This is a genomic window from Microbacterium proteolyticum, assembly GCF_029639405.1.
In the GTDB taxonomy this organism is placed as follows: Bacteria; Actinomycetota; Actinomycetes; order Actinomycetales; family Microbacteriaceae; genus Microbacterium.
In genome coordinates this window covers 853201-1083886 of sequence record NZ_CP121274.1, presented here as the reverse complement: position 1 = coordinate 1083886, position 230686 = coordinate 853201, and the positions used below count along the sequence as shown (strand labels likewise).

211 protein-coding genes, 1 tRNA gene and 3 pseudogenes (1 of these 215 cut by a window edge) are annotated in these 230686 nt (G+C 70.1%); 153 read left to right on the top strand and 62 right to left on the bottom strand.

Features of this window, described 5'->3' with window-relative positions; genetic code table 11:
* From P8R59_RS05845 to P8R59_RS05795, 11 genes are all read left to right on the top strand, one after another.
* A protein-coding gene (locus P8R59_RS05845) for a CaiB/BaiF CoA transferase family protein (RefSeq protein ID WP_232783957.1) crosses the window boundary here: on the top strand, positions 1-684 show its 3' portion. Its footprint begins 642 nt before the window's first position; 684 of the gene's 1326 nt are visible here — the last part of the coding sequence; its start codon lies off the left edge, out of view; it ends in the stop codon at positions 682-684.
* Between the two features lies 1 nt (position 685).
* Positions 686-1888, top strand: a complete 1203-nt coding sequence (locus P8R59_RS05840; protein WP_005055001.1) for an acyl-CoA dehydrogenase family protein — start codon at positions 686-688, stop codon at positions 1886-1888.
* A gap of 30 nt (positions 1889-1918) precedes the next feature.
* The gene (locus tag P8R59_RS05835) at positions 1919-3094 is read left to right on the top strand and encodes a thiolase family protein (protein WP_005055005.1); all 1176 of its coding nucleotides are present in this window, start codon (positions 1919-1921) and stop codon (positions 3092-3094) included.
* Between the two features lie 314 nt (positions 3095-3408).
* On the top strand, positions 3409-4104 hold the full coding sequence (locus P8R59_RS05830; RefSeq protein ID WP_278103157.1) for a Type 1 glutamine amidotransferase-like domain-containing protein: 696 nt from the start codon (positions 3409-3411) through the stop codon (positions 4102-4104).
* A gap of 176 nt (positions 4105-4280) precedes the next feature.
* The gene (locus tag P8R59_RS05825; protein WP_278103156.1) at positions 4281-4718 is read left to right on the top strand and encodes a MarR family winged helix-turn-helix transcriptional regulator; all 438 of its coding nucleotides are present in this window, start codon (positions 4281-4283) and stop codon (positions 4716-4718) included.
* A complete protein-coding gene (locus tag P8R59_RS05820) occupies positions 4715-5326 on the top strand; it encodes an NAD(P)H-dependent oxidoreductase (protein WP_278103155.1) in 612 nt (203 codons plus the stop codon). Before P8R59_RS05825 ends, P8R59_RS05820 begins: the two co-directional genes overlap by 4 nt.
* 149 nt (positions 5327-5475) lie before the next feature.
* Positions 5476-6438 carry an alpha/beta hydrolase gene (locus tag P8R59_RS05815; RefSeq protein ID WP_278103154.1) on the top strand — a complete coding sequence of 321 codons (963 nt, stop codon included), beginning with the start codon at positions 5476-5478 and terminating at the stop codon, positions 6436-6438.
* A gap of 59 nt (positions 6439-6497) precedes the next feature.
* The gene (locus tag P8R59_RS05810) at positions 6498-7541 is read left to right on the top strand and encodes a hypothetical protein (RefSeq protein ID WP_278103153.1); all 1044 of its coding nucleotides are present in this window, start codon (positions 6498-6500) and stop codon (positions 7539-7541) included.
* Positions 7542-7674: 133 nt separating this feature from the next.
* Positions 7675-8766 carry an alpha/beta fold hydrolase gene (locus P8R59_RS05805; protein ID WP_278103152.1) on the top strand — a complete coding sequence of 364 codons (1092 nt, stop codon included), beginning with the start codon at positions 7675-7677 and terminating at the stop codon, positions 8764-8766.
* Positions 8767-8854: 88 nt separating this feature from the next.
* On the top strand, positions 8855-9841 hold the full coding sequence (locus P8R59_RS05800; protein WP_278103151.1) for an aldo/keto reductase: 987 nt from the start codon (positions 8855-8857) through the stop codon (positions 9839-9841).
* A 194-nt stretch (positions 9842-10035) separates the two neighbouring features.
* Complete coding sequence (locus P8R59_RS05795) at positions 10036-10980, top strand: alpha/beta hydrolase (RefSeq protein WP_278103150.1); 945 nt, start codon at positions 10036-10038, stop codon at positions 10978-10980.
* A 53-nt stretch (positions 10981-11033) separates the two neighbouring features.
* On the opposite strand, the gene P8R59_RS05790 is transcribed toward P8R59_RS05795, so the two are convergent.
* Both P8R59_RS05790 and P8R59_RS05785 read right to left on the bottom strand, forming a co-directional pair.
* Positions 11034-11612 (bottom strand): hypothetical protein, encoded by a 579-nt coding sequence (locus tag P8R59_RS05790; protein WP_278103149.1) that lies wholly within the window; start codon positions 11610-11612, stop codon positions 11034-11036.
* A 65-nt stretch (positions 11613-11677) separates the two neighbouring features.
* A complete protein-coding gene (locus P8R59_RS05785) occupies positions 11678-12364 on the bottom strand; it encodes a TetR/AcrR family transcriptional regulator (RefSeq protein ID WP_278103148.1) in 687 nt (228 codons plus the stop codon).
* A 77-nt stretch (positions 12365-12441) separates the two neighbouring features.
* Between P8R59_RS05785 and P8R59_RS05780 the strand changes: the two genes are divergently transcribed.
* The 3 genes and pseudogenes from P8R59_RS05780 to P8R59_RS05770 all read left to right on the top strand — a co-directional run.
* Complete coding sequence (locus tag P8R59_RS05780; RefSeq protein ID WP_278103147.1) at positions 12442-13278, top strand: NAD(P)H-binding protein; 837 nt, start codon at positions 12442-12444, stop codon at positions 13276-13278.
* A 153-nt stretch (positions 13279-13431) separates the two neighbouring features.
* Positions 13432-14169, top strand: coding sequence for an alpha/beta hydrolase (locus P8R59_RS05775; RefSeq protein ID WP_278103146.1), 738 nt, complete (start codon positions 13432-13434; stop codon positions 14167-14169).
* 18 nt (positions 14170-14187) lie between these two features.
* Positions 14188-14352: pseudogene (locus P8R59_RS05770) on the top strand (transcriptional regulator); the annotation flags it as partial.
* A 155-nt stretch (positions 14353-14507) separates the two neighbouring features.
* Here P8R59_RS05770 and P8R59_RS05765 read toward each other — a convergent pair.
* The 4 genes from P8R59_RS05765 to P8R59_RS05750 all read right to left on the bottom strand — a co-directional run bounded on the left by P8R59_RS05765 (position 14508) and on the right by P8R59_RS05750 (position 21520).
* Positions 14508-17555, bottom strand: coding sequence for a type I restriction endonuclease subunit R (locus tag P8R59_RS05765; RefSeq protein ID WP_278103145.1), 3048 nt, complete (start codon positions 17553-17555; stop codon positions 14508-14510).
* Positions 17552-18772 carry a restriction endonuclease subunit S gene (locus tag P8R59_RS05760; RefSeq protein WP_278103144.1) on the bottom strand — a complete coding sequence of 407 codons (1221 nt, stop codon included), beginning with the start codon at positions 18770-18772 and terminating at the stop codon, positions 17552-17554. The genes P8R59_RS05765 and P8R59_RS05760 overlap by 4 nt, the downstream gene beginning before the upstream one ends.
* Positions 18769-20337, bottom strand: a complete 1569-nt coding sequence (locus tag P8R59_RS05755; RefSeq protein ID WP_278103143.1) for a type I restriction-modification system subunit M — start codon at positions 20335-20337, stop codon at positions 18769-18771. The genes P8R59_RS05760 and P8R59_RS05755 overlap by 4 nt, the downstream gene beginning before the upstream one ends.
* A 112-nt stretch (positions 20338-20449) precedes the next feature.
* The gene (locus P8R59_RS05750) at positions 20450-21520 is read right to left on the bottom strand and encodes a restriction endonuclease (protein ID WP_278103142.1); all 1071 of its coding nucleotides are present in this window, start codon (positions 21518-21520) and stop codon (positions 20450-20452) included.
* Positions 21521-21709: 189 nt separating this feature from the next.
* Here P8R59_RS05750 and P8R59_RS05745 point away from each other — a divergent pair, with 189 nt between their 5' ends.
* The gene (locus tag P8R59_RS05745; protein WP_278103141.1) at positions 21710-22288 is read left to right on the top strand and encodes a dihydrofolate reductase family protein; all 579 of its coding nucleotides are present in this window, start codon (positions 21710-21712) and stop codon (positions 22286-22288) included.
* Positions 22289-22294: 6 nt separating this feature from the next.
* On the opposite strand, the gene P8R59_RS05740 is transcribed toward P8R59_RS05745, so the two are convergent.
* Positions 22295-23422, bottom strand: a complete 1128-nt coding sequence (locus tag P8R59_RS05740) for a helix-turn-helix transcriptional regulator (RefSeq protein ID WP_278103140.1) — start codon at positions 23420-23422, stop codon at positions 22295-22297.
* Positions 23423-23564: 142 nt separating this feature from the next.
* Here P8R59_RS05740 and P8R59_RS05735 point away from each other — a divergent pair, with 142 nt between their 5' ends.
* Positions 23565-24941 (top strand): FAD-binding oxidoreductase, encoded by a 1377-nt coding sequence (locus tag P8R59_RS05735; RefSeq protein ID WP_278103139.1) that lies wholly within the window; start codon positions 23565-23567, stop codon positions 24939-24941.
* Positions 24942-25012: 71 nt separating this feature from the next.
* Here P8R59_RS05735 and P8R59_RS05730 read toward each other — a convergent pair whose 3' ends face one another.
* Positions 25013-25924, bottom strand: a complete 912-nt coding sequence (locus tag P8R59_RS05730) for a shikimate dehydrogenase family protein (protein ID WP_278103138.1) — start codon at positions 25922-25924, stop codon at positions 25013-25015.
* Positions 25921-26772: an MBL fold metallo-hydrolase gene (locus P8R59_RS05725; RefSeq protein WP_278103137.1), complete on the bottom strand. Its 852-nt coding sequence runs from the start codon at positions 26770-26772 to the stop codon at positions 25921-25923. Before P8R59_RS05725 ends, P8R59_RS05730 begins: the two co-directional genes overlap by 4 nt.
* Positions 26773-26883: 111 nt before the next feature.
* Here P8R59_RS05725 and P8R59_RS05720 point away from each other — a divergent pair, with 111 nt between their 5' ends.
* From P8R59_RS05720 to P8R59_RS05670, 11 genes are all read left to right on the top strand, one after another.
* On the top strand, positions 26884-27921 hold the full coding sequence (locus P8R59_RS05720) for a substrate-binding domain-containing protein (RefSeq protein ID WP_278103136.1): 1038 nt from the start codon (positions 26884-26886) through the stop codon (positions 27919-27921).
* 86 nt (positions 27922-28007) lie between these two features.
* On the top strand, positions 28008-29084 hold the full coding sequence (locus P8R59_RS05715) for an ABC transporter permease (protein WP_278103135.1): 1077 nt from the start codon (positions 28008-28010) through the stop codon (positions 29082-29084).
* Positions 29085-29086: 2 nt separating this feature from the next.
* Positions 29087-29881 (top strand): ATP-binding cassette domain-containing protein, encoded by a 795-nt coding sequence (locus P8R59_RS05710; RefSeq protein ID WP_278103134.1) that lies wholly within the window; start codon positions 29087-29089, stop codon positions 29879-29881.
* Positions 29878-30546: a bifunctional 4-hydroxy-2-oxoglutarate aldolase/2-dehydro-3-deoxy-phosphogluconate aldolase gene (gene eda / locus P8R59_RS05705; RefSeq protein WP_278103133.1), complete on the top strand. Its 669-nt coding sequence runs from the start codon at positions 29878-29880 to the stop codon at positions 30544-30546. Before P8R59_RS05710 ends, eda begins: the two co-directional genes overlap by 4 nt.
* Positions 30546-31382: an SDR family NAD(P)-dependent oxidoreductase gene (locus P8R59_RS05700; RefSeq protein WP_278103132.1), complete on the top strand. Its 837-nt coding sequence runs from the start codon at positions 30546-30548 to the stop codon at positions 31380-31382. Before eda ends, P8R59_RS05700 begins: the two co-directional genes overlap by 1 nt.
* A 3-nt stretch (positions 31383-31385) precedes the next feature.
* Positions 31386-32489 carry a galactitol-1-phosphate 5-dehydrogenase gene (locus P8R59_RS05695; protein WP_278103131.1) on the top strand — a complete coding sequence of 368 codons (1104 nt, stop codon included), beginning with the start codon at positions 31386-31388 and terminating at the stop codon, positions 32487-32489.
* On the top strand, positions 32486-33535 hold the full coding sequence (locus P8R59_RS05690) for a zinc-dependent dehydrogenase (RefSeq protein ID WP_278103130.1): 1050 nt from the start codon (positions 32486-32488) through the stop codon (positions 33533-33535). The genes P8R59_RS05695 and P8R59_RS05690 overlap by 4 nt, the downstream gene beginning before the upstream one ends.
* 1 nt (position 33536) lies before the next feature.
* On the top strand, positions 33537-34484 hold the full coding sequence (locus P8R59_RS05685; RefSeq protein ID WP_278103129.1) for a shikimate dehydrogenase family protein: 948 nt from the start codon (positions 33537-33539) through the stop codon (positions 34482-34484).
* Positions 34485-34500: 16 nt separating this feature from the next.
* Positions 34501-35097 (top strand): glucose-6-phosphate isomerase, encoded by a 597-nt coding sequence (locus P8R59_RS05680; protein ID WP_278103128.1) that lies wholly within the window; start codon positions 34501-34503, stop codon positions 35095-35097.
* A 5-nt stretch (positions 35098-35102) separates the two neighbouring features.
* Positions 35103-36050, top strand: a complete 948-nt coding sequence (locus P8R59_RS05675; RefSeq protein WP_278103127.1) for an NAD(P)-dependent oxidoreductase — start codon at positions 35103-35105, stop codon at positions 36048-36050.
* Complete coding sequence (locus tag P8R59_RS05670) at positions 36025-36933, top strand: MurR/RpiR family transcriptional regulator (protein ID WP_278103126.1); 909 nt, start codon at positions 36025-36027, stop codon at positions 36931-36933. The genes P8R59_RS05675 and P8R59_RS05670 overlap by 26 nt, the downstream gene beginning before the upstream one ends.
* Before the next feature lie 27 nt (positions 36934-36960).
* On the opposite strand, the gene glpK is transcribed toward P8R59_RS05670, so the two are convergent.
* Entirely contained in the window at positions 36961-38460 is a 1500-nt protein-coding gene (gene glpK, locus P8R59_RS05665; RefSeq protein ID WP_278103125.1) for a glycerol kinase GlpK, read from the bottom strand.
* A 123-nt stretch (positions 38461-38583) separates the two neighbouring features.
* Here glpK and P8R59_RS05660 point away from each other — a divergent pair, with 123 nt between their 5' ends.
* The 5 genes from P8R59_RS05660 to P8R59_RS05640 are packed head-to-tail and all read left to right on the top strand — an operon-like array spanning position 38584 to position 42801.
* Positions 38584-39675, top strand: coding sequence for a zinc-binding dehydrogenase (locus tag P8R59_RS05660; RefSeq protein WP_278103124.1), 1092 nt, complete (start codon positions 38584-38586; stop codon positions 39673-39675).
* A 15-nt stretch (positions 39676-39690) separates the two neighbouring features.
* Positions 39691-40539 carry a transketolase gene (locus tag P8R59_RS05655; RefSeq protein WP_278103123.1) on the top strand — a complete coding sequence of 283 codons (849 nt, stop codon included), beginning with the start codon at positions 39691-39693 and terminating at the stop codon, positions 40537-40539.
* Positions 40536-41516 (top strand): transketolase family protein, encoded by a 981-nt coding sequence (locus P8R59_RS05650; protein WP_278103122.1) that lies wholly within the window; start codon positions 40536-40538, stop codon positions 41514-41516. The genes P8R59_RS05655 and P8R59_RS05650 overlap by 4 nt, the downstream gene beginning before the upstream one ends.
* A complete protein-coding gene (locus P8R59_RS05645; protein WP_278103121.1) occupies positions 41513-42043 on the top strand; it encodes a hypothetical protein in 531 nt (176 codons plus the stop codon). The genes P8R59_RS05650 and P8R59_RS05645 overlap by 4 nt, the downstream gene beginning before the upstream one ends.
* The gene (locus P8R59_RS05640) at positions 42043-42801 is read left to right on the top strand and encodes an SDR family NAD(P)-dependent oxidoreductase (protein ID WP_278103120.1); all 759 of its coding nucleotides are present in this window, start codon (positions 42043-42045) and stop codon (positions 42799-42801) included. Before P8R59_RS05645 ends, P8R59_RS05640 begins: the two co-directional genes overlap by 1 nt.
* 31 nt (positions 42802-42832) lie before the next feature.
* On the opposite strand, the gene P8R59_RS05635 is transcribed toward P8R59_RS05640, so the two are convergent.
* Positions 42833-43618 (bottom strand): SDR family oxidoreductase, encoded by a 786-nt coding sequence (locus P8R59_RS05635; RefSeq protein ID WP_278103119.1) that lies wholly within the window; start codon positions 43616-43618, stop codon positions 42833-42835.
* Positions 43619-43728: 110 nt separating this feature from the next.
* Positions 43729-44259: a MarR family winged helix-turn-helix transcriptional regulator gene (locus P8R59_RS05630; protein ID WP_278103118.1), complete on the bottom strand. Its 531-nt coding sequence runs from the start codon at positions 44257-44259 to the stop codon at positions 43729-43731.
* A 113-nt stretch (positions 44260-44372) separates the two neighbouring features.
* On the opposite strand from P8R59_RS05630, the gene P8R59_RS05625 reads away from it, so the two are divergent.
* The 3 genes from P8R59_RS05625 (at position 44373) to P8R59_RS05615 (ending at position 46020) form a co-directional block, all read left to right on the top strand.
* Positions 44373-44729: a nuclear transport factor 2 family protein gene (locus P8R59_RS05625; protein WP_278103117.1), complete on the top strand. Its 357-nt coding sequence runs from the start codon at positions 44373-44375 to the stop codon at positions 44727-44729.
* 202 nt (positions 44730-44931) lie between these two features.
* Positions 44932-45444 (top strand): DUF2510 domain-containing protein, encoded by a 513-nt coding sequence (locus tag P8R59_RS05620; RefSeq protein ID WP_278103116.1) that lies wholly within the window; start codon positions 44932-44934, stop codon positions 45442-45444.
* Positions 45445-45513: 69 nt separating this feature from the next.
* A complete protein-coding gene (locus P8R59_RS05615; protein ID WP_278103115.1) occupies positions 45514-46020 on the top strand; it encodes a hypothetical protein in 507 nt (168 codons plus the stop codon).
* A 64-nt stretch (positions 46021-46084) separates the two neighbouring features.
* Here P8R59_RS05615 and P8R59_RS05610 read toward each other — a convergent pair whose 3' ends face one another.
* Positions 46085-47161 (bottom strand): alkene reductase, encoded by a 1077-nt coding sequence (locus tag P8R59_RS05610; protein WP_278103114.1) that lies wholly within the window; start codon positions 47159-47161, stop codon positions 46085-46087.
* 217 nt (positions 47162-47378) lie between these two features.
* Here P8R59_RS05610 and pdxH point away from each other — a divergent pair, with 217 nt between their 5' ends.
* From pdxH to P8R59_RS05595, 3 genes are all read left to right on the top strand, one after another.
* Positions 47379-48020, top strand: a complete 642-nt coding sequence (gene pdxH, locus P8R59_RS05605) for a pyridoxamine 5'-phosphate oxidase (RefSeq protein ID WP_278103113.1) — start codon at positions 47379-47381, stop codon at positions 48018-48020.
* A gap of 131 nt (positions 48021-48151) precedes the next feature.
* Positions 48152-49309, top strand: a complete 1158-nt coding sequence (locus P8R59_RS05600; RefSeq protein WP_278103112.1) for a GTPase family protein — start codon at positions 48152-48154, stop codon at positions 49307-49309.
* 250 nt (positions 49310-49559) lie between these two features.
* Positions 49560-49682: a hypothetical protein gene (locus P8R59_RS05595; RefSeq protein WP_275087519.1), complete on the top strand. Its 123-nt coding sequence runs from the start codon at positions 49560-49562 to the stop codon at positions 49680-49682.
* Between the two features lie 7 nt (positions 49683-49689).
* Here P8R59_RS05595 and P8R59_RS05590 read toward each other — a convergent pair whose 3' ends face one another.
* Genes P8R59_RS05590 through P8R59_RS05580 form a run of 3 tightly spaced genes read right to left on the bottom strand, consistent with a single transcriptional unit; the run spans position 49690 to position 53097 of the window.
* The gene (locus P8R59_RS05590; RefSeq protein ID WP_278103111.1) at positions 49690-50304 is read right to left on the bottom strand and encodes a hypothetical protein; all 615 of its coding nucleotides are present in this window, start codon (positions 50302-50304) and stop codon (positions 49690-49692) included.
* Between the two features lie 19 nt (positions 50305-50323).
* A complete protein-coding gene (locus P8R59_RS05585) occupies positions 50324-51259 on the bottom strand; it encodes a DUF1295 domain-containing protein (protein ID WP_278103110.1) in 936 nt (311 codons plus the stop codon).
* The gene (locus P8R59_RS05580; RefSeq protein ID WP_278103109.1) at positions 51256-53097 is read right to left on the bottom strand and encodes an AMP-dependent synthetase/ligase; all 1842 of its coding nucleotides are present in this window, start codon (positions 53095-53097) and stop codon (positions 51256-51258) included. Before P8R59_RS05580 ends, P8R59_RS05585 begins: the two co-directional genes overlap by 4 nt.
* Positions 53098-53305: 208 nt before the next feature.
* On the opposite strand from P8R59_RS05580, the gene P8R59_RS05575 reads away from it, so the two are divergent.
* The 7 genes from P8R59_RS05575 to P8R59_RS05545 all read left to right on the top strand — a co-directional run bounded on the left by P8R59_RS05575 (position 53306) and on the right by P8R59_RS05545 (position 61011).
* Complete coding sequence (locus P8R59_RS05575; RefSeq protein WP_278103108.1) at positions 53306-54322, top strand: LacI family DNA-binding transcriptional regulator; 1017 nt, start codon at positions 53306-53308, stop codon at positions 54320-54322.
* Between the two features lie 115 nt (positions 54323-54437).
* Complete coding sequence (locus P8R59_RS05570) at positions 54438-55760, top strand: ABC transporter substrate-binding protein (protein ID WP_278103107.1); 1323 nt, start codon at positions 54438-54440, stop codon at positions 55758-55760.
* Positions 55760-56725 carry a carbohydrate ABC transporter permease gene (locus tag P8R59_RS05565; RefSeq protein ID WP_278103106.1) on the top strand — a complete coding sequence of 322 codons (966 nt, stop codon included), beginning with the start codon at positions 55760-55762 and terminating at the stop codon, positions 56723-56725. The genes P8R59_RS05570 and P8R59_RS05565 overlap by 1 nt, the downstream gene beginning before the upstream one ends.
* Positions 56722-57609: a carbohydrate ABC transporter permease gene (locus P8R59_RS05560; protein WP_431606880.1), complete on the top strand. Its 888-nt coding sequence runs from the start codon at positions 56722-56724 to the stop codon at positions 57607-57609. The genes P8R59_RS05565 and P8R59_RS05560 overlap by 4 nt, the downstream gene beginning before the upstream one ends.
* 58 nt (positions 57610-57667) lie before the next feature.
* Complete coding sequence (gene yicI, locus P8R59_RS05555) at positions 57668-59893, top strand: alpha-xylosidase (protein ID WP_278103105.1); 2226 nt, start codon at positions 57668-57670, stop codon at positions 59891-59893.
* Positions 59894-59914: 21 nt separating this feature from the next.
* Positions 59915-60271, top strand: a complete 357-nt coding sequence (locus tag P8R59_RS05550; protein ID WP_278103104.1) for a VOC family protein — start codon at positions 59915-59917, stop codon at positions 60269-60271.
* Positions 60272-60333: 62 nt separating this feature from the next.
* Positions 60334-61011, top strand: coding sequence for an MBL fold metallo-hydrolase (locus P8R59_RS05545; RefSeq protein ID WP_278103103.1), 678 nt, complete (start codon positions 60334-60336; stop codon positions 61009-61011).
* A gap of 204 nt (positions 61012-61215) precedes the next feature.
* On the opposite strand, the gene P8R59_RS05540 is transcribed toward P8R59_RS05545, so the two are convergent.
* The 4 genes from P8R59_RS05540 to P8R59_RS05525 all read right to left on the bottom strand — a co-directional run bounded on the left by P8R59_RS05540 (position 61216) and on the right by P8R59_RS05525 (position 65812).
* Positions 61216-62736, bottom strand: coding sequence for an HNH endonuclease (locus P8R59_RS05540; protein ID WP_278103102.1), 1521 nt, complete (start codon positions 62734-62736; stop codon positions 61216-61218).
* Positions 62737-62922: 186 nt separating this feature from the next.
* Positions 62923-63390, bottom strand: coding sequence for a GNAT family N-acetyltransferase (locus P8R59_RS05535; protein WP_278103101.1), 468 nt, complete (start codon positions 63388-63390; stop codon positions 62923-62925).
* A 467-nt stretch (positions 63391-63857) separates the two neighbouring features.
* Positions 63858-64985 (bottom strand): Gfo/Idh/MocA family protein, encoded by a 1128-nt coding sequence (locus P8R59_RS05530; RefSeq protein WP_278103100.1) that lies wholly within the window; start codon positions 64983-64985, stop codon positions 63858-63860.
* Positions 64982-65812 (bottom strand): sugar phosphate isomerase/epimerase family protein, encoded by an 831-nt coding sequence (locus P8R59_RS05525; RefSeq protein WP_278103099.1) that lies wholly within the window; start codon positions 65810-65812, stop codon positions 64982-64984. Before P8R59_RS05525 ends, P8R59_RS05530 begins: the two co-directional genes overlap by 4 nt.
* 106 nt (positions 65813-65918) lie before the next feature.
* Between P8R59_RS05525 and P8R59_RS05520 the strand changes: the two genes are divergently transcribed.
* Entirely contained in the window at positions 65919-66527 is a 609-nt protein-coding gene (locus P8R59_RS05520) for a TetR/AcrR family transcriptional regulator (RefSeq protein ID WP_238592359.1), read from the top strand.
* Between the two features lie 124 nt (positions 66528-66651).
* Here the strand turns inward: P8R59_RS05520 and P8R59_RS05515 are convergent, their stop codons facing one another.
* Complete coding sequence (locus P8R59_RS05515; protein ID WP_278103098.1) at positions 66652-67314, bottom strand: TetR/AcrR family transcriptional regulator; 663 nt, start codon at positions 67312-67314, stop codon at positions 66652-66654.
* A gap of 63 nt (positions 67315-67377) precedes the next feature.
* Here P8R59_RS05515 and P8R59_RS05510 point away from each other — a divergent pair, with 63 nt between their 5' ends.
* The 8 genes from P8R59_RS05510 (at position 67378) to P8R59_RS05475 (ending at position 77296) form a co-directional block, all read left to right on the top strand.
* Entirely contained in the window at positions 67378-68001 is a 624-nt protein-coding gene (locus P8R59_RS05510; RefSeq protein WP_278103097.1) for a DUF4386 domain-containing protein, read from the top strand.
* 172 nt (positions 68002-68173) lie between these two features.
* On the top strand, positions 68174-69364 hold the full coding sequence (locus P8R59_RS05505) for an acyltransferase family protein (protein ID WP_278103096.1): 1191 nt from the start codon (positions 68174-68176) through the stop codon (positions 69362-69364).
* 275 nt (positions 69365-69639) lie between these two features.
* Positions 69640-69795: a hypothetical protein gene (locus tag P8R59_RS05500; protein ID WP_160897622.1), complete on the top strand. Its 156-nt coding sequence runs from the start codon at positions 69640-69642 to the stop codon at positions 69793-69795.
* A 229-nt stretch (positions 69796-70024) separates the two neighbouring features.
* Complete coding sequence (locus tag P8R59_RS05495; protein WP_278103095.1) at positions 70025-71512, top strand: SDR family oxidoreductase; 1488 nt, start codon at positions 70025-70027, stop codon at positions 71510-71512.
* Between the two features lie 646 nt (positions 71513-72158).
* Complete coding sequence (locus tag P8R59_RS05490; RefSeq protein WP_278103094.1) at positions 72159-73709, top strand: carboxyl transferase domain-containing protein; 1551 nt, start codon at positions 72159-72161, stop codon at positions 73707-73709.
* Positions 73710-73714: 5 nt separating this feature from the next.
* On the top strand, positions 73715-75802 hold the full coding sequence (locus P8R59_RS05485; RefSeq protein ID WP_278103093.1) for a biotin carboxylase N-terminal domain-containing protein: 2088 nt from the start codon (positions 73715-73717) through the stop codon (positions 75800-75802).
* Positions 75803-75912: 110 nt separating this feature from the next.
* Positions 75913-76719: an HpcH/HpaI aldolase/citrate lyase family protein gene (locus tag P8R59_RS05480; RefSeq protein WP_278103092.1), complete on the top strand. Its 807-nt coding sequence runs from the start codon at positions 75913-75915 to the stop codon at positions 76717-76719.
* 4 nt (positions 76720-76723) lie between these two features.
* Positions 76724-77296 (top strand): TetR/AcrR family transcriptional regulator, encoded by a 573-nt coding sequence (locus P8R59_RS05475; protein WP_278103091.1) that lies wholly within the window; start codon positions 76724-76726, stop codon positions 77294-77296.
* A gap of 122 nt (positions 77297-77418) precedes the next feature.
* Here P8R59_RS05475 and P8R59_RS05470 read toward each other — a convergent pair whose 3' ends face one another.
* The 3 genes from P8R59_RS05470 to P8R59_RS05460 all read right to left on the bottom strand — a co-directional run bounded on the left by P8R59_RS05470 (position 77419) and on the right by P8R59_RS05460 (position 80939).
* Complete coding sequence (locus P8R59_RS05470; protein WP_278103090.1) at positions 77419-77826, bottom strand: NUDIX hydrolase; 408 nt, start codon at positions 77824-77826, stop codon at positions 77419-77421.
* A gap of 143 nt (positions 77827-77969) precedes the next feature.
* Positions 77970-79223 carry an alpha-hydroxy acid oxidase gene (locus tag P8R59_RS05465; RefSeq protein ID WP_278103089.1) on the bottom strand — a complete coding sequence of 418 codons (1254 nt, stop codon included), beginning with the start codon at positions 79221-79223 and terminating at the stop codon, positions 77970-77972.
* Positions 79224-79250: 27 nt separating this feature from the next.
* On the bottom strand, positions 79251-80939 hold the full coding sequence (locus P8R59_RS05460; RefSeq protein ID WP_278103088.1) for an L-lactate permease: 1689 nt from the start codon (positions 80937-80939) through the stop codon (positions 79251-79253).
* Positions 80940-81059: 120 nt separating this feature from the next.
* On the opposite strand from P8R59_RS05460, the gene P8R59_RS05455 reads away from it, so the two are divergent.
* Positions 81060-81809, top strand: coding sequence for a FadR/GntR family transcriptional regulator (locus P8R59_RS05455; RefSeq protein WP_278103087.1), 750 nt, complete (start codon positions 81060-81062; stop codon positions 81807-81809).
* 12 nt (positions 81810-81821) lie between these two features.
* Here the strand turns inward: P8R59_RS05455 and P8R59_RS05450 are convergent, their stop codons facing one another.
* Positions 81822-82316 carry a MarR family winged helix-turn-helix transcriptional regulator gene (locus P8R59_RS05450; RefSeq protein WP_278103086.1) on the bottom strand — a complete coding sequence of 165 codons (495 nt, stop codon included), beginning with the start codon at positions 82314-82316 and terminating at the stop codon, positions 81822-81824.
* An 82-nt stretch (positions 82317-82398) separates the two neighbouring features.
* On the opposite strand from P8R59_RS05450, the gene P8R59_RS05445 reads away from it, so the two are divergent.
* Positions 82399-84525, top strand: coding sequence for an MMPL family transporter (locus P8R59_RS05445; RefSeq protein WP_278103085.1), 2127 nt, complete (start codon positions 82399-82401; stop codon positions 84523-84525).
* Between the two features lie 51 nt (positions 84526-84576).
* Here P8R59_RS05445 and P8R59_RS05440 read toward each other — a convergent pair whose 3' ends face one another.
* A complete protein-coding gene (locus P8R59_RS05440; RefSeq protein WP_278103084.1) occupies positions 84577-85236 on the bottom strand; it encodes a response regulator in 660 nt (219 codons plus the stop codon).
* 262 nt (positions 85237-85498) lie between these two features.
* On the opposite strand from P8R59_RS05440, the gene P8R59_RS05435 reads away from it, so the two are divergent.
* Positions 85499-86626: a sensor histidine kinase gene (locus P8R59_RS05435; RefSeq protein ID WP_278103083.1), complete on the top strand. Its 1128-nt coding sequence runs from the start codon at positions 85499-85501 to the stop codon at positions 86624-86626.
* A gap of 124 nt (positions 86627-86750) precedes the next feature.
* Positions 86751-87278, top strand: a complete 528-nt coding sequence (locus P8R59_RS05430) for a hypothetical protein (protein WP_278103082.1) — start codon at positions 86751-86753, stop codon at positions 87276-87278.
* Here the strand turns inward: P8R59_RS05430 and ppsA are convergent.
* Together ppsA and P8R59_RS05420 are read right to left on the bottom strand one after the other, a co-directional pair.
* Positions 87267-89684, bottom strand: a complete 2418-nt coding sequence (gene ppsA / locus P8R59_RS05425) for a phosphoenolpyruvate synthase (RefSeq protein WP_278103081.1) — start codon at positions 89682-89684, stop codon at positions 87267-87269. The two genes, P8R59_RS05430 and ppsA, sit on opposite strands and share 12 nt — an antisense overlap.
* Positions 89681-90550: a pyruvate, water dikinase regulatory protein gene (locus tag P8R59_RS05420; RefSeq protein WP_278103080.1), complete on the bottom strand. Its 870-nt coding sequence runs from the start codon at positions 90548-90550 to the stop codon at positions 89681-89683. The genes ppsA and P8R59_RS05420 overlap by 4 nt, the downstream gene beginning before the upstream one ends.
* 227 nt (positions 90551-90777) lie before the next feature.
* Here P8R59_RS05420 and P8R59_RS05415 point away from each other — a divergent pair, with 227 nt between their 5' ends.
* A complete protein-coding gene (locus P8R59_RS05415) occupies positions 90778-91092 on the top strand; it encodes an LPXTG cell wall anchor domain-containing protein (protein WP_278103079.1) in 315 nt (104 codons plus the stop codon).
* A 25-nt stretch (positions 91093-91117) separates the two neighbouring features.
* Here P8R59_RS05415 and P8R59_RS05410 read toward each other — a convergent pair whose 3' ends face one another.
* Positions 91118-91771: a hypothetical protein gene (locus tag P8R59_RS05410; protein ID WP_278103078.1), complete on the bottom strand. Its 654-nt coding sequence runs from the start codon at positions 91769-91771 to the stop codon at positions 91118-91120.
* 124 nt (positions 91772-91895) lie between these two features.
* On the opposite strand from P8R59_RS05410, the gene P8R59_RS05405 reads away from it, so the two are divergent.
* The 5 genes from P8R59_RS05405 to P8R59_RS05385 all read left to right on the top strand — a co-directional run bounded on the left by P8R59_RS05405 (position 91896) and on the right by P8R59_RS05385 (position 97400).
* Positions 91896-93110 carry a HupE/UreJ family protein gene (locus P8R59_RS05405; RefSeq protein ID WP_278103077.1) on the top strand — a complete coding sequence of 405 codons (1215 nt, stop codon included), beginning with the start codon at positions 91896-91898 and terminating at the stop codon, positions 93108-93110.
* A 118-nt stretch (positions 93111-93228) separates the two neighbouring features.
* Positions 93229-95220 carry a purple acid phosphatase family protein gene (locus P8R59_RS05400; protein WP_278103076.1) on the top strand — a complete coding sequence of 664 codons (1992 nt, stop codon included), beginning with the start codon at positions 93229-93231 and terminating at the stop codon, positions 95218-95220.
* Between the two features lie 59 nt (positions 95221-95279).
* Positions 95280-96344: a WxL protein peptidoglycan domain-containing protein gene (locus tag P8R59_RS05395; RefSeq protein WP_278103075.1), complete on the top strand. Its 1065-nt coding sequence runs from the start codon at positions 95280-95282 to the stop codon at positions 96342-96344.
* Between the two features lie 109 nt (positions 96345-96453).
* Entirely contained in the window at positions 96454-97065 is a 612-nt protein-coding gene (locus P8R59_RS05390) for an acyl-CoA synthetase (RefSeq protein ID WP_278103074.1), read from the top strand.
* Positions 97062-97400, top strand: coding sequence for an amino acid transporter (locus P8R59_RS05385; protein WP_278103073.1), 339 nt, complete (start codon positions 97062-97064; stop codon positions 97398-97400). Before P8R59_RS05390 ends, P8R59_RS05385 begins: the two co-directional genes overlap by 4 nt.
* A 15-nt stretch (positions 97401-97415) precedes the next feature.
* On the opposite strand, the gene P8R59_RS05380 is transcribed toward P8R59_RS05385, so the two are convergent.
* The 5 genes from P8R59_RS05380 to P8R59_RS05360 form a co-directional block, all read right to left on the bottom strand.
* Positions 97416-98456, bottom strand: a complete 1041-nt coding sequence (locus tag P8R59_RS05380; RefSeq protein WP_278103072.1) for a zinc-dependent alcohol dehydrogenase family protein — start codon at positions 98454-98456, stop codon at positions 97416-97418.
* Positions 98457-98536: 80 nt separating this feature from the next.
* Complete coding sequence (locus tag P8R59_RS05375) at positions 98537-101872, bottom strand: OmpL47-type beta-barrel domain-containing protein (RefSeq protein ID WP_278103071.1); 3336 nt, start codon at positions 101870-101872, stop codon at positions 98537-98539.
* Between the two features lie 183 nt (positions 101873-102055).
* Positions 102056-103435: an adenylosuccinate lyase gene (gene purB, locus P8R59_RS05370; protein ID WP_278103070.1), complete on the bottom strand. Its 1380-nt coding sequence runs from the start codon at positions 103433-103435 to the stop codon at positions 102056-102058.
* A gap of 27 nt (positions 103436-103462) precedes the next feature.
* On the bottom strand, positions 103463-103969 hold the full coding sequence (locus P8R59_RS05365) for a low molecular weight protein-tyrosine-phosphatase (RefSeq protein ID WP_077051154.1): 507 nt from the start codon (positions 103967-103969) through the stop codon (positions 103463-103465).
* Between the two features lie 34 nt (positions 103970-104003).
* Positions 104004-104408 (bottom strand): phage holin family protein, encoded by a 405-nt coding sequence (locus tag P8R59_RS05360; protein ID WP_278103069.1) that lies wholly within the window; start codon positions 104406-104408, stop codon positions 104004-104006.
* Positions 104409-104467: 59 nt separating this feature from the next.
* Here P8R59_RS05360 and P8R59_RS05355 point away from each other — a divergent pair, with 59 nt between their 5' ends.
* A complete protein-coding gene (locus P8R59_RS05355; protein WP_278103068.1) occupies positions 104468-105544 on the top strand; it encodes a histidinol-phosphate transaminase in 1077 nt (358 codons plus the stop codon).
* A gap of 8 nt (positions 105545-105552) precedes the next feature.
* Positions 105553-107007 carry a glycoside hydrolase family 43 protein gene (locus P8R59_RS05350; protein WP_278103067.1) on the top strand — a complete coding sequence of 485 codons (1455 nt, stop codon included), beginning with the start codon at positions 105553-105555 and terminating at the stop codon, positions 107005-107007.
* A 45-nt stretch (positions 107008-107052) separates the two neighbouring features.
* On the opposite strand, the gene P8R59_RS05345 is transcribed toward P8R59_RS05350, so the two are convergent.
* Positions 107053-107679, bottom strand: coding sequence for a DUF2461 domain-containing protein (locus P8R59_RS05345; protein WP_278103066.1), 627 nt, complete (start codon positions 107677-107679; stop codon positions 107053-107055).
* 209 nt (positions 107680-107888) lie between these two features.
* Here P8R59_RS05345 and merB point away from each other — a divergent pair, with 209 nt between their 5' ends.
* Positions 107889-108569, top strand: a complete 681-nt coding sequence (merB, locus tag P8R59_RS05340) for an organomercurial lyase (RefSeq protein ID WP_278103065.1) — start codon at positions 107889-107891, stop codon at positions 108567-108569.
* 3 nt (positions 108570-108572) lie between these two features.
* Here merB and P8R59_RS05335 read toward each other — a convergent pair whose 3' ends face one another.
* Positions 108573-109013, bottom strand: a complete 441-nt coding sequence (locus P8R59_RS05335) for an SRPBCC family protein (protein ID WP_278103064.1) — start codon at positions 109011-109013, stop codon at positions 108573-108575.
* Between P8R59_RS05335 and P8R59_RS05330 the strand changes: the two genes are divergently transcribed.
* Entirely contained in the window at positions 108994-109830 is an 837-nt protein-coding gene (locus tag P8R59_RS05330; RefSeq protein WP_278103063.1) for a helix-turn-helix transcriptional regulator, read from the top strand. The two genes, P8R59_RS05335 and P8R59_RS05330, sit on opposite strands and share 20 nt — an antisense overlap.
* On the opposite strand, the gene P8R59_RS05325 is transcribed toward P8R59_RS05330, so the two are convergent.
* Positions 109809-110204 carry a VOC family protein gene (locus tag P8R59_RS05325; RefSeq protein ID WP_278103062.1) on the bottom strand — a complete coding sequence of 132 codons (396 nt, stop codon included), beginning with the start codon at positions 110202-110204 and terminating at the stop codon, positions 109809-109811. The two genes, P8R59_RS05330 and P8R59_RS05325, sit on opposite strands and share 22 nt — an antisense overlap.
* A gap of 194 nt (positions 110205-110398) precedes the next feature.
* On the bottom strand, positions 110399-112678 hold the full coding sequence (locus P8R59_RS05320) for an RICIN domain-containing protein (RefSeq protein WP_278103061.1): 2280 nt from the start codon (positions 112676-112678) through the stop codon (positions 110399-110401).
* 248 nt (positions 112679-112926) lie between these two features.
* On the opposite strand from P8R59_RS05320, the gene P8R59_RS05315 reads away from it, so the two are divergent.
* From P8R59_RS05315 to P8R59_RS05290, 6 genes and pseudogenes are all read left to right on the top strand, one after another.
* Entirely contained in the window at positions 112927-114057 is a 1131-nt protein-coding gene (locus P8R59_RS05315; RefSeq protein ID WP_278103060.1) for a thiamine pyrophosphate-dependent dehydrogenase E1 component subunit alpha, read from the top strand.
* On the top strand, positions 114054-115031 hold the full coding sequence (locus tag P8R59_RS05310; RefSeq protein WP_278103059.1) for an alpha-ketoacid dehydrogenase subunit beta: 978 nt from the start codon (positions 114054-114056) through the stop codon (positions 115029-115031). The genes P8R59_RS05315 and P8R59_RS05310 overlap by 4 nt, the downstream gene beginning before the upstream one ends.
* 68 nt (positions 115032-115099) lie before the next feature.
* Positions 115100-116413, top strand: a complete 1314-nt coding sequence (locus P8R59_RS05305) for a dihydrolipoamide acetyltransferase family protein (RefSeq protein WP_278103058.1) — start codon at positions 115100-115102, stop codon at positions 116411-116413.
* A gap of 719 nt (positions 116414-117132) precedes the next feature.
* The gene (locus tag P8R59_RS05300; RefSeq protein WP_278103057.1) at positions 117133-117648 is read left to right on the top strand and encodes a hypothetical protein; all 516 of its coding nucleotides are present in this window, start codon (positions 117133-117135) and stop codon (positions 117646-117648) included.
* 132 nt (positions 117649-117780) lie between these two features.
* A complete protein-coding gene (locus tag P8R59_RS05295; protein ID WP_278103056.1) occupies positions 117781-118767 on the top strand; it encodes a hypothetical protein in 987 nt (328 codons plus the stop codon).
* Positions 118768-119280: 513 nt separating this feature from the next.
* Positions 119281-119610, top strand: a pseudogene (locus P8R59_RS05290) (carbohydrate binding domain-containing protein); the annotation flags it as partial.
* 385 nt (positions 119611-119995) lie between these two features.
* Here P8R59_RS05290 and P8R59_RS05285 read toward each other — a convergent pair.
* Positions 119996-120358, bottom strand: coding sequence for a hypothetical protein (locus P8R59_RS05285; RefSeq protein ID WP_278103055.1), 363 nt, complete (start codon positions 120356-120358; stop codon positions 119996-119998).
* A gap of 197 nt (positions 120359-120555) precedes the next feature.
* On the opposite strand from P8R59_RS05285, the gene P8R59_RS05280 reads away from it, so the two are divergent.
* The 3 genes from P8R59_RS05280 (at position 120556) to P8R59_RS05270 (ending at position 122253) form a co-directional block, all read left to right on the top strand.
* Entirely contained in the window at positions 120556-121008 is a 453-nt protein-coding gene (locus tag P8R59_RS05280) for a hypothetical protein (RefSeq protein WP_278103054.1), read from the top strand.
* A complete protein-coding gene (locus P8R59_RS05275) occupies positions 121005-121334 on the top strand; it encodes an SdpI family protein (protein WP_278103053.1) in 330 nt (109 codons plus the stop codon). Before P8R59_RS05280 ends, P8R59_RS05275 begins: the two co-directional genes overlap by 4 nt.
* A 280-nt stretch (positions 121335-121614) precedes the next feature.
* Positions 121615-122253, top strand: coding sequence for a hypothetical protein (locus P8R59_RS05270; protein WP_278103052.1), 639 nt, complete (start codon positions 121615-121617; stop codon positions 122251-122253).
* Positions 122254-122327: 74 nt separating this feature from the next.
* Here P8R59_RS05270 and P8R59_RS05265 read toward each other — a convergent pair whose 3' ends face one another.
* Positions 122328-123770, bottom strand: a complete 1443-nt coding sequence (locus tag P8R59_RS05265) for an MFS transporter (protein ID WP_278103051.1) — start codon at positions 123768-123770, stop codon at positions 122328-122330.
* A 159-nt stretch (positions 123771-123929) separates the two neighbouring features.
* Positions 123930-124976, bottom strand: a complete 1047-nt coding sequence (locus P8R59_RS05260; RefSeq protein ID WP_278103050.1) for a LacI family DNA-binding transcriptional regulator — start codon at positions 124974-124976, stop codon at positions 123930-123932.
* A gap of 180 nt (positions 124977-125156) precedes the next feature.
* Here P8R59_RS05260 and P8R59_RS05255 point away from each other — a divergent pair, with 180 nt between their 5' ends.
* The 19 genes from P8R59_RS05255 (at position 125157) to P8R59_RS05165 (ending at position 150600) form a co-directional block, all read left to right on the top strand.
* Complete coding sequence (locus tag P8R59_RS05255; RefSeq protein ID WP_278103049.1) at positions 125157-126479, top strand: ABC transporter substrate-binding protein; 1323 nt, start codon at positions 125157-125159, stop codon at positions 126477-126479.
* Positions 126480-126592: 113 nt separating this feature from the next.
* Positions 126593-127534 carry a carbohydrate ABC transporter permease gene (locus tag P8R59_RS05250; RefSeq protein WP_083735091.1) on the top strand — a complete coding sequence of 314 codons (942 nt, stop codon included), beginning with the start codon at positions 126593-126595 and terminating at the stop codon, positions 127532-127534.
* The gene (locus P8R59_RS05245; RefSeq protein ID WP_278103048.1) at positions 127531-128370 is read left to right on the top strand and encodes a carbohydrate ABC transporter permease; all 840 of its coding nucleotides are present in this window, start codon (positions 127531-127533) and stop codon (positions 128368-128370) included. Before P8R59_RS05250 ends, P8R59_RS05245 begins: the two co-directional genes overlap by 4 nt.
* 3 nt (positions 128371-128373) lie before the next feature.
* A complete protein-coding gene (locus tag P8R59_RS05240) occupies positions 128374-130626 on the top strand; it encodes an alpha-L-rhamnosidase (protein ID WP_278103047.1) in 2253 nt (750 codons plus the stop codon).
* A gap of 88 nt (positions 130627-130714) precedes the next feature.
* A complete protein-coding gene (locus tag P8R59_RS05235) occupies positions 130715-133090 on the top strand; it encodes a GH39 family glycosyl hydrolase (RefSeq protein WP_278103046.1) in 2376 nt (791 codons plus the stop codon).
* 194 nt (positions 133091-133284) lie between these two features.
* A complete protein-coding gene (locus P8R59_RS05230) occupies positions 133285-139773 on the top strand; it encodes a family 78 glycoside hydrolase catalytic domain (protein WP_278103045.1) in 6489 nt (2162 codons plus the stop codon).
* A gap of 254 nt (positions 139774-140027) precedes the next feature.
* Positions 140028-141032, top strand: a complete 1005-nt coding sequence (locus P8R59_RS05225) for a metal ABC transporter solute-binding protein, Zn/Mn family (protein ID WP_278103044.1) — start codon at positions 140028-140030, stop codon at positions 141030-141032.
* The gene (locus P8R59_RS05220; protein WP_278103043.1) at positions 141029-141841 is read left to right on the top strand and encodes a metal ABC transporter ATP-binding protein; all 813 of its coding nucleotides are present in this window, start codon (positions 141029-141031) and stop codon (positions 141839-141841) included. The genes P8R59_RS05225 and P8R59_RS05220 overlap by 4 nt, the downstream gene beginning before the upstream one ends.
* Positions 141838-142698, top strand: coding sequence for a metal ABC transporter permease (locus tag P8R59_RS05215; protein ID WP_278103042.1), 861 nt, complete (start codon positions 141838-141840; stop codon positions 142696-142698). Before P8R59_RS05220 ends, P8R59_RS05215 begins: the two co-directional genes overlap by 4 nt.
* A gap of 42 nt (positions 142699-142740) precedes the next feature.
* A complete protein-coding gene (locus P8R59_RS05210) occupies positions 142741-143154 on the top strand; it encodes a Fur family transcriptional regulator (RefSeq protein ID WP_077051176.1) in 414 nt (137 codons plus the stop codon).
* Positions 143135-144169, top strand: a complete 1035-nt coding sequence (locus P8R59_RS05205; protein WP_278103041.1) for a permease — start codon at positions 143135-143137, stop codon at positions 144167-144169. Before P8R59_RS05210 ends, P8R59_RS05205 begins: the two co-directional genes overlap by 20 nt.
* Positions 144162-145019 (top strand): TIGR03943 family putative permease subunit, encoded by an 858-nt coding sequence (locus P8R59_RS05200; RefSeq protein ID WP_278103040.1) that lies wholly within the window; start codon positions 144162-144164, stop codon positions 145017-145019. The genes P8R59_RS05205 and P8R59_RS05200 overlap by 8 nt, the downstream gene beginning before the upstream one ends.
* On the top strand, positions 145009-146415 hold the full coding sequence (locus P8R59_RS05195) for a hypothetical protein (protein WP_278103039.1): 1407 nt from the start codon (positions 145009-145011) through the stop codon (positions 146413-146415). Before P8R59_RS05200 ends, P8R59_RS05195 begins: the two co-directional genes overlap by 11 nt.
* On the top strand, positions 146412-147110 hold the full coding sequence (locus P8R59_RS05190) for a DNA-3-methyladenine glycosylase (protein ID WP_278103038.1): 699 nt from the start codon (positions 146412-146414) through the stop codon (positions 147108-147110). Before P8R59_RS05195 ends, P8R59_RS05190 begins: the two co-directional genes overlap by 4 nt.
* Positions 147111-147249: 139 nt before the next feature.
* Complete coding sequence (gene rpmB / locus P8R59_RS05185; protein ID WP_013584774.1) at positions 147250-147486, top strand: 50S ribosomal protein L28; 237 nt, start codon at positions 147250-147252, stop codon at positions 147484-147486.
* Positions 147486-147656 (top strand): 50S ribosomal protein L33, encoded by a 171-nt coding sequence (gene rpmG, locus P8R59_RS05180; RefSeq protein WP_013584775.1) that lies wholly within the window; start codon positions 147486-147488, stop codon positions 147654-147656. The genes rpmB and rpmG overlap by 1 nt, the downstream gene beginning before the upstream one ends.
* Positions 147657-147660: 4 nt before the next feature.
* A complete protein-coding gene (gene rpsN, locus P8R59_RS05175) occupies positions 147661-147966 on the top strand; it encodes a 30S ribosomal protein S14 (RefSeq protein WP_022878196.1) in 306 nt (101 codons plus the stop codon).
* 271 nt (positions 147967-148237) lie between these two features.
* Entirely contained in the window at positions 148238-148525 is a 288-nt protein-coding gene (locus tag P8R59_RS05170; RefSeq protein WP_022878194.1) for an HU family DNA-binding protein, read from the top strand.
* Positions 148526-148602: 77 nt separating this feature from the next.
* Positions 148603-150600, top strand: a complete 1998-nt coding sequence (locus tag P8R59_RS05165) for a cytochrome c oxidase assembly protein (protein ID WP_278103037.1) — start codon at positions 148603-148605, stop codon at positions 150598-150600.
* A 12-nt stretch (positions 150601-150612) separates the two neighbouring features.
* On the opposite strand, the gene P8R59_RS05160 is transcribed toward P8R59_RS05165, so the two are convergent.
* A complete protein-coding gene (locus P8R59_RS05160) occupies positions 150613-151695 on the bottom strand; it encodes a hypothetical protein (RefSeq protein WP_278103036.1) in 1083 nt (360 codons plus the stop codon).
* 57 nt (positions 151696-151752) lie between these two features.
* A complete protein-coding gene (locus tag P8R59_RS05155) occupies positions 151753-152589 on the bottom strand; it encodes an NAD(P)/FAD-dependent oxidoreductase (RefSeq protein ID WP_278103035.1) in 837 nt (278 codons plus the stop codon).
* 51 nt (positions 152590-152640) lie between these two features.
* On the opposite strand from P8R59_RS05155, the gene P8R59_RS05150 reads away from it, so the two are divergent.
* Positions 152641-153072 (top strand): MerR family transcriptional regulator, encoded by a 432-nt coding sequence (locus tag P8R59_RS05150; protein WP_278103034.1) that lies wholly within the window; start codon positions 152641-152643, stop codon positions 153070-153072.
* Between the two features lie 60 nt (positions 153073-153132).
* Positions 153133-154506, top strand: a complete 1374-nt coding sequence (locus P8R59_RS05145; RefSeq protein ID WP_077051184.1) for an ATP-dependent DNA helicase — start codon at positions 153133-153135, stop codon at positions 154504-154506.
* 9 nt (positions 154507-154515) lie between these two features.
* Here P8R59_RS05145 and P8R59_RS05140 read toward each other — a convergent pair whose 3' ends face one another.
* Complete coding sequence (locus tag P8R59_RS05140; RefSeq protein WP_278103033.1) at positions 154516-155169, bottom strand: heme oxygenase (biliverdin-producing); 654 nt, start codon at positions 155167-155169, stop codon at positions 154516-154518.
* Positions 155170-155353: 184 nt separating this feature from the next.
* On the opposite strand from P8R59_RS05140, the gene P8R59_RS05135 reads away from it, so the two are divergent.
* The 4 genes from P8R59_RS05135 to P8R59_RS05120 all read left to right on the top strand — a co-directional run bounded on the left by P8R59_RS05135 (position 155354) and on the right by P8R59_RS05120 (position 160132).
* Positions 155354-156622 carry a serine hydrolase domain-containing protein gene (locus P8R59_RS05135; protein ID WP_278103792.1) on the top strand — a complete coding sequence of 423 codons (1269 nt, stop codon included), beginning with the start codon at positions 155354-155356 and terminating at the stop codon, positions 156620-156622.
* Positions 156623-156641: 19 nt separating this feature from the next.
* Positions 156642-157511: an EamA family transporter gene (locus P8R59_RS05130; RefSeq protein WP_278103032.1), complete on the top strand. Its 870-nt coding sequence runs from the start codon at positions 156642-156644 to the stop codon at positions 157509-157511.
* A gap of 72 nt (positions 157512-157583) precedes the next feature.
* Positions 157584-158582, top strand: a complete 999-nt coding sequence (corA, locus tag P8R59_RS05125) for a magnesium/cobalt transporter CorA (RefSeq protein ID WP_278103031.1) — start codon at positions 157584-157586, stop codon at positions 158580-158582.
* A 98-nt stretch (positions 158583-158680) separates the two neighbouring features.
* Positions 158681-160132, top strand: a complete 1452-nt coding sequence (locus tag P8R59_RS05120) for an amino acid permease (RefSeq protein WP_431606887.1) — start codon at positions 158681-158683, stop codon at positions 160130-160132.
* 65 nt (positions 160133-160197) lie between these two features.
* Here the strand turns inward: P8R59_RS05120 and P8R59_RS05115 are convergent.
* Positions 160198-161335, bottom strand: a pseudogene (locus tag P8R59_RS05115) (4-hydroxybenzoate 3-monooxygenase).
* Positions 161336-161501: 166 nt separating this feature from the next.
* Entirely contained in the window at positions 161502-162254 is a 753-nt protein-coding gene (locus P8R59_RS05110) for an IclR family transcriptional regulator (RefSeq protein WP_278103029.1), read from the bottom strand.
* 91 nt (positions 162255-162345) lie between these two features.
* Between P8R59_RS05110 and pcaH the strand changes: the two genes are divergently transcribed.
* The 8 genes from pcaH to P8R59_RS05070 all read left to right on the top strand — a co-directional run bounded on the left by pcaH (position 162346) and on the right by P8R59_RS05070 (position 170567).
* A complete protein-coding gene (gene pcaH, locus P8R59_RS05105) occupies positions 162346-163158 on the top strand; it encodes a protocatechuate 3,4-dioxygenase subunit beta (protein ID WP_278103028.1) in 813 nt (270 codons plus the stop codon).
* A complete protein-coding gene (gene pcaG, locus P8R59_RS05100) occupies positions 163158-163709 on the top strand; it encodes a protocatechuate 3,4-dioxygenase subunit alpha (protein WP_278103027.1) in 552 nt (183 codons plus the stop codon). Before pcaH ends, pcaG begins: the two co-directional genes overlap by 1 nt.
* On the top strand, positions 163699-165024 hold the full coding sequence (locus tag P8R59_RS05095; protein WP_278103026.1) for a lyase family protein: 1326 nt from the start codon (positions 163699-163701) through the stop codon (positions 165022-165024). The genes pcaG and P8R59_RS05095 overlap by 11 nt, the downstream gene beginning before the upstream one ends.
* The gene (locus P8R59_RS05090) at positions 165021-165788 is read left to right on the top strand and encodes an alpha/beta fold hydrolase (protein WP_278103025.1); all 768 of its coding nucleotides are present in this window, start codon (positions 165021-165023) and stop codon (positions 165786-165788) included. The genes P8R59_RS05095 and P8R59_RS05090 overlap by 4 nt, the downstream gene beginning before the upstream one ends.
* A complete protein-coding gene (gene pcaC / locus P8R59_RS05085) occupies positions 165788-166168 on the top strand; it encodes a 4-carboxymuconolactone decarboxylase (protein WP_278103024.1) in 381 nt (126 codons plus the stop codon). The genes P8R59_RS05090 and pcaC overlap by 1 nt, the downstream gene beginning before the upstream one ends.
* Positions 166169-166361: 193 nt before the next feature.
* A complete protein-coding gene (locus P8R59_RS05080) occupies positions 166362-167603 on the top strand; it encodes an MFS transporter (protein WP_278103023.1) in 1242 nt (413 codons plus the stop codon).
* 178 nt (positions 167604-167781) lie between these two features.
* Positions 167782-169083, top strand: coding sequence for a C-glycoside deglycosidase beta subunit domain-containing protein (locus P8R59_RS05075; protein WP_278103022.1), 1302 nt, complete (start codon positions 167782-167784; stop codon positions 169081-169083).
* Between the two features lie 8 nt (positions 169084-169091).
* A complete protein-coding gene (locus P8R59_RS05070; protein WP_278103021.1) occupies positions 169092-170567 on the top strand; it encodes a C-glycoside deglycosidase beta subunit domain-containing protein in 1476 nt (491 codons plus the stop codon).
* A 13-nt stretch (positions 170568-170580) separates the two neighbouring features.
* Here P8R59_RS05070 and P8R59_RS05065 read toward each other — a convergent pair whose 3' ends face one another.
* The 4 genes from P8R59_RS05065 to P8R59_RS05050 all read right to left on the bottom strand — a co-directional run bounded on the left by P8R59_RS05065 (position 170581) and on the right by P8R59_RS05050 (position 174961).
* Positions 170581-171213: a TetR/AcrR family transcriptional regulator gene (locus P8R59_RS05065; RefSeq protein WP_278103020.1), complete on the bottom strand. Its 633-nt coding sequence runs from the start codon at positions 171211-171213 to the stop codon at positions 170581-170583.
* A 14-nt stretch (positions 171214-171227) separates the two neighbouring features.
* Positions 171228-172664 (bottom strand): hypothetical protein, encoded by a 1437-nt coding sequence (locus P8R59_RS05060; RefSeq protein WP_278103019.1) that lies wholly within the window; start codon positions 172662-172664, stop codon positions 171228-171230.
* Positions 172665-172683: 19 nt separating this feature from the next.
* Positions 172684-173847, bottom strand: coding sequence for an FAD-dependent monooxygenase (locus tag P8R59_RS05055; protein WP_278103018.1), 1164 nt, complete (start codon positions 173845-173847; stop codon positions 172684-172686).
* 175 nt (positions 173848-174022) lie between these two features.
* Positions 174023-174961, bottom strand: a complete 939-nt coding sequence (locus P8R59_RS05050) for a LysR family transcriptional regulator (protein WP_077051410.1) — start codon at positions 174959-174961, stop codon at positions 174023-174025.
* Positions 174962-175186: 225 nt separating this feature from the next.
* On the opposite strand from P8R59_RS05050, the gene P8R59_RS05045 reads away from it, so the two are divergent.
* The 14 genes from P8R59_RS05045 to P8R59_RS04980 all read left to right on the top strand — a co-directional run bounded on the left by P8R59_RS05045 (position 175187) and on the right by P8R59_RS04980 (position 188779).
* Positions 175187-176476, top strand: a complete 1290-nt coding sequence (locus tag P8R59_RS05045; protein ID WP_077051202.1) for an extracellular solute-binding protein — start codon at positions 175187-175189, stop codon at positions 176474-176476.
* 74 nt (positions 176477-176550) lie between these two features.
* The gene (locus tag P8R59_RS05040; RefSeq protein WP_077051203.1) at positions 176551-177519 is read left to right on the top strand and encodes a carbohydrate ABC transporter permease; all 969 of its coding nucleotides are present in this window, start codon (positions 176551-176553) and stop codon (positions 177517-177519) included.
* 1 nt (position 177520) lies between these two features.
* Positions 177521-178357: a carbohydrate ABC transporter permease gene (locus P8R59_RS05035; protein WP_278103017.1), complete on the top strand. Its 837-nt coding sequence runs from the start codon at positions 177521-177523 to the stop codon at positions 178355-178357.
* 72 nt (positions 178358-178429) lie between these two features.
* Entirely contained in the window at positions 178430-179224 is a 795-nt protein-coding gene (locus tag P8R59_RS05030; RefSeq protein WP_278103016.1) for a TIM barrel protein, read from the top strand.
* Positions 179221-180735 (top strand): GMC oxidoreductase, encoded by a 1515-nt coding sequence (locus P8R59_RS05025; protein WP_278103015.1) that lies wholly within the window; start codon positions 179221-179223, stop codon positions 180733-180735. Before P8R59_RS05030 ends, P8R59_RS05025 begins: the two co-directional genes overlap by 4 nt.
* 89 nt (positions 180736-180824) lie before the next feature.
* Entirely contained in the window at positions 180825-181232 is a 408-nt protein-coding gene (locus tag P8R59_RS05020) for a C-glycoside deglycosidase beta subunit domain-containing protein (protein ID WP_077051206.1), read from the top strand.
* A complete protein-coding gene (locus P8R59_RS05015) occupies positions 181229-182329 on the top strand; it encodes a sugar phosphate isomerase/epimerase family protein (protein WP_278103014.1) in 1101 nt (366 codons plus the stop codon). Before P8R59_RS05020 ends, P8R59_RS05015 begins: the two co-directional genes overlap by 4 nt.
* 13 nt (positions 182330-182342) lie before the next feature.
* Positions 182343-183377 carry a sugar phosphate isomerase/epimerase family protein gene (locus P8R59_RS05010; protein ID WP_278103013.1) on the top strand — a complete coding sequence of 345 codons (1035 nt, stop codon included), beginning with the start codon at positions 182343-182345 and terminating at the stop codon, positions 183375-183377.
* A gap of 27 nt (positions 183378-183404) precedes the next feature.
* Positions 183405-184187, top strand: coding sequence for a nuclear transport factor 2 family protein (locus tag P8R59_RS05005; protein ID WP_278103012.1), 783 nt, complete (start codon positions 183405-183407; stop codon positions 184185-184187).
* 8 nt (positions 184188-184195) lie between these two features.
* A complete protein-coding gene (locus tag P8R59_RS05000) occupies positions 184196-184612 on the top strand; it encodes a C-glycoside deglycosidase beta subunit domain-containing protein (protein ID WP_278103011.1) in 417 nt (138 codons plus the stop codon).
* On the top strand, positions 184609-185799 hold the full coding sequence (locus P8R59_RS04995) for a Gfo/Idh/MocA family protein (RefSeq protein ID WP_278103010.1): 1191 nt from the start codon (positions 184609-184611) through the stop codon (positions 185797-185799). Before P8R59_RS05000 ends, P8R59_RS04995 begins: the two co-directional genes overlap by 4 nt.
* 11 nt (positions 185800-185810) lie before the next feature.
* Positions 185811-186815 (top strand): sugar phosphate isomerase/epimerase family protein, encoded by a 1005-nt coding sequence (locus P8R59_RS04990; RefSeq protein ID WP_278103008.1) that lies wholly within the window; start codon positions 185811-185813, stop codon positions 186813-186815.
* Between the two features lie 3 nt (positions 186816-186818).
* Positions 186819-187682 carry a ThuA domain-containing protein gene (locus tag P8R59_RS04985; protein ID WP_278103007.1) on the top strand — a complete coding sequence of 288 codons (864 nt, stop codon included), beginning with the start codon at positions 186819-186821 and terminating at the stop codon, positions 187680-187682.
* Positions 187683-187792: 110 nt separating this feature from the next.
* Positions 187793-188779 (top strand): Gfo/Idh/MocA family protein, encoded by a 987-nt coding sequence (locus P8R59_RS04980; protein WP_278103006.1) that lies wholly within the window; start codon positions 187793-187795, stop codon positions 188777-188779.
* A 92-nt stretch (positions 188780-188871) separates the two neighbouring features.
* Here P8R59_RS04980 and P8R59_RS04975 read toward each other — a convergent pair whose 3' ends face one another.
* Genes P8R59_RS04975 through P8R59_RS04955 form a run of 5 tightly spaced genes read right to left on the bottom strand, consistent with a single transcriptional unit; the run spans position 188872 to position 193540 of the window.
* A complete protein-coding gene (locus P8R59_RS04975) occupies positions 188872-189843 on the bottom strand; it encodes a sugar phosphate isomerase/epimerase family protein (protein WP_278103005.1) in 972 nt (323 codons plus the stop codon).
* Positions 189840-190802: a sugar phosphate isomerase/epimerase family protein gene (locus tag P8R59_RS04970; RefSeq protein ID WP_278103004.1), complete on the bottom strand. Its 963-nt coding sequence runs from the start codon at positions 190800-190802 to the stop codon at positions 189840-189842. Before P8R59_RS04970 ends, P8R59_RS04975 begins: the two co-directional genes overlap by 4 nt.
* On the bottom strand, positions 190799-191812 hold the full coding sequence (locus tag P8R59_RS04965) for a restriction endonuclease subunit R (RefSeq protein WP_278103003.1): 1014 nt from the start codon (positions 191810-191812) through the stop codon (positions 190799-190801). The genes P8R59_RS04970 and P8R59_RS04965 overlap by 4 nt, the downstream gene beginning before the upstream one ends.
* Positions 191809-192222: a hypothetical protein gene (locus P8R59_RS04960; protein ID WP_278103002.1), complete on the bottom strand. Its 414-nt coding sequence runs from the start codon at positions 192220-192222 to the stop codon at positions 191809-191811. The genes P8R59_RS04965 and P8R59_RS04960 overlap by 4 nt, the downstream gene beginning before the upstream one ends.
* Positions 192223-192265: 43 nt before the next feature.
* Positions 192266-193540 carry an ROK family protein gene (locus tag P8R59_RS04955; protein ID WP_278103001.1) on the bottom strand — a complete coding sequence of 425 codons (1275 nt, stop codon included), beginning with the start codon at positions 193538-193540 and terminating at the stop codon, positions 192266-192268.
* Between the two features lie 110 nt (positions 193541-193650).
* Between P8R59_RS04955 and P8R59_RS04950 the strand changes: the two genes are divergently transcribed.
* The 14 genes from P8R59_RS04950 to P8R59_RS04885 all read left to right on the top strand — a co-directional run bounded on the left by P8R59_RS04950 (position 193651) and on the right by P8R59_RS04885 (position 206994).
* Positions 193651-194697: a Gfo/Idh/MocA family protein gene (locus tag P8R59_RS04950; RefSeq protein WP_278103000.1), complete on the top strand. Its 1047-nt coding sequence runs from the start codon at positions 193651-193653 to the stop codon at positions 194695-194697.
* Positions 194694-195434 carry a hypothetical protein gene (locus tag P8R59_RS04945; RefSeq protein ID WP_278102999.1) on the top strand — a complete coding sequence of 247 codons (741 nt, stop codon included), beginning with the start codon at positions 194694-194696 and terminating at the stop codon, positions 195432-195434. Before P8R59_RS04950 ends, P8R59_RS04945 begins: the two co-directional genes overlap by 4 nt.
* Positions 195435-195539: 105 nt before the next feature.
* A complete protein-coding gene (locus tag P8R59_RS04940; protein ID WP_077051220.1) occupies positions 195540-196556 on the top strand; it encodes a VOC family protein in 1017 nt (338 codons plus the stop codon).
* Between the two features lie 34 nt (positions 196557-196590).
* On the top strand, positions 196591-197538 hold the full coding sequence (locus P8R59_RS04935; RefSeq protein ID WP_278102998.1) for a fumarylacetoacetate hydrolase family protein: 948 nt from the start codon (positions 196591-196593) through the stop codon (positions 197536-197538).
* Positions 197535-198527 (top strand): cyclase family protein, encoded by a 993-nt coding sequence (locus P8R59_RS04930; protein ID WP_278102997.1) that lies wholly within the window; start codon positions 197535-197537, stop codon positions 198525-198527. Before P8R59_RS04935 ends, P8R59_RS04930 begins: the two co-directional genes overlap by 4 nt.
* Before the next feature lie 36 nt (positions 198528-198563).
* Positions 198564-199697 carry an FAD-dependent monooxygenase gene (locus P8R59_RS04925; RefSeq protein ID WP_278102996.1) on the top strand — a complete coding sequence of 378 codons (1134 nt, stop codon included), beginning with the start codon at positions 198564-198566 and terminating at the stop codon, positions 199695-199697.
* Positions 199694-200704: an amidohydrolase family protein gene (locus P8R59_RS04920; RefSeq protein WP_077051224.1), complete on the top strand. Its 1011-nt coding sequence runs from the start codon at positions 199694-199696 to the stop codon at positions 200702-200704. Before P8R59_RS04925 ends, P8R59_RS04920 begins: the two co-directional genes overlap by 4 nt.
* Positions 200701-201702: a fumarylacetoacetate hydrolase family protein gene (locus P8R59_RS04915; protein WP_278102995.1), complete on the top strand. Its 1002-nt coding sequence runs from the start codon at positions 200701-200703 to the stop codon at positions 201700-201702. The genes P8R59_RS04920 and P8R59_RS04915 overlap by 4 nt, the downstream gene beginning before the upstream one ends.
* A complete protein-coding gene (locus P8R59_RS04910) occupies positions 201699-202475 on the top strand; it encodes an SDR family NAD(P)-dependent oxidoreductase (protein WP_278102994.1) in 777 nt (258 codons plus the stop codon). Before P8R59_RS04915 ends, P8R59_RS04910 begins: the two co-directional genes overlap by 4 nt.
* Positions 202476-202605: 130 nt before the next feature.
* Positions 202606-204105 carry an MFS transporter gene (locus P8R59_RS04905; RefSeq protein WP_278102993.1) on the top strand — a complete coding sequence of 500 codons (1500 nt, stop codon included), beginning with the start codon at positions 202606-202608 and terminating at the stop codon, positions 204103-204105.
* A gap of 33 nt (positions 204106-204138) precedes the next feature.
* Positions 204139-205710, top strand: coding sequence for a GMC oxidoreductase (locus P8R59_RS04900; RefSeq protein ID WP_278102992.1), 1572 nt, complete (start codon positions 204139-204141; stop codon positions 205708-205710).
* An 88-nt stretch (positions 205711-205798) separates the two neighbouring features.
* On the top strand, positions 205799-206188 hold the full coding sequence (locus P8R59_RS04895; RefSeq protein WP_278102991.1) for an ester cyclase: 390 nt from the start codon (positions 205799-205801) through the stop codon (positions 206186-206188).
* 84 nt (positions 206189-206272) lie between these two features.
* Complete coding sequence (locus P8R59_RS04890) at positions 206273-206554, top strand: hypothetical protein (RefSeq protein ID WP_278102990.1); 282 nt, start codon at positions 206273-206275, stop codon at positions 206552-206554.
* On the top strand, positions 206554-206994 hold the full coding sequence (locus P8R59_RS04885) for a BLUF domain-containing protein (RefSeq protein WP_278102989.1): 441 nt from the start codon (positions 206554-206556) through the stop codon (positions 206992-206994). Before P8R59_RS04890 ends, P8R59_RS04885 begins: the two co-directional genes overlap by 1 nt.
* A gap of 96 nt (positions 206995-207090) precedes the next feature.
* Here the strand turns inward: P8R59_RS04885 and P8R59_RS04880 are convergent, their stop codons facing one another.
* A complete protein-coding gene (locus tag P8R59_RS04880) occupies positions 207091-208113 on the bottom strand; it encodes an Lrp/AsnC family transcriptional regulator (protein WP_278102988.1) in 1023 nt (340 codons plus the stop codon).
* Between the two features lie 127 nt (positions 208114-208240).
* On the opposite strand from P8R59_RS04880, the gene P8R59_RS04875 reads away from it, so the two are divergent.
* From P8R59_RS04875 to P8R59_RS04855, 5 genes are read left to right on the top strand one after another with little or no spacing between them, the layout of a single operon-like run.
* On the top strand, positions 208241-209800 hold the full coding sequence (locus P8R59_RS04875; RefSeq protein WP_278102987.1) for an ABC transporter substrate-binding protein: 1560 nt from the start codon (positions 208241-208243) through the stop codon (positions 209798-209800).
* Between the two features lie 17 nt (positions 209801-209817).
* Complete coding sequence (locus P8R59_RS04870) at positions 209818-210846, top strand: ABC transporter permease (RefSeq protein WP_278102986.1); 1029 nt, start codon at positions 209818-209820, stop codon at positions 210844-210846.
* Positions 210833-212530 (top strand): dipeptide/oligopeptide/nickel ABC transporter permease/ATP-binding protein, encoded by a 1698-nt coding sequence (locus P8R59_RS04865; RefSeq protein ID WP_278102985.1) that lies wholly within the window; start codon positions 210833-210835, stop codon positions 212528-212530. The genes P8R59_RS04870 and P8R59_RS04865 overlap by 14 nt, the downstream gene beginning before the upstream one ends.
* A complete protein-coding gene (locus P8R59_RS04860; RefSeq protein ID WP_278102984.1) occupies positions 212527-213324 on the top strand; it encodes an ABC transporter ATP-binding protein in 798 nt (265 codons plus the stop codon). The genes P8R59_RS04865 and P8R59_RS04860 overlap by 4 nt, the downstream gene beginning before the upstream one ends.
* On the top strand, positions 213324-214586 hold the full coding sequence (locus P8R59_RS04855; RefSeq protein WP_278102983.1) for a metal-dependent hydrolase family protein: 1263 nt from the start codon (positions 213324-213326) through the stop codon (positions 214584-214586). The genes P8R59_RS04860 and P8R59_RS04855 overlap by 1 nt, the downstream gene beginning before the upstream one ends.
* A gap of 24 nt (positions 214587-214610) precedes the next feature.
* On the opposite strand, the gene P8R59_RS04850 is transcribed toward P8R59_RS04855, so the two are convergent.
* Both P8R59_RS04850 and P8R59_RS04845 read right to left on the bottom strand, forming a co-directional pair.
* On the bottom strand, positions 214611-215294 hold the full coding sequence (locus P8R59_RS04850; protein WP_278102982.1) for an SGNH/GDSL hydrolase family protein: 684 nt from the start codon (positions 215292-215294) through the stop codon (positions 214611-214613).
* 1 nt (position 215295) lies between these two features.
* Positions 215296-215369 (bottom strand) — tRNA-Gly (locus P8R59_RS04845).
* Between the two features lie 200 nt (positions 215370-215569).
* Here P8R59_RS04845 and dcd point away from each other — a divergent pair.
* Positions 215570-216175 carry a dCTP deaminase gene (dcd, locus tag P8R59_RS04840; RefSeq protein ID WP_278102980.1) on the top strand — a complete coding sequence of 202 codons (606 nt, stop codon included), beginning with the start codon at positions 215570-215572 and terminating at the stop codon, positions 216173-216175.
* 250 nt (positions 216176-216425) lie between these two features.
* Here dcd and P8R59_RS04835 read toward each other — a convergent pair whose 3' ends face one another.
* Complete coding sequence (locus P8R59_RS04835) at positions 216426-217208, bottom strand: MarR family winged helix-turn-helix transcriptional regulator (RefSeq protein WP_278102979.1); 783 nt, start codon at positions 217206-217208, stop codon at positions 216426-216428.
* Between the two features lie 111 nt (positions 217209-217319).
* On the opposite strand from P8R59_RS04835, the gene P8R59_RS04830 reads away from it, so the two are divergent.
* Entirely contained in the window at positions 217320-217835 is a 516-nt protein-coding gene (locus P8R59_RS04830; protein ID WP_278102978.1) for a MarR family winged helix-turn-helix transcriptional regulator, read from the top strand.
* Positions 217836-217982: 147 nt separating this feature from the next.
* On the opposite strand, the gene P8R59_RS04825 is transcribed toward P8R59_RS04830, so the two are convergent.
* Complete coding sequence (locus P8R59_RS04825) at positions 217983-219365, bottom strand: MFS transporter (RefSeq protein WP_278103791.1); 1383 nt, start codon at positions 219363-219365, stop codon at positions 217983-217985.
* A gap of 138 nt (positions 219366-219503) precedes the next feature.
* Here P8R59_RS04825 and P8R59_RS04820 point away from each other — a divergent pair, with 138 nt between their 5' ends.
* The 7 genes from P8R59_RS04820 (at position 219504) to P8R59_RS04790 (ending at position 227798) form a co-directional block, all read left to right on the top strand.
* Complete coding sequence (locus tag P8R59_RS04820) at positions 219504-221255, top strand: DEAD/DEAH box helicase (protein WP_278102977.1); 1752 nt, start codon at positions 219504-219506, stop codon at positions 221253-221255.
* Between the two features lie 321 nt (positions 221256-221576).
* Positions 221577-223445, top strand: coding sequence for a molecular chaperone DnaK (dnaK, locus tag P8R59_RS04815; protein WP_278102976.1), 1869 nt, complete (start codon positions 221577-221579; stop codon positions 223443-223445).
* Positions 223446-223457: 12 nt separating this feature from the next.
* Positions 223458-224066: a nucleotide exchange factor GrpE gene (grpE, locus tag P8R59_RS04810; RefSeq protein WP_077051246.1), complete on the top strand. Its 609-nt coding sequence runs from the start codon at positions 223458-223460 to the stop codon at positions 224064-224066.
* 8 nt (positions 224067-224074) lie between these two features.
* Positions 224075-225067, top strand: a complete 993-nt coding sequence (locus tag P8R59_RS04805) for a DnaJ C-terminal domain-containing protein (RefSeq protein WP_278102975.1) — start codon at positions 224075-224077, stop codon at positions 225065-225067.
* Between the two features lie 67 nt (positions 225068-225134).
* Positions 225135-225578: a heat shock protein transcriptional repressor HspR gene (locus P8R59_RS04800; RefSeq protein ID WP_077051248.1), complete on the top strand. Its 444-nt coding sequence runs from the start codon at positions 225135-225137 to the stop codon at positions 225576-225578.
* Between the two features lie 192 nt (positions 225579-225770).
* Positions 225771-226607 (top strand): alpha/beta fold hydrolase, encoded by an 837-nt coding sequence (locus P8R59_RS04795; protein ID WP_278102974.1) that lies wholly within the window; start codon positions 225771-225773, stop codon positions 226605-226607.
* A gap of 144 nt (positions 226608-226751) precedes the next feature.
* The gene (locus P8R59_RS04790) at positions 226752-227798 is read left to right on the top strand and encodes a helix-turn-helix domain-containing protein (protein WP_278102973.1); all 1047 of its coding nucleotides are present in this window, start codon (positions 226752-226754) and stop codon (positions 227796-227798) included.
* A 69-nt stretch (positions 227799-227867) separates the two neighbouring features.
* On the opposite strand, the gene P8R59_RS04785 is transcribed toward P8R59_RS04790, so the two are convergent.
* Positions 227868-228464, bottom strand: coding sequence for a TetR/AcrR family transcriptional regulator (locus tag P8R59_RS04785; protein WP_278102972.1), 597 nt, complete (start codon positions 228462-228464; stop codon positions 227868-227870).
* Positions 228465-228606: 142 nt separating this feature from the next.
* Between P8R59_RS04785 and P8R59_RS04780 the strand changes: the two genes are divergently transcribed.
* Complete coding sequence (locus tag P8R59_RS04780) at positions 228607-229497, top strand: helix-turn-helix transcriptional regulator (RefSeq protein WP_278102971.1); 891 nt, start codon at positions 228607-228609, stop codon at positions 229495-229497.
* Between the two features lie 7 nt (positions 229498-229504).
* Here P8R59_RS04780 and P8R59_RS04775 read toward each other — a convergent pair whose 3' ends face one another.
* Positions 229505-230512: a GlxA family transcriptional regulator gene (locus tag P8R59_RS04775; RefSeq protein WP_278102970.1), complete on the bottom strand. Its 1008-nt coding sequence runs from the start codon at positions 230510-230512 to the stop codon at positions 229505-229507.
* Between the last annotated feature and the right edge of the window lie 174 nt (positions 230513-230686).

Genomic DNA, 230686 nt, shown 5'->3' with positions numbered 1-230686 from the left:
ACCTGCATCGCGATCACCTCCGCCCTTTACCACCGACAGCGTTCGGGAGAGGGACAGCACGTCGAACTGAACCTGCTGTCCTCCGCACTGTCGGGCATGGTCAACCAGACCGGCGGGTTCCTGCTCAGCGGGCAGTCTCCTACCCGGATGGCCAACGACCACCCCAGTATCTACCCCTACGCACCGTTCCCCACCCGTGACGGGGAACTGGTCCTCGCGATCGGCAACGATGTGCAGTTCGCCACGTTCTGCGACACCATCGGGCTGCCGCAGCTGGCCGCAGACACCCGCTTCGCGTCCAATGCGGACCGCAGCGCGCACCGAGACGCCCTGCGCCCGTTGCTGACAGCACGGCTGGCGTCCAAGACCGCATGGGAATGGTTCGACATCCTCAGCCCGTTGCAGGTCCCATGCGCGCCGGTCCTGGATGTTCGCGGAGGCGTCGAGTTCGCCGCCAAGATCGGGCTGGACCCGAGCGTTCCGGCCGGCACCGACGACCAGGCGGTGCCCACCATTCGCAACCCGATCACGTTCTCCCGCACCCCCGCGACCTACCGCACCGCGCCTCCTGCACTCGACCAGGATGGCGAGGCGGTCCGACGGTGGCTGCAAGACGCGGAAGGCGATGAAGACCACGTCGGCGGCCGGGTCACCGTCCCGGCGATTCGGGAAGAGGGACACTAAGATGACGATCACGACGACAGCACACCCGGTCGACACAGACTTCTACCAGATCGGCGATCTTCTCGGCGACGACGACCGCAACCTCATCACACGTGTGCGCGGATTCGTGGACTCCGAGGTCCTCCCTGTCATCAACGAACACTGGGAGTTGGCGGACTTCCCCTACCAGATCCTCCCCGCCCTGGGCGAGCTTGGGATCGTGGGCACCGCGATCCAGGGCTACGGCTGCCCGGGACTGACCCGACTGCAGACCGGCCTCGTCGCGATGGAACTGTCACGCGGCGACGGCAGTGTGAACACGCTCAATGCCGTGCACTCGGGACTCGCGATGGGCAGCATCGCACTGCTCGGCGACGACGAGCAGAAGCAGCGCTGGCTGCCCGAAATGGCAGCCCTCCGCAAGCTCGGCGCGTTCGCGCTGACCGAGCCCGAGCACGGATCAGACTCCGTTGCGCTGGAAACCACAGCCCGCCGCGAAGGAGACGTCTATGTGATCGACGGTGCCAAGCGGTGGATCGGCCTCGGCCATGTCGCCGACATCGTCATCATCTGGGCACGCGACACCGCAGACTCGAAGGTGAAGGCATTCGTCCTTGAGAAGAATGCCGATGGAGGATACCCCGACGGATATGAGGCCGAGGCGATCACCGGGAAGATCGCCAAACGCGCGATCCAGCAGGCGCACATCGAGATCTCCGGACTGCGGATCCCTGCCGGGAACAAGCTCGCGAAGTCGAGCTCCTTTCGGGACGTCTCCGCGATCCTCAATCGCACCCGCAGCACCGTCGCGTGGGAGGCGCTCGGGCACGCACTCGCCGCGTACGAGGCGGCAGCGGCCTACGTCCAGGAGCGCGTCCAGTTCGGCAAGCCCATCGCGAGCTACCAGCTGGTGCAGAACAAGCTGGCCAACATGCTCGCCGATCTCACCGCGATGCAGCTGCTCTGCTTCCGCACAGCCACCCTGCAGGATGAAGGCCGACTGACGAACGAACAGGCCTCGCTCGCGAAGATGTTCACCGGCGAGCACGCGCGTGCACTCTGCCGGGATGCCCGTGACCTCCTCGGCGGCAACGGACTCCTTCTGGAGAACCACGTCGCCCGCCACCTCACCGACATGGAAGTCGTCCACACGTATGAGGGAACCGACTTCATCCAGTCGCTCATCATCGGGCGCCAGATCACCGGAATATCGGCGTTCGCCTGACCCTCGGCCGACCACGGAAGGGAGCCCGCCATGACCGCGAGCTTTGTCTACGATGCTGTCCGCACCCCCTTCGGGCGGGCGGGTGGCGCGCTCAGCGGCATCCGGCCCGACGATCTCGCCGCAGTCGTCATGAAGGCGACCGTCGCGCGCATGGGCCTCGACCCCGCGCGCATCGATGACGTGATCTTCGGCGATGCGAACCAAGCAGGAGAGGACAACCGCGACGTCGCCCGTTTCGGGGCGCTGCTGGCAGGCTTCCCCACCAGTGTCACCGGCGTGACCGTCAACCGACTCTGCTCGTCGTCGCTGGAAGCGGTGATCCAGGCCGCCCGCGCTGTCGAGACCGGCGACGCCGGTCTCGTGCTCGCCGGCGGAGTGGAGTCGATGAGCCGGGCGCCGTTCATCGTGGAGAAGTCGCCGAGGCCGTGGCCGGCGGTCGGTAACCAGACACTGTGGAACACCTCCATCGGGTGGCGGATGACCAACCCGAAGCTGCCGAAGCAGTGGACCATCTCCAATGGAGAATCGGCGGAGAAGATCGCCCGAGAGTGGGGAATCTCCCGAGATGCCCAGGACGAGTTCGCCGTGCGCTCTCACCGGCTGGCAGCTAAAGCGTGGGCTGACGGGGTCTACGATGGCGAGATCGTGCACGTGCCAGGGGCCGACCTGGCACGCGACGAGGGCATCCGGGACGACACTTCCGTGGACAAGCTCGCCGGGCTTACTCCGCTGTTCGCGCGCGACGGCGAAGGCACCGTCACCGCCGGCAACTCCTCGCCGATCAACGACGGCGCTTCCGCCGTTCTGATCGCCGCGGAGGGTGCGCTGCCCGGCGAGCCACTCGCGCGGATTGCGGGACGCGGGGCGCATGGCGTCGATCCGCATCTGTTCCCGATCGCGCCGATCGAGGCGGCGAACAAGGCGCTCGCACGCGCCGGCCGGTCCTGGGCCGATGTCGACGTGGTCGAGCTCAACGAGGCGTTCGCTTCACAGTCGCTCGCATGCGTCGCCGGGTGGCCTGAACTTGATCCTGAGCGGGTCAACATCCACGGCGGAGCGCTGGCCATCGGCCATCCGCTGGGCGCTTCGGGGGGCCGCATTCTCGGGCATGCCGCGCATGAGCTTGCGCGACGCGGAGGCGGCGTCGCCGTCGTGGCGATCTGCATCGGCGTGGGTCAAGGCCTCGCCGTCGTGCTGGAACGGTGACAGTGAGACCGCGAGCATCCGTTCGTGGTGGGGTCATTGGCAGTCCCAGAGTCAACCGAAGCTTCAGCATTCCCCTCCGACGTTCTTCCTCGACGGTGAGATGCTCGAGCTCGGCCAGCTGCAGTGACCTCCAGCGCTCTCGCCGCCGTGACAGGCCGCTGACCAGACAGGGTCGGCGCGTCAGAGAGCGGTGTAGGAATCCGCCATTTCCCGTGGAATCCTGAGTCCGGGACCACCGCCAACTAGCGTGGAATCCCTGGGGTTATCCGCCATCTCGAGCGGGAACCTACAGGTTCGACCGAATCGAGTGAATCGTGAAGCTCCTCCTGACCTCCGGCGGGATCACGAACGACAGCATTCGCGCCGCCCTCGTGGAACTCCTCGGCAAGCCCGTCGAAGAGTCGCGCGCGCTGGTCGTTCCGACCGCGCAGTGGGGACACCCGATGTGCACGCCGGAGAGCGTGTGGCGCACGGTCGCGGGCCGGTGGGGCGGCGACGCACACTTCGCCGACCTGGGCTGGAAGTCGGTCGGCGTCCTCGAGCTCACGGCGTTGCCCACCATCGGCGAGGAGCGCTGGATGCCATGGGTGCGCGAGGCCGACGTGCTGCTGGTGGATGGCGGCGAGGCGGTCTACCTGGCGCACTGGATGCGCGAGTCCGGGCTCGCGGAGCTTCTCTCGTCGCTGCGCGACACGGTCTGGGTCGGGGTGAGCGGCGGCAGCATGGTGTTGACGCCGCGCATCGGGCCGGAGTTCGTCGAGTGGCGACCGGACGGCACCGACGAGACCCTCGGCCTCGTCGATTTCTCGATCTTTCCGCACCTGGACTATCCGGGCTGGTCGTTCAACACGAGCGAGAACGCGCGGCGGTGGTCGGCGAAGATCGCCGGACCGGCGTACGCGATCGACGACCAGACGGCCCTCGTGGTCGACGGCACCGACGTGCGCGTGGTCTCCGAGGGGCGCTGGGAGTTCTTCGACGGAGATCCCGGCGGCAGCAGCCGGGCGTAGCATCGCGCTGGCCGCGGCCGAGCCGGGCGCTGGCGTGCGGAAGGTGGAGTTCCCCGGCGTCCTCTCCAGCGACGATGCGCGCTCGCAGGCTGCAGCGGGCTGCACATGCCTGGCAAAACGGAACACCAGTGAGTCAACCAGTTGACACGGTTCGTGTTAACTGGTTGACTCATGCCATGTCGGACCGGATCACTGTCACCCTGCATGAGCTCGTCTCCGCGATGGACTCCTACGCGGACGACTACCTCCGTCGCCACCACGGAGTCGGCTACAACCTCTTTTCGGTCTTGGCGGCCCTGGTCGAACTCGCGCCTCTCGATATCAGCCAACTCGCACGTGCCCTGCGGATCAGCAAGGCAGCTGTCAGCAAGCGGGTTCCGGCTCTCGTGGCCGGGGGCTGGGTGCTCACCCAGCCGGACGTGGGCCGACGGATCCTGCTGTCGCCGTCGGAGTCCGCGATTTCGCTCGTGCGCGACGCGGGAGCGCGGCTCGAGGCGGAGTTCGCATCCGTCTTCGTTTCGTCGGCCGACGCTGAGGGCGACCTGTCCGTTCCGCTGCTGAATGCTCGCCTGATCGCCCTGACCCGCCTCCTCGAACAGAAGGAACGACCGTGACAACCGTTCGCCGCATCCTCGTCGTCATCGGCACCCCCATCGCCGGCAGCCTCGTCCATGCCCTCGCCGACTCCTACGTCGAAGGCGCCAACGGCGCCGGCGCCGAGGTTCGGGTGATCGATCTGTCGACGCAGCCGATCCCTGCTCACCCGCGTACGCGGAACGAGCTGCGTGCGCCCCGCGACGAGAGTGATCTCCCCCTGGACCCTCAGGTGAAGGAGTACGTCGACGCCCTTCTCTGGGCCACTCATGTGACCTTCGTCTACCCGCAGTGGTGGGGCACGTATCCCGCGGCCTTGAAGGCGTTCATCGACGGCACCTTCCTCGCCAACGCGACGTTCCGTTATCACCCGTCCGGCAAGGGGTGGGACCGTCTGCTCACGGGGCGAACCGCCCGGCTGATCATGACGATGGACTCGCCGACATGGTGGAACCGCTTCGCGTACCGCAACGCATCCGAGACCAGCCTGAAACGCGCGATCCTCGGCTACTGCGGTATCCGCACGACGGGCATCACCCGGTTCTCGGAGGTCCGCCACCGGACGGACGATGTCCGCGGCACCTGGGTCGACACCGCACGGCGCCTGGGAACCCGCGACGCGTCCTAGCCTCGGCGCCCTCCGTGCCGGGCCGCCGACCGTCTACGTTCGACGCCACTTCGCGTCAGCGGCATCCATCTCGCCCAGACGGCGTACCCGGGCGCGGAAGCCGACGCCCACGCTGGCGCCGCGGCGCCGTCGTGGGGCACGATGCGGGGGTGCACCCCTCACCACCCGGTCGCAGCGTCTTCGACCCCGAACTGCGGGCCGCGCTGGCTGTCGTGGGAGGGGTCTTCCCGCCGACGATCACCCCCGACCTGATCCCGTTCATGCGACGGGCGTACGCGTCACCGCCTCGCGACGATCTCCTCGCCGGTCGGGATGTGACCGTGGAGGACGTCGAGGTGCCCGGGTGGGGTGCCGCGATCGGGGCCTCGATTGTTCGTCCCTCCGCGGGCGCGGCTGGTCCCGGCATCCTGCTCCTGCACTCGGGCGGCATGATGTTCGGCGACCGGTTCAGCGGTGCGGATCATGCGCTGCGGTGGGTGGAACAGCTCGGCGCCGTGCTCGTGACGGTGGACTACCGGCTGGCACCCGAGCACCCCGATCCCGTTCCGTTCGAGGACTGCTACGCCGCTCTGGAGTGGTTCGCGTCGCACGCGGGGCGGCTCGGCGTCCGGAGCGATCGCCTTCTCGTGGCCGGTGCGAGCGCGGGGGGCGGCCTCGCGGCGGGGGTCGCGCTCGCTGCGCGCGACCGCGGCGGTCCGCGATTGCGCGGGCAGTTGCTGGACTATCCGATGCTCGACGACCGCGGTCTGACGCCGTCGATGCACGCCTTCGACGGGGTCGGCGTCTGGGATCGGGTCAGCAACGAGACCGGGTGGCGTGCGCTGCTGGGCGACCGTGTCGGGGGTCCGGACGTCAGCGCCTACGCCGCACCTGCCCGGGCTGAGGATCTGCGGGATCTTCCGCCGGCGTTCATCGACGTGGGCTCGGCGGAGATCTTCCGCGATGAGGCGGTCGACTATGCGCGGCGGCTGTGGGAGGCGGGTGTGGATGCCGAGCTGCATGTCTGGCCGGGGGCGTTCCACGCGTGCGATGTCTTCGCGGCGCACACCTCGATCGCTCGCGCGATGATCCGTGCCCGGGAGGACTGGCTGCGGCGGCTGCTGGCGCAGTGACGACCCTCGGGGGAGACTGGGGTGGCGGGTGCTGGGTCCGAGCTGCGAGGAGGCAGGTCATGCAGGAACTCCTCGGTCGGTTGCGGGCGCTCGACCCGACGGCGAGTCAGGGGCTGCGTGTCATCGCCTGCTTCGACGAGCTGATGGCGGGGCACGTCGGCACCGATGGGCTGCTGAGCGCCGCCGCCGCATTGGCGGGTCGGCCGGTCGGGGTGCGACGAGGTTCCGAGGTGATGGGCGTCCGCGTCGGTCCGGACGGGCGTCGACTCCCGCCGGGGCCCGCGCCGGCGGGCGGGCTGATCGCCGACGACGTGCACGTCTGGATCGAGCGCGACGACGACCGACCCGGTCTCAATGACGCGCTCATCCTCGAGCGCCTCGTGCTCGCCCTGCGCATGCGGTACGACGAGACGGTTCCGATGGCGCCCCGCGACCTCGCTCTCGTCTTCGACGACACGATCGACCCGACGGTGAGGCGGGATGCCGCCACCCGGCGGGGTCTGCCGTCCGGAACGCTCCTGCGCGCGGTGGTGGCGCCGCTGTTCGCCGTGTGGCGAACCCACCCCGCCGGACCAGAGGATGTCGTGGCCACCGACTTCGGCCCCGTCCACGCGGCGGTGGTCCCGGCGGCGGCGGAGGTGGCGGCATCCCCGTTGGGAATCGGGATCGCCGTCGAACGGGACGATCTCGCCCTGTCGTTCCGCACGGCGCTCGTGGCGCTGCGGTTGGCGGACACCGCCGACGAGCGGGTCTCGCGCGCCGACGATCTCGGTGTCCTCGCCGAAACCCTCGCCGACCAGCCGATACGTCCCCGAATGGATGCCGACGAGGAAGCGGTGGCGCGGTTGGCCGGGCACCCGTGGGGCATCGCGACGCTCGACGCGCTGGTGCGGTCGACGTCGGTGCGTGACGCGGCCCGGATGGTCGGCATCCACCACAGCACGATGACCACGCGGATCGCCGCGATCACGGCCGAGTTCGGCTTCTCGCCCCTCGACGGGTGGGCGCGGACGCGCGCCGCGGTGGCGCTGCTCCGCTGGCGGGTGCGGACGTCGCGGGTGCTGGAGCTTCCGGCTCCGGCGTCCACTCCGGCGGCGGGCTGACCTCGGAGAATCCGGAGGGCCCCGCCGAATGGTGGGTCGAGGGCGAGGATTCGCGCCGTCGTGGCGGCTGCGTCGACGGCGCGGCGTCGAGATGCTGGATCGACGCTATCCCCGACCACGATGGAGTGGACCGATGATCGACAACCCGTATTACACCGACGCCGTGCACCAGGATTTCGAGCTCATCTCGATCGGCAGGCTCGAACTGGAAGAGGGCGGGGTCATCCCCGACGTGAAGCTGGCCGTCCGCACGTGGGGCACGCTCAACGAGGCGAAGGACAACGCGATCCTCATTCCGACGTGGTACTCGGGCACGCATCAGATCTGGGCGGATGCCTACGTCGGCGAGGGGCACGCGCTCGATCCGTCGAGCTATTTCATCGTGTCGGTGAACCAGATCGGGGGCGGCCTGTCGACGTCACCGCACAACACCGACGACGACTCGATCTCGATGTCGCGATTCCCGAAGGTGCGCATCGGCGACGACGTCGTCGCTCAGGAGCGTCTGCTGCGCGAGCACTTCGGCATCGAGACGTTGGCGCTCGTGGTCGGCGGGTCGATGGGCGCGCAGCAGACCTACGAGTGGGCCGTGCGCTTCCCCGCGAAGGTCTTGCGCGCCGCGCCCATCGCGGGCACCGCGAAGAACACGCCCCACGACTTCCTCTTCACCGAGACGCTCAACGAGCAGATCTGGTCGGACCCGGGCTGGAACGGCGGCGAGTACGCGTCGCACGAGGATGTCGCCGACGGCCTCGTGCGTCAGGCTCACCTCTGGGCGACCATGGGGCTCTCCACCGAGTTCTGGAAGCAGGAGAAGTGGGCGGCTCTGGGGTTCGAATCGAGGGAGGCGTTCCTCACCCAGTTCCTCGAGCCGTACTTCGCGGCGATGGACCCGAACGCCCTGCTCGCGACGGCGTGGAAGTGGCAGCGGGGCGACGTCTCGCGCCACACCGGCGGTGACCTGGCCGCTGCTCTCGGACGCATCACCGCGAAGACGTTCGTGATGCCGATCAGCGAAGACATGTTCTTCCCCGTCCGCGACTGCGCCGCCGAGCAGGCGCTCGTGCCCGGCAGCGAACTCCGCGTCATCGACGATGTGCACGGCCACCTCGGCCTGTTCGGAGTCGACCCGGGATTCATTCCGCAGGTCGACGCGGCCCTCACCGATCTGTTGGCGACGCCGGTGGCGGCCGACGACCGGTCGGAGCAGGCCGCGTCTGTGTGAGCGGGGCGCCCGCCCGCTGCGGTGGGCGGGCGTTCCGGACTCCCCGGGGTGGGCGTAGCGTCGAGGTCACGCCACGAAGGGATCGATCATGCACACCCGCGAATTGGGACAAGGACTGAAGGTGTCGGCCGTGGGCCTCGGCTGCATGGGTATGTCGCAGAGCTACGGCCCCAACCCCGGCACCCGTGACGACATGATCGAGGTTCTCCGTTCGGCGGTCGACCTCGGTGTCACCTTCTTCGACACGGCCGAGGTCTATGGTCCGTACGTCAACGAGGAGCTCGTGGGTGAGGCCCTCGAACCCGTGCGCGACGAGGTCGTCATCGCGACGAAGTTCGGGTGGGACATCCGAGACGGCAAGAGCGTGGGTCTCGACAGCCGGCCCGAGCAGATCCGCGCCGTCGCGGAGGCCTCGCTGCGGCGGCTGCGCACCGATGTGATCGACCTGTTCTACCAACACCGCGTAGACCCCGACGTGCCGATGGACGACGTTGCGGGCACCGTCGGTGAGCTCGTCGCCGAGGGGAAGGTGCGTCATTTCGGCTTGTCCGAGGCGTCCGCTGCGACGATCCGTCGCGCCCACGCGGTCTTCCCCGTGACGGCGCTGCAGAGCGAGTACTCGCTGTGGACTCGCGACCCCGAGTCGGAGGTTCTGCCGACGCTCGCGGAGTTGGGGATCGGTTTCGTTCCGTTCAGACCGCTCGGCAAGGGATTTCTCACCGGAACGGTGGATCAGAGCACGTCGTTCTCGGACGGCGACGTCCGTTCCACAATTCCGCGGTTCACCGAGGAGAATCGCGAGGCCAACCGCGCCCTCGTCGACCACATTGGCGCGGTGGCAGCGTCGAGGGGGGCGACGTCGGGGCAGGTCGCGCTCGCGTGGCTTCTGGCTCAGCATCCGTGGATCGTCCCCATCCCGGGCACGCGCCGCACGTCTCGCATCGAAGAGAACGCCGGGTCTACCGCGGTGGCGTTGTCGGCAGACGACCTCGCTGATCTCGACAGCCTGGCGCAACGCGTCCACGTGCAGGGCGACCGCTACAACGCGCAGCACATGGGGTACGTCGGGCGGTAGCCCGTCGGGGTTGGGCCACCTCGTCGGTCCGGGAACAGCATCGAGAACCTCCGAGACGCGCCCGGAGTCGCCGGGAACAGTGACACATGTCACTGTGCGAGGTGCCATGGCGACACTTCTCTCACTCATCCCGCGCCGCTGTGATGGAGGGAGGATCCCGCGGGCTTCCCACCCGCCCTTTTGAGAGAAGCACCATGAAGAAACCCGTGAAGGCCGCCCTCGTCACCCTCGGCATCATCGCCGCCATCCCCGTCCTGTTCCTCGCGACGACGTCGACGGTGAATGCCGTCGCCACCTCGTCGGAAGCCGGCGCGATCACGCCCTACGGGAAGCTCGTCGACATCGGGGGCAAGCACATCAACGTCGTCGACCGCGGCGAGGGGGCAGAGACGATCGTTCTCCTTCCGGGCTTGGGTACGTCCGCGCCGGCGCTCGACTTCGCGCCCCTCATCGACGCCCTCGGCGACTCCCACCGCGTCATCGCCGTGGAGCCGTTGGGGACGGGGCTGAGCGACCAGGCGGACACTCCGCGAACGGCTGACAACATCGCCCGTGAGGTCCACTCCGCCCTCCAGCGACTCGGGGTGGATCGGTATGTCCTGATGGGGCACTCCATCGCCGGCATCTACGCGCTGCACTACAGCACCCTGTACCCCGATGAACTCGTCGCCTTCGTGGGAATCGACAGCAGCGTTCCCGGGCAACCGGGGTGGGACGAACCCGTCCCCACCGACGGGCTCGTCGCCCTGCGCGACCTCGGCATCCTCAGACTCCTCGCGGCGACCTCGGGTGACGCGTACGCCGGGATGCCCTACGACGAGGAGTCGAAAGAGCAGATGCGCCTCCTCACCACGAGAAACTCAACGGCGCCGACGATGATCGACGAAATGAATCACTCGGTGGCGAACTTCTCGGCGGTCGACGGGCTCTCGTTCCCCGCGTCCCTTCCGGTCCTGCTGTTCGTCGCCAACGGCGACACCGAGACCCCCGGCTGGCTCGCGCTCCACGAGCAACAGGCATCCGTCAGCGTGCACGGATCGGTCATCCCGCTCGACGGTGAGCACTATCTCCACCACACGCGTTCGGCGGAGATCTCGACCTCCACCGCGGCATTCTTGAGCGGGTTGTCGACGCGCTGACGGCCACCGGTCGCCGTGTTCCCTCGCGCGGAAGGAGTCGACTTACTCTGCGCCTACGCCACCCAGAACCCCACCGCGCACAGCAGCCGGGTCTCGTCGTCGGCATCCGCGGGCGGCTCGATCGCGGGCGGGAACACGCCCCATTGGCGCCACTCGTCGGCGTGCGGCACGACGTGCTCGTTGAGCCCGTCGATCAGTTCGGGGGAGAGGTGGAACGGGATGCCGAAGTGCTTGGCGATCGAGTACGCCTGGAACGCGCGGTAGGTCGCCATGTGCGCGAAGCCCTCCGCCGCCGGGTAGTCGCCGTACGTGAACCGAAACGTCTCCGCGAACTCGCCCGTGCGAACGGCGGCGGTCGCCACGTCATTGAGAGCGTCGTACGAGGCGATCGGATCGTCGCCGAGGAGGTCGGCGTCGGCGTACGGGTCGCCGTCGGCGGCGGCGCGTCCGGCGATCACGTCGGGGATCCAGGCTTCGTCGTAGGCGTGCCGGCCGATGATGCCGAGCAGCGTCGGCGATTCGAGCTGGCTCCACTCCTTCGGAACGGGCGCCGAGAAGTCGGCGGAATCGATGCGGTCGATGACTTCGCGAATGGCGGCGTCGGCATGGAGGAAGAGCTCGTCCGGTTTCATGGCGCCGACGGTACTCCCGGGCACCGACATCGACCAGGCCCGCCCGCAAAGGTCGGGGGACAGCGCTAGTCGCGGCCGGACTGCTCGATTCCGCTCAGGAGCACCTCGATAGCGAAGTCGCGCCGTGCCGCTTCATCGGGTCCGGTGAGGAGTGCGGCAGATCGGGCGACGCGGGGGAATCGCTCGGGATCGGCGCCGTCGTACGAGGCGCGGATACGTCCGCGCTCCTCGCCAGAGTCCCCACGGTTGAGTCGGACGCTTCGCTCAACCGCGGTCGACGCGGCGAACTGCGCGATGAGGTCGATCGCGAGCGCGGCGCGGTCGGCGGGGATGCCGCCCGCCTCCATCAGTGCCAGTTCGTGTTCCGCGAGGCGCAGCGCGCCGGGGAGGACGGGGATCGAGCCGAGCGCGATCATGCCGAGGCCGGGGTAGGTCTCCAGCGTCTCGATCGTGTGGACGATGGTCCCGGCGAGAGCGGCTCGCCAGTCGCGTCGGTTGCCCGTGGCATCCACGAGGGTGACCTCTGCGTATGCGGCATCCAGGACGTGTTCGAGCAGGATGTCGCGGTTGCCGAAGTACGCGTACAGCGAGGCGGGGCCGGTTTCGACCCGCGCGGCGACGTGTCGCAGGCTGACGGCGTCGACGCCTTTCTCGCGGATCAGAGCCATCGCCGCGTCGAGGATCGACTGCCGGGACAGCGGCGCCTTCGCGGGGCGAGCGCGACGTGAGACCGGCTCTGCGGGCGAAGGCATGGCGACACGCTATCACTTGACACGATCGACATTCGTGACGAACATTGTTCGCGAACATCGTTCGTGAAGGAGTGATCATGTCGATTCTGGTTGTCGGTGCCAGTGGTGCCGTGGGTGGTGCGGTCGTGGCGGGTCTGCTCGATCGTGGGGAGCGGGTGCGCGCGACGAGCCGGACGCCGCAGAAGCTGGCTTTGCCCGCCGAGGTGGAGGTGTTCGCGGCGGATCTCGATGACCCGGCGTCGTTCACCGAGGCTCTGACGCGTGTCGAGCGCGTGTTCCTCTATGCCGACCTCGCCGAGCCGGAGCCGCTCCTGGCGACCTTCGCGGCGGCGGGCGTCCGGCACGTGGTCGTCCTGTCGTCGTCGTCCGTGACGCTTCCGGGGGCGGCGGAGGACTTCAACGGCTCGCGGTTCCTCCGTGTCGAGGAGGCCGTCGCCCGGTCGGGGCTCGCGTACACGTTCCTGCGTCCGGGCGGGTTCGCGAGCAACGCAGCCCGCTGGAGCTGGGGCGTGAAGGGCGAGAGCGCCGTTCCGCTGCCGTACCCCGACGCGGTGCAGGCGCCCATTCACGAGCAGGACATCGCCGATGTCGCCGTGGTCGCCCTCACCACCGACGCTCTCGTCGGTGCCGCGCCGGTGCTCACCGGACCGGAGCGCCTGACTCTTCGCGAGCAGGTGGCGCTGATCGGTGACGTGATCGGGCGGCCGGTGACGGTGGTCGAGCAGACCGAGGCGGAGTCGTCGGCGATGCTGTCGCGGTTCGTGCCCGAGGTGTGGGTGCGGCAGATCATCAAGGACTGGCGCGAGGCGGTCGGCGCGACTCCGCCGATCTCCGACGAGTACACGCGCATCACGGGCCGCCCGTCGCGCACTTTCCGCGCATGGGTCGTCGACCACGCCGACCTGTTCCGTTGAGGGGCGGGTCGGGATACTGTTCGGTGGTCCGTGCTGAAGCCTGAGGAGGTGGTCCCCGTGAACGAATCGACGTGGGTGCTCCTCAGCGGAGTCACGGTCGGGCGCTAGGTCGCCCGGGAGCACCCCCACCCCGTGCTCCCGAAAGGCATGACCATGCGCTTCACCTCACACACCCTGCTCGACGACGGCGTCCTCGAGCGCGAGTTCACGCTCGCCGGTTTCGCCGGCATCCTGTGGATGCCACCCACCGCCACCCCGTCGTCGCCGGTGCCGCTGCTCCTCCTGAACCAGCCCGGCGGCTTCGGCACGCGCCGGATGTACTCGCGGCTCGTCGCCCGCGCCGCGGCGGCCGCGGCGGACGGCTTCGCGTCGGTGACGATCGAGCTCGCCGGCACCGGTGACCGCCCGCCGCTGCCCGGTGCCGATGAGGCTCGCGCCGATCTGCGCGCCGCGCTCGCCGCGGGCGAGAAGCCGAGCGCTGACGTGACCGACCGGCTCATCCTCCCGCTCGTGGATGCGGCCGTCCCCGATTGGCAGACCACCCTGGATGCCGTGCTCGCCCTGCCCGACGTCGGTCCGGGAGTCGGCTTCTCCGGCGGAGTCATCGCGGTCGGCGTCCGGCTCGCCGCTACCGACCCGCGCATCGCGGCCGCGGGGCTCTTCGCCGGAAGCTACGTGCCCCGCTCGACGATGGAGGAGGCGCAGGGGATCGGCATCCCGATCCATGTCCTTCTGCAGTGGGACGACGAGGGCAACGACCGTCAGGCGGCGCTCGACCTGTTCGACGCGTTCGGCTCGCGCGAGAAGACGCTCGTCGCCAACATGGGCGGCACACGGGCGTTCCGGCGTTCGCGGGAGAGGATGCCGGGAGGTTCTTCGTGCGGCATGTGAGAAGTTGAGGCGGCGTCGGCGGTCGCGTCGCTCCGGAACGTGGCGGGGCAGTATCCGGACGATCCCGGGCTCGCCGAGCTCGCGGGCGAGGCGTCGTTGAAAAGTCGAGAGTTCGCGCGCCTGTGGGCGAGGCGCGACGTGCGGTTGTGTTCGAGCGGAACGAGGAGGCTGCGCCACCCCTAGGTGGGTGACCTCGAGTTGCATTGCGAGGTGCTCCACCTCCCCGGCAGCAGCGGCCAGCGATTGCTGACCCTCACGTCGGCGGTGGGCAGTGCGCCGGTGTTGCTGGGGTGAGGAGGCGGTGTGTGGTGAATGGATGCCGCGTCGCATAGCCCGGCCTATGTCGTCGGCGAGTTCCCCGCGGACAACCCGAAGAATCGCTCGAAGAACGCTCCGAGCTTCTGGATAACGCGCTGTTTCTTCTCACCGTGGCCGCCGTCAGCAGAGAACCGCGATACCGGCGGCAGCACCTTGGTGATCGCGGTGCCGCTCGTACGGATCTGGCCGTCGCGAAAGGCGGTCTCGATGAAGACGCGAGTCTCATCGGGTCGCAGCTTCTCGTCGGTGATGATCGTCTCGAGTTCGGCCTCGCGCTTGGCTGCGATGTATGCCCGCCATTCCTGGTCTATCTCACCATCCACGGAGAGCGAGTCTACGAAGTCTTCGATGAGGTCCCTCTTGTTGCGCAACGTCGGGCTGGCGTCCACGGCGCGGGAGATCTCGGCGCGAATCTCCTTGTCGTCACCGTCACCACGTTCATCCCGATACTTCTGGACGAGCATGAGGATGTAGTCGACGTTGATCTCGACCTGCTTAATCAGCTCGATCTCGAAGACCACGTCATCGTTGATCTGTTCCTTGTCGGCGTCCTTGTCTTTGCGGAACTCCGCATACAGGTCGAGGTAGACGCTGCGGTAGTCCTGACCCTGCCGGTCGGTGAGGATTGCGTTGCCGGTGAACTCGTCGAACGAGGCGAGGATGTTCTGCAACCGCAGGATCGCACCGAACAGCTGGATGAACTCCTTCTGAGCAGCTTCGCCGATGATCGGCTGACCGAGCGGGAAGGCGCTGAGCAGTTCGGTGACCTTCTCGGCGTAGTCGTCGTAGTACTCGCCGTACGGCTTGAGAAGTACCACACCGCGAGCATCCTTGTTGCCGAACAGCGCGATCGCATCGTTCGTCTCGTCTTCAAGGTCACGGAAGCTGACGATGTTGCCGTAGGTCTTCACGGAGTTCAGGATGCGGTTCGTGCGCGAGTAGGCCTGGATCAGCCCGTGTGCGCGCAGGTTCTTGTCGACGAACAGGGTGTTCATCGTGGTCGCGTCGAAGCCGGTGAGGAACATGTTCACGACGATGACCAGGTCGATCTCGCGCTGCTTCAACTTGAGCGAGAGGTCTTTGTAGTAGTTCTGGAACCGGTCGGCGGAGGTGTCGAATGACGTGCCGAACATGTCGTTGTAGTCCTGGATCGCGTCTTCCAGGAACGACCGCGCGTCCATGTTCAACGCGCCGGTGTCGAAGCCCTCTTCGTCGAGCCCGCCGTCTTCCACGGCGTCGTTCGCGCCGTAGGAGTAGATCAGGCCGACCTTCAACCGCCGATCCGACGAAAGACCCTCTTGCTGGATCTGGAAGTGGTTGTAGTACGCACGAGCAGCCTCGATAGATGCGGTCGCGAACAGCGCGTTGAAACCACGCACGCGGCGCTCCCCGAGCGTGTAATGCTCGGCACGCTTCGTCTTCTGGTCGAAGTGCTCCAGCGCGTACTTCACAATCTGACTGATCCGCTCCGGGGCGAGCAGCGCCTTCTCGGTATCGATCGCCGAGACTTGCTTGTCGACGACATTGCCGACCTTGACCGTGTTGACGTAGTCGATCCGAAACGGCAGCACGTTCTTATCGGTGATCGCATCAACGATCGTGTACGTGTGCAACTTCCCACCGAACGCCTGCTCGGTCGTCTGCAGCTGCGGATTCCCGCCACTACCGGAGTTCGCCGCGAAGATCGGGGTGCCCGTGAAGCCAAAAAGGTTGTACCGCTTGAAGGCCTTCGTGATCGCGGTGTGCATGTCGCCGAACTGCGACCGGTGACACTCGTCGAAGATGATCACGACATGCCCGTCGTAAATCGCGTGGCCCTTGTTCGCACGGATGAACGTTGAGAGCTTCTGGATCGTTGTGATGATGATCCGCGCGTTCGGGTCCTCGAGTTGCTTCTTCAACACCTGGGTCGAAGTGTTCGAGTTCGCCGCGCCCTTCTCGAAACGGTCGTACTCCCGCATCGTCTGGTAGTCGAGATCCTTACGATCCACGACGAACAGCACCTTGTCCACGCTCGGGAGCTTCGAAGCGAGCTGTGCGGCCTTGAATGAGGTCAGGGTCTTGCCGGAACCGGTCGTGTGCCACACGTAGCCGCCCGCGGCGCCGGTGCCGAGGGTCTTGTAGTTCGTGGAGATATCGATCTTCTGCAGAATCCGCTCGGTCGCGACGATCTGGTACGGCCGCATAACCAGCAGCATCCGGTCGGCGGTGAGCACGCAGTACTTCGTCAGAATGTTCAGCAGGGCGTGCTTCGCGAAGAACGTCTTCGCAAACGCAGACAGATCCTGGATCGGCTTGTTTTGTGCGTCCGCCCACCACGAGGTGAACTCGAACGAGTTCGACGACTTCCGCACCCGCTTCGACCCAGCCGCTTCGCTGAGGTGCTGTCGACGAGTGGTGTTGGAGTAGTACTTCGTGAGCGTGCCGTTGCTGGTCACGAAGAGCTGCACGTACTCGAACAGACCAGAGCCCGCCCAGAAGCTGTCGCGCTGATAGCGGTCGATCTGATTGAACGCCTCACGGATGTCGACGCCGCGCCGTTTCAACTCGATGTGAACCATCGGCAGACCGTTGACGAGCACCGTCACGTCATAGCGGTTCGAGCGAGCCGCACCACCGTCCCCCTGGCCGATCTCATACTGGTTGATCACCTGAAGCCGGTTGTTGTGGATGCTCTGCTTATCAATCAGCAGGATGTTCTTGATTGAACCGTCGTCACGCTTGAGCAGCTGGACGTGATCTTCTTGCATGCGCACCGTCTTCTCAACGATGCCGTCGTTCGCCCCAGCGATCCGCTCCGAAAAGAACTGATCCCACTCAGCATCGGAAAACGTCACCGAGTTCAGGGCTTCAAGCTGAGCACGGAGGTTTGCCACGAGCTGCGCTTCCGACGTGATCGGCACATACTCATACGCCTGCGACTCGAGCAGCCGGATCAGCTCACGCTCGAGCTCCGCCTCCGACTGATACGAACCAGCACCCACCGCGTCAGGGATGTACTCCGCAACAACCGTGCTCTCCGACGACACAGCGATCGGATCATATTTACGTGGAGTCAAATCGGTCATGCCGCAGCCTCCTCGAAGGTGAGCAGCTTGTCGCGGTAGTACTCGTACTGCTTACGACGCGCAGCAAGCTCGGCGGGGAGGCCGACGCTCAAGTTGTTGACAAGCGCATCAAACTTGTCGAGGAGCGAGACAACGCGGCGCTGCTCATTGAGGGAAGGCACGGGGATAGGAAAGTCTTTGATCAGCTTCGCATTCAAGTCTGACCGAGCACCACGACCAAGGGCCTTGAGCTCTTCATACTTCGAGCTAACCCAATAGAACACATACCGATAGTTTGCTTGTAGTTCATCGATCTGCAAATTGCAGCAGTGCTGATTCGTCGTCAACGGAATCTTATTGATCGCTGACCGAGCGGCCGTAGCCCCTGAGATTGCGACGATGACGCAATTCTCTTTGATCCATGAAGCGCCAGTCTCCTTAAGCGCACGATCAGTGACCTTCATCTCGGTATCCCAAATCTCACCGAACGTCACTTCACCGGTGCGAAGCCACGGAATCGTCCCGCCGTCGTAGTATTCAGGTGCGCCGGCCTTCGGGGTCGCACCCGAAGACACACGGGTCGATATTTCCCCAAGCGTCGACCAGCGAATATCAATATCAGCCGAGAACTCAAAAGCCCTTGTGCGGTAGTGCTCGTACTGGCGGCGTCGAGATTCCAGCTCCGCTTCCAGCTCCGCTTCCAGCTGAGTGAACTGATCCAATACTCGCACGATCTCCCGCTGCACCTCGAGAGGCGGCACAGGGATTAAGTAAGCCCGGACCCGATTGTCGGGGATTGAGGGATAATTTCCCGCGACCTGATTTGCCTCAACGTATTGACGGAACGCGTCGGCACCAAGAACGTGAGCCAAGAAGTTCGTGAGAACGACGGAGGTGTCTGGTCGAAGCACACAGTAGCCCGTGCTGGCGATCTGTCCGTCATACTCGGCCGGGATCACTGCCCATCGCATTTGCGCGGGGCGTGTGGTCGCGAAGATCACATCGCCTGTGTGAACAATCTGTTGCGCGCGACTTGGAGCGTTGCTTGCGTTGATGGATGCTGTCTCACCAATCCTGCGTGTCACGCGGTCCACGGAACTTAGATCGATGTACTGGAAATCGTCGTCACCCGCGTTGACCCATTTGATGTTGGAGCTTTTTGCCGTTACTTCGCCGACAGGCTTGAACTCGACGCCCTTTGGCGCGAGTTCCGCGAGCAGTTCGTCGATGCGGCTCACTTCGTGCCCTCCAGGTCGGCGACGATCTCGTCGATGGAGGTGCGGAGTTCTTGCTGGCGGGCGACGATGCGGGCGATCTCGGCGTTAAGCTCAGTGATGTCGACTGTCTCGCGGATGTCTTCTTGCTCGACGTAGGAGGACACAGCAATGTTGTAGTCGTTGGCCGCGATGCCTTCGTTCGACACAAGCGTCGCGACATGATCAATGCTCTCTCGGGTGGTAAAGGTGCCGAGGACGTGCTGCTGGTTGGCCTCGGTGAGTTTGTTCTTATTGCCGACGCGTTTGAACTCGGTCGACGCGTCGATGAAGAGCACTGCATTGTCGGTCTTGGACTTCTTGAGCACGATGATGCAGGTCGCGATCGTGGTACCGAAGAACAGGTCCGGCGGGAGTTGGATGACAGCGTCGACGTAGTTGTTATCAATGAGGTACTTGCGGATCTTGGCTTCTGCTCCCCCGCGGTAGAGCACGCCGGGGAACTCGACGATCGCGGCGGTGCCGTTGACGGCCAGCCACGACAGGATGTGCATCGTGAACGCGAGGTCGGCTTTCGACTTCGGCGCGAGTACACCGGCTGGCGCAAAGCGTGGGTCGTTGATCAGGAGCGGGTTGGCGTCGCCATCCCATTTGATCGAGTAGGGCGGGTTGGAGACGATCGCTTCGAACGGTTCATCGTCCCAGTGGGCGGGGTCGATCAGCGTATCTCCGTGGGCGAGGTTGAACTTCTCATAGTTCACGTCGTGCAGGAACATATTGATCCGCGCGAGGTTGTAGGTGGTCAGGTTGATCTCCTGGCCGTAGAAGCCGTGGCGCACGTTGTCTTTGCCGAGCACCTTCGCGAACTTCAGCAGTAGTGAGCCGGATCCGACGGCGGGGTCGTAGACCTTGTTCACTTGGGTCTTGCCGACCACGGTGATGCGGGCGAGGAGTTCGGAGACTTCTTGGGGCGTGTAGTACTCGCCGCCGGACTTCCCAGCGCTTGAGGCATACATCTGCATTAGGTACTCGTAGGCGTCGCCGAACAGGTCGATCGAGTTGTCCTCGAAGTTTCCCAGCGGCAGGTCACCGATCGCATCCAGCAGCTTGACGAGCTTCTCGTTGCGCTTCGCGACCGTGCTACCCAGCTTCGAGCTGTTCACGTCGAGGTCGTCGAAGAGGCCCTTCAGGTCATCTTCGGCATCGGTGCCGAGTGCAGAGCCTTCGATGTTCTTGAACACACGAGCGAGCGTCTCGTTGAGGTTCGCATCGGTCGCTGCCCGTGCGCGAACGTTTTGGAACAACTCGGAAGGAAGGATGAAAAAGCCCTTCTCATCGACCGTGTCCCGACGTCCGAAATTTGCGCGTGAGTCGAGGAGGCGGGCGTAATCGAAGCTCGTGTCCCCGGCGTCACGTTCGCTGGCGTTGATATATGCGGTGAGATTCTCGGAGATGAACCGGTAGAAAAGCATGCCGAGCACGTACGACTTGAAGTCCCATCCGTCGACGGACCCGCGCAGATCGTTCGCGATCCGCCAGATCGTCTTGTGGAGCTCCGCGCGCTGCGCTTCTTTCGTAGTGGGCGTCATCGACTCGTGTTTCTCCTCGTGCGAGACCGGGCGCGATCGCTCCCGGTCGGGGCCTCAATGTAGTCTCACCCGCCGACGCGATCGGGAACTGCGTCTAAGGCGGGCCGTGGGCTCAGCGGGTCGTGCTCTCGTCGATCACCCAAGAGCGACGAAGCGGGATGATCGCCTTGATCGCCTCGGGCATGACGTCGTAGTGCTTCAGCAGGCGGTCGATAACCTCTTCTGCATCCCAGGCGGCAACCCGAAGACGTTGCGCATCTACCTTGGCCTGTGCGGGTCCCGTAAGACCACCCATCGCGACCAGAAGCCCGTGGTCCGCCTGATGCTGACCGACGACGCCTCCGAGCTGATCGAGAACCTCGGATCCGACACGGCTGGTCTGCGACTTCACCTGCACGATGATCGTGGGGGCCGAGATACCGAGGACTCCCGAGCCGGCGATGATATCGATGCCGCCGTCTGCCCCCTTAGGCGGAACCTTGCAGGTCATCCCTTCCGCTCGGAGAATCTCGGCCACGAGATCCTGCAGCGCATGCCCCGCGAACTTCTCTTTGATCAGGGTGAGGATGCGGTCCCGCGAGTAACGGATGATGTCCTGGCCGTCGCTCGCGATCGCTTCGTCCGTATCGACGACGTCGTGGTCCGTCTTCGACGACACCAGGGGGACGCCCGCTCGCGCGCCAGGGTCAGTTTCAGCCCCCTGGAGCACCCTTCCGAGTCGGTACGCGGCGTCGTTTCGACTGATCTGCACGACCGTGCTGAACGCGCCCAGGGAGTAGAGCAAATCCTGATTGATGGCTGATCGGGCCACGTCGGGACGTTTCCAGTCGACGGGCCGGACATGGTTCAGGACACCTGTCCCGGTTAGGTATCGATAGGGCCCAGTCACCACGCCGAATGCGAGACGACCGACATTCTTGAGCGGAAGAACGACGATGTCGCCGACCGACATGCGATTCGCGAAGGCGTTGAGCTGTGCCGCGTAGTTGCCGACAGCTTTCTCGTTCTTGTCGGGCATCGTCGGGGAGAGCAGGGCTCGCATGGCGGGCAGGTCCGTCGCTACAGACAGATCGCCAACCTCGCTGAAGTCGACTGCGGTGTAGCCGTTCTCGAGCATCCAGCTGTCGAATGCGTAGTTCTTCGATCCTCGAACAAGCCAGGCCCTCGGCTCCGTCGTCCCCATTGCTCGAGCCTATCTTTCGACCGCACCTCTCGTCCGTGCCGGCAAGTTGCGTCTACGTTTCCGCGAACTCGATGGCTGACCTCCCGCATCCCGGAATTCGTCTCTGGCGAGATGGCTGGGTTTCCACCTGACGCGAGCGCAAGTAGCCTGACCCCATCCCACCCCCCGCCCCGGTCGAAGGAGAGCGGCATGCCCCAACCCCTCCGCTATGGCATCAACGTCTCCCTCGACGGGTGCGTCCACCATGAGGCCGGCCTCCCGCCCGACGAAGAGTCGATGGCGGTCTGGACCGACGAGCTGCGCCGCTCCGACACGCTCCTCTACGGTCGCGTCACGTACGAGCTGATGGAGGGCGCGTGGCGGCGACCCGCGTCCGGACGGTGGCCCGACTGGATGGATGACAGCGAGGTCGCGTTCGCGGAGGTGATGGATCCGATGCGGAAGGTCGTGGCATCCACCGCCCTCGACGCCGTGGACTGGAACGCCGAACTCCTCAGCGGCGATCTCGTCGACGGGGTGCGGCGGCTCAAGGAGCAGCCGGGGCGGGGGATCTCGCTCGGCGGGGTGCGGCTGCCAGTGGCGCTCGCCGCGGCGGGGCTCATCGACGAGTACACGTTTGTCGTGCATCCGGTGATCGCCGGTCGCGGGCCGCGGCTCCTCGACGGTGTGGAGCTGACGCTCGAGCTGATCGAGCGGCGGGAGTTCGGGTCGGGTGTCACGGTGCAGCGGTACCGGCCGGCGCCTGCCGCGGGGGGAGATCCGCGCTGAGCCGGATCACACCCCCGCGAACCACCCGTCGGCGCCGAGGTCCGATCCGGCCCGCGGAAGGTACTGGTCGAAGTACACCCGCGCGACCAGCTCGCGGCGGCTGGTGACGCTGGCCTTCTCGAAGATCGACTTGAGGTGGTCCTGCACGGTGTACGGCGAGACGTGCATCGACGCGGCGATCTCTTTGGTGTCGGCGCCGCGCAGGACGGCACCGACCACCTCGCGCTCGCGGAGGGTCAGCGCGAACGCCGCGGCGACGATGTCGATGACCTCCTGCGGCCGCGCCTCTTCGATCGTGACCACGACGTCGCCGGCGCGGTCGCCGAGACCGCCGAGCGGCGCGGCGTGCAGCACCAGCCACACGCCGTCGGCTGTGCGCGTGCGGATCCGCGGCATCCGAGGGAGGTCTCCGGCGGCGAACCGGCGTGCACCGCTGACGAGCGCCTGGATGTAGGTGAGGGGGTCAGCGCCGGGCACGGCCAGCTGCGCGAGGCGCTCCTGCGCACCGGGGCTCGACTGCACGACCCGATCAGACGCGTCGATGATGATAACCGCCGGACCCGACGCGGGCACGGCCGGGCGGTGGGCCAGCTGGGTGAGGAGTCCGGTGCGGATCCCCCGCGTCAGCGCCGGCGCGACGCTGACCAGGAACGCGAGCTCCTGCGCGGTGAACACCGCGTCGTCGGAGCCGCGGAGCACCGACAGCGACCCCCACACCCCGGCGCGATCCGCGAACACCACGCGCGCCTCATCGACGTACCCGAACCGGGGCAGCACCAGGTCGGCCATGCGCTCGAGACGCTCGACCTGCCCGTCGGTGGCCTCGTGGATGCCGACGGCCACCTGCCCCGCCGAGGCGATCGCGTCGTACCGCGTCGGGTCGGGCTGTCCGCCGTACTCGATGCGCGCCCAGGCGACATCGGCGAAGTTCTTGCCATCGAGATCGCCGAGTTTCAGGGTGCTCGCGATCATCGACGTCGCCGGATCGGTGCTCGAGAAACACCCGGCGATGTACGGCACCACGGCCAGGAGAGCGCTCGCCGACTCCGCCATGAACTCGGGCAGCGGCAGACCGGCGCGCGACAGCACATCGATGTCGCTGCGCGCGCGTCCGGCGGCCAGGGCGGTGACCATGCGAACAGTGTGCTCCGCTCGGCGCGTCGCCACCATCCCAGGAATCTGGGGGGCCGGAAATCCCCTCTCGTCTGGGATGGACGTGTGTTCCGCGGAGGAGCAGAGTCATGCCGTCACCCACCCGAACAGAACGGTCCAGACCATGTCATCCACCACCGAAGCCACCCTCGACGAACGCGCCGCGAAACTCCGCGACGCGCTCGGATCCCGCGTCATCCTCGCCGGCGACCCCGACTACGACGTCGTCCGCACTCCGTGGAACGTCGCCGTCGACCAGCGCCCGTTCGCGGTCGTCACCCCCGAGTCCGCCGAAGAGGTCGTCGCGGCGGTCCACGCGGCCACCGCCGTCGGCCTGCGCGTCGCGCCCCAGTCGACCGGACACGGCGCCGCCGCGCTCGCCGACACCGACCTCTCGGATGCCGTGCTCGTGCGCCTCACCCGCCTGCGCGGTGTGACCGTCCACCCCGAGGCGGAGGCGGCCATCGTGCTCGGCGGTTCGCACTGGAACGACGTCCTGGCCGCGGCCGCCCCGCACGGCCTCACCGCTCCGCACGGCAGCGCCGGGGATGTGTCGGTCGCGGGCTACTCGCTCAACGGCGGGGTCTCGTTCTACTCCCGCGCGCACGGCCTCGCCGTCAACGCGGTGCGATCCGTGCAGATCGTGACCGCCGACGGCGCGCTGGTCCGCGCGAGCGCGCACCAGAACGCCGACCTGTTCTGGGCGGTCCGCGGCGGCTCCGGTGCCTTCGGCATCGTCGTCTCGCTCGAGATCGAGCTGCTGCCCTACGCCGACGTGTTCGCCGGAATGCTGCTGTGGGATGCCGAGCACACCGCGGCCGTGAGCCAGGCGTGGGCGGAGTGGACGGCATCCGTGCCCGAATCCGTCACCTCGTCGCTGCGGGTGCTGCACCTGCCACCGCTGCCCGAGTTGCCGCCGTTCCTCTCGGGGCGCTCGATCGTGGTGATCGATGGAGCCGTGCTGGAGTCGGACGCGCGGGCCGAAGAACTGCTGCGGCCCCTGCGCGATCTCGGCCCCGAGGTCGACACGTTCGCTCGCATCCCCGTGGCCGGGCTCGTGCACGTGCACATGGATCCGCCGCAGCCGACGCCCGCGGCGACCCGCCACCGGGTCCTCGACGCGCTGCCCGCCGAAGCCGTCGCGGCCTTCGTCGCGGCATCCACCGATCCGGGGTTGTTCGTCGCCGAGCTGCGGCACGTCGGCGGCGCGATCGCGCGTCCCGTCCCGGGTGGTGGGGCGGTGTCGGCCTTCGCGGGGGAGTACATCGTGCACGGGATCGCGGTGGTACCCGTCCCCGAGGCGGCGGTGCCCGCGCGCGGGGCCGTGACCGCGTTCGTCGACGCGTTCGAGCCGTGGACCGGTGACGCTCTCGCGCTCACCTTCCTCGACGGGGGAGTGGATCGGGAGGCAGGCTTCGGCGCGGCTCTCGAGCGGTTGCGCGCCCTGAAGGAGCACTGGGATCCGCAGGACGTGTTCGCCGCGGGGAACCCGGTGGCGTGACGGCGGGCGGGGGTGCGGTTCGGGTCAAACCGTCCGGATCGTGCCCCCGTCGGCGTTCGCGCGACGTGACCTCAGCCCTGTTCCTCCCGGGCGATCTCGGAAAGCCGGTCGAAGAGCGGGCCCGTCGGCGGGATGCCGATCCCGTGCACCTCTGACACGACCTTCGTCCACGAGTACACGAAGTAGTCCCAGCCGTCGACGACCCCGGCACCCGCGGCTGCGGCCTGCGCGAGGAAGCGGCGCTCGCCGCGGTAGTTCATGTCCCACGCGAGCGAGCCCGGCGGGAACCTCACGTCGTCGGGGAGCGGCGAGCCGGGGCGGTCCTTGCCCATCCCCGTCGCGTTCACGACCACGGAGCGCTCGCCGCTGCCGGCGACGACCGCCGCCGCCTGATCGACGCTGGTCGTGACCGAGAACGTCGTCGGGATGCCGAATCCGATCGTCTCGTGCAGAGCCGCCATCTCGTCGAGCCGGTCGCGGGAGCGCGCCGTGACGTGCACGTGCGACGGAACCCCGCGACCCGCGCGCTGGGCGGCGTGCAGGCCGAGGGTGGTCGCGGTGGAGGCGCCTCCCGCTCCGAGCAGCACGAGCTGGGCGCCCCGCCACTCGGTCGGCGGGCGGAGGCGGTCGAGGGCCAGCATGCTGGTGCGGTCGTCGAGCGCCGCGCCGACCAGACGGCCGCCGCGCTTCGCAATGCAGCTCACCTCGTGCAGGAGCGCTGCCGACGCGTCGAGCTCGTCGAAGAGATCGGCGGAGGCGGCCAGGATGTTCAACTTGTGCGTCGTGACCAGGCCCCCGATGCGGTCGGGGTCGTCGGCGATGCGCTCGACGACCCGGCGGTACTGCTCACGCGGGGCGTCGAGCGGCAGATCCACCCCGACCAGTCGGGCGTCGACGCCGAGCTCGGTCATCCATCGCGGGTAGATGCGCCGGATGGCGGACTGCTGCGTCGAAACCCCGACGAAGGTGAAGATCGCGGTCACGCCGACACCTCGGCATCCATCCGCTCGATCTCGATCGGCTCGCCCAACCGGGGGATCGTCCACTGGATGTCGTCGACGGCGGCGAGGTCGCGGGCCAGGTCGTCGGGATCGGCGGAGTTGAAGGCGAACAGACCCCAATGGTGGACGATCAGGCGCGGAATGCCGGCCGAACGGCACAGGGCCACCGCCTCGTCGAGGCGGAAGTTGCCCGGCACGCCGTTGCCGTTGCGGTCGGGATCACGCCCGTTGACAGGGAGCAGTGCGAGGTCGATGTCGAGCTCCCTCAGGATCTCTTCGATGCCGTCGTAGGGAGCGCAGTCACCCGAGTGGTAGATGCGGTAGCCGTCGACGTCGATCACGTACCCGATGAAGACCTCCTGGCCGTGCGCGTCGTGGGCCCGTTCTTCATGCGCGGCGGGGACGGCGGTGATCGAGATGCCGGCTCCGGTGCCGAACGTCTCGCCGGCCGTCATCCCCAGCAGGCGGGCGAGGGGGACGCCGCGCCCGATCGCGCGCGTCGACTCCGCCCGCGGGACGACGAACAAGGGGTCGCTGGCGAGCTGCAGCAGGGGGAGCGTCCCGAGGTCCATGTGGTCGGTGTGCCCGTGCGTGCAGAGCACCAGATCGAGCCCCGTGACCTGGGCGGGCTGTACCGGAGCGTCGTGGAGACGACGGTGAGGGAAATGTTCTCCGGCGTACTTGTCGGCGAGGACATCGCTCAAGTACGGGTCGATCATCAGCAATCTGTCGCGAGATCTCAGGGCGAAACCCGCCTGGCCGAGCCACCACAAGGTGATCTCGGCATCGCTCGCGAACGACGGATCGATGGGCGTCGACGAGATGGCCATGGCTGCTCCCTTGCAGATCGAGGAAATTTCTAGGCGTAACTATACAAGCGAAATCTTTTCTATTACAGTGACCGCAGCTGAGGAAGTCAGCGTCGACCCGAAAGGAACCTCATGCGTTCACGCACTCGCGCCGCCGTTGTCGCGACCGTGCTCGGCACTGCGGCAGTGCTGGGATTGAGCGGCTGTGCCGGAAGCCCCGGCGGATCCGGTGAGCCGCTCGTCGGCCTTGTCGTCAAGACCCAGGACAACCCCTTCTACGTGAAGATGACCGAGGGGGCGAAAGCCGCTGCCGAAGAGCAGGGGCTGAACCTCCAGGTCGCCGCCGGCGACGGCCAGAGCGACGTCGACTCGCAGATCAAGTCGATCGAGAACTTCACCGCCCAGGGCGCGAAGGCGATCCTCGTCACCCCGGCCGGCGACGGCATCATCCCCGCCGTCAAGAAGGCGCAGGCGGCCGGCATCCTCGTGCTCGCCCTCGACTCGCCGCTCGGCGCGGGATCCGGCATCGACGGCACCTTCGCCACCGACAACAAGCTGGCCGGCGAACTCGTCGGCGAGTGGGCGAAGGCGGCGTTCGCCGGGCGGGAGGCGCGCATCGCGACCCTCGACCTGAGCACCGACCAGATTCCCGTCGACGTCGCGCGCAACCAGGGGTTCCTCGAGGGCTTCGGCATCGACCTCGCCGACCCCACCCGCATGTGGGACGAGACCGACCCGCGCCTGGCCGGCTACGAGGTGACGGATGCCAACGAGGCCGGCGGCCGCGCCGGCATGGAGAAGCTCCTCCAGAAGGACCCGACGATCAACCTCGTCTACACGATCAACGAACCCACCGCCGCCGGTGCCTACCAGGCCGTCGTGGCCGCGGGGCTGAAGGACAAGGTCACCATCGTGTCCGTCGACGGCGGATGCCCGGGCGTCAAGAACGTCAAGGACGGAGTCATCGCCGCGACCTCCATGCAGTTCCCCCTGGAGATGGCCAGCCAGGCCCTGCAGGCCGTGAAGACGTATCTCAACGACGGCACCAAGCCCGCCAACAGCCCGGGACTCGACTTCACCAACACCGGCGTGACCCTCGTCACCGACCTGCCCCAGGCGGGCGTCGACTCGAAGGACACCGCATACGGACTGGAGAACTGCTGGGGCTGAGCCCCCGCAGGCCCGACCGGACGCAGGGGTCGGGTCGCCACACGCGCGACCCGACCTCGGCCCCACCACGCCTTGAGGAGAACACCATGTCCGACCAGACGCCCGAAGTGGCCGACCCCGTCGCAGCCCGGGTCAGCCCGGCGGCGAACCCGCCCCGAACCGGTCTCGTCGAGATCGAGGGACGCGCGCTCAGTCCGATCCAATGGGTCGAGCGGAAGATGCTCACGCGTCCGCTCATCGGCCCGCTCGCCGTGCTCATCATCGCGACGATCGTCTTCTCGATCGTCTCGCCCAACTTCGGAACACTGCAGAACTACTCGCTGATCCTCCAGCAGGTGCAGGTCATCGCGATGCTCGGCATCGCGCAGACGCTGATCATCCTCACGGCGGGCATCGACCTCTCGGTCGCCGCGGTCATGCTGCTGGCCCAGGTCGCGATGGGCAAGTTCGCCGTGAACCTCGGCCTGCCCGTCGAACTCTCCCTCGTGCTGGGAGTGATCGTGGGTGTGCTGTGCGGGGCCGTCAACGGCCTCGTCGTCACCAAACTCAACATCCCGCCGTTCATCGCGACGCTGGGCACGCTGAGCATCTTCTACGCGCTCAACATCTTCCTCTCGGCGGGCGAGAGCGTGCCCTACGCCGAAGTCCCGGCCCTCTTCAACTGGCTCGGCACCGGCTTCCAGATCGCCGGAGCGACATTCACCTACGGTCAGGTCCTGACACTGCTGATGTTCCTCGTGTTCGCTTACATCCTGCGCAACACCGCCTGGGGAACCCACATCTACGCCGTCGGCGACAACATCGAAGCCGCCCGGCTCACCGGCATCCGGGTCAACCGCGTGATCATGAGCGTCTACATCGTCGCCGGCCTCATCATCGGCATCACCGCGTGGCTCCTCATCGGCCGCATCGGCTCGATCTCGCCGACCGCCGGCACCAGCTACAACCTGGCCTCGATCACCGCGGTGGTCATCGGCGGAACCTCGCTGTTCGGCGGCCGAGGTCGCATCATGGGCACCCTCCTCGGCGCCCTCATCGTCGGCGTGTTCTCCTCCGGCCTCTCGCTCGCCGGCTTCGACAGCCTCTGGCAGGAGTTCACGATCGGCGTGCTCATCATCGGCGCGGTCGCCGTCGACCAGCGCCTCCGGAAGATCGGACGCTGACCATGGACACCACGCAGAAGACCGGCCTCGTCATGGAGGCCCGCGGACTGATCAAGCGCTACGGACACGTCGTCGCGCTCGACGAGACCGACTTCGAGATCCGCGAGGGCGAAGTGCTCGCCGTCATCGGCGACAACGGTGCCGGGAAGTCGTCGCTCATCCAGTGCCTCTCCGGGGCCGTGCAACCCGACGAGGGCGAACTCCTCATCAGCGGCGAGCCGGCGAGCCTGAAGTCGCCCGTCGAAGCGCGGCGCCGCGGCATCGAGACGGTGTTCCAGAGCCTCGCCGTCTCACCGGCCCTCGACATCGCCAGCAACATCTTCCTCGGCCGCGAACTCCGTCGCCCCGGCATCGCGGGTTCGGTGTTCCGCATGCTCGACCGGAAGAGGATGCGCGAAGAAGCCCTCGAGGTCATGTCCCAGCTCGGCCTGCAGACGCTGCAGAACATCGCCCAGTCCGTCGAGACGCTCTCCGGCGGTCAGCGACAGGGCGTCGCCGTCGCCCGCGCGGCCGCATTCGGCTCGAAGGTCGTGATCCTCGACGAACCCACCGCAGCCCTCGGTGTGAAGGAATCGGGCCGCGTCGTGAAGCTCATCAAAGACATCAACGCCCGCGGCATCCCCGTGGTCCTCATCAGCCACAACATGCCGCAGATCTTCGAGGTGGCGGATCGGATCCACATCCAGCGCCTCGGGAAGCGGATCGCGCTGGTCGAGACGTCTCAGATCGACATGGCCGACGCGGTCGCGCTGATGGTCGGGGCGAAGACCCCCGCCGACCTCGGGATCGCATCGTGAGCGTCGTCGTCGAAGGCGATCTCGCCGACCGTCTCGCACGTCGCGGAGTCGTCCCCGTCGTCGCGCTCGAGGCCCCCGACGAGGGCGTCCGTCTGGCCGAGGTTCTGGTCGAGGCCGGTCTTCCGGTGGTCGAGGTCACGTTCCGAACGGATGCCGCGGCCGCGGCGATCGCGGCGATCACCGCCCGCGTGCCGGAGATCCTGGTCGGGGCGGGGACCCTCCTCACTCCGGAGTCGGTCGGCGCGGCGGTGGACGCCGGCGCGGCCTTCGGGGTCGCCCCGGGTCTGCGAGCCGGGGTCGTGGGCGCCGCCCTCGACCGGGGACTCCCCTTCGCCCCGGGGGTCGCCACCGCCAGTGAGATCGAACAAGGACTCGCGCTCGGGCTCGACTTCTTCAAGCTCTTCCCCGCCGAGGCATCCGGTGGTCTCGCCCTCCTCGACGCGTTCGCCGGCCCCTACGCGAACGTCCGCTTCATGCCCACCGGCGGGATCCGGCCCGACACGCTCGCGGCCTACCGGAGCCGGTCGAACGTCGCCGCCTGCGGCGGCACCTGGATCGCCCCGCGCTCACTCCTCGACGAGGGCGCATACGACGAGATCTCCCGCCGCGCGGTCGCCGCCGTGCAGGCCGCGGCACCCCACATCTTCACTCGAAAGGACATCTGATGGTTCCCGACTACCTCCCCCAACCCGGTACCGCTCTCGAAGGCAAGGTGGCGATCGTCACCGGCGCCGCCTCCGGCATCGGCGAAGCCGTCGGCCGCGAATACGCCGCCAACGGCGCGCGGGTGACCATGGTCGACATCGACGCGGCGCGGCTCGCCGAGGTCGTCGACGACATCCGCGAACGCGGCGGAGACGTCGTGGGCGTCGTCGCCGACGTCGTCGACGAGGAGGCCGTGCGGGCGTTCTTCGCCGACACCGTCGAGCGGTGGGGTCGCCTCGACCTCCTCGTCAACAGCGCCGGGCGCGACTCGCTCTCTCCGCCGGTCACCGAGGTGACGCTCGAGGAGTGGAACAAGACCATCGGTCCCAACCTCACCGGCGTCTTCCTCTGCTGCCGGGAAGCGTTCCTCTTCATGGAGAAGCAGGAATCCGGCGGACGCATCATCAACATGGGATCGTCGTCGACGCGCGTGGCCTCCGGTCCCGGCCACAGCCCCTACCGCGCCTCCAAGCACGGGATGCTCGGGTTCAGCAAGAACATCCTGCTCGAGGGCGTCGGCAAGAACATCGGGGTCACGGTGCTCAACCCGTCGCACGTGCGCACGCCCATGACCGAGATCATCGACCAGGGCCTCTACGACGGCGATCTGCCCGCCTACACCGACGGGTGGCTCGACCCTCACGAGATCGAGCACGGCATCGCAGCGAGCTGCATCGACGTGTCGAACGTCGCCGAAGCCTCGCTCTACATCGCCACCCGCACCCCCGACGTGACGATCCCGACGTTCTCGCTCTACCCGACGCACAAGGCCCACCGCTACGGCATGGAGGTCTGAGCGATGCGCGCCGCTGTTCTGCGCGACGTCCGCCGCATCGACGTCGTCGACCTCCCCTCGCCCGAGCCCGTCGGCGCCGATTCCGTTCTCGTCCGGGTCGGAGCGGTGGGGGTGTGCGGCTCCGACGTGCTGCGCTTCGGGCTCGGCAAGGGGTACGGGTTCCCCCTCGTCCTCGGCCACGAGATGTCCGGCACGGTCGCCGAGTCGTCCGCAGACGGCTCCTTCCAGCCGGGCGACCGCGTCGCGATCTTCCCGTGCCTGCCCGACCCGCACGACCCCATGACCGAGATCGGCGAGTTCGCGCTCGCCGCGTCGTACGACTACTTCGGGTCGCGACGCGACGGAGGCCTCGAGGAGGAGCTGCGGGTTCCCGCCCGGAACCTCTTCCGTCTGCCCGAGCACGTGTCGCTCATCGAAGGCGCGCTGGTGGAACCGGCCGGGGTGGCGCTCCACGCTGTGCGGAAGGCCCCGGTGCCGCCGAACGCGACGGCGCTGGTCATCGGCGCGGGGCCCATCGGGCTCTTCGCCGCCCAGTGGCTGCGGGTCGGCGGGGTCGTCCGCGTGCTCGTCGCCGACATCGACGCGCGCAAGCGCCGGATCGCCGAACAGCTCGGCTTCGAGACGATCGACCCGACCGATTCCGGCAGCGACGAGATCGCGATCGACCGCACCGACGGTCGCGGGGTCGACATCGCGGTGGAGGCGAGCGGCCTCGGTCTCACCTTCCTGCAGGCGGTTCACGCGACGGCGCACCAGGGCCACGTCATCCTGCTCGGCGACCTCAGCACGGACGCGCCGCTGGCGAAGGAGACCGTGTCGCGGATCCTCCGCCGCGAACTCACGCTCCACGGCACGTGGAACGCCCGGATCACCCCGCGGGGACGCAGCGACTGGGACATGGTGATCGCGTCGATCGGACGCACCGTGAACGCCCTGGACCTCGTCAGCCACATCGAACCCTTCGAAGAGGCGCAGCGCGTCCTCGAAGGACTCGCCGACCGTCGTGTGTGGGCGAACAAGACGGTCTTCGCGGTGTCGGAAGAGGCCCGAGCCGAGGCCGACCGCGTCCTCGCGGCATCCCTGTCGAGGGCGGAGGTCCCGGCATGAGAGCCGCCGTCTTCCACGAGCCCGGGCGGATCGAGGTCCGCGACAGAGACGAACCGGTCATCGCCGCGGACGACGTCCTCGTGCGGGTGCGCGCCGCGAGCATCTGCGGCACCGACCTGCGCATCATGCGTCACGGCCACTTCAAGATCCCCGCCGGGACGCCGCGCGTGCTCGGCCACGAAGTCGCGGGAGAGATCGCCGCAATCGGCGCGGACGTCACCGACTTCCGCGTCGGTGATCGCGTGAGCGTGACCCCCAACGTCGGTTGCGGGCACTGCGACATGTGCCGACGCGGCCTCAACCAGTTGTGCCCGACGTACGACGCGTTCGGCATCACGCTGGACGGCGGGTTCGAACAGTACATGCGGGTTCCCGGATGGGTGCTCGACCGGGGGAACCTCCACGCCGTGCCCGCGGGCATGTCGTTCGACGTGGCCGCCCTCATGGAGCCCGCCGCGTGCTGCCTCCACGGCCAGCGCGCCGTGAACGTCGGTCCCGGCGACGATGTGCTCATCATCGGCGCGGGTCCGATCGGATGCCTCCACACGGTGATCGCGAAGCGACGGGCCGCCCGCCGGGTCATCGTCGCCAACCGTCGTCAGTCCCGTCTGGACATCGCCGGACTCCTCGGCGCCGACGAGCTCGTCAACGTGACGGAGCGCGACCTCCACGAGGAGGTCATGCGCTTGACCGACGGGCGCGGCGTCGACGTCGTCATCACCTACGTCTCCGACCCCGCCGTCATCGCCTCGGCGACCGATCTGCTCGCACGGCTCGGACGCCTGAACGTCTTCTCCGGACTGGGCGACGCCGCGCGGCCGCAGATCGACGTCAACGCGCTGCACTACCGCGAACTCGTCATGACGGGCACGACGGGTGCGAGCAACACCGACTACCGGGACGTCCTCGACATGTTCTCGGGCGGCGACATCGACCTGACCCCGATCATCTCGGGGCGGTTCTCGGTCGACGAGATCCACGGCGCGCTCGAGCACGCGGCATCCGGAGCCGGGATGAAGCCGCTGATCGCCTTCGAAGGAGACTGACATGCCCACCGTCTACACCCCCGACACCCTGGAGCCGGCGGCCGAGCCGACGTTCTGCTTCGTCGGCGTCACGACCGGGGCGTCGTCGATCATGACCGTCTACCCCGCGTGGGCCGAGCACCTCGGGATCTCGCCGCGAATAGTCGGCGTCGACGTCCCGTTGGACGCCTCGCCCGAGCAGTATCGCGCCGTCGTGGAATTCATCGCCGCCGATCCGCAGTGGCTCGGCGGGCTCGTGACGACGCACAAGCTGAACCTGTTCCGCGCGACCCGTGATCTCTTCTCGGAGGTGGGGGAGTCGGCCGGGCTGCTCGACGAGATCAGCAGCATCTCCAAGCGCGCCGACGGCCTGCACGGACATGCGATGGACGACGTGACCAGCGGCCTCGCCTTCGAGGATGCCGTAGGTCCGTCCTTCAGCGGCGACGTCGTCCTGCTCGGCGCCGGCGGGGCCTCCCTCGCCCTGACCCTGTACCTCCACCGCCGCGAGCGGGCGGGCGCTCTCGTGCCCGAGCGTCTCATCGTGACGAACCGGCGCGTCGGTCGACTCGACGAGATGCGGGCGCTCCACCGGAGGCTGGGTCTGCGGATCCCCGTCGAGTACCGGACGGCTGCGACGCCCGAGGCCAACGATGCCGCGGTCGCGACCGCACGTCCGGGCGCCCTGATCGTCAACGCGACCGGACTCGGTAAAGACCGGCCGGGCTCCCCGCTCACCGACGCCGTCGTCTTCCCCGAGCGGTCGGTGGCCTGGGACTTCAACTACCGCGGCGACCTCGTCTTCCTGGACCAGGCCCGCGCCGCCGCCGACCGGGGCGTCCGACCCGTCGACGGCTGGTTCTACTTCCTCCACGGCTGGACACGGGTGATCGCGCAGGTGTTCGACATCGACATCCCCACCTCCGGCCCCCGCTTCGACGAACTCTCGCGCATCGCGCGTTCGGTCTGACCACGAAAGGAACCCCATGACCGCCCAGACCACGACCGTCCCCACCACCATCGCCGTGGGCACGCAGTTCGACCTCGCCACCGGCCTCGCCGACAGCCGTCCCTCTCTGCGCCGCCCGCTCTCGGCCATGCGAGACATGTACGCCGATGCCGAGGCCGTCGAGCGCGGCATCGCCGCCGGCGATCCGCTGACCTACGAGTTCTACGACATGGGCGTGCCCTCGCTCGAGACCGAAGTCGCGTACGGAACCAGCATCACCTACCCCGGCAAGGTGGGCGACGAGTTCCACATGACGAAGGGGCACTTCCACGAGCGCCTCGAGTCGGCCGAGATCTACTTCTGCCTCTCCGGGCGGGGCCTGATGCTCATGGAGAGCCCCGAGGGCGACGTCCAGGTCGAGGAATTCGCTCCCGGCCGTGCCGTCTACGTGCCCGGCCGGTACGCCCACCGCAGCATCAACACCTCGCCGGACGAGCCGCTCATCACCTTCTTCGCCTTCCCGGGCGACGCGGGCCACGACTACGGCACGATCGAGACGAAGGGCTTCCGGAAGATCGTCGTCGAGCGCGACGGCGCCCCGGTGCTCGTCGACAACCCGCGCTGGCAGGACTGATCCCGATGGCAGAGCGCCCGCGGGTCCTCGTCACCCCGCGTTCCGCGCCGGGGCATCCCTCACTCGCGTGGCTCTCCGAGGCGGGGTATGACGTCGTCATCCCCGCCCCGGGGCGCGTGCCCTCCGTGCGGGAGCAGAGGGATGCCATGGCCACCGCCGTCGGGTACGTCGCCGGAATCGAGCCGATCGGTGCGGATCTCCTCCGCTCGGCGCCCCGCCTCCGCGTGATCTCCCGGAACGGCGTCGGCGCGGACGCGATCGACATCGGCGCGGCGGCGGAACTCGGCATCGACGTCCTCCGCGCGCCCGCCGCGAACGCGCAGGGCGTCGCCGAACTCGCGGTCGCCCTCATCCTCGCCTCGGCGCGGTCCGTTCCGGCCGCGGCTCAGGCGATCCGCGAGGGGCGCTGGGAGCGTACGCAGGGCGTCGAGCTCGCCGGGCGCACCCTCGGCATCATCGGGTGCGGTCAGATCGGTCGTCGTGTCGCACGGATGGCGGTGGCGATCGGAATGGAGGTCATCGGTTTCGACGCCTACCCGGATGCCGCGTTCGAGCTGCCCGGCTTCCGTTACGCCTCGCAAGCCGAGGTTCTGCGAAGCGCCGACGTGCTCTCCCTTCACGCCCCGCCGGGCGAGCGCCCCCTGATCGATCGGTCGGTCATCGCGCAGCTGCGCCCGCGGGCGATCCTCGTCAACACCGCGCGGGCCGCGCTCGTCGACGACCGCGCTGTGCTCGAGGCCCTCGACGACGGACGACTCGCGCGCTACGCCGCGGACGTGTTCGACCCCGAGCCTCCGGGGGACACGCCGCTCACCCGGCATCCGCTCTTCATCGGCACTCCCCACATCGGCGGGTACACCTCCGAGAGCGTGGACCGAGCCATGGAAGCAGCGGTACGCCAGCTCATCGAACGCCTAGACTCGGCCCGTGGGCGAGAGTTCGATGGGCACTAACCTCCTGCACCGCATCTCGCGGAAGTCCTCGTCGCTGAGCCCCGCCCTCCGCGGAGTCGCCGACGCGATCCTGGCCGACCCCGAGCAGGCGCAGGGCTTGTCCATCACCGAACTCGCGAATCGTGCCGGCGTCGCCGACTCCACGGTCTCGCGCTTCCTCCGCGAGCTGGAGCTCGACGGTTACAACCAGTTGCGGCTCGGCATCGCGCAGGCGATCTATTCACGCGAGTCCGCGGCGCCGGAGCAGCGTTCGGACTGGGTCTACGAGGGCGTCCTGAAGGGCGACGGGACCGACCACATCATCGAGAAGGTGCTGCACGGCAGCCTCGAGTCACTCCGTCGCACGACCGAACGCCTGGCGCCCGAGGCGATCGAGGCCGTGATCGAGAAGATCCACGAGGCTCCGGTGCTCTACTTCAGCGCCATGGGGTCGTCGGCCACGTCGGCCGAGAACGGCGTCATGCGGTTCGTCCGCGCGGGCAAGCGCTGCCACCTCTTCCGCGACCAGAGCACGCAGTCCATGGGTGCGGCGACCTTGCGTCCGTCCGACGTGCTCATCGCGATCAGCGATTCCGGAGACTCCACGTCGGTGGTCACGACCGCCGAGATCGCGCGGTTCCACGGGGCGTACACGGTGGCGATCACGTCCAACATGTCATCGCGCCTGGCTCAAGCGGCCGACACCGTCCTCCTGACGGCCTCGTCCGTCGCGTCGAGCGACGTGTACGGAGAGAGCGTCACCGCCAAGTGGGGACAGCTTTTCGCCATGGACGCGCTGTATGCCGCCTACGCTGCGCGGTACTACGAGGAGACCGCGGACTACCTCCGCGAGAGCTACCTCTCGGTCATCAAGTCCACGCGCGGCGCAGCGGCAGCAGACTGAGGCCCGCTGCCGCTGCGAACGTCCTCCTCAGCCGAGGACCCAGTGGCGCGCGCGTTCCACGGCCCGCGTCCAGCCGGCGTAGAGCTCCTCGCGGTGGTCTTCCGGCATCCGCGGTTCGAAGGTCCGCTCGATCTCGATCGAGTCCGTGAGCGCCTGTTGTGACGGCCAGAATCCGACCGCCAGGCCGGCGAGGAACGCCGCCCCGCGCGCCGTCGACTCGGTGACCACGGGTCGGTGGACCGGCACGCCCAGAAGGTCGGCCTGGAACTGCAAGTGGAAGTCGTTGGCGGCCGCCCCTCCGTCGACGCGGAGCGCGGGCAAGCGGTGGCCCGATTCGGCGGCCATGGCGTCGATCACGTCGCGGTACGAATAGCTCATGGACTCGATCGCCGCGCGGATGATCTGCGCGCGCCCGGTGCCGCCGGTCATCCCCACGAGCGCCGCGCGCGCGTGCGGGTCCCAGTGCGGTGACGCGAGGCCCGTGAAGGCGGGAACGAAGTAGACCCCTCCGGTGTCGTCGACGGATGCCGCGATCGCGGCCGTGTCGGAGGCGTCGTCGATGATGCGGAGCTCGTCGCGGAGCCACTTCACCGTGGCTCCGACGCCGAAGAAGACGCCTTCCAGCGCGTACTCGACGCGCCCCTCCACGCCCCAGGCGACCGTGGTGATGAGCCCGGCGTCCGAGAACACGGGCTCGGGCCCGGTGTTCATCATGACCGAACCACCCGTGCCGTAGGTGGCCTTCACGGCGCCGGAGCGGAAGCAGGCCTGCCCGAACAGCGCCCCCTGCTGATCTCCGATGGCGGACGCGACGGGGATGGGTGCGCCGAAGCCGGCTCCCTCGCCCGTCACGCCGTAGACCTCGCTCGAGGGGCGCACCGCGGGGAGGATCGCGCGGGGGATGTCGAACAGGGTGAGGAGGTCGTCGTCCCAGTCGAGGGTCGAGATGTTGAAGGCGAGAGTCCTCGACGCGTTCGAATAGTCCGTGACGTGGGCCGCGCCGTCGGTGAGATTCCAGATCAGCCAGGAGTCGACGGTCCCTGCCGCGAGTTCTCCGCGCTCGGCGCGCTCGCGCACGCCCTCGATGTTGTCGAGGATCCATCGCAGTTTCGTGGCGGAGAAGTACTTGTCGATGGGAAGACCCGTCGCCGCGCGCACCCGTTCGGTCTGGCCGGAGCGGATGAGCTCGTCGCAGTCGGCCGTCGTGCGCCCGTCCTGCCAGACGAGTGCGCGGTGGACCGGCTCACCGGTCGTCCGGTCCCAGACGACGATCGTCTCTCGTTGGTTGGTGATCCCGATCGCAGCGATCGCTTCGGCCGGAATCCCGGTCTTCTCGAGGACGGCGTGCGCCACGCGCACCTGTGCGGTCCAGATGTCCGAGGCGTCGTGCTCGACCCAGCCCGGCTGTGGGTAGTGCTGGGGGAACTCCTCTTGAGCGATCCCCGCGATGGAGCCTCCCCGGTCGAAGAGGATCGCGCGGACACTGCCGGTTCCGGCGTCGAGCGCCATCACGTGTGTCGGGTTCATCGGTGAGTCAGTCCACTTCTTCGTGTTGTTGACGGATCATTCCGTTCTCCCTAGAGTGACGGAAGTAATTTTCTATCGCAATACTTTGTCGGAAAGAATTTCCGTAAGCCTCCGGGAGGGACCGTGCGAGCAGCGCTGCTCACCGCACCAGGCCAGGATCTCACCGTCGGGAACGTCGACACACCCTCGACCCTGCGCGGCGACGAGGTCCGCGTCCGGACGAGCGCCGTGGGGTTGTGCCACTCGGACCTCCACGTCGTCGACGGCCTCGTCCAACGCCCCATGCCGATCGTGCTCGGTCACGAGGCCGCCGGCGTCGTCACCGAGATCGGCGTCGACGTGACCGGAATCCGGCCGGGCGACCACGTCGTGGCCTGCTTCGTCGTGTCGTGCGGAGCGTGCCGCATGTGCGTATCGGGTCGACCGGCGATGTGCCAGGACCGCGAGGCCACGATGCGCGGCGAATCCGAGGAACCGCGCCTGAGCATCGACGGTGCCGAGGTGCACCAGTGGACCAGCATCGCCGGCTACGCCGAGGAGATGGTGCTCCACCACAGCGCCGTCACCGTCATCGACGACCGGATGCCACTCGACCTGGCCGCCCTGCTCGGATGCGCGGTCGCCACCGGTGTGGGCAGCGCGACGACCGTGGCGGGGATCGGGCCGGGCGACCACATCGCCGTCATCGGCTGCGGCGGTGTCGGGCTCAACGTCTGCCAGGGCGCCGCGCTCGCGGGGGCGACGAGCATCATCGCGATCGACCGCAGCGACGCGCGACTCGAGCTCGCCCGCACGCGGTTCGGCGCCACGCACACGGTCAACTCCGACCGCGAACCCGACGTCGCAGCCCTCGTCTCGTCGTGGACCGGCGGGGGAGTGGACCACGCGTTCGAGGCCGTCGGCATCCCGGCACTCGTCGGCACAGCGCTCGATCTCACCGTGCGCGGTGGCACAGTCTGGGCCGTGGGTGTGTTCGGCGACACGGCCGAGATCACCGTGCCCGCTGGTCACCTGCACGCCGGAAAGGGCGTCCACGGGGTGCGGGCCGGGTCGATCGTGCCGTCCCGCGACATTCCGCTGCTCGTCGACGCCTACCTCGAGGGCCGACTCGAACTCGAGGCCCTCGTCGGACGCCGCATCCCGCTCGACCGCATCAACGACGGGATCGCCGACCTCCGGGCCGGCACCGGCGCGCGAACCCTCGTCGTCTTCTGAGAACGAAAGGCTGAAATGACCTCCCCCACCGCTCCCGACGTGGACACGCTCCTGCGCGACCGCGCCGACTTCATCCGTACCGAGACGGTGCGCCTCATCGAGATCGCGAAGGTCGGGCACTACAGCTCCGTCTTCTCCGCGGCCGAGATCTTCGCCGCGCTCTTCTACGACGTCATGACCATCGACCCGGCGCGCCCGGACTGGCCCGACCGCGACCGCTTCCTGATGGGGAAGGGGCACGCGGCCGTCGGCCTGTACCCGGTGCTCGCCGACCTCGGCTATTACGCGCCCGAGGCCCTCGACGACTACGCGCACCTCGGGAGCGCTTTCGGCGACCACCCCGACATGACGAAGATCCCGGGCATCGACTTCAGCTCGGGCTCGATCGGACACGCCCTCTCGAACGGTGCCGGCATGGCGCTCGCCGGCCGCATGACCGGCCGGGACTTCTCGGTGTTCGTCATGGTGGGCGACGGTGAGATGCAGGAGGGGCAGGTATGGGAGGCGGCGCTGTCGGCCGCCCACCACCGCCTCGACCGGCTGGTCGCGATCGTCGATCGCAACGGTTATCAACTCGACGGCGCGGTCGACGAGGTCACGGGCATCGAACCGCTCGCCGACAAGTGGCGCGCATTCGGCTGGCGGGTGGTCGAGGTCGACGGGCACGACGTCGCCCGCGTGCGAGAAGTGCTCCACGAAGCGAAGGGTCCGCGGTCGGACGGGGTGCCGACGTGCATCGTCGCCCACACCAAGAAGGGGAAGGGCGTGTCGTACATGGAGAGCGAACCCGGGTGGCATCTCGGATACCTCGACCCGGTGGACGGTCGACGGGCGATCGAGGAGATCACGGGGGTGTCGGCATGAGCACGGTCGCTCTCGAGCCCGGGTCGTGGCAGTATCGCGCGCTCAACGCGCTGAATCCGGGCCTCGACTACCTCTCGAAAGGACTCGACGATCTCGTCGCGGCGGGGGAGCCGGTCGTCGCCGGCACCGCCGATCTCAGCTACTCCAACGGTCTCGTCTCGTTCGAGCAGAAGCATCCCGAACGGTTCGTGCAGTTCGGCATCTCGGAGCAGCACATGGTCTCCGCCGCAGCCGGCATGGCGACGGCCGGCGTCACCCCGTTCGTCGCGACCTTCGCGTCGTTCCTCGGTCTGCTGTGCTGCGAGCAGATCCGGATGGACGTCGCGTACACGAAGCTCCCCGTGCGACTCATCGGACACCACACCGGTATCGCCCTGGGCTTCTACGGCACCAGCCATCACGCCACGGAGGACATCTCCACGATGCGTGCGATCGCGGGGCTCACCGTGGTGTCTCCCGCGGACGGCCCCCAGCTCCGGGCCGCGATCCGCGCGTCGGCGTCCTGGCCGGAACCGATCTACTTCCGCATCAGCCGCGGTCGCGACCCGCAGATCTACGACGACGACACGGTGTTCGAGTTCGGCAAGGGCATCGAGCACGAGCGTGGCACCGACGTCACCTTCGTCGCCTGTGGAACGCTCGTCCACCCCGCGCTCGAAGCCGCCGCACGCCTCCGGGCGGCCGGCATCTCGGCTGGCGTCGTCGACATGCCGACGATCAAACCGCTCGACGTCGAACTGGTCCGCGCGGTCGCCGGTCGCACCGGCATCCTGATCACCGCCGAGGAGCACAACATCCTCGGCGGCCTCGGGTCGGCCGTCGCGGAAGTCCTTGCCGAGAACCCCGGCGGTGCACGGCTGGTGCGGCATGGCATCCACGACGAGTTCAGCCTGATCGCGCCCCCCACCCATCTCTACGCCCACTACCGACTGGATGCCGCCGGCCTCGAAGCCGTGGCACGAGAGGCGCTGGCATGACCACCACGCTCCCCGCGAACTGGCACCTCGCCGACGAGGGCCGCGCCATCGAAGGCGACGTCCTGCTCTTCGACCTCGACGGCGTGCTGGCGGATGCGTCGCACCGGCAGCACCATCTGCACCTGGAGGAGCCGGACTGGGACGGCTTCTACGCGGCCGTGGACGCGGACACACCGCTGGAGACGGGCGCGCGCCTTCTGTCTGCGCTCCACCCCGACGTCCCCGTCGTCATCCTTACCGGCCGCATCGACGCCGTCGCCCCGACGACGGTGGAATGGCTGCGGCGGCACCGGATCCGGTGGGACATGCTCGTGTGCCGACCGGCCGACGACTCCGACCGCGACACGCACGCGGTGGACTACAAGCGGATCGAGGTCGCGAAGCTTCTCGCGGCATCCATCCGTCCCGTCCTCGCGATCGACGACAACCGCCGCATCGTGGCGATGTACGAGGAGTTCGGAATACCCGGCGCCTACGTCTCCAGCGGCTACTACGACAACCTCGCTCGTTACGACGGGGGCGTGTGATGTCCGCGGTCACGGTCGTCACGGGAGCAGGTCAGGGAATCGGCGCGGCGACGGCGCGCCAGCTGGCGGCGGCCGGTACCCGCCTCGTGCTGGTGGACCTCCGTCCCGAAGGGATCACGACCCTCGCTTCGGACCTCGACGTCGCCCATCCCGTCGACGGAGGGCACCTGATCGCTCCCCTCGATGTGACGGATGCCGCGGCCGTGGCGGCGTTCGGAGCGCTGCTGGCATCGGGCGGCCTGCGCGTCGCCGGAGTCGTGTCGGCCGCGGGGATCATCTCGCGTGGGGCCGCGGAGCACTTCGAGCGGGCCGCATGGGACCTGCACCTCGCCGTGCACCTCACGGGAGCCTTCACGCTCCTGCAGGTGCTGCACCCGCTGATGGGTCCGGGGTCGTCGGTCGTGAACATCGCCTCCGTGGGGTCGACGTTCGGTCTGCCCGGTCGCATCGCCTACACGACGGCGAAGTCCGGGATCCTCGGGCTCACCCGCACGCTCGCGTCGGAATGGGGCCGCCAGGGCATCCGGGTCAACGCGGTCGCCCCGGGATACGTCCGCACCGAGATGGTGCTGTCGGGGCTCCGGGCCGGGACGCTCGACGAGTCATCGCTCGTGGCCCGGACGCCGCTCGGACGACTTGCCGAACCCGACGAGATCGCCCGAGCCATTCGCTTCCTGCTGTCAGATGACGCCGCTTTCATCAATGGGGCGACGCTGCGGGTCGACGGTGGGCTGACGATCGACGGGGCGTTCGACTGAACACCACAGCGGTGCAGGCTCGCCCGGCCGATCAGACCGTGCGGACCGTGCCCCCGTCGATCACCATCTCGGTCCCGACGATCCCCGATGCGCGGTCGGAGACGAGGAAGCCGACGAGGTCGGCGACCTCTTCCGTCTCGGCGAAACGCCCGAGGGGCACGCCGCCGAGCGAGTCCATGACGTGGTGGAGCGCGGCATCCACGCTGATGCCGTTGGCTTCGGCGATGCGCTCGTAGAAGTCCTGGGTCCCCTCGGTGCGGATGCCGCCGGGGCTGACCGCGTTCACACGCACGCCCTGCGGTGCGAGTTCGGTCGCCAGGCCCTTGCTGTAGGTGCGGAGCGCGGCCTTGGCCGCGGCGTACGGGAGGGTCGACTCCCACTGGGGCATCTGACGCTGGATCGACGTAACGTGCACCACGACGCCCGATCCCTTCGCGATCATGTCGGGGATGAGCGCGCGATCCAGCCGCACCGCACCCAGGAAGTTCAGCTGGAGCTCGGCGATCCACTGGTCTTCGGGGACGGCCGCGAAACCTCCCGCCGGGGTGGAGGAGCCGCCCACGACGTGCACGAGGATGTCGACCCCGCCGACCTTCTGCATCTCGGCGGCGACGTGGTCGGTGCCTGCCGTGGTGGAGGTGTCGGCCGCGATGAAGCGGTCCGGGTGCGTGTAGCCGTCGGGCATCGAGCGGGCCGACACCCACACGTCGGCCCCGAGTTCACGCAGCCGCTCGACGACGGCCTTGCCCGCCCCCTTCGTTCCCCCGGTCACCAGCGTGCGGCGGCCGTCCAGGCGGTCGCGATCCGTGTTCGGCATGCATGCCTCTTCCCTCGTTCGATGGCGTCCGCGCGGCGGGGACGCCGAATGCTGTCCTGTGGGACGGTAGCACGGATGCTGTCCTGCAGGACATGAACAGGGAGAGAGGGTCAGGTGTCGAGAGGGCGGAGGCCGCGCTCCCGCATGCGCTCGCCGGAGGCGATGGCATCCTTCGCGAATCTCGTCGTCAGGTCGGTGTAGGTCTGGACGTCTTCCTCCGGCCACCCGTCGAGGACCTCGGCGATCATCCGGTCGCCGAGCGCGTACACGCCGTGGGCCGCGACTTCGCCGTCCGCGGTGAGGGCGATGAGCGTCGCCCGTCCGTCCGACGGGTCGGTCGTCCGTTCCACCCACCCGTTCGCTTCGAGTCGGCGGACGATCTTGCTGACGTAGGACGCGCCCGTGCCCAGCGCGTCGGCGAGGGCGGAGGGGCGCATCGGGCCCCAGGCGAGAAGGTGCCGAAGCGTGGCGTGCGCCGGCTGATCGATGGCTTCGCCGCTCTTGGCGAGGATCTCGCCCTGGAAGCGGGGGGACTCCCACAACAGGATCAGCGCGCTGAGGTTGGCCAGCAGTTCGGAGCGGTACGGGAAGTCGCTCGCGCGCCGCGGGCGCGACGCGTCGAGGTCTGCATCAGTGCCCATGCGTCGATCGTATCGAGCACCTGCTGCCGCGTAGGACACCATCGGGAATATGTCCTGGGGGACAGGAGTTGGCGTTACTGTCCCACAAGACGGTTTCATCGAAAGGAACCCCCATGAGCACCACGCTGCAAGAGACCGAACTCCCCGCCGCCGCCCAGGGCTTCGTCGACGGATGGCAGGGAGGGGATGCCGACAAGGTCGCCGCCCTGTTCGCCGCCGACGCCGTCGTCTCCGACCAGGGCGAGACCTTCCGCGGTCTCGACGAGATCCGCGGATGGATCGACGGGTCCATCCACCTCTTCACGACCACGCTGACCTTCCTCGGTGCGCGTGAGGTCGACGGGATGGTCGGGGCGTCCTACCGTCTCGAGGGCAACTTCCCCGGCGGTGTCGCAGAACTGGAGTACCAGTTCCACCTCTCCGCAGACGGGAAGATCGAGCGGCTCGACTTCGCCCCGCCGGCATCCTGACGTATCGGTCCGGGGGGAGGGGCTGCGTCGGATGGCGCAGCCCCTCCCGGTCGGAATGTCCGCCAGCTGTGTGAAAGTGATGGAATCTATATGAAAACAGTGTGCACCTGCTCATAAAATGTGCGCTGCCCGCGGTCTGCCAGTGGGCACACGTGTTCTACGGCCTCGCGCTCAGCGTGGCCCAGCTATGGGGGGAAGTACCTTGACCGATTCGACATCTCCGGCCGCACCGGCGGGATGGTTTCCCGCGGGCGTCGAGGGACAGGAGCGCTACTGGGACGGCACCGCGTGGACGGATCAGGTTCGGCCCGTCGGCACCGTGGTGAGCGAGAGCCCAACCACTGTCGAGACCTCGACGGCTTCGGCCCCCGGAAAGAAGCCTCGGAATGTTCTCGGAATAGTGGCCCTCGCCGTGGCTGCCGTGGGATTCATCTTCGCCTGCATCCCTGGCGCTCTGATCGTCGGCTGGCTGCTGTTGCCCGTCGGTTTCATCCTGGGCATCGTTGCCTTGCTCCAAAAGGGCAAGCCAAAGTGGCAGGGTGTCGCTGCGATCATCGTTTCGGTCGTCGGCACGATCATCGGAGTAATCGTGTTCATTGCGGTCGTCGCTGGCGCCGTCAACAACGCGGTCGGCGACACGGTCACCGATGAGGTGGGCAGCTCCGCGGTCGGCGAAGGGACGTCGGCCAGTGATGCGCCCGCGGCCGAGGAATAGCCCGCGGTCGCCGAAGCTCAGGAGCTGGTACTCGGCGAGACCGCATTCGGCGTGGACGCGGACAATGGAATGGGGTGGTACGCCGTCCAACTGACGAACCCCAACACCGACTACGTCTTCGGCAATGCGGGCATCGACGTCGAGGCTTACGACGCGAGCGGTGTCCTCATCGACACTGACACCAGCTACGGCACGATCCTCTCCGGCACGTCCTGGTTCGTCGGGAGGTTCTTCGACATCGGGTCGGCGCAGATTGATCGCATCGAGGTGCGCGGGCCCACAGCTGATGCGGCGACGTACTCGTCCGCGGCGGAGACGGGATCCTTCACGCTCGGCGAGATCACGACCGGCTCGGAATACGACTGGATGACCGTGAACGGCACCGTCACGAGCAATTTCTCCGAGGACCAGGACATGGTGCGCATCGATCTGATCGCCCGTGACGGCAGCGGAGAGATCGTCGGGGTCGACTTCACCTTTACCGATCGGGTGCCTGCGGGCGGAACGGCGGCGTGGAACGTCAATCTGTGGAAGGTGCCACTGGACAGCAAGATCGAGGCATACCCGCACCTCTGATCGCCAAGCTCACATTGGCGAAAGGGCCCCGCGCGAGCGGATCGCGCGGGGCCCCGCTCCACGTTCAGCCCTGGAGGAACGGGTAGTCCGTGTACCCACGCTCGTCAGGGCCGTAGACCGACGCCTGGTCGACCTCGTTCTCTTCGGCGCCGCGCTCCCACCGCGTGACCAGGTCGGGGTTGGCGATGGCGGGGCGGCCGACGGCGACGAGGTCGGCGATGCCGTCGTCGATCGCCTGGACGGCCTCGTCGCGGGTCGTGACGCGCGAGAAGCCGGAGTTCACGATGAACGTGCCGCCGAAGGCGCGGCGCAGGTCCTGGATCAGGTCGCTCGCGGGGTCGGCGTGCAGCACGCTCAGGTACGCGAGGCCCAGGGGCGCGAGGCCGGCGACGAGCGCTTCGTAGGTGGCGCGGGTCTCGGCGTCGTCCTCCTCCCACACGTCCTGGATGTTGTGGGCGGGGGAGATCCGGATGCCGACGCGCCCGGCGCCGATCTCGGCCGCCACGGCCTCGGCGACCTCGATGACGAAGCGGGCGCGGGCTGCGGGCGATCCGCCGTAGCCGTCGGTGCGCTGGTTCGACGCGGGCGAGAGGAACTCGTGCAGCAGGTAGCCGTTCGCCGAGTGCAGCTCGACGCCGTCGAAGCCGGCATCCACGGCGCGACGGGCGGCGGTGACGAACTCGTCGCGGACGGTCGCGAGCTCGGCGGTCTCCAGCGCGTGCGGCACGGGGAAGGCGACCTTCGAGCCGTCGGCGAGGCGGGTCTCGCCCTCGATCGCGATCGCCGAGGGGGCGACGATGCGGTCGGTGCCGGTGATGCCGGTGTGCGAGACGCGTCCGCCGTTCATGAGCTGCATGAACACCGCTCCGCCCTCGGCGTGCACGGCATCCGCCACCTTCGCCCAGCCGGCCGCCTGCGCGTCGGTGACGATGCCCGGCTGACCCGGGTACGCCCGCGACTCGGCGCTCGGGAAGACGCCCTCGGTCACGAGCAGGCCGATGCCCGCGCGCTGCGCGTAGTACGTCGCGATGAGGTGTCCGGGGACGCCGTCGGCGCTCGCGCGCAGGCGGGTCATCGGGGCGAGCGAAACGCGGTTGCGGACGTCGACGTCGCCGACGGTGGTGGGGCTGAACAGACTCACGGGTGTCCTTTCGAGGGGGAACAAAGGCCACGCGACACCAACAGAGCGCGGCGGACACCTATTCCACGAGATGCACGTGTGTGCAGCGGTGGGTTGACGCGGACGGGGGATGCTGCTGTGGCCGGGCGGCCCGAGCTCGTCCCGGCGCAATCACCGGACTCCGCCGCATCCGCGCGGATACGATGGTGCCCCCAGCGACGCTCCGGAGGACCGCGCGATGACCGAGAACCCCCTCGCCCACCGGCTCGACTACACGCTCGCCGAACTCGACGACGGCGCGCTCGCCGCCTCGCCGATCGCGCTGTTCCAGCGGTGGCTGGTCGATGCCGCCGACCTGCCCGAACCCAACGCGATGGTCGTGTCGACGGTGGATGCCATCGGCGCACCGACCTCGCGCACCGTGCTGCTGCGCGGAATCGACGACGACGGGGCGCTCTGGTTCTTCACGAACCGGCAGTCGCGGAAGGGCCGCGCGCTCGCCGAGAATCCGGCGGTGTCGGTGCTGTTCCCCTGGTATGCGCTGCAGCGGCAGGTCATCGTCCTCGGCACGGCGACGCCGCTCCCCGCCGAGCGCGACGACGCGTACTTCGCCTCCCGTCCGCGCGGGTCGCAGTTGTCGGCCTGGGCGAGCCACCAGTCGGAGACCGTGGCATCCCGAGCCGCCCTCGAGGAGCAGATGGCCTCAGTGGAGGAGCGGTTCCCCGAGGGGTCGCCCGTGCCGCGGCCGCCGCACTGGGGCGGGTACCGGATCGAGCCGCGCGAGATCGAGTTCTGGCAGGGACGCCCGTCTCGGCTGCACGACCGCATCGTGTTCGCGCGTGACGGCGACCGGTGGGCGGCGGTGCGGCGGCAGCCGTGACCTCCCACACGCCTTCGCGCAAGGGGGGCCCTCCGTCGACGCGGGGACGAGCGTGAGCCGTAGATTCGGCATGACCTCATTCGTTGCGCGAGTCGCGGCATCCTGAGGTCGATGTTCGGGGAGGCGGGACCATGGCGAAGAAGAACACCGAGGCGCGGCAGCTCGACGAGAAGGCTTTCGTCGAGGCGACGTCCGAGGCGAAGTCGCGCTACGGCCGGTTCAACCTCGCGATCGTCGGCGCGTCAGGCGTCGGGAAGTCGTCGCTCGTCAACGCGGTGTTCGGGCGCGACTGGGCGAAGGTCGGGCGCGGGTTGCCGGTCACGCGGGGCGTCCACTTCTACAGCGATGACTCGCTCGGCATCTGGGACGTGGAGGGGTTCGAGATCGGCTCGCCCGTCGCGCCGGATCAGCAGCTGCGTAACCACCTGGATGCCATCGCGGCCCACCCCGGCGACCATCAGATCTCCGTCGTCTGGTACTGCGTGCGGGCCGCCGACGACCGGCTCACCCCCGCCGACATCGCCATGATCCGCGAGCTCGACGCGCGGGGGCTGCCGGTGATCCTCGTGCTGACGAAGGTCGACTGGATCAAGAACCCGATCACCGGGCACCAGGGGGTCGCGAAAGACCTGCAGGCGTTCGTCGACTGGCTCAACGACCCCGTCGACCCGGCGACGGGCGAGCGGCTTCGCATCCCGTACCGACGGGTCATCCTCACCTCCACCCGCGACCGCCACGGGAAGGGGAAGGGGCACGGCCTCGGTGACCTTGTCACGCAGACCCTCGAACTCGCCCCCGACCGCGACAAGGACGCCTTTCGCATCGCACAGCGACTCAACCTCCCGTGGAAGAGGGAGATGGCGCGGCCGATCATCGCCGCGGCGTCCGCAGCGGCCGCGGGGGCGGCATCCGTTCCGCTTCCTGTCTCGGATGCTGTCACGCTGGCGCCGATCCAGCTGACGATGATGGGTCGCATCGCCGCCATCTACGACCTCGAGGTCAAGACGATGCTCTCGGCCGGAGCGCTCGCGCAATTCGGCGTGCAGGTGGCCGGGCGGGCGCTCGCGACGAGCTTCCTGAAGCTCATCCCCGGCGCGGGGGTCGTCGTGAACGCGGCGGTGGCGGCGGCGCTGACGGCGGCGACGGGCGAGAGCTGGCTCAAGATCTGCGAGCTGCTGCACACCGGCAAGATCGACGTGCGCAAGCTCGACCAGGAGTGGGCGAAGTACGCGCCGAGCTTCATGGACGTCGCGCGGAAGCTCGTCGAGCGGCGGGTGGGGCGGAAGTAGCGCCCGGCCCTTCGGGTGGTTGGTCGTACCCGCGTCGCCGACGCCGCGGGCGCGTAACCTCAGTCATTCGCCCGAACTCCGTGGCATCCGGGGCGGAGGGACTGAGGTTGTGCGAAGTGCTGAGGTTGCGCAGCCCCCCCGCCCCGGAGTGGTGCGGCGGCAGCCGTGCGGCCTCCGGCTCTTGCCCACGCGGCATCCATCGCGCAGAGTGGGGAAGGATCCGCTCTCTCGTCCCCCCCAAGGAGCAGCCATGACCCCCGTCATCATCCTCGCCCTCGTCGGCGGTGCGTCGCTCGCCGTCACCGCCACCGCTCTGTGGCGCACGCCCGCCACGCGCGACGCGCTGCGGCGGTACTTCCGCTCGGCCGAGTGACCGCGGACTAGACCCGCGGCACCGGCCCGCCCGCGACCCACGCGCGCAGCGCGTCCAGGCGGGGTTCGTCGAGGCCCACGACGTCGACCGTCTTCACGCCGCCGATGCCGTCGGCATCCTTCCGCCCCGATCGGCGGGCGAGCCCGTCGGGCATCCGGTGCGCGGTGAAGTCGAGCGTCGAGTCGACGGCCACGACCTCGTCGCCCGCGGGCAGATCTCGGGCGCGCTGTATCAGCGCCTGCACCTTCCAGTGCTCCCACAGCACGTTCGGACCCGTGTCGATGCGGTCGTCGGTGGGAGCGGCCGGGAGTTCCGCGGCATCCGGGAATCGAACGGCATCCGCGAGACCGAGGTGCTCCGCCAGGGCGCGGAGGGCGTCGGGATCCGTGAGGCGGCGGGTGTGCCAGACGATGTCGGCGCCCGCGGCGGCCAGCTCGCGGATGCCGTCGACCGTGGGCCGGCGGAAGAAGAACCGGCCGTCGGGGGTCACGGCGCCGTCGCCCGGAACCGGGAGCGGCGCGTACTCGCGACCCTCTCTCATCGCCGCGTAGTCGCGGGCGGGCGAGTCGATCTCGACGAGCAGCACTCCCTCGACGCCGAGCAGGATCGTGTGGCGGCTCATCCCGGCAGTCTGCCAGGCGCTACCGCGGCACCTCGACGCCCGCGCGCGCGGTGAGCGCCGGCACCAGCACGGGCGTGCTGTCGCGGTACGCGCGGTAGTCGGCGCGGTCGCCCCACTTCTCGTCGGCGCGCTTCTCCAGGAGCGGGATGCCGCTGACCCGCGTGAGCAGCAGGATCACGAACAGCGGCGACAGCACCGCCACCCACTGCCAGCCCTGCAGCACCGGCACCGCCACGAGGAACACGCCGACCCACACGAGGATCTCGCCGAAGTAGTTGGGGTGCCGCGAGCGCGACCACAGGCCCGTGCGGATGAACTCGCCCTTGTTCGCCGGATCGGCGCGGAACGCCTGCTTCTGCAGGTCGGCGACGACCTCGAACACCATGCCCACGATCCACACGACGATCCCCGCGATCGCGAAACCGTCGAGGGGCGCGCGGTCTCCGGCATCCGCGCTCATCGCGATCCACGCGGCCGACGCGGTGAGCGACACCCACAGGCCCTGGATCGCCCACACCTGCAGGAAGCGCAGCGGCTTCGTCTTGATCTCGTCGAACCGGCCGTCCGAGCCCGAACGGTGCACGCGGGCGAACAGGAACGAGCCCAGGCGTGCCGCCCACACGATCACCATCGCCGCGAGGATCCACCCGCGGGCGTCCTGACCGGGGGCGAGGAGGGCGACCGCGACCGACACCGCGATGAAGGTGAGGCTGCCGGTGAGGTCGAAGAAGCGCTCGGTGCGGCGGAGCGCCGAGGGGATGAAGACGAGGAACTGGATGACGAACGCCGCCGCCACCGCGAGGGCGAACACCGGGATGCCGGCCACTCTCGCTCCTGAGAAGCTTCCGGCGACGGCCAGCCCCGCGCCGATGAGCACCGCGACGATCACGGCGATGAGCGCCGAACGGTTCTGCGTCGCGCGCGAGCCGGTGGAGGGGGGAACGGGGGCGGTCATGACGGGACTCCTCGGTACAGCGACGCGATCGTCTCGGTGGCACGATGCACCACCACGCGACGCTTGATCTTCATGGTGGGGGTGACGAGTTCGCGGTCGTCGAGGTCGGCGACGACGAGCTCGAAGCGGCGCACCTGCTCGCTGCGGGCGACGAGCGCGTTCGCGGCGTCCACGGTGCGCTGCAGGTGCGCGTGCAACCGCGGCTCGTCCACGGCGCGCAGGTCTGTCGGGGTGCGGACATCGAGAGGCAGACCGGTGGATGCCGCCCACGCGGCCGCCTGCTCGGCATCCAGGATCAGGAGGGCGCTGAGATACGGCTTGCCCTCGCCGACCATGACCGCGTGCTGCACGAGCGGGTCGGATTCGACCGCGGACTCCCAGCGTGCGGGCACGACGGTCTTGCCGTTCGAGGTGACGATGACGTCCTTCAGGCGCCCCTCGAGCACGAGCCTTCCGGCGTCGTCGAGGCGGCCGAGGTCGCCGGTGCGGAAGAAGCCGTCGACGAACGCGTCGCCGTCGTGCCGCGGGTCGCGGTACCCCGCGAACACGCCCACGCCCTTCGCGAGCACCTCGCCCTCGTCGCTGATGCGCACCGTCGACCCCGGCAACGGCAGACCGACCGTGCCGGAGGCGATGCGCCCGGGCAGGTTGCCGGTCAACGGCGCCGTGGTCTCGGTGAGGCCGTAGCCCTCGATGACCGGAACCCCCAGTCCGCGGAAGAACAGCGACAGCTCGCCGTCGAGGGTCGCGCCGCCCGAGAGCATGTAGTCGACGCGGCCGCCCATGACGGCGCGGAGGCGACGGTAGAACAGGGCGTCGAAGACTCCGTGGCGCACCCGATGACCGAGCGGGGCGCGGCGGGGAGTGCCGGCATCCCGCAGCTCGGCGAGGCGCCCCTCGGCGACGGCCGTCGCACGCGCCCGGGCCCACACGCCCGACAGGCCCTTGGCGGCGGCCTTGTCACCCGCGGCGGCCTGGATCTTCTGCAGCACCCGAGGGACCACGACCAGGAACGTGGGGCGCAGCGTCGCGAGCGTCGGGACCACGGCGGCGGCGTCGGACAGGTGCGCGATGCGCATGCCGCTGGCGATGCAGATGAGCTGGAGCCCCCGCGCGAGGACGTGCGCGAGCGGGAGGAAAATGATCGTGTTGCCCCCGGAGTGCACCACCTCGCGGTAGGCCGCGGCGATGTTCAGGACCTGGCCGAGGAAGTTCGCGTGGGTCAGCACCGCGCCCTTCGGCTCGCCGGTGGTGCCCGACGTGTAGACGATCGTGGCGGGATCGTCGTGTCCCGCGCGCGTGCGCCGGTGCTCGAGCTCGTCGTCGGCGACCACGATGCCGTGCGTGCGGAGCGCGTCGAGATCGTCCATCCCCCAGACCCCGATGGCGCCGTCCGCGGATGCCAGGGCGGAGGTCAGCAGGTCGACGTGCGTCGCGGTGCCCCCGAAGCCCACGCGGATCCGCGCGTCGGCGACGATGGCCGCCACCTGGCTCGGCGACGAAGAGTCGTAGACCGGAACGACGACCCCGCCGGCGAACCACGTCGCCAGGTCGGCCACCGCCCACTCGTACCGCGTGGGCGCCATGATCGCGACGGCGTCGCCGGGCCCGAGGCCGATGGCGATGAGGCCCTTCGCGAGGGTGCGCACCTCGTCGAGGAAGGTCGCGGTCGACACGGGAACCCACGCTCCGGTGGCGTCCGGGTCGTTCGGGCTCGCGGCCGGAGGGACCTCGAAGGCGGCGTGATCGGGCGCCTCGGCGGCACGACGGACCAGCAGATCAGTGACGTTCGCGTAGGCGTCGAGCGACGCCAATGCCCGCGTGTGCGACTCGCGCATCTCTCGCTCCCGCATCGGGTCGTGCGGGCCGCCTTCCGGACGGGCCCGCGGTGGGCAGGGTGCGCCACCATCTGATGTCTTCGGAGCCCCGGGCCGTCCGGATTTTGTTGCGTTCCCCAACTTACCTCTTGCGCTTCGACCGGACGTGGTTTAGCTTTGCCGTCGAAGCGCTTCCCGGAAGCGCTTAGACAGCTACGAGGGAGTCGCTATGGCAGGCATCGACGAAGTCGCCCGCGCCGCGGGCGTGTCGATCAGCACCGTCTCCTACGCGCTGAGCGGCAAGCGTCCGGTCTCGGCAGAGACGCGTCGCCGCATCCAGGCCGCGGTGCACGAACTCGGGTACAGCCCCAACGCCGGTGCCCGCATGCTCGCCGGCAGCCAGACGCACATCTTCGCGCTGTCCGAGCCGCTGCGCGCCGACAGCCACGCGCCGAGTCACATGGCGTTCATGCACGCCATGACCGTCGCCGCTCGCCGCAAGGAGTACGACATGCTCCTGCTCACCGACGAAGACGCCTCGGCCGGCATGAAGCGGGTCGCGGCGAGCGGACTCGTGGATGCCATCCTCGTGCTGGACGTCGCCCCCGACGACCCGCGCGTCGCGATCGCCCGCGCCAGCGCGACGCCGACGCTGTTCGTCGGCATCCCGAACGACCACGACGACCTCGTGTGCGTCGACCTCGACTTCGAGCGCGCGGCCGTCGAGGCCGTCGACCGGCTCGCCGACGCGGGGCACCGCGAGATCGGCCTCATCGGCGGGTCGCGTCGCGCGTACGAGAAGTCGAACTTCCCGCCCCGCGTGCGCGCTGCCGTCGTGGCGCGCGCGGCCGAACGCGGCGGGCACGCCCGGGCCGTGGCCTCCGGCGAGGTCGTCACCGATCGCGCCCACGTGCGCGAGTCGGTGCGCGAGTTCATCGCGGCCGGCGTGACCGGGATCGTGCTGCACGCCCCGGAAGAGGTGCTGCAGGTCGTGCTCGTCGAACTCGCCGCGCTCGGCAAGAGCATGCCGGGCGACGTCTCGATCGTGTCGGTCGGCAGCAGCTTCGACACCGACACGCAGCCCACCCCGGTCGACTCGATCCCGCTGGTGCCGCAGAGCTCGTGCGAGCTCGCGGTCGACCTCGCCATCGAGCTGATCGCCGGACGCCCCGTGGCATCCGGTCTCCATCTCATCCCACCGACCTATCTCGAGCGCGGCTCCGTCGCCGCGGCTCCCTCCGCCTGACCCCCACACCTCCACAGCCTGCGTCGTTCGCCCATCATCGAAGCGCTTCGACGTATCCGCCCCCGCTAGCGGACACCCACCAACCCAGCGGATCACAGTGAAAGGAGTGCCAACGATGGCACGCACGAACGCACAACGACGCGCGACCCGAGCCCTCGCGGCCGTCGGCTCGATCGCCGTCGCCGCCCTCGCCCTCTCCGCCTGCAGCGGAGGAGGCGGTGACGCCGAATCGACCGACGGCGCCGGCAAGACCCTCACGCTCTGGCACTACGAGGGCGCCGACAGCGCGATGGCCAAGGCCTGGAACGCCGCCATCCCGATCTTCGAGGAGCAGACCGGAGCCACGGTGAAGGTCGAGGAGAAGTCCTTCGAGCAGATCCAGAAGACCGCCAGCCAGGTGCTCGACACCGACGCGGCCCCCGACCTGCTCGAGTTCAACAAGGGCAACGCCACCGCGGGCTTCCTCGCGAGCACCGGGCTCATCGCCGACATCAGCGACGCCGTCACGCAGTACGGGTGGGATGCCAAGCTCGCCCCGTCGCTGCAGACCACCGCGAAGTACACCTCCGACGGCGTCATGGGCGGCGACACCTGGTACGGCGTGCCGAACTACGGCGAGTTCGTCGGCGTCTACTACAACCTCGACGCCTTCAAGGCTGCCGGGCTGGAGGTGCCGAAGACCTACGACGAGTTCGTGAAGGTGCTCGACGCGTTCGTCGCGAAGGGCATCACGCCCCTCGCCGAAGCCGGCGCCGAGTACCCGCTCGGACAGCTCTGGTACCAGCTCGCGCTGACCCAGGCCGACCGCTCGTGGGTCGACGACTACCAGCTGTACAAGAACCCCGTCGACTGGACGGGCTCGGAGGTCACCTACGCCTCCGACACCCTGAAGCAGTACGTCGACAAGGGCTACATCGCGAAGGACGTCTCGTCGGTCAAGGCCGAGGATGCCGGAGTCTCCTTCATCAACGGCACCTCGCCGATCTTCGTCTCGGGCTCGTGGTGGTACGGCCGCTTCGCCTCCGACGCGACGTTCGACTGGTCGCTCGCGGCCTTCCCCGGCTCGAAGCTGTCGCTCGGCTCCTCGGGCAACCTCTGGGTGGTGCCGGAGCGCTCGAAGCAGAAGGACCTCGCCTACCAGTTCATCGACATCACGATGAGCCCCGAGATCCAGGCGATCATCGGCAACAACGGCGGCGTGCCCGTGGCGGCGGACACCGCTGACATCACGGATGCCAAGAGCAAGGAGCTCATCGACACGTTCAACGGCATCCTCGACGAGGACGGTCTGTCGTTCTACCCCGACTGGCCCGCGCCCGGCTTCTACGACGTGCTCGTGCAGGAGCTGCAGGGCCTGGTCACCGGCTCGCAGGACGCGGCGACGACCAACGCCAACCTCGGGAAGAAGTACGACGAAGGCACGGCGGACTTCCGCTGATGGCTCTCCTCTCCCGTCCGGCTGCTCGGGTGGCACTCCCGCCCGAGCAGCCGGCCATCCCCCAACGCAGCGGCGGTACCGCCGGCTATTGGATGTACCTGCTGCCCGGCTTCGTGCTGCTGCTGGTGATCGTCATCGTGCCGCTCCTGTGGAACGTGCTGCTCACGTTCACCAAGTGGCGCGGCGTCGGCGACCCCGAGTTCATCGGCCTCGACAACTGGGTGAAGCTGATCGGCGACGAGGACTTCTGGACGTCCTTCACCAACTCGGTGTGGATGGTCCTCGCGATGGTCGTCGTCCCCACCGTGATCGGCCTCGCCGTGGCGGCGCTGCTGTTCGACGTCGTCGGCCGGAAGTTCGGTGGCAAGGTCGGCAGCTTCCTCCGCGCGACCTACTATCTGCCGCAGATCCTCCCCATCGCCGTGGCCGGCATCGTCATCGGCTGGATCGTCCGGCCCGGCGACACCGGTGCCCTCAACCAGATCCTGGGCAGCCTCGGCATCCCGTCGTACGACTGGCTCGGGCAGATGCCCTCCGCGCTCATCGTGCTCATGGTCGTGCTGGTCTGGGTGCAGATCGGCTACCCGGTCGTGGTGTTCATGGCCGCGCTGCAGCGGGTCGACCCCGAACTGTACGAGGCCGCCGAACTCGACGGCGCGAACTGGTTCCAGCGGTTCACCGCGATCACAATCAGCATCATCCGCCCCGAGATCTTCGTCGTCACCTTGACGTGCACGATCGCGGCGCTGAAGGTGTTCGGCCCCGTCTACGTCATCACCCAGGGCGGGCCCGCCGGTTCCACGATCGTCCCGGCGTACTACGCCTACCTCGAGTTCTTCACGAAGCGGAACGTCGGCTACGGCGCGACCATCGCGACGGTGCTGACGATCCTCGTCGTCATCGTGTCGATCGTGTTCATCCGCGTGCAGACCTCGCTCGAACGCAAGGAAAGGGCCGGACTGTGACCGCCACCGCCGTCATCACCACCGGGCGTGCCCCGCGTCGCGGACCCCGCGGCGGAATGAGCCGTCGGCGTCCCGTCGACTGGCTGCTGCTCGCGCTCGTCGTCGTCGGGGCGCTGCTCGTGCTCGCGCCGTTCTACCTCGTGCTCGTGAACTCGTTCAAGTCGCCGGTCGACTACGCCACGTCGGGGCCGCTCGCCCTGCCGCAGCAGCTCGACTTCGGCGGGATCATCGACTTCTGGAACCGGGTCGACTTCCCCCGGAAGGTCGGCAACTCGGTCCTCATCTCGGGCGTCGTCGCGGTGCTCGCCGTGCTCATCTCGATGCTGAACGCCTTCGCGATCGGCATCGGGCGGGTGCGCGGTCGCACGGGGATCGTGCTGCTGTTCCTGCTGGCGAACCTGCTGCCGCAGGAAGCGCTGCTCTACCCGCTGTACTACATGTTCAAATCCGTCGGTCTGTACGACAACCTGCTGTCGGTGATCATCGTCTTCACGGTGGTCCAGGCGGCTTTCGGCACCTACCTGCTGTCGTCGGTGTACGGCACGTTCCCCCGCGAGATCCTCGAGGCCGCCGCGATCGACGGTGCGACCCGGTGGCAGATCCTCTGGCGCGTCGTGTTCCCGATCAGCCGCCCCACGCTGTCGGTGCTCGTCATCTTCTTCTTCATCTGGACGTGGAACGAGTTCCTGATCCCCCTGACGTTCCTGGCATCCAACGACAACCAGACCGTGCCCGTCGCGATCAGCGTCCTGCAGGGCGACCGACTGATGGATGTCACCACGATCAGCGCTTCGGCACTGCTCGGCATCATCCCGACGCTCATCTTCTTCTTGATCTTCCAGCGCACGCTCACGCGTGGCATCACGGCGGGGGCCGTGAAGTGAGGGTCTTCCCCATTTCGTCTACGCCGACTCGCGGCATCACGGCAGGAGCAGTCACGCAATGAAGTTCACCGATGGTTTCTGGCTCATGCGGCCGGGCGTCACCGTCGACTACGCCGCCGAGGCGTACGACATCGAGTCCGCCGACACCCCCGACGGGCCGGGGCTGGTCGTGCACGCGCCGACGAAGGTCATCGCCAAGCGCGGTGACGTGCTCAACCGCAGCGTCCTCACCGTGACGCTGTCGTCGCCGCTCGACGGTGTCGTGCGGGTGCGGATCGTCCACCACGACGGGGCGCGGCGGCCCGTCGGGTTCGCGCTGCCGGGGGCGGTCGTGGGCGGCGGGGCCGTCGACGTCGAGGGTGGCACGCTCACCGCGGGTCGACTGACCGCGCGCGTGACGCCGGGGGCGCCGTGGGACCTGTCGTTCGAGGTCGACGGGACGCGGGTCACGGGCAGTGGCCACCGGTCGGTGGGGCGCGTGAGCCTCGCCGAGGGGGCGGACGTCGAGACCGGCGTGATCTCGAACACGGGGGCCGACACGGGCGTGCCCTTCGCGCGGCACTACCTGCACGAGCAGCTCGACCTCGGCGTCGGCGAGGCGATCTACGGCCTCGGCGAACGCTTCGGACCCGTCGTGAAGAACGGCCAGACGGTCGACATCTGGAACGCCGATGGCGGCACCTCCAGCGAGCAGGCGTACAAGAGCGTGCCGTTCTACGTCTCGTCGGGCGGGTACGGCGTGCTCGTCAACGACCCCGGGCACGTGTCGTTCGAGATCGGGTCCGAAAACGTCGAGCGCGTGCAGTTCTCCGTCTCGGGCGAGGCGCTGGAGTACTTCGTCATCGCCGGACCCACCCCGAAGGACGTGCTCGAGCGGTACACGGCCCTCACCGGAAGGCCGCCGGTCGTGCCGGCGTGGTCGTTCGGCACGTGGCTCACGACGTCGTTCACGACCGACTACGACGAAGCGACCGTGAACTCGTTCATCGACGGCATGGCCGAGCGCGACCTGCCGCTGTCGGTGTTCCACTTCGACTGCTTCTGGATGCGCGAGTTCAACTGGACCGACTTCACGTGGGACGAGCGGGTGTTCCCGGATCCGGATGCCATGCTCCGACGCCTCCACGACCGGGGCCTGCGCGTATCGGTGTGGATCAACCCGTACATCGCGCAGCGTTCCCCGCTGTTCGCGGAGGGGGTCGCGAACGGCTACTTCGTCCGGCGCCCGGACGGCACGCCGTGGCAGTGGGACCTGTGGGTGCCGGGCATGGCGCTCGTCGATTTCACCAACCCGGATGCCGTGCGCTGGTACCAGTCGTACCTGCGGCGCCTCATCGCGCAGGGCGTGGACTGCTTCAAGACCGACTTCGGCGAGCGGATCCCCACCGACGTCGTCTACTTCGACGGCACCGACCCCGAGCGCATGCACAACTTCTACGCGCAGCTGTACAACCAGGCCGTGCACGAGGTGCTCGTCGAGGAGCGGGGCGTCGGCGAGGCCGTGCTCTTCGCGCGGTCGGCGACGGCGGGCGGGCAGACGATGCCCGTGCACTGGGGCGGCGACAACTCCTCGACGTTCGCGTCGATGGCGGAGACGCTGCGCGGAGGTCTGTCGCTCGCGTGGAGCGGGTTCTCGTTCTGGAGCCACGACATCGGCGGCTTCGAGGGGACTCCCGACCCGGCCGTGTTCAAACGCTGGATCGCGTACGGGATGCTGTCGTCGCACAGCCGCTTCCACGGGTCGGACTCGTATCGGGTGCCGTGGGCGTTCGACGACGAAGCGGTCGACGTGACGCGCCAGTTCTCCCGCCTCAAGCTGCGCCTGATGCCCTACCTGTACGCGGCGGCGCGTTCGGCTGCTTCCACGGGCGTTCCCGTGATGCGGCCGATGGCGCTGGAGTTCCCCGACGACCCCACGACGCTGCACCTCGACCGCCAGTACATGCTCGGGCCCGACCTGCTCGTGGCGCCGGTGTTCTCGGCATCCGGGGATGTCACGTTCTACCTGCCCGCGGGGGAGTGGACGCACCTCCTCTCCGGGGAGCGGGTCACGGGCGGAGGGTGGCGTCGCGAGACGCACGGCTTCGATTCGCTGCCGTTGTACGTGCGGCCCGGTGCGGTGCTGCCGTGGGGTGCGCGGGACGACCGCCCCGACTACGACTATCTCGACGGGCTCACTCTGCGCGTGTTCCCGGGGGGATCGGGCGTGGCCGAGGTGACGGTGACGGCTCCCGACGGTCGGACGGAGACGTTCCGCGCGGATCGCGCGGAGGTGACGGAGTAGGCCCCGGCGTACGCTGACGGCATGCTCGTGATCGGGTCGATCGTCATCCGCGTCGATGATCTGCACGCCCAGATCCGGTTCTGGTCTGCGGCCCTCGGATACACCGTGCGCGAGCCGATCGACGACGACTTCGCGCTGCTGCAAGCGGCCGATGGCGCCGGGCCGAACCTGTCGCTCGACGCGCAACGTTCGGAGCGGGTGCTTCCGCCGCGGATCCACCTCGACCTCTACGCCGACGATCAGGCCGCGGAGCTGCGTCGACTCGTGGGGCTCGGTGCGACCGAGGTGGAGTGGGACGGCAGGCCCGCCGACGCGGACTACGTGATCCTGCAGGACCCCGAGGGCAATCGCTTCTGCGTGATCGACGCGGCCGTGTGATGTCGTCCTCACACCGCCTCCGCGAGGTCGCGCCCGGGGTGCTCGTCGCCACAAGTCGGGTCATGCAGACGACGTCGACGGTGGTCGTCGAGGGCGGTCGTGCGCTGCTGATCGATCCGGCGTGGATGCCGGACGAGCTCGACGCGCTCGCCGCGGCGCTGCGGGAGCTCGGGCTGGTCGTCGCCGAAGGGTTCGCGACCCATGCGCATCACGATCACCTGCTGTGGCATCCGTCGTTCGGCGACGTGCCGCGATGGGCGTCGGCGCGGACCGCCGAGCTCGCAGCCGTCGAGCGGGACGCCTTGGTCGCCGCGCTCGGTGCGGAGTTCCCGGCCGAGCTGGTCGAGCTGATGGGGCGGGTGGATGCCGGCTCCCCGACGTTCGAGGTCGACCTCGTCGTGCACGACGGACACGCGCCTGGGCACACGGCGGTGTGGCTGCCCGGGCCGCGGGTGCTCGTCGCCGGCGACATGCTGAGCGATGTCGAGCTGCCGTTGCCGTTCTGGCCGGACGATGTGCCCGCGTACGAGCGGGCACTCGAGGTGCTGGAGCCGTATGCGCGGGCTGCTCGGGTGGTGATCCCGGGGCACGGCGACGTCGGCACGGATGCGTTCGCACGATGGGAGGCCGACCGTCGGTACCTCGCCGACGTGCGGCGGACCGGCGAGTCGGACGACCCGCGGCGAGCGAACCCGGGCATGGAGGACGAGTACGCGCACCTGCGGGACGTGCTGGCGTAGGGAGGCGCGGGCGTCCCGTCTGCTGCCGGGGCGCGCCGGCACCCGCGTCGGCCCGCACCCGGGACGCGTCGGCACCCGCGTCGGCCCGCACCCGGGACGCGCCGGCGCGGCACCCGCGAGGCCGCATCCGCGGGGCGCCGGCACCCGGGACGCGCTGGCACCCGCGAGGCCGCGCACGCGCGCCGAGGCCCTCGGCCAACGGCATCAGAACGGGGCCGGTTCGCGGTCATGGTCGGGGCGCGGTGGTGGCGGTGCCGCGGCGGGGTCGTCGGGGAGAAATCTGACCGCTGGCGTGTAGGGGAGGGGTTCGTCGGTGTAGACGCGTCCGGTGGGGGAGGTCCATTCGAGGATCCCGGTGGGGAGTTGTCTCACTTTCCAGCGGGTGAATTGTTTCTGGGTGTGGTGTCTCTGGCACAGGTGGGCGAGGTTTCGGACGTCGGTGGGGCCGCCGAGGGCGTGGTCGTGGGTGTGGTCGATTTCGCAGCGCACGGCCGGGGCGGTGCACCCGGGCCATCGGCAGTGGCGGTCGCGGGCGCGGAGGTGGCGGTTGATCGCTGTGGTGCGGTGGTAGGTGTCGGTGCGGAGCACGGCCCCGGTGACGGGGTGGGTGATGACCCGGTCCCAGGGGACGGGGGTGGCTTCTGCGAGGGCGCGGGCGGTGGGGGCGTCGATGGGTCCGTGGCCGACGAGGTCGGCGGGATCGGAGTTCTCCGATCCGGGCCGCAGCATGGTGAGGGCGGGGACGACGACCTGCACCCGCGCGCGGATCGCGCCCAGGGTGCCGGGGCCGTCGTCGCCGCGGGTGGGGTCGGCGTCCGGGGCGGCGGTCAGGAGGAGGTCGGCGAGGATGTCGGCGCGCACCTGATCGGCCGTGCGCGTATCCGGCGCCGGCGCCTGCGGCTGCGCCTGCGCGGGTCCGGGTCCGGGTGCGGGCGTGTCCGTGTTGCCGTGCCCCGCGGCGGCGTCCGCCGGGCACCCGCCGCCGCCGGCGGTCCGGGCCTCGGCGCCGGACGCGGCGGCGGCGGCCGAGGAGCCCGCGGGAGACCCCAGCCCACCACGCGGGTTGTCTCGGCGGAGGTCCACGATCGCGGCGCTCTGCTGCACGAGCCGGTCGTAGATCCCCACCGCCAGCACGGTGGGGAGGGTCGCAATCAGGTCGGACATCCCGTCCTCCCCCGGCACCACCCGAACGCAACGCGTCTCTCTTCCCCGCCGGTGCCGTTCGGTGAGCGTCGTCGGCTGCAGCGACTCCGCCAACGCCAGAAGACGGGTCTTCACCCGTCCGGGACTCAGGCCGTCAGCGGTGGCGACGGCGAGGACATCGAACTCGTGGCGACGATCCAGCGGCAGCGAGATACCGGCATCCACGATCACCTGCACGTGGGCGCGGGACAGGACCCCCGCCTCCCACGCGTCCAGCGTCACGGGGAATTCGTCGGCGAGGGTCATCGCCCGCCCGATCTGTGCTTGCACGCTCCGATCCGACAGGTGCGACGCGGCCGCAATCTCGGACGCGACCTCCCGCACCGCCATCTCCGCCGCCCGCGACGACGCCCGCACCCCCGCCGACGCGTCCAGGGCGAGGTGCCCCGCGCGGGCCAACGCCCGCACCCGCCGCGCTTCGGCGGAGGCGACCTCGGCATCCACTCCGCGCACCTCGACCAGCACCGACGACAGGGCAGAAGCCCCGTCATCGGGTGGTGTCGGAGACGGATCGAAGGTCATGTATGCATGCTAGCGAGGGGGTCCGACATCGAACCCGCCCCACCCACCCGAATGGGGACAGATCCGACACACCACCTGATGGGGAGGAGGGGTGCCGTCGACTGCAGCCCCGAGGAAAGACCCCCCACCTGCGGTTTCCGCAGCGGGAGGCGCCGCGGGTGAAGTTTCAGAGGTGCACAGCTACGGTCACGCCCGGATGCGGACTCCGAGTTCGCGCGACCACGCGACCTCGCGGCTCAGCTGCCCGGTCCGCTGGAACAGCCGCACCTGCTGCGTGTCCGCCAGCGCTGCGGCAAGCTCGTCGCGATCGGCGGGCTCGAAACCAAGGCTCTGCCAGAACGGGCCCGACCGACGGCTGAAGAGCCACGCCGTGCGCACTCCTTCCTGGGCAGCGCGAGCGAGCGCGAAGGTGGCGAGGGCGCTGCCGCGCCCGTGGGATCGCTGCGCCGGTGCGACCGCGACGCTGCGGATCAGCGCGTGGCGACCGTCGCCGCTGAGCTCGTATCCGGTGCTGCCGACGATCGCTCCCGCCTCGTCGCGCTCCACCCACAACCGCACGCTCGGCGAGTCCAGACCGCTGAGCGTGAGGTCGACCGCGTCGAGAAACGCCGCGAGCGCCTCGACATCGCTCGGACGGCACCGCTGGAGATCCACCGTCCGAGTCAACCATTCGCGGACACCGCGCCCCGCCGCCTCCCACTCCGGGTGCGCCCGTCGGCGCGAAGATGCGTACCCGTCATCCATTCGCGGTGTCCACCCCCACAGCGGCACGGCCGCCACGACAGCCGCAGGACCGCGCGGCGGGAGGGGATCCGGTGAGTGGAGGATGGATGCCGGTCCCACCGCCCTCCGCACGCCGAATCTCCTCCGCTCGCGCGGTGTCGCGGCATCCGGCGCGCGGCATCCGACGACCGCTGCCCGCGGCCCCCGCGGCGTCAGGTCCGGGAGGGGATTCGGGGAGCCGAGGATGGATGCCGGGCCGTTCGCCCTCCGCGCGCCGAATCTCCTCCGCCCGCGCGGCGCACCGGCGCCCGGCGACCGGCATCCGGCGCCCCAGCAGGCCCCCGAAACACCCCCGCCCCGCGGCGTCCACAGGACACCACGGGGCGGGAGCGCGCGCGTCAGAGCGTCGACGCGAAGGGGTCGAAGCCCTCGTCGAGCAGCGGCACAGGGGCCACGGTGCTGTCGATCTCGAGCGTCCGGCCGGTGGCGGAGGACTCCTCGGCCGACAGCATGACGTCGAGCACGTGGAATCCGAGCTCGCCCGTGGCGATGTGCGGGCGGTCGGCGGCGATCGAGCGGGCCATGTCGAGCACGCCGAGTCCGCGGCCGACGACGACGCCCTCGTTGGGGATCTCGATCCACTCCTGCTCGGTCTTCATGCCGTCGCGGAAGACGCCGAGCGGCTTCACGTACGCGATGCGTCCCTCGAAGCGGTTCGGGTCGGCGAGCACGATCGTGCCCTCGGACCCGTGGATCTCGACGACGCCGTGACGCTCGAGCGCCGAGTCGAAGCTCAGCAGATGCGTGCCGTGCTGTCCGGCGGCGAACGACGTCAGCACCTGCACCGTCGACGGCACCTCGACCGGGAACGTCTCGCCGGCGCGGGGGCCGGTGTGAATCGTCCGCTCGAGACGCGGACGCGAGCCGCGCGCGGTGACGGCCGCGATCGGGCCGAGCAGGCTCACGAGCGCCGAGAAGTAGTACGGACCCATGTCGAGCAGGGGTCCCGCGCCGCGGGCGAAGAGGAACGCGGGGTCCGGATGCCACAGGTCGGGGCCCTGCGTCTGGAACGACGTCTGCACGAACAGCGGCTCGCCGATCACGCCGTTCTGGATCGCGCGCTTGGCCGTCTGGAAGGCGGGTCCGAGGAGGGTGTCGGGCGCCGAGCCGATGCGCACGCCCGCGGCATCCGCCTGCGCGAGGAGCGCGCGCGTCGCGTCGCGGTCGAGGCCGATCGGCTTCTCGGTCCACACGTGCTTGCCCGCGGCGATCGCCGCCGACGACACCTCGACGTGCACCTGCGGGATCGTGAGGTTCACGACCAGGTCGACGTCGGGGTTTGACAGGACGTCGTCGGGGGTGCCGGCGGCGGTGACGCCGTGTTCGTCGGCCTTCGCGCGGGCGCGATCGGGCAGCAGGTCGCCGACAGCGACGACGTTCACGTCGGGGAACGACGTGAGGTTCTCGAGGTACGTCTGGCTGATGACGCCGGCGCCGATGACGCCGACTCCGAGCGGCCGGCTCATGCGACGAACCCGCCGTCCTTGAGGAAGGCCAGGCTCGCGGCGATGTCGGCGAACACGTCGCCGGGCGCGCGGTCGTACTCGATCACGGCGTAGCGGATGCCGCTGCCCGCGCGCAGCGCTTCGGCCAGCGGAACGTCGGCGGTGCCTGCGTGGCGCTGGTCGAGGACCGCGGTCGACAGCTCTCCGGCATCCGGACCCCAGGGGTTGGATGCCGGGACCACGCCGTCCTTCACGTGCACGGCGGTCAGCCGGTCGCCGAGCTTCGCGACGAGCGCGGGAACGTCCTGGCCGCCGGTGAGGGCCCAGAACAGGTCGAGCTCGAGCTTCACACGCGCGTCGGTGAGCTCCACGAAGCGGTCGTACGCGGTCTGGCCGCCGAAGTCGGCCACGAACTCCTGCGCGTGGTTGTGGTAGCCGACGGACAGGCCGAAGGTCGCGGCCACGTCGGCGGCGCGGTTGAGGCGCTCGGCGATGTCGGCGACCCCGTCTTCGGTGAGCCAGCGGTCGGCCGCGACGAACGGGTCGATGACGGTCTGGATGCCGATGGTCGCGGCCGCCTCGAACACCACCTCGGGCGCGGGCGTCGGGATCGAGCCGTCGGGCGTCCACAGCTCGTCGCTGAGCAGCGGGGCGTGGCCGGTGGGGGAGGCCAGGCCGCTGGCATCCAGGGCCGCCCGGATCTCGGCGGGGCGGTCGACGAACGCGAACGCCTCGACGTTGCGGAGGCCGAGGGAGGCGAGCTTGTCGAGCGAACCCGACATGTCGGCCGAGAACTCGGATGCCAGCGTGTACAGCTGCACCGAGGCTTCGGGGAGGGAGGTGGTCATCGGAGTCCTTCTACAGATCGTCGTTGAGGGCCGAAGGGGCCGTGCCGCCACTCTAACCTCCATGTGGAGGTTACGCTAGTCCCGACGGATGCGAGAAGGTGGGCGGATGAGCGAGGATGCCACGATCGGCCGACCCGGCCAGCGGCGCCGGGGCGTCGAGCGGCGGCAGGAGATCCTCGACCGCGCCATCGAGGTGTTCCGCCGCCGCGGGGCCGACGGCACATCGCTCCGGCGCATCGCCGAGTCGATCGGCGTCTCGCACGCCGCGCTGCTGCACTACTTCGACTCGCGCGAGCAGCTCCTCGTCGCCGTCTACGACCACGCCGCCGCCAAGCAGGGCGAGGACGAGGCGGCGCGCCCGGTCGAACGGGGCGTCGAGGAGATGATCGCCGCGGCGACCGCCAACGTCGAGGTGCCGGGATTCGTGCAGCTCTACTCCACGCTCGTCGCCGCCGCGCTCGAGGTCGACAGCGGCGTCGGCAAGGACTACTTCACCAGCCGTTTCGAGCGGCTGCGCGCCGAACTCGGCGCGACGTTCCGGGAACAGCAGGCCGAGGGGCGCATCCGCGACGACGTGTCGGCCGACCACCTCGCGGCCTTGCTCATCGCGGCATCCGACGGTCTGCAGATCCAGTGGCTGCTCGACGCCTCGGTCGGACTGAGCGACACGCTCCGCACGTTCGGCATGCTGCTGCAGGCGCCGCGCGCGGAGTGAGGCGCCGCGTTGCGCCCCGGCGCACCCTCAGTGATTCGCGCTGCCTCCGTCGTCGAGGGCTGGATGCCGCTGAGGTTGCGCGGATCACTGAGGTTGTGCGGGCGCTCGCCGCGCGCGACCGCGCTCAGCGCCCCGATCGCCAGCCCGCGCGGTGCAGCCGGTCGACGCCGTCGAGCAGGAGGTCGAGGGCGAAGTCGAACTCGGTGTCTTCGTCGCATGCCTCGCCCGCTCCCGGCGCGGTCGTCGCCATGCGGATGATCGCGGGGTACTGCGCGGCGTAGCCGGCCACGGCGGCGGACCGCTCGTCGGGGTCGTCCGGCAGGCTCGGCGTCGGGAGGACGTCGCGCGTGAATCCCCACATCCGCGTGCTGAGGGCGTGCATCGCGTGATGGACGAGGTCGGCGGACAGTCCGCCCGCGAACATGGCATCCATCAACGCGTCCATGTGGGCGAGCACGCGGGGCGTCGCCCGCTCGCGCGTCTCGATGGCTTCCCGCGCCCAGCCGTGGCTGCGGAGGGTCGCGCGCGTCGCAAGGATCCGCGCGCGGACGGCTCCGCGCCAGTCGGCGGTGCCGGGAGCATCGGGGGTGCTCGCGAGCACGTGGTCGAGCATCTCGTCGACGAGTTGCGAGCGGTCCGCGACGTGCTTGTAGAGCGCCATCGGTGTCACGCCGAGACTGTCGGCCACGGCGCGCATGCTCGCGGCGGCGAGTCCGCGGGCGTCGGCCAGCTCGATCGCAGCCTCGACGACGCGTTCCCGGTCGAGGCGAGGACGGGGAGTTGACACGTATACACCGTACACCTATGCTCGGCGCTGCGTCGGTGTACGGCGTATACCGAAAGGATTCCCATGCTCTCCCCATCGCGAACCCGAGCGCGCAGCGCCGGCATCCTGTACCTCGTCACCCACGTCACGTCGATCGGCGCGGTCGCCGCATACGCGACGGGCGGCGTCGCGCTCGGCGCATCGCTCGAGTTCGTCCTGGCCCTCGCCTGCGCGGGCACCGGCGTGCTGCTGTGGACACTGCTCGCGGAGGCGGGCGCCGCGCGGGCGGCGACGTTCGCGGGGCTGCGCGTGGTCGAGGCCGCCGTGATCCTCGCCGGGATGCTGCCGTTGGTGGGCACTCTGCTCGTTCCGGGAACGAGGGCGGATGCCGCGATGTCGGTGCACGCGGCCGCGTTCCTCGTCGGGCAGGGGCTCGTGATCGCGGTCAACTCCGTGGTCCTCGGATCGCTGCTGTGGACATCGCGGGCCGTTCCCCGGGTGCTGGCCGGCCTCGCGCTCGTCGGCGGCACCCTCGTGCTGCTCAGCGACCTCGGTCAGCTGTGGTCCGTGATCCCGATGAACGGCGCGGTGGCCGCGGCGGCTGCGCTACCGATCTTCGCGTTCGAGATCTGGTTCGCGATCCGTCTGATCGTGGTCGGAGTTCCGGCATCCCTCGTCCCACTTCCTGTTGTTCTGGAGGCGCGATAGTGACGGCAAGTGGGACATGAACCGCCATAAGTGGGACATCGGCCGAGGGGATGCCACGGCGGCGGAGCGCGCGTCAAGCCCGGCCGCTCTCAGGCTTCTCTACATCACGAACGGGTAACGTTTCCGGGTCTGCGCGACGATCGCTCGCGCCGGTGCCCCGGAGGTGAAGCCCGTGAGTGCGACGACCGCTCCCCGTGTCGACGTCCGGTCCGTGGCATCCGCTCGCCCGCCGGCAGCGCGCCACCTGCCCTCGCTCACGGGGCTCCGCTGGCTGACGGCGATGCTCATCTTCGGCCACCACCTCATGGCCGTGGAGTACTTCGGCGGCCGCGCCGGAGACGTCTGGGGTTTCGTGTTCGAGGCCGGGAAGACCGGCGTGACGCTGTTCTTCATCCTGTCGGGCTTCGTCCTGGCGTGGGGATACAAGCCCGCGCAGTCCGCCCGGTCGTTCTGGCTGCATCGCGCCGCCCGCATCTACCCGCTGCACGTCGTGGGAGTGATGCTGGCGGTGATCGCCGCGGCGACGCTGGTGCCCGAGATCCGCACCGACGGCGTCGCACCGCTCGGCGCGAACCTGCTCCTCCTCAGCGGCTGGGTGCCCGACTGGTGGCAGGCTGGGAACCCCGCGAGCTGGTCGCTGGTGTGCGAGGCGTTCTTCTACCTCACCTTCCCGCTCGTGATCCGCCTGGTCGCCGGGCGGTCCGCCCGCATCCTCTGGGCCGTCGCGGCGGGGGCGCTCGCGCTCGTCGCCCTGGCCCCCGCGATCGCCGCCGTCTCGCCCGTGCCGATGGCGGCGGCATCCACCCCGCTCCTGCGGCTGCCCGAGTTCGTCCTGGGCGTGGTGCTGGCGTTGCGGATGAAGCAGACCGCGTGGCGGCCGGTGCCGCTGCGGTTCGCGGTGCCGCTCGCGGTGCTCGGCTACGCCGTGTCGGAGGCGCCGGCGATTCCCGGCACCGACATCCACCCGGGCCTCGCCGTCACCGTCGGCGGCTTCGCCCTGCTCGTCGCCTCGCTCGCGTCGGCCGACGCGCACCGTTCGTCGACGTTCCTCGCTCGGCCGGTGTGGCAAGAGCTCGGGCGCCTGTCGTTCGCGTTCTACCTCGTGCACCTGCTCGTGATCGCATCGGTGTCGTCCGCGTGGCCCGACGGCCACCCCGAACTGCACTGGCCCCGCGCGATCGCGCTCGCCGCGGTGGCGTTCGCGATCTCGCTCGGTCTCGCGTGGGTGCTGCACCGCGGTGTCGAGACGCGCGCGCAACGCGTCCTGCTGCGCTTCGACCCCGACCGGCGGGGCGCCTCTCGCCCGGCGCGTGCGGTGGATGCCGCGGTTGCGGTGGATGCCGCGGTTGCGGTGGCCCGCTGACGTGGGGCGTCGGGAACAGGCGTTGCGCTGAGAACAGGCTGATTCCGCCGGATGCGGCCTGTTTCGGTGGCATCCCCTGTTCTGGGAACGGGATGCCAGGGCAGGTGGCGATGCGCGGACGTCGGTGGCCCGCTGACGCCGTGCATCGGGGACAGGCGTTGCGCTGAGGACAGGCTGATTCCGCCGGATGCGGCCTGTTTCGGTGGCATCCCTTGTTCTGGGAACGGGATGCCAGAGCCCTTGGCCCCGCGGACCGTCACGGTTAGAGTCGCCGGATGGTGGCAATCGGGGGACTCCACGTGATCGTTCTTCTGCTGGCGTGGGCCGTCGGCATCGCCGTGATCGGCGCGGCGGTGTACTTCGCCGTGCGGCTCGCGGTGACGCACGCGCTGAAGGCGCACACGCGGTGGGTCGACAACGGCAAGCCCTGACGACGGCGCCGGCACCGCGCTGAAGGCACGCGCCCCGACGGTCGCCGACGCCGCGCTGGCAGGGTTGAGTGTCCAAGACACGCGGATGCCGCGCGCTACCGTCCGCGTGTCTTGACACCGAAATCGGGTGCGGGTGCGGGTGCGGGTGCGGGTGCAGGTGCGGGTGCAGGTGCGCAGCGCGGCTCGGGCGCCCGGGACGCCTCCCAGCCGCGCCTCGGTACACTCTTCCGTGCCCGAAACACTCCCGACACCCGATCGCGAGGCCGGCCGCGTGGCATCCATCGATCCTCATGAGCTCGAGATCGCCCTGCGCGTGCTCGATGCCGCTGCCGCTCTCGACCCCGAAGATCCGGCGTACATCGCGCTGCGTCGCCAGACCGGCAAGCTCTACAAGGACGTCAAGCGGCAGTCCCGCAAAGAGAAGCGCCAGCGCATCGCCGACGCCGACAAGGCCGTCGTCGCCGCCACCGCCACCGGCGCGGCCGACCGCATCGACGACGAGACGCGCGGCATCCCCCTCGCGACCCGCGTCGAAACGCCCTACGCCGGCGAGCTGATCAAGCCCCGCAACTGCTACATCTGCAAAGAGCTGTACACGCTCGTCGACGCGTTCTACCACCAGCTCTGCCCCGACTGCGCGGCGATGAGCCACGCCAAGCGCGACGCCCGCACCGACCTCACCGGCAAACGCGCGCTCCTCACCGGTGGCCGCGCGAAGATCGGCATGTACATCGCGCTGCGCCTGCTGCGCGACGGCGCCCACACGACCATCACGACGCGCTTCCCGCGCGATGCGGTGCGACGCTTCTCGTCGCTCCCCGACAGTGTGGACTGGCTGCACCGCCTCAAGATCGTCGGCATCGACCTGCGCGACCCGGCCCAGGTGATCGGACTCGCCGAGTCGGTGGCATCCGCGGGTCCGCTCGACATCCTCATCAACAACGCCGCGCAGACCGTGCGGCGCTCGCCGGGTGCGTACAAACCCCTGGTGGATGCCGAACTCGCACCGCTCCCGGACGGACCGCTGCCCGAGCTGCTCACCTTCGGCCACACCAACGACGCGCACCCGCTCGCGCTGGCGCAGTCGGTGTCGGCGCACCCGATCCTCGCGTCGGCCGCGCGCACGGCCGACGAGCTCACCGCCGAGGCGATGGCCGCGGGGTCGTCGTCGCTCGAGCGTCTGGCCGCGGGCACCGCGATCGACGCGGGCGGCCTCGTTCCCGACGAGGACCGCATCAACAGCTGGACGCAGCACGTCGACCAGGTGGAGCCCCTCGAGATGCTCGAGGTGCAGCTCGCGAACATGACGGCGCCGTTCCTGCTCGTGAGCCGCCTGCGTCCCGCGATGGCGGCGTCGACGGCGCAGCGGAAGTACATCGTCAACGTCTCGGCGATGGAGGGCGTGTTCGGCCGCGGATACAAGGGTCCCGGTCACCCGCACACCAACATGGCCAAGGCCGCGCTGAACATGCTCACGCGCACCAGCGCCCGCGAGATGTTCGAGTCCGACGGCATCCTGATGACCGCCGTCGACACCGGCTGGATCACCGACGAACGGCCGCACTTCACCAAGGTGCGCCTCGCCGAGGAGGGCTTCCACGCCCCGCTCGACCTCGTCGACGGCGCCGCCCGCGTGTACGACCCAATCGTGCGCGGCGAGGCCGGCGAAGACCTCTTCGGCATTTTCCTGAAGGACTACCGCAAGAGCTCGTGGTGACGCCGCGGCGCGGGTCGCGCCTGCGCCTCGGCTGAGTGTCCAGGACACGCCGTTGGCGGGGTCGGCGATGCGGCGTGTCTTGGACGCTCGCGGGGCGTGGCGCCGGGTGTGCGCTGACGTTGGGTGTCCAGGACACGCGGATGCCGTGGCATCCCGTCCGCGTGTCTTGGACACTGAACCGCGGCGGTGACCCGCGCCTCGGCGATCCGCTCGGCGGCGCCCCACGGCCCAGTGTCCAGGACGCGCCGTTGGCGGGGTCGGCGATGCGGCGTGTCGTGGACGCTCGCGGGGCGCCGCGCCGGGGGTGCGCTGACGTTGGGTGTCCAGGACACGCGGATGCCGTGGCATCCCGTCCGCGTGTCTTGGACACCCAAGTGGTCGGCAAGGCGTCTGCCCGGCGGGGCCGCGCGCGCGACCTGCGGCCCAGTGTCCAGGACGCGCCGTTGGCGGGGTCGGCGATGCGGCGTGTCTTGGACACTCAACCGCCTGGGCGCCCCGCGCGGCGGCGACGCGCGCCTCGGCGAGCCGCGCGCCCCGACGCCACCCGCCCCGCGGCGACCCCCCCGCCCCCGCGCCCTCGACAACTCGGTTACCGAGCAGTAACCTGAAGCCCGATTACCGGTCGGTAACCCAATGGAGGGTCGTCATGGCGCAGGACTACCGCGCGCTCGTCGAGCAACTGCGCGAGCGGCGCGAAGACATCGCGAGAGGCGGGCCCGAGAGAGCGCGCGAGCGGCACACCGCGCGGGGCAAGATGCTCGCCCGCGACCGCATCGACGCGCTGCTCGATCGGGGGAGCCCCTTCCTCGAGGTCGCGCCGCTCGCGGCGTTCGACATGTACGACGGCGACTGCCCGGCGGGGGGAGTGGTGGCCGGGATCGGCCTCGTGCACGGGCGGCACGTCATGGTCGTCGCCAACGACGCCACGGTCAAGGGCGGCACGTACTACCCGATCACGGTGAAGAAGCACCTCCGGGCGCAGGAGATCGCCGCCGAGAACCGCCTCCCGTGCGTGTACCTCGTCGACTCGGGCGGGGCGTTCCTGCCGATGCAGGACGAGGTGTTCCCCGACCGCGACCACTTCGGCCGCATCTTCTACAACCAGGCGCGGATGTCGCGCGACGGCATCCCGCAGATCGCCGCGGTGCTCGGCTCGTCCACGGCGGGTGGGGCGTACGTGCCGGCCATGAGCGACGAGACGGTCATCGTCCGGAACCAGGGCACGATCTTCCTCGGCGGGCCGCCGCTCGTGAAGGCGGCGACCGGCGAGATCGTCAGCGCGGAAGACCTCGGCGGCGGAGCCGTCCACACCCGCGTCTCGGGAGTCACCGACCACCTCGCGGAGAACGACGCGCATGCGCTCCAGATCGTCCGCGACATCGTGGCGACGCTGCGCCCGCCGGAGCCCCTCGCGGTCGAGCCGGCCCGCGCGCCGGAACGCCCCGCGAGCGAGCTCGAGGACGTGGTGCCGGTCGAGCTGACCGCCCCGTACGACGCGCGGGAGATCCTCGCCCGGATCGTGGACGCGGACAGCATCCACGAGTTCAAACGCGAGTACGGCGAGACCCTCGTCACCGCCTTCGCCCGCATCGAGGGGCACCGGGTCGGAGTGATCGCCAACAACGGCGTGCTCTTCGGCGAGTCAGCGCTCAAGGGCGCCCACTTCATCGAACTGTGCGACCAGCGCGGCATCCCGCTGGTGTTCCTGCAGAACATCACCGGGTTCATGGTCGGGCGCGAGTACGAGTCCGGCGGCATCGCGAAGCACGGCGCCAAGATGGTCAACGCGGTCGCCTGCGCCTCGGTGCCGAAGCTCACCGTCGTCGTCGGCGGATCGTTCGGCGCGGGCACCTACTCGATGTGCGGCCGCGCGTATTCACCGCGATTCCTGTGGCTGTGGCCCGGCGCCCGCGTTTCGGTGATGGGCGGTCCGCAGGCGGCATCCGTCCTCTCCACCGTCCGGCGCGATCAGATCGAGGCGGGCGGCGGGGAATGGTCGACCGACGACCAGGCCGCGTTCGAGGCACCGATCCGCGCGCAGTACGAGGAGCAGGGGAGCCCCTACTACTCCACCGCGCGGCTCTGGGACGACGGCATCATCGAGCCGAGCCAGACCCGCGACGTGCTCGCCCTCGCGCTCGACGTCGTCGCGCGCACCCCCCTCGACGCGCCGGGCTACGGCGTCTTCCGGATGTGATCCGCATGTTCGACACCGTCCTCATCGCCAACCGCGGCGAGATCGCCTGCCGCATCATCCGCACGCTCCGCCGACTCGGCATCCGCTCGGTCGCCGTGTACAGCGACGCCGACGCCGACGCCCGGCACGTCCACCTCGCCGACGTCGCCGTACGGCTCGGTCCCGCCCCCGCCGCCCAGAGCTACCTCGACACGGATGCCGTGCTGCGCGCCGCCCGCGGCGCCGGGGCGCAGGCGATCCACCCCGGGTACGGCTTCCTCGCCGAGAACGCCGCGTTCGCCCGCGCGTGCGAGGAGGCGGGCATCGCGTTCGTCGGTCCCACCGCCGACGCGATCTCGGTCATGGGCGACAAGATCACGGCCAAGCACGCCGTCGAGGCGCGCGGAGTGCCCACGGTGCCGGGCATCGCCCGGGCGGGGATGACGGATGCCGAGCTCATCGCGGCCGCACCCGAGGTGGGGTATCCGCTGCTCATCAAGCCGTCGGCCGGCGGTGGGGGCAAGGGCATGCACGTCGTCGAGGCCGAGCGCGACCTCGCGGGAGCCCTCGCGGCAGCCCGCCGAGAGGCTGCCGCGAGCTTCGGCGACGACACCCTGTTCTTCGAGCGGTACGTGCGCACGCCGCGCCACATCGAGGTGCAGGTGCTCGCCGATGCTCACGGCGCGGTCGTGCACCTGGGCGAGCGCGAGTGCTCGCTGCAACGGCGGCACCAGAAGGTCATCGAAGAGGCCCCGTCGCCGTTGCTCGACGCGGCCACGCGCGAGCGCATCGGTACCGCCGCGTGCGAGACGGCCCGCAGCGTCGACTACCGCGGCGCCGGCACGGTCGAGTTCATCGTCTCGGCCGATGCGCCCGACGAGTTCTTCTTCATGGAGATGAACACGCGCCTGCAGGTCGAGCACCCCGTCACCGAGGAGATCACGGGTCTCGACCTCGTCGAGCAGCAGCTGCGGATCGCCGCCGGCGAGCCCCTGACCCTGACCCAGGATGCCGTGACCCTGACCGGCCACGCGATCGAGGCGCGCGTGTACGCCGAGGACCCGGCATCCGGATTCCTGCCGACGGGTGGACACGTCGCGCGCGTTGTGCACCCGGTCGGGGAGGGGATCCGCGTGGACACCGCGCTGGAGGACGGCCTCGACGTCTCGGTCGACTACGACCCGATGCTCGCGAAGATCATCGCGTGGGGGCCCGATCGCGAGAGCGCGCGGCGACGGCTCGTTGCGGCGCTCGGCGAGACGGCGGTGCTCGGGTTCGCGACGAACGTCGATTTCGTCCGTCGGCTGCTCGAGGTGCCCGCAGTCGTCGCGGGCGACCTCGACACCGGGCTGATCGCGCGGGAGTTCGACCGGCTGCCGCTCGCCGCTCCGCACGACGACGACTTCCGTGCGGCCGCGGTACTCCTGGATGCCGCGACGCGGTCGGCATCCCCCGCCGCGGGCGCGTGGGGCCGCGGCGACGGCTGGCGGCTCGGGTCGCCCGCGCCGCGGCGCCATCGGCTGACGTCCGCCGGGGTGGAGCGGATCGTCACCGTGCGCGGGGCCGGAGCCGCACTGTCGGTCGACGTCGACGGAGAGGTCCTGCCCGCCCGGGTGCGGACGTCGGGCGACGGCACGGCGATGGTCGACCTGGGTGGTCGCGTGCACACCTTCGCGGCCGCCGTCGACGCCGCGGGCGTGTGGGTCGCCCGCGAGGGCGCGGTGCTGCTTATCGACACCGTGCGCGAGAGCCATCGCGCCGACGCCACCGCGGATGCCGACCCGCAGCTCGTGTCGCCGATGCCCGGCACCGTGGTGATGGTGCACGTCGCCGACGGCGCGACCGTGGAAGCGGGCGACCCCGTGCTGGCGGTCGAGGCGATGAAGATGGAGCACGTGGTGCGGTCGAGCGTGGCGGGGACGGTCGCGCTGCACGCCCGGGTCGGCGACGTCGTCTCGCGCGGGCAGGCGCTCGCCGTGGTCGCGCCCGCCCCCGCCGCCCCCGCGGCCCCCGCGCCGCCCGCCCCCGCCGCCGCCGCCGCGCCGGCCACCGCCCTCGCCGCGGACCCTGCGCCCCCCGCCCCCGCGCCGCCCGTCCCCGCCGCGTCGCCCTGAGCGTTGAGTGTCCAAGACACGCGGATGCCGACGCGACCCATCCGCGTGTCTTGGACACTGAACCCGCCGACACGACGACCCCGAGACGACACGAACCGAAAGGTGCCCGCATGAACGGCCCCGCGCTGCTCTTCTGCCCCGCCGATCGCCCCGACCGGTACGCGAAGGCGGCGGCCGCCGCCGACACCGTGATCCTCGATCTGGAGGATGCCGTCGCACCGGCCGACAAGGCCCGGGCGCGCGAGGCGCTCGCCGCGACGCCCCTCGACCCGGCGCGCACGATCGTGCGGGTGAACCCCGCGGCCACGGGGGCGCATGCGCTCGATCTCGCGGCCGCGCGCGCGGCCGGGTACACCCGCGTGATGCTCGCCAAGGCGGAGTCGGCCGCCGACGTCGAGGCGACGGCGGCGTTCGAGGTCGTCGCGCTGTGCGAGACCGCTCGGGGTATCATGCACGCCGCCGAGATCGCGGCGCACCCCGCGACCGTCGCCCTCATGTGGGGCGCCGAAGACCTGATCGCGAGCATGAACGGGCGCTCCAGCCGCTTCGCCGACGGGCGGTACCGCGATGTGGCGCGGGCCGCGCGCTCGTCGGTGCTGCTCGCCGCGCACGCCTTCGGCCGCGCCGCGATCGACGCCGTGCACCTGGACATCGCCGACGTCGAGGGGCTCCGCGCGGAGTGCGAGGATGCCGCGGCTTCGGGTTTCACCGCGACGGCGTGCATCCACCCGAGCCAGGTCGGCGTCATCCGGGCCGCTTATGCGAGCACCGACGAGGAGCGGGAGTGGGCGCGGGCGGTCCTGGAAGAGGCGCAGGGGCAGCCGGGGGTGTTCCGATTCCGCGGACGGATGATCGACGAGCCCGTCCTCCGGCAGGCGCGTGAGATGCTGCGCGGAGCGGATCCGCGAGAGGAGTGACGCCGTGACCGCGACCTGGAGGGCGACGCAGAAGGCCAACCGCCGCGCCTCGCTGATGCGCTCGGCCGCGCAACTGTTCGCCGAGCGCGGGTTCGCCGCGGTGTCGACCGTCGAGCTGGGCGACGCCGTCGGTATGAGCGGTCCGGCGCTGTACAACTACTTCCCGAGCAAGGAGGCTCTCCTCGCGGAGGTGCTGATCGACGCCAGCCGGAGGCTGCTGGAGGGATGCCGCGAGCTCGTCGCCGAGCCCGGAGCGCCGGCCGAGCTGCTCCGGCGTCTGGTGCGGTTCCACCTCGACTTCGCCACGGCGGACCCCGACGTCATCCGCATCCAGGATCGCGAGCTGGCGCAGCTGCCGAGCGACGTCAACCACACGGTGCGGAGCTTGCAGCGTCAGTACGTGCAGGAGTGGGACGTCGTGCTGGCATCCGTTCGCCCCGAGCTCGACGCCGCCGAGCGTCAGACCCGTCTTCTCGGAACCTTCGGGCTGCTCAACTCGACGCCGCACAGCGCGGTGGCCGCGGATGCGTCCGACATCCTCGCCGGCATGGCGCTGCGCGCCCTCACCGGCCCCTGACGGACGCCCGCCCGACGCCAGATCACACGATCCGGTCGAGCGCACACGTTCCGGACGTCCCGTTCATGTGCGCTCGACCCGATCGTGTGCGCTCGCGCGCGCCTCGCCTCCCGCGCGCGGGCTCACGCCGGAAGGAAGTACTCCCGCGCGAGCGGGGCGATCTCCAGACCGGATGCCGTCGCGGCGGTGACCCAGCGGAGCTCGGCGATCTCGGCATCCGGGATCGGCTGCTGGTCGCCGATGTCGACGCGGAACACGTCGGCGACCACCGCGAAGCCGGGTTCGTTCGCCGCCGTCGCGGTGAAGGAGCCGAGCGGCTCGAGGGTGTCCGGCTCGACCCGCAGCCCGACCTCCTCCGCGAGCTCGCGCGCGAGGGTCTCGGCGGGCGTCTCGCCCGGCTCCGGCTTGCCGCCGGGCTGCATGAACGCGGTCGTCCCGGCCTTGCGGACGAGCAGCAGACGCCCGTCGTCGTCGGTGATGACCGCGGCCGAGACGTGGATGAGGCGTGGGGTCGTGGCATCCGGAGTCACCCCCGCACGGTAGCACCGGCTCGCGAGCGGTCGAGTGTCCAAGACACGCCGTCGGCGGGGCGTGCGGTACGGCGTGTCTTGGACACTCGACGGGGCGCCGGGGCGCCGGGGCGACGGGGCGACGGGGCGCCGGGGCGCGGGGATCAGACCCGCGCGCCCACCCGGCGCGGGACGAGGCGCTCGAGCTGCGTCACGTGCGCGGGCGTGAGCTCGGCGAGCGAGGTCACCTGCAGCAGTTGCATCGTGCGGACGACCTGGTCGGCGAGGATCTGGATCGCTCGGTCGACGCCCTCGCGGCCCCCGGCCATCAACCCGTACAGGTACGCGCGGCCGATCAGGGTGAACTTCGCTCCCTGGGCGATGGATGCCACGATGTCGGCGCCGTTCATGATGCCGGTGTCGATCGCGATCTCGGTGTCGGCGCCGACCTCGCGCACCACGTCGGGCAGCAGGTGGAACGGCACGGGGGCGCGGTCGAGCTGGCGTCCGCCGTGGTTGGACAGGACGATGCCGTCCACGCCCAGGTCGGCGAGGCGCCGGGAGTCCTCGACGTTCTGCACGCCCTTGATGACGAGCTTGCCGGGCCACAGCGCCCGGATCTCGGCGAGGTCGTCGAACGAGATCGAGGGGTCCATGGCGGAGTTCAGCAGCTCGCCGACGGTGCCGCCGGTGGCGCTGAGCGAGGCGAACTCGAGCTTGGGCGTGGTGAGGAAGTCCCACCACCACCAGGGGCGGGGGAGTGCGTCGATGATCGTCGACACGCTCAGCTGCGGCGGGATCGAGAAGCCGTTGCGCTTGTCGCGCAGACGGGCGCCGGCGACGGGGGTGTCGACGGTGAAGAACAGCGTGTCGAAGCCCGCTGCCGCGGCGCGCTCGACCAGCGCGTACGAGATCTCGCGCTGCTTCATCACGTACAGCTGGAACCAGTTGCGTCCGTGCGGGTTGGCCGCCTTGACCGACTCGATCGAGCTCGTGCCCAGCGTGGAGAGGGTGAACGGGATGCCGGCGGCTCCCGCTGCGCCGGCGCCGGCGATCTCGCCCTCGGTCTGCATGAGGCGCGTGAACCCGGTCGGGGCGATTCCGAACGGCAGGGCCGACGAGCCGCCGAAGATCTGGCAGCTCGTGTCGACGTGCGACACGTCGCGCAGGATCGACGGGTGGAACTCCACGTCGGCGAAGGCCTGGCGGGCGCGGGCGAGGCCCTCTTCGCTGTCCGCGGCGCCGTCGGTGTAGTCGAACGCGGCGGCCGGCGTGCGACGCTTCGCGATGTCGCGGAGGTCGGCGATCGTCAGGGCGGAGTTCAGTCGGCGGCGGCGTCCGTTGAAGTCGGGGCGCTTGAACTGCATCAGCTCGAGCAGCTCGACCGGGTTGGGGAACTGGCGTGTCACGGCGGACATGGCGTGCCTTTCGAGAGGGGGAGGAGGTTACGGGAGCATCCAGGACAGGACCGACGACTGCAGTCCCACGAGCAGGCACATCACGACGAGCATGCCGACGCTCCACCAGATGACCTTGCGCAGGATCGTGGACTCCTGACCCACGAGGCCGACGGCGGTCGCGGCGATGGCGAGGTTCTGCGGGCTGATCATCTTGCCGATGACGCCGCCGGAGGTGTTCGCGGCGACCAGCAGCGTCGGGTCGATACCGGCCTGCAGGGCGGCGCTCTGCTGCAGGGTGGCGAACAGGGCGTTGGCGCTCGTGTCGGAGCCGGTCACGGCGGTGCCGAACCAGCCGAGGATCGGGGAGAGGAAGGCGAAGAGCGCGCCCGTGCCGGCGATCCAGGCGCCGATCGTCAGCGTCATGCCCGACATGTTCATGACGTAGGCGAGCGCGAGCACCGAGCCGACGGTCAGCAGCGAGAAGCGGAGCTTCACGAGGGTCTGGATCCAGGCCCGGCCCGCCTCCCGCAGCGGCAGGCGGTAGACGAGCGCGACGACGATGCCGCACAGGATCAGCAGGCTTCCGGCGGACGACAGCCACGCGAACGTGTAGACGGTGGAGCCGGCGGCCTTGCCGCTCGCGGTCAGGATGTTGCCGTCCAGGCCGGGCCACGGGATCTTGACGTCGGTCGAGGCGAGGAACGTCTTCACGGGCGTCCACAGCTTCGCCAGCGAGAACACGACGATCACCAGCAGGTAGGGGAACAGCGCCAGGAACACCGTGCGGGGCGTGAGCCGCGGACGCGCGGCCGGGGTCTCGGCATCCGTCGTCCCGGCCCCTCCGCCCGAGCCGGGGACGCTCGCTCCGACGAGGCTCGTCGCGCGCTCTTTGAGCAGGCGCTCGCGGGCGGCCGCGGTGCCGCGGGGCTGCCAGAAGCGCAGCAGCACGACGGCGGCGGCGATTCCGGCGAGGGATGCCACGATGTCGGTCAGCTCGACCGAGATCCAGGTGGCGCTGACCCACTGGGCGACGGCGAAGATCGCACCGAACGTGAGGGCGGCGGGCCAGGTCTCCTTGAGCCCCCGCCAGCCGTCGGCCAGCAGCACGAGGATGAAGGGCACGAACAGCGCCACGAGCGGGGTCTGGTGGCCGACGTACGCGCCGATCTCGCGGTAGTCGATTCCGGTGAGGCTCCCCGCGGTGACGATCGGGGTGCCGACGGCGCCGAACGCCACCGGGGCGGTGTTGGCCAGCAGCACGATGACGGCCGCGCGCATCGGGGTGAAGCCCACCGCCATGAGCATGACGCCCGTGATGGCGACCGGTGCGCCGAAGCCGGCGAGCGCCTCCAGGAGTCCGCCGAAGCCGAACGCGATGATGATCGCCTGGATGCGGGGGTCGTCGCTGAGGGCGTTGATGACCAGGCGGAGATCCTCGAACCGGCCGCTGCGCACCGTGAGCTCGTACAGCCAGATGGCGTTGAGCACGATCCACATGATCGGGAAGAGGCCGAAGACGAAGCCCTGCGTCGCGGAGAGCGCGGCGAGGTCGACCGGCATCCGGAAACCGAACACCGCCACCAGCAGCGCGACGCCGAGGCCGGACAGGCCGGCCCAGTGCGCCTTCCACCGCAGCACGCCGAGGGCGAGGAACACCGTGAGGAACGGGAGGCTCGCCACGAGAGCCGAGAGAACGATGCTGGCGCCGATCGGCGCGAGTTCGGGGGTGTACATCGGGGCCTTCCTTCGAACGACGTTGTTGCGAAGCGCCAACCTTTTAGAGGTCAGACCGCTAACGCAAGGTAACGGCTGGACCGATACGCTGTCAACACCCACTCCCGAAGGCGGCAGGTCATGGCATCCGTTCCCGACGTCGAGGACGCTGCTGGCGACCTCTGGCTCCCGGTCCGCAAAGCTCGCGCCCACGAGTTGGTGATCGAGGTCATCGAGGACCGCATCCTCTCCGGTGTCCTCAAGGTCGGGGACGCCCTCCCACCCGAGCGCGAGCTCGCAGCGAACCTCGAGGTCAGTCGCGCCGGTGTGCGTGAGGCCGTGCGGGTGCTCGAGAGTCAGGGCGTGCTGCGCTCGCAGCCCGGCGCCGGCGCCGCCGCGGGAACCTTCGTCGCGGCCCTCCCGCGCGAGGCGCTCACCCGCTTCCTGCGTCTGCACGTGGCGCTGTCGAACTTCACCATCCACGACGTCACCGAGGCCCGCATCGTGCTCGAGCGCGCCTCCGCCGCCTCGGCCGCACGCGACCTCCACTCCGCCGCCCGTGCCGAGATCGAGGCCGCGCTTGCCGCGGGCGAGGCTGCGATCGGCGCCCGCGGAGCGTTCAACGAGGCCGACACGCGGTTCCATCTGGCGATCGCCGATGCCTCCGGCAGCGGCCTCTCCGCCGCGCTGACGGGGGCCATCCGCGAGGCCGTGCGCGTTCCGCTGCTGCACGCGATCGAGCGCAACGCCGACTGGGGCGACCAGTCGGCGCTGCTGCAGCGCGAGCACCGCGCCATCGCCGAGGCGATCTTCGACGGCGACGCGGAACGTGCCGCGAGCCTCACCGAGGCGCACATCCGCCGGGCGACCTCGGTGCTGTTCGAGGCGTAGTCGCCCGGACTCCTACCGCGGCCGGGCGGTGCCGTCGTCGGCGGGCGCGCCGTAGGAGGCCACCACGCGCTCGAGGTAGCGGGCGATGACCGCCTGTTCGTCTTCGCTGAAGTCGTCGAGCACGGCATCGACCGAGGCGATCATGGGCGCGAGGTGGCTCATCGCGCGATGGACCGACGCTTCGGTCGGCACGACCAGCAGGCTGCGACGATCGGTGGGGTGGGGCGCGCGGGTGACGTGGCCGAGGGCGACGAGACGGTCGATCGCCGCGGTCGTCGCGGCGGTGGTGAGGTCGAGGCGGCGGGAGAGCTCGCCGGGCGAGAGCGGGCCTGACATCACGAGGTGCCCCATGGCGTCGAGGCCGGTGGGGTTGACGGAGAGCTCGTGCTGCAGCGACTTCTCGAACTCGGTGCCGGCGCTGAAGAGGGCGCGCACGAGCACGGTCGCGGGCCGCACGGGAGAGAACCCCGGACCGGCGGGGACCGTGGAAGATTCCGTCGCTTCCATGACTGGCATCCTACGTCGAAATTGCGCTACCTTTCTCGTATCTCGATTTTCGAGATACTTCAAAACCTAGCGAAAGACGACGATGAACGGCTTCCTGCGTTTCCTCACCTCGGCCCGCACGTCCTGGATCGTGCTGGTCGTCGCGTTCGCCGGCGTCGCCGCTCTGTTCGTCCTCGGCTCCGGCTCCTCGTCCGAGACGGCGCCGGGCTCGGGTCTTCCCGACTCGGCCGAGTCCGTCCAGGTGCAGAAGATCCTCGACACCTTCCCGGATGCCGACACCACCTCGGCCCTGCTCGTCTTCGCGTCCGACGACGGCGAGGCCCTCCCCGCCGACACCGTCGCCGCGATCCAGCAGAAGGCGTTCGGCGACCTCGTCGACCTCACCCCCGACGGATTCATCCCGCCCGCCCAGGTGTCGGAGGACGGCACCGTCGCGCTGCTCGTCGTGCCGCTCACCCCCGAAGAAGACGTCGCCGCGCAAAGCGAGCGCGCCGACGAGATTCGCACCCTCGCCGCCGACGGCCTCACCGGCGTGAACACCTACCTCACCGGTCCCGAGGGCTTCGAGGTCGACATCGCGGCGGTCTTCGACGGCGCCGACTTCACGCTGCTGCTGACCACCGTGATCGTCGTCGCGGTCCTGCTGCTCATCACGTACCGCAGCCCCTGGCTGTGGCTCGTCCCGCTCGTCGTCATCGGCACCGCTGACGCGTCCGCCGGCATCGTCGCCCGCCGCGTCGCCGCGCTCGCCGGAGTGCAGTTGGATGCCTCGGTCACCGGCATCCTGTCCGTCCTCGTCTTCGGCGCGGGAACGAACTACGCCCTGCTGCTCATCGCCCGATACCGCGACGAGCTGCGCCTGGCCGAAGACCGCCGCGAGGCCATGCGTCGGGCGGTCCGGGGAGCCGGGCCCGCGATCATCGCGAGCGGGTCGACGGTCGCGCTGGCCCTGGCCACCCTGCTCCTGGGCGAGCTGTCGGGCAACCGTGCGCTCGGGCTCGCCTGCGCCGTGGGCGTCATCGTCGCGATGGCGTTCGCCCTCATCGTGCTGCCCGCCGCCCTCGTGCTGTTCGGTCGCTGGCTGTTCTGGCCGTACGTCCCCCGCTTCGGCTCGCCCGACGCGATCGCCCGCAGCCCGTGGGGCAAGCTCGGCCGCGGCGTCTCGAAGCGCCCCGTAGTGGTCGCCCTCACCGGTGCCGTCGTGCTCGGGGCCCTGGCCAGCGGCCTGTTCTTCGTGCAGACGGGGCTGTCGCAGAACGACCGCTTCCTGCAGAAGCCCGACGCCGTGAAGGGCCAGCAGGTGCTGGCGGAGGCGTTCTCGGCGGGGGCGACGTCGCCCGCGACGGTCGTGGCCCCGGTGGCCGACGCCGACGCCGTCCTCGAGGCGGCCGGGAGCATCGAGGGGGTCGACTCCGCCCGTCTCGCCGAGGAGACGAGCGACTGGGCGCGCATCGACGTCACCCTGAACGCGTCCGCCGAGACGCCCGAGGCGTTCGCCACGATCGAGCGGCTGCGCGCCGACCTCGACGGGGTCGGCAGCGGCCAGACGCTCGTGGGCGGTCTCGACGCCCAGGCTCTCGACGTCGCCGGTGCGCAGCAGCGGGATCAGAACCTGATCATCCCGCTCATCCTCGTGCTCGTGTTCATCGTGCTCGTGATCCTGCTGCGGGCGCTCCTCGCGCCCGTGCTGCTGCTCATCGCCGTGGTGGCGAGCTTCTTCTCCGCCGTGGGCGCCGCATGGTGGCTCTTCCAGACCCCGCTGTTCGGCTTCCCCGCGATCGACACGAACGTGCTGCTGTTCAGCTTCCTGTTCCTGGTGGCCCTGGGCGTGGACTACAGCATCTTCCTCGTCACCCGGGCGCAGGAGGAGACGCGCACACTGGGGACCACGAACGGCATGATCCGCGCGCTCGCCGCGACCGGCGCGGTCATCACGAGCGCCGGCATCCTGCTCGCCGCCGTGTTCGCCGTGCTGGGGGTGCTGCCGCTCATCACGCTCACCCAGATCGGCGTGATCGTCTGCATCGGCGTGCTCATCGACACGCTCCTCGTGCGCACGGTCATCGTCCCCGCCATGGCGTTCATCGCGGGCGACCGGTTCTGGTGGCCGCGGAAGCCCAAGGTGACGGATGCCGAGGCCGCCGCCCACGCCGAGCCCGAGATCCCGCAGACCCGCGCCGGGCGCCGGAAGAGCGAAACGGTCTCCTAGACCTCCGGGCCGGGGGATGCCCCAGATACCTCCCGGCCCGGAGCCCCGCCGTCAGGTGAAGGCGATCAGCCCCGCGCGGGCGGCGGCGACGATGATCTGGACGCGGTCCCGGACGCCCCACTTGGTCATGATGCGGCCGAGGTAGGCCTTGACGGTCCCCTCCGACACGATCAGCTCCGCGGCGATCTCGGCGTTGGACATTCCGCGTGCCAGGCACCGCAGGATGTCGCCCTCGCGGTCCGTCAGAGGTTCCAGGTCGGGTGAGGCGGCCGACGTCGGACGCTCGCGCTCTCGCACGTGCTCGACCAGCAGGGCGGCGATCCGGGGGGAGAGGGACGTCGTGCCCTCGTGCACGCGCCGCACACCCGCGACGATCTCCTCGGCGGGTGAGTCCTTCAGCAGGTAGCCGGAAGCGCCCGCGTGCAGCATCGGCAGGACGGTGTCGACCGTGTCGAAGGTCGTCACGGCGAGAACGCGCACGTCGGGCCAGCGCTGCGCGATCTGCGCGGTCGCGTCGATGCCGTCCATGCGCGGCATCCGCACGTCCATGAGGACGACGTCCGGTCGATGGCGACCGACCTGGTCGAGCGCGTCGCGACCGTCGCCCGCCTCGGCGACCACGGTGGTGCCCTCCTCGCGGGTGAGGAAGTGGGCGAGGGCCGACCTCACCAGCGGGTCGTCGTCGACGAGGAGCACGCGGATCTCGGCCATGTCGCGAGCCTACCCAGCAGCCTCCCTGGACCTTCGTCCAGCGATGTGGTCGAAGGTCCACTGCGCCCGCGCACGGCCGCCGGAGATCCTCGGACCGGGGCAACGACCGGGAACACGAGGGACACCGCATGATGATGATTCGGTCCGGAATCTGGACTGCGCTCTGCCGTCTGCTTGGCCTCTGTTCCTGACGCGTGCCCCCGGGTTTCGGGTACCACGGGGGCACGCGAGTCACAATGGAGCGGTGTCCGCAGGCGCCCACGTGAACGCACCACGGGATCGCTCGTGGCTGCGGAAGACCACCCCGTTGACGCGCGTCGAGAAGACGGCGTTCGTCGTCCTGCTGCTGGCCGCCGTCGCGCTGAGCGTGATCTCGATGGTCACCGACGTCGGTGGCGACACCACCGACGGGCTGTTCGAGCTCGTCGTCACGGCACTGTTCGCGCTCTATCTCTGGTCGGCGGCCGCCGGCACTGCGTCGCTCGGGGCGGCCCTGGTGCTGTCCTTCCCGGCGGGGCTGTCGCACCCGACGTTCCTCGCGTTCGCGATCGCCGCGCTGTGCGTGGTCCGGCTCGGCACCGGCGCTCTCGTCCTCGGGTACTCGGCCACGCTCGTCGTCGCCGCTGTCGCGGTCGCCCGGCAACCGGCATCCGGGCCCTCGACGGCCGTCGGGTTCGTGGTGGTGGCGATCGTCCTGGGCGGGATCGGGCTGCTCCTGCGCGGGGCCCAAGCCCGCGGTGAGCAGCTCGGCGCGCAGCTGGTGCGGTCCCGCGAACGCGAGCAGGCGGCGGCGGCTCTCGAGCGACGCCGGCTCGCGGGAGACCTGCACGACGGGATCGCCCACGACCTGACGGTCATCGCCCTGCACGCGCAGCTCCTGGACGATCCCGACGCCACCGTGCGACAGACGGCGCAAGCGACGATCGGCGTCACCGCGCGCAACGCGCTCGGTGACCTGCGCTACCTCATCGAGATCGCCGCGGACGAGGAGTCCCCGACGCCCGGGTTCGCGTCCGACCCCGCGGCCGCGGTGCGGGAGGCCGCGGACACGCTCACGGCCGCCGGCTACCGGGTCGATGTCCACGCCGCGCCCCTGCCCCGGGCGCCCCGCCGGGTCGGCGTCGTCTTCGCCCGCGTGCTGCGCGAGTCCCTGACGAACGTGCTGAAGCACGCCGCACCCGGCACGGTCGTGCTGACGGTACGGGCGGACGAGACCCACGCCGAACTCACCGTCCGCAACGCGCTCCCCGCCGTGCGGCGGGAGGACATCCCCTCCGCGGGAACGGGCGTCGCGCGGATGGCCGGGCTCGTGCGGGAAGTGGGCGGCGACCTGCGCGCCGGGCGCGAGGCCGATGACTGGGTCGTCGTGGCGCGGGTGCCGCTGGGCTGACGCTTCGCGGATCCCGGCCGCGCGGGCTGGCGGGAGGTCCAGCCGGGTGTGGCCGGAGGGGCATTCCGCCCACCGCCGACCCCGCCGTAGCGTCGCGATCCCCGGCCGACGAAAGGACCCCCTCATGCGCACCCTCGCCCGGCGACCCCTCAACCCGGCCTCGCGCGCCCTGCTGTTCGTCGGCCCGGTGATCCTCCTCCTCCTGGGGGTCGTGCAGGTCGACACCCCCGCCGGGGCGACCGTGGCGTTGCTGTCGGTCGTCGCCCTGGTGGTCGTCACGTTCTGCTCGGGGGTGCGCCTCCGGGCGGGGGAGCGCGGGGTCTCGGTCTCGGTGGTGCCGTTCTGGGGGCGCCGCCTCCGATGGGATCAGCTGGCGCGGGTGGATGTGGCGGAGGTCGATGCCGTCGAGGACTTCGGCGGGTGGGGTGTCACGGGCAGCCCTCGCGGCCCGGGCATCCTCGTCAGCATGGGCGAGTCCCGCACCGTGCGATTGACCACCACCGACGGGCGCCGCTACTTCGTCGGGCTCGGCGACCAGGCGGGGGAGGCGGTGGACGCGCTCCGCGCCTCCGCGCCTCCCTCCGCCGGGGTTCGCTTCACGGTGGGAGCGGACCCGCGGCGGAGGGCCGGCGTCGTCGGTTCAGAGCTGTGACAGGTGCGCCTGCGCGAGGATCTCGGCCTTGGGCCGCTCGTTCGCCGCGAGCGCGAGCCAGGTCTCGACCACCGTGTCGGGATTGAGTGACAGCGACTGGATGCCGCGCGCGACGAGCCACTGCGCGAAGTCGGGGTGGTCGCTGGGGCCCTGGCCGCAGATGCCGACGTACTTGCCCTGACGCTGGCACGCGTCGATCGCCATCCCCAGCAGGTGCAGCACCGCCGGGTCGCGCTCGTCGAAGGCGGATGCCATGAGCGCCGAGTCGCGGTCCAGGCCCAGCGTCAGCTGGGTCATGTCGTTCGACCCGATCGAGAAGCCGTCGAAGTGCTCGAGGAACCGCTCGGCGAGGATCGCGTTGGCGGGCAGTTCGCACATCATGACGACCTTCAGGCCGTTCTCGCCCCGGCGGAGCCCGTTCTGCGCGAGCAGGTCGACGACGGCCTTGGCTTCGCCGACCGTGCGGACGAAGGGCACCATGATCTGTACGTTCGTGAGACCCATCTCGTCGCGGACGCGGCGCAGGGCCTCGCACTCCATGTCGAAGCAGGCGCGGAACTCGGGCGAGACGTAGCGGGCGGCGCCGCGGTAGCCCAGCATCGGGTTCTCCTCGTCGGGCTCGTACAGCGTGCCGCCGATGAGGTTCGCGTACTCGTTGGACTTGAAGTCCGACAGCCGGACGATCACCGGCTCGGGGGCGAACGCCGCCGCGATCATCGACACGCCTTCGGCGACGCGCCGGATGAAGTACTCATCGGGCGACGGGTAGGCGGCGATGCGGGCGCGGATGTCGTCGGCGAGGGTGCCGTCGAGGCGGTCGAGCTCGAGCAGGGCCCGCGGGTGGATGCCGATCTGCCGGTTGATGATGAACTCCAGGCGGGCCAGGCCCACGCCCGCGTGCGGCAGGCGCGAGAACGCGAACGCCTGGTCGGGTGTGCCGACGTTCATCATCACCTTCACGGGGGCGGACGGCATCCGGTCGAGTTCGGTGATCTCCTCGGCGAAGTCCAGGATGCCGTCGTACACGACGCCGTCATCGCCCTCCGCGCACGAGACGGTCACCTCCTGGCCGTCGGTGAGGGCGTGCGTCGCGACGCCGGTGCCGACCACGGCGGGGATGCCGAGCTCGCGCGCGATGATCGCGGCGTGGCACGTCCGGCCGCCGCGGTCGGTGACGATCGCCGACGCGCGCTTCATGATCGGCTCCCAGTCGGGATCGGTCATGTCGGCCACGAGCACGTCGCCGTGGGCGAAGTCGGCCATCTGGTCGATCGAGCGGAGCACGCGGACGCGTCCCGCACCGATGCGCTGCCCGATCGCGCGACCCTCCACGAGCACCGGGCTGCGCTCGGCGAGCACGAACCGGCGCAGCACATTGGCCGACTGCCGCGACACGACGGTCTCGGGCCGCGCCTGCAGCACGTAGAGCCGCCCGTCGATTCCGTCCTTGCCCCACTCGATGTCCATCGGGCGGCCGTAGTGCTCCTCGATGACGAGGGCGATGCGGCCGAGCTCCTCGACCTCGGCGTCGGTGAGGGAGAACCGCGCCCGGTCGGCGGCATCCACCTCGACGAAGGCCGTGCTGCCGTCGACGTGACGTCCGTCGGTGTACCGCATGGCGATGGCCTTCTCGCCGACCGAACGCTTGAGGATCGCGGGACGTCCCGCGCGCAGAGCGGGCTTGTAGGCGTAGAACTCGTCGGGGTTCACCGCGCCCTGGACGACCGCCTCGCCGAGACCGTACGAGCTGGTGAGGAACACCGCGTCCTCGAAGCCCGACTCGGTGTCGAGGGTGAACATGACGCCCGAGGCGCCCACGTCGGAGCGCACCATCCGCTGCACGCCGGCGGAGAGGGCGACCTCGTGGTGGTCGAAGCCGTGGTGCGCGCGGTACGCGATCGCGCGGTCGTTGTAGAGCGAGGCGAAGACCCGCCGGATCGCCTGCAGGATGTTCTCGATCCCGCCGATGTTGAGGAAGGTCTCCTGCTGCCCGGCGAACGAGGCGTCCGGGAGGTCTTCGGCGGTGGCGCTGGAGCGCACGGCCCAGGTGACCGTTTCGGGATCGGCTTCGCCCGCGACGAGGGCGGCGTAGGCGGTGCGGATGTCGGCCTCGAGGTCGGCGGGGAAGGGCTGCTCCTCGATCCACGCGCGCACGCGCCCGCCGAGCTGGCTGAGGGCCGCGACGTCGTCGACGTCGATGCCCTCGACCGCGGCGCGGATCCGGGCGTCGAGCCCGTCGTGGGCGAGGAAGCGCCCGAAGGCGTCGGAGGTCGTCGCGAATCCCGGGGGGACGCGGACGTCGGCGGATGCCAGGTGCGACACCATTTCGCCGAGCGAGGCGTTCTTGCCGCCGACGCGGGCCAGGTCGCCCATGCCGATCTCGTCGAAGCGCAGGATGTTGGTCATGTGAGGGGCCTTTCGTGGGGTCGGTCACGCAGATTCATGGACTGCAGGATCACGGCGGACATCTCCTCGACGCTCCGGGTCGCGGAGCTGAGGAACGGGATGTGGGTACGGCGGTAGAGGTCTTCGGCCCGGCGGATCTCGAGGGTGCACTGGGCGAGGCTGGAGTAGGTCGAGTTCGGGCGGCGCTCGTGTCGCACCTGGCTGAGCCGGAGAGCGGTGGTGGTGAGCCCGAAGCAGCGGTCGGCGTGCGGCGCGACGATGCGCGGCAGCCCGTCGGTGGGGAAGTCGTCGTCGGTGAGCGGATAGTTCGCCACGAGGAGCCCGTAGTGCAGCGCGAGGTACATCGTGGTGGGGGTCTTGCCGCAGCGGGACGGTGCGACGATGATCACGTCGGCGCTGGCGAGATCGCGCTCGCTCTGGCCGTCGTCGTGCTCGATGGCGAACTCCACCGCCCGCATGCGACGGAAGTACTGCTCGAGGTCGCCGAGGCCGTGGTACTGCCCGGCGCGCGTCTCGGCCGTGGCGCCGAGCGCGGTCTCGAGCTCGGTGAGGTGCCCGGCGAGGAGGTCGATCACGACGGTCGCGGATGCGGCCAGACGGGCCCGGATGCCGGCGTCCTTCAGCGTCGCGAAGACGATGGGCGCCTCGCCGGCCGCCGCGGACCGCAGCACGGCTCGTTCGACGGACTCGATCGCCGTGGCACTGTCCACGAAGGGGACGGTGTGCCGCTCGAAGCGCGCACCGGGGAAGTTCGCCAGGAGGGCGTTCCCGAGTGTCTCGGCGGTGATCCCGGTGCTGTCCGACACGAAGAACACCGCACGGGGCGCCACCGAGGGCGCGGCGGTGAGGTCGAAAGACGGGGTCATGCGTTGACGTTAGGGGCCGCTGTGCATGTCTTTGCGACCAATATGACCAAAAGAATCGCGGAATTTACGATCAGTGCAAATCCTCGGTAGTGGTCAGACCTCTCCTACGTCAGCGCCCGCATCGCCCCCCGTGCCCGCCCGTCCCCCGCCGTTCGACTTCCCGACAGCCGGCGCGGCCGAACCGGACACCTCGATTGCCCACAGTGGATGCCGAGAGGGGGTGGACGATGTCGCCCGCGTTCGCGATCCTCCTGGCCGTCACGACGGCGATCGCCCCCGCGCCCACCCCCGCGGACGGGGCCGGTGGCGCGGACACCGAGATCATCGTCGTCGAGGTGCCGCCGAGCGCGCGTCAGACACCCACGCCGACGGTTTCCGCCGCACCCTCGCCGACGCCGTCCACGGCAGCGCCGGCCGGCCCCCGGTCCGACCTCCCCGCGACCGGACGGGACGCGGCCGCCCTGGCCGTCGCGGTCGTGCTCGGTGTCACGGCGCTGGGGATCGGCATCCTGGTCCGTCGTCGTCGACGCCCCGTCGGGTGAGGCGCCGTCGCCCCACTCGGCTCGTTCAGTCCATCCAGAGAACGATGCCGCGCTGGCCGGTCAGCACCGACGCCACGCCGGCGCGCACGGCGGCCGCGGCGCGCTCGGGCGTGAAGGACGCCGGGTCGTAGGCCGACGCGGTGCCCAACCCCTCGCCGCGGTAGGCGGCACCGGTCCAGTCGACGGCGGTGACGTTCTCGGTCGGTTCGGCCAGCTCCGCCCCGACGATGAGGAACTGCCGGTCGAGGTGGTTCGCGGTCACCGTCGCGAGCGGGTCGACGAGCGCATCGCCCGCGCTGATGATGAGGTCGGGGTTCATGCCCATCGCCTCGACGGCTCCGTCGATCATGTCGGCGTCGGCGTGGACAACCCGCAGGTCGGCCCCGGTCTCGGCCGCCCAGCCCTGCACCGCGTCGACGAGGGTCGTGGTGGGGGCGTCATCGCCGACCGTCAGCAGCACCACGCGGTACCCGGCGGGGGCCTTCACGTCGTCCCACGACCCGGGAGCGGGGGAGTGGGTGGATTCCGGCGCCGGCGGGGTGGCGGGGGCGAAACCCGCGGCCGGGGAACCGATCGGCGCGGGCGCGGCGCGCATCGCCTCCCACCCCGACGCGGTCGAGCATCCGGTCAGCATCAGCGCCGCCGCGAGCATCGCCGCCGCCGTCATCCTGCGTGTCACCGCTCCACCCTGCGGGACGTGGGTGGCGTGCGGGAGAACGCAGGGCGCACGTTCCGTTTCCGTTCCCCCCACCGCGGACAACCGTTCACACCCGCGGAGCACGCTCGTCCGCGGAAAGGCCATCATGTCTGCAGTGTTCCGACGCGTCCTGCGCGTCCTCCTCGTCGGCGCGGGCGTGCTCGCGGTGCTGTTCTCGGCGACGCCCGCGCAGGCGCACGGGATGTCGTCCGTCGCCTTCGCCGATCTGTCCAGCGGCGGCACGGGGGTGGTGCGGGCCCAGCTCCAGCTCGAGTACGACCTCCTCGTCGTGTCCGCCGCCGATGCGGCGCAGGACGACCCGTTGTTCCAGGCGGGGACGGCGGCGTTCGAGGCCGGGGACGCGGCGCAGCAGGTCGCCGCCCTCGAGCAGTACCGCGACGACGTGGCGAGCTATGTCGGGCGGCACTTCCGCATCGCCGGGGACGGCGGGGGCTGCACGCCCACGCTCGCCGACGGCATCACGATGACGCAGCAGGAGGGGGTGCCCTACGCCGTCCTCGAGGTCGACTACGCGTGTCCGCCGTCCGAGAACGGACACGAGGTCGTCTCCACCCTGTTCCCCGACGACGAGGGCTTCGTCACCGACACCAAGACGATCCTCACGTACGCGCTCGACATCCACGAGGGGAGCACGGTCCTGGATGCCGAGCACCCGTCGTTCACCACGGCGCAGTCGACCCTCGAGCGCTTCTGGGAGTTCTTCCGGCTCGGCGCCGAGCATCTGCTCACCGGGATCGACCACATCCTGTTCCTGCTCGCCCTGATCGTCGGATCGCGGCGGCTCCGCGAGGTCGTCATCGCCGCGACGACGTTCACGCTGGCGCACTCGGTGACCTTCATCCTGGCCGCCACGGGTCTCGTGGCCGCCCCCGCGGAGATCGTCGAACCCACGATCGCGCTGTCCATCGCCGTCGTCGGCGCCTGGTACCTGTGGCGACTCTGGCGCGGGGGCAAGGTCGATCAGGACCTCTCGCACGCGCACGGATTCCTCCGACTCGACCGCGCCGGCTGGCTGCGCGTGGGCGTGGTGTTCCTGTTCGGCCTCGTGCACGGCCTCGGCTTCGCGTCCGCGCTCGGCATCGACGAACCCTGGTCGTGGACGCTGCTGTGGTCGCTGCTGGTGTTCAACATCGGCATCGAGGCGGTGCAGATCGGCATCATCGTCGTCGTCTTCCCGCTGCTCGTCCTGCTGCGCCGCCGCTACCCCCGCATCGGGATGTGGGCGAGCGGCCTGCTCGCCGTCGTGGTGACCGTGGCCGGGCTGATCTGGTTCGTGCAGCGCATCCTCGGCATCGAGTGATCGCCGTTGCGCTGATCGATACATGTCCTCGGTCAACCATTCACGCGATGGTCACCGAGCGGGCGGAGCGTGAGAGAGCCCGCCGACCGCGGGCCCTCACCTAGAGAAACGGACAGCCATGTTCCTCACCGCATCGACGTCGCACGGGGCGCTCACGCGTCGTCGTGTCTCGTGGATCGCAACGGCCGCCGTCGGCGCCTCGCTCGTTCTTACGGGCGTGGCGACGGTTCCGGCCGCGATGGCCGACACGTCGGCCACCCTCTCCGGCGTCATCCTCGGCGTCGGAGCCGACGAATCGCAGCGCATCGTCACCTGGTACTCCTCGGCCGACACCACCCAGACGGTGCAGGTCGCCCCGACCTCGACGCTCGTGAACGGGCAGTTCCCCGCCACGGCGACGACGTTCTCGGCATCCGGGACCGCGAACATCGCCTCCAGCGGCGGCTACAACCGCCACTCGACCATCACGGGCCTCGCCGAGAACACGGCGTACTCGTACCGCGTGGGCTCCGACGGCAACTGGTCGTCGACCTACGCGTTCAAGACGCAGTCGTTCGAGGGCGACTACGACTTCCTGTTCTTCGGCGACCCCCAGATCGGTTCGTCCGGCGACCTGGCCAAGGACCAGGCCGGCTGGCAGGACACGATGAACGTCGCCGTGAACGCCAACCCGAACGCGGAGCTGCTCGTCTCGGGCGGCGACCAGGTCGAGACGGCCAACACCGAGGCGCAGTGGACCTCGTTCCTCGCGCCCGATCAGCTCCGTCAGTACCCCTGGGTCGCCACGATCGGCAACCACGACGTGGGCGGCAAGGCGTACGAGCAGCACCTCTACACGCCGAACACCGACCGCTCGGCCGCGTACTACCGGAAGGGTGCGTCCAGCACCGGCACCGAGTCCGGTGGCGACTACTGGTTCATCTACAAGGACACGCTGTTCATCGACCTGAACAGCAACAGCTACTCCACCTCCCAGGGCGGCGGCGGCGACGACGCGCACGTGGCGTACGTCACCGACGTCGTGAACAAGCACGGCGCCGAGGCGAAGTACACCGTCCTCGTGTACCACCACGCGATCTACTCGCCGGCCGACCACGCGAAGGACGCCGACAACAAGATCCGTCGCGTCGACTTCCCGACGACGTTCTCGAAGCTCGGCGTCGACCTCGTCCTCCAGGGTCACGACCACAGCTACTCGCGTTCGTACGAGATCAAGAACGGCGCCAAGGCCAACCCCGCCGAGCAGCCCGGCCAGGACGAGGTGTTCGAGGGCCCCGGCGGCGTCGTCTACGTCACGGCGAACTCGTCCTCGGGCTCGAAGTACTACGACATCACCGCGCCCGACAACAGCGGCACGAGCGGTGCCGGGAACGGCGCCGACCCGCTGAACCCGAGCAGCTACTGGTACAACTCGGTGCAGAACCAGGAGCACGTCCGCACGTACGTGAAGGTCCAGGTGCAGAAGGACCAGCTCGTCGTGCAGAACATCCGCTCGGGCAACTGCCAGGCCCCGAACGCGGCCGTCGAGCGCGGCAACGTCCTGTGGTGCGGCCCCGACAACGGCACCAAGCCGGCCGAGGCCATCGGCTCCATCCAGGACGAGGTCACCATCCACCCGAACCACGGCGACGGCCAGGACATCCAGGTCGACGTCCCCACGGGCGCTCCCGGTGAGTTCGGCTGGACCATCAACGGTCACAACGGTCTCGTCGACCTCGGCACGGCGGAGGAGAAGAACTTCCAGTACTTCGAGGCCACCGGTCAGATCAACCCGATCACGGTCACCGACACGCGCGCCAGCAAGGCCGCGTGGTCGATCTCGGCCTCGGTGGGCGACTTCGTCGACGGTCAGAAGACCTTCTCCGGCACCTACCTCGGCTGGACGCCCAAGGTCGTCACGCCGGGTGCCGGCGCCGTCGCGGGTGACGCTGTGGGCTCGGGCTACGACGGGGGCGACGGCCTGTCGACCTCGCGCTCGCTCAGCTCGGCTCCCATGGGCCACGACCGCGGTGCCGGTGTCGTCGGCGCCGACCTCGACCTGAAGATCCCGAACACGATCGACAAGGGTAGCTACCGCGCGACCCTGACCCTCACCGCGCTGGCCGGCTGACCAGCGAACCGGACCGGCGGGGAGCGCCCCTCCCCGCCGGTCCTTCCCGAAGGACCCTCATGAACAACTTCCCCCGTCTCCTCGCTGCGACTCTCGCGCCGCTCCTCGCCGCCGCCGCCGCTCTGGTCGGCGTGCCCGCGGCGGCATCCGCGGCCACCGACGACGTCACGTGGACCGTGCGCACCGCCTCGAACTCGCTGGGCGCCGACCGCACGAACTTCTCATACGCACTGAACCCCGGCGCGCACCTCGACGACGGCATCGTCGTCGCCAACCGCGGGACCGAGACCGTCGAGCTCGACGTCTACGCCGCCGACGGCTACACGACCTCCACCGGCGCCCTCGATCTGCGGCTCGCCGCCGAGGCACCCGTGGGCGTGGGCAAATGGATCGTCGTCCCCGAGCACCACGTCTCGGTGCCCGCCGGGCAGACCGTCGAGGTGCCGTTCACCGTCGACATCCCCGCCGACGCGACCCCCGGCGATTACGCCGGTGGCGTGGTGACCTCGCTCACCGTGGCCGACCAGTCCGCGAACGTCAACGTCGACCGTCGCCTCGGCATCCGCACCGGCATCCGGGTCGGCGGCGATCTGGCCCCGGCCCTGACGGTCGAGGGACTCGGCGTCGACTGGGACGGCGGCCTCGTGCCCTTCCTCTTCGGTGACGCGACGGTGCACTACAGCCTGCACAACACCGGCAACGTCTCGCTCACCGCCGGGGAGGCCGACGCCGTCGCCGGTCCGTTCGGGTGGGGTGAGGTGACGGCGGCTCCCGGTGAGCCCGCGCCGACGCTGCTCCCCGGCGAGTCCTGGCAGCGGGACGTCCGGGTGCCCGCGGTGGCCGCGATGGGACTCGTGTGGGCGTCGGTGACGGCCACCCCCACGGTGACGGATGCCTCGGGCTCCACCTCCGACCTCGACCCGGTGACCGCGTCAGCGATGGGGTGGGCCGTTCCGTGGCCGATCCTCGTCGCGCTCCTGCTGATCGTCGCGGCTGCGGTCTTCGGCCCGCGCTGGCTGCGCGCTCGCCGCCGTCGTCGTCAGGCGGCCGAGGACGCCCGCGTCGCCGAGGCGGTGGCGCGCTCCCTGGCCGAGAAGGAAGAGGTGGGGGCCCCGACGGCCTGAGCGGGATATCTCGACGTCGGTGCACACGGAGGGCGCTCAGCCGGCGGGGAATAGACTGGATGCCATCGACTCCGTCTCTCCGGGACCCTCCGTGACCACTCCTGCTTCTGTGCGCTCCTTCGATGTGCGCCACGTCCAGTTGGCGCGCGCCTTCTTCGCCGCCCTGGCGGCGGTCATGGTCACGTTCTCGTCGGATCATTCGGCGGCCGTCGGCTCGAGCGTGTTCAGCGGGTTCGCGCTGGCCACCGCCCTCGTCCTCGTGCTGTCGGTGTGGCTCGTGTACCCGAGCGGTCAGCGGACGACGCCGATCCTGCTGGCGGTGGTGAGCGGGCTCGCCGGGCTCGCGGCCAGCGTCGGCGCGTGGCGGACGACGACCTTCTTCTTCGTCCTCGTCATCGTGTGGGCGGTCGTGTCCGGTGCGCTCGAGATCATCGGTGCCGTGCGCGACCGCCGCGCCGGGCGCCCCGACTCCCGCGACGGTCTCACGGTGGGGATCATCACGCTCATCCTGGCGGTCGGCTTCCTTCTCACCAGCCCGGCCTTTTCGTACGACTACACGATCGAGGGCGCCGGCACCTTCACCCTCACGGGGATCACCATCGCGGTGGGCATCTTCGGCGGCTACGCGGCGATCATCGCCGTGTACCTGGCGATCGCCGGTTTCTCGCCCCGCCGCCCGGAGCCGGTTCCGGCCGTACCCGCCGAGGAGGCCGCATCATGACCGACCACAAGCCCACCCGCCGCGATCTCATGAAGCCCGTCCAGCTGCTCGGGCTCGCCTTCGTCGCCGCGCTCTTCGCCGGCATCGTGACCCTCGTGTCGATGGGGGCCTTCCAGGCCCGCCCCGCCGACGAGATCCAGCGCGCGCTCGTCATCGGCGCCATCGCCGCCGGTGTCACCTTCATCGTCGTGCTCGTCAGCGTCGCGCTGCTGCTGCTCGCCGTCGACCCCGCTCAGGTCACGAAGACGGTCGATCGCCCGCTCCTCCTGCCGAAGGACGACGACACGTCCGCGGCCCCCGAGAGCCCGGACGGCCCCGAGGCTCCTCGGGGCTGACTCCCGCGCCGACGTTCAGACCCGCCGCGGGTCGATCATCGTCATGCCCGCCGGGGCGGCGGTGTCCATGCGCGGCAACATCTCCGCGGCCTCGTCGAGACCCACGACCCGCTCGACGAGATCCTGCGGCCGCAGCGTCCCGCGGGCGATGAGGTCGAGCATCGCGGGATAGTCCGCCGCCGCCATGCCGTGGCTGCCGAGCAGGTCGAGCTCCCACGCGATGACACGGGCCATCGGCATGGGCGTCTGGCCGTCCGCGGTCGGCAGCAGCCCGATCTGCACGTGACGGCCGCGTCGGCGCAGGCTCAGCACGGCGTCGCGCGCGGTCTGCGCGCTGCCGACGGCGTCGATCGACACGTGACTCCCGCCGTCCGTGAGCGCGTCGACCGCCCGTGGGACGTCGACGCCGTCGGCGAGGATCGTGTGCTCCGCGCCGAGACGGCGCGCCGCGTCGAGCGCGGCGGGCGTCCGGTCGACGGCGATCACGCGGGCGCCCAGGGCGGCGCCGATCATCACGGCGCTCAACCCCACGCCCCCGGCCCCCACGACCGTCACCCACTCGCCGGCACGCACGCGCGCGCGGCCGGTGAGAGCGCGGAAGGCGGTGGCGAAGCGGCATCCGAGGGCCGCCGCCGCCTCGAACGACACCCCGTCCGGGATCGCGACGAGGTTGGTGTCGGCCGCCCGCACGACGACGCGTTCGGCGAACGAGCCCCACTGGGTGAATCCCGGCTGCTCCTGACGCGGGCAGACCTGTGCGTCACCGTTCCGGCACCACTCGCACTCGCCGCAGCCCATGACGAACGGGACGGTGACCCGATCGCCGACCGCCCAGTCGGCGACCCCTGTCCCGACCTCGGCGATCACGCCCGCGAGCTCGTGCCCGGGGACGTGGGGGAGGGCGACGTCGTCGTGGCCCACCCACGCGTGCCAGTCGCTCTTGCACAGTCCGGTCGCGTGCACCTCGACCACGACGCCGCCCGCCGGCGCCGTCGGCGCGGGCACCTCGCGCACCTCGAGGGGTTCGGCCAGGGCATCCATGATCATCGCGCGCACGGCATCCATTCTCCCCGGCGGCCGCAGACGCGGGATCGCCCCGGGAACCGTCGCAACGGTCCCGGGGCGATCGTGGTGCGTCAGGCGCGGCGGCGCCGGATCAGCAGCACGCCGGCGCCCGCGAGCAGCGCGAGGATCGCGCCGACGGCGAGGGTGATCGGCGCCTCGGTGCCGGTGAGCGCGAGGGCGTCCGATGCGCCGGCGGTCCCGGATGCCGTTCCCCCGGTGCCCGCGGTCGATCCCGGCGTGGTGGCGGAGGGCGAGGGGGCGGGGGTGGTGCCCGGGTCCGTTCCGCCGTCGCCCGGGGCGGTCACGGTGAGCTCCGCGGTGCGGGTCTCCTCGACGTTGCCGGCGACGTCCGTCGACCGGAACCACACCCGGTAGGTGCCGGCCTCGGTGAACGACACCTCCGTGCCGACGGTCCAGGTGGTCCCCTCGTCGAGCGAGTACTCGGTGGTGGCGACTCCCGAGGTGGCATCCGTCGCGAGGAGCGTGAGGACCTGGCCCGGTGCCGCGACCGACGCCGTGAGGTCGGGGAGGGCCAGGGCGCGGGCCGACGAGGCCGCGGTGACGTCGGCTCCCGTGACCGGGGCCACGGTGTCGACGGGCACGGCCACCGACCCGGTGACGTCCTCCTGCTCGACGCCGTCGATAAGGGCGCGGTAGCCGACGGTGTGCGCGCCGTCGGTGTCGACCGTGACATCGGTGCCGTCGACCCACTCGCCGTCGTCGATGCGGTGCTGCACGACGACGTCGGCCCCACCGTCGTGCGAGAGCTGCACCTTCACCGGAGCGCGGAACCATCCGGCCTCGTTGGGCTCGGAGCCCAGCAGCGGCGTGATCGCCGCGATCCCACCCGCCTCGGGCACCACGATCTCAGGGATCTTGAGGTACGAGCCCGGGGTGGCGAACGTCAGGCGCAGGCCCGTGGCCAGGACCTTCGTGAACGACAGGGTCGTCTCGGTGCCGTTGACGACCGCCGGCGCGTCACCCGTCGGCACGACCGGCAGCCACTCGCCCGACGGGGTGCGGTACTCGGCGCTCAGGCCCGCGATCGTGCCCTCGATGTTGGTGAAGGTGACGTGGTCGAGGCGGTGGATCTCCCACGTCTCGATGGTGAACGTCGCGGCATCCTGGAATCCCGCGTCGGTCCAGGTCGACCACTGCGTGTTCTGCTTGCCGTCGCACGCGTTGCCGGCCGGCATCGTGGCCCACTTCGTCTGGTGGAAGGATGCCGAGACCGTGGCGTCGCCGCCGCGGCACACGTTCGGGATCGAGGCGTTGCCCCAGATGTCGACCTCGGCGATCGACTGCCAGGTGTTCGCCTCGCTCGTGAGGCGCAGGCGCAGGGCGCTGGCCGCGGGGAGGGACCGGGCGTCGATCACGGCCACGGGCGCCGACTGTCCGGCATCCTGCGACAGGGTCGCCCCGACCTCGGTGTCGATCCACGCGCCGGAGTCGTCGCGGTACTGCGTCTGGATGCGCGAGGGCCACGTGGCCGTCGACCCGTCCTTGTAGGTGTGCACGACGATCGAGTCGAACGTGCGGGTCACGCCCCAGTCGAAGGCGAGCCAGCTGTCGCGCGGGTAGCCGTTGCCGGTCCAGTCGTCCCAGCCCTTGCCGGTGGGGTTGCCGTCGACGACGGTGCCGACGAGGTTGCTGCGGCTGGACGCTGAGACCGTCGCCTCGGGCGCGATGTTCGCGATCCCCGGCTCGGTGACCGTGATGGTGCGCTGGAAGGTGCGCCCCGCGGTGAAGTGCGCGTCGGCGGCGAGCGTGCCGGTCACCGTCTGCGGGCCGAGCACGCTGGTGTCGAGCGTCGACCAGGTCACGGCGACGGGGCCCACCGTTCCGTCCGAGTCGACGTTCACCGTCGCGGGCAGGTTCGCGGTGGTGCCGCGGCGGACCGTCAGGGGCACCGCGTTCGGGGTGAGCGACCAGGTGCCGTGGCCGAAGCCCTTGTCATCCCAGTACGAGGCGTCCCAGCCGTCGCCGTAGCGCGCGGGGTCCTCGGCGGCGGGGTTGTGCATCTCCAGGCGGCCGTCCTCGCCGACGGTGAGCGGCAGCCACACGTAGGTCGAGTTCGATTCGCCCTCGTTCCAGCGGTCGCCCATGTAGACGAACTTGCCGGGCTCGAGCTCGAAGACGTTGGTGGCCTGCGAGCCGAAGGTCGAGCGGTTCGTGTCGCCGATCGACAGGAGGCCGTCACCGCCGTCGGGAATCGCGCTGTAGTACGTGTCCTCGTTCGCGTCGCCGGCCTGGACGCCGCGGATCCACGAGCCCATGAGGTCGGTCGTCGTGTAGTACGTCTGCGGGTTCGGGGCCCACCCCGTCGCCCCCGAGGCGATCGCGGTGTAGGTGCCGTCCCGCTCGAACAGCGCGGGCGCCTCGAGGTAGCCGCACTCCTTCACGATCTGGAAGTCCTCGCCGCGCACGGGCGCGTCGGCGCTGCCGTCGGCCAGGACGTAGGGGTACCGCCCGTCCTCCGAGTACTGGTGGATGCCGAGGGTGTCGGTGTCGGTGGTCTTGACGACATTCGTGTAGCTGTCGTCGAGCTCGGCGACGTAGAGCGAGGAGTTCTCCTCCGACGAGTACGAGATGTACGCCTTGCCGTCGTCGTCCTGGAACACCGTCATGTCGCGCGCCTGGCCCGGCACGGCCCACTGCGAGCAGGCCGTGTAGTCGGTGCGGTTGGGCATGCGGAACGCGCCGACCATCCGGAACGGACCCGCGGGGGAGTCCGACACGGCGACCGCGGCCATGGAGCGGGCGTAGGTGCTGCCGCCGGGCTCGGTGCGGCCGTCGGCGTGCCACCACATGACCCACTGGCCGGTCTTGTCGTTGTGCAGCACCTTGGGGCGCTCGAAGATCGCGGTGTAGTCCGCCGATCGCTGCGAGTTCAGGTGGTAGGCGAGCGCGTCGATCTTCTCGTTGCGGGGCTGCCCGTTCTCGTCGACGGTGTCGTAGAGGTTCTCGAAGTACGGGGTGAGCAGGTCGTCCCGCGTCGTGATGCTGCGCAGCGCGTCGCCGAGGTTGGTCCAGTTCAGGGCGTCGGTCGAGCGGTACACCGCGACACCGGGGCTGTTCCAGTACCCGTTGGTGCGGTCTTCGCCGTACCAGTAGTAGACGGTCTGCCCGTTCTCCTGGGTCGTGACGACCTGGCCGCCGTGCGCCTGGATGTGACGCCCGTCGGTGTCGTACCACTTCGGCTCGAGGTAGTCGGAGGCACCGCGACCGGGGTCGGCGAGCGGCTCGAATTTCGAGTAAGTCACCGGGGGATCGACACGGGGGACGCCGTCGTTCGGGTCGGTGTCGAGGGCGACGGCGGAGAGGGGGGATGCCAGTGCCCCGGCGACCACCGCGACCGTGGCGGCCGCGAGGAGTCGGCGGGAAGAGAGGGCGCGTCGATGCGTCATCGCGTCGGTTCCGTTCCGCGTCGCGACGTCGCGACGCATGGGCGACCCAGGGCCGCGTGGGGATGTTGACGTCAACACCGTAGGGCCAGAGAGCCCCGCGCGTCCACTCCCCGGACGCATACCGTCGCGGGAATGCGTCAGCGCGCGGCATCCGGGTTCGGAATACCGCGCGCTGAGGGGGGCTTACAGCGAGTCGACCACCCGCGAGGCCAGGCCGGCGTACGCCGCCGGGGTGAGCGCCAGCAGGCGCTCCTTCGCGGCATCCCCGATGTCGAGGCCGCGGACGAACTCGGCGAGCTCGGGAGCGCCCACCCGGCGTCCGCGCGTGAGGTCCTTGAGCAGCGCGTACGGGTCGGTGATCCGCGAGCGGCCCGCGGCGATCTCGGCGCGCACGACGGTCTGGATCGCCTCGGCGAGTACTTCCCAGTTCACGTCGAGGTCGGCCAGCAGCACGTCTTCCGCGAGCGAGATCTCGGTGAGACCGCGCTGCAGGTTGTCGAGCGCGAGCAGCGAGTGGCCGAACGCGACGCCGATGTTGCGCTGCGTCGTGGAGTCGGTGAGGTCGCGCTGCATCCGGCTCGTGACGAGGGTGGATGCCAGGGTGGCGAACAGTCCGCCGGCGATCTCGAGGTTGGCCTCGGCGTTCTCGAACCGGATCGGGTTGATCTTGTGCGGCATCGTCGACGACCCCGTGGCCCCCGCGACGGGGATCTGGGTGAAGTATCCGAGCGAGATGTAGGTCCAGATGTCGGTGGCGAGGTTGTGCAGGATGCCGCCCGCGTGGCGCGCGCGGTCGTACAGTTCGACCTGCCAGTCGTGCGACTCGATCTGCGTCGTGACCGGGTTGAAACCGAGGCCCAGCGACTCGATGAACTCCCGCGTCAGCGCGGGCCAGTCGACGTCGGGCTCGGCGGCCACGTGCGCCGACCAGGTGCCGGTCGCACCCGAGAACTTCGCGAGGTACTCGCCGGCATCCAGCTGACGGATGACGCGCTCGAGGCGCCACGCGAACACGCCGATCTCTTTGCCCATCGTGGTGGGGGTCGCGGGCTGGCCGTGCGTGCGGGAGAGCATCGCGGCGTCGCGGTGCTCGACGGCGAGGGCGGCGAGGGCGGCGGTGACCGAGCGAAGCTTCGGCAGCCACACGCGCTCCACCGCGCGCTGCACGGTGAGGGCGTAGGCGGTGGAGTTGATGTCCTCGCTCGTGCAGGCGAAGTGCGTGAGCTCGGCGAGGGCGGTGAGTCCGAGGCTGTCGAGACGGTCGCGCACGAGGTATTCGACGGCCTTCACATCGTGGCGGGTGACCGCCTCCTTCTCCTTGAGCCAGGCGATCTCGTCGGCGCCGAACTCCTCGTACAGGGCCCGCAGGCGCGTGCGATCGGCATCCGAGACGGGTGACGTGCCGAACAGCGACCGGTCGGTGAGGGCCAGTAGCCACTCGACCTCGACCTCGACGCGGGCGCGGTTCAGGCCCGCCTCCGACAGGTAGTCGCCGAGCTCCGAGACGGTGGCGAAGTAGCGACCGTCGAGCGGGCTGAGGGGCTGCGGGGGCAGAGCGGACACGGGTCTCCCGGGGGTCGCGCGAAGAAGTCAGCCCGCGGCACGGATGGCGGGCTCGAGCTGCCGGAACAGGGCTCGGCTGGCGCGTTCGATCATACCGAGCACCTCGTCGAACATCGGTGGCCCGGCGTAGTAGGGGTCGGGGACGTCGAGGGTCTCGGCATCCGGGACGAAGGAGAGCAGCAGTGCGATCTTGTCGGCGTCGTCGTCGTGACGGGCCCACCCGCGCAGGACGCGCTCGTGACTGCGGTCGAGCGCGACGACGAGGTCGTTGTGCGTGAAGTCGGCGAACGTGAACTGCCGTGCGCGATGCGCGGCGCCGTCGTAGCCCAGACGCTCGAGGGCGGCGAGGGTGCGGTGGTCGGCGCGTTCGCCGACGTGCCAGTCTCCGGTGCCCGCCGAGGTCGAGACGACGCGCGATCCGAGGCCCGCCTCCTCCGAGATACGCCGGAACACCACGTCGGCCATCGGCGACCGGCAGATGTTGCCGCTGCAGACGAAGACGACGCGGAAGGGCGCGTCGGCACTCGCGGTCATCCCTCCATCATGGCGGGGAGCGGCCGTCAGCGCATCAGCGGCGTGAGCGTTCGTCGTTCCGCGGCCGCAGGAGGCCGCCGAGGATCGCGTTGATGATGCCGATCAGCAGCGCGGCGACGACGGTGAGCCAGAACTCCCCGGTGCGCAGGCCCCAGTCCCAGTTCGAGGTGATGACCGCGGTCAGCCACAGCAGGAAGCCGTTGATGACGAGCGAGATGAGTCCGAGGGTGAGGATGTAGAGCGGGATGGCGACGATCTTCACGACCGTGCCGACGATGGTGTTGACCAGGGCGAAGATCAGCCCGACCAGCAGCAGCGTGAGCGCCACCTGCAGTCCCTCGCCGGGGGCGAAGGGGGTGAGCGTCACCTGCAGGGCCGGGAGCAGGGTGACGATCCAGATGGCGAAGGCGTTGACGGCCACGCGGACGACGAAGCGCATGCCCCCATCGTGGCACGGGGGTCTGACGCGCGCACGGGTGTCCTCGTTAGGCTCGACCCGTGAGCGAAGACCCGGTCCTCCCCCGTATCCGCCCCGAGATCGCCGCCCTCCCCGCCTACCGGCAGGGACGACAGGCGAGTTCGGACGCATTCAAGCTGTCGAGCAACGAGAACCCGTTCGACCCGCTGCCGGGCGTGCTCGACGCCGTGCGCGCGTCGACGGCGATCAACCGGTACCCGGATGCCACGGCCGCACGCCTGCGCGAGAGGCTCGGCGCCCGATACGGGATCTCGGCCGATGACATCCACGTCGGCGCCGGGAGCGTCTCGCTGCTCGCGCAGCTGCTGCTGGCCACGGCGGGCCCGGGCGACGAGGTCGTCTACGCGTGGCGGTCGTTCGAGGCGTACCCGTCGCTCGTGGCGGTGACGGGAGCGACGAGCGTGCAGGTGCCGCTCACCACCGACGCGCGTCACGACCTCCCCGCGATGGCGGCCGCGGTCACCGACCGCACGCGACTCATCATCGTCTGCAGCCCGAACAACCCGACCGGCCCGACGGTCGGCTTCGACGAGTTCACGGCCTTCGTCGACGCCGTGCCCGCCGACGTCCTCCTCGTGCTCGACGAGGCCTACGCCGAGTTCGTGACCGACGCGGATGCCGTCGAGGGCCACCGCGTCCGCGCGCTGCTCGCGCGCCCCAACATCGTGATGCTCCGCACGTTCTCGAAGGCCTACGGTCTCGCGGGTCTCCGGGTCGGCTACGCGATCGGCCACACGCGCGTGCTCGACGCCGCGCGCAGCACCGCCATCCCGTTGGCGGTCACCGCCGCCGCGGAGGAGGCGGCGCTGGCGAGCCTGGATGCCGAGAGCGAGCTGCTGCACCGCGTCGCCGTCCTCGCCGCCCGGCGCGACGCCCTCGTCGCCCGCCTGCGCCAGACCGGATGGGACGTGCCCGACGCCCAGGGTAACTTCGTATGGCTCCCCGCCGGCGACCGCGCGCTCGAGGTGGCCGCCGCGTTCGAGGAGGCGGGGCTCATCGTGCGCCCCTTCGCGGGCGACGGTGTGCGCATCTCGGTCGGCGAGGAGGAATCGATCGACCGCCTGGTCGAGGTCGCCGCCTCCGTCGCCCCGCGTTGAGCCGAACCATGATCCGGGATGCCGCGACGACTCCCGTCATCCCGGGGTTCTTCCCCGATCCGTCGGTGTGTCGCGTGGGCGAGGACTACTTCCTCGTCAACTCGTCGTTCGAGTACGCGCCCGGCATCCCGATCCATCGCAGTCGAGACCTCCGGACGTGGACGCAGATCGGCAACGTTCTGACGCGCGAGGCGCAGTTCCCGGCCGGTGTCTCGGGGGCGAGTCGGGGGATCTACGCGCCCACGATCCGCCATCGCGAGGGCACGTTCTTCGTCGTCGTCACGAACGTCGAACGCGGGGACGAGCAGTTCGTGGTGACGGCGACCGACCCGGCGGGGCCGTGGTCGGACCCGATCGTGTTCCCGGGCCTCGGCGGAATCGACCCCGACCTCGCGTGGGACGACGACGGCCGGTGCTTCCTCACGTACTGCGCGCTCGACGAGGCGCTCCGGCCCGAGGACGGCGCGCTGCCGGTGATCGCGCAGGTGCGCGTCGATCTCGATCGCGGCGTCCAGCTCGACGAGCCGCGCGTGATCTGGTGGGGGAGCGGCCTCGCGCACCCCGAGGGCCCGCACCTGTACCGGCGCGGGGAGTGGTGGTATCTGCTCACCGCCGAGGGCGGCACCGAGCGCGGGCACGCCGTCTGCGTCGCGCGATCCCGCGCGATCGACGGTCCGTTCGAGGCGGCGCCGGAGAACCCGATCTTCAGCCGACGCAGCACCGGTTTCCCGGTGCAGAACACCGGGCACGCCGACCTCGTAGAGCAGCCGGACGGCGACTGGGCGATGGTGTACCTCGGCGTGCGGCCGCGCGGCTTCACGCCCGGGTTCCATGTCGCAGGCCGCGAGACGTTCCTCGCCCGCGTCGCGTGGGTGGACGACTGGCCCGTCGTGCACACCGACGACGTGCTCCCCGAGCGCCCCGACACCGCGTTCACCGACGACTTCGCGACCGCCGACCTGCACCCGCGGTGGGTCTCGCCCGACGGAGCGCTCCCCGGCCGGCATCCCGCCGGCGGTGTGGCCGTGGGCCCCCACGAGATCGCGGTGCGCGTACGCGACCTGCGCTGGCGGTTCGAGGCCCGCGTCGACGCCTCGGCCGCCGTGGCCCTGCGGGTCCGGCTCGACGAGCGCCACTGGTACGCGATCACCCTCCAGGCCGGAACGGCCGAGGTCCGCGCCCGCATCGGTCCGCTCGAGGCATCCGTGGGTTCCACCCCTACGACCGGCGATGTCGTGACCCTCCTCGTCGAGGCGGTGGATGCCACCCACGACGGCCCCGACGACCTCCGGTTCGGCGTTCTCGACGCGGACGGCGAGCGGTGGATCGCCGCGCTCGACGGCCGCTACCTCTCGACCGAGGTCGCCGGCGGGTTCACCGGCCGCGTGCTCGGCCTGCGGGCGCTCGGTGCGACCCCGGCGCGGGTGACGGGCGTGCGGTACGTCCCTCTCGGCGACGACTGACGCCGCTGCCGAGCGCACCGCCCTCTCGCGCTGAGGCTCACGCGCTCAGGGCCAGGACTGCGCGGCCCCGACGTAGGTGTCTCCCCATTCGATGAGCGCGTCCACGGCACTCCACGTCTCTCGGATTGCTGTCGGTGATGCGTCGACGGGGAGTGTGGTGAGGGCCGCGTAGTGCTTCAGCCGGAGAAGTTCGATGTGCGGGTGGTCGCGGTCGTAACCGCGCGGAGTGGTCTTCAGGGACGGGCCCGCCATCTCGAACCCGGCCGCGGTGAGGGTGCCGACGATCTCACCGAGGCGCGCGGCGGCGCGAGGAGCGGAGTCGATGGCTGCTCGACCGCGGGCCAGCTGGTCGCGCGTGGGGTCGTAGATCCCGCCGCCCGCCTGAAGGTGCTCGGCGGTGAGGCTCAGGTACACGCCCCCGACCGTGCCCGCCCACATGCTGGCAGTGGTCTTGTAGGGCGACTTGTCGGCGCTGAACCGCACGTCGCGGTTCGGGCGCATCACCCGCCCGGCACCGTAGACCGCCTCTGCTTCGGCGAGCAGATCTTCGAGCGGCTGCCGGATGAACTCCTCGTACTCGGCGCGATGGGCGTCGAAGAACTGCTTGCTGTTGTCCGCGCCCAGCTTCGCGAGGAAGTCGCTTGCACGAACCGTGAAGCCCTCGAAGGTCATGGGGTGCCCTTTCTCGCGATCGTGGCGACCGATCCTAGCGTTGCTGTGACGGCCAGCCGAGCTCCCCGAAGGAGGACGGAGTGCCCCGCGGGAAGATCTGCCCGCACCCCACTGCGAACCTGGCACGATGGCCCCGCGAGCGCCGAAGCAGCAACGGGGTTTGCATCGATGAGACCGCCCGTGTCACCCGCTCCTGATGGAGGAACCCTTTGCCCCTCTCCGACCACGCGGAACGCACCCGCATCACCCTCTATCGGCACTTCGCCGCCACCGGCCGAGCGCTCGACACCGCCGGGCTCGCGGCCGACACCGGGCAGTCGATGGATGAGGTCAGGGCCGACCTGGCCGAGCTCGCCGCCGCGCGGCACATCGTGCTCGCGGGGGAGGAGGTCGTGCTGGCTCACCCCTTCGCATCCCGCTCGTTCCGCTTCTCCGTCATGGGCGCCGACACCCTGTGGTGGGGCGGGTGCGCGTGGGACGCATTCGCCATCCCCCATCTCGTCCCCGACGCGCCCTCGGTGCTCGTCGCCACGACGTGCCCGGCGTGCGAGAGCGCTCACGCCTGGACCGTCACGAACGAGCGCGCGCCGGCCGGGGAGCAGGTCGCGCACTTCCTCGTGCCCGCGGCCGACATCTGGCCCGACGCCGCGCACGCGTGCGAGAACCAGCAGATCTTCTGCGACGAGGGCTGCGTCGACGCCTGGCTCCACCGGACCGGGAACACACGCGGTGACGTTCTGTCGCTCACGACCCTGTGGAACCTTGCCGCGCACTGGTACGACGGCCGGTTGGACAGCCCGTACGAGCGCCGGGATCCCACGCGTGCCGCGGCGTATTTCCGTGAGGTGGGTCTGCGCGGGCCGTTCTGGGGACTGCCGGACGGAGCGTGAGGGTCAGGCCTCGACGGCGTGCTTCAGCTTCGCGAGCGTACGCCGATTCTCTCCGCGGATCGCGAAGACGACGACGGGGTGGAGCAGGAGCAACCGCCCCGCCGTCGTGATGCGGCCCGTGCGCGTGACGTGAACGCCGCGGTCGGTGGGGGACAGGGCGTAACGGATGCGGATCGCGAGGTCGCCCCGGTCGGTCTGCTGCTCGAAGGTGATGAGGTGGTCCGGCTCGAACTCCGTGACTCGCCCGGTCATCGGGCCGGCGGAGGTGTGCTCGCGGTAGGTCGTCCCGACCGACACGGCCGCGGAGGAGACCTCTCTCGTTCCCCGGTAGGAGCCCGAGTGCGGCAGCCATGACTCGAACCCGTTGAGGTCGGTCAGTCTCGCGAACACGGTCGCGGCGGGAGCGGCGGCGTCGATCTCGGTGATGCTGATGCTCGTCGGCATGGCGATCCCTTCGGGCGGGCCCCACGGGGCTGACGTGGTGTCCGTGCATGCTGTCAGGTTGCGGGGGCGTGGAACCAGTCGTGGAGAGGAAGCCGCAGGTGTGCTGTGGGAGCAGACTGTATTCGTGTACGCGGAGGGGGTTCTGGCGGGCGGTGTCGTCCTGTGGCGGTCGAGCGACACCGCGGGTGGCCTCCTCGTGCCCGCGGACGGATGCGTCGACCTCATCGTCCGGGACGACCGGGTCGACATCGCCGGCCCCTCCACCCGATGGCTCACCACGGAACCCGGGGGTGTTGCAGGGACGACGGGCCTCCGACTTCCTCCCGGGCGGGCGGCGCGTCTCTTGCCCATGGACCTCTCCGAGATCGCCGACCGAGTCTTTCCGATCGAGGAGCTTCTGGAGGGCCGCACCCGCGCCCGGCTTCGTGACGCCGCGCTTCGGCTGGCGACGCCAGGCGAACCCCGAGATGTGCTCCGACCGGAATTCCACGACCTGATCCTGAGCGAGCCGCCGCGAGCGTGGTCCGCCCACGTCCGTGACAGTGCCTCGCGCGCGGTTCCGGCGAGCGAAGTCCTGGGCGTTCTGGGCATGTCGCAGCGGACGTTCCGGAGAAGGATGACATCGACGTTCGGCTACGGGTACGCGACGCTGATCCGCATCGAGAGGGCGAAGAGAGCGAGACGACTCCTCCAGTCGGGGTCATCCCCTGCCGCGGTCGCAGCCAGCGTGGGCTATTCGGACCAGTCGCATCTTTCCCGGGAATTCCAGCGATTGGTGGGGCTGACTCCGGCGGGTTACGCCTCCAGCGGCGCATAGAGGTCGACGGAATTGCCGTCCGGGTCGAGCAGGGTGGCGTAGCGCTGCCCCCAGAACGCGTCCCACGGCAGCACGTGGGAAGCATGACCGGCGGCGACCATCCGTTCGTACATCGCGTCGACCGCCGCCGGAGTGCCCATGTCGAAGGCCAGGGCGATGCGGTGCCCTCCCGTCGCGACGACGAAGGCGGGATCGAATGTGCGGACGGTGTCGATCGTGTCCCAGGCGAGGGCCGTGCCGTCGTCGAGTCGTGCATCCACGTGCGGCTGATCGTCCTGATCGGGCGCGATCGAGACGCCCAACGTTCGATAGAACGCGAGGGAGGATGCCATGTCCGAGGTCACGATGCCGATGAAACCGAGCTTGAGGGTCATGGTCCGACCGTAGAGGCGACGCGGTGAGGGCGTCTTGAACAAAACGGCCACGGCGAAACCGGTTCCGCTGTGCGGTGAGGTCCACCCTGTCGCGGATGGCGGCCGTGCGGTTCGTCCCTCTCGGCTACAACTGACGCCCGGAACCTCGAGTGGGCCGGTGTCTCCGCGGAGACACCGGCCCACTCGAGGTTCGCTCAGCTCGCGTCGCGGGAACGTCGTCGCTGACGGCCGATGATCACGGCCGCCGCGCCGACGACGACGAGGAGAACGCTCCCGCCGATCGCGCTGGCCGCCAGTGCACCACCGGTCGTCGCCAGGCTTCCGGCGGCCGTCTCGTTCCGGGAGGCCGCGGCCGCCGCGGGCGTGGTCGACGGCTCGGGTGTCGCCGTCGGGCCGCTCGCCGTCGGCGTCGGCGTCGGGGTCGGTGTCGTGCTCGGCGTCGGGTCGGGGATCTCCGACACCACGGTGACACCGTCCCAGACGAGCGGACCGTCGTCGAAGACGAGCGCCACGCGCGCCTCGCCGAGGTCCGTGTCCGCCGGAAGAGTGAACGAGCCCTTCGCATCCGCATCGAGGGTGACCGGGCCGAGGTCGCGCACCGCGGAGCCGAACGCGTAGACGCGCGTGGTCTTGCCCGCCCGCGGGACCCCGATCGAACCGGTCGGCCACGAGGCATCGATCGCGACCGACGTCCCCGGGACGACGGATGCCGGCGCCAGGGCCTCGGAGGCCCGATCGCCGGTGAGGGCGTCGGTCGTCGGCTGCTCCTGGACGAGCATCCACTCCTGAGCGTCGTCCGCAGTGGCATCCCCCGACGCGTCGATGGCCGTCGCCGTCGTGACGTCGGCTCCCGCCGAGCCGGCCGTCATGAGCAGGGTCGTGTTGAGTGCCGAACGCACGTGGACGTAGCCGTCCGCGGTGGGTTCGAGTGTCCACTTCTTGTCGGTGCCGTTGTCGTCGACCCACTGCGCCAGTCGCGCCCCGGCGGAGGAGGACCCCTGCCAGATGCCGATCGCGCGCCCACCCGCCTTGTTCAGGAACGTCACCGTGTCGTCCTTGGCCTGGACATGCCACCGCTGCGTGTCGTTCTGGGCGTTGTTCGACCAGGTGATGATGTCGGGCCGGTCACCGGTGAGGTTCGCGTCCTGCGTCTTGTCCGCCGCCGTCGACAGGAACTGGCCGGTCTTCCGGTTGACGAGCGAATAGTACGCACCCTCGGAATGACCCAGATCGACCTGGCCGTAGCGGATGGGGCCCAGGCTCTGACCGCTCCATGCCGTTTGGAGGATCTCGATCCGTCCGGTGCCGTCGACGTACTGCAGGTTGCGGCTGTAGCCCGCCGGGAGAGTCGTCTGGTAGCGCTTCCACTCGCCGTCGCTGCGCCCGGAGGCGTTGACCCAGATGTCGCCGCTGCCGGAGGCGTTGTAGAGGATCGCCCCGCCCGGCGACCGGGTCAGAACCGGGGCGCCTCCGCCGGCCAACCTGGACGGCGACGACGAGAGCTGCGACACATCCGTGCCGTTCCCGCCGTCCGCGAAGAACTCCAACGGGCTGTCGGCGACCTTGAAACGGTTCGCCCCGCCCGCGAAGTACTCGAAGGTCGCCAGCCACTTCCCGTCGGTCGTCGGAACCACCGTCGTCATCCCGGGGCGATTGCCACCGATCTCCGTCTTGCCGTTCCCGTGGTCGACGACATCGCCCGGCACGTCGATGACGGGAGCGCTCCAGGAGCCCTGTCCGTCCCACGTCTTGTGGACGAGCACCTGCCCGCCCGAGTCCGCGGCGGGGTCGGCATTGTCGGGGTCGAGCACCGGGATGCCGGTGGTCGTGTCGTACGAGAGGTAGTCGTTCTCGTCCGAGTAGTACACGACGAGCTCGCCCTGGTACACGAGGAAGAACGGCTCCCATACGGGATCCTTCGTCTGGTCGCCGCCCTCGGCGATCACGTTCACCATCCTCCAGGTGGTGCCCTCGTCCTCGCTCGCGTACAGCACGATGGCGACATCGCTGCGGGCATTGCCGTCGCCGTTGGCCCCCGCGCCGGAGACGACCGTCGAGAGCACCAGGGTGCCCTTCGTCAGCGGACCGACGGTCTCCGGCATGACGAAGAGCTTCGGGTTAGTCCAGTTGCTGGTGTACTTCGCATATGCGGCGTCGCTCGACAGTTGTGCCGGTGGCTTGATATCGGCGAGCTTTCGCCAGGTGTCTCCCAGATCGTCGCTGGCGTACAACGGCATGGTCTGCCCCACGACGGGTCCCGTGCTGCTCTCCCACGCCGCCACGAGCCGACCGCTCGGAAGCTGGGCACTCTTGGGGTAGAGCACGCACGGAAATTTGTTGCACTGCGCTGCGTCGACCGCGGGAACGATCTCCTTCGGCCCGGGTTGATAGGCCGAAGCGGTCATGGCGGGGGCGAGCGCCGCGCCGATCAGGACCGTCGTGGCGGCCAGCGCCGCCAGAGAGGCTCGTCTCATTCGCGTCATTGCATTCCTTCCTCATTGCAGGACGTCGACATTGAACAGGACCGCCCTCGCTCGCGGGGCGGATCGGAAAACGTTTCGAACGCACACGGCGCTGGCGGCGCGGGGTCGCCACGGGCGCGGTGCGCGGTATCCATCGCGACAGGCCGCCGCGGCCGGTTGTCGGAAACCCATGCCGAAACGCGGCATCCGTTGTACACCTCATGCGGTGCGGGGCATGACGCGACCGTTAGCGTGGGTACATGACCCCGTCCGACGACCCGGCTCTCGTGCGCGTTCTGGCGGCCGACGGCACCCTCGCGCCCACCCCTGAGGCCGAGCGCTATCTGCCCCTGATCGAGGCCCTCTCCGACGCCGAACTCGAGACCTTCTACCGTGACATGGTCTCGATCCGCGCCTTCGATGTGCAGGCGACGAACCTGCAGCGCCAGGGGCAGCTGGCCCTCTGGCCGCCGTCCTTCGGACAGGAGGCCGCGCAGGTCGGCTCGGCCCGCGCCGCGCGCGCCCAGGACCACATCTTCCCGTCGTACCGCGAGCACGTGGTGACCCGGATCCGCGGCGTCGACCCGATCGACATCATCCGGCTCATGCGCGGGCTCACGCACGGCGGATGGGATCCCTCCGACCCGAAGAACGGCAACACCCACATCTACACGCTGGTGCTCGGCGCCCAGACGCTGCACGCCACGGGCCTGGGCATGGGGCTGGTGTTCGACGGCAAGTGCGGCACCGGAGACCCCGAGCGCGACGAAGCCGTGATCGTCTACTACGGCGACGGCGCGTCCAGCCAGGGCGACGTGCACGAGTCGATGGTGTTCGCCGCCAGCTTCCAGACGCCCGAGGTGTTCTTCCTGCAGAACAACCAGTGGGCCATCTCCGTCCCGGTCGCCACCCAGTCGCGCACCCCGCTCTACCATCGGGCGGCGGGGTACGGCATCCCGAGCGTCCAGGTCGACGGCAACGACGTGCTCGCGAGCTACGCGGTGTCGAAGCTCGCGCTCGACGAGGCCCGCGCGGGCGGTGGCCCCCGCGCGATCGAGGCGATGACGTACCGCCGCGGCGCGCACACCACGAGCGACGACCCCACGAAGTACCGCACCTCCGCCGAAGAAGAGGCGTGGGCGCACCGCGACCCGATCGCCCGCCTCCGCACCTTCCTCGAGGCGCGCGGCGCGTCGCAGCAGTTCTTCGACGACGCGGATGCCGAGGGCCGTGCGCTCGCCGACGACGTGCGCGTGCGCACGAACGAGCTCGGCGGCCTGCCGCGGACGCACATGTTCGAGAGTGTCTATTCCGAGGCGCACGCGCTCATCCAGGAGGAGCAGCGTTGGCTCGATGACTACGAAGCCGCGATGGAAGGGGGAGCGCAGTGACCGAGAACCTCCCGATCAGTCGCGCCCTCAACGCCGGCCTCCGTCGCGCGCTCGAGACGAACGACCGCGTCCTGCTCATGGGTGAGGACATCGGTCCGCTGGGCGGCGTCTTCCGCGTCACCGAGGGCCTGCAGAAGGACTTCGGGCCGCGCCGCGTCATCGACTCGCCGCTGGCGGAGTCCGGCATCGTCGGCACCGCGATCGGTCTCGCGATGGGGGGCTTCCGCCCCGTCCTCGAGATCCAGTTCGACGGCTTCGTCTTCCCCGCGTTCGACCAGATCACGTCGCAGCTGGCGAAGCTCACGAACCGTCACGAGGGCGCGCTGCAGATGCCGGTTGTCATCCGCATCCCGTACGGCGGGCACATCGGGGCGATCGAGCACCACCAGGAGAGTCCCGAGGCGTACTTCACGCACACGCCGGGCCTCCGGGTCGTGAGCCCCTCGACGGCGAACGACGCGTACTGGATGATCCAGCAGGCGATCGACTCGCCCGACCCGGTGATCTTCCTCGAGCCCAAGGCGAAGTACTGGCAGAAGGGCGAGGTCGAGACCGACGCGCCCGCGCTGCCGCTCCACGCGAGCCGGATCGTCCGCCGCGGCACCGACGTCACGCTCGTCGGCCATGGCGCGATGGTGACGACGCTGCTGCAGGCCGCGTCCCTCGCCGAGAGCGAGGGCACGAGCTGCGAGGTCATCGACCTGCGTTCGCTCTCCCCCGTCGATTACGGCCCGCTGCTGGACTCGGTCCGTCGCACCGGGCGCATGGTCTACGCGCAGGAGGCGCCGGGCTTCACGTCGCTCGGCTCCGAGGTCGCGGCGACCGTCATGGAGAGGGCGTTCTTCGCGCTCGAGGCCCCCGTGCTGCGCGTGTCGGGCTTCGACGTGCCGTTCCCGCCCGCGAAGCTCGAGGGCACGTACCTGCCCGACGCCGACCGCATCCTCGAGGCCGTCGACCGGTCGCTGGCCTACTGACCCCTTCCCTCCCGCATTCCGTTGCGGCGACGCCGGTGCAATGCTGGCTCCCGAGCAAAGGACACACCGTGACCGAGCAGACTTTCGTCCTCCCCGACGTCGGTGAAGGACTCACCGAGGCCGAGATCGTCCAGTGGCGCGTCGCCCCGGGCGACACCGTCGCCGTGAACGACGTGATCGTCGAGATCGAGACGGCGAAGTCGCTCGTCGAGCTGCCGTCGCCCTTCGCCGGCACCGTGGGGGAACTCCTCGCGACCGAGGGGGCCACGGTCGAGGTCGGCGCCCCGATCATCACGATCGGATCGGCGGATGCCACACCCCCGGCGCCCGCGCAGCCGACCACCGTTCCCGAGGCCGACGACCCGGGCGGAGCGGTGCTCGTCGGCTACGGCACCGGCGGCGCCGTCTCGTCGCGGCGGCGGAAGCCCGCGGAGCGCCCGGTCAAGGCATCCGTCGGGGTCGTCGCCAAGCCCCCGATCCGCAAGCTCGCGCGCGACCTCGGCGTCGACCTGGCGGCGGTCAGCCCGAGCGGCCCCGCCGGCGAGGTGACCCGCGACGACGTCGTCAAGCATGCCGAGCAGGCCAGCGTCTTCCGCAACATCGAGACGCCCGAGTGGGGTGCCGTGCGCGAGGAGACGATCCCGGTCGCCGCCGCGCCCGCGCCCGCGCCGGTCGACGACGCCCGCGAAGAATCGATCCCGGTCCGCGGCGTCCGCAAGGCCACGGCGAACGCGATGACGTCGAGCGCGTACTCGGCCCCGCACGTCTCGGTGTGGGTCGACGTCGACGCGTCCCGAACGATGGAGCTGGTGAAGCGGCTGAAGGCCTCGCCGGACTTCGCCGACGTGAAGATCTCGCCGCTGCTGATCATGGCGCGCGCCGTGATCTGGGCGCTCCGCCGCACGCCGATGATCAACGCCGCGTGGGTCGACACCGAGGACGGCGCGCAGATCCGCGTGCGCCACTACGTCAACCTCGGCATCGCCGCGGCGACCCCGCGCGGCCTGCTGGTGCCGAACATCAAGGACGCGCAGGCGATGAACACCCGCGAGCTCGCCAAGGCGCTCGAGAACCTCACGCTCACCGCGCGCGAGGGCAAGACGAGCCCGGCCGATCAGGTCGGCGGCACGTTCACGATCACGAACATCGGCGTGTTCGGAGTGGATGCCGGTACCCCGATCATCAACCCCGGCGAGGCCGGGATCATCGCGCTGGGGGCCATCCGGCAGAAGCCGTGGGTCGTCGACGGCGAGGTCCGCCCCCGCTGGGTGACCACGGTGTCGGGATCATTCGATCACCGCGTGGTCGACGGCGACGGCATCTCGCGGTTCATCGCCGACGTGGCATCCGTTCTGGAGGAGCCGGCGCTGCTGCTCGACTGATGCGTTCAGGCCCGTGGATCAAACGGGCGGCGTGTTGAAGTTGCGCGGGGGCTAAATCGGGGATAAGCTTCAGTTCGTCGGAGGCATCCGACGAACCTGCTTCTTCCGGCCAACTGGCTAGAGGGCACACCGTGGCTGAGGGTATCAAAGTCGGAAGCGATCTCGATTCTGAAGGATTCAGCGCACCTACGGGTAGCAACAAATACATGAGTTGCGAGCGGTCACTGCAAGCGAATCGCGGGAGATGAAGTACACGACTTATGAAGTTTAGCCGCCCAGTTTGGGCGGCTATCTTCTTTTAGGAAGGCCGTTGCTTGTCTCTTCATTCTTCGTCCGTTGACGCCAATTACTCTCTGCTCGCCGCGGTCGTCTCCGACCTGACTGCCGGGGGCCGTCTTGCATCGGCGGCTGCGGTAAAGACGCTGATGCTACGCGAGTCTCCCAATTTTGATGAACGTGCCCTCGGGCATCGGAAGTTCGTAGAGTATCTCGAAGCGGCTGCGCACGCCGGGGCTGTGCGGCTCGCCCGCGATGACCGAAACCACCCATGTGTCTTTCCCGCGGAGACGAGCGACGCGGTCATCGACGCGGCCGTCTTGCGATCCAGTACAACCGTCGCCGAGACGCGAAGACTCAAAAGGGAGCTTTGGCGTGCAGTAGTCGATTGGGAGCCCTCCGATTACTGGAGAGGCTGGGACCGGAAGCATGGCCGCGTATTCATGACGCCCCAGACCTCGACTAATGGAGAGCCTTGGGCGGACGATGCCGAACGATATGTGGCCCTACCTATCGTGTCGCGTGAGTTGCAGGCCGAGTGGATGGACGAGTTCGCGGCGGCTCAGATGCCAGCCGTGAAAGACGAACTGCTCTTCGCACTTCAACCCGGAGCCGTCCTTGGGGCCTTTCGTACGACGCTCGCGGCGCATGGGTTGCTGGATGACTGGGCAAAGGCTCTTCAGCTGCACGTAAATGTCCACGTTCAACAGTGGGCGACGGCCTCGAAGGTTCCGCTGCAGAGACTGTTTGACTCCCCCGCCAGGCGGGCGGATCTCGGGCCTGTGGGGGCACCATCTGGTGGATCTGTTGAGCCAGCGACTATTGAAGGCGCGGTGGCCGCTCCCGAGAGGTCTTTTGACGATGCGCTGCGGCGGCGCCTGCACAATGTGATTGAACAAATGAACGGCGCAGAGCTCTCGGTCATCACGGTGCCGGCTCGCTTCCTGGTGGGCTCCTAGTCGGCGCGCATGGCGAAACCCAAACCGCGCTGGTCGGCCGACGCCGTCGACCACCTCGAGCCGGTGCGCGTGGCAAGTGGGCTGACAGCGGTTCAGGCGTTTGAGGGCCCTCCGGGGGCCTCCCGTGCGCCGATGCAGGTTCTGTCCACAACTCGCGTCGGGTCCGACTTCGTAGAAGGCTTGGTTCAGGATCTGATAGCCGCCGGCGTCTCTGAGGAGGGCGCGGAGCCATGTGTGGGCGTAGCCCTCACTTCGCCGACCGTCGCCATGTCGAACACTCAAACAGGTGCTCTGCTGCAAGCCGCCCTCGTGCAAGGGGTCGAGGGGGATGATTGCCTCCGCGTCGTGGTGCGTGCGCGCCTCACCCTCTCCGGCCCTCGCAAGGGTGAGGTCACAGCGCACAGCGCCTCGGTCGTTCCGTTCGATGTGGCAGATCCGGTCGAGCGCGCCCGTCTGATCCTTGAGCTTGCCGAAGACTCTCTCGCTTACCCGTCGCCTGCGAGCACCGCCCCAAGAGAGTTCACTGCTGTGATCGCCGGCAGTCCCGTGAGCGCTGGCGGTTTAGAAGGAGAGTTCGCCTGGAATGAAGTGGTAGGTGCATTGGGTCGAGTGCTCAGAGTGGACGTGCGAATCGTCTCCAGTCAAAAGGCTCTTGGCGACCCTCTGCCGAAGTCGACTGAAACGGTCGTCGTTCTGGATCCGTCTTTTCTGGGCCCGGCGAAGAAGGCAGGCGTCGCAGACACTCATGCAATCTCCTGCATGGGGAGATCATTGCGCGACGTTTTCATCGATCTAGCCGCTCATCTCTGGGATGTTCTGACTAGAATCGCGGAAGCACGCACAAGTGTCACTTCATCAAAAGCAGTATTGAAGGCTGGCCAGCACGTTTTTCACCGAAAGATCGGATCGTCGGCGACGTTTGACAAGTTTGGCGACGCTTGCAAAAAGTGTCAGCACGAGGAATCCAGTTACATTCGGTATCACGCCGCTCCTAAAGCAGAGAAGGGCATGAAGCGGATCTACGAAAACTTCGAGCCCTCGATGCTATATCACTGCGGAAAGGGCTACACGTGCGGCATGTATGCCGTGTTCGCTCCCGCAAATTTGAAAGAATCTTAGGCGGGCTGAGGCTCCGCTTCATCGAGACCGCCGTAAGACTTCGACCCGTGGGCACGCATTGGCCGGGCCGCTCAATTTGAGGCGTTTCGAATCGCCCCCGCACCAACCCTGGCGGGTAGCGAGGTGCGCCCCCGCTTGAGCCGCCACGGTGTCGTGCGGTCACCGCGTGACCGAGGCGACGGCATCTCGCGGTTCATCGCCGACGTGGCATCCGTTCTCGAAGAGCCCCCTCTCCTGCTCGACTGATGCGACCGATATAGGCCGCTAGGGCTGCGACGATCCGGCTCGGTGAGAACGTCGTCGTCACCGTCGCCGAGATCCCCGCCGGGGACATTGATGAAGAAGTCAGAGCCCGCTACCTCCGGTGCTCCGTGGAGGTCGCGCCGGCCGTCACGGTGGGGTCGGCGGGTCAGCAGTGACGACGGTCGGCGCCATCCCGGCGACAGCGACGTCGTCGGATTCTCGAGGAAGAGAGAAGGGCAGTGACCATCAAACGAGGAAGGGGCGGCATCCGTCGTGGCCACCAACGCGTACGACGGGCGCCATGCGGCGACGTTCACCGGCGCGGGCAACGGCGTGTACCAGGTGGTCTCGGGCCTCACACCGAACACCACCTACACCTTCACCGGCTTCGCGAAGTCGTCGGCCGGTGAGCCGGTGTACCTCGGCGCGAACAAATTCGGTGGCACCGAGATCTCCACGCCGGTGACGAGTTCGCACTGGAAGCAGGCGTCGGTGACCTTCACCACGGGCGCGTCGGCGACCTCCGCGCTGCTGTACTTCTACAAGAACAGCGGTTCCGCGACGGCGTGGGTCGACGGCGGGGTGCCGGTGAAGCAGTGATCGCGAAATGAGCGGACCTGCCGCTCCTTCCCCGTGGGGGAGGGGCGGCCGGGCACCGCTGCTCCGGCCGGCGGCAACCCGCGCGAGAGCGGCCAAGGCGGCGCCGGTTCGGGCTTTGCCAGGGTTCTGCCAGGGTTTCGCGCGATCGCCGTCCTGACGCGGATCGCGTCCGTCGGACAGCGCTGCGGATCGGCATCCCTCCCGTCGAGATCGCTGCCCTCGCCGACCTCACGGTGCTGAGCGTCGATCCGCTCCCCGCCGACCCCGGCGCCCTGGGTTCAGCCGACGGGGTGCTGACCGTGGTCGGCGGGCGGGTGGTCGTCGGCGAATGACGGTATGGATGCGGTCCGGCTTCGCCGGGCGGCGGGTGGTCAGGGGCGCGGTGTCACGGGCGGAGGAGAGTCCGGGACAGGGAACTCGGCGCTCGTCGCCAGCGCTGCGGCCAGACGAAGTTGATCGCGCTGAGGCAGAAGATGCCCCAGCCGGCTAGAAGGATCGGCAAGCCGGGGGTTGGCGACTCCGATCCCGAAGCGGCGATGACGCAGACTCCGACGAGCAGGACGACGAACCCTGTGGCTGCCCCGATCACCGTGACTTCTCCGTGGGCCAGCCACCACCGGCGGGCAACGGGAATGAGCCGAACGGGCAGGCCTACCACGAGGGCGACCAGCGCCGACGGCACGGCGACGAGGAGCGGAACCACGATGATGGCGATGATCGACACGATCCCGTCGTACTCGGTGGACATGGCGACGAGGCACGCCGCGGCCGTTGCCCAAAGTGCCGCGCCACCCGCGAAGAAGTTCACGAGGGTCAGAACGCCCCACTGATCGCCCCAGGGTGGCACCCCCGGCCGACATGGCGGGGGCGCGGCACCTTCGATTGTCGACATGTGCCGATGATGGCACCGGCCCGCGCGCGGCGCACCGCCGATGCTTCGACGCGGTGCCTATCGCGTCACTCTGGCAGCGCCGGATGCCGCTCGCCTGGCATCGGCTGTGTCGGAATCTCGCCGTCCCGCAATGGTCCGAGGGGTCAGCGCTGTGGTACTGGCTGCAGGTCCCCGGCTTCGGGGTCCCGGCAGACGTGTTCACCGCTCTCGCGCCGGTCTTGGAGCTCCCCGTCGTGCTGGACATGGCGACCTACACCGTGATGGTGTTCGAGGTGCTGCTCGCCGTCGCAATTTGGATGCGCGGCACGTTTGCGCGAGTGATCTTGTCCCTGGGGATCGTCTTCCACGCGGGCATCGCCGTGGTGCTCGGTCTGTGGTCCTTCGGAGTGACGATGACTGGCGTTCTGCTTCTGTGCCTCGCGCTGCAGAAGGCGAACGTGTTCTTCTTACAGTTCCAGCGTGCATCCCCATCTACGCCCGCGAAGGCCGAGGAGGTCACCGCATGATTTACATAGAGATCGCTGTCGCCGTACTCGCTATTGCGGGGACCGTACTTCCCGCGGTCGGGAAGATTCCGCGCAACCGCATCGTCGGGGTACGCACGCGAGCCACGCTCGCGAGTGACACCGCTTGGCGGGAGGGGCACCGGGCCGCGATTCTTCCGATGACGTTGACCGGGGGTATCGCAATCGTGGGCGGCACGGTCCTGGCGGTCCTCGGGTTCGTGAACGAACCTTTCGGCGTCATCGTTCTCGCGTTCATCCTTCTTTCGGGCGCGGCCTGGAGCAGTGCGGCAGCGTGGCGAGCAATCCAAGAGGCCTCCACAAAATAGCTGTCGACGGTGGCGACGTATCCGGCGTGTCGTCGAGACACTCAGCGCCACGCGGTCGATGACCGGCCTTTCCCTGAAAGCCTGTGCATGCAGCCGGATCGGGTATTGCCAGGGTTCTGCCAGGGTTTCCCGCGATCGCCGCCCTGACGCGGATCGCGTCCGTCGGGCATCGCCGCAGATCGGCATCCCTCCCGTTTCCCACCCATCCGATTCCGGGTCCTCTTCGGATCACCCCACATGCGGCGGAAGCGCCGTAGACGGAAACGGAAAGGGAAACCTGATGCGTACGTACAACACGAAGATCCGAATCGGCATGATCGCTGCGGCCGGCACCGGAGCTGCGGCTCTCGCCGTCGCCGGACTCGCACTGCCGGCCTCGGCCGACGACAACGTCACCTCGACGGATGCCTCCACGACCGCGACGCAGTTCGTCGACGCGTCCGACCCGTTCTACACGTGGGTCAGCGACCTCATCGACAGCGGCGACTTCACCGCCAGCCCCCAGACCGCGGTGGGCGACATCGCGAACATCGGGCCGCTCGTGCAGGGTCCGCTCGTCAGCGACTCGCTCAACGGCGATGTCGCGTCGGGCAACCAGACCCCGGTCGTGTCGGGCAACGACACGACGGCCCCCATCGGGTCGGGCAACGACACCACCGCGCCGATCGGCTCAGGCAACGACCTCGGCTCCGGCAACGAGGTGGGCTCGGGCAACGACGTGACCGCCCCGATCGACGCTCCCGTCGGCTCGGGCAACGACACGGGCGTCTCCACCGGTGACGCCGGCGTCTCGACGGGCGACAACGGCGCCTCCGTCGGCGACATCTCCGGCTCCGTGAACGACGTCGTCGGCGACGTCACCTCCGGTGTGGACGACGTGGTCGACGGTGCGCTCGACCTCGGCGGCATCCTGCGCTGATCCCCAGCGACTCCAGCGGCGTCACCCTCCGGGGTGGCGCCGCTGTCGTCTGTGCGGGGCGCTCCGGCCCCGCGTCACTCCGGAAGAGCCGGATGCCGCTCGCTCGACGCCGGCCTGGTCGGGATGAGCAGCGCCAGGACGAGCGCGACGACAGCCGCCCCGAGACCGAGCGCGAACGAGACGTCGAAGGCCTCGGCCGTCGGCACGCGGGTCTCGCCCTCGCCGGTCGAGAGCGTGGCCAGGACGACGCCGACCACGGCGGCCGACGTGCTCGTGCCCAGGGAGCGCGCGAGAGCGTTGAGACCGTTCGAGGCGCCCGTCTCGCTGGGCGGGACCGAGCGCATGATGAGCATGGGCATGGCGGCGTAGCCGAACCCGATTCCGAAGCCGATCAGGATGTTCGCCACGACGAAGTGCCACACCTCGGTCGAGAACATCAGGCTGAAGCCGTAGGCGACGATGAGCGACGCCGAGCCGGCGACCAGGAGGACGCGCGGGCCGATGGTCCGCGCGAGGGTGCCCGAGATCGGCGAGAGCACCATCATCACCAGACCCGACGGCATCACGACGAGGCTCGCGGCCAACAGCGACAGGCCGAGACCGACTCCGGTGGCGGTCGGGAGCTCGAGGATCTGCGGGTGCGAGACGTTCGAGGTGAACAGCGCGAAGCCCATCGCGATCGACGCGAGGTTGGTCAGCAGCACGGGACGCCGGGCGGCGACGCGCAGGTCGAGGAGCGGCTCGTCGATGCGGAGCTCGTACCAGCCCCACACGAGCAGGACCAGGATGCCGCCGGCGGCCAGGCCGAGCGTGAGCGGCGACGTCCACCCCCACGAGTTGCCGCGCGACACCGCGAGGAGCACGCCGATGAGGCCGACCGCGAGTCCTGCGGCACCCGCGTAGTCGAAGCGGCCGGCGGTGCGGAGCACGCTCACCGGGACGATCCACAGCACCAGGAGGAACACGACGGCACCGAGGGCAGCGGCGATCCAGAACAACCAGTGCCAATCCGTGCTCTCCGCGACGAGGGCGCTGATGGGGAGGCCGACCGCGCCGCCGACGCCGAGGGTGGCGCTCATGAGCGCGACCGCGCTGTCGACCCGGTTCTCGTGGAGGACGTCGCGCATGATCGAGATGCCCAGGGGGACGACGCCGACCACCGCACCCTGCAGGGCACGCCCCACGATCAACCCGACGATGCCGGGCGAGAGCGCGGCGATCACCGACCCGGCGATCATCACCACCAGGAGCACGAGGACGATCCGTCGCTTGCCGTACATGTCGCCGAGGCGTCCCGCGATCGGGGTGATGACGGCGGCGGCGAGCAACGTAGAGGTCACGACCCACGCGGTGTCGTCGCGGGACGCGTTCAGCAGCTCCGGCAGCCTCGCCTGGATGGGCACCACGAGGGTGAACAGGAACGACGAGCACAGACCGGCGAGGGCGAGAACGGCGACCACGGCGCCGTTCGGGGTGCTTCGGGACAGTCTTCTTCGCGCGTTCTCATCCCGTGGCATCGATTCCAGGCTATCCGTCCCGCTCGGGGCGAAGGCGGGCGCCGCGGAGATCACCGTCAGGTCGCCAGGAGCGCGTCCGTGGACGGCGGCTCGCGCGCAGATGTCGGTGCTGAACGCGACTTGCATGCGAAAGCGCCGACCAGCCGACTGACGCGCCCCTCACCGCGCGGCGACGGACGGTGGGCTGCTCGTTGCCCGCACCCGCAGGGCGGGGGAGAAGACCCGCCGCTCGGGCTCGATCCGCCCGCGGATGCGTTCCAGCAACAGGTGCGCGGCGGTCGCCCCCATCTGCTCCCCGTCCTGGTCGACCGTGGTCAGGCCGATCAGCGGGTGGCTGGCGATGGGGACGTCGTCATAGCCGACCACGGCGAAATCGGCGGAGCCGAGCCCGCGGTTCGCGACGACCTCCAGCGCCGACAGCGCGAGCGAGTCGTGTCCGGCGAACAGGGCCGTCGGGCGCACCGCGCGATCCAGCAGACTCGCCACCGTGCGGCGCGCGTCGTGCTCGGCCGGGTCGATGCGGATGACTTCGGGCTCGAGCCCGCGCTCCCGCATGAGCCGTTCGTACACCCGCAGACGTCGGGGGTGCGGATCGGTGCGGGGCTCGACCAGGACCCGTTCGTCGTTCGTGACGTGCGCGATCCGCGTGTGTCCCGCGGCGAACAGGTGCTCCATCACCAGCCGGGCCCCCTCGTCGTCGTCGCCGACGACGACGTCGTAGTTGCGGGGGTGGTCGTGCTGACCGACTTGGACGAGGGGGACTCGCTGCCCCAGGCCCTCGAGCCACGCCTGCGGAACGGCGGGGGCGACGGCGATAATCCCGTCGACCTGTCGGTCGTACAGGCTCTCGAGCGCTGCCGTTCCGCTGACCGGGTCGGCCATCGGGGCGATGATGAGCTGGTATCCCGACTCGCGCAGCGACTGCACGGCGCCGGTGAGGATGCGCGTGAAGAAATCGTTGTCCACCTGCGGGAGCTGCACACCGATCGTAGAGGTGGACCCGCGCATCGCCCGGGCCGCCACGCGCGGACGGTACCCGAGCGTCTCGATCGAGGCGGTCACTCGTTCGCGCATCCGGTCGCTCACGCCGTAGGCGTCGCGGATGACCTTCGAGACGGCCGCGCGAGAGACCCCCGCGTGACGGGCGACATCCTCGATGGTCGCCGCCCGGGTCGGTGACCCGGCGGAGGGCGCGGGATCGAGCATCGAGCTCCTTCAGTCGATTCGTTTCTCCAATGTAGATCGGTTGACGAAATCGCGCCAGTCGGTTTATGGTCTGTTTCGTCGCCTCGTGTAGATCGGTTTACACAACCCGAACTCGACCGGTTCGCGTAGCGACACATCGTCCGGAATCCTTGCATCCGGTCCCTTACAAGGAGGTAAGCAGTGTCCTCATTCATCAGCCCTCGTCGCACGGTGCTCGCCGTCGCCGCGACAGCGATCGCCGCCACCACGCTCGCCGGGTGCTCCGGGTCGTCGGGGTCCACCACAGCCGACGGCAAGGTGGAGATCTCGTTCCTCACGACCAACGGCGACGACGCGATCGCCACCGGGAACGCCCTCATCGCCGCCTTCCAGAAGGCCAACCCCGACGTCACGGTCACGCTCAACACCCGCCCGGGCGGCACCGAGGGTGACAACCTCGTCAAGACCCAGCTGTCGACGGGCGAAATGGACGACGTGTTCTTCTACAACACGGGATCGCTCTTCCAGGCGCTGAACCCCGACCAGACCCTCGCGAACCTCGCGGACGAGTCGTGGGCATCCGAGGTCACCGACAACTTCAAGACCGTCGTCTCGACCGACAACGGCACGTATGGTGCGCCGCTGGGAACCTCGATGGCCGGCGGCATCGCCTACAACACCAAGGTGTTCGCCGACCTCGGTCTGAGCGTCCCCACCGACTGGTCCTCGCTGGTCGCGGATGCCGAGAAGATCAAAGCGGCCGGCATCACGCCGATCGAGCAGACCTACGGCGACACCTGGACCTCGCAGCTGTTCCTCCTCGCCGACTTCGGCAACGTGCTCACCCAGGACAAGAACTGGGCCGAGGACTTCACCGCCAACAAGGCGAAGTTCGCTCAGGAGCCCGCCCTGGCCGGATTCACGCACCTGCAGGAAGCCTTCGACAAGGGCCTCTTCAACGCCGACTTCGCCTCCGCCACCGCGGCGGACGGCTCGGCCGCGCTGGCCACCGGCAAGGCGGCGATGTACCCCATGCTCTCGAGCGCCGTCCTCAGCAACATCACGCAAAGCAACCCCGACGCGGTGAAGGACATCGGCTTCTTCGCCCTGCCCGCCGACAAGGCGGCGAACACCACGCTGACCGTCTGGGAACCGAGCGCCGTCTACATCCCCAAGACCACCGAGGGCGCCAAGCTCGAGGCCGCGAAGAAGTTCGTCGCGTTCGTCAACTCTCCAGACGGGTGCGACGTCCAGAACAAGAACTTCGTCGCCGGCGGCCCCTACACGATCAGCTCCTGCTCGGTGCCCGCGGATGCGGCGCCCCTGGTCGCCGAGATCCAGAAGTACGTCGACGCAGGAAAGAGCGCACCCGCTCTCGAGTTCCTGTCGCCGGTGAAGGGACCGAACCTCGAGAACATCGCCATCAGCGTGGGATCGGGCATCTCGTCGGCGCAGGACGGCGCCGCCGCCTACGACGAAGACGTGAAGAAGCAGGCCCAGCAGCTCGGTCTCGCCGGCTGGTGACGACCGCGCGCTGACACCGGCGCTCCCGTGCCCGGCGATCCCTCTCGCCCGCACACCGCGGGGCCGGAGCTTCCCGCTCCGGCCCCGCCTCCGCTCCGACGAAGGACTGACCCATGACCCACACGTACGCCACCGTGGTGCCGCCGCAGGCACGCGACCGGCGACGGATCCGCCGCCCCGTGCCGCCGGCCGGCCGGAAGATGCGCAGCATGTACCCGTCGTGGTTCTACATCCCGGCGGCGGCGCTGTACGTCGTGCTTTTCGCGGTGCCGACTTTCGCGTCGTTCTACTTCAGCCTGACGCGGTGGTCGCTGTTCGACGTTCACTTCATCGGGCTCGACAACTTCGTGCAGTTCTTCTCGGACCCGCAGCTCTCGCAGGCGGTGACCAACACCGTGATCTACGCGGTCGTCACCAGCGGCGCCAAGGTGATCCTCGGCCTCGGGCTCGCCGTGCTGCTGACCTCGGAGATCATCGGCCGGGGGTACCTGCGCGCGGTCACGTTCTTCCCCGTCCTCGTCTCGACCATCGGCGTCGGCTTGACCTTCAAGGTCTTGCTCGACCCCTTCGACGGTCTGGTCAACGGAGCCCTGTCGGTGTTCGGCATCCAGGGTCCGGGGTGGCTGACCGACCCGAACCTGGCCCTCATCAGCGTCGCCTTCGTCGATGTCTGGAAGGGCCTCGGAATCGCGACGCTGATCTACATCGCCGGCATCGTCGCCATCCCGCAGGAGTACTTCGAGGCCGCGCGCGTGGACGGCGCGAGCGCATGGAAGGTGTTCCGCAACATCACTTTCCCGCTGTCGTGGCCGGCGACCGGAACGGTCATCATCCTGTCGTTGATCGGCGGTCTGCGCTCGTTCGACCTGATCTGGGCCATGACCAAGGGCGGGCCGGGATTCAGCTCGGACGTCATCGCCTCGGTGATCTACAAGCAGTACCAGGCCGGCTTCTACGGTCTGTCGACCGCGGGGAACGTCGTGCTGTTCGTCGTCGTGACCGCCGTGATGATCCCCCTCTCGATCTTCATCAACAAGAGGAGCGTGGACTCATGAGCCGCCTCGCCGTCCGACGCTGGACCGTCGGGTCGATCGCCATCCTGGTCTCGGTCGTCGTCTTCCTCGTCCCCTTCGCCTTCATCCTGGTCACAGCCGCCAAAACGGCGCCCGAGGCGTCAGCTCTGGCCTTCACCTGGCCCACCGAGTGGCAGCTGTGGGACAACGTCGCCGCGGTGCTGGCCGATCGCAACGGCATCCTGGTCCGTGCCTTCGTCAACAGCATCGTGCTCACGGTCGCGAGCGTGATCATCATGGTGATCCTCGCCGCCATGGTCGGTTATGTGCTGCAGCGGAAGAAGTCCCGGTGGAACCCGCTCATCAACTTCTTCGTGCTCGCCGGCCTCATCGTGCCGCCCGCCGTCGTGCCGACCATCTGGGTGCTCCAAGGACTCGGGATGTTCAAGACGCTGGGCGGACTCATCCTCATCGAGGCCACGTTCGGTCTGTCGTTCTGCATCCTGCTGTTCCGCGCGTTCGTCGCCACAATCCCGCGCGAACTCGATGAGGCGGCCCTGATCGACGGCGCGGGTCCGATCCGGCTGTTCTTCCGCATCGTGCTTCCGCTGCTGAAGCCCGTCATCGTCACGGTCATCGTGGTGCAGTCCGTGGCGGTGTTCAACGACTTCGCCAACCCGCTCTACTTTCTCCCCGGAGACGCGAACGCCACCGTGCAGCTGACGCTCTACGCGTACGCCTCCAGCTCCACCAGCGCGGGCCAGTTCAACCTGCTCTTCGCCGACATCCTCCTCATCACCATCCCCCCGCTCGTCATGTACGTCTTCTTCAACCGCCAGATCGTGGCGGGCATGACCAGCGGAGCGATCAAGGGCTGACCCATGTTCACGATCTCGCATCTCATCGCTCCACGTACTCCCTTCGATGGGGCCCCGACGCTGACGGGGCGACTCACCCTCGACGGGGGACACGGTGAACCGGTCCGGGCGACACTGCGCTACTCGGCGCTCGGAATCGTGGATGCCGTCATGAACGGGTCACGGGTATCCGAGGATCTGCTGACCCCTGGCTGGTCGAGCTACGAGTGGCGGGTGCGCGTCGCCGAGTCCGACGTGACCTCGCTCGTCGAGCAGGAGTCCACCCTCGAACTCACGCTCGGCAACGGCTGGTACCGGGGAAACCTGACCTGGATGGGCGCCACGGCCGTCTACGGTGACGCCCTGGCTGCCATCGCCGAGGTTCGGATCGAATTCGAGGACGGCCACGTCCAGCTGTGGGGCACGGACGAGACCTGGCTGGCTCGTGTCAGCGATACGGTGCACGACGACATCTACCACGGGCAGACCATCGACGCCCGCAGACGCGGACAGACGCCGAGCGAGTCCGCTGTGCGCGTCCTCAAGGAGCCGAACGAGCGCTTCGAGGCGTATGTCGGTCCTCCGGTCGTCCCGCTGGAGACGCTCCCGGTGCGTGATGCCTGGGCGTCGCCCTCGGGCACGGTCATCGTCGACTTCGGAGAGAACATCGTCGGCTGGGCGCGGGCGAAGGTGTCGGGTGGGTCGGGCGCCGTCGTGACGCTGCGTCACGCCGAGGTCCTGGAGAACGGCGAGATCGGCGTCCGGCCCCTGCGCTCGGCTCGCGCCACCGACCGGTTCATCCTGTCCGGTGACGACGACGTGTTCGAGCCGCGGTTCACCTTCCACGGATTCCGATACATCGAGGTCGACGGGTGGCCGGGCGGCCTGGAGGCCGTCCGCCGAGGCGGACTCGAAGCCGTGCGGATCGGGTCGCGTCTGCGTCGCACCGGGACGTTCTCGAGCTCGGAACCGCTGCTGGACCGCCTGCACCAGAACGTCGTGAACAGCACGCTGGGTAACTTCGTCGACCTGCCCACGGACTGCCCGCAGCGCGACGAGCGCCTGGGCTGGACCGGCGACATCGCCGTCTTCGCGGCCACGAGCGCTTACCTCTTCGACGTCGAGGACTTCCTCCGCGATTGGCTGCGCGACGTCGTCGTCGAGCAGGAGCACCAGGGCGGTGTGGTGCCGTACGTGGTGCCCGATGTCCTGAAGTACGTCGGGGTGCCGGAGGACATCACGCCTGTCGACTCCACGGCCGTCTGGAGCGACGCCCTCGTGTGGGTTCCCTGGGCGGTGTGGATGGCATCAGGGAACGACCGCGTGCTCGCCGAGAACTTCGGCGCGATGCTCTCGCACCTCCGGCACGTCGAATCGCTCGTCTCGCCGTCCGGGCTGTGGGACCAGGGGTTCCAGTTCGGCGACTGGCTCGACCCCGACGCGCCGCCGCACGATCCGGCGGATGCCAAGGCCGATCGCAGTCTGGTCGCCACGGCGTGCCTGTACCGGTCGGCGGATCTGACCGCACGCATCGCGCGCGTCCTCGGCCGGGACGACGTGCTCGACGAACTCGAGCAGCTGCGCTCCCGCACGCGGGAGGCCTTCCGTGGCGCGTACGTCGACGCGGGTGCGCGGCGCCTCCGCAACCACTGCGAGACGTCGTACGCGCTCGCGATCGCCTTCGGTCTGCTCGACGACGACGACCGGGTCTGGGCCGGCGCGAACCTCGCCGAGCTGGTCGTGGCATCCGGGTACCGCATCTCGACCGGCTTCGCCGGGACGCCCTACATCCTGGACGCCCTGAGCGGCACGGGACACCTCGACGTCGCTGGTCGCCTCCTTCTCCAGCGGGAGTGCCCCTCGTGGCTCTACCCGGTGACCATGGGCGCGACGACGATCTGGGAGCGCTGGGATTCGATGCTGCCCGACGGCACCATCAACCCGGGCGAGATGACCTCGTTCAACCACTACGCGCTGGGCGCTGTCGCGGACTGGATGCACCGCGAGCTCGGCGGGCTCACCCCCCTCGAGCCGGGGTACTCGCGAGTGCGGATCGCCCCTCGGCCGATCGACGGTGTCGATCACGCGCAGACGTCATTCGACAGCCGCCACGGAGCCATCGCGGTGTCGTGGCGCCGAGACGGCTCGCGGGTGCAGGTCGAAGCCACCATCCCCGAGGGTGTCGTCGCCGAGATCCGACTGGGCGACGTGGACGAAGAAGTGGGCCCCGGCGTCCACCAATTCTCCGCGGAGGTGGCGACAGCCGTTTCCGTGTGATCGACCGGCAGGCCGACCGTGACGGCGGTCGGCCTGCCATTCGCCGACGGCGGGTGCGCCGTCGGATTCTTCAAAGAAGAGGAGAGAAGTGTCCATCAAGAGAAACGCGACCGTCGGTGCCATGATCGGCGCCCTTCTGCTAGCGGGGGCGTCGGCGCCTCCCGCGGTCGCCGCCAGCTCGGTGACGTTCAGCGCGACTTACGGCACGGATTCGGGGCTCCAGCTCGACGACAGCCGGCTGCTCAACGGTTCGCAGGGCGGTTATGCCGTGACGAAGAACCTCCACCTCCTGCCCGAGACGCTGGGTGAGGTGAACTCCACCGGCGTTCGCTCGGTCCGCATCGACCACATCTTCGACGACGACTTCTACGGGCTCGTCTCGCGGAACGCGTCCGGGGCGCTCACCTTCGACTTCACCAAACTCGACTCGGTCGTCCTTCCGCTCTTCGATCAGGGCATGGTGCCGTGGTTCACCTTGAGCTACATGCCCGGGGCCTTGGCGAAGGACAAGTTCACCGCGCCCTCCAGCCTCACCGACTGGTCCACGGTCGTCTCGACGACCGTGAAGCACTACGCCGACCTCGGACACACCGGCCTGAACTGGGAGGTGTGGAACGAGCCCGACTTCGACTTCTGGAAGTCGGGCACTTCGGCGTTCAACGACCTGTACGCGGCGTCGGCGAGCGCCGTCAAGAGCGCCGATTCGACCGCGCAGATCGGCGGGCCCGCGGTCTACAACATCCAGGCGCCCATCATGGGGACGTTCCTGGACTACATCGCCGCGCACCCGACGGTACCGTTCGACTTCGTCAGCTGGCATGACTACGGCGGCAACGACTTCTCGAAGTCGGCGACCGTGGCGGGCATGCTGTCGTCGCGGAACATTCCGGCGAAGAAGCAGTACGTCACCGAGTGGCACACCACGGCTGCTTTCGGTTCCACTCCGGGTGGTGACGCCGACACGAACGTCCTCGCCTCGTATGCGGCGCGGCGTCTGACCTCGGCGCTGCTCCAGCCGACGCTGAACGGGGTGTTCTTCTTCAGCCCCGTCGAGGGATGGAACCCGACGGCGGACTTCTCCACCGACCTGGGCCTGCTCACCGTGGAGGGACACCGCAAGGCTGTCGGAAACGTCTTCGAGATGTTCGACCTGATGCCCTCGACGGTGCTGACCTCGACGACGTCTGGTGCCCCGACCGATCGCTCCGTCGGGGCGATCGCCACCGGTGACACCGGGAGCAAGACCACGGCGTTCCTCGCCTGGAACGACGGCACGGATGCCTCCACGGTCTCGCTCTCGGCGAGTTCTCTGCCGTTCGGGTCGTCCAACTTCTCGGTCACCCGGTACGACGTCGACGCCACGTCCGGGAACTACTACGCCGACTGGTCCGCGGGGACGCGCAACCGCACGACCGGTCCCAACGAGCTGCTGCGTCCCTCCGGCGTGAACGTGGCGGCACCGGCATCGACATGGTCGTCGCAGGTGAGCCTGCCCGCGAAGTCCGTGTCGCTGTTCGTCCTGGCCCCGTCCACGCAGTCCACGGGCGCCGTGGCCGTGACCACTCCCGCATCGGCGACGAACGTGGCGCGCGCAAGCACGGTGACCAGCTCCTCGAGCTACACCGGTGGCGGCTGGGGCGGGGCGAAGCTGGTCGACGGCCGTCGCCACACGTACGACTCGTCCGACACCGGCGGCATCTCGCAGGGCTTCACCTCGGATGCGACAGCGACGGCCTCCGCCACGCAGTGGGTGCAGCTCGATCTCGGCAGCGCGAAGTCGTTCGACACTGCCACCCTGTGGCCGCGGGACGACCAGGATGCCGACGGTGCCGGGTTCCCGGTCGACTTCGTGCTTGCGGGGTCGAACGACGGAACCACCTGGACCTCGCTCGTGAGCAAGACGGGGTACAAGACGGGCCAGAAGGCGGCGGGTCCGCAGGTGTTCTCCACCGGGAAGGCGTCCTACCGCTACGTGCGTCTGACCGCGACGAAACAGGGCCAGCCGATCACAGAAGGGGCGTCGCAGGTGTACCGCCTGCAGCTCGCAGAGCTCGAGCTGACCAATGCCGGCATCCTGAACCCGGGATTCGAGAGCGGCGACCTCACCTCGTGGTCCGTCGAGGGGGCGGCATCCGTCGTCGCCACCAACCCGTACGACGGGCGCTATGCGGCGACGTTCACCGGCGCGGGCAAGGGCGTGTACCAGGTGGTCTCGGGCCTCACCCCGAACACCACGTACACCTTCACCGGCTTCGCGAAGTCGTCGGCCGGTGAGCCGGTGTACCTCGGGGCGAAGAACTTCGGTGGCACCGAGATCTCGACGCCGGTGACGAGTTCGCACTGGAAGCAGGCGTCGGTGACCTTCACCACCGGCGCGTCGGCGACCTCCGCGCTGCTGTACTTCTACAAGAACAGCGGTTCCGCGACGGCGTGGGTCGACGGCGGGGTGCTGGTGAAGCAGTGACCGGATAGTCGCTTGAAGAAGTCGCCCCTCCTCGCGATCGCGGGAGGGCGACTTCTTTGAGGGAGGTCTTCGCATCCTCTCAGCGGGATGATATGTTGACGTGAACACTGAAACGATTCAAAGTCGTTTCTCCCCCTCGATGCGAGCTCGCCGCTGAGCCCGCTGGACCGCAATCACCGACGATTGGATCCGTCTTGACGAACACCGCCCTCTTGGCGTCGACCCCTCGTCCGTCCTCTCCCTCCGCTTCGCGGCCGCTGCGTCGCGTCACTGCCGCGCTCGCCGTCGCCGTGCTCGCCGCCGGTACGGTGCTCGCACAGACGGCTCCCGCCCTGGCCGCTCCGGCGTCGTCCGCGTCCGTCGCCGCCGCGCCCAGCGTCACGGGACTCGAGACCGAGCACCTGACCGATCCGATCGCTGTGGGCACTGCGACCCCGCGCTTCAGCTGGCACTCCGAGTCGGACGCGCGCGACCAGACGCAGTCGGCCTATCGGATCCAGGTGGCGCCCTCGGCCGACGACCTCGCGGTCGGCCGCGATCTCCTGTGGGACTCCGGCAAGGTCTCCGGCGACGCGCAGATCCTCGTCCCCTATGCGGGCGAGGGGCTGGCATCCGGAACCACGTACGCCTGGCGCGTGCAGGTGTGGAACCAGGACGACGCGGCGTCGACGTGGAGCGACGTCGCGACGTTCGGCACCGGCCTGCTCGACGCCTCCGACTGGAGCGCCCAGTGGGTCAACCCGGCCGGCGGGGTCGGCACCGGGGGTTCGTACCTGCGCGGTGTCGTCAGCCTCAGCGGCCAGCCCACGAGCGCCCGCCTGTACGTCTCGGGTCGGGGCACCTACGAGCGCGGCAACGACGGCCAGGGCATCTGCTGCGGCCAGGACTTCGGCCTGAACCGCAGCATCTACGTCCCGTTCCTCAACGGCGACCGCGTGGGCGACGCCGAGTACGAGACGCAGCCCACCGACAGTCGGAAGCGGTCGTACTACCGCACCTACGACGTGGCATCCCAGCTGAAGGCCGGTGAGAACGTCCTCGGCTTCACCATCGGCGAGGACTCCGACGTCATCGCCCAGCTCGTGGTGACCTACGCCGACGGATCGACCCAGACGTTCGGCACCGACTCGTCCTGGACCTCGGTCGCCGGCCCCACGACCCGTGCCCACAAGTACAACGGCGAGCAGTACGACGCCCGACTCATCCGCGCCGGGTGGGACACGCCCACCGGCGGCGGCACCGGTTGGCAGTCCGTCGACGTCGTCTCGGGCGATCGGGGCGTCCTGGATGCCGCTCCCAACGAGCCGATGCGCGTTATCCGCGAGATCGCGCCGCAGTCGATCACGGAGTACGCGCCCGGCCAGTACCTGCTCGACTTCGGGCAGAACATCTCCGGCCGCACGCGCCTGACCACCACGATCGCTTCCGGTGCGGTCGTGACGGTGAAGCTCGGCGAGAAGCTCTCCAACGGCCGCATCGACAACGGGGCGATCGGGGCGCAGCAGACGGCAACCGTCACCGGCGCGGGTGCGCCCCTCGTCTTCCGGCCCAGCTACGGGTACGCGGGCTTCCGCTACGCCGAGGTCACGGGGCTGGCGTCCGCCCCGACGGCCGACACGGTCGTCGCCGAAGAGATCCACAACGACGTCGAGAAGGTCGGGACGTTCACCTCGTCGGAGGACATCCTCAACCGCCTGCACACAGCCGACCTCCAGACGCAGGTCAACGGTCTGCACGGCATCCCCGAGGACACTCCGACGCGTGAGAAGCGCGGATGGATGGCCGACGCGCACGTCGCCGCCGAGGCGACCATGGGCAACTACGACATGGCCGCGTTCTACACCAAGTGGACCGCCGACATCCGTGACGCCCAGCGTCCCGACGGCCGCATCCCCGACATCGTCCCGAACGAGCTCGGCGGCTGGGAGAACGGCTCCGACCCCGCGTGGGCGGTCGCCGGTGTGCTCGTGCCCTACTACGCGTGGCAGGACTACGCCGACGACGGACTCATCGCCGCCAACTACGACGCGATGGCCCACTGGGTCGACTACGTCGGCACCACCACGACCGACGACATCGTCACCAACCCGACCTCGCAGTGGGGCAACGACTGGCTCTCGATCGAGCAGACCGACGGACGACTGTTCCGCACCGGGTACTACTACTGGGGCGCCCAGATCGTGGCGGGATTCGCGGAGCGACTCGGCAAGACCGATGACGCCGCGCGGTACTCGGCCCTCGCCGACCGCATCGAGGCGGCCATCAACCGCACGTTCTTCAACGGCGTCGACAGCTACGGGTCGAGCCAGTTCGCCGAGGCGTTCCCGCTGACGCTGGGCATCGTGCCGGCGGCGCAGCACCAGCGTGTGGTCGACACCCTCGTGAAGAAGGTGCAGGACCGCGGCGGCAAGTTCACCGGCGGTCTTCCGGGCACCCACTACATCCCGCTGGCTCTCGAGCAGAACGGTCGATCCGACCTCGTGCTCGCCAACCTCCGCGACACCACGAAGCCGGGTTGGGGGTACATGCTCGACAACGGCCCCGGCACCATCTGGGAGGACTGGGATGGCGCGAACTCGCTGAACCACCCGATGTTCACCTCCATCGACGACTTCCTCTACACCGCGGTCGCGGGCCTGGACCAGGCATCGGATTCGACCGGATACAAGGACATCGTCTTCGCGCCGAAGGTGACCGACACGGTCGCGAACGCGCAGGCCTCCCGCGAGACGCCGTACGGTGAAGCGGCCATCTCGTGGAAGAACACCGACGGCGCCGTCTCGATGGACGTGTCGGTGCCCTTCGGGGCCACCGCGACCGTGCGTCTCCCCGGTGCGACGGTGGCCGGCACGACCGAGTCCGGCGGAGTGGCCGCCGAGGCCGTCGGCGTGCACACCATCGCGCAGGACGGCGACGACGTCGTCATCACCGTCGGCTCCGGTGACTACTCCTTCGCGCACGACGCCCGCTTCGGCGACCTCGTCACCGCTCGTGACGCAGCCGCGGCCGCGTCGACGGCCGTGGCGGCGCTCTCCGACGCCGACGCCCGCGCCGCGCTCACCGATCGTGCCGCCGCCGCGGTCACGGCGACCGGCAAGGCCCTGGCGGCCTACCGGGCCGGGACGGACGTGGATGCCGCCGGTGCGCTGGCCGCCGTCCGCGCCCTGCGCACGGGGGTCGACGAGGCCGGCCTGGATGCTGTGTCGGCGCCGACCGTCGCGACGCCGGCGGACCGCGCGATCGACGCGCTGTCGCAGTTCATCGGCGAGCGCGCGGGGGCGACGCTCACGGCCCGCCTGTCCGACGCGGTCGTCCGACCGGGTGGCACGGTCGACCTTTCGGCCACGCTGAGCTCCACCGGTTCGCTCGGTGTCGACTCGATCGCTTCGCGGCTGTCGCTGCCGGGCGGATGGACGGCGGCCACGACCGCCGACTGGACGCCCGCGCAGGTGACGGCCGGGGGAACCTCCACCGCGGCGTACTCGATCTCGGCTCCGGCCGAGGCGGAGCCGTCCGATCAGGTGCTCGCGCTCGAGGTCGACTACGTCGTCGACGGCGTGACGCTCGCGCGCCGCATCGAGATGCCCATCCGGGTGGACAGCGCCCTCGCCGTCGGCGACGTCGTCATCGACCCGTCGGTCGCCGACGCAGGCGGACGCGCCTTCGCCCGCGTGCCCCTCACGAACGTGCGGGCCTCGGATGCCATCGACGCGACCGTCTCGGTCTCGGGCCTGCCCGCGGGGTGGACGATCGACGGCGACGTGTCCGTCACGGTTCCCCCCAGCGGTGCGATCGACGCGATCGTGCCCCTCGTCGCGGCGGCGGATGCGGACAGCGGCCGTGCCGTGGTGACCGTCTCCGACGGTGCCGGGGTGAGCGTCCAGAAGGATGTCCTCCTGCTCGTGCGAGGCTCGGCCTCGTGCGGTCTCGACCCGACCGGCGCCGCGTGCCTGCCGTCGACGACGAAGCTGATCTCCAGCTTCGAGTCGGGCACGGAGGGCTGGGTCGCCGGCGAGAACAGCTCGTCCGTGGCATCCGTCGGCTCGTTCCCCAACGGTCCCGGTCGTGCCTCCTCGGGAGCCAAGGCCCTCGAGGTGACGCCGGACGGCTCGCCGCAGCGAGGTGCCTGGCGATCGACGTCGGTGACGCTGGACACGCCGGTCTCCACGGACGGCGCCCATTCGCTCGTCCTGGATCTCGACAGCTACGGCGGTGCCGGTTCGACCTACGTCGGACGTGTCGTCGTGACGGGTGCGACCAAGACCGCGAGCGTAGAGCAGGCGGTCACCCCCGACCAGTGGAACCGTCTTGTGGTGCCCCTGGCGGCGCTCGAGGGCGAGGACGTCACCGGCGTGACCGTATCGTTCCGCGCAGACGGGGCGCAGGCATGGGGTGGCAAGTTCCAGATCGACGCCGTGGGTCTGGACTCCTCCTCGCCGTCCGCGCCGAACCTGGCACAGGGCAAGAGCGTGTCGGCGGGAACCTGGCTCGACGGCTGGGGCTGGGGTCGATCGATGCTCACCGACGGGGCGCTCACCTCGACCTCGAGTGCGCACGGCTACACCAGCGACCCGGCCCGTGCCTCGGCGAACACGACGGAGTGGGTGTCGGTCGACCTCGGATCGGTGCAGCCGGTCACCCGCATCGTCCTGTACCCGCGCACCGCGGCGGGCTCGGAGCCTACGGCGGTGACCGGACGCAACTTCCCGCGCGACTTCCAGCTCGAGGTGTCCGCGGACGGCTCGACGTGGACGACGGTGGGGACCTTCACCGGGCAGACCGCCGACGACGGCAAGCCCCGCACCTATCGCGCGGATGCCGGGACCACCGGTCGTTACGTGCGGGTGTGGGTGACGACGCTCGGCCAGGGTGCGCCCGACGAGGGCGGCGACGCGAACGGCGGACACCGTCTGCAGCTCGCCGAGATGCAGGTCTTCGGTGTCGACACCGACGCGCGCATCGAGCAGCAGCCGCAGTCGGCTCGCGTCGACGCGGGGGCCGACGTGGACTTCCGCGTCGGGGTGTCGGGCGACCCTTCCCCGACGGTCGTCTGGGAGCAGCGGACGGATGCCGGGTGGCAGGACGTCGTCGGTGGTGCCGGAACGACGCTGCGCCTGCGCGGCGTCACGGCCGACGAGGACGGCGCGGTCTTCCGCGCCCGTGTCTCGAACGGGCAGGCGCAGCCGGTGTACTCCGACGAGGTCACGCTCTCGGTCTCGTCGGCGAAGGTGTCGATCACGGCGCAGCCGAGCGATGTGCTGCGCACCGGTGGCGACACGTCTGCCGTGGCTTTCGAGGTGGGCACCGCCGGATCGTCGGTCCGGGTGCAGTGGCAGCGGGCGGGGGCGGCCACCGGGTGGACGACCGTGTCTGGCGCGACCGCGAACCGTTTGGAGCTGCCGTTCGCGCAGGTCGCCGACGGCGACCGGTTCCGCGCGGTCGTGTCGGACCCGTTCGGCGACTACGTGGTGTCCGACGAGGCGGCCTTCCAGCTCCTGGTGGAACCGACCGTGTCGGGCCTGCCCGCTGATGTCGCCGTGCGCCCGGGTGCCACCGTCACCCTCACCGCGGTCGTCGCCGGTTCGCCGCAGCCGACGCTGCAGTGGCTGACCCGTTCGGGCGCCGAGGGGGAGTGGATGCCGGTCGACGGCGCCACCGCCGCCGAGCTGTCCTTCACCGCGGCGGCGGGCCAGGACGGCTCGCAGTGGGCGCTGCGCGCGACGAACGCGGCCGGCGAGGTCACGAGCGACCCCGTCTCGCTGCGGGTCGAAGAGACCGTCGGCGATGAGACCGCACCGCTGGTGTGGGACACGATCTCGGGTGCGGGCGATGACGGCTGGCTGCGGTCGGGTGCATCTGTGACGCTCGAGGCGTCGGACGACGACAGCGGGGTCGCGGCGATCGAGTACCGCCTCGGCGACGGCGACTGGACGGCGTACACCGCGCCGGTCGCGCTGCCAGACGGGACCACGGCGTTCTCGTACCGGGCGACCGATCGCGCGGGCAACGTGGCCGAGACGGTGGTCCGCAACGTGCGCGTCGACGGTGCGAGCCCGCGACTGAGCGGCTGGCTGGGCTCGGACGGACGCGTCGTGGCCGTGGCATCCGACGGCGGCTCGGGCGTCCGAGTGCTGCAGTACTCGGCCGACGGCTCGACGTGGGGGGATTCGCTCGCCGCGGCGCCGGCCGATCTCGGCGAGGGCGCGCAGGTGCGGGCCGTCGATCGGGCGGGCAATGTCAGCGACGCGGTGCGACTCACCGCGGGCGCAGCGCCCGCGCCCGTTCAGGTCGCCGCCGGTGTGGAGCTGGTGATCGAGGCGAACGGGTTCGCCGCGGGCTCCCAGGTCGCCGTCGAACTGCACTCGGTGCCGACGCTGCTGACGACGGCGACCACGGACGCGAACGGCATCCTGTCGGTGCGCGTGAAAGTTCCCGCCTCGGTCGAAGCGGGCTCCCACACGATCGTGCTCGTGCCGGTGGCGCAGTCCGGCAACGGTTCGACGTCCGGCGGGGAATCGCAGGGCACCGTTTCCATCCCGGTGGACGTGCTCGCCGTGACGGGCGCGGATGGGCGGGGCACGCCGTGGCTCGTCGGGGGAGCGGCCGGCCTGACGCTCCTGGGGCTGGCGCTCTTCGTGATCGCCCGCCGTCGCCGCCCGGTCGACACCTCCGACCTCGACTGACAAAGCCCGCGTCGGCATCCGCGCCCCTCTCCGGAGGTGGTGCCGGATGCCGACGCGGCGTTCCGGGGCCCGGTCGCGTCCCTGACGCCGGCATAAACGCTTCTCGCGCGCATAAACGCGGGGAGAGCGTGTTTCTGCGCGCGGAGAGCGTTTATCGAGGATGCGCGGCCCCGGCGTCCACGCGCCTAAACCGGCCCGCTCGACACACGCTCCTGAGTTTGAGAACGGTTATCACTACCGATACAGTGGATGCCATGACCCGACGCCTGCTCGCCCCCCTCGTCCTCGGCGCGGCCTCCGTGCTCGCCCTCGCCGGTTGCGCCGGCACGTCGCCCTCGGCCGGGTCGACGCCGAGCGCGGACGGCAAGGTCACCGTCGTGGCATCCACGGATGTCTACGGCTCGATCGCGCAGGACATCGGCGGCGACTTCGTCGACGTGACGTCGATCATCACGTCGCCGACGCAGGACCCGCACGAGTACGAGGCCAGCGCCCAGGACCAGCTGACGCTCAAGAGTGCGCAGCTCGTCATCGAGAACGGCGCCGGATACGACTCGTTCATGGAGTCCCTGGTCGAGGCGAGCGGCTCGAGCGCCGAGGTCCTCACCGCCGTCGAGTACAACCACGACTACCCGGGTTCCGAGTCGCACGACGACGCCAGCGCCGCGCCCAGCGAGAGCGCTGACGACCACGACCACGAGCACGCCGAGGGCGACGGCCACGACCACATCGAGGGCTTCAACGAGCACGTCTGGTACGACCCGCACACCGTCGAAGACCTCGCGAAGGCGATCGCCGAGCACCTCGGCGAGCTCGCCCCCGAGCACGCCGCCGACTTCACCGCCAACGCCGACGCGTTCGTGCAGCAGATCGCCGGACTCGAGGATTCGCTGGGTCAGATCGAAGCGAAGGATGCCGGGGCGAAGGTGTTCGTCACCGAGCCCGTGCCGGTGTACCTCATCGAAGCCGCGGGTCTCGTGAACGCGACCCCGAACCAGTTCAGCGAGTCCGTCGAAGAGGGCCAGGACGTCCCGCCCGCTACGCTGCTGGAGTCGCTCCAGCTGATCGACTCGGGCCAGATCCAGGTCATGATCGTCAACCCGCAGACCGGCGGTGCCGAGACCACGCAGGTCATGGACGAAGCGAAGTCCAAGAACATTCCGGTGCTGGAGTTCACCGAGACGCTTCCCGAGGGCCAGACTTACCTCTCGTGGATGCAGAGCAACATCGCCGCGCTGTCGGACGCCCTGGCGGCGTGAGCGACGCCGTCCCCCTGCGCATCCGCGGCGCCGCGCTCGAACGCGGCGGACGCGAGCTGTGGTCCGGGCTCGACCTTCAGGTCGAGCCCGGCGAGCTCGTTGCGGTCCTGGGTCCCAGCGGCTCGGGCAAGACGACGCTGCTCCGGGCCATCCTCGGCCTCGAGCGGCTGAGCGGCGGCACGATCGAGGCGCTCGGCGCCCCGGTCCGCCGTGCCGGCAACCGCCGCATCGGCTACGTGCCGCAGCAGCGGCCGCTGCCCCGCGAGACGCCGCTGCGCGGACGCGACATCGTCGGGCTCGGGGTCGACGGGCACCGGTTCGGGCTGCCGTTCTCGCGCCGCAAGGATCGTGCCCGCATCGACGAACTGCTCGCGGCGGTGGGCGCCGACGCGTTCGCCGACCGCCCGGTCGGGTTGCTCTCCGGCGGCGAGCAGCAGCGGCTCCGCGTGGGGCAGGCACTCGCCGACGACCCCCGCCTGCTGCTGTGCGATGAGCCCCTGACGAGCCTCGACCTGGCGAACCAGCAGGCGGTGGTGCGGCTCATCGACCGCCACCGGCGCGAGCGCGACGCCGCGGTGCTGCTGGTCACCCACGACATCAATCCCGTTCTGGCGAACGTGGACCGCATCCTGTACATCGCCCACGGCCGTTTCACGCTCGGCACCCCCGACGAGGTGCTGACGTCCGAGACGCTCAGCGCCCTCTACGGCGCACCGGTCTTCGTGACCCGCGCCGGCGGACGACTCGTCGTCGTGGGTGCGCCCGACGCCGACGAGGCCCACCACCACCACGACGAGGACGACGCATGAACTGGGCCGACGTGGGCGACGCGCTGTTCGGCGGCGTGAGCCAGTACGGCGCGATTCTCGAGCTCGTGCAGAACTCCGTCTACGCGGGCGCGGTGCTCGGGCTCGTCGGCGGACTCATCGGCGTCTTCGTCATGCAGCGCGACATGGCGTTCGCGGTCCACGGGATCAGCGAGCTGTCCTTCGCGGGCGCGGCGGTAGCCCTTCTCATCGGCGTCGACGTGGTCTCCGGGTCGATCGTCGGGTCGCTCATCGCGGCGGCGATCATCGGCCTGCTCGGAGCCCGCGCGCGCGACCGGAACTCGATCATCGGCGTGCTCATGCCGTTCGGCCTGGGTGTCGGCATCCTGTGCCTGTCGCTCTACAACGGCCGGAGCGCCACCCGGTTCAGCCTGCTGACCGGGCAGATCGTCTCGGTGCAGAGCGCCCAGCTCGGCTGGCTCGTCGTGATCGGGCTGATCGTGCTGGTGGCGCTGCTGATGATCTGGCGCCCGTTGCGCTTCGATTCGCTCGATCCGCAGTCCGCGGCCGCCCGCGGGGTGCCGACGACGGTGGTGTCGCTGGGCTTCATGCTGCTGCTCGGACTCATCGTCGCCGTCGCCGTGCACATCATCGGCGCGCTGCTGGTGATGGCGCTGCTGGTGACGCCCGCCGCGGCGGCGATGCGGGTGGCATCCGGTCCGCTCTCGGTGCCGCTGCTGGCGGCGCTGTTCGGCTTCGTGTCGGCCGTGGGCGGCGTGCTTCTCGCGGTCGCGGGGACCCTGCCGGTGAGCCCCTACATCACCACGATCTCGTTCGTGATCTACCTCGTCTGCCGGGTCGTGGGGGCGCGGCGCGACCGCACCACCCGAGCGGTGTAGCCGCCCAGGCGATTCACCACTGGCCTCGGTAGACTCGGCGGCATGGTCCAGCGCAACACGTGGCAGCGAGAGCGCGTACGCGAAGCTCTCGCCGGCGCCGGCGGCTTCGTCAGCGCGCAGTCGCTGCACGCCACCCTGCGCGACGAGAACACCGGCATCGGCCTGGCCACCGTGTATCGCGCGCTCGCGGGACTCGCCGCGCAGGGCGACGCCGACTCCCTGCAGAGCCCCGAGGGCGAGAACCTGTTCCGCGCGTGCGAGACCCGCGGCCACCACCACCACCTGATCTGCCGTTCGTGCGGCGTCGCCGTCGAGATCGAGGCCGACGCGGTCGAGGAGTGGGCGCAGCGCACCGCCGCCCAGCACGGCTTCTCGCAGGCCGAGCACGTGGTCGACATCTTCGGTGTCTGCGCCGACTGCGCCCTCGCGCGCGCCCGTGAGCGTGGCGACGACTAGTCGCTCCGTCGCGTCGGCACCCCCGCGTTCCGGCGTCGCGCGCACCCTCGTCGGCCTCGGCGTGGGCGTCGCGGTCATCGCCGCGCTCTTCCTCATCGACGCGTTCGCGCCCACCTTCTTCGCCGCCCCGCTCCCCACCCGCGCGCAGGACGGTCTGACCCTCGCGCTCAGCGTCCTGATCGAGTCGCTGCCGTTCGTCGTGCTGGGCGTGCTGCTGTCGATCATCGTGCAGGTGTGGGTGCCGCCGGGGGCGATCGAGCGGTGGATGCCACGGGCACCGTGGGCGCGCCGGGCGGTGCTGTCGCTGCTCGGCATGCTCATCCCGGTGTGCGAGTGCGGCAACGTCCCGTTCGCGCGCGGGCTCCTCATGCGCGGCTTCCGGGTCTCGGACACGCTGACCTTCCTCGTGGCCGCGCCGATCGTCAACCCGATCGTCATCATCAGCACGCACGCCGCGTTCGGCTTCAGCGACGGCATCCTGGTCGCTCGTCTCGTCGGCGGCTTCCTCATCGCGAACCTCATCGGGTGGCTCTACAGCCGGCATCCCGATCCCGACAAGCTCCTCACCGAGCGCTTCCTCGAGACGTGCGAGATCGTCGTCCAGGAGCGCGGCGGTCGCGGCCGCCGGTCGCTCGCGCAGTTCGTCGTCGAGCTGCGCTCGGTGATGCCGGCGCTCATCATCGGCTCGATGGTGGCGGGGGCCGTGCAGGTGCTGATCCCGCGTAGCGCGCTGCTGGCCATCGGCTCCGATCCCGCGCTGTCGATCGCGGCGATGATGGTGCTGGCCGTCGTGGTGTCGCTGTGCTCCAACGTCGACGCCTTCTTCGCGCTGTCCTTCGCCTCGACGTTCACCCCCGGCTCGATTGTCGCCTTCCTGGTCGTCGGACCGGTCGTCGACCTGAAGATGTACGCGCTGCTGCGCACGACCTTCACCACGCGCGTCCTCATCGGGTTGACCGCGATCGTGGTGCTGTCGGCCTTCGCCCTGGGAACGGTGGTGAACCTCCTTGTCTAGAACGGGTGCTCTGGCCACTCGGTGGCTCGGTGTCGGGCTGACCGCGTGTCTCGCGGTCACCACGATCGCGCTGTGGCTCACCGGTCGCATCTCGCTGTACGTCAACCCCGACTCGGCCTGGTTCGCCGTGGGGATGGCGGTCGTGGCCGTCGTGGGGGCGATCGCGACGTTCGCGCTGCCCCTCGGGGCCGAGGCCGACCACGGCCACGATCACGAGCACGGGCACTCCGCGGCACCCGCCCTCGCGCGCCGCGAGGCGTTCGCGCACGCCGACCATGACCACGGCGATGCGCCGGACGAGCACGACGTCGCCGCCCACGACCACCTCGCCGCGCGGCCCCGGCTCACCGTCGCGGGCCTCGCCGCGTTCAGCGGCGGCCTCCTCGCCTCGGGAGCGGTCGTGGCCGTGCTCCTCACCCCGCCGGCGTCGCTGTCGGCCGAGCTCGCCGTCTCGCGCGACGTCGGCGCGCCGCCGCTCTTCGTCGGCTCCGATGTCGTGACCCTCGCCGCGTCGGGCGACACCTCGCAGTTCGGCATCGGCGACTGGTCGGCGATCTTCGCCCACGCGACCAACCCCGAGACCTTCGACGGAAAGCCCGTCACCCTCACCGGGTTCATCACCCCCGGGCAGGACGGGGCGACCTTCGACCTCACGCGGCTCGTCATCACGCACTGCGTGATCGACGCGCAGACGGCGCGGCTGCCGATCACCGCCGCGGGATCGGCTCCGTCGACCGGGCAGTGGGTGACGGTGACCGGAACGGTGCGCTCCACCGGCGACGGCGCCCTCGAGGTGCGCGCCGACCAGGTCGCGGCGATCGACGAGCCGGCGGACCCGTATGAGTACTGACTCCCGCCGCGCCCGCGCGCGCAAGCGTCGCGGCCGCGGGTTCCTCCTCGCCTTCGCGGCGGTGCTGGGGGCTCTCATCCTCGTCGGCGGTGTCGGCGGCGTCGTCTCCGTCGCCCAGGGTCCGCGGGTCACGGATGTGCAGGTCGATCCCGCCGCCGCCGTCGCGGCATCCGGCGCCCGTGTCATCCTCACCACGACCCAGTCACTCGAGAAGATCGACGCCTCGCAGGTCCAGATCGAGCCGGCGACGCCGTTCACCGTCGACACGTCCGGCCGGAGCGTCGGCATCCGGTTCACGCTCCCGCTGCGCGACGACTCCGACTACACCGTCACCGTGAACGGGGTGAAGGGCCTGGGTGCCGGACCCGCGTCGACGCTGAGCGAGACGTTCCGCACCCCGCCGCTGTCGGCGTTCCTCCTGCAGCGCGGCACCGCCGACGGCGACACGATCTTCCGCACCGACCTGCACGGCGACGCGGGGCTGCCGGTGTTCACGCACGAGCACATCGAGGACTTCCGTGCGACCGCGAACCACCTCGTCGTCTCGGTGCGTGAGGGAGACCTCGCGCGGGTCATCGTGACCGACCTCGACGGGCAGAACGCCCGTGACATCGCCCTGCCGGGACCCGGTTTCGTCTCGAACCTGCAGTCGGCCGACCGGGGCGAGCGCGTCGGGTTCACCTTCTCGGATGCCACCCTCGGCACCACCGGAGGGCGCGAGAGCAAGCTGTTCACGGCGTCCGCCGCCGACGATGCGCCCCCGGTGGAGATCGGCCTCAACGGCGGCGACGTGCGCGTGGCCGACTGGAGGTTCGTGCCCGACACCGACAGCATGCTCGTGCTGACGTTCGATTCGCGGCTCCTCCTCACCGACGCGCAGGGCGGCAACGCCGCGCCGCTCGGCAGCGCCCTGTCGATCGACGGCATCGCGCGCGGCTCGTCGGTGGCGATCGTCGAGCGGCTCGAGGGCATCCGCGAGATCGACCTGACCGACGGGTCCGAGCAGGCGCTCGTCGCCCCCGTGGACCCGCCCGGGATGCCGGGGCGTGCGACGCCGGTGCCGGGGACGGGCGCGGGGACGATCCGGTCGTTCGCCGACATCGGCTCGGACGGTGCGTACCGCGCCACCACGATCGGCCACGTCGACACCGACGGCACCGTCCGCGCGCTGCTCGAGGTGCCCGGCACCGACACGGTGCTGCAGACGTGCGTGTCGCCGAGCGGACGCTACGCCGCGGTGCTGGTGGCGCCGAAGGCGGTCGACAACCCGTTCGACCGCTACCAGCTGCCGCTGCCCGGGCGCCTGCAGACCCACCTCGTCGAGATCGACTCGGGCCAGGAGGTCGCCGCTCTGCAGGGGTTCGATCTGTCGTGGTGCCAGGTGCCGCCCGGATGACGCGACCCGCCACGCGCGACGACCTCGCGGGGCTGCCGGTCGAGGTCGCGCCGTCGCTCCTCGGCGCCCACCTCGAGACCGTCGTCGGAGGCGACGTCGTGCTGCTGCGCCTCACCGAGGTCGAGGCGTACCACGGGCTCGGCACGGGCGACCGTCCCGATCCCGGGTCGCACGCCCGCAGCGGCCCGACCGCGCGCAACGCCACTATGTGGGGCGAGCCCGGGCACCTCTACGTGTACCTGAGCCACGGCATCCATTCGTGCGTCAACGTGGTCTGCGGGCCCGAGGGGGTGGCGGGTGGTGTGCTGCTGCGCGCCGGCGAGGTGATCGAGGGCGCCGCGGTGGCCGAGCGCCGACGCCGGGAGCGTGGGGGCGTCGTCCGCACGGCCCGCGACCTCGCGCGCGGTCCCGGACGACTGGGGGATGCCGTGGGCCTGCGGCATCCGCTCCACGACGGGATCGACGCCGTCACGGGTGCCGAACGGGCGGGTGCCCGGGCGCGGCTGCTCCTGCCCGCCGAGCCGTCCGCGGCGACGACCGGACCGCGGGTGGGCGTCGCGGGCATCGCGGGGACGGATGCCTTCCCGTGGCGGTTCTGGATCGACGGCGACCCCACGGTGTCGCCGTTCCGGTGGGGGCGCGGGGCGGCGGAGGTGGCGGCCCGTCAAGGCGACACGCCGGGCGTGCTAGACTGAACGCTTGTCTGCGCGCACTCCAGCACGCAGTACGTACCCCTCCTTCCGATCCCGGCCTCGTGCTGTGCCCGGAGCGGGGTGCAGACAAGGGATCTTGGGTGGCACCGTCCGGTGTCACGGTACAGAAGGAGACATCACCATGGCAGCAGTGTGCCAGGTGACTGGAGCGGTTCCCGGCTTCGGTCACAACATCTCGCACTCGCACCGCCGGACGAAGCGCCGCTTCGACCCGAACGTGCAGAAGAAGACCTACTTCGTTCCGTCGCTGGGTCGCAACATCAAGCTCAACGTTTCGGCGAAGGGCATCAAGGTCATCGACGCGCGCGGTATCGAGGCCGTCGTCCGTGACCTGCAGGCGAAGGGCGTGAAGCTGTAATGGCGAAGAAGGCTCAGGACGTCCGTCCGATCATCAAGCTGCGTTCGACCGCCGGCACGGGGTACACCTACGTGACACGCAAGAACCGCCGCAACAACCCCGACCGCATCGTGCTCAAGAAGTACGACCCCGTGGTCCGCAAGCACGTCGACTTCCGAGAGGAGCGCTAAGCACATGGCTAAGAAGAGCAAGATCGCGCGCAACGAGCAGCGCAAGGTCGTCGTCGAGCGCTACGCCGCGAAGCGCGCCGAGCTGAAGAAGACCCTGGTCGACCCCAACGCGACCGACGAGGCCCGCGAGGCCGCCCGCGTGGGTCTGCAGAAGCTCCCCCGCAACGCGTCGCCCGCGCGCGTGCGCAGCCGCGACGTCATCGACGGCCGCCCCCGTGGCGTCCTCACGAAGTTCGGCGTCTCGCGCGTCCGCTTCCGCGACATGGCCCACCGTGGCGAGCTGCCCGGCGTGACCAAGTCGTCCTGGTAAGCACCAGAACCACCGCGGAGGGCGGGGGTCCCGAGAGGGGCTCCCGCCCTTCGTCGTTCTCCGCCGCGGGCGAACTCCGGGGCGTCCTCGCGTCACTTCCACCCCATCCGAAGTGCGACACGCCGCCCTCCCGCGGGCGAAATGCGTCAAAATCCGCGTAATTCCGCGGTTCGGTTGATACTGTCGAGGCGGTCTCCCGACCACCGAGGGGAATCTCTCCTCGTCCGATGTAACGAGAGGCGACTCGACCGTCGCCTGGAGGACAAACCACATGGCCGACAAGTCCATCACCAAGACCGAGCTCGTCGCGAGCATCGCCAGCGCGACCGGACAGAGCCAGTCCGCCGTGTCGAGCGTGCTCGACTCCCTCTTCTCCACCGTCTCCGAGGCGGTCGCCAAGGGCAGCAAGGTCTCCATCCCCGGCTGGATCGCGTTCGAGCAGGTCGCCACGTCGGCCCGCACCGGCCGCAACCCCCAGACGGGCGAGGAGATCTCGATCCCCGCGGGCAAGCGCGTCAAGGTCACCGCCGGCTCGAAGCTGAAGGCTGCCGTCAAGTAAGACGACGAGACCTGTCGAGAGGGGGGATGCCAGTGGCATCCCCCCTCTTGTGTTCCCGCGCGACGTAGGCTTGGGGGGTGAATCCCCGAGCCCTGCGCGTGGCCGGACCCGTCATCCTCGTCGTGGTCTCGGTGATCTGCGTCGTCGCAGGTCTCGCGTATGGCGGGGGCGCTGCGCCGACGCTCCTGGCCGACCCCGGCCCGGCCGTGCGGTGGGGCCTGCCGATCGCGACGCTCGTCGTCAACCTCTCGGCGGCGACCATGGTCGGCGCGCTCGTGCTGGCCCTGTTCGCCCTGCCCGCGGGGGAGCGGCCGTTCGAGATCGCTCTGGACACGGCATCCATCGGCGCGGCCGTGTTCACCGTGTCGGCCGCCGCCACGGGCTTCCTCACGTTCCTCAACGTCATCAACGCGACCCCGACCCTCGATCCGCTCTTCGGCCAGCAGCTCGGGCGCTTCCTCGTCGAGACCGAGGTGGGCCCGGCGTGGCTCATCACGACGATCGCCGGTGCGGTCCTCACGGTGCTGACGTTCGCGGTGCGCACGTGGATCCCGACGCTCCTGGTCGCGATCCTCGCGCTCGCCTCGCTGATCCCCATGGGCACGCAGGGCCACGCGGGGACGGAGGCGAGCCACACCGCCGCGGTCACGTCCCTCGTCCTCCACATCCTCGCCGCGGCGGTCTGGCTGGGCGGCCTCGTCCTCCTCGTCGTCGTGCGGCCCGCGATGAGCCGGTCGGAGCTCCAGACGACGCTGTTCCGGTACTCCTCGATCGCCCTGGTCGCGTTCCTCGTCGTCGCGGTCTCCGGCACGGTGCGCGCCTCGATCGGCCTCGTCGGGTGGCAGAACCTGCTGTCGCCGTACGGCATCCTGGTCCTGATCAAGGTCACGGCGCTCGTGGCGATGGGCATCCTCGGCGCGTGGTATCGCCGTCGCCTGATCGCCCGCATGGGCGACGAAGAGGGGTCGCGCCGCTTCTGGGGCGTCGTCCTGCTCGAGCTGGTGTTCATGGGCGTCGCCAGCGGTGTCGCCGTCGCGCTCGCCCGCACGCCCCCGCCCGCCGCCGATCTGCCCCTCATCGGCACGACCCCCGCCGAAGTGCTGACCGGCTCGCCGCTCCCGCCGGAGTTCACGATCGACCGCTGGTTCACCGCGTGGGACATCGACCTGCTGTGGGCGTTCGTCGCCGGTTTCGGGCTGTTCTTCTACCTCGCGGGGGTCTGGCGCCTCCGCCGCCGCGGCGACTCCTGGCCGATCCACCGCACGATCCTGTGGTCTCTCGGCATGCTGTCGATCTTCTGGGTCACTTCGGGCCCGCTGAACGTGTACCAGGACTACCTGTTCAGCGTGCACATGATCGAGCACATGCTGCTGTCGATGGCGATCCCGCTCCTCCTGGTCGCGGGTGCTCCCGTCACTCTCGCGGCGCGCGCGATCCGCAAGCGCGACGACGGCTCGCGCGGCGGCCGCGAGTGGATCCTGTGGGCGGTGCACAACCCGGTCGCCAAGGTCCTCACGAACCCGTTCGTGGCGGCGGGACTGTTCATCGTGTCGCTGTGGGCGTTCTACTACACCGACCTGTTCCGCTGGTCGCTGTACGACCACGTCGGCCACATCTGGATGGTCGCGCACTTCCTCATCACCGGGTACCTGTTCGTGCTGAGCCTCATCGGCATCGACCCGGTGCCCTACCGGCTCCCCTATCCGGGGCGGCTCCTGATCCTGATCGCCGTCATGGCGATGCACGCGTTCTTCGGCATCGCGATCATGATGAACTCCGGCCTCATGGCCGCCGAGTGGTTCGGATCAATGGGCCGGACGTGGGGCGACACCCCGCTGCAGGACCAGTACACGGGTGGCGGTGTGGCGTGGAGCGTCGGCGAGATCCCGACGCTGATCCTCGCGATCACGGTCGCGATCCAGTGGAGCCGCAGCGACGAGCGGCAGCAGCGCCGCCGCGACCGCCACGTCGACCGGGTGGGCGACGTCGAGCTCGACGAGTACAACGCCGAACTGCAGCGGCTCGCCGCACGCGATGCGCGCGCCGCGGAGCGCATGGCGGCGAAGGGCCGCTGAGACCGGGCCCGGTCAGTCCAGGCTTCCGCCGATCGAGATGGATGCCGAGCCGTCCGGCTGCACGGAGATCTGACCGTCGACGGTGAAAGGCACGTCCTCTTCCACGGTGCGGACGGATCCGTCGAAGATCGAGCGGATGTCGACCTCGATGTGGGCCGTGGCCCCGGCCGAGGGGATCCGCCAGCCGGCCCCGTCGGGGACGACCGAGACCGTCGGCTGGTCGATGATCGACCAGGTCGGCGCGTCGTCGATGCGGTTGCGGACCGTGAAACCGAACGGGCAGCCCGTGGGCTGCAGCACCTTCTGCTCGGCGCAGCCGGTGAGGAAGTCCTCGACCCGTTGCTGCACGACGGAGACGAACTCGTCGGTGGGTTCGGCCTGCACGTCGACCGGTACCCCGGTGAGGGGGGAGTCGGCGAGGATCGCGACGCCCGGGGTCGCCGAGATCGGCGTGTCGACCGCGACCGAGTACAGCCCGGGCGAGAACACCAGCAGCGGCACGGCCGCCGAGGCGTCGGCATCCACCCCGTCGACGGAGACCTGGCGTTTGTCGATCTCGAACCCGTTGACGGAGAAGCGCATCGATCCGCGCACGGTGAGGTCGACGACGGCGAGGGGGCTCACGGCGAACCGCCACCGCGGGACGACGCCGATCCACCCGTCCTGACGGATCGCGAAGGTCGTCCGACCCTCGTAGGAGCCTGCGCGGTACTCGACCGTCACACGGGTGACGTCGTCGACGACGGTCTCGGCGGTGACGTGCGCGGAGGTGATCGTCTGCAGGGCGTCCGTGCGGAGGAGTGCGTCGGATGCCGTGGCGGGAAGCCCCGCGTTCTGGAGCTCCGTCGAGTCGACGGCGACGCCCGGGACGGCGAGGGCTTCGGCCGCGCGACGGTCCTGGAGCAGTTCCAGATAGTGCAGCACGAACGCGCGCGGGCTGTAGAGCTCGCGGTAGGCCGCCGCCGCCCCCGCCCCCAGCGCGGAGATCAGCAGCACGCCCACAACGCCGAGGATCGTGAGGTCGCGCGCGAGCCGGCGCGGGCGCGACGGGGCAGCACCCGTAGGCGCTGCCGGGCCCCCGTCCGTCGCGTGCACGGACCCAGTCTAAGAAGGCGACCTGCACGCGAGCGGAATATGGCGGTCGGGGACGCCTCAGCGCGGCGCGGCGAGCTCCTGCACGATCGCCACGGCCGCCAGCTGCCCCGCGGCGATCGCCGCCGCGAGCGTGGCCATGGGCCCGGGGAAGTGGTCGGGGTGGGCCATGTCACCCGCGGCGAGGATGCGTTCGACGCTCGTCCGGCCGAAGGGATCGACCCGCACCGCGCCGGATTCCTGGAACGCGACGCCGAGCTGCTCCGCGAAGGGCGCGCGTTGCCGGGACACGGGGGCGACGAACGCGCCGGCGACGTCGACCGTCTGCCGGTCGTCGAGGGTCAGACGCAGCCCGTTCTCCCTCCCGTCCACGCGGACCACGTGCGCCGGGTCGAGCACGACGACCTCGGAGGCAACGGGCTCGAGCATGCCGCGTAGCTTCGCCGCGTGCGGGGAGGCGTTGAGTACCGCCACCGGGCGCCCCGCGAATTCGTGACCGTGACAGAACGGGCAGTTCGCGACCCGGTGGCCCCAGTGCTCCGCGAGTCCGGGGATCGGAGGGAGGTCGTCGGCGAGGCCCGTGGCGAGAACGAGATACTCGGCGCGCAGGATCTCGCCGTCCACGTCCACCCGCACACCGTCGGGATCTGCCGCGACCGAGGAGACGGCGGCATCCCGGATCTCGACCGTCGCGTAAGCGGCGAGCTCCTCGCGGCCCCGCGCGCGCAGATCCGCGGGCGCGACGCCGTCGTTGCCCAGGAGGTTGTGCGCGTGATCGACGGTGGCGTTGCGATACTCGCCCGAGTCCAGGAGCAGCGTGCGGCGGTGCATGCGCCCGAGGGTGAGGGCGGCCTGCAGGCCGGCGGGTCCAGCGCCGATGATGATGGCCTCGTACATGACGGGCTCCTTCCGTTTGCGTTCGCGATCATCGTGTGACTTCATGTCGACATGAAGTCAAATGGCGAGACGATCGGCGACGCAGCCGCGCGGTTCGGGCTCGAGACGCACGTGCTGCGGCACTGGGAGGACTCCGGGTTGCTGCACCCGGCGCGGAACCCGGCGGGGAGGCGCCTCTTCGGCGACGCGGACCTGGTGCGGATCGCGGTGATCCTCCGCAACAAGGCGGCGGGGATGTCGCTCGACCAGATCCGCGTGCTGCTGGACGAGGGCGCCCCCGACCGGCACCGCGTGCTCGAGGAGCACGTGGCCGAACTCGACCGTCGCGCCGCCGACATCGCGCAGGCGCGGGCGATGACCGAGCACGCCCTGCGCTGCCGAGCGCACGACATCACCCAGTGCCCCCGCTTCCGTAGCCACGTCGAGGACGTCCTCGTGGGACAGGCGCGCTGGCTCGTCAGCCACACCGAGCCGCCGGTGTGAAGGCGCCGGCCGTCCACAGCGCTCCCGCGCCCGGCATCCCGCGCGAACTAGCATGAACCGGTGACCACGCCCCCGCTTTCGACCGAGCAGCAGGCGCTGTTCCGGCTGATCGAGGACACGCGCGAGCACGTGTTCGTCACCGGCCGCGCGGGTACGGGCAAGTCCACGCTCTTGCAGCACCTGGCGTACAACACCAAGAAGCAGATCGCCGTGTGCGCGCCGACGGGCGTGGCCGCGTTGAACGTCGAGGGGCAGACGATCCACTCGCTGTTCCGGCTGCCGATCGGGCTCATCGCTAACGGCGACATCGACCAGAACGATGCGACCCGCAAGCTCCTCAACGCGATCGACACCCTCGTCATCGACGAGATCTCGATGGTGAACGCCGACCTGATGGATGCCATCGACCGCTCGCTCCGTCAGGCTCGCGGTCGCCGCGCCGAGCCGTTCGGCGGGACGCAGATCGTGATGTTCGGCGACCCGTACCAGCTCGCACCGGTGCCGCCGCGCGGTGACGAGGCGCGCTACATCCGCGATCACTACCGCTCGTTCTGGTTCTTCGACGCGAAGGTCTGGTCCGGCGAGACCTCGGGCGACGGACTCATCGACATCGGCCGTCACGGCGCCGACCTGCACGTGAACGAGCTGGTCGAGATCCACCGGCAGTCCGACCCGGGCTTCAAGTCGCTGCTGAACGCCGTGCGGTACGGACGCGTCACGGCCGACATGGCCGGCATCCTCAACTCCGCCGGTGCCCGCACACCGCCGCACCCCGCCGACGGCGAGCACCCGATCATCACGCTGGCGACCCGCAACGACCGCGTCAACGAGATCAACCGCCGGCACCTCGAAGAGCTCGTCGGCCGAACGCAGACGGCGAACGCCGAGATCTCGGGCGATTTCGGGCGGGGCGAGGCGAACTACCCGGCCGAGCTCGCGTTGACGCTCAAGATCGGCGCGCAGGTGATGTTCCTGCGCAACGACTCGGCCCAGTTCGGCGAGGGGCCGCGGTGGGTCAACGGCACGATCGGCACGGTCACCCGTATCGCCGGCGACAGCGTGCGGGTCGAGGTCGACGGTGTCGAGCACGACGTCGAGCCCGCCGTCTGGGAGCGCTACCGCTATGCCTACGATCCCGGCACGAAGAACCTCTCGCGCGAGATCGTCGCCGAGTTCACGCAGTTCCCGCTCCGGCTCGCGTGGGCGGTGACGATCCACAAGTCGCAGGGCAAGACGTACGACCGCGCGGTCGTCGACCTCGGAGCAGGGGCGTTCGCCCCCGGTCAGACCTACGTCGCGCTGAGCCGACTCACCTCGCTCGACGGCCTCTACCTCTCGCGTCCGCTCCGCCCGAGCGACATCCGCGTCGACGAAGACGTCCGGCGGTTCATGAAGCAGGCCTGGCTCGGTCGCCAGCAGGCGGCGCAGGCCTGAGCGTCCGGCTCAGGCGACGTGCGACGCCTTCGCCCGCGCGAGGTCGGCGCACAGCTCGGTCGTGAAGCGGTAGGCGACGAGCACCTCGTCGATGACGCGTTCCTTCTCGTCGTCGTCCCAGGGGGCGGCATCCAGTTGTTCCCGATAGATGCGCTTGAACGCGGTGGGGTCGGCGATCTCGGCGAAGAGATAGAGGCCGATGCCGTTGGTCTCGAAGCCGAACCGGCGCTGCAGAGCGCGGCCGATGGACCGGCCGCCCGAGAGGTCGCCGAGGTAGCGCGTGTAATGGTGGGCGACGAAGCCGCCGGGCCAGCGCACCGCGAGACGGCGGATACGCGACACGTAGGCCTGGGTCGTCGGGAGGGGAGCGATGCGTTCGCGCCAGTCGGCACCGACGAGGAACGCCAGGTCGGCCTCGATCGCGGGCAGACGGGTGAGCTTGTCGCTGAGGAACACCGAGACGACCGGGTCGTCGCGCAGCAGATCCGCGCCGGCCTCGAGTGCGGCGTAGATGAACCACTGCTGCGAGACGTGGGCGATGTAGTCCTCGCGAGTCCCCGCGCCGGTGATGAGATCGGCCATGAAGTCCGCGAGCTCGGACGGGGCGTGTGCAGCGCTCGATCGTTCCCGCAGGGCGGCGGTGAACGAGGCGACGGCGTTCATGCCGACATCATACGCAAAGGGTTAGGTGAACCTAACCCCGAACGTCCATGGATGCCGTCTGCATCCGCAACCGTGATGGAGCCGTGACTCCGCGACCGTGCAGCCCGGCGCTGCGTGTGTTCAGCGTGTGTTTGAATTCTTCGAGCGCGCGATTCGTCGTGCGCGGAATCATCCGGGGGTGGACATGCGGGGTTGGCGCCGATCAGTGGCCGTCGTGGTCGCGGGAGCCAGCATCATCGCCGTCACCCTGACGGGGTGCACGCCGGAGGCGACGGCATCCATCGACGTTCCCGAGCAGGCGCAGGGCGCGCTGCCCGACGACACGGTCTCCCAGCTTCGGGATGCCGTGACCTCGGCGATGGCGATCACCGGATCGACCGGCGCGATCGTCGGTGTCTGGGCGCCCTGGAGCGGCTCGTGGGTCTCGGGCCTGGGGACGCAGGGACCGGGCGGGGCCGAGGTCACCGCCGACATGGGCTTCCGCGCCGCGGACGTGACGCGCGCGATGACCTGCGACATCGTCTACGAGCTCGCCGCCGACGGCACGTTCTCGCTCGACGACCCCGTGACCGACTGGGTCAGCGGTCTGCCGGGATTCGAGGACATCACCCTCGGTCAGCTCTGCAACGGCACGTCGGGCCTCGGCGGGTACCAGTCGTACCTTTCGAACCAGGTGCTGACCAACCCCGACCGCGTCTGGAACGTCCGCGAGCTCATGGCGTACGGCATCGCCAGCCCCCGGCAGAACGCGCCGGGCGCGGCGTACGCGAACGCCGACACGAACTACCTCCTCGCGGGCATGGCCGTCGAACGCGCCACGGGAGAGACGCTCTCCGACCTCATCGCCGAGCGCGTGGCACGCCCGCTCGGACTCGACGCGACCTCGCTCCCGGGCCCCGCCGCCGCGGCACCGTCGGCCGATCCGCTCAACGGGTACTGGTCGCGGCCCAACGCCGACGGGGCGTGGAACTGCACCGACCCCGGCGACTACACCGTGACCTCGTCGAGTTTCGGGGCCGGCGACTCGGGCGTCGTGACCGACATCACCGACCTCGGCCGGTACGCGCAGGCCCTCGCGACCGGCGCGCTGCTGCCCCAGGACAACACGCGCTTCGCCTCTCCGCTGCCCGCGAGCGGCGATGCCCCGACCTGGTACACCGCCACGGGGGCCGCCTACCAGGCCGGTTCGCTCATCGGGCAGTTCGGCTCCGTCCCCGGCTACATCGTGGGCGCGTTCGCCGACCCGTCGACCGGCATGTCGGTCGCCGTGGTGCTGAACAACTCCGGAGCGAACGAGAACGCCGGCGCGTGGCTCGCGTGGGAACTCGCGGCGATCGCGTCGAAGGCGCCCGCCGCCGACGGCCGCTCGGTCCCCGAGGCCGGTCTGCCGTGGACGGCGGAGCAGATGCGCAACAACCTCAGCACCATCGCCATCTGCCCTCCCGCGCAGTGACCGCCCGGGTGGTCGCACGATGACCGCGCGCTCGGGTCGGGGGTCCGCGGCCGCCCTGGTCCTGGTCGGGCTCGCGTGCCAGGAGGTCGGCGCCTCGTTCGCGGTCATGCTCTTCCCGTCGACCGGGCCGCTGGGCATCGTCATGCTGCGCCTGGTGTTCTCGGCCCTGCTGCTGCTCGCCATCGCCCGGCCGCGGCTGCGCGGTCACACGGCGGGCGCGTGGCGTTCGGTCGTGTGGTTCGGTGTGGTGCTGGCATCCATGAACGGGTTGTTCTACCTCGCGCTGGAGCGGCTTCCGCTGGGCGTCACCGTGACGATCGAGGTGCTCGGTCCGCTGACCCTGTCGATCCTCACGGCGTCGGGACTCGCCCGCTGGCTGTGGGCCGGTCTCGCCCTCGCGGGCGTGGGGGCGCTCGGGGCGGGCGGATGGGACCGACTCGATGCCCTCGGCGTCGTCTTCGCCCTCGCGGCGGCCGTGAGCTGGGCGCTGTACATCCTCGCCTCCGCGCGCGTGGGGCGGGAGTTCCCGCGGCTGGACGGCCTCGCGCTCGCGATGACCGTCGGTGCCGTGATCGCGCTGCCCTTCGGTGTCCTGCAGGCCGGTTCCGCGCTCCTGCAGCCCGGCATCCTGGCGCTGGGTGCGGCGGTCGCCCTGCTGTCGTCGACGGTGCCGTACGCGCTCGAACTCATCGCGTTGCGCCGCCTCCCGGCATCCGCCTTCGCGATCATGATGAGCCTCGGCCCGGCGACCGCGTCCATGGCCGGCTTCCTCCTTCTCGGACAGCGCCTCTCGTGGCTCGAGATCGCCGGTATCGCGCTCGTCATCGCGGCGAGCATCGGTGCGGTGACCGCTGCCTCCCGGCGACCCGCGATCGAACCCGTCGGCTGAGGACGGATGCCACGTGCCGGCGCCCCGCGCCAGCGTCATCCGGTGTCCACCTTCGGGGGGTAGAACGTACTCATGCCCATCATCGACAGCGCCGTGTACGTCGACGGTCACCGCATCGAGAACCCGTCGAGCCTGGACCAGACGTTCGAGTACATGGAGGCCCACGGCGGCATGGCGTGGATCGGTCTGCTGCGCCCGTCCTCCGAGGAGCTCGAGCGCGTGGCCGCGGAGTTCTCGTTGCACCCGCTCGCGGTCGAGGACGCCCTCGCCGGACATCAGCGGTCGAAGCTCGAGCGCTACGGCGACAATCTGTTCGCCGTGCTGAGGCCCGCGCGCTACGACGACGCGACCGAGACGGTCCACTTCGGAGAACTGCACGTCTTCGTCGGCTCCGACTACGTCGTCACGGTGCGGCAGGCGGAGGTGCCCGACCTCGCGCGGGTGCGTCGGCGCCTCGAGGCCCAGCCGGAGCTGCTCGCGCGAGGCCCCGAAGCCGTGCTGTACGCGATCCTCGACGAGGTGGTCGACCAGTACGACCCCGTCGCGGCGGGGCTGCAGAACGACGTCGACGAGATCGAGGACCAGCTCTTCAGTGCGGGCGACGCCGAGCTGACGCAGCGCATCTACGAACTCGCGCGCGAGGTGATCCACTTCCAGCGGGCGACCGAACCGCTGCGCGACATGTTGGAGGCCCTGCTGCGGGGGGCCGACAAGTACGGGGTCGAGATCGAGCTGCAGCGCTCGCTCCGCGACGTGCTCGACCACGTCCTGCGGCAGTGCGACAAGCTGGCATCCCTCCGCGCGATCCTCGACAACGCCCTCACCGTCAACGCCACGCTCGTCACGCACCGGCAGACCGAGACGTCGCTCGAGCAGAACGAGCAGGTCAAGAAGATCTCGGGCTGGGCGGCGATCCTGTTCGGGCCGTCGCTGGTGGGCGCGATCTACGGCATGAACTTCAAGAACATGCCCGAACTCGACTGGACTCTGGGCTACCCGATGGCTCTGGCGCTGATGGCGGCGACGTCCTTCGGCCTGTGGCTGACCTTCAAACGCAAGCACTGGCTCTGAGAACGCACGGCGCGCTTCGCCTCGGAGCGGGCCGTGGTGCCGATGATGGACGGGTGACTGACACCACTCCCGCGGGCTCCGGCGGCGCTGCCGAGCCGATCACCACCTCGACCGTGCACCTCGAGGACGAGGGGTACCACAAGCGCCTGACGTCGCGTCAGGTGCAGATGATCGCCATCGGCGGCGCGATCGGCACCGGCCTGTTCCTCGGCGCGGGAGGGCGCCTCGCGCAGGCGGGCCCGGCGATCGTGCTCTCGTACGCCGTGTGCGGGCTCTTCGCGTTCTTCATCCTCCGCGCGCTCGGGGAGCTCGTGCTGCACCGCCCCACGTCGGGCTCGTTCGTCTCGTACGCGCGGGAGTTCTTCGGCGAGAAGGCCGCGTTCGTGTCGGGCTGGTTCTACTGGATCAACTGGGCCACGACGACGATGGTCGACATCACCGCGGCAGCGCTCTACATGAACTTCTTCGGCAAGTACGTGCCGTGGATCGGCGCCGTCCCGCAGTGGGTGTGGGCGCTCGCCGCCCTCGTCACCGTGCTCGCGGTCAACCTCGTGTCGGTGAAGGTGTTCGGCGAGTTGGAGTTCTGGTTCGCGCTCATCAAGGTCACGGCCCTCGTGGCGTTCCTGCTGGTGGGCATCTACTTCGTCGTTTTCGGCACACCCACCGGAGCGCCCGTCGGGTTCTCACTCATCGCCGACAACGGCGGCTTCTTCCCCAACGGCATCCTGCCCGCGATCATCCTCATGCAGGGCGTCGTGTTCGCCTACGCCTCGATCGAGCTGATCGGCACGGCCGCGGGCGAGACGAAGAACCCCGAGAAGGTCATGCCGCGCGCGATCAACTCGGTCATCATCCGCGTCGCGGTGTTCTACGTCGGCTCGGTGCTGCTGCTGTCGCTGCTGCTGCCCTTCACCGCGTACTCGAAGGACGAGAGCCCGTTCGTGACGTTCTTCGCCTCGATCGGCGTGCCCGGCGTCGACGTGATCATGAACCTCGTGGTGCTGACCGCGGCGCTGTCGTCGCTGAACGCGGGGCTGTACTCCACCGGCCGCATCCTCCGGTCGATGGCGGTGGCCGGTTCCGCTCCGAGGTTCGCCGCGCGCATGAACAAGGCGGGCGTGCCGTACGGCGGCATCGCGATCACGGCGTTCGTCGCCCTGTTCGGCGTCGTGATCAACTTCGTGGCGCCGAGCGACGCGTTCGAGACCGTCCTGAACGTCGCCGCCGTCGGCATCCTGGTCACCTGGGCGACCATCATGCTCTGCCAGATGAAGTTCAAGCGCCTCACCGACCGCGGCGAGCTGGTGCGTCCGAAGTTCCGGCTGTTCTGGGCTCCGTACACGGGGTATCTGACCCTGGCGTTCCTGGCGATCGTGCTCGTGCTGGTGTTCGTGGACTCGCCCGCGACCGCGCTGGTCGCGCTGGGGGCGAGCATCTGCATCGCGATCGGCTGGTTCGCGTGCCGCAAGCGCATCGCCGAGCTCGCCGAGGAGCGCGAGGGCTACACCGGCACGGTGCCGGTGGTGCCTTCCCCGTTCTCGAAGGAGTAGCAGGGTCGCGTGAGTCGCCAAGATTTGTCGCTTCTCGGCGAGCCGAGGCGACAAATCTTGGCGACTCACGCGCCTAGCGGCCAGCCCGTGTAGGCCTCGGCGAGGTACGCGCGGCCGTGCTCCGACTCCACCACCGAGCGGGGCCACGTGGAGCAGGCTCGTCATCCACCACGAGAAGTGCTGCGCCTTCCAGATGCGGTGCAGCGCCCGCTCGGGGTACGTCAGCAGCGCGCGGTCGTCGCCGTCGAGGAGCAGCGCGCGCAGGGCCTCGGCGAGCAGGCGCACGTCGGCGACCGCGAGGTTCATGCCCTTCGCGCCCGTGGGCGGGACGGTGTGGGCCGCGTCGCCGACGAGCGCGACCCGACCGCGGAGCAGTTCGTGGGCGACGAAGCTGCGGAAGCGCAGCACGTCGCGCTGGAAGATCGGCCCCTCCGTCAGCGTCGTGCCGGGTACGCGCTTCTGCAGCTCGTCCCACAGCTGCGCTTCGGAGTACGCGGCGGTGTCGGTCTCGGGATCGCACTGGAAGTACATCCGCTGCACGGTCGGCGAGCGCTGGCTGATGAGCGCGAAGCCGTCGGGGGAGTTGCTGTAGATCAGCTCGTCCGAGCTCGGCGGGGCTTCGCACAGGATGCCGAACCACGCGAAGGGGTACTCGCGGAAGTGGCCGCCGGTGCTCGACCCCGTCACCGCGGCGCGGGCGACGCTGCGCGACCCGTCGGATCCGACGACGAACTCCGCCTCGATCTCGAACGGCAGCCCGTCGGCGTCCCGGGCGATCACGCGCGGGCGGTCGGTCTCGGCATCCACGACGCTGTCCGCCGTGACGCCGAACCGCAGGTCCTGCCCCGCGGCGAGCCGCGCGGCGATGAGGTCCTTCAGCACCTCGTGCTGCGGGTACAGCCAGACGGCGCGGCCCACGGCGTCGGCGAAATCGATGCGATGCCCCTCGCCGGCGAAGCGCAGCTCGATGCCGTCGTGGCGGTGCCCGACGGTGCGCACGCGCGACGCGTCGCCGAGGGTGTCGAGCAGCTCGACCGTGCCCTGCTCCAGGATGCCGGCGCGGATCGTGCTCTCGATCTCGTCGCGCGAGCGCTGGTCGATGACGACGGAGGGGATGCCCGCGGCATCCAGGAGGTGCGAGAGCAGGAGTCCCGCGGGGCCGGCGCCGACGATCGCGACACGTGTGCGGACGGTGGGGGTCATGGCGTCTCCTTCGACGGGTACCCGCCCGATGCTCCCCGGATCGCCTCCCCATCGCTGCGCGATTCCCAATGAACGGGCCGCCTTCCCTCCGCGTGAGTTGCCAGGATTTGTCGCTTCTCGGGCGCCGGATGCGACAAATCTTGGCGACTCACGCGAACGAGCGCGCTCAGCGGCGGTAGCCGAGGGCGCGCTCGGTGTCGCGGGCGGCGCGGTGCAGCTCGCCGAGGGCGAACTGCGTCTCGGCGTCGCGCGGCAGCACCACCGACAGTGCCGCGATGACCGCGCCGGTCTCGTCGCGGACGGGCACCGCGACACCGGTGGACACCTCGTCGACGTAGCCGGGGGCGATGACCCGGCCGAGCGTCCGGATCTCGGCGAGCGTGCGGCGCAGGACGGTGGGGTCGGTGATCGTCGCGGGCGTGACGGGGACGAGCGGGAGACGGAGCACCCGCTCCTGCAGGTCGTGCGGGGCGAACGCGAGCAGCACCAGCCCGGACGAGGAGGCGTGCAGGGGGAGTCGCCCCGCGACGCGCGTGATGTTCGCCCCCGAGTCCGGCGCGCTGAGCCGTTCGAGGAACAGCGCCTCGTCCTGCTCGAGGATCGCGAGCTGCGTGTGCTCGCGCACGCGCTGCTGCACGCGTTCCATGAAGGGCAGGGCGGCCTGCCGCAGGCGCAGCGCGTGCGACGACCGGGTCGCCAGCTCCCACAGGCGCATGCCCACCCGCACGCGTCTCTCCTCGTCGCGCTCGAGGAGACCGGCATCCACGAGTTCGTTCACGATCCGGTGCGCCGACGAGCTCGGGAGGTCCGCCCGGCGGCCGATCTCGGCCGTCGTCTGCGCGGTGCGCGTGGGGGTGAAGGTCTCGAGGATGCGCACCAGGCGGTCGGTCACCGAGTCGCCCGAGGGGGAGTTCGCCATGGACTCAGGATGCCATGGCTCCCATTCAGCGGGAACGTACTGGCGCGCATGCCGGCGCGTGCCGGACCATGGAGCAGTCGAAGGAGACCCGATGACCCGCACCCCCGCAGCCGCACCCGAGTCGCTGCTCGCCGCCCCCGACCAGGCGACGCAGGACGAGATCACCCGCGAGATCCAGGCCGCGCACGCCGCCCTCGACGCCCGCGAGACCGCGGGCGAGCATGTGCCGGCGACCGCCTACGACTTCCCCGCGTACCGGTCGAGCGTGCTCCGCCACCCCACGAAGAACCCGAAGCTCGTCGACCCCGAGACGATCGAGCTGTTCTCGCCCGCCTTCGGGCAGCGCGACGTGGCGGCGATCGAGTCCGACCTCACGCTGCAGCACGCAGGCGAGCCGCTCGGCGAGCGCCTGACGGTGCGCGGACGCCTGCTCGACTCGTGGGGGCGGCCGCTCGCGAACCAGCTGATCGAGATCTGGCAGGCCAACTCCGCTGGGCGCTACATCCACCAGCGCGACCAGCACCCCGCCCCGCTCGACCCGAACTTCACCGGAGCCGGCCGCGCGGTCACCAACGACCAGGGCGAGTACGCCTTCACGACGATCAAGCCCGGCCCCTACCCGTGGAAGAACCACCGGAACGCCTGGCGACCCGCCCACATCCACTTCTCGGTGTTCGGCACGTCGTTCACGCAGCGCCTCGTGACGCAGATGTACTTCCCCGGCGACCCGCTGTTCGCACTCGACCCGATCTACAACAGCATCCACCGGCAGAAGGATCGCGACGCCCTCGTCGGCGTCTACGACCACGCCCTCACCTCCCCCGAGTGGGCCACCGGCTACCGCTTCGACATCGTCGTCGACGGCCCCGATCAGACGTACTTCGAACAGGAGGGCGACGAGTGATGAGCACCCCCGCCAAGACCCATCGCGCCACCCCCGGTCAGACGGTCGGCCCGTTCTTCGCGTACGGCCTGGAATTCCCGAAGCAGCACGAGGTCGTCTTCCCGCACTCGCCCGGTGCGATCGTGCTCGGCGGCACCGTGTACGACGGCGCGGGGGCCCCGATCCCCGATGCCCTCGTCGAGATCTTCGGGGCGGATGCCGACGGCTCGGTGCCCCGCGCGCGCGGCGCGTTCCGCCGCGACGACCACACGTTCACCGGCTTCGGTCGCGCCTTCACGAACGACGAGGGGCACTTCGAGTTCTGGACCCGCGAGCCCGGCGGCACGGCGGCGTTCTTCGCGGCGATCGTGTTCGCGCGCGGCCTGCCCAACAAGCTGCACACGCGCATCTACGTGCCGGGCGACGACGCCGCGCTCGCCGCCGACCCGCTGCTGTCCTCGCTCGACGCGGAGGAGCGCGCTAGCCTCGTGGCGACGCGTACGCCCGACGGACACCTCCACCACGACATCCGGCTGCAGGGCGAGAAGGAGACGGTCTTCCTTGCCTTCTGACCCCCTCGACGCCGGGCTCCTCTCGCCGGCGACCGTCGGTCACGACAGCCTCGTCTCGGATCGGGCGTACCTGGACGCGCTCGTGCGCGCGGAATGCGCACTCGTGACGGCGTACGCCGACCGGGGGATCGCGCCCCGCGAGGTCGCGGTCGCCGTTGACCACGCGTTCGGCCTGGACGAGAAGTACGGCTCGCCCTCGCTCGGCATCGATCTGGACGCGCTCGCGACCGCGTCGGTGGCCGGCGGCAACCCGGTGATCCCGCTCGTCGGCGAGCTGAAGGCCCGTGTGCCCGCCGAATGCCGCCCCTGGATCCACCGCGGGGCGACGAGCCAGGACATCCTCGACACCGCGGCGATGATCGTGGCGCGCGCCGCGGTCGCGCAGGTGATCGCCTCCCTCACGCACACCGGACAGTGGCTGCGGACCCTCGCCGAGACGCACGCCGACACCGTCGCCGCGGCCCGCACGCTCACGCAGCACGCCGTCCCCACGACCGTCGGTGCCCGGGCGTCCGCGTGGGAGCGCGGCATCCGTCGCTCTCTGGCGCGTCTGGATGCGTTGGTCTTCCCCGCGCAGCTCGGCGGGGCAGCCGGCACCCTCGCGTCGTTCGTGGAGATCACAGGATCGGTGGATGCCGCTGCCGCCCTGCCCGCGGCGTACGCCGAGGCCGCGGGACTCGATGCCCCCGACGCGCCGTGGCACGTCACGCGCTGGCCGGTGACCGAGCTCGGCGACGCGCTCGCGCAGGCGATCGACGCGGTCGGCCGGTTCGCCGCCGACGTCGCGACCCTCAGCCGCACCGAGATCGCCGAGGTCTCCGAGGGGACCGGCGGCGGATCCTCGGCCATGCCGCAGAAGCAGAATCCGGCCGAGGCCGTGCTGATCCGCTCCGCAGCTCTCCGTGCGCCGCAGCTGGCCGCGACACTGCACCTGGCATCCGCCCTCGCCGTCGACGAGCGCCCCGACGGCGCGTGGCACGCGGAGTGGCCGACGCTGCGCGAACTGCTGCGCCTCGCCCTCGGGGCCTCGTGGCACGCGTCCTCGCTCGCGGCGCATCTGCGCGTGGACACAGATGCCGTGGCCCACAACCTCGCCCTCACCGGCGGACGGATCGTCAGCGAACGGCTGCGCGGCGTGCTCGTCCCGCTGATCGGGGCCGACCGTTTCGCGGCGCTCGTCGGTGGTGACGGCGACCTCGCGGAGGCGCTGCGCGCGCTGCCCGAGACCCGCGACCTCGACATCGACGCGCTGCTCGACCCGGCCGGCTACGTCGGCCTCGCGCCGCGCCTGGCCCGTACGGAGGATCCCCGATGATCGCGCTCACCGCCCCCGTCGGCCCCGCCGACGCCCCGCTCGTTGTGCTGGGGCCGTCGCTCGGCACCTCGACCATCCTGTGGGAGGACGTCGTGCCGCTCCTCGCCGATGACTACCGCGTCGCGGCGTGGGACCTCCCCGGCCACGGCGCAGGTCCCGTGGCGACCGGCCCGTTCACCGTCGCCGATCTGGCCGACGCCGTCGCCGCGGCGGTCCCCGACGAGACGTTCCTCTACGCCGGCGTCTCGCTCGGCGGGGCCACGGGTCTCGAGCTGGCGCTGCGCCACGGCGCACGGCTGCGGGCCGCCGCGATCGTGGCATCCGGGGCGAAGCTCGGCGACGCGGAGTCGTGGATCGCGCGGGCCGCGCAGGCGCGCACGCAGAGCACCTCGAGCCTCATCATCGGCTCGGCGCAGCGCTGGTTCGCCCCCGACTCGATGGCCCGGCGCCCCGAACTCAGTGGACGCCTGCTGCACGCCCTGCAGGACGCCGACGACGAGAGCTACGCCCGCAGCTGCGAGGCGCTCGCCGCCTACGACGTGAGGCCGGTGCTCGGTGAGATCGGGGTGCCGGTGCTCGCGGCGTGGGGCGAGTTCGACGCCGTCGCGCCGGAGGAGAAGGCCGTCGAGATCGCCTCGGGCGTCGCCCACGGGCGCACGGTGCGCATCGACGACGCCGGACACCTGCCGCCCGCGGAGCAGCCGGAGGCCGTGGCATCCGTCCTCCGCTCGTTCTTCGCCACCGTCTCGGGAGAGGACGCCTGATGGCCACCGACCAGGAACGTCACGACCAGGGCATGACGGTGCGCCGCGAGGTGCTCTCGGACGCGCACGTCGACCGCGCGACCGCCGCCGCCACCGAGCTCACCGCCGACTGGCAGGACTTCATCACGCGCGTCGCCTGGGGCGACATCTGGTCGCGGCCCGGGCTCGACCGTCGCTCCCGCTCGGTCGCCGTGCTGTCGTCGCTGATCGCGCACGGGCACCACGAGGAGCTCGCGATGCACCTGCGCGCCGCGATCCGCAACGGCCTGACGATCGACGAGATCCGCGAGGTCATCCTGCAGTCCGCGATCTACTCGGGCGTCCCCGCCGCGAACACGGCGTTCCGCATCGCCTCCGAGGTGTTCTCCGCAGAGGCGTGAGTCGCCAAGTTTCGTCGCCTCTCGGCGTGCCGAGGCGACAAATCTTGGCGACTCACGCGCGCGGGGGTGGGGCGCATCGGGGAGAGCGATAGCGGGGATCAGTGATCGGCGCTTCCCGCGATGGGCGGTACGGGCGTCCAATGGAGGCGTCCTCGCGACGACGCGAGGCGGTCCGGTCTAAGGAGATCCGACGATGACGTCCGCTTCCACCACCACGCACCGTATCCACCGCGCGGGAACCGCCCAGGGCATCCTGCTCCTCGCCGGGAGCTGCATGCCGGTGCTGGGCTCCGTGCTCATCACCCCCGTCCTCCCGCAGCTCTCGGCGCACTTCGCCGCGACGCCGGGGTCCGAGGTCCTCGTTCCGATGATCGTCGCCCTCCCCGCGTTGTTCATCGCCCTCATGGCGCCCTTCGCGGGGCAGATCGTGGATCGGGTGGGACGCAAACCCCTGCTCCTCGTCGCCATGGTGGTCTACGCCCTCGTCGGCACCGCTCCCGCGTGGATGGAGGGCCTGACGGAGATCCTCGTCAGCCGTGTGCTGGTGGGCATCTGCGAGGCGGCGATCATGACCGTCTGCACCGCGCTCATCGTGGACTACTTCCACGGCCAGCGCCGCAACCGCTACCTCGCCGCGCAGACCGTCGTCACCACCCTCGCCGCCACCGTGTTCATCGCGCTCGGCGGCGCGCTCGGCGGTGGCGGGTGGCACACGCCGTTCTGGGTGTACGCGGTGAGCCTCGTCCTCGCGATTCCCATGTTCTTCCTGCTGTGGGAGCCGCGGGCCTCGTCGGGAACGTCCGCGGCGGAGGCAGCGGAACGCGTCGCCATCCCCTGGCGTCGGATCGGCGCTCGTCTGCTGGTGACGGTGTTCGGCGGCTTCACCTTCTACGTCGTGATCATCGAGGTGAGCTACCTGCTGGTGGGCGCCGGGGTCGCCGCGGACGACACCGCTGTCATCGGTGGAGTCGCCGCCGTGGCGTCGTTGGCGACCGCGATCGGCGGCATTCTCTTCGCCTCGCTGGTACGTCGGCTGGACGTGCGCCTGCTGCCGATCGCGTTCGCGCTCCAGGCCGTGGGGCTCCTCATCGTCTGGATCGTGCCGGGCGTCCCGGGGGTGGTGGCGGGGGCGATCGTCGCATCGTTCGGTTCGGGACTCGTCCTGCCCACGCTGTTGCGATGGGTGGTCGCGACCACGACCTTCGCCGAGCGCGGGCGGGTGACGGGCCTGTGGACGGCGTCGTTCTTCTTCGGCCAGTTCCTGACGCCGATCCTCATCGGGATCCTCGCCGCCGCCCTCGGTGGGCTGACGACGGCCGTGGGCGTCGTCGGTGTCGCAGCCGTCGCCGTGGCGGTCGCGACGTTCGTCGCGACGCGTCGACTGGATGCCGTCGCTTCGCCCTCCGAGGACGTTCGCGCCCGCGAGACCGCCTGACCGACGCGTGAGTCGCCAGGATTTGTCGCTTCTCGGCGCACCGAGGCGACAAATCTTGGCGACTCACGCCTGCGCGAGCCGCCGGACGTGGGCTGATGCGGGGGATCAGGAACGCTTATGTCTGAATAAGGCATAAGGGGGTAGCGTCGAAGGCGAACCCCACAGAGAGTGAGCGACGATGCTTCTCGAAAGAGACCTCATCCAGTCCGTCGGATTCCGCAACGTCCGCGAGGGCGACGAGATCACCGGATTCCAGTTCCGCGTCCGCATGCCGTCGTACCGCGGCATGGCCGCGTCCCTCATCGACGGGATCGGCGTGAGCATCCCCGGGCTCGTCGACGTCGCCCCCGACGTGCCGCTGTGGACGCTGCAGGGACAGCAGTACACGCTCGCCGAGCTGTGGGACGGCGACGGTGTGCGCTGGCCGCTCGAGGACGCGGCGATCATCACCGTGCCGCTCGCCGGCGGTCTGCCCGACGGCGTGCACGAGCTGTCGATCGAGCTCCGGCTGCGCATGTCGTACATCCCGCAGGAGCACCAGCCCAGCACGTACCGCGTGACCAAGCACGTCACGCTCGCGCCCGAGGCATCCGGTGCCCCCTTCCGGTACGGCGTCTCGCTGTACAGCTACATGAGCGACTTCGGCACGGTCCTGGACCTCGAGACCGCGATGGCCTCGATCGCCGACCTCGGCGCGACGGGCCTGGAGATCCTCGGCGAAGCGCACATCCCGAACTACCCGAACCCCTCCGACGAGTGGGTCGAGCAGTGGTTCGCGCTGTTGCAGAAGTACGGCCTCGAGCCGACGAACTACGGCTCGTGGATCGACACGCGCCTGCACTCCAGCGGCCCGAACGCCCGCGACATGACCGCCGAAGAAGGCGCCGCCGTCCTGCAGCGCGACCTGCGTCTGGCGAAGCGCCTCGGTTTCCGGTTCGTCCGGCCGAAGATCGGCGTCGTGTCGAGCGACCTCGTCCCCCACCCGATCTGGACCGAGGCCGTGGAGGCCTCCCTCCCGCTCGCGGAGGAGCTCGACGTCATCATCTGCCCCGAGATCCACTCGCCCACCCCGATCAAGCACGAGGTGGTCGAGGACTACATCGCCCTCATCCGCCGCACCGGCACGAAGCACTTCGGGCTGCTGCTGGACACCGGGATCTTCCAGGACCGCCCGATCCCGCTGAAGGTCGGCGAGCTGCCGGGTCGGCGTCCGGCGTTCCTCGACGGCATTCACGTCGACCCGAACGACGTCTTCGACGTGATCGAGAACGTGGTGTTCATCCAGGCGAAGTTCCACGACATCGACGAAGAGCTCGACGACAAGCAGATCCCGTGGGAGCCGGTGCTCCGCGCGCTGAAGGACGCCGGGTACACCGGCTACCTCTCCAGCGAGTACGAGGGCGAGCGCGAACCGTGGCGCTCGATCGAGCAGGTGCGCCGCCAGCACTCGCTCATCCGCCAGATCGCCGACCGGCTCTGAGACGCGTCATGCCCAACGGACTGATCCACGCCGACAGCCTCCGCACCCACCCCGACGGGCTCGCGCTCCGGCTGACGATCCCCTGGTACCGGAGCCTCTGGCTCTCGTCGGTCACCTCGCTCGACCTCACCGTCGACGGGGAACGAGTAGATGCCGACGACCTCCGGTTCGAGCTGGGCGAGCGCCGCTACCGCCTCGACGAGCTGCCCGAGCAGAGCGAGACGTTGTGGTTCCTGCAGCAGCACCCGCTGCTCGTGGTCCGACGGGCCGAACCCGTCGCGCTCGGAGAGACCCACGACGTCGTGCTGCACGGCGAGCTGCGCCTGCCCTACATGCAGATCGCGCCCGGCCAGGACGGCGGCCCCGGCATGTACGTGCCGAACGTGGTCCACGACGTGGAGTCCCTGACGGTCGTCGACACGGATGCCGTGCCCCCGGCGCTCGTGCACGAGACGGTTCCCGCGCCGCCCGCGACCGACGACGACCCGTTCCGGCTCGGCCTGACGCTCTACTCCGCGAGCGCGGAGTTCCGCGCCGGCTGGTACGACTTCGACGGTCTGCTCGACCGGGTCGCGGATCTCGGGATCGGCCCGGGCATCGAGATCGTGGCATCCCAGATGGTCCCGACCTACCCGGTGGTCGGCGACGACTTCGTGCGCACGTGGCGCGCGGCGTTCGACCGGCACGGGTTCGTCGAGAGCTCGTTCGGCGCCAACCTCGACATGGGGCGCCGGCGCGATCGCGACATGACCCCCGACGAGGAGTTCGAGTTCTCGACCCTCATGTTCGAGGGCGCCAAGAAGCTCGGGTTCCCGCTCGTGCGCATCCAGTCGGCCAAGCCCGAGCTGCTGCGCCGGCTGCTGCCGATCGCGGAGGACCTCGAGCTGAAGCTCGCGTACGAGATCCACGCACCCATGGGCCCGAACGCCGAGCCGATCCTGCGGGTGCGCGAGACCTACGCCGAGCTGGACTCGCCGCTGCTCGGCTTCGTCGCCGACTTCTCGTCCACCATGCACGCGATGTCGCCGACGCTGCTGCGGGCCGTCCGTCGTGCGGGGCTCGACGACGAAGCGGTCGCGCGTCTTCAGGAGATCTGGGCGACGGATGCCACGATGCAGGCGCGTCAGCAGGAGTTCCTCGCGTACCTGCGCGGGCGTGACTTCGACCCCGGCCGCCTGGGCTCGTTCGCCCACCTCGCGTTCAACATGCACGGGCACGTCGACCCCCGCGAGTGGGCCGACATCATGCCGCAGATCCTCCACGTGCACGCGAAGTTCTACGACATCGACGACGACGGCCAGGAGCCGGCGATCGACTATCCCGAGCTCGTGCGCGTGTTCGTCGAGGGCGGCTACCGCGGATTCTGGTCGAGCGAGTGGGAGGGGCACGCCTTCGCCGAACTCGGCGAGGTCGACCCGCTGCTGCTCGTGCGGCGCCAGCACGACCTCATCCGGTCGGCGATGCGGGCGGTGCCGGTCGGGTGACCGGCTGGCGCAGTCAGTCCCCCGCGATCGTCAGGTACACCGTGCGCGAGAGGCGCTCGAGGAGGTCGGGCCAGGCGTAGGCGTCGTGGGGGCTCGCGGTCGCCGTCACGCCGAGGCCGAGGTACCGCACGCACAGGCTGTAGAAGATCTCGAACGCCCAGACGACGCTCTCCGTCGGGAGGTCGACGCCGTGCTCGGCGGCGGCGGCGAAGAGCGCGCGGAGGAAGACCGCCTGCCCCGCGTCACCGGAGCGTCGCCCGCGCGCGAGGATCTCGGCATCCTCCACCCCCAGGAGGAAGAAGGGCGACAACAGGTCGCGGTTCTCGCGCAGGATCCCGGCGTAGACCGTGACGATCTCGGCCGTCGCGGTCGCGAAGCTCGCGGCCCCGACCCCCGCCGCGCCCACGCGCTGCTCGGTCTCGGCGTCGAGGCGATCGAACTCCTGTGCCTGGACGGCCCGCAGCAGCTCCGCCTTGCCCGGGACCCGTCCGTAGATCGACCCGATCGACACGCCGGCTCGCGCGCTCACCTCCGCGAGCGAGAACTGACCGGTCCCGCGCTCGTGCAGGAGCTCGAGAACCGCGGCGCGCACTTTCGCGAACGAGTCGCGGCTGCGCTGCTGCTTGGGCTCCGATACCCCGCTCACGGGACCCCCTGTCCTCACTCCGTCAGTTCCACGAGGATCGCAGACTGCGGCGGCAGGGGCACATCGAGCTGGAGGGCGCCGGTGGCGGACACCGTCACCGGGTGAGGACCCTCGACCACGCCGTCCAGGGACGTGATCGTGGCGTGCACGATGGCATCCGTCCAGGGCAGGTTCTGCACCTCGATCCGAGCCGATTCGACCCGGGCGGATGCCAGGTCGGGGCGCTGCGGGGGCAGGGTCAGGCCCAGCTCGATCCGCTGCTCGCCGATCGGGATGCGGAAGGTGAAGCGGTCCTCGTCGCGCGGGGCGAGGGCGCTGTCGGGGGCGACGTAGTTGGACACCAGCACGCGCACGGTGTCGCCGTCGCGGCCGGCGGCGACGGCCAGACCCGACTCGTCCCCACCCGCGGCGGCGAGGCGTCGCCCGGTGAGGGCGCGTCCGGCCAGGGACAGTGCGCGGGAACGCTCGTCGGGGGTGCCGTCCACGTCGCCGACGCCGCCCGGGTCGACGAAACCGTAGTGCGGGTCGCGGCCGCTGTCGGCGCGGAAGAAGAACGCGTGGTCGATCACCGTGTCCTGCAGTGCGATCGCCGTCGCGACCTGGAACGCGCCCTTCTCGGCGGCCGGGGCCGAGCTGCTGGGCACCGCGAGGTAGTTCCAGTACGAGAGCGTCAGGTCGGTGTCGGTGAACCCGTGACGATCGAGCACGGTCCGCAGCTCGCGGGCGACATAGCGGTAGTCGAGCGGATCGCGGCTGCCGTCGGTGAACCAGAGGAACGAGAAGAAGTGCAGGGGGAGGTCGTTCTCGCGCACGAACGCGAGGAAGCCCTCGCGGTAGGGCGCGTCGGCTTCGAGCGCGAAGGCGAGGGACGGCCCACCGACCGTCAGGCTGGCATCCACTCGGGAAACCGCCTCGCAGAACGCGCGGTACATCGCGTAGAAGTCTTCGGGGCGCCCGCCGAAGTGCAGGGGGCCGAAGTCGGGCTGGTCGCCGAACTCGTAGAGGCGGACGGGCTTCGCGGGTCCGCCCGCCCACCCTGCCGAGTAGTGGCGGATGATGTGCTCGACGACCCTGCCGTAGAGCTCGACGTCTTCGGCCGGGAGTTTGTTCTTCGGGATGGAACTGGCCACCGTGAACAGGACCTCGGCGCCGATCGCGTGCACCGCCTCCACCCACGCGTCGGTCGCGGTGAAGTTGTAGCTCGCCGGGTCGTCGGGGTCGGCGCTCCAGTCGGGGAACAGGCTCGTGGGGTTGTCGCGGGTGTCGAGGCGCGACACCCAGTCGAACGAGCGGACGACCGTCACCCCCGCCTCCCGCCACAGCGGCGTCATGTCGGGGAACTCGGGGTGGCCCTCGACGGGCCCGGGGACGCCGCCCACGCCGTTCAGCGGACGGAAGGCGCTCTCTCGGGCGGCATCCACGACAAGGGTGCGGGTGGACGTGTGCGACACGGGCGTCTCCTCGGGGGTCTCAATAGGGCATCCGCAGGAGGCGGTTCGCGTACTCGTTGGCGATCGGCTCGTCGTGGCGGAGGTGGTCGATGCGGGCGCGGTACGTCTCTTCGGTGACGGAGTCGAACTCCTCGAGCATCGACTCGATCGATCGCTCGTGCACCGCGCGCACGCGCGGAAGGCGGCGCTTCATGAAGTTCAGCTGCGCGTCGAGCAGAGACTGGTCCTTCGCGAGCTCCTGCGCGAGCACGACGCCGTCCTCGATGCTCATCGCCGCCCCCGACCCGAGGTACGGGGTCATCGTGTGCGCCGCGTCGCCCAGGATCATGACGCGACCGCGGAACCACGGGTACGGCACCCACACGGTGGAGTAGGGCGTGTAGGCGACGTTCTCGGCGTGGCGCACGTCTTCGAGCGCATCGGCCAGGAATTCCGACCCACGGGTGAGCGCGGCCGCGCGATCGTGCATGATCTCGGCCATCCTGCTCGCGTCGTACCGCGGGCGCCCCTCCTCCGCCACGGTGAGCACCATGTACATGAGGTCTTCCGACAGCGGCGTGAGCATGATCTTGCCGCCGTAGCCCTGGCAGATGATGGGCTGCATGATTCTGCGGCGGTTCGGGAGTCCCGCGCGCCACGCCACCCCGCCGACGGGGCGGGGAGCGTACTTCTCGCCGAAGTACTCACGACGGATCTGCGAGTGGAGGCCGTCGAAGCCGAGCACGAGGTCGTAGTCGGCGCGGTCGCCCGTGCTGAACGTGACGGTGGCCGTGTCGGCATCCTGGGCGATGTCGGCGACGGTCGTGCTCATCCGGAAGGTGCAGCCGTTGTCGAGAGCGTGCTTCGCGGCGAGCTCCAGGAACGCGATGCGCGACATCGTCACGCAACCGGGGAGCCCCTCGTCCCGTGTGCCGTAGCTCATGGTGCTGAGGAGGTTGCCGTCGGCGTCGTAGTTGTCGATCCCGGGCGCGGGGTGGCCGATCGCGAGCACGTCCTCGAGGAGACCGATGTCGCGCACCGCGCGGAGCCCGTTGATGCGCAGGCCGAAGCCGACGCCGGCGACGCTGATCTCGGGCTTGTCGTCGATGACGTCGACTCTCGCGCCGATCCGGGCGAGGGCCGAGGCCGTGCTCAGGCCTCCGATCCCGGCGCCGACGATCAGGATGCGCAACGGTTGTGCCATGGGGTGCTCCTCACTGAGCGGGCATCGGAAGGGGGACGAACGCGGGATTTACAGAATCAGGACGTTGGTTCTGATTTTCACCGTAGCCATGGGGCGCCGGGGATGGCCAGCGATGGGCGCGGTGGCATCCAGATGCCGTGTATCACGCTCGCTGATGCCGGACGCGTAGCGGGACTCAGTGCGGCGCGTGCCCCGCGGCGACCCGGCGGCCGGCCTCGGCGAACAGTCCGCGCATCCACTCGTGTTCGGGATCGCGGTTGTGCGAGGGATGCCACCACAGCGCGCTCACGATCGGTGTCGCGGCGAACGGCAGGGGCACGACGCGGATGCCGCCGATACGGAGCAGGTGCGGAGCGAGAGCCGACTGCACGAGACCCACGCGGCGCGTGCCGCTGACGAAGTGCCCCACCGGGAGGAAGCTCTCCAGCACCACCTCGATGTGCGGTTCGACGCCCAGCTGCTGGATCTGGCGCGCGGCCGAGGTGAAGGCCGAGCGGGACTGGAACGTGAGCACCCACGGCATGTCGGCGAGGTTCTGCATCGTGAGCGACTCCCCGACCTCGTCGTTGTCGTCGGAGACGACGGCGAGCCAGTCGTCCTGCCACAGGTCGAGGTAGGGCAGCTCCGAGACCGGACCGTGGGGGATGACCATGGCGTCGGCGGAGCGGAGGCGGTTGGCGGCGTCCTCGACGATGCCGGGGTTGTGCAGCATGTAGCGGAACCGAACCCCGGGGGCCTGCTCGGCGGCGAGCTGCGAGACCACGGTGCCCACGGTGACGAAGCCGTAGTCGGAGCCGTAGATCGAGAACTCGCGGGTCGACTCGGCGGGCGACCACGACGCCTGGCTCTCGAAGACGCGCCGGGCGGCCTCCAGGGCCGTGCTCGTGTGATCGGTCAGCCGCACCGCGAACGGCGTGAGCTCGTACGTGTTCCCGCGCCGCGCGAGGATCTGGTCGTTGAAGTGCGTGCGCAGCCGCGCGAGCGAGGCGCTGAGGGCGGGCTGGCTGAGGTGCAGCCGGTCGGCCGCCCGCGTCACGCTCCGCTCGGTGAGCAGCGCGTCGAGCGCGATGAGCAGGTTGAGGTCGAGGCGCGACAGCGTCGCATGATCGGTCACCACGATGTGATCCTTCGCTCGGATATGCGTGACGCCAGTGTATCCACGGGGTCTATGTGCCGCACGTGAGTTATCGCGGGGGTGGATGCCATCCGTCCGGGCTGGCCTTATGTGCTCTATCTACGAGACTTATGTGCTTTTTCGGCGCATCCCCTCGATACTGAGGATCACAGCACAGGCGCTCCACCGAAGGAGCCGCCGACAACGTCGTCAGAAAGGCTGGCCATGACTCAACCCCGCCGTCGCGTCACGCGGCTCGTAAGTCTCCTCGCCCTCCCCGCCACCGCAGCCCTGGTCCTGGCCGGATGCTCCGGCTCCGGCGGCGACACCGGCTCCGGGGACAGCGGCTCCTTCACGTTCACGTTCGCCACCTCGAACAACCTCGAGAGCCCGTACCAGACCCTCGCCAACGAGTACCAGGCGCAGCACGAGGGCGTCACCATCACGACCAACCCCACCCCCAACGACAAGTACGGCGAGACGATCCGCACGCAGCTGCAGGCCGGCAACGCCTCCGACGTCATCCAGACCACGCCCGGCTCGGGCGACGCCCGCGGCATCATCCCGCTCGCGGAGGCAGGGTTCCTCGAACCGCTCGGCGACACCGCGAAGAGCCTCATCATCCCCGGCAGCGAGTCGGTGTACACCATCGACGACAAGGTCTACGGCCAGCCCCTGGACTTCACCATCGGCGCCGTCGTCGCGAGCCTCGGCACCGCCAAGATGAAGGGCCTCGACTCCTTCCCGACCACGATGAGCGAACTCACCGCGGCCTGCTCGTCGCTCCAGGGTCAGGGCGCATCGCTCCTCGCCCTCGCCGGTGCCGCCGGCCCCAACGTGGGTCTGACCATCCAGGGCATCTCGGCGACCCGCGTGTACTCGTCGACGCCCGACTGGAACCAGCAGCGCGCCGACGGCACGGTCACCTTCGCCGACAGCCAGGGCTGGAAGGACACCCTCCAGACCTTCATCGACCTGAAGGACGCCGGCTGCTTCCAGCCGGGCGCCGAGGGCGGTGGCTTCGACGCCATCACGAACGGCCTCGCCCAGGGCACCTCGGTCGGCAGCTTCATCCCGTCGGGTGCCGCGGTCGAGATCTCCAAGGCCGCGCCGGCCGAGGCCGAGTTCGCCGTCGAGCCCTTCCCCGCCGAGAGCGGCGAGCCGATGGTTCTCGGAAGCTCCAACTACACGCTGTCGATCAACGCCAAGGCCAAGAACAAGCAGGCCGCGCAGGACTTCCTCGAGTGGATGGCCGAGCCCGCCCAGCAGCAGCGCTACTACGAGCTCTCGGGTGAGCTGCCCGTGTCGGCCTTCGACACGCTCGACCTCAGCGGCACGATCTACGCGCCCGTGGCTGATCTGCTGAAGAACAAGCAGTACACGCCGCTGCCGAACAACATCTGGCCCAACCCGTCGGTGTACGAGGCGCTGCAGGTCGGCGGTCAGGGACTGCTCACCGGGCAGACCACCATCGACCAGGTGCTCCAGAGCATGGACGCCGCCTGGGGCAACTGACCTCCTCCGCCGCCCGGGACCCCGAGGGACCCGGGCGGCGGAGCCGCACCCTTCCCCACGGAGACGAGGACGTCATGAGCACAACACTTCGACCGAGCGAAGCGGCTCGGACCGAGACCGAGCGGGTGGTCCTGCCGCGCCGCGGACGGCGCCGCGCCCCGGCTCCCCGGCGGCCCGGACTGCTGAAGTTCGGCCACTGGTGGTGGGCGCTCCCCGGGATCGTCTTCGTCATCGGCATCCACTACGTCGCCACGAGCGTCGGCGGGTTCTTCGCCTTCACGAACTGGACCGGGATCGGCGCGTTCGAGCTGATCGGCCTCGACAACTTCGTCAAGATCTTCCAGGACCCCACCAAGCTCGGTGCCCTCTGGAACACGCTGTTCCTCGCGTTCGGGTCGGTGATCCTCAGCAACGTCCTCGGCCTGGGCTTCGCGCTCGGGCTCAACCGCGGGCTCAAGTCCCGCTACATCCTGCGCACCCTGTTCTTCATGCCGGTGGTGCTGAGCCCCCTCGCGACCTCCTACATCTGGAAGTTCATCTTCGACTACAACGGTCCGCTCAACCTCGCGCTGCGCGGGGTCGGCCTCGGGAACATCGCCCGCGCCTGGGTCGCCGATCCGACCTGGGCGATCTGGACCGTCCTCATCGTGCTGGTGTGGCAGAACATCGGCTTCGCGATGGTCATCTACATGGCCGGCCTCGCCGCCGTGCCGGTCGAGATCGAGGAGGCCGCCGCCATCGACGGGGCGAACCTCTGGCAGCGCTTCTGGCACGTCACCCTGCCGTCGATCCGCCCCGCGGTCGCGATCGCCACGACCCTCGGCCTCGTCAACGGCCTGCGCGTCTTCGACCAGATCATGGCCCTCACCGGCGGCGGCCCCGCGGCCGCCACCGAGACCCTCGCGACGCAGGTCTACAAGCAGTCGTTCGCCCTCGGCAACTTCGGGTACGGCGCGGCGCTCGCCCTCCTGCTCACCCTCATCATCCTGGTCTTCGCCGTCGTGCAGCAGCGCGTGACCGCCGGTCGTTCCGAGGAGTCCTGACATGTTCCGCTACACCAAGCTCACCGCGCTCCGCGAGTTCGGTTTCTGGTTCCTCGCGCTGGTGTTCCTGCTGCCGTTCTACTTCCTCGTCACGACGGCGCTGAAGTCCGACCGCGAGGTCATCACCTCGTCGACGCTCGCTCCCCCGTCCGCCCCGGACTTCGGCAACTTCATCAAGGTGCTCACCGCGACCGGCAACTCGAACGTCGTGATGGGCCTCGTCAACAGCATCGTCATCACCGCCGGCAGCATCGTCCTGATGGTGCTGCTCGGCTCGCTCACCGGCTACGTCATCGCCCGCAGCACCCGCCGCTGGAGCCGCGCGGTCTACTACCTGTTCCTCGTCGCCATCGTGCTGCCCACGCAGCTGGGCACCGTGCCGCTCTACATCGGGGCCCGTTCGCTCGGACTCACCGGCTCGGCCTGGGGCATGATCATCCTCTACACCGGGATGCTGCTGCCGCTGGCGATCTTCCTGTACGCCGGATTCTTCCGGGGCCTCGGCACCGAGTACGAAGAGGCCGCCACGATCGACGGCGCCACTCGGACGCAGATCTTCTTCCGCATCGTGCTGCCGCTGATGTCGCCCGCGACGGGCACCGTCGCGATCCTCGCGGGCCTGATCGTCTGGAACGACTTCTTCACGTCGCTGATCTTCCTCGGCGGCTCGGCGAACCAGACGCTCCCGGTCGCCATGTACTACTACATCGGCTCGCTGGTCTCGGCCTGGAACCAGATCTTCGCGATCGTCATCGTCTCGATGGTGCCGATCCTCGCCTTCTACCTCTTCGCTCAGAAGCGTTTCATCCAAGGTTTCGCCGGCGGCCTCAAGGGCTAGGGCGCACCCCGAATGGATGCCAGGACACCCGGCATCCACAGGTCGGCGCGCCCGCACAACGAAAGGACCCCCATGTATCAGCTCGCCCCCAACATCGAACTGCTCTTCACCGAGGCCGGCGATTACCACGACCGCGTGCGCGCGGCCGCCGCGGCCGGTTTCGACGCCGTCGAGATCTGGGGTCCGACCGGCGTGGACGCCCCCGCGACCCCGAAGGATCTCCCGGCGCTGAAGGCCGCGCTCGAGGAGACCGGCACGCAGCTCACCGCGCAGCTTGCCGAGCCGCGGACGCAGTTCATGATCCCGCCGTGGGACCACTCGGAGTTCTACCGCAAGCTCGACGAGGGCGTCGCGATCGCCCGAGACCTCGGCTGCCCCCGCATCGTCGTGGGTAGCGGCACGGGCTTCGGCGGCTGGAAGCGGCAGGTGCAGCTGGACAAGCTGATCGAGATCTACCGGAAGGCCGTCGCGCAGATCGACGGCTCGGGCGTCACGCTCGTGCTCGAGCCCGTGAACGTCCGCGTCGACCACCCGGGTTCGCTGCTCGACCGCACGTCCGAGGCCGTCTACGTCGCGCGCGGGGTCGACTCGCCGCAGTTCGGTGTGCTCTACGACATCTACCACTCGGCCGTCGAGGGCGAGGACATGGAGGCGGAGCTCGACCACGCGGGCGACCTCATCAAATACGTGCAGCTCGCCGACGCCCCCGGGCGCGGGGAGCCGGGGACGGGCGACCTCGACTGGGCCGAACGCTTCCGCCTGCTGCGCGCGAGCGGATACGACGGGCCGATCGGCCTGGAATACTACCCCACGACCGAATCCGCGGCATCCGTCGCCCACATCGTCGAGCTGGGGCGCACGGCATGAGCGCGCGGCAGTACCCCGCGTCGGTCGACGTCGCGATCGTCGGCAGCGGTCCCACGGGCGCCGCGTACGCCCGCGTGCTCTCCGAGCGCGCGCCGGGCCTGACGCTCGCGATGTTCGAGGTGGGTCCGACCGTGTCCGACCCGCCCGGCGCGCACGTGAAGAACATCGCCGAGCCGGCCGAGCGCACGCGCGCGCAGGTCGCGTCCGAGGGCCCGGGGGAGCGGGGAACGAAGGTCGCCAGCCCCGGCGCCGCCAAGGCCGGGGTGCGCGGGGCGCGTCCCGGAACGTTCCTGCTCGACGACGGCTACGTCTTCGAGGGCGAGGACGGCCTGCCGGTCGCGGCGATGTCGAGCAACGTGGGCGGCATGGCCGCCCACTGGACCGGCGCGTGCCCGTGGCCGAACGAGAGCGAGCGCATCGGGTTCCTCCCCGACATGGACGAACTCCTCGCCGAGGCCGAGCGTCTGCTCGGCGTCACGCGGGACGCCTTCGACTCCGCCCCGTTCGGCGAGATCGTGCGCGAACGGCTGGCTGCCGCGGTCGACGACGGACGCACGGACGCGACGAAGGTGCAGCGGATGCCGCTGGCCGTGCACCGGCGCGACGACGGTCGCCTGGTGTGGTCGGGGTCGGACGTGGTCCTCGGCGACGTGACGCGGACGAACCCGGCGTTCTCGTTGTTCGACGAGTCGCTCGTGACCTCGGTGGTCCTCGCCGACGGGCGCGCGGCGGGCGTCGTCGTCCGCGACCTGCGCTCGGGCGAGGTGCACGAGATCGTCGCGCGCGCGGTCGTCGTCGCCGCCGACGCGCTGCGGACGCCGCAGCTGCTGTGGGCCTCGGGCGTGCGCCCGCCGGCCCTCGGCCGATACCTCAACGACCAGGCGCAGGTGGTGTTCGCGTCGCGGCTGCGCGACGTCGCCCCCCTCGGGGCCGACGCTCCGGCCACCGGACTCGCCGAGTACAGCGGCGTCAGCTGGGTGCCGTTCACCGACGCCGTGCCGTTCCACGGGCAGATCATGCAGCTCGATGCGTCGCCGATCGCGCTCGCCGAGGACGACCCGGTCGTGCCGGGGTCGATCGTCGGTCTCGGGCTGTTCTGCGCGAAGGACCTGCAGGCCGACGACCGCGTCGAGTTCGACGACGCGCACGTCGACGGGTACGGGATGCCGGCTCCCCGCATCCACTACGTCCTCACTGACCGCGACCACGAGGTGATCGAACGGGCCCGCGCGGAGATCACGCGGCTGGCGGAGGCGATCGGCGATCCCGTGGGGGACCGACCCTTCACCCTGCCGCTCGGCTCGTCGCTGCACTACCAGGGCTCGACGCGCATGGGCGCCGCCGATGACGGCGAGAGCGTGTGCGACACCGACGGTCAGGTCTGGGGCGTTCCGGGACTGTTCGTCGCCGGCAACGGCGTCATCCCCACCGCGACGGCGTGCAATCCCACGCTGACGTCCGTGGCGCTCGCGGTCCGCGGGGCCCGCGCGATCGCGGCATCCCTGGCCTGATTCCTTGCTTATGCAGGAATCAGACAATAGAGTGTAGAAATCAGAACAAAGAAGTTCGCGGCTTCGGCCGCACCGACGAGGAGGTCGCGGTGATCCCGGATCGCATCATCGAACAGGGCACGCTGCGTGCCCGCGACGGACGTGCGGCGGTGGAGGTCCGCCTCCCCTGGTACCGGGCGCTGCCGGCATCCTGCATCTCCGCGGCGAAGCTCACGATCGACGGGGTCGAGGCCCCGACCGAGACGCTCCGCTGGGAGATGAACGGCGAGGAGTTCACGTTCGGAGAGATGACGACGAACACGCAGGAGTGGTGGTTCCCCACCGACTCCGCCGTGCTCTCGGGAGACCTCGCGCTGGACGCCGGCGAGCACGAGGTCCGGGTCGATCTGACGCTCTACATCCCGTACATCATCATCGCCGACGACGAGGTGCTCCACATCGAGGAGCACGACACGAAGACGATGACGGTTCGTCAGGCCGAGGAGGCCCTCGCATGACCGCGCTCGGCACGCCCATCCAGGGCGTCACGCTCTACAGCTTCACCCGCGCGTTCCACGGGCGCGAGTACGACCTCGACCAGCTCATCCGCAAGACCGCGGCCGAGGGCTTCGGGCCGGGCCTGGAGATCATCGGATTCTCCAGCTTCCGCGGGTTCCCCGACATCGACGACCACTTCGCCGGACGCTTCTCCGACCTGATCGACGAGGTCGGCCTCGTCCGCACCTCGCTCGCGGTCAACGCCGACATCGGCCTGCGCCCCGACAAGCTCATGGACCAGGACGAGCTCATCGCCTACATGCGCCGGCAGATCGCGGCGGCGGCGAAGCTCGGTTTCCCGATCGCGCGCGTGCAGATCTCGCTGACGCCCGACTCGATGGAGGCGCTCGCCCCCATCGCCGAGGAGTACGGCGTCACCCTCGCGCTCGAGGTGCACGCCGATCAGTACGCCTCGCACCCGCGCATCCTCGCCCTCCGCGACCGGTACGAGCAGGTCGGTTCGCCCTTCCTCGGGTTCACGATGGACTGGGGTGCCACCGTCACCGGCTTCGCGCCCTCGCTCCTCGAGGCGTACCGCCGCCGGGGCGCGTCGGAGGAGCTGCTCGCCGCCGTCGTCGCGCTGTGGGACGAGTACTACGAGCAGGGTCCGCCCGCCGACCAGGCCGACCATGGTCAGCGGTTCGGCCGCTTCATCGGCCTCTCGCACCAGTACGGCCGCCCCGACCTCGGCATCGATCTCGGCATCAACGGCACCGGACTCTTCGGTCCGGCGCGGGTCGACGACTGGCTCGAGATCATGCCCTGGGTGAAGCACGTGCACGGCAAGTTCTTCGGCATCGACGAGAACGGCCGGGAGCCCTCGGTGCCCGTCGCCGACCTCATCACCCTTCTCGTCGACAACGGCTACAGCGGCGCCGTGTCCAGCGAGTACGAGGGCTGGCACTGGAACCACTGGCAGAGCCCGTTCGAGATCATCCGCGCCGAGCAGGTCATCCAGCGCGCGGCCGCCGAGGCCGCGGGCTCGCGCATGATCACGGATGCCGCCGAGGCCCGGCGCACCCTCGACACCCACCTGTCGCACGCCGTGCGCGCCTGAAAGGACACCCGCCATGAGTGACGGCATCGCCGGGACCGGCATCCAGCTCGGGACCACCCTCTACTCGATGACGAGCGAGTTCGCCGCGGGGCTGTACACGCCCGAGACGCTGATCCGCGAGGTCCACGACCAGGGCATCGGCCCGGGCGTCGAGTTCAACTTCGCGCAGCTGCTGCGGTCGTACCCCGACGTGGACGACGACTTCGTGCAGCTGTGGTTCGACTCGCTCGAGAGATACGGCCTCGAGGCCAGCGCGGTCGGCACGAACCTCGACATGGGGCGCCGCAAGGACCGCGACATGACGCCCGACGAGGAGCACGAGTTCTTCGCCCGTCAGCTGAAGTCGGCGCACACGTTGGGCTTCCGCACGGTCGTCATCCGCTCGGCGGGGAAGGAACTGCTGCGCAGTCTGCTGCCCCTCGCCGAGAAGTACGACCAGAAGCTCGCCTACGAGATCCACGCGCCCTCCGGCCCGAACGACCCGAAGGTGCTCGAGATCCGCGAGGTGTACGACGAGCTCGGCAGCGACCGCCTCGGCTTCACCGCCGACTTCTCCTCGACGATGCACTCCCTCTCCCCGACGCTGCTGCGCACGCTCGGCCAGATGGGCATGGACGAGAAGCATTTCCCGGTCATGGACGAGATCTGGCACGAGCCGGCCCCCATGCACGTGCGCAACCAGGCCTTCGAGGACTACCTCTCGGGCGAGGGCGTCGACCCGCTGCGCTTCGGACCGTTCACGCGCCTCGCGTTCAACATGCACGGGCTGGTGCCGCCGGAGGAGTGGCTCGACATCATGCCGCAGATCTTCCACGTCCACGCGAAGTTCTACGACATCGGGCCCGACGGGCAGGAGCCCGCGATGGACATCCCGCGCATCGTGAAGCAGTTCGTCGACGGGGGATACCGGGGCTACCTCTCCAGCGAATGGGAGGGCCACGCGTTCAGCGATCTCGGTGAGAGCGACCCCATCGACCTCGTCAAGAAGCAGCACGCGCTCATGCGCGCCGCCATCGAAGAGACCGTCGCCGCGCGCCAGCCGGCCTGACACCCCATCACGTACGAAGGAGTATCCGTGTCGAACACCATCACCGAGGCATCCCTCTCGGACCTCGTCGCCGAGATCGCGCGCCTGCGCGAGCAGGTCGAGGCCGCCCAGTCCCTCGCGCAGCGCGCCGAGGACCGCGGACAGGTCGAGAACCTGTTCAACCGCTACATGCACCTGCACAACGCGTTCGAGGACGAGCAGATCATCCCGATGTGGGTGAAGGAGGGCACCGAGGGGATCCGCGCGCGCTACACCAACGCCGGTCAGTACACGACGTGGCAGAGCGTCACCGACTACCACCGCGGACGCCCCCACCCCGAGGGCAAGCTCATCCTCCACACCACGAACACCCCGGTGATCGAGGTCGCCGCCGACGGCAAGACCGCCAAGGGCGTCTGGCTCATGGCCGGCACCGAATCGGGCCTGACCGACCCCCGGGTCGCCGAGGCGTTCCCCGACATGTACTCGCCCGACGAGGTGCTCGGCAAGAAGGTCTGGGCGCACTGGGTGTGGTGCAAGTACGCCATCGACTTCCTCAAGCAGGACGGCGAGTGGAAGTTCTGGAAGTTCCGCTGCTACGAGCTCGCCCGTGCGCCCTTCGAGGAGAACTGGGTCAGCTTCGGCCTGAAGAACCAGGGTGCGTTCGACCTCGACCTCATGTACTTCGGCGACGACGGCAAGCCCGTCTTCATGCCGCCGGCCGACGAGCCGGTGCCGTCGAAGAACCACCCCTACAGCCCCGAGACGACGCAGAAGCTCGAGCCCGTGCCGCCGGTCGCGCACGAGCACTTCGTCGACACCTTCGCCTAGGAGTCCCCGTGGCCACCCACAACTCGCTCTTCGCCGAGAAAGACGTCCGTCGCACCGACGACGGGCTCGCCGTCTCGGTACAGCTGCCGTGGTACCGCAGCCTCTGGCTGTCGGCGGTCGACGGCGTCGCCGCCACCGTGAACGGCGTCGCGATCCCGACGGAAGACCTCCGGTTCGTCCTCGAGGGTCGCGAGTACCGCGTCGAGGAGCTGCCGGAGCAGTCCGACACGCTGTGGTTCGTCGCCGACCGTCCGGACGTGCGGATCCACCTCGACACCCCGCCCGCGGCGGGCGAGAAGATCACCGTCGAGGTGGTGCTGACGATGCGTCTGCTCTACATGCAGATCATGCCGGGCGTCGACGGCGGCCCCGGCCGCTACGTCACGAACCGCGTGCCGGTCGAGCGCGAGCTGGTGCTGGCATGACATCCGCCCGGCCCCTGCGCGTGGCGATGATCGGCTACGGCTTCATGGGGGCGGCGCATTCGGTCGGGTGGCGCCAGGCGCCGCACGTCTTCGACCTGCCGCGGCCGGTGGAGATGACCGTCGTCGTCGGCCGGAACGCGGATGCCGTGGCATCCGCCGCCGCGACGTGGGGCTGGGCGGAGTCCGCCACCGAGTGGCGCGAGGTGATCGCGCGCGACGACATCGACATCGTCGACATCGTCACGCCGGGCGACTCCCACGCCGAGATCGCGATCGCGGCGCTCGAGGCCGGCAAGCACGTGCTGTGCGAGAAGCCGCTGGCGAACACCGTGGCCGAGGCCGAGGCGATGGCCGAGGCGGCGGAGCGGGCCCGGGCGCGCGGCATCCGGTCGATGGTGGGGTTCACGTACCGTCGCGTGCCCGCGGTGACGCTGCTGCGCGACATGATCGCCGAGGGGGCGGTCGGCACGGTGCAGCAGGTGCGCGCGGCGTACCGGCAGGACTGGCTCGTCGACCCCGGGATGCCGCTCGCCTGGCGTCTGCAGAAGGAGCACGCCGGGTCGGGGGCGCTCGGTGACATCGGCGCCCACATCATCGACATGACCCGGTTCGTCACGGGGCTCGACATCGACAGCGTCACCGGCACGCTCGAGACGATCGTGAAGCAGCGTCCCCTGCAGGCCGCCGGATCGGGGCTCTCGGGCTCGGCCGGGGAGGGCGTCGGCGACGTCACGGTCGACGACGCTGCGATCTTCACCGGGCGGCTGTCCAACGGCGCGCTGGCGTCGTTCGAGGCGACGCGGTTCGCCACGGGCCGCAAGAACGCGCTCACGATCGAAGTGTCCGGCGACCGCGGAGCGCTCGCGTTCGACCTGGAAGACCTCAACAGCCTGCGGTTCTACGACCGCACGGCGCCCGAGGGACGCCAGGGCTTCACGCAGATCCTCGTCACCGAGGCCGTGCACCCGTACGTCGCCGCGTGGTGGCCCGCGGGTCACATGCTCGGCTACGAGCACGGCTTCACCCACCAGGTCGTCGACCTGGTCGACGCGATCGACAGCGGGACCGACCCGCACCCCTCGTTCGCCGAGGGACTCAGCGTTCAGCAGGTGCTCGACGCGGTCGAGCGCAGCTCCGCCGCAGCCTCCGCGTGGACGAGCGTGGCATCCCCCGTTCCGGTCTCCTGAAAGGTTTCGTCATGGCACGCCCGATCACCCTGTTCACCGGCCAGTGGGCCGACCTGCCCTTCGAAGAGGTCGCGCGTCTCGCCGGCGAGTGGGGCTACGACGGCCTCGAGATCGCCTGCTGGGGCGACCACATCGACGTCTCGCGCTGGGACGACGCCGAGTACGTCCAGTCACGTCTCGACATCCTCGAGCGCCACGGCCTGAAGGTCTGGACCATCGCGAACCACCTCGTCGGCCAGGCCGTGTGCGACGACCCCATCGACGAGCGTCACCACGACATCGTGCCGTCGCGCGTGTGGGGCGACGGGGATGCCGAGGGCGTGCGGCAGCGCGCCGCGGAAGACCTCAAGAACACCGCGCGCTTCGCCGCGAAGCTCGGGGTCTCGACGGTCACGGGCTTCACGGGGTCGAGCATCTGGAAGTACGTGGCGATGTTCCCGCCGGCATCCGAGGCGATGATCGAGGCCGGCTACCGCGACTTCGCCGACCGGTGGCATCCGATCCTCGACGTGTTCGAGGAGGTCGGCGTGCGCTTCGCGCTCGAGGTGCACCCGTCCGAGATCGCGTACGACTACTGGACCGCGAAGAAGACACTGGAGGCGATCGGGCACCGGAAGAGCTTCGGCTTCAACTTCGACCCGTCGCATTTCGTCTGGCAGCAGCTGGATTCGGTGGCGTTCGTCCTGGATTTCGCGGAGCACATTCTCCATGTGCACTGCAAGGAGTCGGTGACCAACCTCGACGGCCGCAACGGCGTGCTCGGGTCGCACCTGTCGTGGGACAACCCGCGTCGCGGCTGGACGTTCGTCTCCACCGGGCACGGCGCCGTGCCGTGGGAGCCGCTGTTCCGCGCGTTGAACGCGATCGGCTACGACGGTCCGACGAGCGTGGAGTGGGAGGACGCCGGCATGGATCGGCTCGTCGGCGGCCCCGAGGCCCTGGCCTTCGTGCGCAAGCTCGGCGAGATCACCCCGCCCCACCAGCTGTTCGACGCCGCGTTCTCGCGAAAGGACTGAGCCGTGCTGAACGTGCTGATCCTCTCGGGGCACATGACCGTCGAGCACGACAACGCCCACCGCAGCTTCCGTCTGCACAACCAGTGGATCACGACGCTGCTGGAGGACACCGGGCGCTTCCGCGTGCGGGTCGTCGAGGATCCGCGCGGGCTGCCCGCGAGCGTCATCGACAAGTACGACGTGCTGATCGTCGTGTTCGAGGGCCGCGACGGCTACCACGACATCGCGACCGGCTTCGGGGCCGAGACGGATGCCGCGATCCTGCGTTTCGTGCACGACGAGGGCAAGGGCATCGTGTGGTTCCACGGCTCCGCCGCCCAGGAAGACCGTTGGGGCTACCCCGAGGAGTACAACGTCATGCGCGGAGCCAAGCTCAGCGCGTGGGAGACAGGCCTCCGCCCCCGTCCGTGGGGCGAGGCCCTGCTGCGGACCGCCGAGCCCCGGCATCCCATCACCGAGGGCATCAACGAGACCTGGACCGTCACCGGTGACGACATCCTCGTGGGCGTGCAGATGTACGAGGGCGCCCAGGTGCTGCTGACGACCTTCGACGACCTCGAGGCGTACGAGAAGGCACCCGTGTGGCCGATGTCGCACTACCCGGTCGACATCCCGCCGGAGGGGATCGCGGCGCTGCCGGGCATCAACACCGACCAGCCGCTCGCGTGGATCAACGAGTACGGTGCGGGCCGGTCGTTCACGATCACGATCGGGCACGACATCGACACGTTCCGGCGCATCGAGTTCATCCGGATGTTCCCTCGCGGCGTCGAGTGGGCCGCGACCGGCGAAGTCACGCTCACCGGCCCCGACCGCCGCGGCGACCGCCGCATCAACCCCTGGCCGTACTACAACGGCGAGGGGTGAGGCGCGCGCAGGTGTCCGATAAACGCTCTCCGCGGTGAGAAACGTGACGACACGTCGTTTCTCACCGCCGATCGCGTTTGTCGACGGAGGGGGAACGGAGAAGGAGAGGCGTGATCGGGATCGGCATCCTGGGGGCGGGCGGCATCGCGGAACGCGCGATGGTCGAGCCGTCGCGGACCGTCGACGGTGTCGAGGTCGTCGCGATCGGCGCGCGGGACCCGGACCGGGCGCAGGCCTTCGCCGACCGGCTCGACCTCCCCGCGTGGGGCGACTACGACGCGGTGCTGTCGGATCCCCGGGTCGACCTCGTCTACCTCGCGCTGCCGCCGATCGTCCACGCCGAGTGGGCGACGCGGGCGCTCGAGGCCGGGAAGCACGTGCTGTGCGAGAAGCCCCTGTCGGCGAACGGGACGACCGCCGCGGCCATCGCGGACACGGCGGATGCCAACGCCCGACGCGCGTTCGTCGGCTTCCACTACCGCCTGCATCCGTTCATCGCGGACCTCCTCGCCACGATCGGGTCGGGGGTCCTCGGCGACGTGCAGCGGGTCGAGGTGGACTTCAGCATCCCGCACTTCGTCGTGAAGCCGGGCAACATCCGCCTCGACGGCGACCTCGCCGGCGGCGCCGTGATGGACGTCGGCTGCTACGCGGTCGATCTGCTCCGGGCGGCGTGGGGCGAGCCCGAGGTGGTCTCGGCGTCGGTGCGGACGTACGACGCCGACCCCCGCATCGACCTGCAGACCGACGCCGAACTGCTGTTGCCCTGTGGCATCCCGGCCGCGGTCCGGGCGTCGTTCCTCGGCGACGACGCCGGGGCGATGGAGGTGCGGGTCTTCGGGGGCGCGGCCACGCTGCGTGCGACGAGCGTCATCGTGCCGCAGTGGGGCGCGACCCTCCGCGTGACGACCCCCGACGGCACGGTGCTGCGCGAGGTCGCGGTCGACCCCGCCGAGAACAGCTACGCCCGGCAGCTGGAGCACCTGCGCGACGTGCTGACCACCGGCGCGGCGAGCATCCTCGACGCCCGCCGCGCCGTCGGCACGATGCGCACGGTCGGCGCGATCTACCGCGCCGCCGGGTTGCTCCCGCGCTGAGCGCGGTGCCATGGGGCGTGAGTCGCCAAGATTTGTCGCTTTCCGGCATGCCGAGGCGACAAATCCTGGCGACTCACGCGAAAGGCGCAGCCTCAGCCCAGCAGCGGGCGCAGCACCTTCTGCACGTACCAGCCCGCGACCATCGTGCTCTCGGCGGGGTGGGGGCTCTGGTCGGACTCCACCACGATCCAGCCGCGGTAGCCGTGTTCGGCCAGGGCGCCGACGAAAGCCTCGGAGTCGACCAGCGCGCGCTCGTCGCTCGGCTCGTAGAACCAGCGCAGGATCTTCCGCGCGCCGCCCTCGGTGCGGATGAACTGCTCGGCGTGCGGCGTCGACGCCTCGGCGTCGTCCACGGTCTCGCGGGCGTCCTTCAGCTGCACGTGGACGACCCGGTCGGCGTACCGCCGGTACAGCGCGACGGGGTCGATCCCCGCGATCGCGTATTCGGCGGTGTCGATCGCGAGACCGACCTTCGCCGGGTCCGTGGCGGCGAGCAGGCGATGGATGCCATCCCCCAGGCGCAGCGCGGAGAGGAAGTCCACGTGCAGGCCGAGGGCGATGCCATCCTCGGCAACGGCCTCGCCGACCGTGTTCCACAGGTCGGCGAGCGCGCCGATCTGCTCGTCGGAGAGGGACCCCGTCTGCCACGCGGACGGCGCGGCGCGCACGACCAGTACGCTCCCGCCGAGGCGGCGGATGGCATCCGCGAACCAGCGTGCGGTGCGGGTGATCTCGCCGACCGAGGCCGGATCCAGCGGGTCGGGCCCGCGGCCCATCTCGACCTCGAAGCCGACGGAGGGGTCGTACACGTAGCTGCTCACGGCGTCGAGCGCGCACGCGGACAGCACCTCGCGGAACCCCTCGAGCGAGCCGTAGAGGTCGGCGATCTGCTGCGGCGTCCCGAGCGGCTCCCACGCGCCGAAGCTCACGGCGGTGAGCTCGATGGCCGAGAAGCCGCTGATCGACACGGTCTTGAACGCGCGCTCGTGCTCGCGTTTGCGGACGAACGAGTCGATGTTCGTGTCCCACTGGTTGACGGCGTAGGCCCAGCGCACGTCGCTCATCGCGCGACCTCCTCGTTGTAGATGCCGTCCAGCACGTTCTTGGCGTACCAGCGCGAGATCGCGGTGCTCTCGGCGTAGTCGCCGCCGAGCTTGTCGGCCTTGTCGTGTTCGACGCTGATCCAGCCGGTGTACCCGTTGTCGCGCACCGAGCGCATCATCGCCTCGAAGTCGACGAGCCCCTCATCGGTCCCCATCTCGTAGAACCATTTCTCGGTCGTCTTCGCCGAGACCTCGGCATCCGGGAACATCCGGTAGTCGTCGTTGACGTCCTTGTGGCGGGTGTCCTTGAAGTGGAAGCCGGTCACGCGCTCGTGGTGCTTCTCGTACACGTCGACCGGGTCGACGTCGGCGATGCAGTGCTGCGCGGTGTCGACGAAGAACTTCACGTAGCGCGGGTCGGCGTAGGAGTAGAAGCGGTCGATCTGGTCGCGCGTGCGGATGCCGGCGTAGAACTCGTGGTGGCAGGTGAGGTTGACGCCGTACTGCTGCGTGAGTTCGCCCACCTTGCCCCAGATGTCGGCCGCATGCTTGAGGCCGTCGTCGGGCACGCCGGCCTCGTCGAAGTAGCGCGACCCGGGCATCACGATGATGTTGTCGAGCTGGATGCCGGACCACATGTCCAGCGTCCGCTGGAAGTCCTCGAGGATCGTGGCGTGCGTCGCGGGCACCTCGGGGGCGTAGCGGTCGGGGGAGTAGTAGACCCCGTGGAACGTGTTGACGATCCGTTCGAGGCCCTGCTCCTGCACGAACTCCTGGTAGTTGGCGACGGACCCGTACTGCTCGAAGATCTGCCAGATCCGGAAGTCGAACGTGTCGATCGCGTCGAACCCGACGGCGGCGACCTGCTGGAGGAATCGCTTCATCGCCAGCTTCGACTGCCACTGGTCGTAGGGTCCGGCGGGTCCTTGGGCCCGCCAGTGGTCCATGTAGCTCCATTTGATGGGAGGGCGGTCGGTCATGGGGTGCTCGCTTCCTGCAGGGGTGCGGATGGGTGACGGTCGGAGAGGATGCCGGCGGCCAGCGCGAGGTGACGCGAGGTCATCTCCCACGGGTCGTCGTCGAGCCACTCCTGGCCGCCCCACTCGCTGCAGAGCGTGCCGGTGTAGCCCGTCGCGGCGAGGGCGGCGCCCACGTCGCGAAGGGGGTCGGAAAGTCGGTGGTCGGCGTCGTCGAGGTCCCAGAACTTCAGGTGCACTCCACCGATCAGGGGCAGAACGGATGCCACGTCCGAGACGTCGGAGCGCCCGAACCGCACGAGCAGGTTCATGTACAGCGTGTGCACCGGTCCCGGCACGCGGCCCGACCGCAGGTGGTCGACGACCGCGCCGTGGGTTCCGGGCTCGCGCCAATGGTCCCGGAGCAGCGTCACGAGCGCCGGGTCGACGCCACCGCGGGACAGCGCCTCGAGGTACGTCACGGGGAGGGCCGGCATGAGCATGCTGATGTCGAGCAGCAGGCGCAGGTGGGGGCTGTCGATCTCGGCGATCCGCGCGTAGGCCTCGGGCGACGCGGCCGGCGTCTGGTGCCCCTGCGCCTCCTCGTACAGCACGAGGTCGAGTTCCTCCAGCAGGGGCAGCGCGCTCTCGAGCACCGCGCCCGCCTGGCCGATCGGGAGGCGCACACCCTGCGCGCCGAGCGCCGCGGAGGTGCGCAGCTGCGGCTCGAGGAAGGCGAGGCGCTGGTCGTCGGTGCGGCGGCGGTGACCGTCCCACTCGTCGATGCTCACGCCGACGATGCTCACGCCGCCGCCGACGGCGTGGAGGCGATCGCGCAGGTCGTGCGCCTCGGCGAGCGTGGCCGCCGGGTAGCCGCGCCACAGTTGCCCGAGCTCGACTTCGATCGCGGAGGCGAGCCCCCGCTCGACGAGGGTGAGCGCAAGATCCGGGGCCGTGCGTTCGGCGCGCACGACCTCGGGTGTGAGGTTGAACGCGCTCGCCGACAGCGTCCAGCCCGCCGGCAGCGCGCTCACGCGCGGCTCCCGACGTCGCGCGAGACACCCGTCGTCGGCGTCTCGCTGTCCAGCTCGCGGGTGAAGAAGAAGGGCAGACGCAGGGGCCCGTCGGGCCCGCCGTCGAGGTACGGCACCTCCAGCCGGAACGACACCGACACTTCGTGGATGCCAGGGCTCGCGGCATCCACGAGGTGCAGGGCGACGCGGTCCTGCACGTGCCACCACAGGGTCTCGGCCTCGAGGTCGGCGGGGTCGACGCGGCGGTCGCCGAGCTCCACGGTCGCGGGGGCGGATCGCCCGTCGATGCGCACCTCGGGGTCGACGAGACCGGCGAGGGGCAGGGAGCGGATCCAGGGCAGGGAGAGGCGGAGGACGTACCCGTCGGGAAGGGTGTGCAGCGCATCGTCGCGCAGCGCGGTCAGGACCATAAGTCCCGAATCTACCGACTAATGTCGCAAATAGGAAGAAGTGTCAGGCGGGGATCGCCGCGCCGCGGATCGCCCCGAGCGTCGGGCGGCCCTCGGCGAACCATCGCGGGAACACCGCCTCGAACAACTGCTCGCGGGCGAGGTCCACCCCGCCGCGCAACGGCTCGCGGGCGTCGTTGACGCTGGTCACGATCGACAGGTCTCGCGTGGCGAGCGGCAGGGAGAGCTCGTAGACCCGGTGGCGCACCTCGGCGAGGAACAGCTCGCCCGCGGCCGCCACGGCTCCGCCGATGACGATGACGCTCGGATTGAACATGTTCACGAGAGCGGCGACCGCTTCGCCGATCTGCCGCGCGGATGCCTGGATGAGGGAGATCGCGAGCGCGTCGCCCCGCTCGGCGGCCTTCGAGATGTCTTCGGGGGCCAGTTCGGCGCCCGAGGCGAGGATGTCGGCGATCGCGCCCGTGCCCCCCGCCGCGACCGCCTCGCGCGCGTCGCGGATGAGGGCCCAGCCGCCCGCGACGGCTTCGAGGCATCCGATCTTCCCGCATCGGCACTGCTGCTCCGCCCCCGGGACCCGGACGTGACCCATGTCGCCGGCGGCGCCGTTCGCGCCGCGGTGCAGGCGCCCGTGCGACACGAGCCCCGCGCCGATGCCGGTGCCGACCTTGCAGTAGATGAGGTCGGGGTTGTCCTCGCGCCGTCGCGCGCGCTCGCCGGCGGCGAGGATGTTCACGTCGTTGTCGACCCAGACCGGCGCCGAGTAGCGCTCTTCGAAGCGCGAGCGGACGTCGAAGTTGTTCCACCCGGGCATGATCGGCGGGGCGACCGGCCGGCCGGTCTCGAAGTCGACCGGGCCCGGGAGGCCCACGACCACGGCCCAGACCGGGGCGTTCCCGTCGGTCTCGAGAAGTTCGTCGACCATCGACGTCGCGACCGCGAGGGTCTCGTCGGGGCCGCTGGCGATGTCCCACACCCGGTGCGCCTCGGCGCGGATCTCGCCGTCGAGGTCGGTGACGCCCACGTGGATGTGCAGTCCGCCGAGCGCGCACACGACGATCCGTCCGCGCTCGGAGCGGAAGCGCAGGGTGCGCGGAGCCCGCCCGCCCGAGGAGGGGGCGTACTCGGCGTCCTCGAGGAAGCCCATCTCGACGGCGCGATCGACCCGCTGCGTCACGACGCCGCGGCCGAGTCCCGTGACGCGACCGATCTCGGGACGCGTCACCGCCTCGCCGAGTCGGACCATGTTGACGATCCGCAGCAGGCTCGTGACCTCGTCGGTCTGTGCGCCGAAGCGGAGCGTGGAGACGTTGGCCATGCTCGATCTTCACACAAGGGCGGCCTCCCGCTCCCGGTTTCGCGTCATCTATGGTTCATTAGTCTCGAACTTCGGCGCTATTCGTGCCGAAGTGGCCGCGAAGGAGCGACATGACCTGGGGAGTGGGCATCATCGGGGCCGGTCCCGGGGTGGCGGCGCTGCACGCGCCGACGCTGGCGCGGACCGCGGGCGACTTCCGTCTCGTGCACGTCAGCGACGGCGGCAGCGGGCGCGCCGCCGTGATCGCCGAGCGCTTCGGAGCACGCTCCTCGACCGGCGTGGACGCGCTGCTGGCCGACGCCGAGGTCGAGGTCGTCGCCGTGTGCAGCCCGCCCGAGCAGCACGCCGGGCACGTGCGCGCGAGCCTCGCCGCGGGGCGCCGCGCCATCTTCTGCGAGAAGCCGCTCGCGACGACGCTCGAGGATGCCGAGCAGATCGTCGCCGAGTGCGCCGACGCCGGCGCCCTCCTGGTGGTGGGCACGAATCACCTGTTCGACCCGGCGTGGTCGCGGGCCACTCGCCACCTGCACGCCACGCGCGATCGCGTGCGGTCGGTGTCGGTGACGCTGTCGCTCGCGCCCAACGGGAGGTACCACGAGCTCGTCACGGGCGCGCCCCTTCCCGCGGCACCGGGGCCCGCTCGCCCGCCCATCGACCCCGACGACCGCGAGCTGAGCGCGCGGATCGTCCGGCAGCTGGTCGTCGGGCTGGCCGTGCACGATCTGCCGCTCGTGCGCGATCTCGTCCCGGATGCCACCGAGGTCGTGTGGGCGCGACCGGTCGCTCCGATCGGGTTCGACCTCGCCCTCCGTTCGCCCGATGCGGTCGTGCGTTTCACCGCGGTGATGGGGCCCGACGGGGCGGACTCGCTGTGGCGGGTGAACGTCGCGACCGACGGCGCGCGCATCGACGTCGAGTTCCCGCCCCCGTTCGTGCACGCGGGCAGCGCCCGCACCACGGTCCGCGACGGGCGCGGCATCCAGACCGCGTATCCGATCGACCGACGCGACGGGTACGACGCGGAGTGGCGCGCGCTCGCGGCCCTGCTGCGCGGCGAGACGGCGATGGAGTACGACGAGCTGCGCGCGGATGCCGCGTTCGTCATCGCCGTGGCCGACGGCGCCGCCGCGGCCGTGCGGGCGGGGGTGGCCGCGTGAGCGCGATGGCGGTGGGGACCGACCTGGCCGCCTACCGGTCGGCCGTGGCCGAACTCGCGCCCCTCGTGCGGCTCGCGGATGCCGAGGAGGCCGGCGTCCTGCGGGTCGTCGACGGCCGCGGCGCGTGGTGGGACCGTCTGGAGCGGCTCACCGACGCCATCGGGGTGGTGGTGGACGAACCGCAGCCCGCGCCGGCCGCCGCCCACGAGCGGCTTCGGGCGCTGGGCGTGCCCGTGGTGGTGGCCCGGCGTCGGCTGCGGGCCGATGTCGTCGCGACGGTCGCCGCGGTGCCCGCGGCCCACGTCGTGGTCGATGCGTGGGGAGCGCCGTCCGAAGCGGCGGTGGTGCTGAGGGATGCCGTCGGCTGGGCGCGCGTGCTCGCCGGCGGTCCGCTCGAGGTCGTCGCGCACGCCGCGACGCCGACGGCCGACGTCCTCGCCCTCGCCTGCGGGCGGGTCGGGGTCAGCGTGACCCGGGCGCTGGGTGGTGCGGGGGTGGGCGACGCGCTGACGGCGGTCGCGCTCGGACCGCGGCGCGTGGAGGTGCGGACCGACTCCGCGGCGGCGACGATCCACGTCGAGATCGACGACCTCGAGGGTCGGCGCATCGCGGCTCCGAGACGCGAGGCGGCCGAGCGCGTGGCTCTCCGGAGGCTCCGGGATGCCGTCGCCACCGGCGTGCGGCCGAGTGACCTCGACGAGCTGGCCCACGACGACGGCATCCTCGGAGTGGAATAAACCGGGTCGATACTCGGCATCCACAGGATCGGCTTCCCTGATAACGACTTCGGTCGGATAGTGGAAGAAGAGTCGGAACGGCCCGATTCACCGAAAGGATCGAAGATGATCAAGCTTCTCTCGCACCTGTCCTTCGTTGCGATCACGACGCCCGATGTCGATGCCTCGGTGGACTTCTACGTCAACCAGGTGGGTCTGACCGAAGTCGCGCGCGAGGACGACCGCGTCTACCTGCGCTGCTGGGGCGACTACTACTCCTACTCCGTCGTGGTGGTCCGCGGCGCCGAGCCCGCGCTCGAGACCATGGCCTGGCGCACCTCGTCGGCCGAGGCCCTCGAAGAGGCAGCCAAGCGCGTCGAGGCGACCGGCATCCAGGGCGAGTGGTTCGACGGCCGCGGCATCGGTCGCGCCTACCGCTTCACCGGCCCGTTCGGCCACAACATGACGCTGCACTGGGACGTCGAGCGTCACCGTCCCGAGCCCCACACCGCGTCGATCTTCCCCGACCGTCCCGAGAAGCGCAGCTCGGTCGCCGGCGCTCCCCGCCAGCTCGACCACGTCACCGTCGCGACCTCCGACGTCGACGCGTTCGTGCAGTGGTACGTCGACACCCTCGGCTTCCGATTCATGGCGCGGACCGTCCTCGATGAGGCGCCCATCTCGGTGTTCTCAGTGCTGACCACGAACGAGAAGTCGCACGACCTCGGCGTCGTCCTCGACGGCTCGACCCGCGCCGGCCGCATCAACCACTACGCCTTCTGGGTCGACACCCGCGAAGAGCTGCTCATCGCCGCCGACACCCTCATGGAGAACGGCATCCCGATCGAGTACGGCCCCAACATCCACGGCATCGGCGAGCAGACGTTCCTCTACTACCGCGAGCCCTCGACGCTGCGCATCGAGCTCAACACCGGCGGCTACCGCAACTATGTCCCCGACTGGGAGGCGAACACCTGGAAGCCGTCGCAGGGCTCGAACAACCTGTACCGCAACGGCGCCATGCCCATGTCGATGACCGAGTCGTTCCCGCCCGCCGACGGCCCCAGCGCCACCGAAGAGGGCGTGCCCGACGAGATCAAGGACGCCCTGCTCAACCCCTACGCCGTCCAGGGCCGGGGCTGAACGTCGATCCCGGTCGGGGAGAGTGAGCACCACCATGACCACCGCACCCTTCGCCCTCGCGCGTTTCCGGGACGGGGATGCCGTGCACGTCGGCCTCGTCGTCGGCGACCGCATCCGCGCGCTCGCCGACGACGAGCTGGGCGGTGGCCTGAACGCGTTCCTCGCCGACCCCGACTGGGATCGCCTCGAAGCTCTCGCCGCGGCGCCGGGGGAGTGGCATCCGCTGTCGGATGTCACCCTCACCGCGCCCGTCGAGCCGCGGCAGGTGCTGCAGACCGGCGCCAACTACCGCCAGCACGTGATCGAGCTGGTGGCGGCGGGCCTGACGCAGAACACCGACCGCACGCCGGAGGAGGCCCGCGCCTTCGCCGCCGGCATGATGGACGAGCGCGCCCGCACCGGCGAGCCGTACTTCTTCATCGGGCTCACGGCGTGCGTCGTCGGCGACGACGTGCCGCTCGTGCTGCCGGCCTCCAGCGACGTGCACGACTGGGAGCTCGAGCTCGCCGTCGTCATCGGGCGCGAGGCGTTCCGCGTCTCGCGCGAGGAGGCGCTCGACCACGTCGCCGGCTACACGATCGTCAACGACATCACCACGCGCGACCTCGTCTTCCGCAAGGACATGAAGGAGATCGGCACCGACTGGTACCGGGCGAAGAACGCGCCCGGGTTCCTCCCGACGGGTCCGCTCCTCGTGCCCGCCCGGTTCGTCGACCCCGCCGACACCCCGGTGCGTCTCGAGCTCAACGGACAGGTCATGCAGGATGCCTCGACCTCCGACCTCCTGTTCGACGTCCCCGCGCTGGTGTCCGCGGCATCCCAGACCCACCCGCTGCTTCCCGGCGACCTGCTGCTCACCGGCAGTCCCGCCGGAAACGGTCAGCACTGGAAGAGGTTCCTCCGCGACGGCGACGTCATGACGGGGACCATCGGCGCTCTCGGCACGCAGGTCGTGCGGTGCGTCGCGGAGGAGAACGCGTGAGCGCGCCGTCGGAGGATCCGGCCGACCTCGACCGGCAGAGCCCCGAGGCGGAGATCGCCGCGCGCGCCGAGGCCCACCGGAATTGGGGGCGGTGGGGCGAGGGCGACGTGCTCGGCACGCTCAACTACATCGACACCGCGAAGCGTCGCGAGGCCGCCGCGCTCGTGCGGGAGGGGCGCTCCATCTCGCTCTCGCAGCGTTTCGACACCGACGGACCGCAGAAGGGCTGGCGCCGCCGGACCAACCCCGTGCACACGATGACCGACACGGGAACGGATGCCGAGCGCGGCAACCAGGGCTTCCCGCACGGCATCGGCGGCGCCGACGACGTCATCGCGATGCCCCTGCAGTGCTCCACCCAGTGGGACGGCCTCGGGCACATCTTCGACCACGGGTTCGCGTGGAACGGGCGCCGGGCGGGCGACGTCGTCACGAGCGACGGCGACCTCGTCATCGGCATCGAGCACGCGGCCGACGTCATCGTGTCGCGCGGCGTGCTGCTCGACGTGGGCCGGCACCTCGCGCCCGAGAGCGGTGAGCTCGCCGACGGCTACGCCATCACGGCCGCCGACCTCGACGCGTGCGCGGACGCCGAGGACGTCACCGTCGGTCGCGGCGACATCGTGCTCGTGCGCACCGGGCAGTTCGCCCGCGTCACGCGCGAGGGCTGGGGCGACTACGCCGGCGGCCCCGCGCCGGGGCTGTCGCTCACGACCGCCGGGTGGCTGCACCGCACCGAGATCGCCGCCATCGCCACCGACACCTGGGGGTTCGAGGTGCGGCCGAACGAGTTCGACGTGCCCGCCTTCCAGCCCCTCCACCAGGTCGTGATCCCGAATCTCGGGCTCACGATCGGCGAGATGTGGAACCTCGACGCGCTCGCCGAGGCGTGCGCGTCGACGGGGCGCTGGGAGTTCCTGCTCTCCGCGCCGCCGCTCCCCATCACCGGCGCCGTCGGGTCGCCGGTGAATCCCGTCGCCCTGCTGTAAACCTGATCCCCGTGGAAAGAACAGAGAGGTTCTGACATGACCGCCGTTCAGAAAGTCGCGATCGCCGGAGCCGGCGTCGCGGGCCTGGCATCCGCCATCTTCCTCGCCCGCGCGGGCGTCGAGGTCGACGTCTTCGACGCGCAACCGTCGCTGCCCACCCGGGGGTCGGGCATCACGCTGCAGGGGAACGCCCTGCGCGTGTTCGACGCACTCGGGGTGTGGGACGAGATCGCCGCGGCCGGCAACGCGTTCGAGGGCCTGAACCTGCGCGCCCCGGGGCCGGGGGCCCCGATCGTCGCAGCGCTCCCCGATCTCAAGACGGGCGGTGCGGACTACCCCTCGGCCATGGGGCTGTCGCGACCCGACCTGGCCCGCATCCTCCTCGCCGCCGTGGAGGAGCACGGCGCCCGCGTGCACTTCGGTCGGCGGGTCACCGGCCTCACGCCGTCCGGCGACGCGGTCGACGTCGAGGTCGACGGCGCGCCGGCGGGAAGCTACGACCTGGTGATCGGCGCGGACGGCCTGCACTCGACGGTGCGCGAGCTCGTCGGCATCCACGTGTCTCCCGAGCGCAACGGCATGGGCATCTGGCGCACGTTCGTGTCGCTTCCCGAGGGGGTCGACCGCACCGAGCTGTACTACGGCGGTCCGGTGTACATCGCCGGGTACACGCCCACCGGTGCCGACACGATGTACGCGTTCCTGGTCGAGAAGGCCGAAGACCGCTCCGGCGCCTCCCCCGAGGAGGCGCGCCGGATCATGGTCGAGCAGTCGCGCGCGTACGACGGCCCGTGGAACTCCATCCGCGCCGACATCGAAGCCGGGGCGGATGCCAACTACACCTGGTTCACCCGACACCTCGTCGAGGCGCCCTGGAACCGCGGCCGCGTCGTCGTCATCGGCGACGCCGCGCACAGCTGCCCGCCGACCATCGCGCAGGGTGCGGCGCAGGGACTCGAGGACGCCGCGGTGCTGACGGAACTCCTCATCGACAGGGTTGCCGTCGACCAGACGCTGTGGGACGCCTTCCACGAGCGTCGTGTGGCGCGGGCCGAGGCGATCGTCGACGCGTCGGCGCAGCTCGCCCAGTGGCAGCTCGACGGCGTCCGCGATGCGGACGCGAGCGGACTGATGTTCCGCGTCGCGCAGATCACCTCGGTGCCCGCATGAGCGAGGTCGTCGACGTCCACGCCCACCTGCTCATGCCGGGCCTGCACGCCGAGGTCGAGCGGCGGGTACCCGAGGAGGTGCAGGCCGCGGCCGATCTCGAGCTGCGCCGCAACGGGCTGGCGAGCCTGCAGGCGTCGGGGCGCATGATCGGCGAGCGGTTCCCGCGCCTGACCTCCGTCGAGGCGCGTCTGGCCGCGATGGACGCGCAGGGCGTCGACCGGCAGTGGGTCAGCCCGTCGCCGAACCACTTCTACCCGTGGGCGAACGAGGGTCTCGCGACGTGGACGACCGGCGAAGCCAACCGGCTCATCGCCGAGCACGTCGCCCAGGCTCCGGATCGTCTCGTGGGCCTCGGCACCGTGCCGCTGCAGCACCCGCAGCTCGTGGTCGACGCGCTCGACGACGCGGTGCTCGGGCGCGGGCTCGCCGGGGTGGAGATCTCCTCCTTCGCCGGTGACGTCGAGCTGAGCGACGACCGGTTGGAGCCGTTCTGGGCGCGCGCCGCGGAGCTGCGGGCGGTGGTGTTCCTGCACCCGTTCGGCTGCTCGCTCGACGAGCGCCTCGACCGGTTCTACCTCTCGAACACGGTCGGCCAGCCCACCGAGAACGCCGTCGCGCTCTCGCACCTCATCTTCGCGGGTGTGCTCGACCGGCATCCGGGCCTCCGTCTGGTGGCGGCGCACGGCGGCGGGTACCTGCCCACCGCGATCGGTCGCTCCGACCGCGCGTGGAAGGTGCGGCCCGAGGCGCACGGGTGCGCGCACGCGCCCTCGACCTACCTCGCGAAGCTCTGGTTCGACACGGTCGTGCACGACGAGCGCGCCCTGCGGTGGCTCGTCGAGGTCGCGGGAGCCGACCGGGTGCTGCTGGGCAGCGACTTCCCGTTCGACATGGGGCTCGACGACCCCGTCGGGTTCGTCCGCGGCGCCGGGCTCGCCGACGCCGAGGCGACGGCGATCCTCGGGGGCAACGCCGAGGCGCTGCTGCGCACGCGGGTGCACGCGTGAGGATTGCGCGCTGGGTCGACGGCGCCGACATCGGCGAAGGGTTCGTCGACGGGGCCACGGTGATCCCGTTCCCCGACGGGCTGCGTGTCGCCGAGGTGCTCGCGCAGGGGATCGACGCGGCTTCGGCGCTGTTCGGACGACGTGACCTCGCGGCGGCGCGGCCCCTGGCTGACGTGCGTCTACTCGCCCCGCTCGTGCCGGCGTCGATCCGTGACTTCGTCGCGTTCGAGGAGCACGTCGAGGGGGTGAGCGCGTCGGTCGACGGCAAGAGCGAGGTCGTGCCCGAGTGGTACGAGGCCCCGACCTTCTACTTCACCAACCCGCACACGGTCCGGGCGACCCGCGACGTCGTGCCGATCCCCGAGACGCAGCGGCTCGACGTCGAGCTCGAGCTGGCCGCGGTCATCGGCGGGGTGCCCGGTTCGGACGGGGAGAACCTGGATGCCGCGAGCGTGGCCGCCCACATCTTCGGCTACACCGTGATGAACGACTGGTCGGCGCGTGACCTGCAGTCGCGCGAGATGAAGGTGCGGCTGGGCCCTGCCAAGGGCAAGGATTTCGCGATGACGCTCGGGCCGTGGATCGTCACGGTCGACGAACTCGAGCCGTACCTCGACGCCGACGGTTTCCTCGCCGTGCGGGCGGAGCTGTTCATCAACGGCGAGCTCATCGGCGACGACCTGGTGTCGAACATGGGCTGGCCGTTCCCCGAGCTGGTGATGTACGCCGCGCGGAACTCCGTCGTCGTGCCGGGCGACGTGCTCGGGTCGGGCACGGTGGGCCACGGCGGGTGCCTGGGCGAGCTGTGGGGGCGGCGCGGTGCGCTCGACCCGCGGCCGCTCGAACCCGGCGACGAGGTGCGCATGGTCATCGAGGGCGTCGGCGAGATCGTCAACGTCGTGGGGGAGCGCGTGCCCGCCCCGGTGGTTCCGCGGGCGCGGGAGCGTTCGCGGCAGCGACACCGCAGCGAGGTCGCGGGATCCCCGGCCGGGCGATGACCGATCTGCGTCTGCCGGGCATCGCCGGTCACCTGTTCGTGGTGACCGGCGCCGCCGGTGGGCAGGGTGCCGAGGAGGCGCTGACGCTGACTTCGCTCGGGGCGGATGTCGTCGCGGTGGACCTGGCCGAGGACGCCCCCGAGCTGCGCGAGCGCGCGGCGCCCCTCAGGGGATCGCTCGCCTACCGACGCCTCGACGTCGCCCGTGGGGAGGACTGGGCCGCACTCGCCGCGTCGCTGGACGGACGGCGCGTGCGGGGGCTGGTGAACAACGCCGGCATCACGCACCGCGCGCGCATCGGTGAGCTCGCCCGCGCCGACTGGGACCGCGCGTTCGCCGTCAACGTCACCGGGGCGATGCTCGGCATCCAAGCGCTCCTCCCGCTCATGGATGCCGGCTCCTCGATCGTCAACATCGGCTCGGTCGCGGGACTCACGGGGCATTACACGGCCGCGTACACCGCGAGCAAGTGGGCGCTGCGAGGGCTCACGCACGCGAGCGTCACGGAACTCGGGCCCCGCGGCATCCGGGTGAATCTGGTGAATCCCGGCTTCATCCGCACCCCGATGACGGCGTCGGCGCCGCCCGTGTTCGCCGAGGCGAGCACCGCGATCATTCCGCTGCATCGTGTCGGCGAGGCGGTCGAGGTCGCCGAGATCGTCGCCTTCCTGCTCTCGGATGCCGCCGCGTTCATCACGGGCGCGGAGATCGGCGTCGACGGCGGGCAGGCCCTGTCGGGGGCGGCGTCGGTGCTCTCCGACGCGCTCCGCTAATGTTGAAAATCGACATAAGTCGGGTATGCTGGCTCCGACGTCGGGGCCCCGCGGGTCCGTTCGCCCGGTGAGGGAGCCGGAGCGGCACATACGGTCGCGTCGATCGCCCGGTCGTACGGGCGCCCCACGTATGACTCTCTCCCCCGCGCGCGTGCGCATCCTCGTCGTCGCCCTTCTCGCGGTGTCGTTCCTCGGCGCCCTCGACCACACGGTGGTCTCCACCTCGCTCGCCACGATGGCCGGCGACCTCGGCGCGCTCGAGCACATGAGCTGGATCATGGTCGGCTACACCCTCGCCGCCACCGTGATGCTGCCCGTGCTCGGCAAGCTCGGCGACGTCGTCGGGCCGCGCAGCGTCTTCCTCGTGTCGCTCGGCCTGTTCCTCGTCGCCTCGCTCGCGTGCGGCTTCGCCCCCGACCTCGGCTGGCTGATCGCCGCCCGCGTCGTCCAGGGCCTCGGCTCCGCGGGGCTCCAGCTGATGTCGCAGACGATCATCGCCCGCGTCACGAGCCCCCGCCAGCGTCCCCGCTACATGGCCGTGATCGGCACGGCCTTCCCGGTCGCGATCGTCGTCGGACCCGTCGTCGGCGGACTCATCACCGACTTCTGGGGCTGGTCGTGGGTGTTCTGGATCAACATCCCGGTGGGTCTCGCCGCCTTCGCGCTCGCCCTGGTCGCCGTGCCCCGTCTCCCCGGTGGCGCGCACCCCCGCTTCGACATCCCCGGCTCGATCGTCTTCACCGGCACGCTCGTCGCACTCGTGCTCGCCGTGACCTGGATCGGCGACGACGCCCTGCGCCCGGCGGCGCTCGCGTGCGCGGCGGCGGCGGTCGTCGGCATCCTGGCCCTCGTCGCCATCGAACGACGGGCGGTCGAGCCGATCCTGCCGCCCCGGATCCTGCGCAATCGCACGATCCTCGCCTGCCTCGGTCTCTCGCTCATCGTCGGCGCCGGTCTGTTCGCCGTCGTCGCGTACGTGCCGACCTACATCCAGATGGCCTATCGCACGACCGCGACCGTGTCGGGTCTCGTGCCGATCGCGACCGTGCTCGGGATGCTCGTCAGCAACCTGCTCACCGGGTGGTTGGTCAGCCGCTCGGGCCGCTACCGCTTCTACCCCGTCTTCGGCACGGTGCTCGGAGCCGCGGGGCTGGCGACCATGGCCGCGCTCCCGGCGGGGGCGCCGCTGTGGGTGCCCATGGTCGTGATGGCCGCGGTCGGCATCGGCACCGGCTCGTTCACGAACCTCATCTTCGCCGTCGTGCAGAGCGCGGCCGCCCGCTCCGACCTCGGAGCCGTCACCGCCACCACCAACCTCGTGCGCCAGGTGGGGTCGGCGGTCGGCACCGCGATCGTCGGCGGCGTGGTCGGCTTCGGTGTCGCCGCGGCCCTCCCGGTCGGTCTGGATGCCGACACCCTCACTCCCGCGGTGGTCCGCGCCGCGTCCCCCGAGGTTCAGGACGCCGTCGCCGTGATCTACCATGACACCTTCGCTCCGGTGTTCGCCGGTCTCGCGCTCGTCTACGCCTGCGGCATCGTCTTCGCACTGCTGCTCCCCGGCGGGCGCCTGTCCGACGAGGCGCCCGCACCCCTCGATGCCGTGACCGACGCCGAACGCCAGCCCGTCTGATCTCTCAGCCCGCCTGATCTCGAAGGAGAGACCATGTCCGACACCCCCACGATCGCCGTCGTCGGCAGCGGACCCATCGGCGCCGCCTACGCGCGGGTGCTGCTGGAGTCGCTTCCGCAGGCGCGCGTCATCATGTTCGAAGCCGGACCGCCGGTCACCGAGCGCCCGGGGGAGAGCGTGCGCAACATCGCCGACCCCGACGAGAAGGCCCGCGCCCGCGAGAGGTCGCAGGGGCCGCAGGCGGGGGAGTTCCGCGACTCGCTCGGCATCCCGTCCGGCACGATCGTCGAGGGCATGTTCACGGCGCGCCAGGGGACGCATCTGCTGGACTTCGGCGGCGCAGGGTCGGCGCACGCCCCGAGCTTCCCGGCGGCGGCCGCCGCCACCAACGTCGGGGGCCAGGGCGCGCACTGGACCTGCGCGATCCCGCGTCCGGCGTTCAGCGAGAAGCTGGACTTCATCCCCGACGACGAGTGGGAAGACCTCATCTCGACCGCCGAGGACCTGCTGCACAAGCAGAGCGCGGCGTTCTCGGACTCGCCCGTGGGCGCCGCGATCCGCACTCTCCTCGACCGCGAGTTCGGGGCCGAGCTCCCCGAGGGCTTCGGCGTGAGCACGCTGCCGGTCGCCGGCGACCCGCAGCCCGACGGCACCATGCGGTGGGCCGGGACCGACACGGTCCTGGGTCCGCTCATCGAGCCGGGTACCGACACCGCGGGGCGGTTCGAGCTGCGCGACCTCTCGCTCGTGCGGCGCATCGACCATGACGGTGCGCGCGTGCGGGGCGTCGTGGTGGAAGACCTGCGCACGCACGAGGAGGCGTTCGTCCCGGCGGATGCCGTCGTCGTCGCCGCCGACGCGTTCCGCTCGCCGCAGCTGCTGTGGGCTTCCGGCATCCGTCCGGCTCCTCTCGGCCGCTACCTCACGGAGCACCACGTCGTCATCGGCACCGTCGTGCTCGACGGTGAGCGGATGAGCGAGCTCGTGTCCGACGCCGAGCTGCAGGCCGAGCTCGACCGGCGCGCGCTGAACCCGGCCGACCCGGTCGCGGCGGTCAACCGCATCCCGTTCTCCGAGCCCGACCACCCGTATTCGGCGCAGATCATGTACGCCGAGACCCCGCCGTTCCCGCTCGACCCCGCGCACCCCGCCGCGGGGAACCGCTGGGGGTACATCAACATGGGCTTCGGCGTGCGGAAGTTCCCGCGCGTCGAGGACGGCGCGACCTTCAGCGACGACGAGCTCGACTACCGCGGGCTGCCGAACTTCACGATCGAGTACGCGTTGACCGAGCGGGAGGATGCCGAGATCGCCGAGGCGACCGAGCGGCTGCGGCGCGCGGGCGCGGCGCTCGGCTCGTTCATCGCCGAGCCGCGGCTGCTGCCGAACGGCTCGAGCCTCCACTTCATGGGGACGATGCGCGCCGGAACCGACCCCGCGACCTCGGTCGCCGACCCGTACTCCCACGTGTGGGGGTTCGAGAACCTGTTCGTCGGCGGCAACGGCCTCATCCCCACGGCGAACACGATGAACCCGACGCTCACGAGCGTCGCGATCGCCGTCCGCGGCGCCCGTCGCCTGGCGGAGGAGCTCGCGGCATCCTGACGGGTGGCGTGAGTCGCCAGGATTTGTCGCTTCTCTGCCAGCCGAGGCGACAAATCCTGGCGACTCACGCGCGGGGATAATGGGGCGGGTGGAGGCCTGGGAGACGCGCGAGTGGTTCCAGGAGTTCCTCGACGCGCTGAACCGCCACGACGCGGAGGCGGTGCGGGAGTTCCTCGCCCCCGACGTGCGCCGCGCGCACCTCCCCGCCGGGGCGGATGCGTGGCTCGACGAGTACGCCGACCTGGTGCGCGGCTTCCCGGATTGGCAGTGGCGTCGCATCCAGGTCGTCGTCGAGGACGATCGCCTCGCCGTTCACCTGCGGGGGAGCGGCGCGCACACCGGGATCTTCCTACACGTGCCGGCGACGCGTCGCCGCGTCAGCATCGCCTCGTTCGCGATGTACCGGCTCGCGCGAGGGCGCATCGTCGAGGCATCCGGAACCGACGACGCCGAGGCGATCCTCGCCGCAGTGCTCTGACCGTCCTCCTGTCAAGCGGCTGGAGCGCCTTTCGGGCATGTGTACTTTCGGAAGGGGACCCTGCCGGGGCGGAAGGACGCGCGCATGACTGTTGACGATCGACCCGGTGCCGGTGTCGTGTGGGCGCGGGTGGAGGACGGATTCCACGTCGCCAGTGCGCGCGGGGTCTTCCTCGGCTACGTCGACCGCGAAGCCGACGGCAGCTATCTGGCCTACAACGGACGCTCGCGTCTCGTCGGACGCTTCCCCGGACTGGTCGCCGGAATGGCGGCCGTCGCCCAAGCGCACGCGGATGCCACGAACGCCGTGCCCGAGATCGAGCTGCGCCAGGTCCCCGACGTCTTCCCCGGGTCGGTGATGCAGTGATGACGGACGACCTGTTCTCGCTGACCTACTCGAGCACCGCCGTCGCCCCGTTCGGTGACGACGAGCTCGCCCGGCTGCTGGAGTCCAGCCGCGTCGCCAACGTCGGCACCGACCTGTCGGGCGTGCTGCTCTACCGCGGCGGCCGATTCCTCCAGGTGCTCGAGGGTCCCGAATCGGCGGTCCGGGATGCCATCGACCGCATCCGTCGTGACCCCCGCCACCGCGACGTGCGGATCCTGGTGTCCGAGCCCGTCGAGGAACGCCGGTTCCCCGACTGGACGATGGGCTACGAACCGCTCGGAACGTCGACATCGGCACCGCCGGAGGGGTTCCGCGACACCTTCGACGACCTGGACTCCGGGGATGCCACGGTGACCGCGCGGGCGCTCGCCGAGCTGACGCTGTGGTTCCGGGTGCGCTCGGGCCGGCGCGCGGCCTAGCGCGGCGGTGTCAGAGGCCGAGCGTCTGGAGCTCGGCATCCATTCGCTCGGCGATGTGCGCGTAGCCGACGGGGCGCTGCGTCCGCCGCTGGATTCTCAGTCCCCGCCGTTCTCGCGGAAGGGCACGTGCCGCGCCTGCATCCCGTTCGCGTCGAGGACATGGCCCGCGCGCTTGTAGACCCGAGGGACGACCCACACGTCCGTGAACGACAGCTGGGGGTAGACCTTGGCCACGCGCTGTTCCAGGTCGTCGAGGTCGGCCAGGTCCCGCAGCCAGAGCGAGATCGCGAGGTTCGCCGGTCCGGTGACCGAAGCGATGAGGCGCGATTCCGGCAGGAGGCGGAAGGACGTGGCGATCTGCTCGAGATTCTCCTGGGGAGCGCGCAGCCACAGCATCACCGCGCATTCGTAACCGAGCGCGCGGTGGGCGACGTCGATGCGCCAATGCGCCCAGTCCGCGCCCAGCAGCGTCGTGACCCGTCGGGACACCGCCGCCAGTGAGCCGCCGGCGCGTTCCCGGATCTGGGCGAGTGGACGGCGGACGTCCTCGGCCAGCGCTTCGAGCACGCTCCACTCCTCCGGGGTCGGCTCCGCCGCGAGGTCGGACGCGGGCTGTGGTCGTCGGGCGGCGATCGCCGCGGTCTGCGCGTCGGTGAGCACGCCCAGCCGCCACTGCCCGCCTTCTTGGAAGACCCGTCGGACATAGTGCGCGCGCGTGGTCGCGACACCGGGCACGGTGGCGATGCGCGTGCGCACGCACTGATCGATCTCCGCGAGGGAGGCCGCTCCGACGGTGACGTAGACCTGCCGGTCGCCCGAGGTGCCGTGCACGCTGAACACCTCGGGGATCACCGCGAGGGCGTCGACGGTCTCGTCGAGCCCGGCCGGGTGGCAGAGCACCTCGACGAACGCGAGGGGCTGCCGCCTCCGTCGCTCGAGCGGCATGTAGAAGCAGCTCGACCACACCGCTCCGCAGTCGGCCAGGCGGCTCCAGCGGCGCGAGAGCGTGCTCGCATCCGACGACAGGATGCCCGACAGCTCGGCCCACGAGGCGCGCGGGTGCAGCTGGAGCGCGTTAACAATGCGGTAATCCAGCGCGTCGAGCTCGGGGATATCCATGCGCTCGGTTCCTTCCGATCGAACAATTCGTGCGGTCTTGGTCGATGGGGTCACCGATTCGCGCGGATGCCGCATCATGGACGAAAGTATCCCGAAAACTAATTCTTGTATCCAATCTGGAGGAATCGTGGCGCGATCGCATCGTCTTCTCGCATCGACCCTGGCCGTCGTGGGTGTGCTCGCGACCGCCGGCTGCGCGGCGAGTGGGGAGGTGAACGGCGGCGGCAGCGACGTGGATACCATCCGCACCACGTTGCTCACCGATCCCAGCACCTTCGACCCGGCACTCTCGCGCGCCACCGACGACTACACGACGGCGCGGCTGCTCTACGACACCCTCCTGCGCCGCGACGACGGCAACGTGCTCGTGGGCGGGCTCGCGAGCTCGTGGGAGGCCGTCGACGCGAGCAACTACGTCTTCACACTGCGCGATGACGCGACCTGCTCCGACGGATCGCCCCTCACCCCCGACGCGGTCGCCGCGTCCCTCGCGCGATTCCTGGACCCCGAGACGGGTTCGTCGGCGCGCAGCCTGGCCATCGGCGCCGGGACCGCGACGGTCGCCGCGGATGACACGGCCGGTACGGTGACGGTGTCGCTGTCCGAGCCCTGGTCGGACCTCCCCGTGGGGGTCAGCCTGCCGCAGGCCGGCATCGTGTGCGCTCCCGGCCTGGCCGATCTCGACGGACTCGCGGCGGGGACGGTCGCCGGGGCGACCACGGGCCCCTACACCCTGGCCGCGGCGCAGCCCGCGGTGTCGTACACCTTCGCGCTGCGCGAGGGCTACGACCAGTGGCCGGAGTTCGCGACGCCTCTCGAGGGCCGCCCGGCCGGCACGGTCGTGCTCACGCCCATCGCGGACGACGCCACCGTGGCCACGCAGCTCATGGCGGGAGCGCTCGACCTCGCACCGGTCTTCGGCGACGCCGTGGACCGCATGGAGGGCGCGACCGGATTCAGTTCGGTCACGTACACCAACTCCACGAGCTACCTCGTCTTCAACGAGCGCCCCGGCACGATCTTCGCCGACAACCGCGATCTGCGCCTCGCCGTGGCCCGTGCCATCGACCCCAGCGCGGTCAACGACGTCGTGACGAACGGACGCGGCGAGGTGCTGCACACGCTCGCCTCGAACGCCCTGGCCTGTGTCGTCGACGACCCGGCGGACGCCATCGTGTACGACGCGGATGCCACGGGCACCCTGTCGGGCGTCACCATCCGCCTCATCGGGACCACCGGGTTCGGCGCGGCCAACGACTACATCGCCGAGGTTCTGCGCGCGCAGGGGGCGACGGTCGAGGTGAACGCGCTGGACAACGCCACCTGGTCCTCCACCACCGGTGCCGGCGGGTCGGATTGGGACATGACGCTGCAGGGCGACGTGAACATCATGGGCACGCTGCCCTCGTCGCTGCTGCGGGCGATGGGTCCGGTGACGGAGGAGGGCGGCCGCTCGAAGACGGGCGCGGCGAACGACGCGGGCTACGCGGCTCTGCTGCGGGCGATGAGCGCCACCGACGACACCGAGAAGTGCGCCGCGCTGGGCGAGGCGCAGGAGAGCATCCTGCAGCGCGTCGACGCCGTACCGCTGGTGAGCACGCCCGGGATCGTCTTCATGGCCGACGGATTCAGCATCCGCGCCTTCGGTGACTACCTCGACGTGTCGACGATGCGCATCACCAAGTGACGGCGGGGGAGGACACGATGGCACAGCTCGCGCACGCTCGGCCGGCCACGGCGCCGTCGCCACGTCGGACGGCGACCTCACCCTGGATCGGGTTCGCCGTACGCCGCGGGGCGGGCCTGGCGGCGACCATCGCCGTGCTGGTCGTGGTGTCCTTCCTCATCGTCCAGCTCATCCCCGGCGACCCCGCCGTGGCACTGGCCGGTCCCGACGCGACGACCGCGCAGATCGAGGCGCTCCGCTCGCGGCTGCGACTCGATCTGCCGGTGTGGGAGCAGTTCGCCGTATACGTCGGCGGACTCCTCCAGGGCGATCTGGGACAGTCGTTCATGTATGGGCGCCCTGTCGCGGAGCTGATCGCCGCGCGCCTCCCCTTCACCGCGGCGATAGCGCTGTCGAGCATCGTCCTCGTGCTGCTCGTCTCGATCCCCCTCGGTCTGACGATCGGTGTGCTCACGCGGGGCGGGCGACGTTCCTGGCTGGACACAGGCTTCGGCGCGGTCACGGGTCTCCTCGACTCGCTCCCCGGCTACATCTTCGCGACGCTCCTGGTCGTGCTCCTCGGCACCGGGGTGGGCGTCCTGTGGCTCCTCCCTCCGGCCTACCTCGCTTCGGCCCCGGTCGCCTCGCTCGTCCTCCCCGTGCTCGCCCTCTCGGTCGGGCCGATCTGCATGGTGTCGCGTCTCGTGCGCCGGGAGACGGCGGTGGCGCTGGCCGAGGACTACATGCGCACCGCGCGCGGCTGGCGTCTGGGCACCGCCGCGCTGTACCTCCGCAACGCGCTCCCGAACCTCCTCACCTCGACCCTGACCCTGAGCGGCCTGATCCTGGGCGGCATGCTCGGGGGCGCCCTCGTCATCGAGAGCGTCTTCGCGCTTCCGGGCCTCGGCACCGGCATCATCCAGGCCATCCTGAATCGCGACTTCCCCGTCATCCAGGGGATGGTGCTCGTCATCGGCCTCGTCGCCGCTCTGGTCAACCTGCTCGTCGACGTCCTGCTCGGCATCGTCGACCCGCGCACCCTCGGAGGACGTCATGCAGATTCCTGACTCTGTCGCATCCACGCCGCGCAGCGCCCCCGGGCGACGTGCCGGCAGCGCCGGACTCCTCGCCGGGCTCGTTCTCGCCGCGGTTCTGCTGATCATCGCCGTGGTCGCTCCCCTCGTGCTCCAGAGCCAAGCCGACGCCCTGGGTGCGCGGTCGCAGCCACCGAGCTCCGAGCACTGGCTGGGGACGGATGCCGTGGGGCACGACATGTTCGCCCGAAGCCTGGTGGCGACCCGTCTCACGCTGCTGATGACCGCGGGGGCGACCCTCATCGCCGTCGTCGGGGGCGTGGTGTTCGGCGGAGTCGTGCAGCTCCTGCCCGGGCGGCCGCGGGAGCTCGCCCTGCGCGCGATCGACAGCCTCGTCGCCTTCCCGGGCCTCCTGCTCGCTCTCGTCGTCGCCGCGATCCTCGGTGCGAGCGCCCCCTCGGCCGTCGTCGCGATCGGGGTCTCCGGCATCCCGTACTTCGCCAGGCTCGCCGCCAACCTCGCCGGATCCGTCCTGCATCGCGACTACGTCGAGACCGCCCGGCTGCTCGGTGCACCGCCGCTCGCCGTCCTGCGCCGACACGTCCTGCCGAACATCGCGGAGCCGATCCTGGTGCTGACGGCCTCCACCTTCGCCGCGTCGTTGACGGCCATCTCCGCGTTGTCCTTCGTCGGGCTCGGCGTCCAATCGCCCGCCTACGACTACGGCAAGCTCCTGAACGAGGCGCTTCCCTCGCTCCTGGCGGGTCGCGCGTACCAGGTGGTCGGTCCCGCGGCGCTCATCGTGCTCGCCGGTGTCGCGGCCATGCTCATCGGCGACGGCCTCGCCGCTCGCGCGGATCCGCGCCGATCCGTGCCGCGTCGTGTCCCTCCCGTGCGGCCGACCGAGCTGCACGCGCCCGGCGACGCGCTGCTGCACGCCGAGAACGTCGTGGTCTCGCGCGCGGACGGCGTCGCGCTGGTCAAGGGCGTCTCGTTCAGCATCGGGCGAGGCGAGATGCTCGGCATCGTCGGGGAGTCGGGGTCGGGCAAGTCGCTCACCGCCCTGACCGTGGCCCGCCTCCTCCCCGACAGTCTGGAAGCGAGTGCCCGGCGGCTCACGCTGGGGGAGAAGGACCTGCTCCGGCGGCAGCCGCCCGCGGTCATGGCGCGGGCGATCGCGCTGGTGTACCAGGATCCGGGAACGACCTTCAACCCGGCTCTGCGGATGGGCGCTCAACTGGGTCAGGTTCTTCGCGCCCACTTCGGCCGAAGCCGCTCGCAGGCCGACTCCGCCGTGAGGGAAGCTCTCGAGGCGGTGCGGGTCTCCGACGCGCCGCGGCGCATGCGCCAACGTCCTCATGAGTGGTCCGGGGGGATGCGGCAGCGGGCGATGCTCTCGTCCGCCCTCACCGTCACGCCCGAACTGATCATCGCCGACGAGCCGACGACGGCCCTCGATGTGACCGTTCAGCGCGAGATCCTGCGGGAGCTCCGCCGGGTGAGCATCGAGAACGGGTGCGCACTGCTGTTCATCTCTCATGACATCGCCGTGGTGCGCGCCCTCTGCCACCGCGTGCTCGTGATGAAGGACGGCGAGATCGTCGAGGAGCTGTCGGCCGGACATCTCGACCTGGAGCACGCCCGCCACCCCTACACGCGAAGCCTGCTCGAGGCCGACCCCGCGTTCGACGTCGCCCGCCCGGAGGTGTCCGCATGACGGATGTCGGCTCCATCGTCCGCGCGCGGGACCTGCGCGTCTCGTTCGGCCGGACCGAAGTGCTGCACGGCGTCGATCTCGACGTTGCACCCGGCTCCGCCGTCGGTCTCGTCGGCGAGTCCGGCTCGGGCAAATCGACGCTCGCCAAAGTGCTCGTCGGCTCCGTCGCCCCCACGTCGGGTGTCGTGGAGGTGGCGGGCATCGATGTCGGCGCGGCCGATCGCGCGAGCCGCCGAAGGCTGCACCGGAGCGTGCAGCTGATTCCGCAGGACCCGTACTCGTCGCTGAATCCCCGCCGGACCATCGGCCAGGCCCTCGCCGAGGCGATCGACCCCGTCCGCCCGTCGGTGCGAGGCTCGCGTGCGCGGATCGACGAACTGCTGGATCGCGTGCGCATCCCGCGCGACGCCGTCGGGCGTCACCCCCACGAATTCTCCGGGGGTCAGCGACAGCGCATCGCCATCGCGCGCGGCCTCGCCGTGGAGCCGCGCGTCCTCGTCGCGGACGAGGTCACGTCGGCACTGGACGTCTCGGTGCAGGCCGAGGTGCTGCGCCTGCTCGCGGAACTCCGACGCGACCTGGGGCTGACGATGCTGTTCATCTCCCACAACCTCGCGGTGGTCAACGTCGTGTGCGACGAGGTCGCGGTCATGCGCGCCGGCGACGTCGTCGAGAGCGGGTCCGTCCGTGAGGTCTTCGCGGCACCGCGGCATCCCTATACCCGCGAGTTGCTGGCATCCGTGCCCGGCTCCCCCGACTTCACGCTCGAGACCGCCCTCGAAAGGATCCACTGATGACGATCTCCTCCGTCTCCCTCCGCCTGACCGGTGCCCGGCTGATCGACGGCACCGGTGCGGGCCCGGTGCCCGATGCCGAGTTGCACGTCGACGAGGACGGACGCATCCTCTTCGCGGGCCCCGCCGCCCACGCGCCCGTCGTTGCGGCGACGGTCACGCGCGACCTCGGCGGACGCACGCTCCTGCCCGGCTTCATCGATGCGCACGTGCACCTCGGCTTCGACTCCGGCAACGGTCCCTTCCACGACCTCACCACCGACCCGGTGCAGGTGGTGTTCGAGACCGGGCGGCGGCTCGAGCAGACCCTCCACGCGGGGGTGACCACGGCGCGCGACCTCGCCGGGTTGACCCTGGGGCACAAGGCCGCCGTCGAGCAGGGGCTCGTGGCGGGGCCGCGCCTGCACACGGCCGTCCGCATCATGAGTCACACGGGAGGGCACTCCGACTTCCACCTTCCCGGCGGTCACGTGAAGTACCACGTCTCCGCGTCCGACGAGATCGCCGACACCGTCGACGAGGTGCGCACGGCCACCCGCCGCCTGCTGCGCGACGGTGCGGACGTCATCAAGGTCTGCACGACGGGCGGGATGTCCAGTCCTCACGACCAGCCGACCGACGAGGGGATCACCGCCGACGAGATCCGCGCCATCCGCGACGAGGTCGACCGTCACGGCGGTCGGCCCATCGCCGCGCACGCGCAGGGAACCTCCGGCATCCTCGCGGCGCTGCGCGGCGGCGTCGACAGCGTCGAGCACGCCTACGGCATCGACGACGAGGGGATCGATCTGGCCGGTGAGAACGGCACGTTCCTCGTGCCGACGCTCTCGACGGTCTTCACACCGCTCGTGAAGGAACGCATGCGGCCGTTCCACTACGAGAAGAAGGTGCGCTGGGTCGAGATCACGCGCGTGAACATCGCCCGCGCCATCGAGCGGGGGGCGCGCTTCGCCATGGGCACCGACTCGGGGATCTGCGCGCACGGGCGCAACCTCGCCGAGCTCTCGCACCTCGTCGAGCTCGGGATGTCGCCGATGGACGCGTTGCGCGCGGGCACGGCGCACGCGGCCGAGCTCCTTCGCGTCGACGACCGACTGGGCACGCTCGAAGCCGGCAAGATCGCCGACTTCGTTGTCGCCGACGTCGACCCGCTGACGGACATATCCGCACTGGGTTCTCCCGAGAACGTGGTCGTCGTGGCCAAGGCGGGCCGGATCGTCAAGGATCTCCTCGTTTCCGAGCGCGTGCCGGTCGGGGCCTGACGGCCCGCTCGCGCCGCGGCCGTTTCAGAGGCCGAGCGCCTGGAGCTCGGCATCCATTCGCTCGGCGATCCGGGCGTAGCCGACGTCGTCGGGGTGGAGTCCGTCGCCGGCCATCCAGCTGTCGTCGTCGTCGGCGTAGTGCCCGTCGAGCCAGTGGCTCGCCCCGGGGATGTGGTCGGCGCCGATCCGCCCGGCCGCGTCGCGCACCCACCCGATGATGACGTCGACGGATGCCGGCCGGTCGGCGGTGTACCAGAACGGTTCGACCACGATGATGCGCGCGCCGGGAAGGCCCTGGCGCAGCCGGTCGAGGTCGCTGTCGATCGTCGCCCGGATTTCGGCGGCGGCGCCGTCGTAGCTGAAGTTGTCGTTGAGTCCCATGGTGACGAACACGATGTCGGGGTCGTCGCGGATGATCTGGGCGGGGATGTCATCGAGCCCCGGCCCCATGCTCGCGCGCCGGTTGACGAACCCCAGGCCGTTCTCGCTGCGGTTGATCTCGGTCCAGCCGCGCTCCGCGCAGATGATCGTCGACCAGCGCTTGTCGGACGAACTCGCGCCCGTGCCGCGGGTGTACGAGTCGCCGTAGAACGCGACGGTGGTCGCGCCGGGCTCCGTCGTGGGCTCCGGCTCCGCGGATGGTGGCGCGCACGCCGTGAGGCCGAGCGCGAGCACTGCGCCGAGGAGGATGCCGAGCACGCGATGCATGTGGAGGGGCTGACGGGAATCGAACCCGCGCTGTCTGCTTGGGAAGCAGAAGTTCTGCCATTGAACTACAGCCCCGAGCGCCGTGAGGCACTTCCGCCAGCATAACAGCGTCTTCCGTGGCATCCGGGTCGGGGTTCGGCGTCGAGGATGCCCAAGTCACGTGATCTGGTCGAGCGCACACGTCGAGGCGCGGCATTGCGGGTGGGTTCGCCCAGATCACGTGATCTGGCGAACCCCGCGCCACCCGCGCCGACCCCACGCCCTAGGCTGGGCGCGTGCTGCTCTCCGACCGCGACATCCGAGCCGAACTCGCCGACGGACGCCTGGGGCTCGACCCCTTCGATCCGGCCATGGTTCAGCCGTCGAGCGTCGACGTGCGACTCGACCGGTACTTCCGGCTGTTCGACAATCACAAGTACCCGTTCATCGACCCCGCCGAGGATCAGCCTGAGCTCACCCGCCTCATCGAGGTCGAGCCGGACGAGCCGTTCATCCTGCACCCGGGCGAGTTCGCGCTGGGATCGACGTTCGAGCGCGTCAGCCTGCCGGACGACGTCGCCGCGCGCCTCGAGGGCAAGTCGTCGCTCGGACGCCTCGGGCTGCTCACCCACTCGACCGCAGGATTCATCGACCCGGGATTCTCGGGGCACGTCACGCTCGAACTCTCCAACGTCGCGACCCTGCCGATCAAGCTCTGGCCGGGCATGAAGATCGGGCAGGTCTGCTACTTCCGCCTGACTTCCCCCGCCGAGAACCCGTACGGGTCGGGGCCCTACGGCAACCGCTACCAGGGCCAGCGCGGCCCGACGGCATCGCGCTCGGCGCTGAACTTCCACCGCACGAACGTCGGCACGACCGACGCCGGTTCCGCCGGACGCTGAACCGCACGAGAACAGCCCCGTCGAGGTCGCCTCGACGGGGCTGTTCTGTCGTGCGCTGGTGGCGCGGTGCCGCGTACGCGGCGTCGTGTGCGGGGTGCCCTGCGGCGCGGCGTGCAGCGCGTGTACGCGGTGCCGTGTGCGGCGATAAACGCGATTCCCGCGTAGAAACGCGATGTCCACGCGTTTCTCGTCGCGGAGGGCGTTTATCGGTGGTCACTCGGATGCCGCGGACTCACCGGATGCCACCGGTTCACTCGGATGCCGCGGACTCGCCGGATGCCGCGGACTCAGCGGATGCCGAACCTTCGCGGCCGCGGCTTAACCCGGCGTCGAAGCCGCGCTCGTAGGCGCGCTGCGCCGCCCGGTGGTCCCGGTCGTCGTGCCCGTGCCGTCCGTGGTGCGCGTGCCCGCCGTGGCGGGGGTCGCATCCGCGTCCGTGGTGGGGGCGGTCGTGTTCGTCGGTGCCGCGTTCGCGGGGGCCGAAGCCGTCCGCGTCGGGGCGGGAGCCACGCGCGCCGGGGCCGAAGCCGGGGCCGAAGCCGGGGCCGAAGCCCGGGCCGAAGCCGCGCCCGAACGGGCCGAAGCCGCGCATGCCGGGGCCGCGGCCGCCGCGTCCGCGAGGGCCGAACGGCGCCGCATCCGAGTCGTCGAGGCCGAGCGCCGCCGACACCGTGTCGAGGGCGGCGACGAGACGTTCGAGCTCTTCGGCGGGGACGTCGGCGAGGAGCGCCGAGCGGTCGGCATCCAGACGGTCGAGGATCTCGCGACCCTCGGTGGTCAGCGACCAGCCGTCGTCGGTGCGCTCGATCCATCCCCGCTCGGCGAGGGCGGTGACGCGCTTGCCGCCGCGGGCGAGGCGCTCGGCGATCCAGGGAGCGTCGATGCGGCCGTCGATCGCGCGCAGCACGAGCACGGTCTTGGGGTGCAGGTCGCTGTCGCGCAGTTGCGCGAACAGGCGGTGGTGCAGCGCGTGCCCGACCGTGGTGAGGCGGTGGGCGAGGCTGCGGGGGTCCAGAGGTGTGGAGGTGTTCATGGGGTGGTCCTTTCGTGTGGCGGGAGATTCGCCGGTTACATGTCATGTGACAACGGATGTACTGTGACATGTATTCCGGATGCTTGTCAAGCGACATGTAAAATCGAGCCCATGACCGCCGACCCCGCCGACGAGATCGCCGCTGCCCTCGCCAAACTCCGCGGTCGGCGGCCGCGCCCCCCGTTCGCCGGAGGCTTCGGCGGCCCCCACGCCCACGAACACCGAGGTCACGGTCCGCACCCGTTCCACGGCGGCCCGCCGTGGGCCGACCCCGGCCAGGGGCGGTTCGCCGGCGTCGCACGCCTGCGAATGCTCGACGCCCTCGTCTCGGCATCCGGTCCGTTGTCGGTCAGCGAGATCGCCGACGCGGTCGGCGTCGATCAGCCCCGCGCGTCACGCCTCGTGCAGCAGGGCGTGCAGATGCGGCTCGTCGAGCGCGAGCCCGACCCCGACGACGCCCGCCGCACGCGCGTGCGGCTCACCGCCGAGGGCGAGCGCCTCGTCTCGAGCCTCCGGGGCAGGCGGCGGGATGCCGTGCGCTCCGCGCTCGAGTCCTTCACCGACGCCGAGCGCGCCGACTTCGCCCGCCTGCTGGCGAAGTTCGCCGACGCCTGGCCGCAGGACTGAGCCCGCGGCATCCCAGACACCGGAACAGGGGATGCCGCCGGAACAGGCCGATCTCGACGGAATCGCCCTGTTCTCGGCGCATGGCCTGTTCTCGTGACGCCGAAGCCGAAGCCGAAGCCGAAGCCCAGGCCGCCCGCAGGCCGCGTGTCAGCGGATCTCGGCGCCGCGGTTCTGCACGGGGATCATCAGCGCCAGGCCCACGGCGAGGATCAGCACGATCCCCAGGATGCCGAGGCGGGTGTCGCCGGTGAGCCCGACGAACAGCGCGAACAGCCCCGGCGCGAGGAACGACACCGCGCGACCGGTCGTGGCGTAGAGGCCGAAGATCTCCCCCTCGCGACCCTCCGGCGTCGCCCGTGAGAGGTAGGTGCGGCTCGCCGACTGGACGGGTCCGACGAAGAGGCCGAGCCCGAGGCCCGCGATCCAGAACGCCGTCTGCGACGTGCCGATGAACAGGATCACGGTGCCGAGCACGATGAGTCCCGCGAGGGAGATGACGATGACGCGTTTCGGGCCGAAGCGGTCGTCGAGGCGTCCGGCGAACATCGTGCTGATGCCGGCGACCACGTTCGCGGCGACGGCGAAATACAGCACCTCGGTCGACGAGAACCCGAACACCTGCGCCGCGATGATCGCCCCGAAGGTGAACACGCCGGTGAGGCCGTCGCGGAAGATCGCGCTGGCGATGAGGAACAGCAGCACCGGACGACTGTCGCGCCAGAGCGAGCGCAGCGTCCCCCACAGCAGCACGTACGACGGGAAGAAGCCCACCCGCACCTTCCGGTTCTGCGCCGGGATCTCGGGCACGCGCACGAGCACCGGGATCGCGAACACCGCGAACCACACCGCGGATGCCAGCACCGCCAGCCGCACGTTGAGGCCGCCGTCCTTCGGCACGGCGAGCAGGCCCGCGGCATCCGGGTTCCCGAACCCCTGGATGAACAGGATCAGCAGCAGGAGGAGGAGCACGATCCCACCGACGTAACCCATGCCCCAGCCGAAGCCCGAGACGCGGCCGATGTTCTCGCGCGTGGAGACCTGCGACAGCATCGCGTAGTAGTTGACGCTCGCGAATTCGAAGAAGACGTTGCCGACCGCCAGCAGCGTCGCCCCGAGGATGAGGTACTGCGGCGTGCCCTGGACGAACACCATCGCCGCCATCGCCAGCACGATGACGCCGGTGTTGACGGCCAGCCAGAGCTTCCGCCGGCCCGAGCCGTCGCTGCGCTGACCGAGCACCGGGGCGAGGAGCGCGACCGCGATGCCCGCGATCATCAGCGCGGTGCCGACGAGGCTCGCGTTCTCGGCCAGCGCCTTCACCAGCGCGGGGTTTCGGTCGTCGTCGCCGGCGGCCGCGACGATCGCGGGGTCCACGAACAGCGAGCTCGACAGGTAGGTGCTGAAGACGAAGGTCGTGACGACCGCGTTGAACGCCGCCGAACCCCAGTCCCACAGCGCCCAGGCCAGGACGGGGCGCTTGCCGTCGGTGGAGGGGAGGGATGCCGCGGGGGCGGCGCCGGGAGTGGACATGTCGCTCACGCTAGGACCCTTCGGTGAACGCGCGGAGACGTTCGGCGCGGACGCGCCGTCGGCGGCGCGTGGGCTCAGGGTAGACCCTCGTGCGGCCTCGAACGGGGGTTTCCCGGGGTGGCGCACTACCGTGGAGTCATGGCATCCGAAAACCCCGTCCCCTCCGAAGAGGCGGACACCGCCCCCGAGCAGCTCACCTTCGCCGACCTGGGACTGGATGCCGCCGTGCTCAAGGCCCTCAAGGACGTCGGCTACGAGACCCCGTCGGCCATCCAGGCCGCCACGATCCCCGTCCTCCTGCAGGGCCGCGACGTCGTCGGCCTCGCCCAGACCGGTACCGGCAAGACCGCCGCGTTCGCCCTCCCGGTGCTGTCGCAGATGGAGACCGGGCACAAGAACCCGCAGGCCCTCGTGCTCGCCCCGACCCGCGAGCTCGCGCTGCAGGTGTGCGAGGCGTTCGAGAAGTACGCCGCGCACATCAAGGGCGTCTCGGTGCTCCCCGTCTACGGCGGCCAGGGCTACGGGCAGCAGCTGTCGGCCCTCCGCCGCGGCGTCGACATCGTCGTGGGCACGCCCGGTCGCATCATGGACCACCTCGACAAGGGCACCCTCGACCTCAGCGAGCTGAAGTACCTCGTGCTCGACGAGGCCGACGAGATGCTGAAGATGGGCTTCGCGGAGGATGTCGAGACGATCCTCGCCGACACGCCGTCCACCAAGCAGGTCGCGCTCTTCTCGGCGACGATGCCGGCGCAGATCCGCCGCATCTCGGCGCAGTACCTCAACGACCCCGAAGAGATCACGGTCAAGACCAAGACCACGACCTCGGCGAACATCACCCAGCGGTACCTCGTCGTGTCGTACCAGCAGAAGATCGATGCGCTCACCCGCATCCTCGAGGTCGAGAACTTCGAGGGCATGATCGTCTTCACCCGCACGAAGAACGAGACCGAGACGGTCGCCGAGAAGCTGCGCGCCCGCGGCTACACCGCCGCCGCCATCAACGGCGACGTCGCGCAGGTGCAGCGCGAGCGCACGGTCAACCAGCTGAAGTCGGGCAAGCTCGACATCCTCGTCGCGACCGACGTCGCAGCGCGCGGTCTCGACGTCGAGCGCATCAGTCACGTCGTCAACTACGACCTCCCGATCGACACCGAGTCGTACGTGCACCGGATCGGCCGCACGGGACGCGCCGGACGAACCGGGGATGCCATCAGCTTCGTGACCCCGCGCGAGCGTCGCATGCTCACCGCGATCGAGAAGGCCACCCGCCAGCCGCTGACGGAGATGTCGCTGCCGAGCGTCGATGACGTCAACGCCACGCGCCTCACCCGCTTCGACGACGCGATCACCACCGCGCTCGAGGACACCGCTGCGATCGCGACTTTCCGCGACGTGGTCGCCCACTACGTCGCGCACCACGACGTGCCTGAGGCCGACGTGGCCGCGGCGCTCGCCGTGGTCGCGCAGGGCGACACGCCCCTCCTGCTGGAGGAAGAAGCGCTGTCGCAGCCGCGCTTCGACCGGGATCGCGACCGCGACCGCGACCGTGCGCCCCGCGAGGGCGCGGAGCGCCGCGAACGCCGCGACAGCGACGGCCGGTTCGCCACGTACCGGATCGCCGTCGGGCGCCGACAGCGGGTCGAGCCGCGCCAGATCGTCGGGGCGCTCGCGAACGAGGGCGGCCTCCGCCGCAACGACTTTGGCGCCATCCAGATCCGCCAGGACTTCTCGCTCGTGGAGCTTCCGGCCGACCTCCCGCGCGACACCCTCAACCGGCTGACCGACACCCGCATCTCGGGCGTCCTCATCGACCTGCGCCTGGATCAGGGCGGCCGGTCCGCGAAGCGCACCGAGCGTCCGCAGCGCCGCTCGTACGATCGCGACTGAGCCCGCGGCATCCCTCCTTCGACGCCCTCGCGACCTGCCCGGTCGCGGGGGCGTCGTGGTTCGCGGCCGCTTTGGGGCGCGTTTGTGCGTTCGGGGCGTGGTTTTTCGCGCCCCAACCGCACAAACGCGCCCCAAACCCGTGGATGCCGGCTCCAGACGACCCGACCCGCCACTGGAAAAGTTGAGCCAATTCATATCAAGTCTGCTTGACGCCCCGAGTCGCCTGCGTTAGCCTTGAGTCATCGCGGCTCAACCCGCGCAGCAGACTTTACGAAACCCCGAGTCGTGGCATCCGCCCGACTCATGATCAAGGAGACACATATGCCACGTGCAGTGGGAATCGACCTCGGGACGACCAACTCCGTCGTGAGCGTGCTCGAGGGTGGCGAGCCGAAGGTCATCGCCAACGCCGAAGGCTTCCGCACGACCCCCTCGGTCGTCGCTTTCACCAAGGACGGCGAGGTGCTCGTCGGCGAGACCGCCAAGCGCCAGGCCGTCACCAACGTCGACCGCACGGTCTCGTCCGTCAAGCGCCACATGGGCACGAACTGGACGTTCGACGTCGACGGCAAGAAGTGGACGCCGCAGGAGATCTCCGCGCGCATCCTCCAGAAGCTCAAGCGCGACGCCGAGGAGTACCTGGGCGACAGCGTCGCGGATGCCGTCATCACGGTGCCCGCGTACTTCAACGACGCCGAGCGTCAGGCGACGAAGGAGGCCGGCGAGATCGCGGGCCTGAACGTCCTGCGCATCATCAACGAGCCCACCGCCGCCGCTCTCGCGTACGGCCTCGACAAGGGCAAGGAGGACGAGCTCATCCTCGTCTTCGACCTCGGTGGTGGAACGTTCGACGTGTCGCTGCTCGAGGTGGGCAAAGACGACGACTTCTCGACCATCCAGGTGCGCGCCACCGCCGGTGACAACCGCCTCGGTGGAGACGACTGGGACCAGCGCGTCGTCGACTACCTCATCAAGCAGTTCAAGGACACCACCGGTGTCGACGTCTCGGGCGACAAGATCGCCCTCCAGCGCCTCAAGGAGGCCGCGGAGCAGGCCAAGAAGGAGCTGTCGAGCTCGACCTCGACCTCCATCAACCTGCCCTACCTCTCGCTGACCGACTCGGGCCCCGTGTCGCTGTCCGAGACGCTCACCCGCGCGAAGTTCGAGGACCTCACCAAGGACCTCCTCGACCGCACCCGCAAGCCCTTCTCGGACGTCATCCGCGAGGCCGGCGTGAAGGTCGACGACATCGCGCACGTCGTGCTCGTCGGTGGCTCGACCCGCATGCCCGCGGTCGCCGAGCTGGTGAAGAAGGAGACCGGTCGCGACGCGAACAAGGGCGTCAACCCCGACGAGGTCGTGGCCGTGGGCGCAGCGCTCCAGGCCGGTGTCCTCAAGGGCGAGCGCAAGGACGTGCTGCTCATCGACGTCACCCCCCTGAGCCTCGGTATCGAGACCAAGGGCGGCATCATGACCAAGCTCATCGAGCGCAACACGGCCATCCCGACCAAGCGCAGCGAGACCTTCACCACCGCCGACGACAACCAGCCGTCGGTCGCGATCCAGGTCTTCCAGGGCGAGCGCGAGTTCACGCGCGACAACAAGCCGCTGGGCACCTTCGAGCTCACCGGCATCGCCCCGGCTCCCCGTGGCATCCCGCAGGTCGAGGTCACCTTCGACATCGACGCCAACGGCATCGTGCACGTGTCCGCGAAGGACAAGGGCACGGGCAAGGAGCAGTCGATGACCATCACGGGCGGCTCGTCGCTGCCCAAGGAGGACATCGAGCGCATGGTCCGCGAGGCCGAGGAGAACGCGGCGGAGGACAAGAAGCGCCGCGAGTCCGCCGAGACCCGCAACCAGGCCGAGACCCTGTCGTACTCGATCGAGAAGCTGATCAAGGACAACGAGGACAAGCTGCCCGAAGAGGTCAAGACCGACGTCCAGGCCGACGTCGACGCCCTCAAGACGGCGCTCGCCGGTGACGACGACGACGCGGTCAAGACCGCGTTCGACAAGCTCAACGCGAGCCAGGGCAAGCTCGGCGAGGCGATCTACGCGTCGTCGCAGGCCCAGGGTGAGCAGGCCGACCCGAACGTCGGCCAGCCCGGCAACGGTGAGACGCCGAACCCCGAGGAAGACGTCATCGACGCCGAAGTCGTCGACGACGAGACCGACGAGAAGAAGTAAGCGACAGAACTGATGGCACACAAGGACGACGAACAGCCCCAGGGCTCGGGCGCCGGTCCTGACGAGACGACGGGGCCGGAGGAGAACACCTCCGGCCCCGCGCCGTCGGGCGAGCAGACCCCGGATGCCGAGGGCCTCACGATCGAGGACATCCTCGGCGCCGAGCAGACCCCCGAGGCCGCCGCAGAGGGGGCGTCCTCCGACAAGGAGGCCTCGCTCCTGATCGACCTCAAGCGCCTGCAGGCCGAGTACGCCAACTACCGTCGGCGCACCGAGGAGCAGCGCGAGCGCGAGATCGAACGCGCGAAGGGCGAGGCCGTGAAGGGCCTCCTGCCCGTCATGGACGACCTCGACCGCGCCGAGAAGCACGGCGACCTCGTCGAGGGCACGCCCTTCGCGGCGATCGGCGACAAGGTGCGGGCCGTGGCCGAGCGACTCGGCGTGGTCTCGTACGGCACCGCCGGCGAGCCCTTCGACCCGCAGCAGCACGAGGCGATCTTCCAAGCGCCCACCCCGGGCGTGACCCAGGCCACGGTGCTCGAGGTCGTCGAGGTGGGGTACCGCCTCGGCTCCGTCGAGCTGCGACCGGCCAAGGTCGTCGTCGCCGTGCCGGTCGAGTAGGAGGACACATGGCGAGTCAGGACTGGTTCGACAAGGACTTCTACAAGGTCCTCGGTGTCGACAAGGGCGTGAGCGCTGCCGATCTGAAGAAGACGTACCGCAAGCTCGCGCGCCAGTACCACCCCGACTCGAACCCGGGTGATGCCAAGGCCGAGGCGAAGTTCAAGGAGATCAGCGAGGCCTACGCGGTGCTCAACGACCCCGAGCAGCGCGAGGAGTACGACCAGATCCGGGCCATGGGCTCGGGGGCGCGCTTCTCGGCACCCGGGGCCGGCGGGGGCGGCGGTTTCGACGACGTCTTCAGCCGGTTCGGTCAGCAGCGCGGAAGCGCGTCCGCTCCCGGCGGTGGCTTCGAGGACTTCTTCTCGATGTTCGACCAGCAGGGCGGCGGCTTCGGCTCCGGCCGGTTCGGTCAGACCACGGGCGGCTACCGCGGCTTCGGTGGACCGCAGCGCGGAGCCGACGTCACCGCCCGGACGACGCTCGACTTCGTCACCGCCGCCAAGGGCGAGACGATCACCCTGCAGGGCGAGGACGGTGTCCCGTTCAAGGTGAAGATCCCCGCGGGGGTCGCCGACGGCCAGAAGATCCGACTGCGCGGTCGCGGCCGTCCGTCTCCGGACGGCGGCGAGAACGGCGACATCGTCGTGACGGTCGCGGTCCGACCCCACCCGGTGTTCTCGCGCGAGGGGCTCAACCTGCGGCTGACGGTCCCCGTGACCTTCACCGAGGCGGCCCTCGGCGCCACGATCGAGGTGCCCACCCTCGGGGGAGAGCCCGTGCGGCTGCGTGTCGCACCGGGCACCCCCTCCGGACGCGTCTTGCGCGTCAAGGGGCGCGGCATCCATTCGTCCAAGGGCACCGGCGACCTGCTCGCCGAAGTCCAGGTGGCCGTTCCGCAGCACCTCAGCGACGAAGCCCGCGAGGCCCTCGAGCGCTTCCACGCGCTCGAACCGAAAGAGAATCCCCGCGCCGACCTGATGGCCAAGGCGCGTCAGTGACGCCGTGCTCCTGGCATCCGCCACAATCGGATGCCAGGAGCACGCGATCCACGAGAGAGGAGAGGCCGTGTCCGACAAGGAACTCGATGAGGATGCGCCGATCTTCGCGATCGCCGTGGCCGCCGAGCTGTCGAACATGCACCCGCAGACGCTGCGGCAGTACGACCGGCTCGGCCTGGTCGTGCCCGCCCGCACGCAGGGTGGATCGCGGCGGTACTCCAGCCGTCACGTGCAGCAGTTGCGCGAGGTCGCGCGCCTGTCGAGCGAGGGGATGAGTCTCCCCGCGATCGCGCGTCTCCTGGCGCTCGAGGAGCGGGTGCACGAACTCGCGCGGCGCGTCACCGACCTGGAGCGTCAGCTGATGGCCGAGCGCCAATCGCGTCCGGGCGCGCGGGTCTTCGCCGCGGGGGCCACGGGTTCGGTGGTGACGCTGCGCCACGGGGCGCGCGTGCGGCGGGCGACCGACGTGGTGCTCTGGCGCCCGGGCGGGTTGCTCGACGACGAGGACTGACGGCCGACGCGCCGGGACGCGCTGAGGGTGCGCGGCGACGCGTGACCCGCACCTCGCCGCCGGTCGGACGTTTCTCGGACGATTGTCGGATGCCGGTTCCCCCACCCCCTCCTACAGTGAGGCGTGTTCACCGGCGACGCCCCGGAACACACCCCCGGAGGGCGCTCGTCGAACATCCGAGCGGAGGCTGACATGCCATTTGTGACCACGACCGACGGTGCCGAGATCTTCTACAAGGACTGGGGCAGCACCGACGCCCAGCCCCTCGTCTTCCACCACGGATGGCCGCTGTCGTCCGACGACTGGGACGCCCAGCTGCTGTACTTCCTCGACAAGGGCTACCGCGTCATCGCCAGCGACCGCCGCGGTCACGGCCGCTCGTCGCAGATCGGCACCGGCCACGACATGGACCACTACGCCAGCGACGTCAGCGCCGTCGTCGAGCACCTCGACCTGCACAACGCCATCCACATCGGTCACTCGACCGGTGGCGGCCAGGTCGCCCGCTACGTCGCGCAGTACGGCGAGCCGCAGGGTCGCGTCGCCAAGGCCGTGCTCGTCGCCGCCGTGCCGCCGATCATGCTGCAGAGCGACACCAACCCCGAGGGCACCCCGCTGTCGGTGTTCGACGGGTTCCGCGAGGCGCTCGCCGCCAACCGTGCGGAGTTCTTCGAGGCCGTGGCATCCGGCCCCTTCTACGGCTTCAACCGTGAGGGCGTCACCGCCTCGCAGCCCGTCATCGACAACTGGTGGCGCCAGGGGATGACCGGCAGCGCGCAGGCCCACTACCTCGGCATCAAGGCGTTCTCCGAGACCGACCAGACCGAGGACCTCAAGGCCATCACGGTCCCGGTGCTCGTGCTCCAGGGCGACGATGACCAGGTCGTGCCGTACAAGGCCGCCGCGCTCCTGCAGCACGAGCTGCTGCAGAACTCGACCCTCAAGATCTACGAGGGCTACCCGCACGGCATGCTCACGACGCACGCCGACGTGATCAACCCCGACATCCTGGCGTTCATCCAGGAGTGATCGGTTCTCCGCATCCGACGGCGCGCTCCCACCCGGGGCGCGCCGTCGTCGTTCCACCGTGGGTCTCAGAGGGCCACGCGCGTCGCGGCGGGCGTCCGTACCGTGGGCCGTACCCACCCCGGACCGCACGTGAGGAGCCGCACGATGCACCCGCCGCAGATCATCGATCAGTTGTCCCACGCCCTCGGTCGACGCGTGACCCTCCGCCGCGCCGATGAGCCCGCGGATGCCGACGCCGACATCGCGTTCGGCGGTGGTGCGCTGCGCATCGGCGGAACGGCGCGTGCCGACCTCTCGCCGCGCGAGTGGGCCGTGGTCGACGCCGCGGTGCACCTCCTCGAGATGGCCTCCGGCGCGAGTCCCGCGGCGCGCCGCGACCGCGTGTTCGCGAACCTCATCGACGACGACTCGAGCGTGCGTCGGGATGCGCTGTGGGAGCTCCGTTCCCGCCGCTGGATCGACGGCCGCGCCGACGGCATCGAGCTGCTCGCCGTGGTGCTCGACCCGGCACCGGAACTGGGCATCGTCGCGTTCGGGCGCCGCCTGGCGACCGTCCTCCACGGTGCCGTGCAGTTCGTCGGCGCCCACCGAGGAGCCGCGATCTTCGTGGCATCCCGCACCCTCGACCTCGACGCCCGGAACAGGGCGGTGGATGCCGAGGCCGCCGCGCAGGGCATGACCGCCCGGGGGTTCGCGCTGGCGGCGGGGTCGCCCGACGACGGCGACGTGGATGACGCGGTTTCGCGCGCGATCCGCTCCGCGCACCTGCGCGCGACCCTCCCCGAGCAGGTGACCTCGGTGCGCGCCGAGGACCTCGGCGGCTGGGCGCTCGTGCAGACGCTGCCCCGCTCGCGCTCGCTCCTCGTGCAGGCGTGCCCGGCGGCGTTCGTCCTCGCGTCCGCGGAAGACTCGACGCAGCGCGACACCGTCGAGGCGTACCTGGATGCCGCGGGGCGCGCCTCCGTCGCCTGCCAGCGCCTGCACATCCACCGCACGACGCTGTACTACCGGCTCGAGCAGATGCCGGAGGCCGTCCGCGAGGCCCTGGCCGACGGCCTGCAGCGGAGCACGCTGCACCTGACCCTCAAGCTCCTGCGGCTGTGGGACGAGGAGCTGCGCCGCGAGGAGCCGGCCGCGGTGACGCCGGTGCCGCTGCCGCGCGAGCGCACCGCGGAGCGTCTGTTGGCGTAGAACCGACGGCCCGGGCGCCGACCCCGCCGGGCGCGGGCGAAGCTGCGGACGGGCCCGGGCACCCGGGCGTCAGGCCGGGCGTGCGACCAGCCGCGACGAACGCGCCGCGAGCTCGCGCAACCGCCGCGGCGGCACACGCAGGCGGCTGAGCTGCACGATGCCCTGGGAGGCGAGCACCGTGGTCTCGGCCGCGCGCCGTGCGTCTGCGGGCGAGAGGGCGATGTGGTGGGCGTCAGCGGTCTCGCACAGCCGTGCGGTGAGCGCGGACTCCATCTCGTCGATCGCGGCGTCCGCCACCGCGAGGACCTCGGGGAACCGGTCGCCGAGCTCGGCGATGCTGTTGAGCATGAGGCATCCACGTCGGTCCGCGTAGGAGAGGCAGTCGGAGACGACGCGGTCGAGGTACTCCGAGGCGGCGGCTTCGAGGTCGGCGCTGGGTCCCGCCGGACCGCCGGAGGCGAGCTCGACGCGAGCCGCGCAGTAGCGGCCGAAGACGCGGAGGAAGAGTCCGAGCTTGCTGCCGTAGCGCGCGTAGAGGCTGCTCGTGCCGACGCCGGATGCACGGGCGACCTCCTCGAGCGAGGTCCGGTCGTATCCGCGCGTCCAGAACAGCTCCTGCGCCGTATCGAGCAGATTCTGCTCGTCGTACTGCCGAGGCCGACCCATGAGGCAACGCTATCCCGTCGCCCCCGGGGGCTCTCAATGCACTCGTCCGGTTGCGACGTACTCCTGTCCGTTCGTGCAGCACGGGAGGAACCGCTCCCACGGAGAATTGGAGGGAGCATTCCACTACTCGCCGGAGGCTGATGTGAACGACACCGCGGGGCCGTTGGCCGCGTTCCTTCGCGACCGCCGCGAGTCGTTGACGCCCGAGCGGGTGGGGATCGCGCGGGAGCCGCGCCGACGCGTGCGGGGCCTGCGGCGCACCGAGGTGGCAGACCTCGCCGGCATCAGCAGCGACTACTACCTGCGGCTCGAGCAGGGCCGCGGTCACCAGCCATCACGGCAGGTGCTCTCGGCGCTCGGCCGTGCGCTGCTCCTCGACGGCCCCGGCGAGGAGTATCTCCACCGCATCGCCGATCTTTCCGGCGACGGCCCACCGTCGGCCGAGGAGGACGACCTCCCGGAGGGCGTGGCGATGCTCGTCGACCTGTACGCCGACACCCCCGCCTACGCCCTCAACGGCACCCTCGACGTCGTCGCCGTGAACGCCCCGGGGCGGTTGCTCGCACCCGACCAGCTGCGCATCGGTTCCAACCTCCTGGTCTCGGTGTTCGAGCATTTCCCCGACCCGCACTCCGAGCCGGACTGGCGTCGGACGGCCGAGACGCTCGCCGCCGCGCTGCGGTACTACGCCGACCCCCGGAGCCCGCGCCTGCGGGAGCTCGTGGCGGGGCTGTCGGCGAGCGACCCGCGCTTCGCGGCGATCTGGAGCCGGTGCGAGATCCGCCCGCACCGCAGCTCACGGCCGATGGTGCACATCGAGCCGCACGGCTGGGTGCGCCTCCACAGCGAGACCCTCGCCGTCCCCGGCACCTCCGGCTACACCGTCACGGTCTTCTTCGCAGAACCGCGCACCCCGGGCGTCGCCGCTCTTCGCGATCTCGTCGCCCGCGCGCGGGCGGAGGACGAGGGGGATGCCGAGTACGTGGCATCCCCGTCCCTCGCGTCCGGGGTGCCCCGGCGGCAGGCGCTCTGACCCCGGGTCAGGCGGGGGACGGGAGGTCGTCCTCCACGGGGGACGGTGCGTCCGTGACGCTCGATGCGCGGAACCGCCGCTGATACGCCGACGGTGTCGTCCGATACCGGTCCACGAACGCGCGGCGGAGCGCGGCGGCGGACGAGAATCCCGCCGCCGCGGCGGACTCGGCGACCGTACGCCCGTTCTCGAGCTGGTTCACGGCGAGCTCGAGCCGCAGCGTCGCGATGTAGGCGCTCGGCGTGACGCCGAGTTCTTCGCGGATGACACGGGTGAGATGCCGCGGGCTGACGTTCACGTGCGCGGCCAGTCCGGTCACGGTCGTCGGCCGGGTCGGATCGTTCGAGACGTACTCGGCCACCGCCTGCGCGAGGGGCGTCCGCGGAGCCGGGAGCTTCAGCGCCGCGGAGAACTGCGACTGCCCCGCCGAGCGGCGCATGTACACCAGCAGGTGCTGCGCGACGCTGCGCGCGACGTCGGTGCCGAGATCCTCCTCGAGCAGGGCGAGCGCGAGGTCGATCCCGGCGGCAACGCCCGCCGACGTGTAGATGTCGCCCTGCCGCGTGTAGATGCGCTCCGAGTCCACCGCGACGAGCGGATACCGGTCGGCGAGCATGTCGGCGAACTTCCAGTGCGTGGTCGCGGGGAAGCCGTCGAGCAGGCCCGTCGCCGCCAGTCCGAACGCGCCGCTGCAGATCGAGGCGACCCGCCGCGATCTCTGCGAGAGCGACAGGATCGCCGCGCGCAACTCGGGGTCGTCGAAGACGGCGGGGGCCAGCTCGCTGCCCGGGATGATCACCGTGTCGAGCGGCCCGCTGTCCGCGGCCGCGCCATCGACGCCCAGGCGCAGCCCCATGAACGCCTCGACGCCTTCGCCGGTGGGCGAGAAGAACAGGATCTCGTACGCCTCGGTCGCGAGATTCGCCTCGGAGAACACCTCGGCCGGGCCGACGAAGTCCAACGCCTTCACCCCGTCGAACAGAAGGAAGCCGATGCGGCGGCGTTCGGCATCCATGTCGTGTCCTCCGGGTGATGCACGGGCGAGGGATGCCTCCACCCTTCCACCGATCGGGCTCCGGCACACGGCGATCTCCTCCGACAGGTGTCGCAGCGGCCGCTCGCGGCGCTCGCGTTCTGTGGGGCCGCGCCCGGCGCTCCTCGCCAGCGCGTGATCGCCGGTCCTAGAGTG

Excerpts from the sequence above, each read along its gene's own strand:
- ppsA (WP_278103081.1), bottom strand. The coding sequence starts at position 89,684 with ATGACCAACATCCTGCGCTTCGACGAGATCGGCATGGGCGACCTGGCC.
- P8R59_RS05500 (WP_160897622.1), top strand. The coding sequence starts at position 69,640 with ATGGTGGCAATCGGGGGACTCCACGTGATCGTTCTTCTGCTGGCGTGG.
- P8R59_RS05250 (WP_083735091.1), top strand. The coding sequence starts at position 126,593 with ATGACCCACACGTACGCCACCGTGGTGCCGCCGCAGGCACGCGACCGG.
- P8R59_RS05225 (WP_278103044.1), top strand. The coding sequence starts at position 140,028 with ATGACCCGACGCCTGCTCGCCCCCCTCGTCCTCGGCGCGGCCTCCGTG.
- P8R59_RS05330 (WP_278103063.1), top strand. The coding sequence starts at position 108,994 with ATGCTGATGCTCGTCGGCATGGCGATCCCTTCGGGCGGGCCCCACGGG.
- P8R59_RS04970 (WP_278103004.1), bottom strand. The coding sequence starts at position 190,802 with ATGACCGACCGCCCTCCCATCAAATGGAGCTACATGGACCACTGGCGG.
- P8R59_RS05715 (WP_278103135.1), top strand. The coding sequence starts at position 28,008 with ATGTCCGACCAGACGCCCGAAGTGGCCGACCCCGTCGCAGCCCGGGTC.
- P8R59_RS05345 (WP_278103066.1), bottom strand. The coding sequence starts at position 107,679 with ATGACCTTCGAGGGCTTCACGGTTCGTGCAAGCGACTTCCTCGCGAAG.
- P8R59_RS05450 (WP_278103086.1), bottom strand. The coding sequence starts at position 82,316 with ATGGAAGCGACGGAATCTTCCACGGTCCCCGCCGGTCCGGGGTTCTCT.
- P8R59_RS05025 (WP_278103015.1), top strand. The coding sequence starts at position 179,221 with ATGAGCGCGCGGCAGTACCCCGCGTCGGTCGACGTCGCGATCGTCGGC.
- P8R59_RS05360 (WP_278103069.1), bottom strand. The coding sequence starts at position 104,408 with ATGCGCTTCGTCGTCCGCGTGGCCGTCAACGCCTTCGCCATCTGGATC.
- P8R59_RS04925 (WP_278102996.1), top strand. The coding sequence starts at position 198,564 with ATGACCGCCGTTCAGAAAGTCGCGATCGCCGGAGCCGGCGTCGCGGGC.
- P8R59_RS04830 (WP_278102978.1), top strand. The coding sequence starts at position 217,320 with ATGACCGCCGACCCCGCCGACGAGATCGCCGCTGCCCTCGCCAAACTC.
- P8R59_RS05480 (WP_278103092.1), top strand. The coding sequence starts at position 75,913 with ATGAACGGCCCCGCGCTGCTCTTCTGCCCCGCCGATCGCCCCGACCGG.
- P8R59_RS05735 (WP_278103139.1), top strand. The coding sequence starts at position 23,565 with ATGTCATCCACCACCGAAGCCACCCTCGACGAACGCGCCGCGAAACTC.
- P8R59_RS05575 (WP_278103108.1), top strand. The coding sequence starts at position 53,306 with ATGGCAGGCATCGACGAAGTCGCCCGCGCCGCGGGCGTGTCGATCAGC.
- P8R59_RS05075 (WP_278103022.1), top strand. The coding sequence starts at position 167,782 with ATGCTTCTCGAAAGAGACCTCATCCAGTCCGTCGGATTCCGCAACGTC.
- P8R59_RS04825 (WP_278103791.1), bottom strand. The coding sequence starts at position 219,365 with ATGTCCACTCCCGGCGCCGCCCCCGCGGCATCCCTCCCCTCCACCGAC.
- P8R59_RS05170 (WP_022878194.1), top strand. The coding sequence starts at position 148,238 with ATGGCCGACAAGTCCATCACCAAGACCGAGCTCGTCGCGAGCATCGCC.
- P8R59_RS05440 (WP_278103084.1), bottom strand. The coding sequence starts at position 85,236 with ATGGCCGAGATCCGCGTGCTCCTCGTCGACGACGACCCGCTGGTGAGG.
- P8R59_RS05055 (WP_278103018.1), bottom strand. The coding sequence starts at position 173,847 with ATGGCACAACCGTTGCGCATCCTGATCGTCGGCGCCGGGATCGGAGGC.
- P8R59_RS05780 (WP_278103147.1), top strand. The coding sequence starts at position 12,442 with ATGTCGATTCTGGTTGTCGGTGCCAGTGGTGCCGTGGGTGGTGCGGTC.
- P8R59_RS05680 (WP_278103128.1), top strand. The coding sequence starts at position 34,501 with ATGACCGCCCAGACCACGACCGTCCCCACCACCATCGCCGTGGGCACG.
- P8R59_RS05580 (WP_278103109.1), bottom strand. The coding sequence starts at position 53,097 with ATGCGCGAGTCGCACACGCGGGCATTGGCGTCGCTCGACGCCTACGCG.
- P8R59_RS05405 (WP_278103077.1), top strand. The coding sequence starts at position 91,896 with ATGTCTGCAGTGTTCCGACGCGTCCTGCGCGTCCTCCTCGTCGGCGCG.
- P8R59_RS04995 (WP_278103010.1), top strand. The coding sequence starts at position 184,609 with ATGACATCCGCCCGGCCCCTGCGCGTGGCGATGATCGGCTACGGCTTC.
- P8R59_RS05600 (WP_278103112.1), top strand. The coding sequence starts at position 48,152 with ATGGCGAAGAAGAACACCGAGGCGCGGCAGCTCGACGAGAAGGCTTTC.
- P8R59_RS05700 (WP_278103132.1), top strand. The coding sequence starts at position 30,546 with ATGGTTCCCGACTACCTCCCCCAACCCGGTACCGCTCTCGAAGGCAAG.
- P8R59_RS05140 (WP_278103033.1), bottom strand. The coding sequence starts at position 155,169 with ATGAACGCCGTCGCCTCGTTCACCGCCGCCCTGCGGGAACGATCGAGC.
- P8R59_RS05135 (WP_278103792.1), top strand. The coding sequence starts at position 155,354 with ATGCGGGGTTGGCGCCGATCAGTGGCCGTCGTGGTCGCGGGAGCCAGC.
- P8R59_RS05785 (WP_278103148.1), bottom strand. The coding sequence starts at position 12,364 with ATGCCTTCGCCCGCAGAGCCGGTCTCACGTCGCGCTCGCCCCGCGAAG.
- P8R59_RS05795 (WP_278103150.1), top strand. The coding sequence starts at position 10,036 with ATGAAGAAACCCGTGAAGGCCGCCCTCGTCACCCTCGGCATCATCGCC.
- P8R59_RS05570 (WP_278103107.1), top strand. The coding sequence starts at position 54,438 with ATGGCACGCACGAACGCACAACGACGCGCGACCCGAGCCCTCGCGGCC.
- P8R59_RS04890 (WP_278102990.1), top strand. The coding sequence starts at position 206,273 with ATGACTGTTGACGATCGACCCGGTGCCGGTGTCGTGTGGGCGCGGGTG.
- P8R59_RS05840 (WP_005055001.1), top strand. The coding sequence starts at position 686 with ATGACGATCACGACGACAGCACACCCGGTCGACACAGACTTCTACCAG.
- P8R59_RS04920 (WP_077051224.1), top strand. The coding sequence starts at position 199,694 with ATGAGCGAGGTCGTCGACGTCCACGCCCACCTGCTCATGCCGGGCCTG.
- P8R59_RS04805 (WP_278102975.1), top strand. The coding sequence starts at position 224,075 with ATGGCGAGTCAGGACTGGTTCGACAAGGACTTCTACAAGGTCCTCGGT.
- P8R59_RS05080 (WP_278103023.1), top strand. The coding sequence starts at position 166,362 with ATGACGTCCGCTTCCACCACCACGCACCGTATCCACCGCGCGGGAACC.
- P8R59_RS05520 (WP_238592359.1), top strand. The coding sequence starts at position 65,919 with ATGAGCGAGGATGCCACGATCGGCCGACCCGGCCAGCGGCGCCGGGGC.
- yicI (WP_278103105.1), top strand. The coding sequence starts at position 57,668 with ATGAAGTTCACCGATGGTTTCTGGCTCATGCGGCCGGGCGTCACCGTC.
- P8R59_RS05270 (WP_278103052.1), top strand. The coding sequence starts at position 121,615 with ATGCGTACGTACAACACGAAGATCCGAATCGGCATGATCGCTGCGGCC.
- P8R59_RS05110 (WP_278103029.1), bottom strand. The coding sequence starts at position 162,254 with ATGGCGAACTCCCCCTCGGGCGACTCGGTGACCGACCGCCTGGTGCGC.
- P8R59_RS05455 (WP_278103087.1), top strand. The coding sequence starts at position 81,060 with ATGGCATCCGTTCCCGACGTCGAGGACGCTGCTGGCGACCTCTGGCTC.
- P8R59_RS05625 (WP_278103117.1), top strand. The coding sequence starts at position 44,373 with ATGAGCACCACGCTGCAAGAGACCGAACTCCCCGCCGCCGCCCAGGGC.
- P8R59_RS05090 (WP_278103025.1), top strand. The coding sequence starts at position 165,021 with ATGATCGCGCTCACCGCCCCCGTCGGCCCCGCCGACGCCCCGCTCGTT.
- glpK (WP_278103125.1), bottom strand. The coding sequence starts at position 38,460 with ATGAACCCGACACACGTGATGGCGCTCGACGCCGGAACCGGCAGTGTC.
- grpE (WP_077051246.1), top strand. The coding sequence starts at position 223,458 with ATGGCACACAAGGACGACGAACAGCCCCAGGGCTCGGGCGCCGGTCCT.
- P8R59_RS04860 (WP_278102984.1), top strand. The coding sequence starts at position 212,527 with ATGACGGATGTCGGCTCCATCGTCCGCGCGCGGGACCTGCGCGTCTCG.
- P8R59_RS05300 (WP_278103057.1), top strand. The coding sequence starts at position 117,133 with ATGACGCCCCAGACCTCGACTAATGGAGAGCCTTGGGCGGACGATGCC.
- rpmG (WP_013584775.1), top strand. The coding sequence starts at position 147,486 with ATGGCGAAGAAGGCTCAGGACGTCCGTCCGATCATCAAGCTGCGTTCG.
- P8R59_RS05690 (WP_278103130.1), top strand. The coding sequence starts at position 32,486 with ATGAGAGCCGCCGTCTTCCACGAGCCCGGGCGGATCGAGGTCCGCGAC.
- P8R59_RS05675 (WP_278103127.1), top strand. The coding sequence starts at position 35,103 with ATGGCAGAGCGCCCGCGGGTCCTCGTCACCCCGCGTTCCGCGCCGGGG.
- P8R59_RS05295 (WP_278103056.1), top strand. The coding sequence starts at position 117,781 with ATGCAGGTTCTGTCCACAACTCGCGTCGGGTCCGACTTCGTAGAAGGC.
- P8R59_RS05335 (WP_278103064.1), bottom strand. The coding sequence starts at position 109,013 with ATGCCGACGAGCATCAGCATCACCGAGATCGACGCCGCCGCTCCCGCC.
- P8R59_RS04850 (WP_278102982.1), bottom strand. The coding sequence starts at position 215,294 with ATGCATCGCGTGCTCGGCATCCTCCTCGGCGCAGTGCTCGCGCTCGGC.
- P8R59_RS05040 (WP_077051203.1), top strand. The coding sequence starts at position 176,551 with ATGAGCACAACACTTCGACCGAGCGAAGCGGCTCGGACCGAGACCGAG.
- pdxH (WP_278103113.1), top strand. The coding sequence starts at position 47,379 with ATGACCGAGAACCCCCTCGCCCACCGGCTCGACTACACGCTCGCCGAA.
- P8R59_RS04870 (WP_278102986.1), top strand. The coding sequence starts at position 209,818 with ATGGCACAGCTCGCGCACGCTCGGCCGGCCACGGCGCCGTCGCCACGT.
- P8R59_RS05490 (WP_278103094.1), top strand. The coding sequence starts at position 72,159 with ATGGCGCAGGACTACCGCGCGCTCGTCGAGCAACTGCGCGAGCGGCGC.
- P8R59_RS04905 (WP_278102993.1), top strand. The coding sequence starts at position 202,606 with ATGACTCTCTCCCCCGCGCGCGTGCGCATCCTCGTCGTCGCCCTTCTC.
- P8R59_RS05720 (WP_278103136.1), top strand. The coding sequence starts at position 26,884 with ATGCGTTCACGCACTCGCGCCGCCGTTGTCGCGACCGTGCTCGGCACT.
- P8R59_RS05420 (WP_278103080.1), bottom strand. The coding sequence starts at position 90,550 with ATGACCCCGTCTTTCGACCTCACCGCCGCGCCCTCGGTGGCGCCCCGT.
- P8R59_RS05285 (WP_278103055.1), bottom strand. The coding sequence starts at position 120,358 with ATGTCCACCGAGTACGACGGGATCGTGTCGATCATCGCCATCATCGTG.
- P8R59_RS04910 (WP_278102994.1), top strand. The coding sequence starts at position 201,699 with ATGACCGATCTGCGTCTGCCGGGCATCGCCGGTCACCTGTTCGTGGTG.
- P8R59_RS04880 (WP_278102988.1), bottom strand. The coding sequence starts at position 208,113 with ATGGATATCCCCGAGCTCGACGCGCTGGATTACCGCATTGTTAACGCG.
- P8R59_RS05750 (WP_278103142.1), bottom strand. The coding sequence starts at position 21,520 with ATGGGGACGACGGAGCCGAGGGCCTGGCTTGTTCGAGGATCGAAGAAC.
- P8R59_RS05565 (WP_278103106.1), top strand. The coding sequence starts at position 55,760 with ATGGCTCTCCTCTCCCGTCCGGCTGCTCGGGTGGCACTCCCGCCCGAG.
- rpmB (WP_013584774.1), top strand. The coding sequence starts at position 147,250 with ATGGCAGCAGTGTGCCAGGTGACTGGAGCGGTTCCCGGCTTCGGTCAC.
- P8R59_RS04785 (WP_278102972.1), bottom strand. The coding sequence starts at position 228,464 with ATGGGTCGGCCTCGGCAGTACGACGAGCAGAATCTGCTCGATACGGCG.
- P8R59_RS05245 (WP_278103048.1), top strand. The coding sequence starts at position 127,531 with ATGAGCCGCCTCGCCGTCCGACGCTGGACCGTCGGGTCGATCGCCATC.
- P8R59_RS05265 (WP_278103051.1), bottom strand. The coding sequence starts at position 123,770 with ATGCCACGGGATGAGAACGCGCGAAGAAGACTGTCCCGAAGCACCCCG.
- P8R59_RS05430 (WP_278103082.1), top strand. The coding sequence starts at position 86,751 with ATGCGCACCCTCGCCCGGCGACCCCTCAACCCGGCCTCGCGCGCCCTG.
- P8R59_RS05835 (WP_005055005.1), top strand. The coding sequence starts at position 1,919 with ATGACCGCGAGCTTTGTCTACGATGCTGTCCGCACCCCCTTCGGGCGG.
- P8R59_RS05545 (WP_278103103.1), top strand. The coding sequence starts at position 60,334 with ATGCAGACGACGTCGACGGTGGTCGTCGAGGGCGGTCGTGCGCTGCTG.
- P8R59_RS04950 (WP_278103000.1), top strand. The coding sequence starts at position 193,651 with ATGACCTGGGGAGTGGGCATCATCGGGGCCGGTCCCGGGGTGGCGGCG.
- P8R59_RS05010 (WP_278103013.1), top strand. The coding sequence starts at position 182,343 with ATGAGTGACGGCATCGCCGGGACCGGCATCCAGCTCGGGACCACCCTC.
- P8R59_RS05195 (WP_278103039.1), top strand. The coding sequence starts at position 145,009 with ATGAGTACTGACTCCCGCCGCGCCCGCGCGCGCAAGCGTCGCGGCCGC.
- P8R59_RS04975 (WP_278103005.1), bottom strand. The coding sequence starts at position 189,843 with ATGAGCGACGTGCGCTGGGCCTACGCCGTCAACCAGTGGGACACGAAC.
- P8R59_RS05740 (WP_278103140.1), bottom strand. The coding sequence starts at position 23,422 with ATGGTCACCGCCCTGGCCGCCGGACGCGCGCGCAGCGACATCGATGTG.
- P8R59_RS05350 (WP_278103067.1), top strand. The coding sequence starts at position 105,553 with ATGATCCGGGATGCCGCGACGACTCCCGTCATCCCGGGGTTCTTCCCC.
- P8R59_RS04865 (WP_278102985.1), top strand. The coding sequence starts at position 210,833 with ATGCAGATTCCTGACTCTGTCGCATCCACGCCGCGCAGCGCCCCCGGG.
- P8R59_RS04820 (WP_278102977.1), top strand. The coding sequence starts at position 219,504 with ATGGCATCCGAAAACCCCGTCCCCTCCGAAGAGGCGGACACCGCCCCC.
- P8R59_RS05775 (WP_278103146.1), top strand. The coding sequence starts at position 13,432 with ATGCGCTTCACCTCACACACCCTGCTCGACGACGGCGTCCTCGAGCGC.
- P8R59_RS05460 (WP_278103088.1), bottom strand. The coding sequence starts at position 80,939 with ATGTACACCCCCGAACTCGCGCCGATCGGCGCCAGCATCGTTCTCTCG.
- rpsN (WP_022878196.1), top strand. The coding sequence starts at position 147,661 with ATGGCTAAGAAGAGCAAGATCGCGCGCAACGAGCAGCGCAAGGTCGTC.
- P8R59_RS05585 (WP_278103110.1), bottom strand. The coding sequence starts at position 51,259 with ATGACCGCCCCCGTTCCCCCCTCCACCGGCTCGCGCGCGACGCAGAAC.
- P8R59_RS05465 (WP_278103089.1), bottom strand. The coding sequence starts at position 79,223 with ATGTCCGCCGTGACACGCCAGTTCCCCAACCCGGTCGAGCTGCTCGAG.
- P8R59_RS05825 (WP_278103156.1), top strand. The coding sequence starts at position 4,281 with ATGTCGGACCGGATCACTGTCACCCTGCATGAGCTCGTCTCCGCGATG.
- P8R59_RS05070 (WP_278103021.1), top strand. The coding sequence starts at position 169,092 with ATGCCCAACGGACTGATCCACGCCGACAGCCTCCGCACCCACCCCGAC.
- P8R59_RS04775 (WP_278102970.1), bottom strand. The coding sequence starts at position 230,512 with ATGGATGCCGAACGCCGCCGCATCGGCTTCCTTCTGTTCGACGGGGTG.
- P8R59_RS05550 (WP_278103104.1), top strand. The coding sequence starts at position 59,915 with ATGCTCGTGATCGGGTCGATCGTCATCCGCGTCGATGATCTGCACGCC.
- P8R59_RS05810 (WP_278103153.1), top strand. The coding sequence starts at position 6,498 with ATGCAGGAACTCCTCGGTCGGTTGCGGGCGCTCGACCCGACGGCGAGT.
- P8R59_RS04885 (WP_278102989.1), top strand. The coding sequence starts at position 206,554 with ATGACGGACGACCTGTTCTCGCTGACCTACTCGAGCACCGCCGTCGCC.
- P8R59_RS05320 (WP_278103061.1), bottom strand. The coding sequence starts at position 112,678 with ATGAGACGAGCCTCTCTGGCGGCGCTGGCCGCCACGACGGTCCTGATC.
- pcaC (WP_278103024.1), top strand. The coding sequence starts at position 165,788 with ATGGCCACCGACCAGGAACGTCACGACCAGGGCATGACGGTGCGCCGC.
- P8R59_RS05805 (WP_278103152.1), top strand. The coding sequence starts at position 7,675 with ATGATCGACAACCCGTATTACACCGACGCCGTGCACCAGGATTTCGAG.
- P8R59_RS05790 (WP_278103149.1), bottom strand. The coding sequence starts at position 11,612 with ATGAAACCGGACGAGCTCTTCCTCCATGCCGACGCCGCCATTCGCGAA.
- P8R59_RS05645 (WP_278103121.1), top strand. The coding sequence starts at position 41,513 with ATGACCACCACGCTCCCCGCGAACTGGCACCTCGCCGACGAGGGCCGC.
- P8R59_RS05035 (WP_278103017.1), top strand. The coding sequence starts at position 177,521 with ATGTTCCGCTACACCAAGCTCACCGCGCTCCGCGAGTTCGGTTTCTGG.
- pcaH (WP_278103028.1), top strand. The coding sequence starts at position 162,346 with ATGACCCGCACCCCCGCAGCCGCACCCGAGTCGCTGCTCGCCGCCCCC.
- P8R59_RS05415 (WP_278103079.1), top strand. The coding sequence starts at position 90,778 with ATGTCGCCCGCGTTCGCGATCCTCCTGGCCGTCACGACGGCGATCGCC.
- P8R59_RS05315 (WP_278103060.1), top strand. The coding sequence starts at position 112,927 with ATGACCCCGTCCGACGACCCGGCTCTCGTGCGCGTTCTGGCGGCCGAC.
- P8R59_RS05395 (WP_278103075.1), top strand. The coding sequence starts at position 95,280 with ATGAACAACTTCCCCCGTCTCCTCGCTGCGACTCTCGCGCCGCTCCTC.
- P8R59_RS05540 (WP_278103102.1), bottom strand. The coding sequence starts at position 62,736 with ATGACCTTCGATCCGTCTCCGACACCACCCGATGACGGGGCTTCTGCC.
- P8R59_RS05385 (WP_278103073.1), top strand. The coding sequence starts at position 97,062 with ATGACCGACCACAAGCCCACCCGCCGCGATCTCATGAAGCCCGTCCAG.
- P8R59_RS05655 (WP_278103123.1), top strand. The coding sequence starts at position 39,691 with ATGACCTCCCCCACCGCTCCCGACGTGGACACGCTCCTGCGCGACCGC.
- P8R59_RS05325 (WP_278103062.1), bottom strand. The coding sequence starts at position 110,204 with ATGACCCTCAAGCTCGGTTTCATCGGCATCGTGACCTCGGACATGGCA.
- P8R59_RS05190 (WP_278103038.1), top strand. The coding sequence starts at position 146,412 with ATGACGCGACCCGCCACGCGCGACGACCTCGCGGGGCTGCCGGTCGAG.
- P8R59_RS05445 (WP_278103085.1), top strand. The coding sequence starts at position 82,399 with ATGAACGGCTTCCTGCGTTTCCTCACCTCGGCCCGCACGTCCTGGATC.
- P8R59_RS05510 (WP_278103097.1), top strand. The coding sequence starts at position 67,378 with ATGCTCTCCCCATCGCGAACCCGAGCGCGCAGCGCCGGCATCCTGTAC.
- P8R59_RS05375 (WP_278103071.1), bottom strand. The coding sequence starts at position 101,872 with ATGACGCATCGACGCGCCCTCTCTTCCCGCCGACTCCTCGCGGCCGCC.
- P8R59_RS04790 (WP_278102973.1), top strand. The coding sequence starts at position 226,752 with ATGCACCCGCCGCAGATCATCGATCAGTTGTCCCACGCCCTCGGTCGA.
- P8R59_RS04855 (WP_278102983.1), top strand. The coding sequence starts at position 213,324 with ATGACGATCTCCTCCGTCTCCCTCCGCCTGACCGGTGCCCGGCTGATC.
- P8R59_RS04835 (WP_278102979.1), bottom strand. The coding sequence starts at position 217,208 with ATGAACACCTCCACACCTCTGGACCCCCGCAGCCTCGCCCACCGCCTC.
- P8R59_RS05155 (WP_278103035.1), bottom strand. The coding sequence starts at position 152,589 with ATGTACGAGGCCATCATCATCGGCGCTGGACCCGCCGGCCTGCAGGCC.
- P8R59_RS05615 (WP_278103115.1), top strand. The coding sequence starts at position 45,514 with ATGGGGTGGTACGCCGTCCAACTGACGAACCCCAACACCGACTACGTC.
- P8R59_RS05150 (WP_278103034.1), top strand. The coding sequence starts at position 152,641 with ATGAAGTCAAATGGCGAGACGATCGGCGACGCAGCCGCGCGGTTCGGG.
- P8R59_RS04955 (WP_278103001.1), bottom strand. The coding sequence starts at position 193,540 with ATGGCCAACGTCTCCACGCTCCGCTTCGGCGCACAGACCGACGAGGTC.
- P8R59_RS05260 (WP_278103050.1), bottom strand. The coding sequence starts at position 124,976 with ATGCTCGATCCCGCGCCCTCCGCCGGGTCACCGACCCGGGCGGCGACC.
- P8R59_RS05130 (WP_278103032.1), top strand. The coding sequence starts at position 156,642 with ATGACCGCGCGCTCGGGTCGGGGGTCCGCGGCCGCCCTGGTCCTGGTC.
- P8R59_RS05365 (WP_077051154.1), bottom strand. The coding sequence starts at position 103,969 with ATGACCGCGAGTGCCGACGCGCCCTTCCGCGTCGTCTTCGTCTGCAGC.
- P8R59_RS05710 (WP_278103134.1), top strand. The coding sequence starts at position 29,087 with ATGGACACCACGCAGAAGACCGGCCTCGTCATGGAGGCCCGCGGACTG.
- P8R59_RS05275 (WP_278103053.1), top strand. The coding sequence starts at position 121,005 with ATGATTTACATAGAGATCGCTGTCGCCGTACTCGCTATTGCGGGGACC.
- P8R59_RS05045 (WP_077051202.1), top strand. The coding sequence starts at position 175,187 with ATGACTCAACCCCGCCGTCGCGTCACGCGGCTCGTAAGTCTCCTCGCC.
- P8R59_RS05685 (WP_278103129.1), top strand. The coding sequence starts at position 33,537 with ATGCCCACCGTCTACACCCCCGACACCCTGGAGCCGGCGGCCGAGCCG.
- P8R59_RS04940 (WP_077051220.1), top strand. The coding sequence starts at position 195,540 with ATGATCAAGCTTCTCTCGCACCTGTCCTTCGTTGCGATCACGACGCCC.
- P8R59_RS05595 (WP_275087519.1), top strand. The coding sequence starts at position 49,560 with ATGACCCCCGTCATCATCCTCGCCCTCGTCGGCGGTGCGTCGCTCGCC.
- P8R59_RS05240 (WP_278103047.1), top strand. The coding sequence starts at position 128,374 with ATGTTCACGATCTCGCATCTCATCGCTCCACGTACTCCCTTCGATGGG.
- P8R59_RS05485 (WP_278103093.1), top strand. The coding sequence starts at position 73,715 with ATGTTCGACACCGTCCTCATCGCCAACCGCGGCGAGATCGCCTGCCGC.
- P8R59_RS05400 (WP_278103076.1), top strand. The coding sequence starts at position 93,229 with ATGTTCCTCACCGCATCGACGTCGCACGGGGCGCTCACGCGTCGTCGT.
- P8R59_RS05755 (WP_278103143.1), bottom strand. The coding sequence starts at position 20,337 with ATGACGCCCACTACGAAAGAAGCGCAGCGCGCGGAGCTCCACAAGACG.
- dnaK (WP_278102976.1), top strand. The coding sequence starts at position 221,577 with ATGCCACGTGCAGTGGGAATCGACCTCGGGACGACCAACTCCGTCGTG.
- pcaG (WP_278103027.1), top strand. The coding sequence starts at position 163,158 with ATGAGCACCCCCGCCAAGACCCATCGCGCCACCCCCGGTCAGACGGTC.
- P8R59_RS05800 (WP_278103151.1), top strand. The coding sequence starts at position 8,855 with ATGCACACCCGCGAATTGGGACAAGGACTGAAGGTGTCGGCCGTGGGC.
- corA (WP_278103031.1), top strand. The coding sequence starts at position 157,584 with ATGCCCATCATCGACAGCGCCGTGTACGTCGACGGTCACCGCATCGAG.
- P8R59_RS04795 (WP_278102974.1), top strand. The coding sequence starts at position 225,771 with ATGCCATTTGTGACCACGACCGACGGTGCCGAGATCTTCTACAAGGAC.
- P8R59_RS04960 (WP_278103002.1), bottom strand. The coding sequence starts at position 192,222 with ATGGTCCTGACCGCGCTGCGCGACGATGCGCTGCACACCCTTCCCGAC.
- P8R59_RS04990 (WP_278103008.1), top strand. The coding sequence starts at position 185,811 with ATGGCACGCCCGATCACCCTGTTCACCGGCCAGTGGGCCGACCTGCCC.
- P8R59_RS05525 (WP_278103099.1), bottom strand. The coding sequence starts at position 65,812 with ATGACCACCTCCCTCCCCGAAGCCTCGGTGCAGCTGTACACGCTGGCA.
- P8R59_RS05725 (WP_278103137.1), bottom strand. The coding sequence starts at position 26,772 with ATGGCCATCTCGTCGACGCCCATCGATCCGTCGTTCGCGAGCGATGCC.
- P8R59_RS05765 (WP_278103145.1), bottom strand. The coding sequence starts at position 17,555 with ATGACCGATTTGACTCCACGTAAATATGATCCGATCGCTGTGTCGTCG.
- P8R59_RS05215 (WP_278103042.1), top strand. The coding sequence starts at position 141,838 with ATGAACTGGGCCGACGTGGGCGACGCGCTGTTCGGCGGCGTGAGCCAG.
- P8R59_RS05630 (WP_278103118.1), bottom strand. The coding sequence starts at position 44,259 with ATGGGCACTGATGCAGACCTCGACGCGTCGCGCCCGCGGCGCGCGAGC.
- P8R59_RS05695 (WP_278103131.1), top strand. The coding sequence starts at position 31,386 with ATGCGCGCCGCTGTTCTGCGCGACGTCCGCCGCATCGACGTCGTCGAC.
- P8R59_RS05650 (WP_278103122.1), top strand. The coding sequence starts at position 40,536 with ATGAGCACGGTCGCTCTCGAGCCCGGGTCGTGGCAGTATCGCGCGCTC.
- P8R59_RS05590 (WP_278103111.1), bottom strand. The coding sequence starts at position 50,304 with ATGAGCCGCCACACGATCCTGCTCGGCGTCGAGGGAGTGCTGCTCGTC.
- P8R59_RS05745 (WP_278103141.1), top strand. The coding sequence starts at position 21,710 with ATGCCCCAACCCCTCCGCTATGGCATCAACGTCTCCCTCGACGGGTGC.
- P8R59_RS05015 (WP_278103014.1), top strand. The coding sequence starts at position 181,229 with ATGACCGCGCTCGGCACGCCCATCCAGGGCGTCACGCTCTACAGCTTC.
- P8R59_RS04935 (WP_278102998.1), top strand. The coding sequence starts at position 196,591 with ATGACCACCGCACCCTTCGCCCTCGCGCGTTTCCGGGACGGGGATGCC.
- P8R59_RS05030 (WP_278103016.1), top strand. The coding sequence starts at position 178,430 with ATGTATCAGCTCGCCCCCAACATCGAACTGCTCTTCACCGAGGCCGGC.
- P8R59_RS05635 (WP_278103119.1), bottom strand. The coding sequence starts at position 43,618 with ATGCCGAACACGGATCGCGACCGCCTGGACGGCCGCCGCACGCTGGTG.
- P8R59_RS05210 (WP_077051176.1), top strand. The coding sequence starts at position 142,741 with ATGGTCCAGCGCAACACGTGGCAGCGAGAGCGCGTACGCGAAGCTCTC.
- P8R59_RS05640 (WP_278103120.1), top strand. The coding sequence starts at position 42,043 with ATGTCCGCGGTCACGGTCGTCACGGGAGCAGGTCAGGGAATCGGCGCG.
- P8R59_RS05530 (WP_278103100.1), bottom strand. The coding sequence starts at position 64,985 with ATGAGCCGGCCGCTCGGAGTCGGCGTCATCGGCGCCGGCGTCATCAGC.
- P8R59_RS04900 (WP_278102992.1), top strand. The coding sequence starts at position 204,139 with ATGTCCGACACCCCCACGATCGCCGTCGTCGGCAGCGGACCCATCGGC.